The sequence below is a fragment of the Aeromonas sp. FDAARGOS 1407 genome (assembly GCF_019048725.1).
Taxonomy (GTDB): Bacteria; Pseudomonadota; Gammaproteobacteria; order Enterobacterales; family Aeromonadaceae; genus Aeromonas; species Aeromonas enteropelogenes.
This window is the reverse complement of record NZ_CP077399.1, coordinates 3,032,592-3,263,277: the sequence shown is the minus strand read 5'-3', so window position 1 is coordinate 3,263,277 and position 230,686 is coordinate 3,032,592. Positions and strand designations below refer to the sequence as shown.

General features: G+C 58.9%; 202 protein-coding genes, 1 tRNA gene, 1 other RNA gene, 7 pseudogenes and 1 other annotated feature (2 of these 212 only partly in view). Of the genes and pseudogenes, 110 read left to right on the top strand and 101 right to left on the bottom strand.

Going from position 1 to position 230,686, the window contains the following annotated elements; genetic code table 11:
• A protein-coding gene (locus I6L37_RS15460) for an acyltransferase (RefSeq protein WP_061477572.1) crosses the window boundary here: on the top strand, positions 1–194 show its end. Its footprint begins 991 nt before the window's first position; 194 of the gene's 1,185 nt are visible here — the last part of the coding sequence; the start codon falls outside the window, past its left edge; it ends in the stop codon at positions 192–194.
• 27 nt (positions 195–221) lie between these two features.
• Here the strand turns inward: I6L37_RS15460 and I6L37_RS15455 are convergent, their stop codons facing one another.
• Positions 222–635 carry a GNAT family N-acetyltransferase gene (locus I6L37_RS15455; RefSeq protein WP_026457447.1) on the bottom strand — a complete coding sequence of 138 codons (414 nt, stop codon included), beginning with the start codon at positions 633–635 and terminating at the stop codon, positions 222–224.
• Positions 636–953: 318 nt separating this feature from the next.
• On the opposite strand from I6L37_RS15455, the gene selD reads away from it, so the two are divergent.
• The 3 genes from selD to I6L37_RS15440 are packed head-to-tail and all read left to right on the top strand — an operon-like array spanning position 954 to position 3,783.
• On the top strand, positions 954–1,991 hold the full coding sequence (gene selD / locus I6L37_RS15450) for a selenide, water dikinase SelD (RefSeq protein WP_042026265.1): 1,038 nt from the start codon (positions 954–956) through the stop codon (positions 1,989–1,991).
• Positions 1,988–3,100: a tRNA 2-selenouridine(34) synthase MnmH gene (mnmH, locus tag I6L37_RS15445; protein WP_216992310.1), complete on the top strand. Its 1,113-nt coding sequence runs from the start codon at positions 1,988–1,990 to the stop codon at positions 3,098–3,100. Before selD ends, mnmH begins: the two co-directional genes overlap by 4 nt.
• A 38-nt stretch (positions 3,101–3,138) precedes the next feature.
• The gene (locus I6L37_RS15440; protein WP_216992309.1) at positions 3,139–3,783 is read left to right on the top strand and encodes an MBL fold metallo-hydrolase; all 645 of its coding nucleotides are present in this window, start codon (positions 3,139–3,141) and stop codon (positions 3,781–3,783) included.
• Positions 3,784–4,014: 231 nt separating this feature from the next.
• Here the strand turns inward: I6L37_RS15440 and rnd are convergent, their stop codons facing one another.
• The 7 genes from rnd to I6L37_RS15405 form a co-directional block, all read right to left on the bottom strand.
• Positions 4,015–5,127, bottom strand: a complete 1,113-nt coding sequence (gene rnd / locus I6L37_RS15435) for a ribonuclease D (RefSeq protein WP_216992308.1) — start codon at positions 5,125–5,127, stop codon at positions 4,015–4,017.
• A 98-nt stretch (positions 5,128–5,225) separates the two neighbouring features.
• Positions 5,226–6,902 (bottom strand): long-chain-fatty-acid--CoA ligase FadD, encoded by a 1,677-nt coding sequence (gene fadD, locus I6L37_RS15430; protein WP_367948800.1) that lies wholly within the window; start codon positions 6,900–6,902, stop codon positions 5,226–5,228.
• 198 nt (positions 6,903–7,100) lie between these two features.
• The gene (locus I6L37_RS15425) at positions 7,101–7,952 is read right to left on the bottom strand and encodes an alpha/beta fold hydrolase (protein ID WP_026458054.1); all 852 of its coding nucleotides are present in this window, start codon (positions 7,950–7,952) and stop codon (positions 7,101–7,103) included.
• Positions 7,953–7,960: 8 nt separating this feature from the next.
• Positions 7,961–8,473, bottom strand: coding sequence for a Slp family lipoprotein (locus tag I6L37_RS15420; RefSeq protein ID WP_216992306.1), 513 nt, complete (start codon positions 8,471–8,473; stop codon positions 7,961–7,963).
• 119 nt (positions 8,474–8,592) lie between these two features.
• Positions 8,593–9,294, bottom strand: a complete 702-nt coding sequence (gene tsaB / locus I6L37_RS15415; protein WP_216992305.1) for a tRNA (adenosine(37)-N6)-threonylcarbamoyltransferase complex dimerization subunit type 1 TsaB — start codon at positions 9,292–9,294, stop codon at positions 8,593–8,595.
• Positions 9,295–9,485: 191 nt separating this feature from the next.
• On the bottom strand, positions 9,486–11,396 hold the full coding sequence (locus I6L37_RS15410; RefSeq protein WP_061477577.1) for an ATP-dependent DNA helicase: 1,911 nt from the start codon (positions 11,394–11,396) through the stop codon (positions 9,486–9,488).
• Between the two features lie 67 nt (positions 11,397–11,463).
• The gene (locus I6L37_RS15405; RefSeq protein ID WP_026458538.1) at positions 11,464–11,706 is read right to left on the bottom strand and encodes a hypothetical protein; all 243 of its coding nucleotides are present in this window, start codon (positions 11,704–11,706) and stop codon (positions 11,464–11,466) included.
• Between the two features lie 187 nt (positions 11,707–11,893).
• Positions 11,894–12,018 (top strand) — a sequence feature (His leader region).
• A gap of 29 nt (positions 12,019–12,047) precedes the next feature.
• On the opposite strand from I6L37_RS15405, the gene hisG reads away from it, so the two are divergent.
• From hisG to hisIE, 8 genes are all read left to right on the top strand, one after another.
• The gene (hisG, locus tag I6L37_RS15400; protein WP_216992304.1) at positions 12,048–12,944 is read left to right on the top strand and encodes an ATP phosphoribosyltransferase; all 897 of its coding nucleotides are present in this window, start codon (positions 12,048–12,050) and stop codon (positions 12,942–12,944) included.
• Positions 12,945–12,954: 10 nt separating this feature from the next.
• The gene (gene hisD, locus I6L37_RS15395) at positions 12,955–14,280 is read left to right on the top strand and encodes a histidinol dehydrogenase (RefSeq protein WP_216992303.1); all 1,326 of its coding nucleotides are present in this window, start codon (positions 12,955–12,957) and stop codon (positions 14,278–14,280) included.
• Positions 14,277–15,347 (top strand): histidinol-phosphate transaminase, encoded by a 1,071-nt coding sequence (hisC, locus tag I6L37_RS15390; RefSeq protein WP_216992302.1) that lies wholly within the window; start codon positions 14,277–14,279, stop codon positions 15,345–15,347. Before hisD ends, hisC begins: the two co-directional genes overlap by 4 nt.
• A 15-nt stretch (positions 15,348–15,362) precedes the next feature.
• Positions 15,363–16,493: a bifunctional histidinol-phosphatase/imidazoleglycerol-phosphate dehydratase HisB gene (gene hisB / locus I6L37_RS15385; RefSeq protein WP_216992301.1), complete on the top strand. Its 1,131-nt coding sequence runs from the start codon at positions 15,363–15,365 to the stop codon at positions 16,491–16,493.
• Between the two features lie 85 nt (positions 16,494–16,578).
• A complete protein-coding gene (hisH, locus tag I6L37_RS15380) occupies positions 16,579–17,202 on the top strand; it encodes an imidazole glycerol phosphate synthase subunit HisH (RefSeq protein ID WP_216992300.1) in 624 nt (207 codons plus the stop codon).
• Between the two features lie 5 nt (positions 17,203–17,207).
• Complete coding sequence (gene hisA, locus I6L37_RS15375) at positions 17,208–17,975, top strand: 1-(5-phosphoribosyl)-5-[(5-phosphoribosylamino)methylideneamino]imidazole-4-carboxamide isomerase (protein ID WP_216992299.1); 768 nt, start codon at positions 17,208–17,210, stop codon at positions 17,973–17,975.
• A complete protein-coding gene (gene hisF / locus I6L37_RS15370) occupies positions 17,975–18,748 on the top strand; it encodes an imidazole glycerol phosphate synthase subunit HisF (protein ID WP_042069437.1) in 774 nt (257 codons plus the stop codon). Before hisA ends, hisF begins: the two co-directional genes overlap by 1 nt.
• Positions 18,741–19,376: a bifunctional phosphoribosyl-AMP cyclohydrolase/phosphoribosyl-ATP diphosphatase HisIE gene (gene hisIE, locus I6L37_RS15365; RefSeq protein WP_216992298.1), complete on the top strand. Its 636-nt coding sequence runs from the start codon at positions 18,741–18,743 to the stop codon at positions 19,374–19,376. Before hisF ends, hisIE begins: the two co-directional genes overlap by 8 nt.
• Before the next feature lie 34 nt (positions 19,377–19,410).
• Here hisIE and I6L37_RS15360 read toward each other — a convergent pair whose 3' ends face one another.
• From I6L37_RS15360 to I6L37_RS15345, 4 genes and pseudogenes are all read right to left on the bottom strand, one after another.
• Positions 19,411–20,181 carry a P-loop NTPase fold protein gene (locus I6L37_RS15360; protein WP_216992297.1) on the bottom strand — a complete coding sequence of 257 codons (771 nt, stop codon included), beginning with the start codon at positions 20,179–20,181 and terminating at the stop codon, positions 19,411–19,413.
• Between the two features lie 48 nt (positions 20,182–20,229).
• Positions 20,230–21,263 (bottom strand): annotated as a pseudogene (locus I6L37_RS15355) (IS481 family transposase).
• A 38-nt stretch (positions 21,264–21,301) separates the two neighbouring features.
• Positions 21,302–22,297 carry a P-loop NTPase fold protein gene (locus tag I6L37_RS15350; protein ID WP_254203496.1) on the bottom strand — a complete coding sequence of 332 codons (996 nt, stop codon included), beginning with the start codon at positions 22,295–22,297 and terminating at the stop codon, positions 21,302–21,304.
• Between the two features lie 7 nt (positions 22,298–22,304).
• On the bottom strand, positions 22,305–23,831 hold the full coding sequence (locus I6L37_RS15345; protein WP_042026294.1) for a fumarate hydratase: 1,527 nt from the start codon (positions 23,829–23,831) through the stop codon (positions 22,305–22,307).
• Positions 23,832–24,125: 294 nt separating this feature from the next.
• On the opposite strand from I6L37_RS15345, the gene pabB reads away from it, so the two are divergent.
• From pabB to I6L37_RS15330, 3 genes are all read left to right on the top strand, one after another.
• Positions 24,126–25,409, top strand: coding sequence for an aminodeoxychorismate synthase component I (pabB, locus tag I6L37_RS15340; RefSeq protein ID WP_254203585.1), 1,284 nt, complete (start codon positions 24,126–24,128; stop codon positions 25,407–25,409).
• Between the two features lie 72 nt (positions 25,410–25,481).
• Positions 25,482–26,048 carry a CoA pyrophosphatase gene (locus tag I6L37_RS15335; RefSeq protein ID WP_042070018.1) on the top strand — a complete coding sequence of 189 codons (567 nt, stop codon included), beginning with the start codon at positions 25,482–25,484 and terminating at the stop codon, positions 26,046–26,048.
• A 217-nt stretch (positions 26,049–26,265) separates the two neighbouring features.
• Positions 26,266–27,567, top strand: a complete 1,302-nt coding sequence (locus I6L37_RS15330) for a serine/threonine transporter (protein WP_216992295.1) — start codon at positions 26,266–26,268, stop codon at positions 27,565–27,567.
• A 595-nt stretch (positions 27,568–28,162) separates the two neighbouring features.
• Here I6L37_RS15330 and sstT read toward each other — a convergent pair.
• Entirely contained in the window at positions 28,163–29,413 is a 1,251-nt protein-coding gene (gene sstT, locus I6L37_RS15325; protein WP_042026295.1) for a serine/threonine transporter SstT, read from the bottom strand.
• A 342-nt stretch (positions 29,414–29,755) separates the two neighbouring features.
• Here sstT and I6L37_RS15320 point away from each other — a divergent pair, with 342 nt between their 5' ends.
• From I6L37_RS15320 to I6L37_RS15305, 4 genes are all read left to right on the top strand, one after another.
• Entirely contained in the window at positions 29,756–31,669 is a 1,914-nt protein-coding gene (locus tag I6L37_RS15320; RefSeq protein WP_216992294.1) for an ATP-dependent DNA helicase RecQ, read from the top strand.
• A gap of 580 nt (positions 31,670–32,249) precedes the next feature.
• Entirely contained in the window at positions 32,250–34,172 is a 1,923-nt protein-coding gene (locus tag I6L37_RS15315) for a PrkA family serine protein kinase (protein WP_026457556.1), read from the top strand.
• A gap of 24 nt (positions 34,173–34,196) precedes the next feature.
• Positions 34,197–35,468 (top strand): YeaH/YhbH family protein, encoded by a 1,272-nt coding sequence (locus I6L37_RS15310; protein WP_042026298.1) that lies wholly within the window; start codon positions 34,197–34,199, stop codon positions 35,466–35,468.
• 9 nt (positions 35,469–35,477) lie between these two features.
• Positions 35,478–36,998, top strand: coding sequence for a SpoVR family protein (locus tag I6L37_RS15305; RefSeq protein WP_042069440.1), 1,521 nt, complete (start codon positions 35,478–35,480; stop codon positions 36,996–36,998).
• A 157-nt stretch (positions 36,999–37,155) separates the two neighbouring features.
• Here the strand turns inward: I6L37_RS15305 and fadJ are convergent, their stop codons facing one another.
• Positions 37,156–39,279, bottom strand: coding sequence for a fatty acid oxidation complex subunit alpha FadJ (gene fadJ, locus I6L37_RS15300; RefSeq protein ID WP_216994181.1), 2,124 nt, complete (start codon positions 39,277–39,279; stop codon positions 37,156–37,158).
• On the bottom strand, positions 39,279–40,589 hold the full coding sequence (gene fadI / locus I6L37_RS15295; protein ID WP_216992293.1) for an acetyl-CoA C-acyltransferase FadI: 1,311 nt from the start codon (positions 40,587–40,589) through the stop codon (positions 39,279–39,281). The genes fadJ and fadI overlap by 1 nt, the downstream gene beginning before the upstream one ends.
• Before the next feature lie 182 nt (positions 40,590–40,771).
• On the opposite strand from fadI, the gene I6L37_RS15290 reads away from it, so the two are divergent.
• The 11 genes from I6L37_RS15290 to I6L37_RS15240 all read left to right on the top strand — a co-directional run bounded on the left by I6L37_RS15290 (position 40,772) and on the right by I6L37_RS15240 (position 53,095).
• On the top strand, positions 40,772–41,722 hold the full coding sequence (locus I6L37_RS15290; RefSeq protein WP_216992292.1) for a MoxR family ATPase: 951 nt from the start codon (positions 40,772–40,774) through the stop codon (positions 41,720–41,722).
• A complete protein-coding gene (locus tag I6L37_RS15285) occupies positions 41,713–42,609 on the top strand; it encodes a DUF58 domain-containing protein (protein ID WP_216992291.1) in 897 nt (298 codons plus the stop codon). The genes I6L37_RS15290 and I6L37_RS15285 overlap by 10 nt, the downstream gene beginning before the upstream one ends.
• Complete coding sequence (locus I6L37_RS15280) at positions 42,594–43,133, top strand: DUF4381 domain-containing protein (protein WP_216992290.1); 540 nt, start codon at positions 42,594–42,596, stop codon at positions 43,131–43,133. The genes I6L37_RS15285 and I6L37_RS15280 overlap by 16 nt, the downstream gene beginning before the upstream one ends.
• Complete coding sequence (locus I6L37_RS15275; RefSeq protein ID WP_216992289.1) at positions 43,130–44,122, top strand: VWA domain-containing protein; 993 nt, start codon at positions 43,130–43,132, stop codon at positions 44,120–44,122. The genes I6L37_RS15280 and I6L37_RS15275 overlap by 4 nt, the downstream gene beginning before the upstream one ends.
• Positions 44,113–45,561, top strand: coding sequence for a VWA domain-containing protein (locus I6L37_RS15270; protein WP_216992288.1), 1,449 nt, complete (start codon positions 44,113–44,115; stop codon positions 45,559–45,561). The genes I6L37_RS15275 and I6L37_RS15270 overlap by 10 nt, the downstream gene beginning before the upstream one ends.
• Positions 45,558–47,114 (top strand): hypothetical protein, encoded by a 1,557-nt coding sequence (locus tag I6L37_RS15265; protein ID WP_254203495.1) that lies wholly within the window; start codon positions 45,558–45,560, stop codon positions 47,112–47,114. Before I6L37_RS15270 ends, I6L37_RS15265 begins: the two co-directional genes overlap by 4 nt.
• Before the next feature lie 13 nt (positions 47,115–47,127).
• On the top strand, positions 47,128–47,727 hold the full coding sequence (locus tag I6L37_RS15260) for a sigma-70 family RNA polymerase sigma factor (RefSeq protein WP_216992287.1): 600 nt from the start codon (positions 47,128–47,130) through the stop codon (positions 47,725–47,727).
• Positions 47,720–48,496: a DUF3379 domain-containing protein gene (locus tag I6L37_RS15255; protein WP_216992286.1), complete on the top strand. Its 777-nt coding sequence runs from the start codon at positions 47,720–47,722 to the stop codon at positions 48,494–48,496. Before I6L37_RS15260 ends, I6L37_RS15255 begins: the two co-directional genes overlap by 8 nt.
• Before the next feature lie 392 nt (positions 48,497–48,888).
• Positions 48,889–50,214: an outer membrane protein transport protein gene (locus I6L37_RS15250; RefSeq protein ID WP_042026315.1), complete on the top strand. Its 1,326-nt coding sequence runs from the start codon at positions 48,889–48,891 to the stop codon at positions 50,212–50,214.
• A 253-nt stretch (positions 50,215–50,467) separates the two neighbouring features.
• Positions 50,468–51,754, top strand: coding sequence for an outer membrane protein transport protein (locus I6L37_RS15245; RefSeq protein WP_216992285.1), 1,287 nt, complete (start codon positions 50,468–50,470; stop codon positions 51,752–51,754).
• Positions 51,755–51,871: 117 nt separating this feature from the next.
• Positions 51,872–53,095 (top strand): EAL and HDOD domain-containing protein, encoded by a 1,224-nt coding sequence (locus tag I6L37_RS15240; RefSeq protein WP_216992284.1) that lies wholly within the window; start codon positions 51,872–51,874, stop codon positions 53,093–53,095.
• Here the strand turns inward: I6L37_RS15240 and I6L37_RS15235 are convergent.
• A complete protein-coding gene (locus I6L37_RS15235) occupies positions 53,092–54,255 on the bottom strand; it encodes a thiolase family protein (protein ID WP_216992283.1) in 1,164 nt (387 codons plus the stop codon). The genes I6L37_RS15240 and I6L37_RS15235 overlap by 4 nt on opposite strands.
• A 120-nt stretch (positions 54,256–54,375) precedes the next feature.
• Here I6L37_RS15235 and I6L37_RS15230 point away from each other — a divergent pair, with 120 nt between their 5' ends.
• Positions 54,376–54,771, top strand: coding sequence for a MerR family DNA-binding transcriptional regulator (locus I6L37_RS15230; protein ID WP_042026319.1), 396 nt, complete (start codon positions 54,376–54,378; stop codon positions 54,769–54,771).
• A gap of 106 nt (positions 54,772–54,877) precedes the next feature.
• Here I6L37_RS15230 and rplY read toward each other — a convergent pair whose 3' ends face one another.
• The 5 genes from rplY to I6L37_RS15205 form a co-directional block, all read right to left on the bottom strand.
• The gene (gene rplY, locus I6L37_RS15225) at positions 54,878–55,165 is read right to left on the bottom strand and encodes a 50S ribosomal protein L25 (protein ID WP_024945378.1); all 288 of its coding nucleotides are present in this window, start codon (positions 55,163–55,165) and stop codon (positions 54,878–54,880) included.
• Positions 55,166–55,282: 117 nt separating this feature from the next.
• Positions 55,283–56,119, bottom strand: a complete 837-nt coding sequence (locus I6L37_RS15220) for a hypothetical protein (RefSeq protein WP_216992282.1) — start codon at positions 56,117–56,119, stop codon at positions 55,283–55,285.
• A gap of 96 nt (positions 56,120–56,215) precedes the next feature.
• Positions 56,216–60,130: an ATP-dependent RNA helicase HrpA gene (gene hrpA, locus I6L37_RS15215; protein WP_216992281.1), complete on the bottom strand. Its 3,915-nt coding sequence runs from the start codon at positions 60,128–60,130 to the stop codon at positions 56,216–56,218.
• A gap of 213 nt (positions 60,131–60,343) precedes the next feature.
• The gene (locus I6L37_RS15210) at positions 60,344–60,766 is read right to left on the bottom strand and encodes a CBS domain-containing protein (RefSeq protein WP_042026485.1); all 423 of its coding nucleotides are present in this window, start codon (positions 60,764–60,766) and stop codon (positions 60,344–60,346) included.
• 149 nt (positions 60,767–60,915) lie between these two features.
• Entirely contained in the window at positions 60,916–61,806 is an 891-nt protein-coding gene (locus tag I6L37_RS15205; protein WP_216992280.1) for a LysR family transcriptional regulator, read from the bottom strand.
• A gap of 115 nt (positions 61,807–61,921) precedes the next feature.
• Between I6L37_RS15205 and I6L37_RS15200 the strand changes: the two genes are divergently transcribed.
• From I6L37_RS15200 to I6L37_RS15180, 5 genes are all read left to right on the top strand, one after another.
• Positions 61,922–63,073 carry a methionine aminotransferase gene (locus I6L37_RS15200; protein ID WP_216992279.1) on the top strand — a complete coding sequence of 384 codons (1,152 nt, stop codon included), beginning with the start codon at positions 61,922–61,924 and terminating at the stop codon, positions 63,071–63,073.
• 8 nt (positions 63,074–63,081) lie between these two features.
• On the top strand, positions 63,082–63,897 hold the full coding sequence (locus tag I6L37_RS15195) for a carbon-nitrogen hydrolase family protein (RefSeq protein ID WP_216992278.1): 816 nt from the start codon (positions 63,082–63,084) through the stop codon (positions 63,895–63,897).
• 51 nt (positions 63,898–63,948) lie between these two features.
• The gene (locus tag I6L37_RS15190) at positions 63,949–64,719 is read left to right on the top strand and encodes an ABC transporter substrate-binding protein (RefSeq protein WP_216992277.1); all 771 of its coding nucleotides are present in this window, start codon (positions 63,949–63,951) and stop codon (positions 64,717–64,719) included.
• 336 nt (positions 64,720–65,055) lie between these two features.
• Entirely contained in the window at positions 65,056–66,483 is a 1,428-nt protein-coding gene (gene sbcB / locus I6L37_RS15185; protein WP_216992276.1) for an exodeoxyribonuclease I, read from the top strand.
• 142 nt (positions 66,484–66,625) lie between these two features.
• Positions 66,626–67,126: a hypothetical protein gene (locus I6L37_RS15180; protein ID WP_216992275.1), complete on the top strand. Its 501-nt coding sequence runs from the start codon at positions 66,626–66,628 to the stop codon at positions 67,124–67,126.
• A gap of 69 nt (positions 67,127–67,195) precedes the next feature.
• On the opposite strand, the gene I6L37_RS15175 is transcribed toward I6L37_RS15180, so the two are convergent.
• On the bottom strand, positions 67,196–68,905 hold the full coding sequence (locus I6L37_RS15175) for a glycoside hydrolase family 36 protein (RefSeq protein ID WP_216992274.1): 1,710 nt from the start codon (positions 68,903–68,905) through the stop codon (positions 67,196–67,198).
• 168 nt (positions 68,906–69,073) lie between these two features.
• Here I6L37_RS15175 and I6L37_RS15170 point away from each other — a divergent pair, with 168 nt between their 5' ends.
• From I6L37_RS15170 to I6L37_RS15115, 12 genes are all read left to right on the top strand, one after another.
• Positions 69,074–69,430: a CidA/LrgA family protein gene (locus I6L37_RS15170; protein WP_026457331.1), complete on the top strand. Its 357-nt coding sequence runs from the start codon at positions 69,074–69,076 to the stop codon at positions 69,428–69,430.
• Complete coding sequence (locus I6L37_RS15165; protein WP_124238175.1) at positions 69,427–70,113, top strand: LrgB family protein; 687 nt, start codon at positions 69,427–69,429, stop codon at positions 70,111–70,113. The genes I6L37_RS15170 and I6L37_RS15165 overlap by 4 nt, the downstream gene beginning before the upstream one ends.
• 175 nt (positions 70,114–70,288) lie before the next feature.
• Positions 70,289–71,182 carry a cytidine deaminase gene (gene cdd / locus I6L37_RS15160; RefSeq protein ID WP_216992272.1) on the top strand — a complete coding sequence of 298 codons (894 nt, stop codon included), beginning with the start codon at positions 70,289–70,291 and terminating at the stop codon, positions 71,180–71,182.
• 357 nt (positions 71,183–71,539) lie between these two features.
• A complete protein-coding gene (locus I6L37_RS15155; protein ID WP_201939447.1) occupies positions 71,540–72,805 on the top strand; it encodes a D-amino acid dehydrogenase in 1,266 nt (421 codons plus the stop codon).
• A 308-nt stretch (positions 72,806–73,113) separates the two neighbouring features.
• Complete coding sequence (locus I6L37_RS15150) at positions 73,114–73,224, top strand: hypothetical protein (RefSeq protein WP_216992273.1); 111 nt, start codon at positions 73,114–73,116, stop codon at positions 73,222–73,224.
• Between the two features lie 100 nt (positions 73,225–73,324).
• Positions 73,325–74,746 carry an IS66-like element ISKpn15 family transposase gene (locus I6L37_RS15145; RefSeq protein ID WP_032495448.1) on the top strand — a complete coding sequence of 474 codons (1,422 nt, stop codon included), beginning with the start codon at positions 73,325–73,327 and terminating at the stop codon, positions 74,744–74,746.
• A gap of 162 nt (positions 74,747–74,908) precedes the next feature.
• Positions 74,909–75,265 carry a CidA/LrgA family protein gene (locus I6L37_RS15140; protein ID WP_026457331.1) on the top strand — a complete coding sequence of 119 codons (357 nt, stop codon included), beginning with the start codon at positions 74,909–74,911 and terminating at the stop codon, positions 75,263–75,265.
• Complete coding sequence (locus I6L37_RS15135) at positions 75,262–75,948, top strand: LrgB family protein (RefSeq protein WP_124238175.1); 687 nt, start codon at positions 75,262–75,264, stop codon at positions 75,946–75,948. Before I6L37_RS15140 ends, I6L37_RS15135 begins: the two co-directional genes overlap by 4 nt.
• Before the next feature lie 175 nt (positions 75,949–76,123).
• Complete coding sequence (gene cdd / locus I6L37_RS15130) at positions 76,124–77,017, top strand: cytidine deaminase (RefSeq protein ID WP_216992272.1); 894 nt, start codon at positions 76,124–76,126, stop codon at positions 77,015–77,017.
• Between the two features lie 357 nt (positions 77,018–77,374).
• On the top strand, positions 77,375–78,640 hold the full coding sequence (locus I6L37_RS15125; protein ID WP_201939447.1) for a D-amino acid dehydrogenase: 1,266 nt from the start codon (positions 77,375–77,377) through the stop codon (positions 78,638–78,640).
• A gap of 308 nt (positions 78,641–78,948) precedes the next feature.
• Positions 78,949–80,061 (top strand): aspartate-semialdehyde dehydrogenase, encoded by a 1,113-nt coding sequence (gene asd, locus I6L37_RS15120; protein ID WP_042026412.1) that lies wholly within the window; start codon positions 78,949–78,951, stop codon positions 80,059–80,061.
• A 201-nt stretch (positions 80,062–80,262) separates the two neighbouring features.
• Positions 80,263–81,684, top strand: a complete 1,422-nt coding sequence (locus tag I6L37_RS15115; RefSeq protein WP_032495448.1) for an IS66-like element ISKpn15 family transposase — start codon at positions 80,263–80,265, stop codon at positions 81,682–81,684.
• 179 nt (positions 81,685–81,863) lie between these two features.
• On the opposite strand, the gene fdhD is transcribed toward I6L37_RS15115, so the two are convergent.
• The 3 genes from fdhD to I6L37_RS15100 form a co-directional block, all read right to left on the bottom strand.
• On the bottom strand, positions 81,864–82,679 hold the full coding sequence (gene fdhD, locus I6L37_RS15110; RefSeq protein ID WP_216992271.1) for a formate dehydrogenase accessory sulfurtransferase FdhD: 816 nt from the start codon (positions 82,677–82,679) through the stop codon (positions 81,864–81,866).
• 12 nt (positions 82,680–82,691) lie between these two features.
• The gene (locus I6L37_RS15105; RefSeq protein WP_216992270.1) at positions 82,692–84,788 is read right to left on the bottom strand and encodes a sigma 54-interacting transcriptional regulator; all 2,097 of its coding nucleotides are present in this window, start codon (positions 84,786–84,788) and stop codon (positions 82,692–82,694) included.
• A 369-nt stretch (positions 84,789–85,157) separates the two neighbouring features.
• Positions 85,158–85,475 carry a hypothetical protein gene (locus I6L37_RS15100; protein ID WP_254203494.1) on the bottom strand — a complete coding sequence of 106 codons (318 nt, stop codon included), beginning with the start codon at positions 85,473–85,475 and terminating at the stop codon, positions 85,158–85,160.
• A gap of 343 nt (positions 85,476–85,818) precedes the next feature.
• Between I6L37_RS15100 and I6L37_RS15095 the strand changes: the two genes are divergently transcribed.
• The gene (locus I6L37_RS15095) at positions 85,819–86,916 is read left to right on the top strand and encodes an ISAs1-like element ISAs1 family transposase (RefSeq protein WP_010676219.1); all 1,098 of its coding nucleotides are present in this window, start codon (positions 85,819–85,821) and stop codon (positions 86,914–86,916) included.
• Positions 86,917–86,920: 4 nt separating this feature from the next.
• Here the strand turns inward: I6L37_RS15095 and fdhF are convergent, their stop codons facing one another.
• From fdhF to I6L37_RS15040, 11 genes are all read right to left on the bottom strand, one after another.
• Complete coding sequence (fdhF, locus tag I6L37_RS15090; protein WP_216992268.1) at positions 86,921–89,041, bottom strand: formate dehydrogenase subunit alpha; 2,121 nt, start codon at positions 89,039–89,041, stop codon at positions 86,921–86,923.
• Between the two features lie 44 nt (positions 89,042–89,085).
• Positions 89,086–89,691 (bottom strand): 4Fe-4S binding protein, encoded by a 606-nt coding sequence (locus tag I6L37_RS15085; RefSeq protein WP_216992267.1) that lies wholly within the window; start codon positions 89,689–89,691, stop codon positions 89,086–89,088.
• 1,044 nt (positions 89,692–90,735) lie between these two features.
• Complete coding sequence (locus I6L37_RS15080) at positions 90,736–92,130, bottom strand: OprD family outer membrane porin (protein WP_216992266.1); 1,395 nt, start codon at positions 92,128–92,130, stop codon at positions 90,736–90,738.
• Between the two features lie 14 nt (positions 92,131–92,144).
• The gene (locus I6L37_RS15075) at positions 92,145–92,897 is read right to left on the bottom strand and encodes an SIS domain-containing protein (protein WP_216992265.1); all 753 of its coding nucleotides are present in this window, start codon (positions 92,895–92,897) and stop codon (positions 92,145–92,147) included.
• Positions 92,898–94,055 carry a glycoside hydrolase family 88 protein gene (locus I6L37_RS15070; protein ID WP_216992264.1) on the bottom strand — a complete coding sequence of 386 codons (1,158 nt, stop codon included), beginning with the start codon at positions 94,053–94,055 and terminating at the stop codon, positions 92,898–92,900.
• A gap of 9 nt (positions 94,056–94,064) precedes the next feature.
• Positions 94,065–94,781 carry a sugar isomerase domain-containing protein gene (locus I6L37_RS15065; protein WP_216992263.1) on the bottom strand — a complete coding sequence of 239 codons (717 nt, stop codon included), beginning with the start codon at positions 94,779–94,781 and terminating at the stop codon, positions 94,065–94,067.
• Complete coding sequence (locus I6L37_RS15060) at positions 94,781–95,275, bottom strand: PTS sugar transporter subunit IIB (protein ID WP_216992262.1); 495 nt, start codon at positions 95,273–95,275, stop codon at positions 94,781–94,783. The genes I6L37_RS15065 and I6L37_RS15060 overlap by 1 nt, the downstream gene beginning before the upstream one ends.
• A 17-nt stretch (positions 95,276–95,292) precedes the next feature.
• A complete protein-coding gene (locus I6L37_RS15055) occupies positions 95,293–96,069 on the bottom strand; it encodes a PTS system mannose/fructose/sorbose family transporter subunit IID (RefSeq protein WP_216994179.1) in 777 nt (258 codons plus the stop codon).
• Positions 96,062–96,847 (bottom strand): PTS sugar transporter subunit IIC, encoded by a 786-nt coding sequence (locus tag I6L37_RS15050; protein WP_216992261.1) that lies wholly within the window; start codon positions 96,845–96,847, stop codon positions 96,062–96,064. Before I6L37_RS15050 ends, I6L37_RS15055 begins: the two co-directional genes overlap by 8 nt.
• A 1-nt stretch (position 96,848) precedes the next feature.
• On the bottom strand, positions 96,849–97,283 hold the full coding sequence (locus tag I6L37_RS15045) for a PTS sugar transporter subunit IIA (protein ID WP_216992260.1): 435 nt from the start codon (positions 97,281–97,283) through the stop codon (positions 96,849–96,851).
• Entirely contained in the window at positions 97,284–98,003 is a 720-nt protein-coding gene (locus I6L37_RS15040) for a GntR family transcriptional regulator (RefSeq protein ID WP_254203493.1), read from the bottom strand.
• A 650-nt stretch (positions 98,004–98,653) separates the two neighbouring features.
• Here I6L37_RS15040 and I6L37_RS15035 point away from each other — a divergent pair.
• From I6L37_RS15035 to hypB, 17 genes are all read left to right on the top strand, one after another.
• On the top strand, positions 98,654–99,319 hold the full coding sequence (locus tag I6L37_RS15035) for a 4Fe-4S dicluster domain-containing protein (protein ID WP_216992259.1): 666 nt from the start codon (positions 98,654–98,656) through the stop codon (positions 99,317–99,319).
• Positions 99,319–101,214, top strand: coding sequence for a hydrogenase 4 subunit B (gene hyfB / locus I6L37_RS15030; protein ID WP_216992258.1), 1,896 nt, complete (start codon positions 99,319–99,321; stop codon positions 101,212–101,214). Before I6L37_RS15035 ends, hyfB begins: the two co-directional genes overlap by 1 nt.
• 1 nt (position 101,215) lies before the next feature.
• Complete coding sequence (locus I6L37_RS15025; protein ID WP_216992257.1) at positions 101,216–102,169, top strand: respiratory chain complex I subunit 1 family protein; 954 nt, start codon at positions 101,216–101,218, stop codon at positions 102,167–102,169.
• Positions 102,170–102,249: 80 nt separating this feature from the next.
• Positions 102,250–103,968 carry an NADH-quinone oxidoreductase subunit C gene (locus tag I6L37_RS15020; protein ID WP_216992256.1) on the top strand — a complete coding sequence of 573 codons (1,719 nt, stop codon included), beginning with the start codon at positions 102,250–102,252 and terminating at the stop codon, positions 103,966–103,968.
• Positions 103,969–103,977: 9 nt separating this feature from the next.
• Complete coding sequence (locus I6L37_RS15015) at positions 103,978–104,556, top strand: formate hydrogenlyase complex iron-sulfur subunit (protein WP_216992255.1); 579 nt, start codon at positions 103,978–103,980, stop codon at positions 104,554–104,556.
• Complete coding sequence (locus I6L37_RS15010) at positions 104,556–105,371, top strand: NADH-quinone oxidoreductase subunit B family protein (RefSeq protein ID WP_216992254.1); 816 nt, start codon at positions 104,556–104,558, stop codon at positions 105,369–105,371. The genes I6L37_RS15015 and I6L37_RS15010 overlap by 1 nt, the downstream gene beginning before the upstream one ends.
• Positions 105,364–105,798 (top strand): formate hydrogenlyase maturation HycH family protein, encoded by a 435-nt coding sequence (locus I6L37_RS15005; RefSeq protein ID WP_216992253.1) that lies wholly within the window; start codon positions 105,364–105,366, stop codon positions 105,796–105,798. Before I6L37_RS15010 ends, I6L37_RS15005 begins: the two co-directional genes overlap by 8 nt.
• Entirely contained in the window at positions 105,798–106,289 is a 492-nt protein-coding gene (gene hycI / locus I6L37_RS15000) for a hydrogenase maturation peptidase HycI (protein ID WP_216992252.1), read from the top strand. Before I6L37_RS15005 ends, hycI begins: the two co-directional genes overlap by 1 nt.
• Before the next feature lie 192 nt (positions 106,290–106,481).
• Positions 106,482–106,573: transfer RNA gene (locus I6L37_RS14995), tRNA-Sec, on the top strand.
• Positions 106,574–106,789: 216 nt separating this feature from the next.
• A complete protein-coding gene (selA, locus tag I6L37_RS14990; protein ID WP_216992251.1) occupies positions 106,790–108,202 on the top strand; it encodes an L-seryl-tRNA(Sec) selenium transferase in 1,413 nt (470 codons plus the stop codon).
• Between the two features lie 4 nt (positions 108,203–108,206).
• The gene (selB, locus tag I6L37_RS14985; RefSeq protein ID WP_216992250.1) at positions 108,207–110,132 is read left to right on the top strand and encodes a selenocysteine-specific translation elongation factor; all 1,926 of its coding nucleotides are present in this window, start codon (positions 108,207–108,209) and stop codon (positions 110,130–110,132) included.
• Positions 110,129–112,549, top strand: coding sequence for a carbamoyltransferase HypF (hypF, locus tag I6L37_RS14980; protein ID WP_216992249.1), 2,421 nt, complete (start codon positions 110,129–110,131; stop codon positions 112,547–112,549). Before selB ends, hypF begins: the two co-directional genes overlap by 4 nt.
• Before the next feature lie 143 nt (positions 112,550–112,692).
• The gene (locus tag I6L37_RS14975; protein WP_026458475.1) at positions 112,693–112,944 is read left to right on the top strand and encodes a HypC/HybG/HupF family hydrogenase formation chaperone; all 252 of its coding nucleotides are present in this window, start codon (positions 112,693–112,695) and stop codon (positions 112,942–112,944) included.
• Positions 112,938–114,056 (top strand): hydrogenase formation protein HypD, encoded by a 1,119-nt coding sequence (hypD, locus tag I6L37_RS14970; protein ID WP_216992248.1) that lies wholly within the window; start codon positions 112,938–112,940, stop codon positions 114,054–114,056. The genes I6L37_RS14975 and hypD overlap by 7 nt, the downstream gene beginning before the upstream one ends.
• Before the next feature lie 85 nt (positions 114,057–114,141).
• The gene (gene hypE / locus I6L37_RS14965) at positions 114,142–115,146 is read left to right on the top strand and encodes a hydrogenase expression/formation protein HypE (protein ID WP_216992247.1); all 1,005 of its coding nucleotides are present in this window, start codon (positions 114,142–114,144) and stop codon (positions 115,144–115,146) included.
• Positions 115,147–115,155: 9 nt separating this feature from the next.
• Positions 115,156–115,497: a hydrogenase maturation nickel metallochaperone HypA gene (hypA, locus tag I6L37_RS14960; RefSeq protein ID WP_026458218.1), complete on the top strand. Its 342-nt coding sequence runs from the start codon at positions 115,156–115,158 to the stop codon at positions 115,495–115,497.
• A gap of 1 nt (position 115,498) precedes the next feature.
• Positions 115,499–116,602, top strand: coding sequence for a hydrogenase nickel incorporation protein HypB (gene hypB / locus I6L37_RS14955; RefSeq protein WP_367948768.1), 1,104 nt, complete (start codon positions 115,499–115,501; stop codon positions 116,600–116,602).
• A gap of 323 nt (positions 116,603–116,925) precedes the next feature.
• On the opposite strand, the gene I6L37_RS14950 is transcribed toward hypB, so the two are convergent.
• The 11 genes and pseudogenes from I6L37_RS14950 to I6L37_RS14900 all read right to left on the bottom strand — a co-directional run.
• A complete protein-coding gene (locus I6L37_RS14950; protein WP_216992246.1) occupies positions 116,926–117,564 on the bottom strand; it encodes an ATP-binding cassette domain-containing protein in 639 nt (212 codons plus the stop codon).
• A complete protein-coding gene (locus I6L37_RS14945) occupies positions 117,564–118,352 on the bottom strand; it encodes an ATP-binding cassette domain-containing protein (protein WP_216992245.1) in 789 nt (262 codons plus the stop codon). The genes I6L37_RS14950 and I6L37_RS14945 overlap by 1 nt, the downstream gene beginning before the upstream one ends.
• Positions 118,353–118,422: 70 nt before the next feature.
• Positions 118,423–119,235, bottom strand: a complete 813-nt coding sequence (locus I6L37_RS14940; RefSeq protein WP_201979095.1) for an ABC transporter permease — start codon at positions 119,233–119,235, stop codon at positions 118,423–118,425.
• Positions 119,225–120,202 carry an ABC transporter permease gene (locus I6L37_RS14935; RefSeq protein ID WP_216994177.1) on the bottom strand — a complete coding sequence of 326 codons (978 nt, stop codon included), beginning with the start codon at positions 120,200–120,202 and terminating at the stop codon, positions 119,225–119,227. Before I6L37_RS14935 ends, I6L37_RS14940 begins: the two co-directional genes overlap by 11 nt.
• 11 nt (positions 120,203–120,213) lie before the next feature.
• Positions 120,214–121,824: an ABC transporter substrate-binding protein gene (locus I6L37_RS14930; RefSeq protein WP_216992244.1), complete on the bottom strand. Its 1,611-nt coding sequence runs from the start codon at positions 121,822–121,824 to the stop codon at positions 120,214–120,216.
• A 108-nt stretch (positions 121,825–121,932) separates the two neighbouring features.
• Positions 121,933–122,466 (bottom strand): hydrogenase-2 assembly chaperone, encoded by a 534-nt coding sequence (gene hybE, locus I6L37_RS14925; protein WP_216992243.1) that lies wholly within the window; start codon positions 122,464–122,466, stop codon positions 121,933–121,935.
• Positions 122,448–122,978, bottom strand: coding sequence for a HyaD/HybD family hydrogenase maturation endopeptidase (locus I6L37_RS14920; protein WP_026457706.1), 531 nt, complete (start codon positions 122,976–122,978; stop codon positions 122,448–122,450). Before I6L37_RS14920 ends, hybE begins: the two co-directional genes overlap by 19 nt.
• The gene (hybC, locus tag I6L37_RS14915; protein WP_216992242.1) at positions 122,978–124,681 is read right to left on the bottom strand and encodes a hydrogenase 2 large subunit; all 1,704 of its coding nucleotides are present in this window, start codon (positions 124,679–124,681) and stop codon (positions 122,978–122,980) included. The genes I6L37_RS14920 and hybC overlap by 1 nt, the downstream gene beginning before the upstream one ends.
• On the bottom strand, positions 124,678–125,865 hold the full coding sequence (gene hybB / locus I6L37_RS14910; protein WP_026457707.1) for a Ni/Fe-hydrogenase cytochrome b subunit: 1,188 nt from the start codon (positions 125,863–125,865) through the stop codon (positions 124,678–124,680). The genes hybC and hybB overlap by 4 nt, the downstream gene beginning before the upstream one ends.
• Complete coding sequence (hybA, locus tag I6L37_RS14905; RefSeq protein ID WP_216992241.1) at positions 125,858–126,883, bottom strand: hydrogenase 2 operon protein HybA; 1,026 nt, start codon at positions 126,881–126,883, stop codon at positions 125,858–125,860. The genes hybB and hybA overlap by 8 nt, the downstream gene beginning before the upstream one ends.
• 2 nt (positions 126,884–126,885) lie before the next feature.
• Positions 126,886–127,146 (bottom strand): annotated as a pseudogene (locus I6L37_RS14900) (hydrogenase 2 small subunit); the annotation flags it as partial.
• Positions 127,147–128,330: 1,184 nt separating this feature from the next.
• Between I6L37_RS14900 and I6L37_RS14895 the strand changes: the two are divergent.
• Positions 128,331–128,585, top strand: coding sequence for a DNA-binding protein (locus I6L37_RS14895; RefSeq protein WP_216992240.1), 255 nt, complete (start codon positions 128,331–128,333; stop codon positions 128,583–128,585).
• Between the two features lie 33 nt (positions 128,586–128,618).
• On the opposite strand, the gene I6L37_RS14890 is transcribed toward I6L37_RS14895, so the two are convergent.
• Positions 128,619–129,323, bottom strand: coding sequence for an IS6-like element IS26 family transposase (locus I6L37_RS14890; protein ID WP_001067855.1), 705 nt, complete (start codon positions 129,321–129,323; stop codon positions 128,619–128,621).
• A gap of 63 nt (positions 129,324–129,386) precedes the next feature.
• Positions 129,387–129,674: pseudogene (locus tag I6L37_RS14885) on the bottom strand (IS6-like element IS26 family transposase); the annotation flags it as partial.
• Positions 129,675–129,732: 58 nt separating this feature from the next.
• Here I6L37_RS14885 and I6L37_RS14880 point away from each other — a divergent pair.
• From I6L37_RS14880 to I6L37_RS14865, 4 genes are all read left to right on the top strand, one after another.
• Entirely contained in the window at positions 129,733–130,365 is a 633-nt protein-coding gene (locus tag I6L37_RS14880; RefSeq protein WP_302056792.1) for a tripartite tricarboxylate transporter substrate binding protein, read from the top strand.
• Positions 130,366–130,418: 53 nt separating this feature from the next.
• On the top strand, positions 130,419–130,958 hold the full coding sequence (locus I6L37_RS14875; protein ID WP_200012602.1) for a tripartite tricarboxylate transporter TctB family protein: 540 nt from the start codon (positions 130,419–130,421) through the stop codon (positions 130,956–130,958).
• 2 nt (positions 130,959–130,960) lie between these two features.
• Positions 130,961–132,472: a tripartite tricarboxylate transporter permease gene (locus tag I6L37_RS14870; RefSeq protein WP_216992238.1), complete on the top strand. Its 1,512-nt coding sequence runs from the start codon at positions 130,961–130,963 to the stop codon at positions 132,470–132,472.
• Positions 132,473–132,627: 155 nt separating this feature from the next.
• A complete protein-coding gene (locus I6L37_RS14865) occupies positions 132,628–133,392 on the top strand; it encodes an IclR family transcriptional regulator (RefSeq protein ID WP_016153312.1) in 765 nt (254 codons plus the stop codon).
• A gap of 15 nt (positions 133,393–133,407) precedes the next feature.
• Here I6L37_RS14865 and I6L37_RS14860 read toward each other — a convergent pair whose 3' ends face one another.
• On the bottom strand, positions 133,408–133,689 hold the full coding sequence (locus I6L37_RS14860) for an Arm DNA-binding domain-containing protein (RefSeq protein ID WP_153646297.1): 282 nt from the start codon (positions 133,687–133,689) through the stop codon (positions 133,408–133,410).
• Positions 133,690–133,975: 286 nt separating this feature from the next.
• On the opposite strand from I6L37_RS14860, the gene I6L37_RS14855 reads away from it, so the two are divergent.
• From I6L37_RS14855 to I6L37_RS14825, 7 genes are all read left to right on the top strand, one after another.
• Positions 133,976–134,356: a hypothetical protein gene (locus tag I6L37_RS14855; protein ID WP_216992237.1), complete on the top strand. Its 381-nt coding sequence runs from the start codon at positions 133,976–133,978 to the stop codon at positions 134,354–134,356.
• An 11-nt stretch (positions 134,357–134,367) separates the two neighbouring features.
• The gene (locus I6L37_RS14850) at positions 134,368–135,072 is read left to right on the top strand and encodes an IS6-like element IS26 family transposase (RefSeq protein ID WP_001067855.1); all 705 of its coding nucleotides are present in this window, start codon (positions 134,368–134,370) and stop codon (positions 135,070–135,072) included.
• A gap of 262 nt (positions 135,073–135,334) precedes the next feature.
• The gene (locus tag I6L37_RS14845; protein ID WP_047389874.1) at positions 135,335–136,288 is read left to right on the top strand and encodes a LysR family transcriptional regulator; all 954 of its coding nucleotides are present in this window, start codon (positions 135,335–135,337) and stop codon (positions 136,286–136,288) included.
• A 283-nt stretch (positions 136,289–136,571) separates the two neighbouring features.
• A complete protein-coding gene (locus I6L37_RS14840) occupies positions 136,572–137,042 on the top strand; it encodes a CYTH domain-containing protein (RefSeq protein WP_216992236.1) in 471 nt (156 codons plus the stop codon).
• Between the two features lie 37 nt (positions 137,043–137,079).
• The gene (locus I6L37_RS14835) at positions 137,080–137,715 is read left to right on the top strand and encodes a hypothetical protein (RefSeq protein ID WP_047389878.1); all 636 of its coding nucleotides are present in this window, start codon (positions 137,080–137,082) and stop codon (positions 137,713–137,715) included.
• Between the two features lie 57 nt (positions 137,716–137,772).
• Complete coding sequence (locus I6L37_RS14830; protein ID WP_185654668.1) at positions 137,773–139,344, top strand: SLC13 family permease; 1,572 nt, start codon at positions 137,773–137,775, stop codon at positions 139,342–139,344.
• A gap of 53 nt (positions 139,345–139,397) precedes the next feature.
• Positions 139,398–140,858, top strand: coding sequence for a hypothetical protein (locus I6L37_RS14825; protein ID WP_016153314.1), 1,461 nt, complete (start codon positions 139,398–139,400; stop codon positions 140,856–140,858).
• Between the two features lie 112 nt (positions 140,859–140,970).
• Here the strand turns inward: I6L37_RS14825 and I6L37_RS14820 are convergent, their stop codons facing one another.
• On the bottom strand, positions 140,971–141,117 hold the full coding sequence (locus I6L37_RS14820; protein ID WP_216992235.1) for a hypothetical protein: 147 nt from the start codon (positions 141,115–141,117) through the stop codon (positions 140,971–140,973).
• Between the two features lie 94 nt (positions 141,118–141,211).
• Positions 141,212–141,916, bottom strand: a complete 705-nt coding sequence (locus I6L37_RS14815) for an IS6-like element IS26 family transposase (RefSeq protein ID WP_001067855.1) — start codon at positions 141,914–141,916, stop codon at positions 141,212–141,214.
• 64 nt (positions 141,917–141,980) lie between these two features.
• Here I6L37_RS14815 and I6L37_RS14810 point away from each other — a divergent pair.
• From I6L37_RS14810 to I6L37_RS14795, 4 genes and pseudogenes are all read left to right on the top strand, one after another.
• Positions 141,981–143,285 (top strand): annotated as a pseudogene (locus tag I6L37_RS14810) (DDE-type integrase/transposase/recombinase); the annotation flags it as partial.
• A gap of 2 nt (positions 143,286–143,287) precedes the next feature.
• Positions 143,288–144,196: a TniB family NTP-binding protein gene (locus tag I6L37_RS14805; RefSeq protein ID WP_000393453.1), complete on the top strand. Its 909-nt coding sequence runs from the start codon at positions 143,288–143,290 to the stop codon at positions 144,194–144,196.
• The gene (locus I6L37_RS14800) at positions 144,193–145,410 is read left to right on the top strand and encodes a TniQ family protein (protein ID WP_000801210.1); all 1,218 of its coding nucleotides are present in this window, start codon (positions 144,193–144,195) and stop codon (positions 145,408–145,410) included. Before I6L37_RS14805 ends, I6L37_RS14800 begins: the two co-directional genes overlap by 4 nt.
• A gap of 60 nt (positions 145,411–145,470) precedes the next feature.
• A complete protein-coding gene (locus I6L37_RS14795) occupies positions 145,471–146,085 on the top strand; it encodes a recombinase family protein (RefSeq protein ID WP_000904941.1) in 615 nt (204 codons plus the stop codon).
• A gap of 100 nt (positions 146,086–146,185) precedes the next feature.
• On the opposite strand, the gene I6L37_RS14790 is transcribed toward I6L37_RS14795, so the two are convergent.
• The 7 genes from I6L37_RS14790 to merT form a co-directional block, all read right to left on the bottom strand.
• A complete protein-coding gene (locus tag I6L37_RS14790; protein WP_032495448.1) occupies positions 146,186–147,607 on the bottom strand; it encodes an IS66-like element ISKpn15 family transposase in 1,422 nt (473 codons plus the stop codon).
• A gap of 78 nt (positions 147,608–147,685) precedes the next feature.
• Positions 147,686–147,916 (bottom strand): broad-spectrum mercury transporter MerE, encoded by a 231-nt coding sequence (merE, locus tag I6L37_RS14785; RefSeq protein WP_216992234.1) that lies wholly within the window; start codon positions 147,914–147,916, stop codon positions 147,686–147,688.
• Positions 147,913–148,278: a mercury resistance co-regulator MerD gene (gene merD / locus I6L37_RS14780; protein WP_003465059.1), complete on the bottom strand. Its 366-nt coding sequence runs from the start codon at positions 148,276–148,278 to the stop codon at positions 147,913–147,915. The genes merE and merD overlap by 4 nt, the downstream gene beginning before the upstream one ends.
• A 16-nt stretch (positions 148,279–148,294) precedes the next feature.
• Positions 148,295–149,941 carry a mercury(II) reductase gene (gene merA, locus I6L37_RS14775; RefSeq protein WP_000136268.1) on the bottom strand — a complete coding sequence of 549 codons (1,647 nt, stop codon included), beginning with the start codon at positions 149,939–149,941 and terminating at the stop codon, positions 148,295–148,297.
• Complete coding sequence (gene merF, locus I6L37_RS14770) at positions 149,938–150,183, bottom strand: mercury resistance system transport protein MerF (protein WP_000654684.1); 246 nt, start codon at positions 150,181–150,183, stop codon at positions 149,938–149,940. Before merF ends, merA begins: the two co-directional genes overlap by 4 nt.
• A gap of 2 nt (positions 150,184–150,185) precedes the next feature.
• Positions 150,186–150,461, bottom strand: coding sequence for a mercury resistance system periplasmic binding protein MerP (gene merP, locus I6L37_RS14765; protein ID WP_000735441.1), 276 nt, complete (start codon positions 150,459–150,461; stop codon positions 150,186–150,188).
• A gap of 15 nt (positions 150,462–150,476) precedes the next feature.
• Positions 150,477–150,827, bottom strand: a complete 351-nt coding sequence (merT, locus tag I6L37_RS14760) for a mercuric ion transporter MerT (protein ID WP_032454987.1) — start codon at positions 150,825–150,827, stop codon at positions 150,477–150,479.
• A 71-nt stretch (positions 150,828–150,898) separates the two neighbouring features.
• On the opposite strand from merT, the gene merR reads away from it, so the two are divergent.
• The gene (gene merR, locus I6L37_RS14755) at positions 150,899–151,333 is read left to right on the top strand and encodes an Hg(II)-responsive transcriptional regulator (protein WP_000429838.1); all 435 of its coding nucleotides are present in this window, start codon (positions 150,899–150,901) and stop codon (positions 151,331–151,333) included.
• 117 nt (positions 151,334–151,450) lie between these two features.
• On the opposite strand, the pseudogene I6L37_RS14750 reads toward merR, so the two are convergent.
• From I6L37_RS14750 to aadA1, 4 genes and pseudogenes are all read right to left on the bottom strand, one after another.
• Positions 151,451–151,687 (bottom strand): annotated as a pseudogene (locus tag I6L37_RS14750) (GNAT family N-acetyltransferase); the annotation flags it as partial.
• Between the two features lie 127 nt (positions 151,688–151,814).
• A complete protein-coding gene (sul1, locus tag I6L37_RS14745) occupies positions 151,815–152,654 on the bottom strand; it encodes a sulfonamide-resistant dihydropteroate synthase Sul1 (protein WP_000259031.1) in 840 nt (279 codons plus the stop codon).
• On the bottom strand, positions 152,648–152,995 hold the full coding sequence (locus I6L37_RS14740) for a quaternary ammonium compound efflux SMR transporter QacE delta 1 (RefSeq protein WP_000679427.1): 348 nt from the start codon (positions 152,993–152,995) through the stop codon (positions 152,648–152,650). Before I6L37_RS14740 ends, sul1 begins: the two co-directional genes overlap by 7 nt.
• Positions 152,996–153,111: 116 nt before the next feature.
• Positions 153,112–153,950: pseudogene (aadA1, locus tag I6L37_RS14735) on the bottom strand (ANT(3'')-Ia family aminoglycoside nucleotidyltransferase AadA1).
• Positions 153,951–154,095: 145 nt separating this feature from the next.
• On the opposite strand from aadA1, the gene intI1 reads away from it, so the two are divergent.
• A complete protein-coding gene (gene intI1, locus I6L37_RS14730; protein ID WP_000845048.1) occupies positions 154,096–155,109 on the top strand; it encodes a class 1 integron integrase IntI1 in 1,014 nt (337 codons plus the stop codon).
• Between the two features lie 739 nt (positions 155,110–155,848).
• On the opposite strand, the gene I6L37_RS14725 is transcribed toward intI1, so the two are convergent.
• Genes I6L37_RS14725 through radC form a run of 3 tightly spaced genes read right to left on the bottom strand, consistent with a single transcriptional unit; the run spans position 155,849 to position 156,827 of the window.
• A complete protein-coding gene (locus tag I6L37_RS14725) occupies positions 155,849–155,989 on the bottom strand; it encodes a hypothetical protein (protein ID WP_164470740.1) in 141 nt (46 codons plus the stop codon).
• A gap of 5 nt (positions 155,990–155,994) precedes the next feature.
• Complete coding sequence (locus I6L37_RS14720; RefSeq protein ID WP_216992233.1) at positions 155,995–156,363, bottom strand: DUF2787 family protein; 369 nt, start codon at positions 156,361–156,363, stop codon at positions 155,995–155,997.
• Positions 156,360–156,827 carry a DNA repair protein RadC gene (gene radC / locus I6L37_RS14715; RefSeq protein WP_073350485.1) on the bottom strand — a complete coding sequence of 156 codons (468 nt, stop codon included), beginning with the start codon at positions 156,825–156,827 and terminating at the stop codon, positions 156,360–156,362. Before radC ends, I6L37_RS14720 begins: the two co-directional genes overlap by 4 nt.
• 272 nt (positions 156,828–157,099) lie before the next feature.
• Here radC and I6L37_RS14710 point away from each other — a divergent pair, with 272 nt between their 5' ends.
• A complete protein-coding gene (locus tag I6L37_RS14710) occupies positions 157,100–157,435 on the top strand; it encodes a hypothetical protein (protein WP_201968993.1) in 336 nt (111 codons plus the stop codon).
• A 262-nt stretch (positions 157,436–157,697) separates the two neighbouring features.
• Here the strand turns inward: I6L37_RS14710 and I6L37_RS14705 are convergent, their stop codons facing one another.
• Together I6L37_RS14705 and I6L37_RS14700 are read right to left on the bottom strand one after the other, a co-directional pair.
• A complete protein-coding gene (locus tag I6L37_RS14705) occupies positions 157,698–160,871 on the bottom strand; it encodes a type I restriction endonuclease subunit R (RefSeq protein WP_216992232.1) in 3,174 nt (1,057 codons plus the stop codon).
• Positions 160,872–161,058: 187 nt separating this feature from the next.
• Positions 161,059–162,146, bottom strand: a protein-coding gene (locus tag I6L37_RS14700; RefSeq protein ID WP_088821966.1) for an IS3-like element ISAs22 family transposase whose coding sequence is annotated in 2 segments (ribosomal slippage) — positions 161,059–161,894 and positions 161,894–162,146 — 1,089 coding nt in all. Because the reading frame shifts where the segments join, the coding sequence is not laid out codon by codon here.
• A 65-nt stretch (positions 162,147–162,211) separates the two neighbouring features.
• On the opposite strand from I6L37_RS14700, the gene I6L37_RS14695 reads away from it, so the two are divergent.
• Positions 162,212–163,000, top strand: a complete 789-nt coding sequence (locus tag I6L37_RS14695; RefSeq protein WP_216994176.1) for a phage/plasmid primase, P4 family — start codon at positions 162,212–162,214, stop codon at positions 162,998–163,000.
• Between the two features lie 158 nt (positions 163,001–163,158).
• Here I6L37_RS14695 and I6L37_RS14690 read toward each other — a convergent pair whose 3' ends face one another.
• From I6L37_RS14690 to I6L37_RS14645, 10 genes are all read right to left on the bottom strand, one after another.
• Complete coding sequence (locus I6L37_RS14690; RefSeq protein WP_216992231.1) at positions 163,159–164,001, bottom strand: OST-HTH/LOTUS domain-containing protein; 843 nt, start codon at positions 163,999–164,001, stop codon at positions 163,159–163,161.
• An 88-nt stretch (positions 164,002–164,089) separates the two neighbouring features.
• A complete protein-coding gene (locus I6L37_RS14685; RefSeq protein ID WP_216992230.1) occupies positions 164,090–165,208 on the bottom strand; it encodes a site-specific integrase in 1,119 nt (372 codons plus the stop codon).
• A gap of 84 nt (positions 165,209–165,292) precedes the next feature.
• Positions 165,293–165,389: signal recognition particle sRNA small type (ffs, locus tag I6L37_RS14680), an RNA gene on the bottom strand.
• A 102-nt stretch (positions 165,390–165,491) separates the two neighbouring features.
• Positions 165,492–166,280, bottom strand: coding sequence for a sulfite exporter TauE/SafE family protein (locus I6L37_RS14675; RefSeq protein WP_042029128.1), 789 nt, complete (start codon positions 166,278–166,280; stop codon positions 165,492–165,494).
• 92 nt (positions 166,281–166,372) lie between these two features.
• Positions 166,373–167,809, bottom strand: coding sequence for an arginine-ornithine antiporter (gene arcD, locus I6L37_RS14670; protein ID WP_026458072.1), 1,437 nt, complete (start codon positions 167,807–167,809; stop codon positions 166,373–166,375).
• Positions 167,810–168,166: 357 nt separating this feature from the next.
• Positions 168,167–168,928: an SDR family oxidoreductase gene (locus I6L37_RS14665; protein WP_216992229.1), complete on the bottom strand. Its 762-nt coding sequence runs from the start codon at positions 168,926–168,928 to the stop codon at positions 168,167–168,169.
• Between the two features lie 51 nt (positions 168,929–168,979).
• Positions 168,980–169,900: a 3-hydroxyisobutyrate dehydrogenase gene (gene mmsB, locus I6L37_RS14660; protein ID WP_216992228.1), complete on the bottom strand. Its 921-nt coding sequence runs from the start codon at positions 169,898–169,900 to the stop codon at positions 168,980–168,982.
• Positions 169,901–169,947: 47 nt separating this feature from the next.
• A complete protein-coding gene (locus tag I6L37_RS14655; protein WP_216992227.1) occupies positions 169,948–171,060 on the bottom strand; it encodes an enoyl-CoA hydratase/isomerase family protein in 1,113 nt (370 codons plus the stop codon).
• Positions 171,053–171,874 carry an enoyl-CoA hydratase gene (locus tag I6L37_RS14650; protein WP_216992226.1) on the bottom strand — a complete coding sequence of 274 codons (822 nt, stop codon included), beginning with the start codon at positions 171,872–171,874 and terminating at the stop codon, positions 171,053–171,055. The genes I6L37_RS14655 and I6L37_RS14650 overlap by 8 nt, the downstream gene beginning before the upstream one ends.
• Before the next feature lie 102 nt (positions 171,875–171,976).
• Positions 171,977–173,134, bottom strand: coding sequence for an acyl-CoA dehydrogenase family protein (locus I6L37_RS14645; RefSeq protein WP_216992225.1), 1,158 nt, complete (start codon positions 173,132–173,134; stop codon positions 171,977–171,979).
• Positions 173,135–173,396: 262 nt separating this feature from the next.
• Between I6L37_RS14645 and I6L37_RS14640 the strand changes: the two genes are divergently transcribed.
• The 9 genes from I6L37_RS14640 to I6L37_RS14600 all read left to right on the top strand — a co-directional run bounded on the left by I6L37_RS14640 (position 173,397) and on the right by I6L37_RS14600 (position 185,021).
• The gene (locus I6L37_RS14640; protein WP_216992224.1) at positions 173,397–174,545 is read left to right on the top strand and encodes an isovaleryl-CoA dehydrogenase; all 1,149 of its coding nucleotides are present in this window, start codon (positions 173,397–173,399) and stop codon (positions 174,543–174,545) included.
• Between the two features lie 55 nt (positions 174,546–174,600).
• A complete protein-coding gene (locus I6L37_RS14635) occupies positions 174,601–176,235 on the top strand; it encodes a carboxyl transferase domain-containing protein (RefSeq protein WP_216992223.1) in 1,635 nt (544 codons plus the stop codon).
• A 10-nt stretch (positions 176,236–176,245) separates the two neighbouring features.
• Positions 176,246–177,085 (top strand): enoyl-CoA hydratase-related protein, encoded by an 840-nt coding sequence (locus I6L37_RS14630; RefSeq protein WP_042029139.1) that lies wholly within the window; start codon positions 176,246–176,248, stop codon positions 177,083–177,085.
• Positions 177,082–179,052 carry a biotin carboxylase N-terminal domain-containing protein gene (locus tag I6L37_RS14625; RefSeq protein ID WP_216992222.1) on the top strand — a complete coding sequence of 657 codons (1,971 nt, stop codon included), beginning with the start codon at positions 177,082–177,084 and terminating at the stop codon, positions 179,050–179,052. The genes I6L37_RS14630 and I6L37_RS14625 overlap by 4 nt, the downstream gene beginning before the upstream one ends.
• Complete coding sequence (locus tag I6L37_RS14620; protein ID WP_216992221.1) at positions 179,049–180,005, top strand: hydroxymethylglutaryl-CoA lyase; 957 nt, start codon at positions 179,049–179,051, stop codon at positions 180,003–180,005. Before I6L37_RS14625 ends, I6L37_RS14620 begins: the two co-directional genes overlap by 4 nt.
• Before the next feature lie 15 nt (positions 180,006–180,020).
• Positions 180,021–180,431, top strand: coding sequence for a MerR family DNA-binding transcriptional regulator (locus I6L37_RS14615; RefSeq protein ID WP_042029143.1), 411 nt, complete (start codon positions 180,021–180,023; stop codon positions 180,429–180,431).
• A gap of 37 nt (positions 180,432–180,468) precedes the next feature.
• Positions 180,469–181,230, top strand: coding sequence for an ABC transporter substrate-binding protein (locus I6L37_RS14610; RefSeq protein WP_216992220.1), 762 nt, complete (start codon positions 180,469–180,471; stop codon positions 181,228–181,230).
• 48 nt (positions 181,231–181,278) lie between these two features.
• Entirely contained in the window at positions 181,279–184,197 is a 2,919-nt protein-coding gene (locus I6L37_RS14605) for a DUF748 domain-containing protein (protein ID WP_216992219.1), read from the top strand.
• Positions 184,198–184,424: 227 nt separating this feature from the next.
• Positions 184,425–185,021 carry an acetate uptake transporter gene (locus tag I6L37_RS14600; protein WP_216992218.1) on the top strand — a complete coding sequence of 199 codons (597 nt, stop codon included), beginning with the start codon at positions 184,425–184,427 and terminating at the stop codon, positions 185,019–185,021.
• A 75-nt stretch (positions 185,022–185,096) separates the two neighbouring features.
• Here I6L37_RS14600 and I6L37_RS14595 read toward each other — a convergent pair whose 3' ends face one another.
• Both I6L37_RS14595 and I6L37_RS14590 read right to left on the bottom strand, forming a co-directional pair.
• Complete coding sequence (locus I6L37_RS14595) at positions 185,097–185,903, bottom strand: zinc-dependent peptidase (protein WP_216992217.1); 807 nt, start codon at positions 185,901–185,903, stop codon at positions 185,097–185,099.
• Positions 185,904–185,923: 20 nt separating this feature from the next.
• Complete coding sequence (locus I6L37_RS14590; RefSeq protein ID WP_216992216.1) at positions 185,924–186,361, bottom strand: GNAT family N-acetyltransferase; 438 nt, start codon at positions 186,359–186,361, stop codon at positions 185,924–185,926.
• Between the two features lie 323 nt (positions 186,362–186,684).
• Between I6L37_RS14590 and I6L37_RS14585 the strand changes: the two genes are divergently transcribed.
• Positions 186,685–188,184, top strand: a complete 1,500-nt coding sequence (locus I6L37_RS14585) for a sodium:alanine symporter family protein (protein WP_216992215.1) — start codon at positions 186,685–186,687, stop codon at positions 188,182–188,184.
• Positions 188,185–188,263: 79 nt separating this feature from the next.
• Here the strand turns inward: I6L37_RS14585 and I6L37_RS14580 are convergent, their stop codons facing one another.
• Complete coding sequence (locus I6L37_RS14580; RefSeq protein WP_216992214.1) at positions 188,264–189,070, bottom strand: crotonase/enoyl-CoA hydratase family protein; 807 nt, start codon at positions 189,068–189,070, stop codon at positions 188,264–188,266.
• A gap of 187 nt (positions 189,071–189,257) precedes the next feature.
• Here I6L37_RS14580 and I6L37_RS14575 point away from each other — a divergent pair, with 187 nt between their 5' ends.
• The 4 genes from I6L37_RS14575 to I6L37_RS14560 all read left to right on the top strand — a co-directional run bounded on the left by I6L37_RS14575 (position 189,258) and on the right by I6L37_RS14560 (position 193,747).
• Entirely contained in the window at positions 189,258–191,045 is a 1,788-nt protein-coding gene (locus I6L37_RS14575) for a putative nucleotidyltransferase substrate binding domain-containing protein (RefSeq protein WP_216992213.1), read from the top strand.
• A gap of 2 nt (positions 191,046–191,047) precedes the next feature.
• A complete protein-coding gene (locus tag I6L37_RS14570; RefSeq protein ID WP_216994175.1) occupies positions 191,048–191,674 on the top strand; it encodes a 3'-5' exonuclease in 627 nt (208 codons plus the stop codon).
• Positions 191,675–191,783: 109 nt separating this feature from the next.
• Complete coding sequence (locus I6L37_RS14565; protein ID WP_026458310.1) at positions 191,784–192,095, top strand: DUF485 domain-containing protein; 312 nt, start codon at positions 191,784–191,786, stop codon at positions 192,093–192,095.
• The gene (locus I6L37_RS14560; protein ID WP_042069558.1) at positions 192,092–193,747 is read left to right on the top strand and encodes a cation acetate symporter; all 1,656 of its coding nucleotides are present in this window, start codon (positions 192,092–192,094) and stop codon (positions 193,745–193,747) included. The genes I6L37_RS14565 and I6L37_RS14560 overlap by 4 nt, the downstream gene beginning before the upstream one ends.
• 87 nt (positions 193,748–193,834) lie before the next feature.
• Here the strand turns inward: I6L37_RS14560 and I6L37_RS14555 are convergent, their stop codons facing one another.
• The 5 genes from I6L37_RS14555 to I6L37_RS14535 all read right to left on the bottom strand — a co-directional run bounded on the left by I6L37_RS14555 (position 193,835) and on the right by I6L37_RS14535 (position 198,744).
• Positions 193,835–195,052, bottom strand: coding sequence for a glycoside hydrolase family 18 protein (locus tag I6L37_RS14555; protein ID WP_216992212.1), 1,218 nt, complete (start codon positions 195,050–195,052; stop codon positions 193,835–193,837).
• 449 nt (positions 195,053–195,501) lie between these two features.
• Complete coding sequence (locus I6L37_RS14550; RefSeq protein WP_042069562.1) at positions 195,502–196,035, bottom strand: hypothetical protein; 534 nt, start codon at positions 196,033–196,035, stop codon at positions 195,502–195,504.
• Positions 196,036–196,150: 115 nt separating this feature from the next.
• A complete protein-coding gene (locus I6L37_RS14545) occupies positions 196,151–197,017 on the bottom strand; it encodes an oligopeptide:H+ symporter (protein WP_216992211.1) in 867 nt (288 codons plus the stop codon).
• 9 nt (positions 197,018–197,026) lie between these two features.
• Positions 197,027–198,114, bottom strand: a protein-coding gene (locus I6L37_RS14540; protein WP_099368947.1) for an IS3-like element ISKpn10 family transposase whose coding sequence is annotated in 2 segments (ribosomal slippage) — positions 197,027–197,862 and positions 197,862–198,114 — 1,089 coding nt in all. Because the reading frame shifts where the segments join, the coding sequence is not laid out codon by codon here.
• A 66-nt stretch (positions 198,115–198,180) separates the two neighbouring features.
• Positions 198,181–198,744 carry an oligopeptide:H+ symporter gene (locus tag I6L37_RS14535; RefSeq protein ID WP_302056760.1) on the bottom strand — a complete coding sequence of 188 codons (564 nt, stop codon included), beginning with the start codon at positions 198,742–198,744 and terminating at the stop codon, positions 198,181–198,183.
• A 104-nt stretch (positions 198,745–198,848) separates the two neighbouring features.
• Between I6L37_RS14535 and I6L37_RS14530 the strand changes: the two genes are divergently transcribed.
• The 3 genes from I6L37_RS14530 to I6L37_RS14520 all read left to right on the top strand — a co-directional run bounded on the left by I6L37_RS14530 (position 198,849) and on the right by I6L37_RS14520 (position 202,172).
• Positions 198,849–200,270 carry an IS66-like element ISKpn15 family transposase gene (locus I6L37_RS14530; protein ID WP_032495448.1) on the top strand — a complete coding sequence of 474 codons (1,422 nt, stop codon included), beginning with the start codon at positions 198,849–198,851 and terminating at the stop codon, positions 200,268–200,270.
• A gap of 842 nt (positions 200,271–201,112) precedes the next feature.
• Positions 201,113–201,670: an MFS transporter gene (locus I6L37_RS14525; RefSeq protein ID WP_216992209.1), complete on the top strand. Its 558-nt coding sequence runs from the start codon at positions 201,113–201,115 to the stop codon at positions 201,668–201,670.
• Positions 201,645–202,172 (top strand): MFS transporter, encoded by a 528-nt coding sequence (locus I6L37_RS14520; protein WP_216992208.1) that lies wholly within the window; start codon positions 201,645–201,647, stop codon positions 202,170–202,172. The genes I6L37_RS14525 and I6L37_RS14520 overlap by 26 nt, the downstream gene beginning before the upstream one ends.
• A gap of 185 nt (positions 202,173–202,357) precedes the next feature.
• On the opposite strand, the pseudogene I6L37_RS14515 reads toward I6L37_RS14520, so the two are convergent.
• Positions 202,358–202,522 (bottom strand): annotated as a pseudogene (locus I6L37_RS14515) (transposase); the annotation flags it as partial.
• Positions 202,523–203,039: 517 nt separating this feature from the next.
• Between I6L37_RS14515 and I6L37_RS14510 the strand changes: the two are divergent.
• A complete protein-coding gene (locus I6L37_RS14510; RefSeq protein WP_216992207.1) occupies positions 203,040–204,632 on the top strand; it encodes an ABC-F family ATPase in 1,593 nt (530 codons plus the stop codon).
• Between the two features lie 154 nt (positions 204,633–204,786).
• On the opposite strand, the gene ppiD is transcribed toward I6L37_RS14510, so the two are convergent.
• The 6 genes from ppiD to tig form a co-directional block, all read right to left on the bottom strand.
• Positions 204,787–206,700: a peptidylprolyl isomerase gene (ppiD, locus tag I6L37_RS14505; protein WP_216992206.1), complete on the bottom strand. Its 1,914-nt coding sequence runs from the start codon at positions 206,698–206,700 to the stop codon at positions 204,787–204,789.
• Positions 206,701–206,850: 150 nt separating this feature from the next.
• Complete coding sequence (hupB, locus tag I6L37_RS14500; protein ID WP_005315375.1) at positions 206,851–207,123, bottom strand: nucleoid-associated protein HU-beta; 273 nt, start codon at positions 207,121–207,123, stop codon at positions 206,851–206,853.
• A gap of 240 nt (positions 207,124–207,363) precedes the next feature.
• A complete protein-coding gene (gene lon / locus I6L37_RS14495; RefSeq protein ID WP_042029160.1) occupies positions 207,364–209,718 on the bottom strand; it encodes an endopeptidase La in 2,355 nt (784 codons plus the stop codon).
• A gap of 141 nt (positions 209,719–209,859) precedes the next feature.
• Positions 209,860–211,134, bottom strand: a complete 1,275-nt coding sequence (clpX, locus tag I6L37_RS14490; protein ID WP_026457097.1) for an ATP-dependent protease ATP-binding subunit ClpX — start codon at positions 211,132–211,134, stop codon at positions 209,860–209,862.
• 65 nt (positions 211,135–211,199) lie between these two features.
• The gene (gene clpP, locus I6L37_RS14485; protein ID WP_042029161.1) at positions 211,200–211,823 is read right to left on the bottom strand and encodes an ATP-dependent Clp endopeptidase proteolytic subunit ClpP; all 624 of its coding nucleotides are present in this window, start codon (positions 211,821–211,823) and stop codon (positions 211,200–211,202) included.
• A gap of 86 nt (positions 211,824–211,909) precedes the next feature.
• Positions 211,910–213,220: a trigger factor gene (gene tig, locus I6L37_RS14480; RefSeq protein WP_026457098.1), complete on the bottom strand. Its 1,311-nt coding sequence runs from the start codon at positions 213,218–213,220 to the stop codon at positions 211,910–211,912.
• Between the two features lie 451 nt (positions 213,221–213,671).
• Here tig and I6L37_RS14475 point away from each other — a divergent pair, with 451 nt between their 5' ends.
• Both I6L37_RS14475 and yfbR read left to right on the top strand, forming a co-directional pair.
• Positions 213,672–214,106 (top strand): YccF domain-containing protein, encoded by a 435-nt coding sequence (locus I6L37_RS14475; protein ID WP_026457099.1) that lies wholly within the window; start codon positions 213,672–213,674, stop codon positions 214,104–214,106.
• A 94-nt stretch (positions 214,107–214,200) separates the two neighbouring features.
• Positions 214,201–214,791, top strand: coding sequence for a 5'-deoxynucleotidase (gene yfbR / locus I6L37_RS14470; protein ID WP_216992205.1), 591 nt, complete (start codon positions 214,201–214,203; stop codon positions 214,789–214,791).
• Positions 214,792–214,877: 86 nt separating this feature from the next.
• Here yfbR and lolE read toward each other — a convergent pair whose 3' ends face one another.
• Genes lolE through I6L37_RS14455 form a run of 3 tightly spaced genes read right to left on the bottom strand, consistent with a single transcriptional unit; the run spans position 214,878 to position 218,108 of the window.
• On the bottom strand, positions 214,878–216,119 hold the full coding sequence (gene lolE / locus I6L37_RS14465; protein ID WP_216992204.1) for a lipoprotein-releasing ABC transporter permease subunit LolE: 1,242 nt from the start codon (positions 216,117–216,119) through the stop codon (positions 214,878–214,880).
• Positions 216,119–216,817: a lipoprotein-releasing ABC transporter ATP-binding protein LolD gene (gene lolD / locus I6L37_RS14460; protein ID WP_042029164.1), complete on the bottom strand. Its 699-nt coding sequence runs from the start codon at positions 216,815–216,817 to the stop codon at positions 216,119–216,121. The genes lolE and lolD overlap by 1 nt, the downstream gene beginning before the upstream one ends.
• 55 nt (positions 216,818–216,872) lie before the next feature.
• Positions 216,873–218,108 carry a lipoprotein-releasing ABC transporter permease subunit gene (locus I6L37_RS14455; RefSeq protein ID WP_216992203.1) on the bottom strand — a complete coding sequence of 412 codons (1,236 nt, stop codon included), beginning with the start codon at positions 218,106–218,108 and terminating at the stop codon, positions 216,873–216,875.
• 76 nt (positions 218,109–218,184) lie between these two features.
• Between I6L37_RS14455 and I6L37_RS14450 the strand changes: the two genes are divergently transcribed.
• Both I6L37_RS14450 and mfd read left to right on the top strand, forming a co-directional pair.
• The gene (locus I6L37_RS14450; RefSeq protein WP_026458638.1) at positions 218,185–218,760 is read left to right on the top strand and encodes a PilZ domain-containing protein; all 576 of its coding nucleotides are present in this window, start codon (positions 218,185–218,187) and stop codon (positions 218,758–218,760) included.
• A 47-nt stretch (positions 218,761–218,807) separates the two neighbouring features.
• Positions 218,808–222,269, top strand: coding sequence for a transcription-repair coupling factor (gene mfd, locus I6L37_RS14445; protein WP_216992202.1), 3,462 nt, complete (start codon positions 218,808–218,810; stop codon positions 222,267–222,269).
• A gap of 81 nt (positions 222,270–222,350) precedes the next feature.
• Here the strand turns inward: mfd and fbp are convergent, their stop codons facing one another.
• Positions 222,351–223,385 carry a class 1 fructose-bisphosphatase gene (gene fbp / locus I6L37_RS14440; RefSeq protein WP_061477330.1) on the bottom strand — a complete coding sequence of 345 codons (1,035 nt, stop codon included), beginning with the start codon at positions 223,383–223,385 and terminating at the stop codon, positions 222,351–222,353.
• A 383-nt stretch (positions 223,386–223,768) separates the two neighbouring features.
• Here fbp and I6L37_RS14435 point away from each other — a divergent pair, with 383 nt between their 5' ends.
• Positions 223,769–225,394, top strand: a complete 1,626-nt coding sequence (locus tag I6L37_RS14435) for a peptide ABC transporter substrate-binding protein (RefSeq protein ID WP_216992201.1) — start codon at positions 223,769–223,771, stop codon at positions 225,392–225,394.
• Between the two features lie 69 nt (positions 225,395–225,463).
• Here I6L37_RS14435 and I6L37_RS14430 read toward each other — a convergent pair whose 3' ends face one another.
• The 3 genes from I6L37_RS14430 to sixA all read right to left on the bottom strand — a co-directional run bounded on the left by I6L37_RS14430 (position 225,464) and on the right by sixA (position 227,332).
• Positions 225,464–226,384 (bottom strand): DMT family transporter, encoded by a 921-nt coding sequence (locus I6L37_RS14430; protein WP_216992200.1) that lies wholly within the window; start codon positions 226,382–226,384, stop codon positions 225,464–225,466.
• Between the two features lie 140 nt (positions 226,385–226,524).
• Positions 226,525–226,731: a DUF1107 domain-containing protein gene (locus I6L37_RS14425; RefSeq protein WP_026457339.1), complete on the bottom strand. Its 207-nt coding sequence runs from the start codon at positions 226,729–226,731 to the stop codon at positions 226,525–226,527.
• A 133-nt stretch (positions 226,732–226,864) separates the two neighbouring features.
• Complete coding sequence (gene sixA / locus I6L37_RS14420) at positions 226,865–227,332, bottom strand: phosphohistidine phosphatase SixA (RefSeq protein WP_216992199.1); 468 nt, start codon at positions 227,330–227,332, stop codon at positions 226,865–226,867.
• Between the two features lie 161 nt (positions 227,333–227,493).
• Between sixA and I6L37_RS14415 the strand changes: the two genes are divergently transcribed.
• Complete coding sequence (locus I6L37_RS14415; RefSeq protein WP_216992198.1) at positions 227,494–230,268, top strand: insulinase family protein; 2,775 nt, start codon at positions 227,494–227,496, stop codon at positions 230,266–230,268.
• A gap of 310 nt (positions 230,269–230,578) precedes the next feature.
• Here I6L37_RS14415 and I6L37_RS14410 read toward each other — a convergent pair whose 3' ends face one another.
• Positions 230,579–230,686, bottom strand: the 3' portion of a protein-coding gene (locus I6L37_RS14410; RefSeq protein WP_216992197.1) for a thiopurine S-methyltransferase. Its footprint extends 540 nt past the window's final position; 108 of the gene's 648 nt are visible here — the last part of the coding sequence; the start codon falls outside the window, past its right edge; the stop codon is at positions 230,579–230,581.

The window sequence follows — 230,686 nt, the reverse complement described above, 5'->3', positions numbered from 1 at the left end:
ACCTGGCGCCAGAATTGACCGAGTGGTGGTATGCCCAGACCAATCCACTGCTGGGAGTGGTGGCGATCCTGTTGATGCTGGCGGTGTTGATCGCGCTCTCGGCGGTGAGCTATCACCTCTTTGAGCGGCCGCTGCAGCGGCGCCTGCGCCGCGTTGGTCAGGCGCGCCAACCGGCATTGGAACAGGCAGGATGATGGCCTGCTCCAAAAGAGCCAGGCCAGTTAGTTCAGCTCATCCAGACTGTTCATGACCCAGGCACTGGGGTGCTGGCCAAACCCGAGGCGGGGGTAGTAATCCACTGCCTGGGGAGCGGCCAGCAGGATCAGCTTGCAGCCCGGTTGCAGCTGCAGGAAGGTCTCGCGGATCAATGCCTTGCCAATCCCCAGCCCCTGCACCGCCTCGGCCACCGCCAGATCAGAGAGATAGCAACAGTAACAGAAATCGGTCACCGAGCGGGCCACCCCTACCAGTTCCTCCCCCTGCCAGGCGGTTACCAGCAAACCGGCGTTATCCAGCATGCCCTGAATGGTCGACAAATTCTCCGTGGGGCGCCTGGCCCCCAATGTGGTCTTCGCCAGCAACTGGACGAAGGCTTCTGGCGTGATGGGATGGTTGACTCGCAGTGTCGTGTTCACCTGAACTCCTTGTAATGTGCCGTTTATGACCCATTTCTCCCGATAACGGGGCCAATTGTCCAGCAATTGGTCGTTTTGGCCATGAATTCCTGTTCGAACCTGCGGGGCCGATTGTGGCATAATACCCCGTCCTGTGGCCCTTGACGGGGCTACGCTGGCGCATCTGGTCGCCCCCTTTCCCCGTCCGGCTTGGCAGCCCTGCGTGACTGCCTGCGGCGCCGCCTTTGATGGCAGCCAAGGCCACCCGTTTTTTGCGGTTCATTCCGCCCGTTTATCAAGGCGCCCCACCGGAGCGCCTGCACAAGCAAGGGGGTAAGTATGTCTTCCATTCGTCTGACCCAATACAGCCATGGCGCTGGCTGTGGCTGCAAAATCTCTCCCAAGGTGCTCGATACCATTCTCAAGAGCCAGATCCCGGGGTTCAACGATCCGACCCTTATCGTCGGCAACAGCAGCAAGGATGACGCGGCCGTGGTCGATATCGGCAACGGTCAGGGCATTGTTTCCACCACCGACTTCTTCATGCCCATCGTCGATGATCCCTTCACCTTTGGCCGCATCGCCGCGACCAACGCCATCAGCGACATCTACGCCATGGGCGGCAAGCCCATCGTCGCCATCGCCATCCTCGGCTGGCCCATCAACACCCTGCCCGCCGAAGTGGCCCAACAGGTGATCGACGGCGGTCGTCAGGTGTGTCACGAGGCAGGGATTTCACTGGCCGGCGGCCACAGCATCGATGCCCCCGAACCCATCTTCGGCCTGGCGGTGACCGGTATCGTGCCACTCGATGCCATCAAGCAGAACGACACCGCCAAGGTGGGTGACACCCTCTATCTGACCAAGCCCCTTGGCATCGGCATTCTCACCACCGCCCAGAAGAAGAGCAAGCTCAAGCCCGAGCACGAGCAACTGGCCCCCAACGCCATGTGCACCCTCAACAAGATCGGCCAGCAATTCGCCGCGCTGCCGGGGGTCCACGCCATGACTGACGTGACCGGTTTTGGTCTGGCCGGTCATCTGCTGGAGATGTGCGAAGGCTCAGGGGTCAGCGCCCGCCTCGACTTCAAGGCGCTGCCGCTGCTGGACGAAGTAGATTACTACCTGAGTGAGGGTTGCGTGCCGGGCGGTACCCTGCGCAACCACGACTCTTACGGCCACAAGCTCGATGCCATGGACGATCGCACCCGCAACATCCTGTGCGATCCGCAGACCAGTGGCGGCCTGCTGGTAGCCGTGGGCAAGGAGAGCGAAGAAGCCCTGCTCGCCATCGCCCGTGACGCTGGCCTCTCCCTCTCGCCCATCGGCGAGATCAAGGCTCTGGAAGGCAACCGCTTTATCGAGGTTATCCAATGAGCGGATTGCCGCTGATCACCGACTACGCCCGGGTCTTTCTGGACGACATCCCCCTGATTGACCTGCGCGCCCCTATCGAGTTCAAGGAGGGGGCTTTCCCCTGTGCCACCAACCTGCCCTTGATGACGGACGATGAGCGTGCCCAGGTGGGGACCTGTTACAAGAAGCAGGGTCAGGCCGCCGCCATCGAGCTTGGTCACAAGCTGGTGGGGGGAACGGTGCGTGCCGAGCGCATCGAAGGCTGGCTGGCGCAGTTGCGCCAGCAGCCGGATGCCCTGCTCTACTGCTTTCGCGGCGGCCTGCGCTCGCAAACCGTACAACAGTGGCTCCATGATGCAGGGGTTACCCGTCCCCGCATCGCCGGAGGCTACAAGGAGCTGCGCCGCTTCCTGATCGACACCCAGGACAAGGCCTCTGCCGAGTGTCACTGGAGCGTGCTGACCGGCATGACCGGCTCCGGCAAGACCCATATGCTGGATCAGGTGACCCAGGCGGTGGATCTGGAGGGCCATGCCCACCACAGGGGGTCGTCGTTTGGCCAACTGCCGGGGGGCCAGCCCAGCAACATCAACTTTGAAAACAACCTGGCCATCGAGCTGCTCAAGCGTCGTCACCACGGCGAGCAAGCGTTCGTGGTGGAAGACGAGAGCCGCCTTATCGGTCGCTGCTGCCTGCCGCTCTCCCTCTATGAGACCATGTGCCAGGCACCGCTGGTGGTGGTGGATGTGCCGCAACACGAACGCGCCGAGCAGATCCGCGAGGATTATGTGCACGATCTCTGGCTGCGTTATCAGGCCATGTATGGCAATGAAGAGGGCTGGCCCCTGTTTGCCGCCTACCTGACCGACGCCCTGGCCCGCCTCAAGCGCCGCCTGGGGGATCAGGCCCACCGCGAGCTGGATCAGCTGATGCAAACGGCCCTTGAAGAGCAAAGCCGCAGCGGTGATACCTCGCTGCATCTGGCCTGGATCACCCTGCTGCTGACCCGCTACTACGACCCCATGTATCTCTACCAGCTTGGCAACAAGCAGGAGCGCATCGTGTTTCGGGGCGACAAGCAGGCCTGTCTCGACTATTTTGCCGAGCAGCACGCCAGGCAGGCGATCTGATCCGGCCCTTATCAGCAAGCGCTGCAAGAGGAATTCCCATGTTGAAATTCGAGGTGATCCCGGTCACCCAGTTCGCCCAGAACTGCTCCCTCATCTGGTGTGACGAGACCCATGAGGCGGCCCTTGTCGATCCGGGCGGTGAAGCGGACAAACTGCTGGCCGCCATCGCCAAGCGGGGGTTGACCCTGACTCACATCCTGCTGACCCACGGTCATCTGGATCACGTGGGCGCCGCCGCAGAGTTGCGGGAGAGAACCGGCGTCACCATCACCGGCCCCCACCAGGAAGATGCCTTCTGGCTCGACATGCTGCCCCAGCAGAGCCAGATGTTCGGCTTCGCCCATACCCCCGCCTTCGCTCCCGACCGCTGGCTCGAACAGGGTGACAAGGTGCAGGTGGGCAAGTGCGCGCTGGACGTCTACTTCTGCCCCGGCCACACTCCGGGCCATATCGTGCTGCTCAGCCAATCCGAGCGGCTCGCCTGGGTCGGTGACGTGCTCTTTGCCGGCAGCATTGGTCGTACTGACTTTCCGCGCGGGGATCACGCTACCTTGATCAAGTCGATCACCGAGACCCTGCTGCCGCTGGGCGACGAGATCGTCTTCATTCCGGGTCACGGCCCCAGCTCCACCTTCGGCCGCGAGAAGGTGAGCAACCCCTACCTGACCCAGCCTATCTGGTAATAAAAAGGCAGCGGCATGGGCCGCTGCCTCTCTTCCCTTTCTCTTCTGCCTTATCCACTGTCAATTACAGCCAACTGGCGCCTTTTCCGGCACTGCACTGCTCTTTGCCCACTGCCGCCAAGAGAGGCCGCTATCCGGGCGGGTCAACCACGAGCTCAACTCGACCTTCAAGAGCAGAAAACAAAAATCCCCACCCGGGGGTGAGGATTTTTCAGGCCGCCAAGCGTTGGCTTACTGCTCCAGCAGATGACCTACCAGCTCATGACGCCACCCTTGCAGCAGCATGGGCTTGTCGGCGCGGGTCCGCTCTTCGTCGCTCATCCGCCAGCTCCAGGTGAAATACTGGTGGATGATCTTCTTGCTGGCGATCAGCTCGGGCGGAATATTGCTAACCTTGGCCTTCTCGTCCACCAGGGCCTTGATGCGCTTGAGCTCGGCCTTGTATTTGGGGAAGTCCACCAGACGGCGAATGGGCTCGGGCCAGCTGTCGGGATCGCTCTGCTGGGCCTTGGCGACGATATCCAACATCCGCTTGCCGTGGATCTTGATCTCGATGGGCGAGAGGCCCAGCTCGTTGAGATCGCGAAGGGACGCGGGCCGACGCTCCGCCACCTTGAACAGGTGCAGCTCTTTGACCACGAAGTTGAGGGCGAGATCCCGGCGGACCGCTTCCTGCTGGCGCCAGGCGGCCAGCTCGCGCAGGATCGCCAGCTCGCGGCGACCCAGTTGCCAGGCGTTGACGATCTCGAGATAGGCCTGACGGGGATCGTTGCCCTGGGTCTTGCGGGCGGAGTGGTTCTGGCACTCCTGCTCGAACCAGGGGAATTTGCCACTTTCACGCAGCTTGCTCATCACCTTGTCGTAGAGGGGCATCAGGTAGAAGACATCGGCCGCCGCGTATTCGAGCTGACGCGGTGTAAGCGGGCGAGCCAGCCAGTCGGTGCGGGCCTGATCCTTCTCAAGGGCCACGCCGAGGAATTCATTGACCAGGGCACCAAAGCCCACCGAGACGCCATAGCCCAGAAAGGCGGCCGCCAGCTGGGTATCGTGCATCTGGTTCGGCAAATGACCGGCCTCGTGCTGGATAAGTTCGAGATCCTCGCCAGAGGCATGCAGGATGGCGATCTGCCCTTCCCGACCAAGCCGTCGCCAGAGCGGGGCGAGATCCAGGGTGAGCGGATCGAGCAGCGCCAGCTGTTTGCCGTCGTAAATTTGAAACAGGCCCAGTTGAGGGTAATAGGTGCGGGTGCGAACGAATTCAGTATCGATGGCCAGGGGAACGTCGGCCAGAGAAGCGAGATACTGCTCCAGTTCGGCTTGCTGTGAAATGAATTGATAGTGCATCTTTGCCTGCAAGTTTTCAGGGCCAAAAGAAAAAACCGTGGGATGTCCCACGGTTTTGCATCACTGCGCTGCCTGGCCAAAGGGCCTGGCGACGCCGGTTAATGCTTGGCAATCTCTTCGTCGCGCAGGACGCGGCGCAGGATCTTGCCCACATTGGTCTTGGGAAGTTCGTCGCGAAATTCTACCAGTTTCGGCACCTTATAGGCAGTCAGATGTTTGCGGCAGTGGGCAATAATCTCGTCTTCCTGCAGTTTTGCATCTTTCCTGACCACGAAGATCTTCACCAGCTCGCCGGAGACCTTGTGCGGCACGCCGACGGCCGCCACTTCCAGCACTTTCGGGTGCAACGCCACCACGTCTTCAATTTCATTCGGGTAGACGTTGAAACCGGAGACCAGGATCATGTCCTTCTTGCGATCGACGATCTTGAAGAAGCCCTGCTCGTCGCACACGGCGATGTCGCCGGTACAGAGCCAGCCATCCTGCATCACCTCGGCGGTGGCCTCGGGACGCTGCCAATAACCGACCATCACCTGCGGACCGCGTACTTGCATCTCGCCCGGCGTGCCAAATTCGGTGATCACCTGACCGTTGTCATCTACCAGACGGATATCGGTGGAGCAGACCGGCAGACCGATGGAGCCGTTGTAATCGCTCAGATCATACGGGCAAACGCTCACCAGCGGCGAACACTCGGTCAGGCCATAACCTTCCAGCAGCGGAGTGTCGGTCAGCGTCTTCCACTTCTCGGCCACCGCCCGCTGTACCGCCATGCCGCCGCCGATGGTCAGCTTGAGCTTGGTAAAATCCATGCCCTGGAACTCGTCGTTGTTGACCAGCGCATTGAACAGGGTGTTCACCCCGGTGATGCAGGTGAAGGGGTACTTCTTGATCTCTTTGACAAAGCCCGGGATGTCGCGCGGGTTGCTGATCAGCAGGTTGTAACCACCAAGGCGCATGAACAGCAGGCAGTTCACGGTGAGCGCGAAGACGTGGTAGAGCGGCAGCGCGGTGACCACGAACTCCTTGCCCCGCTCCAGCATGGGGCCGTAAACGCCGAGGCACTGCTCGACGTTGGCAATCATGTTGCGGTGGGTCAGCATGGCCCCCTTGGAGAGGCCGGTGGTGCCGCCGGTGTACTGCAGGAAGGCAAGATCGTCGTTGCTGATCTCGGGTTTGATGTACTGCAGGTAACGCCCCTTGGAGAGGGCCTGGCGCATGGTGCTGGCGTGGGGCAGATTGTATTTGGGCACCAGCTTCTTGACGTATTTCACCACGAAGTTGACCAAGGTCCCCTTGGCCAGCCCCAGGTTGTCCCCCATCCGGGTCAGGATGACGTGCTTGATCGGGGTGTCATAGACCACTTTTTCCAGAGTATGGGCGAAGTTGGAGACGATGACGATGGCCTTGGCGCCCGAGTCATTGAGCTGGTGCTCCAGCTCCCGCGGGGTGTAGAGCGGGTTGACGTTGACCACTATCATGCCGGCACGCAGGATGCCGAACACGGCGATGGGGTACTGCAGCAGGTTCGGCATCATCACCGCCACCCGATCGCCACGGCTCAGCTTGAGCTCGTTTTGCAGATAGGCGGCAAAGGCGCGGGACTGCTCTTCCAGTCGGCGGTAGGTAATGGTCTGCCCCATGTTGACGAAGGCGGGCTGGTCGGCGAACTGGTTTACCGACTCTTCAAACATATCGACCAGGGAGCTGTATTGGTCTGGATTGATCTCGGCCGGAACCCCTTCCGGATAACGCTTCAGCCAGACTTTTTCCACGAACTTCTCCTGCATAACTAGCACCTGTGCGCTCACTGTGTTGCCTCCGTCCCTGTTCACTGCAATTTCAATCAGCTGTTTTAAGCTCATACTCTAACGCCGCCCATATTTACATAGGGCAACATCAATTAACAGCACATTAACAATGAAAAAGTGTGAGGGGGAAAACAAACCTGAAATTATTGAAAGCCGCTGATTCTACCGAATTTTGCAGAAATTTTCGATACAAACAGCGGTCTTGGCACAATTTTCCATATGAAAATGATGATTTCCCGCCACCAGAATCCTCTCTATCTCTCTGAACGCATCCTGGCGCGACTGCCATTGTGCCTGCAGGCTGGCAAAGCCCTGCCCTCCCTGAATGAAAAGCACGGGCGCGCGGATTGCCCCCATCAGCGCCCTGGCCTGCCCCTCGCTCATGCGAAGGGGTGAGAGATCCCGCAATCTGGGGTCGCTGCGCCAGTACCAGCGGCCATCTTGCTCAACCAGCTGGCGCTCGCAGATAAGGCGCGCCGCGGCCGAAGAGATATCCGCCACCTTGCAGCGGGCGGCCACCGCATCGTCGATGGACGCAAAACCCTGGGAGGCACGCTCGCGGGTACGGCTGCGGTTGACAATGGCGCGTTTGAGCTGGGCTGGCACCTCTTCATCAGGCTGACTCAGCGGCCCCAATCCCTCCAGCATGATGAGGCGCGTCACCTGTTCGGGAAACACCCCGGCATAGGCCGAGGCGATCAGCGCCCCGAGGGAGTGACCAAGCAAGGTGAACCTGGTCCAGCCAGCAGCCTGGGTGATCTGGTAGAGATCGTCCAGCCAATCGACGAAGACATAGGGGGTCTGCTTGTGATCCGAGTGACCATGCCCCGGCAGATCGACGCAGATCAGGTGAAAAGCATCAAGATGAGGGGCGAGAGGCAGAAAGCTGGCACTGTTGTCGAGCCAGCCATGCAGGGCCACCAGCAGCGGCTTGCTCTGCTGGCCATTGTCGAGCAGGGCCACCCGGCGACCGTCTGCCAAGGTGAGAAAACGCTCCTGCAGGCTGTCAATCATGTTCACCTCTAGCGGCGCAGCGGCCGTCTCGGCCAGAAGGGATCATAGAAGGGGTCGTAGAAGTAAGGGTCCATATAGCGGATCTCCACCTCCTTGACCGGCGGCCACAGCTTGCTGCCCGTCACCTTGAGCACCGGGAAGCGATACTTGTGTTCGCCAATCTGGCCGTCCACCGGCTTGTCCGTGATCCCCAGCACCGTCAGACTGCGCCCCTTGGCGTAGAGAGTCGGATCGACAAAGCCCTTCATGACTGCCAAAAAACGCCCCGGACTCTGCTCGGTCTGCTCCGGTACTCCGTTGGATTTGAGCGGCAGATAGACCACCTCGATAACGCTCTGATCCGCCTTGTTGTGCACCGCGGCAATCACCCCGCTCCAGCGGGCAGGCTTGCCCTCCAGTGCCAGCGCGGGCTGATAGGCCACCAGCTGGTTTTCAGGCTCATAGGCCAGCTCTTTGGGCACAGAGCTGCAGGCTCCGAGCAGCAACACGGCCGCCCCCATCACCATCGCACGCTTGAACATGTCACTCTCCTTTTCAGATCGTCAGTTCCCGCGCCGACCAGTGTCAACTGCACCGGCCGACAGGGGATGTTCATCGATTGGTAGCAAGGGTGGCGCCACGGCCATTGCCTACCCTGCCCTTACTCGCGACCCGGCAGCTTCTTCCAGGTCACCTTGTCGCGCAAGTAAACCGGGGTCGCCTTCTCCACAGCCACCGCCTCGCCGGCCAGCCAGGCGGTGCGTGCCAGGGGCAGCATGTCTTCTGCTGCCGGGAAGCGCACCTTGCTCCCCATCCGCTCGTCGGCAAGCCCTGCGAGGGTGTCACCATAGGTTTCAAAGCCGGTGCCGACGCAGGTAACGCGGCCTGCCAGCTTGCCACGACTTGCCACCAGGGCGGCGGGATCGCTCACCACTTCCTCACCTACCAACTGCATGCGACTATCGCGCCATTCATAGTGACCGAAGTAAACCTCGTTCATCCGCGCATCGATGGCGGTCAGCACATGCTCGGCCCCGTCCAGACGATGAGCCCCCTGCGCCATGGCCGCCAGGGTGGAGATGCCGATAAGCGGCACACCGGCGCCAAAGGCCAGCCCCTGGGCGACCCCGATGCCGATCCGCACACCGGTAAAGGAGCCCGGGCCACGGCCGAAAGCGATGGCATCCAGCTCGCTCAAACTTATCCCTGCTTCCTCCAACAGAGCCTGAACCATGGGCAAAATCTTGCGGGTGTGATCCCGCGGCGCCTCTTCCCAACGGGAAAACACCTTGTCGCCCACCAGCAAGGCGGCAGAGCAGGCTTCGGTGGCGGTATCAACGGCCAGGATCTTCAACTCGTTCATGCGTTCCAATCTCGATTACATTCAGTCAATGTCATTACCGACCGGCAAACAGTGCCGATCTGTTGTTCAAACAGGTTCAATCACGCTAACAGGGCCCGCAGACCCGACGCGCTGCCAGCAAGCGCCCAAGGGATATACCCCGAGCGCGAGGCCTCAGCCCAACTCAGCACAACGAGTTCGTCTCGGCTGCGTCATGCCTTGGCGCCAAAGAAATCCCCCAGCATGGCCAACTCCCGAGTACGGGGAATGGCGGGCAGACTCTTGATAAAAGTGGCGCCGTAGGGCTTGTTGACCATGCGCGGATCACAGATCACCAGTACCCCATGATCACTGCGATCACGAATAAGCCGCCCCACCCCCTGTTTCAGGGCAATCACCGCCTTGGGCAGCTGGAGTTCGGCAAAGGGATCGCCCCCCTTGAGCTTGCAATCATCGACCCGTGCCTTGAGCAGCGGATCATCGGGGCTGGCAAACGGCAGCTTGTCGATGATAACACAGGAGAGCGCAGCCCCTCGCACGTCGATCCCCTCCCAAAAGCTGCTGGTAGCCACCAGCACGGCGCGGCCATTTTCCACGAACTCCTTGAGCAGCCGCTGCTTGTTGTCCTCCCCCTGCAACAGCACGGTGCGGCCGATCTCCCGGCGCAGCACCTCGGCCACCTGACGCATCACCTGATGACTGGTGCAAAGAAAGAAACAGCCCCCCGGGGTCTTGTTGATAAGGGGGATCATCAGGTTGGCCAACTGTTCGCCCCGACCAAAGGCGTTGGGCTCGGGCAGATAGCGGGGCACGCACAGGCGCGCCTGCTCACCGTAATCGAACGGGCTGTCCAGAATCAGCTCGGCGCTGCCGGCCAGGCCCAGCTCGGCCACGAAGTGATCGAAGCGCTGATCAACCGTCAGGGTGGCGGAGGTGAACACCCAGGCCACTTCGGGCCTTTGCACCTCGGCCCCGAAACGCTCGGCCACCGAAAGCGGGGTCAGGTTGAGGGAAAAATGCAGCCGCGAGCAGTCATACCAGTAGGAAAAACCGGTCTGGTTCACCGCCAGCACCTCGCCAAGGCGAGTGCGCAGCTCGCAGATCCGCTCGAAGGCGTGATCCAGCTGCTCGCCCCGCCCAAGCGCCAGTTTCAGCACCTCGTAACAGAGCCCGATAGCATCGTTGAGGCGAGCCAGCGCCTGTCCCCAGAGGGGCTGGCGCAGCATGTCGCGGGTATTGCCGCGCCCGCCATCTACCCCGAAGGCGAGGCGCAAGTCCTGGCTGGCGATGGCGAGCCGATCCGCCGCCTTGCCAAGCTGGGCCATGTCGTGGGCTTCGGCCCGATAGGCGAGCTGGATATCCTGCGCCAGATCCTGGATGGTGCGGCTGCCCACCGACTTGCCGAAGTAGTTGGTGGCGATCTCGGGCAACTGGTGCGCCTCGTCAAACACATAGACTTGCGCTTGGGGCACCAGCTCGCCAAATCCCGTGTCTTTCACCGCCAGATCGGCGAAGAAGAGGTGATGGTTGATCACCACCACCTGGGCGTCCATGGCACGGCGCCGGGCGATGACCAGGTGGCAATCGTCGTAATAGGGGCAGTCACGCCCCAGGCAGTTGTCGTTGGTGCTGGTGACGTGGGCGAGGATCTCGGCGTTTTCCTGCAGTCCCGGAATATCCCCCACATCGCCGTTGTCGGTGGCGGTGGACCAGGACTTCACCTTGACCAGATCATTGAGGATCTCGGGCTTTTGCAGATGGGATTCGCTCAAGAGCCGGTTCATCCGCTCGATGCACAGATAATTGCTGCGCCCCTTAAGGAGAGCCACCGGCGGAGTGTATGAGAGCGCCTCAGTGATAGTGGGGAGGTCTCGATAGAAGAGCTGCTCCTGCAGGTTCTTGGAGCCCGTACTGATCACCACCCGCTTGCCGGATTCCAGCGCCGGCACCAGATAGGCGTAGGTTTTACCGGTGCCTGTCCCCGCCTCCACCAGCAGACGGCCACCACTCTTGATGGCACGGGCCACCGCCTCGGCCATCTCCAGTTGCGGAGCGCGGGCTTTGAAACCGTCGATATGGCTGGCCAGAGGGCCGTCTGGCTTGAACAGGGTCTGGATGGTCAAAAGGGAGTCCCGCAGCAAAAGGGGGCATTATGCCAAAAGCGCGGCGAAAGCGGGACTGATTCTGCGCTCAGACGAAGAGATCGATCTGATGCTCGGGATCGGGCTTGTGATCGTCCTCCTCCGGCATTGGCTGATCACTCTTGGCCGAGGGGTACGGCTGCTGGCGCTGCTGGGAGTCGCTGTTATCAGTGCCGGTCTTGCGCAACTGATGCTTTTGGCTGATCTGGGTCACTTCCCGCTTGATCTCTTCGCTGCCAGGCGTGGCGGGCGCCCGGGGCAAGATGGGGAACAAGAGGTCCTGGCTGGGCATGATGTCGACTCCTGCTAGGGGTTATTGTCTAGTTATCGACCAGAAAACCGTTTTCTCAATTTTAATCGATCAAATCACAATTTCGGGTTGCTTTTTCTGTCAAGGCAGGTAGTTTAAATCAGGCGTCAATTACGACATCTTATTTGTAAAGGATTGATTACATGCAGTTCACCACCCTGAAGACTCATCACCACCATCATCATCCCGAATAGTCTTTCAGGAGGTTGACTGCTGGAAGACACTTAACTGGTGACTTCCAAAAGGACCGCAAGATTCATAAACCCTCGGAAGCACCCACTTCCGAGGGTTTTTTCGTTTTTGACTAGAAGGAAATCGAGCAAATGGAAACACAACGTCTGCGTATCGCCATGCAAAAGTCCGGTCGTCTGAGCCAGGACTCCCAGGCCCTGTTCAAGAGCTGCGGCCTCAAGATAAACCTGCGCGAGCAACGCCTTATCGCCCATGTCGAAAACATGCCCATCGACATCCTGCGGGTGCGTGATGACGATATCCCGGGGCTGGTAATGGAAGGGGTGGTCGACCTTGGCATCATTGGCGAGAACGTGCTGGAAGAGGTGCAGCTCATCCGCGCCTCCCAGGGACAGCCCTTTGCGGTCAAGACCCTCAAGCAGCTCGATTTTGGCGGCTGCCGCCTCTCCCTGGCGGTGCCGGACGACGTCAACTACACCGGGCCAGAGAGCCTCGCCGGCAAGCGCATCGCCACCTCCTACCCGGGGCTGCTCGGTCGCTTCTTCGCCGAACGAGATATTCCCTTCAAGAGCGTGATGCTGGGGGGCTCGGTGGAAGTGGCGCCGCGCGCTGGCCTGGCCGACGCCATCTGCGATCTGGTCTCCACCGGCGCGACCCTGGAGGCTAACGGCCTGAAAGAGGTGGAGGTGATCTACCGCTCCAAGGCGGTACTGGTACAGGCCCCCAACCCCCTGTCTGATGCCAAGCAGAAGCTTATCGACAAGCTGCTGCCCCGCATTCAGGGGATGCAGCAGGCCCGCGAGAGCAAGTACATCATGCTGCACGCCCCCAAAGAGAAGCTCGATGCCATCACCAGTCTGCTGCCGGGGGCCGAGCGCCCCACCATCATGCAGCTGGCGGGCGAGACCAATCAGGTGGCGCTGCACGTCGTCTCCAGCGAAACCCTGTTCTGGGAGACCATGGAACAGCTCAAGGCCCTGGGTGCCAGCTCCATTCTGGTGCTGCCCATTGAGAAGATGATGGAATAAGGATGGACACATGCAGACCCTGATCTGGAAGACCCTCTCCCCCGCCCAGCAGGCCGACGTGCTGACCCGGCCCGCCCTGAGTGACGAAGCCGACATCGGCGCCGTGGTACGGGAGATCATCGGCTCGGTACGCAGCCGGGGGGATGAAGCTCTACGCGAGTTGAGCCAGCGCTTCGAGCGTGCCCCCCGCCAGCAGTTGCAGGTGAGCGAGGCCGAAATTGACGCGGCGTGTGCACGCTTGGGGGATGACATCAAAGGCGCCATCGAGGCGGCGATTGCCAATATTCGCGCCTTCCACGCCGCCCAACAGCAGCCTGTGGTGCGGGTGGAAACCCAGCCCGGGGTGGTGTGCGAACTGCGCACCCAGCCCATCGGCCGGGTCGGCCTCTATGTGCCGGGGGGCAGCGCCCCGCTCCCCTCCACCGTGATGATGCTGGCCATTCCGGCCCGCCTGGCCGGTTGCCGTGAAGTGGTGCTCTGCACCCCGTCCCCCGCCAGCGACGAGATCCTGTTTGCCGCCCGTGCCTGCGGCGTGCAGAAAGTGTTCGCCATCGGCGGCGCCCAGGCCATCGCCGCCATGGCCTATGGCACCGAGACTATCCCCGAGGTGGACAAAATCTTCGGCCCGGGCAACGCCTACGTGACCGAGGCCAAGGGGCAGGTCTCCCGCGACTGGCGCGGCGCCGCCATCGACATGCCGGCCGGCCCCTCCGAGGTGCTGGTGATCGCCGACGAGAGCGCCAACCCGGCCTTCGTGGCGGCGGATCTGCTCTCTCAGGCCGAGCACGGCCCGGACAGCCAGGTAGTGCTGGTGACCACCTCGCCCCTGCTGGCCGATGCCATCGGCGCCGAGATCAAGGGCCAACTGGCCAAACTGACTCGCCGCGACATCGCCGCCAAGGCGCTGGGTTCAAGCCTGGTGATCCTCTGCGATAACCTGGATGAAGCGTGTGCCATCTCCAACGCCTATGCACCGGAGCACCTCATCGTGCAGACCCGTGCACCCCGCGAGCTGCTGGACCGACTCGAGAATGCCGGCTCCATCTTCCTCGGGGCATGGACTCCCGAATCCGTCGGGGATTACGCCAGCGGCACCAACCACACCCTGCCCACCTATGGCTATGCCCGCACCTGCTCCAGCCTGGGACTGGCGGACTACCAGCGCCGCTACACGGTGCAGGAGCTAAGCGAGAGTGGCATCCGCGGCCTTGGCCCCATCGTCGAGCGCATCGCCCAGGCCGAGGGGCTCGATGGCCACAAAAATGCCGTCACTCTGAGATTGCAGGCCCTCGCGGGCGCCGCCCAAACCGGTTCACAGCAAAAGGATTTGTCATGAGCATTGCCAATCTGGCGCGCCGCGTGGTGCGCGCCCTCACCCCTTACCAATCCGCCCGTCGCATCGGTGGCAAGGGTCATGTCTGGCTCAACGCCAACGAGGCCCCGCAGGCCTACCCCTTTACCGTCGAGGGGAGCCGTCTCAACCGCTATCCCGAACCCCAACCAACCGAAGTGGTCAACGGCTACGCCGCCTACGCCGGAGTCAATCCGGATCAGGTGCTGGTGAGCCGCGGCGCCGATGAGGCCATCGAGCTCTTGATCCGCACCTTCTGCGAAGCGGGTGAAGATCAGATCCTCATCTGCCCGCCCACCTACGGCATGTACGCCATCAGCGCCGAAACCTGTGGCGTGGGCATCGTCGAACAGCCGCTCACCGCCAGCCGCCAGCCGGACTGGCCCGCCATCGCCGATCGTCTCGGTGACGTGAACCTGGTGTTCCTCTGCTCCCCCAACAACCCCACCGGGGATCTGGTAGGCCGCGACGGGCTTATCGCCCTGCTGGAGAAGGCCCGGGATCGCGCCATCGTGGTGGTGGACGAGGCCTATATCGAGTTCTGCCCCGAGGCTTCCGTGGTGGACCTGCTGGCTCGCTTCCCCAATCTGGTGGTGACCCGCACCCTCTCCAAGGCCTTTGCCCTGGCGGGGATCCGCTGCGGCTTTACCCTGGCAAGCCCGGAGGTGATCGCCATGCTGGCCAAGGTGATCGCCCCCTATCCCATCCCGGAGCCCATCGCCCAGATTGCGGTTCAGGCCCTCTCCCCCATGGGGCTGGCACTGATGTCAGAGCGGGTATTGGAGCTCAACAAACAAAAGGCACAGCTCAAAACCGAGCTTGCCACTTTGTCGTGCGTAAAAGAGGTGTTCGAGGACAAGGGCAACTTCGTGCTGGTGCGCTTTGTGGATGGCGCCAGCGTGTTTGCCGCCATGAAGGCCGCCGGCATCATCTTACGGGACTTCTCGACCAAGCCGGGCCTTGATAACAGCATTCGCGTCACCATCGGCTATCAGGGCGAGATGGACGCCGTGCTGGCCGTGCTGCGTGACCTGCCCTCTCCCACTTTGTAAGACAAGGATGTAGCGATGAAGACCCCGTTTTTGTTTATCGACCGCGACGGCACCCTGATTGAAGAGCCGGTGACTGACAAGCAGGTGGACAGCCTCGCCAAGCTGCGCTTCGAACCCATGGTGATCCCGGTGCTGTGCGAGCTGCAGGCCGCCGGTTACGTGCTGGTGATGGTGACCAACCAGGATGGGCTGGGCACCGCCAGCCTGCCGCTGGAGAACTTCCAGCCCCCCCACGATCTGATGATGCACCTCTTTGAATCGCAAGGGGTGAGCTGGGAAAAAGTGCTGATCTGCCCCCACTTCCCCACCGACGGTTGTAGTTGCCGCAAGCCCCACCTTGGCCTGGTGAAGGAGTATCTCGCCTCGGGTCGCATCGACTTTGCCAACTCCTTCGTGATTGGCGATCGTCAGACCGATCTGCAGCTCGCCGAGAACATGGGCATCGGCGGTATTCGCTACCACCCGCAAGATCACAACTGGCTCGCCATTCGTGATCAGCTGCTCTCCAAAGGACGAGTTGCCGAGGTGGAGCGTTACACCAAGGAGACCCGAATCCAGGTGGCAGTGGATTTAGACAAGAGCGGCGGCAACCAGATCGATACCGGCATTGGCTTTTTTGATCACATGCTCGATCAGATAGCGACCCACGCAGGTTTCAGGCTCAAGCTCAAGGTGAGCGGCGATTTGCACATCGACGATCATCACACGGTAGAAGACGTCGGCCTCGCGCTCGGTCAGGTGCTGCGCCAGGCCCTTGGCAACAAGCGCGGCATCGGCCGCTTCGGCTTCGTGCTGGCGATGGACGAGGTACAGGCGGTGATCGATGGCCGCCCGCGTGCGGATGAAGAGACCCCGCTCACCGAGCAGGAGGTCGCCACCGCGCTGGATTTAAGCGGTCGTCCCTACTTCGTGTTCGACTGCCCGAGCGGTTTTGGCCGCGACAGCGTGGGCGAGATGGCCACCGAGATGGTGCCCCACTTCTTTCGCTCCCTCTCGGACGCCATGGCCATCACATTGCAGATGAAGGTCGGCAGCGGCAACACCCACCACCAGGTGGAGGCGCTGTTCAAGGGCTTCGGCCGCGCCCTGCGCCAGGCGATCCGGGTGGAAGGGAGCGAACTTCCCTCCAGCAAGGGGGTGTTGTGATGGATGTGAGCAAACAGAAGCTGGTTATTATCGACACTGCATGGATGGTGCGAATCTCGCCAATCGACTTGGGTAGGGACACACTATGAGCAATCAAAAACTGGTCATCATCGATACTGGCTGTGCCAATCTGGCGTCGGTCAGGATGGCGTTCGAGCGCCTCGGCGCGGCGCCTCGGATCTCCCGCGAGGCGGCCGACATCGAAGCGGCCGACAAGCTGATCCTGCCCGGGGTCGGCACCGCCGTGGCCGCCATGAAGAACCTCAACGAGCGCAATCTGGTGCCGCTCATTCGCGCCGCCAAACAGCCGCTGCTGGGCTTTTGCCTCGGCATGCAGATGCTGGCGGAGGCCTCCGAAGAGATCATGAGTGAGGACGAAGACAAGGGCGGGCTTATCGACTGCCTCGGCATAGTACCGGGCAAGATCCGGCTGATGGAGGTGGGCAACTTGCGCCTGCCCCATATGGGCTGGAACCAAGTGGAGCACGATGAGAGCCACCCTCTGCTCAAGGGTATTTCAAGCGGCAGCTACTTCTATTTCGTCCACTCCTACGCCCTGGAGGTGACCGGCGCCACCATCGCCACCTGCGACTATGGCCAGCCGTTTACCGCCATCGTCGGTCGTGACAACTTCTTCGGCGCCCAATTCCACCCAGAGCGATCCGGCGCGGCCGGTGCCCGCCTACTGCAAAACTTTCTGGAGCTTTAACAAGGATGATTATCCCAGCCATTGATCTGATTAACGGCCAAGTCGTGAGGCTCTATCAGGGCGACTACGACCAGAAGACCGCCTACAGCGACAGCCCGCAGGCCCGTTTCGATGAATATGTCTCCCAGGGGGCGGTGCAGCTGCACCTGGTGGATCTGGATGGTGCCAAGGATGCCAAGGCGCGCCAGCTCCCCCTCATCGCCCAGCTGCTGTCGGCGACCGAGGCGCCGGTGCAGGTGGGGGGCGGCGTGCGCAGCGAGCAGGATGTAGCGGATCTGCTGGCCGCCGGTGCCAGCCGGGTGGTGATCGGCTCCACCGCCGTCAAATCGCCGGATCTGGTGGCCAGCTGGATGGAAAAATACGGCCCCGAGCGCATCGTGCTGGCGCTGGACGTCAATATCGATGCCCAAGGCAATCGCCATATTGCGGTGGCCGGCTGGCAGGAGAACAGCGGGGTAACCATAGAGGCGTTGATCGAGCGTTTTCTGCCTGCCGGGCTCAAGCACGTGCTCTGCACCGACATCAGCCGTGACGGCACCCTGGCCGGCACCAACGTCGAACTCTACCGGGATCTCTGCGCCCGCTACCCGAGCGTTGGTTTCCAGGCCTCCGGCGGCATTGGCGGCATCGAGGACATCGAGGCGCTCAAGGGCTCCGGGGTCAAGGGGATCATCCTCGGCCGCGCCCTGCTCGAGGGCAAGTTCTCGGTGGGCGACGCCATCGCCTGCTGGGCGACCCCTGCTGCATCCACCACAGCCACAGGAGGCAACTGATGCTGGCAAGACGAATCATCCCCTGTCTCGACGTCAAGGATGGCGTGGTGGTCAAGGGCGTGCAGTTTCGCAACCACGAAGTGATGGGCGGCATTGTCGAGCTGGCCCGCCGCTACGCCGAGGAAGGTGCCGACGAGCTGGTGTTTTATGACATCACCGCCTCAAGCGATGCCCGGGTGGTGGACAAGAGCTGGGTGAGCCGGGTGGCAGAGGTGATCGATATCCCCTTCTGCGTCGCCGGCGGCATCAAGAGCGTCGACGATGCCCGCCAGATCCTGGAGTTTGGTGCCGACAAGGTATCCATCAACTCCCCGGCCCTGGCGGATCCCCGCCTTATCACCCGGCTGGCCGAGCGATTTGGCGTGCAGTGCGTGGTAGTGGGCATCGACTCCTATTTTGATGCCCAAACCGGCCACTATCAGGTCAAGCAGTTTACCGGCGACGAGAGCCGCACCCGCACCACCGCCTGGCACACCCTTGACTGGGTGCAGGAGGTACAAAAACGCGGCGCGGGCGAAATTGTGCTGAACGTGATGAACCAGGATGGCATGCGCCAGGGCTATGATCTCGAGCAGCTCAAGCTGGTGCGGGCCGTCTGCAAGGTGCCGCTGATTGCCTCCGGCGGCGCCGGCGCCATGGAACACTTTCGCGATGCCTTCACCCTCGCCGACGTGGACGGGGCCCTGGCCGCCTCCGTGTTCCACAAGGGGCTTATCCCCATTCCCGAATTGAAACGCTGGCTGAAAACCGAAGGAGTCGCCATCCGTGAATAATCAAGCTGTAAACAACGCATTGCCGCTGGTCGAGCGGCTCGATTGGGCCAAGTGCGACGGCATGATCCCCGCCATCGTCCAGCATGCTGCCAGTGGCGAAGTGCTGATGCAGGGCTTTATGACGAAGGAAGCCCTGGACAAAACCCTGGCGACCGGCCAGGTCACCTTCTTTAGTCGCAGCAAGCAGCGCCTCTGGACCAAGGGGGAGAGTTCGGGCCATGTGTTGAAACTCGTCGCCATCAGCACCGACTGCGATCAGGATTCCCTGTTGGTCGCCGCCGATCCCGTGGGCCCCACCTGCCACAAAGGGACAACCTCCTGCTTCGACGGTCACCCAGTGCCGCCCCTTGGCTTTTTGGCCGAGCTTGAGCAGATCCTGGCGGCCCGCAAGGGGGCCGATCCTGCCACCAGCTACACCGCCAGCCTCTATGGCAAGGGCACCAAGCGCATCGCCCAGAAGGTAGGTGAAGAGGGGGTGGAAGTGGCCCTGGCCGCCATGGCCAAGGATCGGGAGGAGCTCATCAACGAATCCGCGGATCTGCTCTATCACCTGACCGTGCTACTGCAAAACGAAGGGCTGGGATTACAGGATGTGGTGCAGCGGCTTTATGAGCGTCATAATAAATAACTGTATATTGATAGATGGGCGTAAAGCCCATCTATCATAGTAACAAGGTAGATAATTCGACTAAATCAACATAATCAGTGTGTGAAAGTTTTTTACTTTCAATAAGCCTATGGTATCTAGCTCCGCTATCGTATGTTTTATTACCTCTAACTACTAAATCAGGGATATTATGCATAGTATTTCTTTCTAATTTTCCTAATGAATACCCCTCCAACTCAAACAGTAAATCATGAATGCTAACAATATATTCAAACATATTATTAAAAGCCGTAAAAACTTCTATCCCCACTCTGTTGTCAATATATAAGAAAGGAACTTCAATAGGACCCTGCATCCTTGATTTAAAGTAAAGTAAACCTTCTTGCTTCTCATTAACTCTTATTAGGGTTTTACTCAAAGAAGTTCCACTATCACGAAAAACCACATAGGCTTTTGGAGAAAAGTTATGCAGAGCTAATAAAAATGACAAATATATAATATCAACTGAGTTTTGATTTGCTGAGCTCAATGCGGCAGAAAGGCAGTCAATAAAACTTTCCATTTCTCTCGCTGAAACGTTAAAAGCATCTATTACCATCGAAAGTAGAGATACTAAACTATCTGTTTTATTGAAAGACTGGATGGATTTAGAGTTATAAAAATCTATATTTTTTTCTATAAGCTCTCGGATAAAAATATTACTAGGGTATTGCTTTAGATAAAAACGTCTTCTAAAAAAGCGACTTAGATATGATTGAGCATCAAAGTCTTCCCCGTAAATAACCTTGATGGCATGTTGTAACTGTTCTGTATCCGTTGCCAACATGTACAGATCTAGTTATCACCTGACACCGGCCTCAAACCGGTGTCTTGTTTACGCTACTTTAGTGCGCACTTCCTTCGGTATCAATTTCAGACCCTTTTTGAACATGCTGTAGGGGGTCTGACCCTCCATCATCCTGCCCTGATGTGGTCGCTGGTTGTTGTAGTGATCCAGATAGCGATCCAGGTCTGTCTGTATCTGCTCCACCGACTCATACCAGGTTGTCCTCCCTTTGATACGGAAGTGTTCATCCAACAAGGTTCGATGCAGCCGTTCGATAAAGCCGTTGCTCTGTGGCCTGCGTACCTTGGTGGTCCGGTGCTCAATCCCCTCCAGTTGCAGGAACAGCTCGTAGGGATGATGGTCAGGGCGCCCGCAGAACTTGCGCCCATTGTCCGACAGGATGGTATAGACCTGTGCCTCGTGGGCCTCGAAAAACGGCAGCACCGTTTCGTTGAGTACATGGACCGAAGTCACCGGCAGCTTGCTGGTGTAGAGCCGTCCCCAGGCGTGGCGACTGTAGCAGTCCAGCACGGTTTGCAGATACACCTTGCCCACCCCCTTGAGCGCGCCGACGAAGAAGGTGTCGACCGCCACCAGTTCTCCGGTGTAGTGGACCTCAATCTGGCGTTCGCGAAACTCGGGGCTGAAGCGTTCTAACAGGCGAATTTGCTCGTCGTTGAGCTCAATGGTCTGCTCCCGGTGGGTTTTCTCGAGGCGTAACAAGCGGTCGTGCTTGGAGAGCAAGTCGTGCCGTTGCCACACGCCCCACCGGCACTGACGTTGATACCTTGCAGAGCCAGTTCTTGTGCGACACGCAGCGGGCCATGGGTTGGTCTGGTGAGGGAGTAATCGAGGATGGCCTGTTCAATCTCGGGCGCAACCCGGTTGGGATGAGCCCCTTTACAACCGGGCAATTTGTCGAGTAACCCCTCGGCGCCATAGGTCTGGTAATTACGGCGAATTTCGTAGAACTGCTGGCGGCTGTAGCCGATGAGCTTGCAGGCTTTGCTGACGTTATTGAGCTCTTTGGCGAGCTCTAGCAGGCTGAGTTTGCGACGTGCTACTTTCTCGTTGGTGGTCATACGGTGACTCCGGATAACACGGTAGGGGTACCGTTTTGTTATCCGGTTTGAAGCCGTATGACCACTCCCTTTTGTGGGCAACTGTCAGGTGAATACCATCTCCATACAGCCAACACAAACACTACACCTGGAATATCGAAGATATGCTTGATGGTCTCCAGCATCTCTACCGCATAAGAAGGGCGACAACGATCCAGCTCATCAATCAGAATAAATGCGGGATAATCCAGTTCTCCATTACTTAAACCAACAGCCCCCTCAACCCATTGCCGTATTTCTTTTTTGAGATACTGGATAGATTCATAACGCTCTTTCTGATTGCTGCAAAGGGCATCAACCAACTGATTGGCATCCTCTCCTTCCAGAGAAAAATCGTCTTCTTCCAATCCAGCTTTCTTGATGGCCGCTTTCAACGCCAGTTTGCCGCCCACTTTAAATAATCCTAGTAGCCGCTGGCGCATACCTTCCGGGATTGTATTGTCTTTCCCTGCAACCTCTTTTAGCTGATCGATTATCGACGAAATGACCGTCAGCAAGGGATCATCGGAAAAGTCCTGCTGCCAGGCATCGATATAGACGGTGGGATAGTGCGGTTTCAGCTCCATATACCAACGCTTGATAAACCAGGTTTTACCCGCCCCCCACTCGGCATTGAGATTGAGCACATAGTTGCGCTGCTTGCCTTCGGTAGCGAGGTAGTTGGTCAGAAACTCGGCATAGCGGGCACGATCCAGCCGATCGGCACTCAAGCGCTCTTCACTGCCCACGATGGCTCCCGGCCCCTCCCAGATTACCGAAGCACTCCAATCAAACCCCGCCGATGTCATCTCACTGATCTCCCGATAGATACTGCCGGGAATGATATCAATACCTGCGGAAAAATAACTTGATAGAGGCGCTGTTTGTGACCCTTTTATGCACGCGCCTGCCCGACTGACAAGGGAGTAGAAAGGGTGATCGGACAGCAATAAGTATAAAAAAGGCGTATCCGCAGATACGCCTTGCGATAGAGACTCACCACTTCGTGGTGACAACCAACCCTTAGGAGGCCAGCTTGCCGTCCAGCTCGGCAATCTTGGCCGACCAGTAGGCCGGGCCTGTCTCGTGGATATTGTTACCCTGGGAGTCGACTGCCACAGTCACCGGCATATCTTCCACTTCAAACTCGTAGATGGCCTCCATGCCGAGATCGGCAAAGGCGACCACGCGAGCCTTCTTGATGGCCTTGGCCACCAGATAGGCGGCGCCGCCGACGGCCATCAGATAGACGGCCTGGTGTTGCTTGATGCTCTCGACGGTTTTCGGGCCGCGCTCGGACTTGCCGATCATGCCGATAAGGCCGGTTTCACCCAGCATCATGTCGGTGAACTTGTCCATCCGGGTAGAGGTGGTGGGGCCGGCGGGGCCGACCACTTCGTCACGCACCGCATCGACCGGGCCGACGTAATAGATGAAGCGGTTGGTGAAATCGACCCCTTCCGGCAGCCCTTCACCACGCGCCAGCATGTCGGCGATGCGCTTGTGGGCGGCGTCACGACCGGTGAGGATCTTGCCCGACAGCAACACGGTATCGCCGCTCTTCCAGCTGGCGAGCTCGGCCTTGGTGATGCCATCGACGTTGACGCGGCGTACGTTGCCGCCCGCCTCGCGGGTGATCTCGGGCCAATCTTCCAGTTTCGGCGGGGTCAGTTCGGCCGGGCCGGAACCATCGAGCTCGAAGTGTACGTGACGGGTGGCCGCGCAGTTGGGGATCATCACCACCGGCTTGGAGGCGGCGTGGGTCGGAGCGGATTTGACCTTCACATCCAGCACGGTCGTGAGGCCGCCAAGGCCCTGGGCGCCGATACCGAGCTTGTTGACCTTGTCATAGAGCTCGACGCGCAGCTTCTCTTCGGTGGTTTCGGGGCCGCGGGCGATCAGCTCCTGGATGTCGATATGCTCCATCAGGGCCTCTTTGGCCAGCACGGCCGCCTTCTCGGCGGTGCCGCCAATGCCGATGCCGAGCATGCCCGGCGGGCACCAGCCAGCACCCATGGTGGGCACTGTTTTAACGACCCACTCGACGATGTCGTCGGAGGGGTTGAGCATCACCATCTTGGATTTGTTCTCGGAGCCACCGCCCTTGGCCGCGATGCTCACTTCCACCTTGTTGCCCGGGATCATGTCGATGTGCACCACGGCCGGCGCATTGTCTTTGGTGTTCTTGCGGCTGCCGGCCGGATCGGCCAGCACGGAGGCGCGCAGCGGGTTGTCCGGGTTGGTGTAAGCGCGGCGGGTGCCCTCGTCCACCATCTCCTGCACCGTCATGTCGCTGTCCCACTGCACCTGCATGCCGATCTTCACGAAACAGGTGACGATGCCGGTGTCCTGACAGAGCGGACGGTGGCCCTCGGCGGACATGCGGGAGTTGATCAGGATCTGGGCCAGGGCATCTTTGGCCGCCGGGTTGGCTTCCCGATCATAGGCGGCCTTGGCAGCCTGAACGAAATCGAGGGGGTGGTAATAGGAGATGTACTGAAGGGCGTCGGCGATGGAATCGATAAAGTCCTGTTTTTTTATAATGCTCATATCTTCCTCACTGGTCCTTGTCCGTGCCACAGGGCAAAACAAGGGCTTCCATATGATTGGCTATGCGGTCGTGCTGACCAAAAACTATCAGCCAGCAAAAAACGAACGGCACAGCAGTTTTTTCTTTAGTCACCGACACCTATGATACGCTTGCCGTCCCGCACCGACTAGGGGCCACAAACTAAACTGTTGCCTGTGTAACAAAAAATGACGCCAACACTTCATATTTATCACTTCGATCATCACCCGCGCCTGCACGATCAGTTTGCCCTGTTGCAACACCAGCCCTGGGCCATGCTGCTGGAGTCAGCCGGGCCAATCGGCGCCGACAACGGTTTTGACATCATCACCGCCGATCCGCTGGCCACCCTGGAGACCCGGGGGCCCCTCACCACCCTGCGCCAGGGTGATCAGCAGAGCGAGTACCATGACGATCCCCTCGCCCTGCTGGCCCGCACCCAGCGCGCGCTGCTGGGGGAACTTTCAGAGCAGGCAACCAGGCTCCCGTTTATCGGTGGGGCACTGGGGCTCTTTGGCTATGATCTGGGTCGCCGCTTCGAGCGATTGCCGGTGCAGGCCGCCGCCGATATCGACGTGCCGGACATGGCGGTGGGGATCTACGACTGGGCGCTGCTGCGCGATGTGGCCAGCGGCAGGTGGCAACTGGTGCACTGGGGCGACGAGGCGGGGCTGGCGAAGCGTCTGGCCTGGCTTGAGCAGCAACAGTGCAAACCGGCGCCGGCCTTCTCCTTGCAAGGTGAATGGCAGAGCAATATGAGCCGCGCCGAGTATGGCGAGAAGTTTGCCCGCATCCAGGCCTATCTCGCCGCCGGGGATTGCTACCAGATCAACCTGACCCAGCGTTTCCAGGCCCCCTATCAGGGGGATGAGTGGCACGCCTATTGCGCCCTCGCCGTCGCCAACAAGGCCCCCTTCTCCGCCTTTGTCCGATTGCCGCACAGCGCCATTTTGAGCCTCTCCCCCGAGCGCTTCCTGCTCCTCGATGGCCGTCATATCGAAACCAAACCCATCAAGGGCACCCGGGCCCGCCATTCTGATCCAGAGATGGATCGCCAGATAGCCCAGGAGTTGTCCCAGGCGGACAAGGACAGATCGGAAAATTTGATGATCGTGGATCTGCTGCGCAACGACATCGGCCGGGTGAGTCGACCCGGCTCGGTCAGCGTGCCTCATCTGTTTGCGGTGGAATCCTTCCCCGCCGTGCATCACCTGGTCTCCACCATTCACGGCGAGCTCGACGAGCGCTGGCAGGGGGTCGATCTGCTGCGGGCCTGCTTCCCGGGCGGCTCCATCACCGGCGCCCCCAAGATCCGCGCCATGGAGATCATCGAGGAGCTGGAGCCGCAGCGACGCAACGCCTATTGCGGCAGCATCGGCTATGTGAGCCAGCACGGACGGATGGACACCAGCATCTGCATTCGCACCCTGATCGCCGAGAACAGCCATCTCTCCTGCTGGGCCGGTGGCGGCATCATCGCCGACTCCGATGCCGACAGCGAATATCAGGAGACCTACGACAAGGTGGCCCGGATCCTCCCCCACCTCTCGGCCTTGTGATAAAAATCTTTTTCTTTAACCCGGCATGGAGCCACGGCACAGTGGCTGACGATGAACATGGATAGCCACGACATGGATAGCAATGAACTGCTGACCCGCTTTCAACTTCAACTGCCGGCGCCAGCCCATCGGCTGGCCATAGCCGGACTCAAACCGGCGGCCGTACTGCTGCCGGTGGTAGAACGCGAGCAGGGGTTGCAGCTGCTGCTGACCCGTCGCAGCCCCCATCTGCGCCACCATGCGGGCCAGATAAGCTTTCCCGGGGGGCGCCAGGATCCGCAAGACAGGGATCTGATCCAGACCGCCCTGCGCGAAACCGAGGAGGAGCTCGGCATCAGCCCCCGCCAGATCCGCGTCATCGGTACCCTGAGTCCGCTCAATACCGTCTCCCAGTACGATGTGCTGCCGGTGCTCGGGCTGGTCGAGGGGGATTACCAGCTCACCCTCAGCCAGGATGAGGTGGCTCAGGCATTCGAAGTGCCCCTTGCCCACCTGCTCAATCCCGCCAACCACATCGCCCTCACCTTTCCCCGCAAGCAACAGTGGCACACCGTCTACTGGATACCCTGGCAAGATCATTTCATCTGGGGCGCCACCGCCAGCATGATCCGCCAGCTCTCACGGCATATCGCAAAATAACAATCTGGATACATTTTGGCGTACAGAACTTGCGCTTTAACATTAAACTAACGTGGCAAATGATAAACAAAAATTGATTTTTTAGTATTTTGATCACGTTTCTATAAGAAAGTGCGGTTTTTCACGTTAGTAAGGTGAATTTGATCAACATTTTTAATCGAAAAAAAAGTATCCTTGCGCCGACTCAATAAAAAACCACACATTCGGGGTGAGATAGATGTCTAAAACTGTCATTGGCGCACAGGATGTTGCGACCGCACAGGAGCAAGGATTCAGCTCCGTCCAGACCACCAATGGTTGGGCGAAACAAGACACCACCTGGGTGATCAGTCTGTTCGGTACCGCCGTCGGCGCCGGCATTCTGTTCCTGCCGATCAACGCCGGCATGGGCGGCTTCTGGCCGCTGGTCGTGATGGCGCTGTTGGTCGGCCCCATGACTTACCTGGCGCACCGCGGCCTGGCCCGTTTCGTCCTCTCCTCCAAGCAGAAAGATGCAGACATCACCAAAGTGGTGGAAGAGCACTTCGGCGTCGGCGCAGGCAAGCTCATCACCCTGCTCTACTTCTTCGCCATCTACCCCATCGTGCTGATCTACGGCGTGGGCATCACCAACACGGTTGAAAGCTTCATGGTCAACCAGCTGCAGATGGCTGCCCCGCCGCGCTGGATCCTCTCCATCGTGCTGATCATGGGCATGATGTCCGTGATGCTGGCCGGTGAGAAGCTGATGCTGAAAGTGACCGAGTTCTTGGTCTACCCGCTCATCGCCATCCTGGCCGGTATCTCCCTCTACCTGATCCCGGACTGGACCGGTGCCGCTCTGGCGCAGGTGCCGTCTGCCAAGGATTTCGCCACCACCCTGTGGCTGACCATCCCTGTGCTGGTGTTCGCCTTCAACCACAGCCCGGCCATCTCCAGCTTTGCCCTGGCCCAGCGTCGTGACTACGGTGATCGCGCCGTCGAGAAATCCGATGCCATCCTCAAGCGTACCGCCATGGTGCTGCTGGGCTTCGTGATGTTCTTCGTCTTCTCCTGCGTGATGAGCCTGACTCCGGCCCAGCTGGCCGAAGCCAAGGCCCAGAACATCGCCGTGCTCTCCTACCTGGCCAACCAGCATGCGAGCCCGATCATCTCCTACTTCGGTCCGCTGGTTGCGTTCGTCGCCATCGTCTCCTCCTTCTTTGGCCACTATCTGGGTGCCCGTGAAGGCCTGAAAGGGATGATCGTCCAGAACATGACCAAGGCGGGCAAAGAGCCGGATCAAAAGAAGGTTGAGCTGTTCATCATCGGTTTCTTCATCCTGACCCTGTGGGGCACCGCCGTGGCCAACCCCTCCATCCTGGGCATGATTGAATCGCTGGGCGGCCCCATCATCGCCACCATCCTGTTCCTGATGCCGATGTACGCCATCAAGCGTGTACCGGCCATGGCGAAGTACCAGGGCCAGATCAGCAACGTGTTCGTTGCCACCATGGGTCTGATTGCCATCTCCGCCATCTTCTATCAGCTGGTTGGTTAATCCCTCCCGCTGCCGAACCAAAATGCCAGCCGTTATCCGGCTGGCATTTTTTATGGGCGCGCTGCGCCAGTCCCCCCTCTCTTGCCGACATATCCCATCTAACATCCCCTGTATCCCCTAAGTTCCGTTAACCCTGTCCTGTTTCCCGAATAATCGACCTCTCCCATCCGGTGGGAAAGCACCGGGCACAACACGCTCAACCACCCTGTTGCTTGCATCAACCTCCTGCCGCACATCTGTGTTGTATAAGAAAACACATCGTCGCACCTTTCCCGTAGCCCGCCAGACATTGACTAAAGTCATGGCTGTAGCTGCCATCCTGCCGCCATGGCTTTGCCAATCCACGGTAAAGCCCCGGACGTTGCAATAAGATGTAGTGCAGTCGTAGCTTGCCCTTCCCGCCATGAGGTTTCGCATCTTTGTATCCAGACTCTCACTCGTGCTCTGAACCAGACATGGCGTTCAGGCATGACAGGCCAGCAAACGACTGGCTCAGCCTGATGCGATGCCAACGCCCCGCAAAAACCTTATTTGCAGGAATAAAAAAGCGCCCTCAGAAGAGGGCGCCAAATAACAGAGAAGGTGGGTAACGAGATCAAGCTTCGCGGCTTGGGATCGCCTCGGCGTCCATCAGGCTCTCGTCTTCGGCCATGCAGGCCGCGGCGGTAAACAGCACATCGGTGGAGCTGTTGAGGGCCGTTTCAGCGGAATCCTGCAGTACCCCGATGATGAAGCCAACGGCCACCACCTGCATGGCGATGTCGTTGCTGATCCCGAACAGGCTGCATGCCAGCGGGATCAGCAGCAGGGAGCCACCGGCCACACCGGAGGCGCCGCAAGCACTGACGGTGGCAACCACGGAGAGCAACAGAGCCGTGGCCAGATCCACTTCCACTCCCAGGGTATGCACTGCCGCCATGGCCAGCACGGTAATGGTAATGGCGGCGCCGGCCATGTTGATGGTAGCGCCCAGCGGAATGGAGACCGCATAGGTATCTTCCGGCAGACGCAGTTTTTCACACAGGGCCATGTTGACCGGGATGTTGGCAGCGGAGCTGCGGGTAAAGAAGGCGGTCACGCCGCTCTCTTTGAGGCAGGTCAGCACCAGCGGATAGGGGTTGCGCTTGATCTTCCAGAACACGATCAGCGGGTTGACCACGAAAGCGATGAACAGCATGCAGCCGATCAGCACCACCAGCAGCTGGGCATAGCCGAACAGGGCATCGAAGCCGGTCTCGGCCAGAGTGGAGGCAACCAGGCCCAGGATACCAAGCGGAGCGCAACGGATCACCGCCTTGACGATGGTGGAGACACCGTGGGAGAGATCGGAGATCAGCGCCTTGGTGCTCTCATTGGCATGACGCATGGCGATACCAAGACCGATGGCCCAGGCCAGGATCCCGATGTAGTTGGCATCCATCAACGCCTTGACCGGGTTGGTCACGATGTTGAACAGCAGGGTTTGCAGCACTTCTGTGATGCCGCCCGGCGGAGTGATCTCGGCGGTGTTGGCTACCAGATGCAGGTTGGAGGGGAACAGGAAGCTGGCCATGACAGCGACGACGGCCGCCGCGAAAGTGCCAAACAGATAGAGTACCAGCAAGGGGCGGATGTTGGTTTTCTGCCCCTGCTTGTGGCCTATGATGGCCGCCATCACCAGCACAAAGACCAGCAGTGGTGCGACCGCCTTCAATGCGCCGACAAACAGGCTGCCGAGCAGGCCGGCTGCCCTGGCCCACTCGGGGGCAAACATGGCCAGCAGGATACCGAATACCAGACCAACCAGGATCTGGCTGACAAGACTGGTGCTATTGACCAGCCGGATAAGAGGGTGTTGTTGTGTCATCAAAAAGTCCCTAGGCACCGTAGTGCATGATTCATGAGTCCTGTCTGCAATCCCGCATTGAGAAGCGCCTGCCCCTCATATGAGATAACCGCAGCCAGCCTTCTGTCGGGCCGATCCGGCGGTTATCAGGATTGCTTGATGGAATATCCCATTCGCCATCTTTTTTTTCCAGAGAATCACCAAAAAATATCCGGCTTTTATCACAAAATTCCGCAACAAACTCTTAACCGGAATGAAACCACCCGTTTTTGTACGCATTTCAACCAGTCTTTACCGACTTACTCACTCCCGTTCTCAAGGGGTCGCTGTGTTATCATTGCCGATTTGCGCTGGAGCCCTGCCATGATCCCGACCCTGCTGACCCGACACTTTGGTTTTTCCGGACTCAGACCCGGCCAGGAGAGGGTGATCAACCGGGTGCTGGCAGGCCAAAGCGCGGCCGCCATCTTCCCCACCGGTTCAGGCAAATCCCTTTGTTATCAGTTGCCCGCCCTCGCCCTGCCCCATCTCACCCTGGTGATCTCGCCCCTGCTGGCCTTGATGCACGATCAGCTCGCCTTTCTCAAAAGCAAGGGGATCTGTGCCGCGACCCTCGATTCCAGTCAGAGTGCGGAAGAGAGCCGTCAGGTGATGCAGCAAGCCCTGGATGGCCAGTTGAAGATCCTGATGATCTCGGTGGAGCGACTCAAGAACGAGCGCTTTCGCCGCTTTATCCAGCAGGTGCCGCTGTCGCTGCTGGTGGTGGATGAGGCGCACTGCATCTCGGAGTGGGGCCACAACTTTCGCCCCGACTACCTCAAGCTGCCGCACTATCGCGAGGAGCTGAAAATACCCCAGGTATTGCTGCTGACCGCCACCGCCACCCGGGCGGTCATCAAGGATATGCAGGCCAAATTTGCCATCGAGCCCGATAACGTGATCGTAACCGGCTTTTATCGCCCCAATCTCGATCTCGCCGTGGTGCCGCTTCCCCCCGAGGAGCGCGATAGCTGGCTCGCCCAAACCTTGCGCGCAGACCCCGGCCTGCCCACCATAATCTATGTCACCCTGCAACACACCGCCGAGCAGTGCGCCGGAATGTTGCAACAGCAGGGGCTCAGTGTACGTGCCTATCACGCCGGGCTTGATGCTGAGGTGCGCAGCCAGATCCAGCGGGAGTTCATGACCGGCCGGGTGGATTGCATCGTCGCCACCATCGCCTTTGGCATGGGGGTCGACAAGGCGGATATCCGCCGGGTGATTCATTACGATCTGCCCAAATCCATCGAGAACTACAGCCAGGAGATTGGCCGGGCCGGTCGCGATGGACAACTCTCGCACTGCACCGTGCTGGCCAACCAGAGCCAGCTGCCGGTGCTGGAAAATTTCGTCTATGGCGATACCCCGGATCTGGCGGCCATCCGCCAGTTGCTTGACATCATTGCAGGCAGCGGCCCGCAGTGGGAATTCACCCTGCTGCGCCTCTCAAACGAAATAAATATCCGCCAGCTGCCTCTCAAGACCCTGCTGGTTTATCTGGAAATGGCGGGCATCATCACGCCGGCCTATAGCTATTTTGCCGACTACCGCTTCAAGTTCGTGCTGGATAAAAGCGACATCCTCGCCCGCTTCAACCCGGATCGGCGCCAGTTTCTGGAACAATTGTTTGCCTGCGCGCCCTTGGCACGCAGCTGGTGCACCATGGATTTCGAGGCGCTCTGGCAGGGTTATCAGGGAGAACGCCAGCGGGCGGTTGCGGCCCTCGACTATCTGCAACAGCAGGGCTGGATTGAACTCGAGAGCAAACAGATGACCGAGGTCTACCGGGTCAATCAACAGGGGTGGAACAAAGAAGAAGAGGCGCTGCGGCTGCACAGCCTTTTCTTGCAAAATGAGCAGAGCGAGCTTGCCAGACTGCAGGCCATGCTGAACTTTTTCACCGCCGACGATTGCCTGAGCCACCGCCTGGCCCGCTATTTTGCCGATGAAGCCGCCCCCGCCCGGTGCGGCCACTGCTCCGTCTGTCGCGGCCAGGTTGCCGTGCTCCCGCCCTTGCCCCGACTGGCCATGCCAAACGAGGCGGGCATCCGCGCCTGGTGCGAGCCCCTCATCGCCAAGACAGGCACACAGGATGAACGCGTCCTGGCCCGTTTCCTGTGTGGCATCGCCACACCGCTCACCACCCGGGTCAAGGCCAGATCCCTGGCCGGGTTTGGCCAACTGGCTGCCCATCCCTTTGCCAACGTGTTGCAGGCCTTAAAGCAGGCCTACTCCTGAGCACAAAGCAAGCTGCGCACCACTACATTATTTTCAGCAGACAAAAAAAGAAGACCCTCGCCTTTGCGAGGGTCAAGCCAACGGAAACGTGCTTAAACAGAGCTTAGTGCCACAACAAACCGCTCTCTTGCTAAAGCGGCTTGTCAACTGCACATGGCCAATCTAGATGAGTGAAATTGTAGCGTCAATGTAAAAATTAGAGCTATAACTTCAAACAAACTACATTACGTTGACGTTAGCGTAATGATAGATTTATTGATATTCCCGCCAACTGGCGCCACGTCTAGCTTCCCGTTTCACCTGCATCGACTCGCCCGGACCTGCCCGCAAGAAAAGAAACATTTATTTTTTATGTCTTTGACATTTACCTCACTATCATGGCAAAAATAATTTAACAGTCAGTAACATAGCTGTGTTGCTGGCTGACCGGCCCACTCGGTAAGCCGGCCGGTTTCGTCACTGTGTCATCAATCAAATAGGGATGGATTACTGGGGCCTGTTGACTAGGCTTTAAATGCAAGACCAAACAAATAGTGATCCGCTCATTTTCAGGGTAAGCGACTATAACGAGGGCAAAGTTATGGGCATCTTCGAGCATTACCAACAGCGATATGAGAAAGCCAGGGAAGAGGAATACAGCATCCAGGAGTTTCTGGACATGTGTAAGCAGGACAAATCCTGCTACGCCTCTGCCGCCGAACGCCTGCTGACCGCCATTGGCGAGCCGGAGATGGTCGATACCTCCGCCAATCCCAGACTGAGCCGACTCTTCTCCAACCGGGTCGTGGCCCGCTATCCCGCCTTCAAGGACTTCTACGGGATGGAAGAGGCCATCGAACAGATCGTCTCCTACCTCAAACACTCCGCCCAGGGGTTGGAAGAGAAGAAACAGATCCTCTATCTGCTGGGCCCGGTCGGGGGCGGTAAATCCTCTCTCGCGGAGAAACTCAAATCCCTGATGCAAAAGGTGCCTATTTATCGCATCAAGGGCTCACCGGTCAACGACCACCCCTTCTGTCTGTTCGACATCGAGGAAGATGGCGAGCTGCTGGAGAAGGAGTACGGCATTCCGCGCCGTTACCTGCGCCCCATCATGTCCCCCTGGGTTGCCAAGCGACTGCACGAGTTCGGGGGCGACATCACCAAGTTCAAGGTGGAGAAGGTCAATCCCTCCATCCTCGACCAGATCGCCATTGCCAAGACCGAGCCTGGCGATGACAACAACCAGGACATCTCCTCCCTGGTCGGCAAGGTGGACATCCGCATGCTGGAGCACTTTGCCCAGGATGACGCCGACGCTTACTCCTACTCGGGCGCGCTGTGCAAGGCGAACCAGGGGATCATGGAGTTCGTCGAGATGTTCAAAGCCCCCATCAAGGTGCTGCACCCACTGCTGACCGCCACCCAAGAGGGGAACTACAACGGCACCGAGGGGCTCTCCGCCCTCCCCTTCGACGGCATCCTGCTGGCCCACTCCAACGAATCCGAGTGGCAGCAGTTCCGCAACAACAAGAACAACGAAGCCTTCCTCGACCGGGTTTACATCGTCAAGGTGCCCTACTGCCTGCGCGTTTCGGAAGAGGTGAAGATCTACGAAAAACTGCTGGTCAACAGCGAGCTGACCGAGGCCAAATGCGCCCCGGGCACCCTCGAGCTGCTGGGCCAATTCTCCGTGCTGTCGCGCCTCAAGGAGCCGGAAAACTCCAGCATCTACTCCAAGATGCGGGTTTATGACGGAGAAAGCCTCAAAGACACGGATCCCAAGGCCAAGAGCTATCAGGAGTACCGCGACTACGCCGGTGTGGATGAGGGGATGAATGGTCTTTCTACCCGCTTTGCGTTCAAGATCCTCTCCCGCGTCTTCAACTTCGACCACGCGGAAGTGGCCGCCAACCCGGTCCACCTCTTCTATGTGCTGGAGCAGCAGATCGAACGGGAACAGTTCCCGCAAGAGCTGCACGATCGCTATCTGGAGTTCATCAAGGGCTACCTGACCCCGCGCTACGTAGAGTTCATCGGCAAAGAGATCCAGACCGCCTACCTCGAGTCCTACTCCGAGTACGGCCAGAACATCTTCGATCGCTATGTCACCTACGCCGACTTCTGGATCCAGGATCAGGAGTACCGTGATCCCGAGACCGGCCAGCTGTTTGACCGCGCCTCGCTCAACAGCGAGCTGGAGAAGATCGAAAAACCTGCCGGGATCAGCAACCCGAAGGATTTCCGTAACGAAATCGTCAACTTCGTGTTGCGCGCCCGGGCCAACAATGCAGGCCGTAACCCCAACTGGACCAGTTACGAGAAGCTGCGCACCGTGATCGAGAAGAAGATGTTCTCCAACACGGAAGAGCTGCTGCCGGTTATCTCCTTCAACAGCAAAACCTCGGCCGAGGAGCAGAAGAAGCACGATAACTTTGTCGAACGGATGATGGAGAAAGGCTACACCCGCAAACAGGTGCGACTGCTCTCCGAATGGTATCTCAGGGTCCGCAAGTCATCCTGACCCTGACCTGTTCAAGGGGGAGTTATGGCGCATTTTATCGACCGCAGGCTCAACGGCAAAAACAAAAGCGCTGTCAATCGGCAGCGCTTCATCCGCCGCTACAAGAAGCAGATCAAACAAGCGGTCTCGGATGCTGTCTCCAAGCGCAGCATTCAGGACGTAGACAAGGGTGAGAGCATCAGCATCCCGACCAAGGATATCGGTGAACCCCATTTCCATCAGGGACAAGGGGGCAAACGGGAGATGGTGCATCCTGGCAACGATCAGTTTGTCACCGGCGACAAGATTGAACGCCCCAAGGGAGGGGGTGGCGGACAGGGTTCCGGTGAGGGACAGGCCTCCAATCAGGGGGAAGGTTCGGACGACTTCGTGTTCCAGATCTCCAAGGACGAGTATCTGGATCTGCTGTTCGAGGATCTCGAGCTGCCCCGCCTGCAAAAGACCCAGCTCAACCAGCTGATGGAGATGAAAACCTACCGGGCGGGCTACACCTCTAACGGGGTGCCCGCCAACATCAACGTGGTGCGATCCCTGCAAAACTCGCTGGCACGGCGCATGGCGCTGCAGGCGGGCAAGAAACGCCTGCTGCACGAGTTGGAGGATCGCCTGGCCCTGCTGGCTGCCGATCCCAACGAGCACTTTGCCGAGATGGCCCAGCTCGAAAAGGAGATCCGCGAGCTGAAACGGCGGATCGATGCGGTGCCCTTCATCGACACCTTCGATCTCAAATTCAACAACTTCGTCAAGCGACCGGTACCTTCCAGCCAGGCGGTGATGTTCTGCCTGATGGACGTCTCGGGTTCCATGGATCAGGCCACCAAGGAGATGGCCAAGCGCTTCTACATCCTGCTCTATCTGTTCCTGAGCAGAACTTACAAGAATGTCGAGGTGGTCTATATCCGCCACCACACCCAGGCCAAGGAGGTGGATGAACACGAGTTCTTCTACTCCCAGGAGACGGGGGGCACCATCGTCTCCAGCGCGCTCAAGATGATGAACGACATCATCAACGATCGCTATCCGGCCAACCAGTGGAACATCTATGCGGCGCAAGCGTCAGATGGCGACAACTGGGCCGATGATTCCCCCCAGTGCCGGGAGATCCTGGTGCGGGACATCATGCCGCGGGTGCGCTACTACTCCTACATCGAGATAACCACCCGTGCCCACCAGACCCTGTGGCACGAGTATGAATCGGTGGCCAGCCAGTTCCCCCACTTTGCGATGGAGCATATTCGCAAGGTCGAGGATATCTATCCGGTATTCCGGGAGCTGTTCAAGAAGCAAGCGGCGTAAGGAGGTCACATGATCGAAACCGAAAAACGAGTGACGCCACTGGATGACGGGCCGGACTGGAACTTTGATCTGCTGGAGACCTACCACCAGGAGATCGCCCGAGTCGCCAGGTTCTACAGGCTGGACACCTACCCCAACCAGATCGAGGTGATCACCGCCGAGCAGATGATGGATGCCTACTCCAGTGTCGGCATGCCCATCGGCTACCAGCACTGGTCATTCGGCAAGCGCTTCATCCACACCGAGCGCAACTACAAGCGTGGCCAGATGGGTCTTGCCTACGAGATCGTCATCAACTCGGATCCCTGCATCGCCTACCTGATGGAGGAGAACACCATGCCGATGCAGGCATTGGTGATGGCCCACGCCTGCTACGGCCACAACTCTTTTTTCAAGAACAACTACCTGTTCAAGGCGTGGACCGATGCCTCCTCCATCATCGACTACCTGCTGTTTGCCAAGAACTACATCACCCAATGCGAGGAGAAGCACGGTATCGATGCGGTGGAGCAGCTGCTCGACTCCTGCCATGCCCTGATGAACTTCGGGGTGGATCGCTACAAACGCCCCCAGAAGATCTCGATGGCGGAGGAGAAACGGCGCCAGAAGGCACGGGAAGATTATCTGCAGACCCAGGTCAACGAGCTGTGGCGCACCCTGCCCAAGCAGCACAAGAGTGCCGGGGTCGAGGACAAACGCTACCCCGCCGAGCCCCAGGAGAACATTCTCTACTTCATCGAGAAAAATGCCCCCCTGCTCGAGCCCTGGCAGCGCGAAATCGTGCGCATCGTGCGCAAGATAAGCCAATACTTCTATCCCCAGAAGCAGACCCAGGTGATGAACGAGGGGTGGGCCACCTTCTGGCACTACACCATCCTCAATCACCTCTATGACGAGGGCAAGATCAGCGATCGCTTCATGATGGAGGTGCTGCACAGCCACACCAACGTGGTCTATCAACCGGCCTACAACAGCCGCTACTACTCGGGCATCAATCCCTATGCACTGGGGTTTGCCATGTTCACGGATCTGCGCCGCATCTGCGAGCACCCGACCGAGGAGGACAGGTACTGGTTCCCGGACTACGCCGGCAGCAACTGGGTCGAGACCCTGCACTTCGCCATGCAAAACTTCAAGGACGAAAGCTTCATCAGCCAGTTCCTGAGTCCCAAGGTGATGCGGGACATGAAGCTCTTTGCCATCGATGACGACGATCTGAAGAACTACCTCAAGATCTCCGCCATCCACAATGACGAAGGCTACCGTCAGGTGCGCAACACCCTGTCGGCCCAGTACAACCTGAGCAACCTGGAACCCAACATTCAGGTCTACAACGTGGCAGTAAAAGGGGATCGCTCCCTCACCCTGCGCTATGTGCCCCACAACCGCATCCCCCTTGGCGATTCCCGCCACGAGGTGCTCAAGCATCTCCACCAGCTGTGGGGATTCGATGTGGTGCTGGAGCAGGACAATGGCGACATGCCGCCAGACATCATAGGACGCTGCCCGGAGCGCAAACCCGGGATCTGACTCATCGCCCCTCCCCAATGGCCCACCTAAGTGGGCCATTCTTTTGCCTCCTTTTTCTCCACGTCGTACCCGCCCCTGCATACCATCAGCAACGGCATAAAAAGAGGCCCGCACCTTCGGGTGCGGGCCTCTTGTCTGGTTATCGCGGGGCGCTCTATCAGTAGAAGGTCTGCTGCTCCGCGGCCATCGCCTTAAGGCGCTCACAGGGGGCGAAGCGATCGCCGTGGCGCTTCTGGTAATACTCCAACCTGCCGACCAGATGGTCGATGCCAAGAGCGTCCATATAGCGGAAAGGACCACCGAGGAAGGGCGGGAAACCGATGCCGAAGATAGCGCCAATGTCGCCATCACGGGCCGAGGCCACCACGCCGCCATCCAGGGCCATGGCCGCCTCGTTGAGCATCAGCAGCACGCAGCGCTCGGCGATCTCCTGCTTGGCCAGTTTGGCCACCGGCTTGATCCCCAGCACTCCATAGACGCTCTCGTCCACCTTCTTCTTGCCCTTGGCAGCCTTGCCGTAGAGGTAGAATCCCTTGCCGTTCTTGCGACCCTTGCGATCGTTCTCCAGCAGCTTGTCAAAGGCCTTGGGCGCCTGAAACTGCTCGCCCCCCAGCTCTTTTTCAAGGATGGGCGAGATCTTGGCTCCCACGTCGATCCCCACCTCATCAAGCAAAGTGATGGGGCCCACTGGGAAGCCAAAGTCGAGCAGAGCGCCGTCCAGTACCTCCACCGGTTCCCCTTCCAGCACCAGACGAGCCGCCTCGTTCATGTAGGGGGCCAAGATGCGGTTGACGTAGAATCCCGCCTCGTCTTTTACCACGATCGGGGTCTTGCCCTGAGCACGGGCGAAGGCCAGAGTGGTGGCCACCGTCTCGGGGCTGGTCGTAGCATGGGGAATGATCTCGGCCAGCGGCATCTTGTCCACCGGGCTGAAGTAGTGCAGCCCCACCACCCGCTCAGGGTGCGCGGCGGCGGCCGCAATCTGGTTGATGGGAAGCGACGAGGTATTGGAGGCAAACACGGTATGCTCGCCACACTCGCGCTCCACATCTTTCACCATCTGGTGTTTGAGGGAGAGATCTTCAAACACCGCCTCCACCACCATGTCGACCCGGTGGAAACCGGAGTAGTCCAGGGTGCCGGTCAGCAGGCTCATCTGTTTTTCCAGCTCGCTGCGCAGGAGTTGGCGACGCTTTAGCTTCTTGGCCAGGATGTCGTAGCTGTAGCGCATGGCATTACCGATACCGGCGTTGGCCACGTCCTTGATCCGCACCGGTACACCCGCCTTGGTGGCGGTGACAAAGGCGATGCCGCCCCCCATCAGGCCACCGCCCAGCACGGCGGTATGGCCCACCTTGCGCGGCTCGGCCCCCTGATAGGTGACCTCTTTCTTCATCTCGGTAGTGGCGAAGAAGATAGAGCGCAGAGCGGCAGATTCGCGGGTCATCACCAGCTCGCCGAAGTGGCGGGACTCGGCTGCGAGCCCTGCCTGCATCCCCTCCTCCACGCCGATGCGTACCACCTCGATGATCCGCTCGGGGGCCGGATAGTTGCCACGGGTCTTGGCCTTCACCCCTTTGCGCGCCTGATCGAACAGTACCTTGCGACCGAGCGCATTGGTTTCCAGCAGCTTGCCCTGCAGATCCCGTTTCAGCTGGTGGCGCGGCTTGCCCTTCTTGGCAAGCTTGATGGCGGCCTCAAGCAGAATGGAAGGCGGCACCACATCGTCCACCAGTCCCAGCTTTTTAGCCTGTTTGGCCCGCACCTGCTTGCCGGTCAGCATCAGATCCAGCGCCTTGGCCACCCCGATGAGACGGGGCAGACGCTGGGTTCCACCAGAGCCCGGCAGCAAGCCCAGTTGCACTTCGGGCAGACCGAGTACGGTTTTACCATGCTCAGTTACCACCCGGCCATGACAGGCCAGCGCCAACTCCAGCCCACCGCCAAGGCAGGGGCCGTGGATGGCGGCGATCACCGGAATTGTCAGGGACTCGATCTCGGCGAAGATGATCTGCCCCTCGCGGGACAGCGTCTCGGCATCCTGGGCACTGGTGCAGGCCGCCAGCATGCTGATGTCGGCCCCGGCGATGAAGGAGTCCTTCTTGCCTGAGGTGATCACCAGGCCGATCAGATCCCGGTTGCCCTTCACCTCGGCCAGCAGGTTGCGGATCTCCTCTGCAAAAGAGGCCTTCAGGGTATTCATGCTCTCGCCCGGCACATCCATGGTGAGGATGCCGATGCCATCTTTGCGTACGTCCAGTGAAAAAGTCTTCGCGCTCATCATTCAACCTCCAACACCATGGCCGCACCCAATCCGCCTGCCGCGCAGGCGGTGTTGAGCCCCAATCCCCCACCCCGACGACGCAGCTCGTGCAGCGTCTGGGTGATCATCCGCGCGCCGGTGGCGGCAAAGGGGTGACCATAGGCCAAGGAGCCGCCTAGCACGTTGAACTTCTCCATGTCCACCTCGCCAATGGCCTGATCGCGGCCCAGCTTGTCACGGGCAAACTCTTTGCTTGCAAACATCTTGAGGTTGGCAAGAGTCTGGGCGGCAAACGCTTCGTGCATGTCGATGATGGTCAGATCGGCCAAGGTGATGCCGGCGCGGTCCAGCGCCAGCGGCGTGGCATAGGAGGGCCCCATCAGCATGTCCTGCCAGACGTCGATGGCAGAAAACGCGAAACTGCGAATAAACCCTAGCGGCTCCAGGCCGAGCTCCTTGGCCCGCCCTTCGCGCATCAGCAGCACGGCTGCAGCACCGTCGGTGAGCGGGGTGGCGTTGGCGGCAGTGACGGAGCCGTGCACTCGATCAAACACCGGTTTGAGCTTGGCATAGCTTGCCAGATCAGATGCCTCGCGGATGTTGTTGTCCCGCTCCAGCGGCGACTTGTAGGGCGGTACGTGGGCAGTAAACACCTCGCCGTTCAGCTTGCCGTCGGCCCAAGCCTGCGCGGCCAGAGTATGGGAGCGATGGGCCAGCGCATCCTGCGCCTCGCGGCTGATGCCGTGGGTCTTGGCCATCTGCTCGGCGGTCTGCCCCATGGAGAGGCCGGTGGAATATTCGGCCACCGCGGGGGGCACCGGCAGCAGATCCTTGACCCGCAACTGGCGCAGAATGTTGAAGCGCTGCTGCAGATTGCGCGCCTTGTTGAGATCCACCAGGGCGCGAGCCAGCTTCTTGCTCACCCCGATGGGCAGCACGGAGGAGGAGTCAGCGCCGCCGGCAATGGCGATATCGGCCATGCCCGCCATGATGGACTCGGTGACATTGGCCACCGCCTGGAAACTGGTGGCGCAGGCACGGGAGACGCTATAGGCATCCGTGGTCACGCTCATGCCGGTACCGAGTACGATCTCGCGAGCGATGTTGGGGGCTTCCGGCATCTGCACCACCTGGCCGAACACCAGCTGATCGATAAGCTTGGGATCGAGATCGGTACGGGCGAGCATCTCGCTCACCACCAGTTTGCCGAGATCCACCGCAGGCACGCCGTGATAGGCAGTCGCCTGCTTGGCAAAAGGGGTTCGCAGACCCGCCACGACGGCAATCCGTTCGCCCTGGCGAGTCGTCAGTTTCAATGGCTGTTTCATCCTGGCTCCTTGGGTTATAAGGCAGAGGTCTGACCTCATTGCGCCACATCTTAACAATCCAATCACAAGTTTCATACAGCTGATTGAAACTAAATTGAGCGCAACTCGGCCCCCTGGCTCGCCCTCGCGGGTCAACTGGAGTATAAACAGATCAACTTCCATAAAAACAACGGGTTTATCGCATGGCTGTGGCCGAATTCAGACAATTGAGGGACTATTTGAGCAGCCAGATCCTGGGACAGGATGAGCTGATTGAAGGCTTGCTGATCGCCCTGCTATGTGAAGGACATGTGTTAATCGAAGGGGCCCCCGGTCTTGCCAAGACCCGGGCGGTCAAAGCGCTGGCCGGCGCCGTCGAGGGACGCTTCGCCCGCATCCAGTTCACTCCGGATCTGCTGCCAGCCGATCTCACCGGTAGCGAGGTGTTTCATCCCCAGGATGCCAGCTTCGTGTTCCAACCCGGCCCCCTCTTCAACCACCTTATTCTCGCCGACGAGATTAACCGAGCCCCGGCCAAGGTGCAGTCCGCGTTGCTGGAGGCGATGGCCGAACACCAGATCACGGTGGGCAAGAAGAGCTGGCGCCTGCCGCCCCTCTTTATGGTGGCAGCAACCCAAAACCCCATCGAGCAGGAGGGCACCTACCCTCTGCCGGAGGCCCAGCTCGATCGTTTCCTGCTCAAGCTGATGGTTGATTACCCGAGCCCCGCCATGGAGCTCGCCATTTTGCAGCTCAACGCCAAAGGCGAGCAGCTGGCCGCCGCCCCCGTGACCCTGAGTCAGGCCACCTTGCAGAGTGCCCGCAGCGAGGTGCTGGCCGTGACGATGCAAGAACGCCTCGCCCATTATCTGGTGGCGCTGGTGTGTGCCACACGCCCGGGCTGCGGGCTGTGCCCCGCTCTCGAGCCCCTCATCGCCGTCGGTGCCAGCCCCAGAGCCTCACTGGCCCTGGCCCGCTCGGCCCGTGCCCGAGCCTGGCTCGCAGGACGAGACTATGTGGTGCCGGAAGATATCCAGCTGCAGACCTATCCTGTACTGCGCCATCGCCTCATTCCCAGCTATCAAGCCCTGGCGGACAACCTGGACAATGACACCCTGATCGCCCGCTTGCTGGATCTGGTGCCATGCCCCTAGATCCTTGCCAGCATCCCGATATCGCGCTGGAGTTGCCTCGCCTGATCAATATACGACTGTGGGCGAAAGCGCAGCGCAAGGCTGGTAGAAGCAGTGCCGAGCGAGGCAAGCCGGGCCGCTCCCCGGGCCTCACTTTCAGGGAGCTGCGCGCCTATCAGGCCGGTGACGAGGTGCGCCACATCGACTGGCGGGTCACCGCCCGGCTCGGGCGACCCTATACCCGCCTCTATAGTGAAGAGCAGGATCAGGCCCACTGGCTGCTGCTCGATCTCTCCCCCGCCATGTATTTCGGCTCCACGCAGCAACTCAAGGCACGTCTGGGATGCGAGCTGGCCGCCGCCCTGATCTGGCAAGGGGAACAGCAACACAACACCTTGATCTGCCACGGTGCCGAACCCCATCGCCTAAGCCAGCGCGGCAGCGTTATCCCCTTGCTCGAATCCCTCTGTCATCACTACCGTCTCGGCCTGATGCGCCGCGACCCGGCGCCCTCCCTCGCCCAGACCCTGGCCAGACTGACCCTGCCCCACGGAGCCAGACTAACCCTGATCACGGATCACAGACCCTGTGATGGCGCCCTGTATCAACAGTTGCAGCTTTTGTCCCGTCGCCACGATATTCACTACTGGCAGATCCGCGACCCTCTGGAGGCCGATCTGCCCGCGCACGGTCAACTTCCTGTCGCCATCGAGCGCCCGCCCCGGCACTATCAGGGCTGGCTGGATGGCCAGCATGCCGGCTTTGTCAGGCGCTACCAACAGACGGCCCAGCAACAGCTTGCCCATGGCAGGCAGCAACTGTTGCCGCTGGTGCAGCGCCTTTATCTGCTCGACAACGGCCAGACGCTGCAGCAACAGTGGCAGGAGGGGTTATGTCATCAGGGATAAATGCGACAGCAAAGCTGGAGTTGGCCAGCCCCGCTTCGGATGTCATCACACCGCCGCTAAGCTCGCTGATGAGGGACATACACCCGGGCCCCGAGATCGCCGAGCAGAGCCTGGATCCCAGGCTTCAAGGGCTATTGTGGCTACTGATCGGTGCAACATTGCTCTGGCTGATCATCCGTTTCACTCTGATGGTGCTGGGATACCGGCGCTGGTGTCGCCAGTTTGATGGGGACCCCCAGCAACTGGTGCCCCGACTTCAGGAGGCCCTGCGCCATGAGGCGCTGCAGCGCTGGCCCGAGGCTCGCCAGCTGCATGGCGAGGCGTGGCTCGCCTTTGTCGATCGCCATGGCGGGAGCGATTTTTGCCAGTTTGCAGATCAATGGAGCGGCTGGCTCTATGGCAACCAGTCACCCACCCGCGAGCAGCGTGCCCGGCTTGAGCAAGCCTATCGCCGCTGGGGGCGCACCGTTTTTTTGCGCCAACCACTGCTGGCAACAAGACGCGCTCGCCGGAGGCAGTCATGACCCTCGCCTGGCCCTGGTTTGCCCTGGCACTGGTGCTGCCCCTGCTGGTGCGCTTTGGCCTGCCTTCCCTGAAGAGGGGTCATCTGCACCATCCCGGCTTTCCCCTGCTGCGTCCCCACGGTGGCTTGCCCTTATGGCGCGCCCTGCTCATCTGGTGCTCCCTGATCCTCGCCCTCTGCCGCCCCCAATGGTGGGGAGAGCCTATCGTGCGTTATCAGGAGAGCCGCGATCTGCTGCTGGCGGTGGATCTCTCCGACAGCATGCGCACCCCCGACATGCTCGATCGCGGCGAACAGTTGGCACGTCTGACGGCGGTGCGCCAGCAGATCAAGCAGCTGATCGCCGCCCGTGCCGGAGACAGGCTCGGGCTTATCGTCTTTGCTGATCACGCCTACCTGCTCTCACCCCTGACCCGGGAGATCCCCGCCCTGCTGACCTTGAGTGACGAGCTCGACTTTGATCTGGTGGGGCGTACTACGGCCCTCGGTGAAGCCATCCTGCTGGCTCGCCAGCACGCCGACCCAGCCCACCCCGGCGCCCTGCTGCTGGTGACCGATGGGCGCAATACCGCAGGCAGCGCCGATCCTCTGCAGGAGGCCCGCCTCGCCGCTGCGAGCGGCATGCGGATCTACACCCTGGGGGTTGGCGCCGATCCGGATACCTTCGTCCTGCCTTACGATCAGCTGGGCACCGGCCAGGCCGATCCCAGCAGTGAGCTGGATGAGCCCCTGCTCAAGGCGCTAGCCGAGGTGGGCCACGGGCGCTACTTTCGGGCACGCACCCAGGCCGATCTTGAGGCTATCAACGACGCCCTCAATCAACTGGAGCCCACCGCCCGGCCAAGTGCGCACCATCAACCGATCACCGAACTTTATCCCTGGCCACTGGCGCTGGTGTGCGCCCTCTTGCTGCTCCCCACCAACGGAAAAGGCGCGCTTCCTGGTGGCTGGCGCGCTCTGCTGGCAAGAAGGGTTCGCCGATGGAGCTGATCCTGCTGCGACCATGGTGGCTACTTGCCCTGATCCCCTGGCTCTGGCAAGGGTGGCGACGCCATTGCCAGCCCCCCCTGCTGGCGCCAGCCATGCAGGCCTATCTGCTGCCTGCCACCCGGCCATCTCGCCCCTGGCGCTGGCTGGCAACCTTGCCCGTTATCCTGGCACTGAGCGGGCCGGCTCTGCGCGGTGAGCTGCAACAACAACCCGCCGCTCCCCTCGATATCTGGCTGCTCGATCTCTCCCGCTCCATGGAGGCCACCGATCTCAAACCTGATCGGGCCACCCGGGTCAGGTGGCAGTTGCAACAGCTGCTCGCCAGCGCCCAAGGGGCGCGCATCGCCCTCATCCTCTATGCCGGGGATGCCTATCTCGCCATGCCGCCGACCCGGGATCATCAGGCGCTCTCCCTGCTGCTGCCCGACTTGCGCCCCGCCATCATGCCGCTGCAGGGCAGCAACCCGGCACGGGCCGTCGCCCTGGCCATGAAACAGATTGCCCCCGGCGAACAGGCCCGGCTGCTGCTCATCACCGATGATCTAAGCGCCAAACAGATAGCGCAGATTGGCAAGCTGTGGCCCTGCCAGCAGACCCTGTTTTGCCACGACAATGCCCCAGCGCGGCTCGATATCCTGCTCGCCAGCAGCGGCCAGGCGGCAAATATGCCTCCCATCCCGGCCGGTGAACTTGGTTTTGCGCACCAGCCCCCCCGTTTACCGGCACCGGACGGCCATGCCATCGAGGCCCTGGCGAGCCGCCTTGGCGGTTCACTGCAGTGGCTTGACGGCGCCCCTCCCCGTTTTGCGCCGCTGCCGGCCACCAGCTCGGCCCTGACGCCAGCCCCCCTCGATCTCGGTCTCTGGTTGCTGATCCCGCTGCTGCTGCTCGCCCTGCTCGCCAGAGTGGGGGCCTATATGATGGTGCCGCTGCTGCTTGGCTGGCCACTGTTGCAGTCACCGCCGGCACAGGCGAACGAGCTCACCGAACAACAAGCCCTTGCCGCCTATCAGCGAGGAGATTTTGAGGACGCGGCCCTGGCCTTCGATAACCCCATCTGGCGCGGCAACGCCTGGTATCGGGCAGGCAAGTTCCGTCAGGCGATCGCAGCCTATCAGGAAAATGACAGCGCCACCGCCCACTACAACCGGGGCAATGCTCTGGTACAGCTCGGGGAACTGGGCAGCGCCAAAGAGGCTTATCTGGCTGCTCTTGCGCAAGAACCTGGCCATGAAGATGCCCTCTATAACCTCTCCTTGCTGCAGGGCCAGGCGGCATCCGCGCCTGAGAGGACCGACACGGCGCCTCTCCCGTCGCCCTCTTCTCCCCAAAGCGAACCGACCCCCTTGCCCCCCGCCCCGCCGGTGGTACTGCTTGAACAGCGTCTTCGCAAGGAGGCGCTCAGGCGGGAGCTTATCAAGGTGGAGGCGCCCTGGTGAGATACCTGGTGCTGATCCTCGCGTTGCTGGCCTTCCCCTGCTGGGCCTTGCCACCTCGGGTCGAGTTGTTGCCGGGCGCCACTGCGGCGGACTGGCTATTGATCATTGAGGCAGATGGCGAGCGCGATAGCCGCGAGCTGGAGATAGCCCCGCTGCTGCGCCAGTTTGCAGTGGGCAGGGTCACCATGAGTCGAGTCACGACGCCGGTGCAGCAGCTGACCCGCTGGCAGATCCCCCTGCACCTCGGCCAGGTGCACGATGGAACAGCTGACCTCATCATTCCCTCCCTCAAGCTGGGTGATGAGATGACCCAACCCCTCCATTTTCGCCCGCAGCAGGTGGCAAAAATCGCACCACCTCCAGCACCAGCACCAGCACCAGCACCAGCACCAGCACCAGCGCCGATGGAAATGCAGGCCCGCCTGCTGCATCAAGGACCCCTCTATCCCGGTCAGCCGGTCATTTACCAACTCACCCTCTGGCTCCCCGCCAATCTGCAACACCCGGGGTTGAGCGAGCTGACCTCTCCCCATTTCATCATTCGCCGCCTTGGCGATGACGAGTGGATAGCCCCCGCACAGGGGGGATTGCCCGGCAGGCTCACCCGCAGCTGGCTGATCCAGGCCAGGGAGCCGGGACAGTGGCAATTGGAGTCTCCCCGCTTGCAGGGCCAGTTGCCCCGGCAAGAGGACGGGCCGGATCGGCTCTCCGCCAGAGCGGCGCCGCTTCAGGTTCGGGTGGACAAGGCTCCCGCCACGCTCGTGGCCAGCGCTCTGACCTTGCGCCAGCGCATCGAGCCCGCCAGCGAAGGGCCTCTGGGAGAACCGCTGATCCGCATCCTGACCCTGACGCTGGAAAATGGCGACAGCAGTCAGGTACAGCTGGCTCCTCTCATGGCAAGTCGCCTCCCTGACGGTTTGCAGGCCCATCCTGACGGGGAGCGGCAAGATGAACGCTACCGCGACAATGCCCTGCACATCGAGCGAGAGTGGCGGCAAACTCTGTCAACCCAAGAGGCCGGTACCTACCTGCTGCCGCCCATCGAGTTGAGCTGGTTCAACACTCAAACGGGCAAAATTGAGCAACTATCCCTGCCAGCCACCCGCCTCAGCTTCCAGCCCACAACGGGCCATGAAGCAGAGCAGAGCGCATCACGAGAAGTCGCCGCAGACAGCCTCTGGTGGGTGTTGCTGGCGTTGGGGCTGCGCATGGTCTGGCGTCGTTGGCCACGCTGGCGGGCTTTCTATTACCTGCAGCGGGCACTCTGCCTGCACCGGCCCGATGCCAGCCGAAAAGCGCTCATCCATTGGGCCTCCCTGCGCTGGCAGGGCACCTATTATGAATTAGGCCAGTTGCAGCGAGCTCGGCATAATCATGTCGGCGCGCATCTAGAAGATCTCGAGCGAGTCTGTTTTTCCAGCCAGCCAACTGATCCGCTCCCCCGCTGGCAACAGCTCGCCGACACGCTAAGGCCCCATGAAACCATCGGGATCGCACACCTCATCTGCCTGCTGGCGCACCTGAGTGCTCGCTCCCGCGCATCGGCCCCCTGACAAGGAGTGCTTAATGGCATTGCTGTTTTTCAGAAAAAAACACGCTCAGCACCATATTGGAGGAAATGATCCGGCCAGTGCGCCGGTCTATGACCATATGGCTGACAAACAAACCAAATTTGAAGCACTGGTCCATGCCCTGCACGGGGATCTCTACCGTTACGCCTACTGGCTGACCCGGGATCCGGCGGTGGCGGAAGACTTGGTGCAAGAGACCTTCCTGCGCGCCTGGAAGGCCATCGACACCTTGCTCGATGACAAGGCAGCCAAGAGCTGGCTGATCACCATACTGAGGCGAGAGAACGCCCGCCGTTTCGAGCGTAAACAGTTCGATCTGGTGGATCTGGATGAACATCCCCAAAGTCACCCGGATGCCCTGCACAGCGAACAGGAGATGGAACACGAGTGGCTACGCCGCCATATCGGCCGCCTGCCCGAGGAGTACCAGGAACCCCTGCTGCTGCAAGTGGTGGGGGGATTCAGTGGTGACGAAATTGCCGAGATGCTCGGCCTCAACAAAAACACCGTCATGACCAGATTGTTTCGAGCCCGCAACCAGATCAAAGAGGCGATGGAACAGAAGAAACCAGCAAGAGGACACGGACATGGATGAACTCGAATTTCGCCGCAACGCCATGATCCAGCCCCATGATCAGCAGCCGGATTTTCTCGAGGCGGCTAATGCCAATCCGGCCAATCGCCAATATCTGGACGAGATGAAGCGGCTCGATCGTTCGCTCCATCAGGCCATGGAGGTCGACGTCCCAGCCGGACTCGCCCAGCGGATCCTGTTAAAACAGGCCTTGCTGAGAGAAGAAGATGAAGCCCGGCAACCGGCTCATCCCGTGGGGAACCTGCCCACGGCAACATCAGGTACTGCCAGGACCAATTGGCGCCAGCTGGCCATGGCCGCCTCCGTCGCCTTCCTGCTTGGACTCAGCACGCGCTGGATAACCCTGCCCCAGGCTCCGGCCACGACCCAGTCCCTCGCCCAGGTGGCGATGGCCCATGTCTATGGGGAAGCACCTTTTATCAAGGGAGTCGACGAGCGGGTCAACCTGCAAAACATCAACGCCAAGATGGAGAAATATGGCGCCACCTTAAGCGGGATGGACGGGCTCAAGGTGACCTATGTCAACCATTGCTCTTTTTATCAGGGGCCCGCGCTGCACATGGTGATCCAGGGCAAGATGGGACCGGTCACCCTGTTTCTGGTACCCAAACACGTGCCCTTGACCCTGCAACCCAACTTTGAGGATGGCACCCTCAAGGGTGAAATAGTGCCGCTGCGGGGTGCCAACATGGTGCTGATTGGTGACATGCAAGAGCCCCTTGCGCCAGTTGCCGACACCCTGGAGTCACGTCTGCACTGGTCCATTTAACAAAACCGGTCGATACCCATATTCACAGGCAGTCTGGCTCGCCCAGCTGCCTGTTCAACTCAAGTTCCCCCCTCTTTTTCCGCCAGATGTCGCACGTTATCCCATTTTTCAAAAAAATATTTTTGTGAGCCAGATCGGTTAATTTGCTCTAAAAATGGCCTTCTACCCCCGAAATTGATGAATTAAACAGCCAAATAAAACAAATGATTAACACCTTGGTCACTTTTATGTATTCTGCTGTCACTGGTCTGATTTCTTACCTCCTACCAGATCCATAGAATCACGCCAGCATTGATTGGGAAGAAGCTGAAATAACAACGGATTTTGTCGAGGTCTGCAGTGAACATGCAGCCAAGTATCGGCAAAAAAATCTGCCTACAAGAGAGAACACCATGACCACAACAGTTTTCAAGAAGAGCCTGATTGCAGCCACTATTGCCCTGGCCACCAGCCAGGTTCATGCTGCTGCGTTCCAGCTGAACGAGCACTCCGCCTCCGGTCTGGGCCGTGCCTATGCCGGTGAAGCGGCCATTGCCGACAACGCCGCCGTGCTGGCCCGCAACCCGGCAGCAATGACAACCTTCGACAAGATGGCCGTTTCCGTCTCCGGCACCTATATCAAGCCGGATGTGGATGTAGAGGGGCAAACCTCCGGCAATTTGACTTTGCCAACTGGCACGTCGGTTCCCAACTACTTCAACCGTAGCGCCTCTGAATCCAATATCGCGCCCGCCGCTTTTGTTCCGGCCTCCTACTTCATTCAGCCACTGAATGATCAGTGGGCCTGGGGTATCGGCCTCTTCTCCAACTACGGCCTCTCTACCGAATATGAGAAGAACTTTGCCGCGGGTTCCGGTGCCGGTGATACCGAACTGTTGACCCTCAATATCAACCCGAATATTGCCTACCGCATCAACGAGCAGTTCAGCATTGGTGCCGGCATCAATGCCGTGTATGCAGAAGCCGAGCTGAACCGCTATGCCGGTGTACTGGCACCCGTTTTGTCTCAAAAAACAGGGAAAGTACACTCCGCCGACACCAAGATTGCGGGACTTAAAGGTGACACATGGGGTTTTGGCTGGAACGTAGGCGCCCTTTATGAAGTCAACGATGACCATCGTTTCGCACTGACTTATCGTTCCCAGGTCGATCTCAGCTTTGATGGCGATTTCAATGGTACCAGCTCTAATTACAAGACTGTTGACGGCAACCTGAAGCTGGATCTGCCGGCACAGGCCGAGTTCGCCGGCTACCACCGCCTTAACCAGCAGTTTGCCGTTCACTACTCCGTCAACTGGACCGACTGGAGCGCCTTCCAGGAGCTGAAAGCCACCAGCAACCAGTGTGCTGGCGGTGTCTGCCTGCAAAAAGACGAGAAGTTCAAGGACTCCACTCGTTACTCCATCGGCGGTACCTGGTATATCAACCCGGCTTGGGAAGCGCGTCTGGGCTTCGCCTACGACAACAGCCCGATCGAACCTGAATACCGCAGCCTGAGTATCCCTGACTCTGACCGTGTCTGGTACAGCGCCGGTGCTACCTACCACATTAACCCGGATATGAGCGTCGACTTCGGCATGGCCTATCTGGACGGGAAAGAAGTTGATGTTAACGAAGGTTTGGTCACCCACAGTGGCACTGTCAACAATCCTCGCTGGCAAGGTACCTCCCACGGCAACGCCTTCCTGGCATCTGCCCAGTTCAACATGAAGTTCTGATTGTTGAGCAATATAAAAGAGCGCCGCAAGGCGCTCTTTTTTTATGCAACATCTGCTTCTCGGCGTACAGCTGTAGCACACACATGTTCACTTTTCTTTTTTAATCAAACTATTAGAGCGCTCTCTCCCAGTATTTAATCCCGTTTTCACCCTCTGTGTGCCTCTGTGGTTGCCTTACTGGTCATACCATATAAAATCCTGCCTCCATTCATATGGCCTACTGAACATTCGGTTCATACCCAAGGATTTTGTCATGCAATCCATCATCAAACCGTCCGCCATCGCCCTGTTGGTGATCGCGGGTCAAACCCATGCCGCCGGATTCCAGCTGGCCGAGCAATCTGCCACCGGCCTCGGCCGCGCATTCGCCGGTGAAGCCGCCATTGCCGACAACGCCTCCGTATTGGGCCGCAACCCGGGTGCCATTACCCGCTTCAAACAGACCGCCTTCTCCGGCGGCTTCATCTATATTCGCCCCCAGGTCGATATCGAGGGGCGTGTGAGCGATAAGTTCGTGACCCCAGTGGGTAGCCTGCCCACCGGCAACAAGTCCGCCGACGCCAGCGACGTGGCGGGCGATGCCTGGGTGCCCAACCTCTATGTCGTCACTCCCCTGAATGAACGGCTCAGTCTGGGGCTCTCCCTCTCCTCCCAATACGGGCTCGGGATCGAGATGCCAAAAGGGTACAGCGCCGGCCACTTTGGCAATGTGTCCGATATCAAGACAGTCGAGCTCGGCACGGCCCTGGCCTATCAGTTCACCCCCTTCTTCTCCGCAGGCATGGGACTTTCCCTTATTCGTGGCGAGGGGGAAGTAGGTGGCACTTTCCCCCACCAGGACAAGATCGCCAAGCATCTCGAAGGCACTGGGAACGAGCTTGGCTGGAATATCGGTGTGCTGCTCACCCCAAGCGAGCGGACCCGTATCGGTCTCACCTATCGCAACGGGGTCGATCTCAAGCTCAAGGGGGATGCCGTCGGGGTCGATGGCCAGGGACAGACGTTCAAAGATACTGGCAATCTGGTACTGCCACTGCCTGCCACCGCCGAACTTGCCCTCTTCCAGCAGCTCACAGACAAGCTCGCGCTCCATGGCAGCGTCAACTGGACTAACTGGAACAAGTTTGTCGGTCTGGATGCCAGCCTGGATCATCAGGGGCCGATGCACATCAAAGATGAAAACTGGCAGGACAGCTGGCGCTATGCGCTCGGCATGACCTATCAAGTGGCGCCCAAGTGGCAACTGCGCTCAGGCATTGCCTACGATGAGAGTCCGGTCCCTGCGGCCAACCGCACCATTTCCATCCCCGACTCGGATCGCATCTGGTACAGCCTGGGAGTGGGATATCAGTACAGCAAAGCGCTCTCGGTCGATGTGGGCGTCACCCTGATCGATGGCAAAAAAGTGGGGGTACATGAATCCTTCACGCAACCGGTTCGCCTGCCCAACGGCATCCCGGCCCACTACCAGTCCAATTTTGACGGCACTTCGGAAGGGGATGCCTGGCTGGCCGGTGCCCAGCTGAGCTATCTCTTCTAACTCGTTCTTCTTGCAAACAAACACTATGCCAGTCATTGACTCAGCGAGCCGGGTCAATACTGGCATAGTGCCGCGCTACACCATAGAATCAAGCCAGTACCCATATCGGAGCCAGGCATGTATTCCTACGTAGCTAGACAGCCGATCCTCGACAAGGATCTCAATACCCATGCCTATGAATTGCTCTTTCGCGATAGCCTGAACAATGTCTTCCCCAGCATCTCCTCCCAGCAGGCAACATCACGCCTGGTGGTGGAGCAATTTTTGCAGCAAAACATCGATCAATTGCTGGGAGGCCGACCCTGCTTCATCAACTTCCCTCACTCCCTGTTGCTGGATGGTCTGGCGGAATGCCTCCCTCCCGACAAGGTGGTGATTGAAATCCTGGAAGATGCGGCGCCGGATGATGCCCTGCTGGAGAAGGTCAAACAGCTGCATACACAGGGCTACCAGCTGGCGCTGGATGACTTCACCCTGTCGCCGGAGTGGGAGCGTTTCCTCCCCTTTATCCACATCATCAAATTTGATCTCAGGGCAACCTCCCTGTTCCAGATCAAGGTGTTCATTCAACGTCACAAAAGCCTCAACCTCACCTATCTGGCGGAAAAGGTGGAGGACAAGGCCGAATTCGAACGGATGAAGAAACTGGGCATCCAACTGTTTCAGGGGTTTTTCTTCAGCCGCCCCGAACTGGTCAAGCAGGCGACCATGGAGCCGACCCAGGTAGTGGTCATGCAGCTGCTCAACGTGGTCAATCAGGCAGAGCCCGACATCAACCGGATTGAGCAGCTGCTGAGTCAGGACGTGGCCCTCTCCCTCAAGTTGCTGCGTTATGTCAATCATCTCAAGGGGCGTACCAATCCCATCTCTTCCTTTCGCCAGGCGGCCATCTACCTTGGCAACACCCAGCTAAAGCGCTTTGTCTCCCTGGTCGCTGCCACCAGCGCAGGTAAAGGCAAGAGTGCCGAGCTCTATCAGATGTCCCTGATCCGGGCCCGTTTCTGCGAATTGCTTGCCCATGTCCATGCTCCCGCCCAGCAGGAACCACAGGCCTTCATCACCGGGCTCTTCTCGCTGCTGGATGTGTTGATGGAACAACCGATGGACAAGCTGCTGGGTACCATTCCGCTCGCCGAAGAAATCCGGTTGGCCCTGCTGGAGCGCAAGGGCAAGCTGGGTTTCTACCTCGCATTTTGTGAAGAGTACGAAAGCGCCAACTGGACACAAGTCTCAGCCAGAACGGCCAGACTGGGGCTGAGCGAAGACAAAATCAGCCACCTCTATCTGGCCGCCACCACCTGGGTCAACGAACAGTTCCAGGCGATGACGGCAACCGACTAGTCGATCTCGACCGCCATCGCGGTCGCCTCCCCGCCCCCGATACAGAGCGCAGCCACCCCGCGTCGCAAACCCCGTTGACGAAGCGCCGCGATCAGGGTCACCAGCACACGGGCGCCGCTCGCTCCCAGCGGGTGGCCCAGGGCGCAGGCGCCACCGTGCACATTGACCTTGTGATGGGGAATATTGCATCCGGCCATCGCCAGCATGGTGACCATGGCGAAGGCTTCGTTGATCTCGAACAGGTCGACCTCCTCCACCGACCAGTCGAGTTTGGCCAGCAGACGAGAGATGGCGCCGATAGGCGCCGAAGTAAACTCCGCCGGCAACGCGGCATGGCTCTGATAACCCACGATCCGGGCCAGCACCGGGATCTGGCGCGTTCGCGCCAGCTCGGGCGCCATCAGGATCAAGGCGGCGGCCCCATCGGAAATGGAACTGGCGTTGGCCGCCGTGATGGTTCCCTCCTTGCCGAAGGCCGGCTTGAGCGTGGGGATCTTGTCAGGTCGCCCTTTACCCGGCTGCTCGTCTTCGGCAAGCAACAACTGCTCGCCCCGATAGACGGGGGCCAGCTCGGCGGCAAAGAGTCCTTCCTGCTGGGCCTGACGCGCCCGTTGCAGCGAGGCAAGGGCAAATTCATCCATGGCCACCCGGGTCAGCCCCGCCTGATCGGCGCTGTGCTGGGCGTGGATCCCCATCAACTGGCCATCATAGGCATCCTGCAGCCCGTCGAGGAACAGGTGATCGAGCACGGTTTGATGTCCCATGCGAAAGCCGCTGCGCGCTTTGTCCAGCAGATAGGGGGCACGACTCATGCTCTCCATGCCGCCGGCCACCACGACCCGGTTATCCCCGAGCCGGATGCTGTCTGCGGCCAGCATCACCGCCTTCATGCCGGAGCCACACACCTTGTTGATGGTCGTGGCGGGGACCGCAAGAGGCAGACCAGCCTTGAGCGTCGCCTGCCTCGCCGGCGCCTGGCCGACACCAGCCCCGAGCACATTGCCAAAATACACCTCATCGACCTGCTCCGGGGACAAGCCGCTCTGCACCAGGGCCGCCTGAATGGCACAAGCCCCCAGCTCCGGGGCCGACACCTCTGCCAATGCCCCTTGAAAGGCTCCCATGGGCGTTCGTTTTGCCGCTACGATTGCAATATCCATTTGCTGCTCTCTCCTTGTTGGATGGTCCTAACATATGTGCTCTGGCGCCATGGAACAAGAGTTGCAGTGCAGTTTACGTTTAGGTAAGGTGCCCTCAGGATCGTTTGCCAAGATAGCCATATGAATAAAACCAAGGATGAGAGCCGGCGTTACAGCATCAGTGAGCTGGCCCGGGAATTTGATGTAACGACTCGCAGTATCCGCTTCTATGAAGATCAGGGCTTGCTTAACCCCGCCAGAGAGGGGCAGACCCGTATCTACAGCAAACAGGACAGGGTGCGCCTCAAACTCACTCTACGCGGTAAACGGCTGGGGTTCAGCCTGGCTGAGATCCGCGAACTGTTTGATCTCTATGATGCCGACAAGAGCAGCCGGACCCAGTTGCAAACCATGCTCGAACTGGTGGCGGAGAGAAGGGAAACCTTGCAGCAGCAGATGGAAGACATCCGGGTCGTGCTGCTGGAGCTTGAGGCCGCCGAGCAGCGCTGTCAGCAGGCGCTGAACCAGATGAAATAAAAAGGGATTTATCCTGAACGCGCACTGGCAAGTGCCAACCGGAGAACGCCGGATAGCAAAAAGCCACTCCTGAGAGTGGCTTTTTCTTCAACTGGACAGTTAGCGATTAAACGCGAACGAAGTCCAGATGAACCAGCTTGTAACGTACCGGGTGACGCTGGATAGCTTTCACTTTTACGTTAACTTCTTCGCCGTTGATCACCAGAGTCAGTACGGACTCATAGAATTCCGGCTTTTCTTGGGCCAGGATGAATTTCTTGTGGTCAACAGTGATGGACTGAGCTTCTTTGCCTGCACCGTAAACGATGGCAGGAACTTGGTCAGCATGACGCAGGCGGCGGCTCGCACCTTTCCCCAGGTCAGAACGGACTTCAGCTTGGAATACGAAAGACATAGTAAGTATCTCTTTTAGATGAATGTATGGTGTTGACTGCGACCGGTCAGCACCTCGCAAAACGAGCGCGAATACTACCACGGGCCAATATCGGATACAAGGCGCGTACTTCTCTATTTAATTGCCCTGCTCCAGCCTGGCAAACTGCTGCTGACGCTGGCCCGGGCTCAGGGCATCAAACTGCGCCAGCGTCTCGGCGCGGGGGCAATAGAGCGCATCCCCGGTTTTGACCCGAATGCCGTTGCCAAGTCGGGAGCGATTGTCCGCCGCCAGCGCCAACAGGTAGCTGTAAGTGTCCGCCCCGATGCGATTGGCGAGCTGATTGGCGATACGCCACAGGGTCTCACCGGCAGCCACCCTGTGACACAGAGCCCGCCCATCCCCAGCCGCCGGTTCGACATCGTATTGATAGGAGGGCGGCGACATCCCTTCGGCCAACACCATGCCGGCTCCTGCCATCGTCCGGACGTTCATCCCCAGTTGTGCCAGCAGAGGCTCAGCCCCCTCCTCCCGCCCGCGCAGCGCCCGTTCATTGCGCGCCAGCTCCGGCATGCGGAACTCGGCGATAAAGGGAACCAGGGCATCATCCTCACGCGGTGACGCAGCTACCAGGGTGGTCGCAGGCGCCGTGGTCACGCCCTGATTGGGGGCAACCCCGTAGGCCATTTCGTCGATGCGCCTGAGCCTCGCCAGATAGGCCTTGGAGAGTTCGGCCTCCCCTTCGAACAGATCGAACGGTGGTACCAGCCTGGCAGGAAAGAGGATCTGCCAGCGCCCGTTTTTCTGCCTTTGCGCCAGCGGTGGAAACTGGTTGCCATGCCAGGCCACGAACATGGCGGGGGGCGTGCGCCCCAGCGGATAATATTCCGGGTTCAACTGTACCCAAGTTTGTTCGGCAATAGGCTGGTAACCGCTGATCACCACCTGCGCCACACTCAACCAGATCCCCAGCATCCTGCCTCCCAGTCTGGTTTGGCAACGGGGCGGCCAATCCTGCCCCTCCCCTTGTCAACGACACATATCATCTTGTTAATTCAGACAAATAGCAGCTTAGCACTGGGCGATGGCGTTTAGCACCCGTTTATCGGAGACCGGATAGGGGGTCCCCAGATTCTGGGCAAAGAACGACACCCGCAGTTCCTCGATCATCCAGCGGATGTTGGCCACCTCGGTGGGCACCAGTTGGGATTTCGGGATCTTGGCCAGCAGCGCCTTGTACTCCGACTCCACGCTGTGCACCTTGAGCATGTAGACCCGATCCCGGTTGGGATCGATGGCGAGCTTCTCCAGGCGCCGCTCGATGGCGCGCAGGTAGCGCAAGAGGTCCGGCAGCCGCAGCCAGCCGGTCTCGGTCACGAACCCCTTGTGAATGAGGTTGCCGAGCTGCTGCTGGATGTCGGACATGGCAAAGGCGGTGTCGAGCTGCATCTTGCCCTTGAGCCGTTTCTTGATCTCATGGGAGAGGGTCAGCACGGCTTCCACCTGTTTGGCCACTTCCACCACCGCATCGTTGAGCTCGGCGCGGACATACTCCTTGAGCGCCTCGAAACCGGCTTCATCCCAGGCCATGCCGCCGTGCTGCTCAATCAGCTTGTCGCAGCCGCAAGCGATGCAGTCATCGATCAGCTCCGCTACCTTGCCAAAGGGGTTGAAATAGAGCCCCAGCTTGGCCTTGTTGGGCAACTTCTCCTGCAGGTACCTGATGGGAGATGGCACATTGAGCAGCACCAGCCGGCGCTGGCCTGCCCACATCAGCTGCTGCTGCACCGCCGGGCTCTCCACCAGCTGGATGGCGACCGAATCCTTCTGATCCACTAACGCCGGATAGGCCTTCACCTCGAAACCGCTGCGCTTTTGGCTGTACTCCTTCGGCAGCTCGCCAAAGCTCCAGAGGGTGAGGCCGGACTGCTCGATGTCATCGTCCGCCACTTGCGACAGGGTCTCCTGCACCTTGCCGCGCAGGGACTCTTTCAATGCCTCCAGGTCTTTGCCTTCCGCCACCTTCTTGTGCTTGTCGTCCACCACCCGGAAGGTGAGTTTCAGGTGATCGGGCACCGCGGTCCAATCCCAAGATTCGCGAGGCACGGTCACGCCGGTCATGCGCCGCAGCTGGCGCTCCATCTCGTCCAAGAGCGGCCCCTGCTCGGGATTGATGCTGGCAAGCAGGGCATCGGCATAGTTGGGCGCCGGTACGAAGTTCTTGCGCATCGGCTTTGGCATCGACTTGATGAGGGCCACCAAGAGCTCGTGACGCAGCCCCGGGATCAGCCACTCGAACCCCTTCACCTCCACCTGGTTGAGCAGCGGCAGCGGGATATGCAGGGTCACGCCATCGGCGGCCTCCCCCGGTTCGAACTGGTAAGTCAATTTGAGCTTGAGGCGCCCCTGCTGCCAGAAGTTGGGGTAGTCGAGATCGCTGATGTGGGCCGCGTCCCCCTTCATCAGCATCTCTTTTTCGAAGTTGAGCAGCTCGGGATCCTGCTTCTGCGCCTCCTTCCACCACTTGTCAAAGTGACGGGTAGAGATAATTTCTTCCGGCAGGCGGGCATCGTAGAAGCGGAACAGATCCTCGTCATCCACCAGGATGTCGCGCCGGCGCGACTTGTGCTCCAGCGCCTCCACCTCGGCCAGGAGCTTGCGATTGTCGCTGAAGAAGCGATGGCGAGTCTCGAAATCCCCTTCCACCAGGGCGCAGCGGATAAACAGCTCGCGACACAGGGCCGGATCGATGCGGCTGAAGTTGATGGTGCGCTCGGCAACCAGGGTCAGGCCATAGAGAGTCACCTTCTCCTTGGCCATGACGGCGCCGTTTTTCTTCGACCAGTGGGGATCGCTGTGGTGCAGCTTGATGAGGTGGCCCGCCAGCGGCTCCACCCACTCGGGTTCAATCTTGGCGTTGATGCGGGCGTAGAGACGCGACGTCTCCACCAATTCTGCGGCCATCACCCACTTGGGCGGTTTCTTGAACAGGCCCGAGGCCGGGAACAGATGGAAACGGCCGTTGCGGGCACCCAAAAACTCCGGCTTCTCCAGATCCTTGTTGCCGATATGGCTCAAAAGACCGGTCAACAGGGCACAGTGCACCGTCTTGAAATCCGCCGGCTCTGCATTGGCCTTGAAGCCAAGCTCTTTGACCGTCTGGCGCAGCTGGAAGTGGATGTCCTGCCACTCACGCACCCGCAGGTAGGAGAGAAACTCCTTCTGGCACATGCGGCGGAACGGATTGCTGCCAAGGGCATCCTGCTGCTCTTTCAGGTAATTCCAGAGATTCACAAAGGCGAGGAAGTCGGAATCCTTGTCTTCAAAGCGTCTGTGCTGCTCGTCGGCGGCCTGTTTTTTCTCCATGGGCCGCTCGCGGGGATCCTGAATGCTGAGGGCGGCGGTGATCACCATCACCTCGCTCAGACAGCCTGTTTGCGCGGCGCTGATCACCATCTTCGCCAGGCGCGGATCAAGAGGAATGCGCGAGAGCTGGCGACCGGTCTCGGTCAGCTGCAATTTTGCCTCACGATCGCCGGTGGCAGGCAGCTCGCGCACCGCCTCCAGCTCTTTCAAGAGGGTCAAACCGTCCTTGATATGGCGCGACTCCGGCGGCTCGACGAAGGGGAAGGCTTCCATGTTGCCAAGGCCGAGCGCCAGCATCTGCAGGATGACGGAAGCCAGGTTGGTGCGCAGGATCTCGGGGTCGGTAAAGGCCGGACGGCCGTTGAAATCCTCCTCGGAGTAGAGGCGGATACAGATGCCGTCCGCCACCCGGCCGCAGCGGCCTTTACGCTGGTTGGCGCTGGCCTGGGAGACCGGCTCGATGGGCAGACGCTGTACCTTGGTGCGCCAGGAGTAGCGGCTGATACGGGCAGTACCCGGATCAATCACGTAACGGATGCCTGGCACGGTGAGAGAGGTCTCCGCCACGTTGGTGGCGAGCACGATGCGCCGCCCGGCGTGGGGCTGGAACACCTTGTTCTGCTCGGCGTTGGAGAGGCGGGCGTAGAGCGGCAGCACCTCGGTATCGCGCAAGTTGAGCTTGCGCAGGGCATCGGCAGTATCGCGGATCTCCCGCTCGCCGTTCATGAAGATGAGGATGTCCCCCAGCCCTTCGCGAGCCAGCTCCTCCACTGCATCGAAGATCCCCTGCAGCTCGTCGCGCTCTTCAAGCCCTTCGCTCTTGTCACTGCTCTTTTTATCAACAAACAGTGGGCGGTAGCGCACCTCCACCGGGTAGGTGCGCCCTGACACCTCGATCACCGGCGCCTTGTTGAAGTGGCGGGAGAAACGCTGTGGGTCTATGGTGGCCGAAGTGATGATGACCTTCAGATCGGGGCGCCTCGGCAGCAGCTGCTTCAAGTAACCCAGGATGAAGTCGATGTTGAGGCTGCGCTCGTGGGCCTCGTCGATGATGATGGTGTCGTACTGGGTGAGCATCCGGTCGTTCTGGATCTCCGCCAGCAGGATACCGTCGGTCATCAGCTTGATGTGGGTCTGCTCGCTCACCTGATCGGTAAAACGCACCTTGTAGCCCACGTAGTGGCCAAGCTCGGACTCCATCTCCTCGGCGATGCGGGCCGCCACGGTGCGGGCCGCCAGACGCCGCGGCTGGGTGTGGCCGATAAAGCCTTTCACCCCGCGCCCCAGCGCCAGGCAGATCTTGGGGATCTGGGTGGTTTTGCCCGAGCCGGTTTCGCCGGCGATGATCACCACTTGATGCTCTTCAATGGCTTTGGCGATCTCCGCCTGCTTCTGGCTGACCGGCAGGTTGTCCGGGTAGGTGACCCTGGGCACACCGGCCAGACGGGATTGATAACGCGCCTCGGCCACATCCAGGTCGGCGGCAATGGTCTCGAGCACGGCGGCCTGCTTGGCTTCCGGCAGCTTCTTGGCCCCGTGCAGACGGCTGGAGAGACGGCGGGCGTCGAGGTTCATGCAGGCAGATAGACGGCGGCGCAGCGCCTCGATAGAGAGAGACAAGGTACGAATTCCTTAAAAGAGTGCCCATCAAGGGCCATATCGATAGCTGGGGGTGATCCTAAAGAGCGGGAATGAGTGGTGCAAGCCTTTCAGTATCTGGCGTTAATGGTTCAAGGCTAACTGCCCAAAAATGGCCGCAAGCCAAGGGCAATCCATATCAGAGACAAAAAAGCAGGCCAGCGGCCTGCTTTTGAGATAGTCACGTGCAGCGGCTTAGCCGTGCGCATGATGAACGAAGCAGGTTGTCAGCTGGGCATGGATAGCCTGCATCACGTTGTGGCGGTTGATCACCCCCACCAGATGCCCCTCCTCCACCACCGGATAGATCTTGGGTTTTTGCCCCATCATCATCTCTGCCAGCGCCAGAATGCTGGTATCCGGCCCAACCGTCAGCACCTCCTTGCGCATCACATCCTTGACCTGGGCTACCTGCTCGCAGTGATAGGCTTCCCTGAGCATGACGGCGATGCAATCCTGCTCGGAGATCCAGCCGATCAGGTGCCCCTTGTCATCGACAACCGGCCCTCCCAACTGGTGGCTGTTCAAGAATTTCTCCACGGCCGCTTGCACCATCATGTCCGCCTTGAAGGTGATCGGCCTGTTTTGCATATAGTCCCTGGCTTTTAGCGATTCCATATCCATTCCCCCAATCGGCGCCTTGCGCGCAGATACCGGCACTATGCACGGCTTATACCAAGCATAGCCCGCTCACCGCAGTATGGTCTTGTCGCCACCTTGTACCAAGGCAGCATTACATCACGTATGTAGAATCAGAATTATGTTTGTCAGAAAGAGGGGCGCTCGCCCAGCAACCACTGGCAGACCCGGGTTACGCCGGGAGGCGGGTTGCCTGGACAGACAAGCAGGGCGTATTCGTGATCCGTCTCCAGCACCGGGACGAAGGGGGCTACCAGGGCACCGCTCTCCAGCTCCTCGGCCACTATGGTGGGATCCCCGAGGGAGAGGCCAAACCCCTGCAACGCGGCATTCATCGCCAAGTCCAGGGTATCGAACAACTGTCCCCCCTGGGGTTGCCAGGGGGTCGCGATGAAGGCGGCAAACCAGTTGCGCCAATCCCGCCGATCGACGCTGGCATGGATCAGGGGGAGCAAGGGGAGCTCCTCCAGGGAGCGCTCGAACAGGCGGTGCTTGGCGGCAAACGCCGGGGCGCAGACCGGGGTCAGCTGCTCCCGGAACAGGGGCTGGCTGTTGGGATAGCGCCCCAGGCAGGGCTGGTAGACGATGGCGAGATCGAACGGCTCCCGGGAGAAGTCGATGCCGTGGTGGTGGCTGCCGCGTACCTCCACCGCCTCCCCCTCGAACGCCTGCAGCCGCCGCAGCACCCAGCGGCTGGCGCAGGAGGGCACCTTGATGCTGATGGCCTGCTCGTGGGGCAGGGCCTGCAGGGCGCTGAGCCCCTCCCCCATGCGCACCAGCCCCTCCCGGATGAAGGGCAGCAGGCGCTCGGCGGCCGGGGTCAGGGTCAGGCTGCGGGTGCCGCGCACGAACAGCAGGTGCCCCAGGCGCGCCTCCAGCTGGGCGATCTGCTTGCTCACGGCCCCCTGGCTGACGCACAGCTCGTCGGCGGCCAGGGTGAAGCTCAGGTGACGGGCGGCGCACTCGAAGACCTGCAAACCGTAGAGGGGCAGCTGGGTGCGCGGCGGGGTGAATAACATGACAAGCCTCCATGCTTGAGAAAAACTCATGCATACCATGCCGAATAATCCGTTGTCCGGCAAGCGCCCCGGGGGCTAAAACAGGGGCTCATTCCCACACTCAGGTGACGGCGCCATGTCTTCCCCCCAGGTTCTCAGCAAACTGCCCCAGGTGGGCACCACCATCTTCACCGTGATCGGGGATCTGGCCGCCCGCCACCCCAGCATCAACCTCTCCCAGGGGGCGCCGAGCTTCCCCTGCGATCCCGAGCTCATCCGGGTGACCCACGAGGCCATGCTGGCCGGCGAGAACCAGTACGCTCCCATGACCGGGCTGCCCGCCCTGCGCGAGCAGTTGGTGGCCAAGATTGCGACCAGTTACGGTCACCACTATGACGCTAGCGAGGAGATCACCATCACCGCCAGCGCCAGCGAGGCCCTGTTCTGTGCCATCACCGCCCTGGTTCACCCCGGTGACGAGGTGATCATGTTCGAGCCGGCGTTCGACAGCTACCGCCCCATGATCCAGCTGCAGGGGGCCACCCCCGTGGTGATCGCCCTCAAGGCGCCGGATTTTGCCATCCCCTGGGAGGAGGTGGCCGCCCGCATCACTCCGCGCACCCGCATGATAGTGCTCAACACCCCCCACAACCCGACCGGCACCGTCTGGCAGGCAGGGGATCAGGAGCACCTCGCCCGCCTGGTGCGCGGCACCGACATCCTGATCCTCTCGGACGAGGTGTATGAGCACGTGGTGTTCGACGGCGCCCTGCACCAGAGCGTCATCCGTTACCCGGAGCTGGTGGAACGCTCGGTCGCCGTCTTCTCCTTCGGCAAGACCTTCCACGTCACCGGCTGGCGGGTGGGCTACTGCGTGGCCCCCCGTCCCCTGATGGAGGAGATCCGCAAGGTGCACCAGTTCGCCATGTTTGCCGCCGACACCCCCATGCAGTACGGCTTCGCCCACCTGTTGCAGCAACCGGCCCACTACCAGGGGCTGGCGGCCTTCTACCAGCGCAAGCGCGACTTGCTGACCTCGGCCCTGGCAGAGTCGCGTCTGACACTGCTCCCCTCCGCCGGCAGCTTCTTCATGCTGGCGAGCTACGAGCGCATCAGCGACGAGTCCGACAGCCTGTTCGTGCAGCGGCTGATCCGCGATCACGGGGTCGCCACCATCCCCGTCTCCGCCTTCTATCACGACGGCACGGATCAACGGGTCATCCGCCTCTCCTTCTCCAAGGATGACGACACCCTGCTGGCGGGCGCCGAGCGCCTGTGCCGCGTCTAGGAGGCCACATGGAGAGCGTACGCGTCGCCGTGCTGCAGATGGTCTCCGGGGACAGTCTCGACCACAACCTGACCCAGGCCGAGGTGCTGCTGCGCCAGGCGGCGGCCGAGGGAGCCGAGTTCGCCCAGTTGCCCGAATACTTCTACCTGATGCCGGTCGATGAGCGGGCACGGGTCGCCCTGGCCGCCCCCGTCGGCGATCACCCCCTGCTGGCCTGGGTACAGGGGCTGGCCCGGGAGCTCGGGATCTGGATCCTGGCCGGCACCCTGCCGCTGGCCAGCCACGAGCCCGGCAAGATGCACAACAGCAGCCTGCTCGTCGACCCCGAGGGCCACCTGGCCTGCCGTTACGACAAGCTGCATCTGTTTGGCTTTTGCACCGGGCAGGAGCAGTATGACGAGGCCGCGACCATGACCCCGGGGGAAGCGGTGGTGAGCCATCCCCTGCCCTGGGGATTGCTGCGCCTCGGGATCTGCTACGACCTGCGCTTCCCGGAGCTGTTCCGGCTGAGGCCGGCCCCCGACGTCATCGCCCTGCCCGCTGCCTTCACCCACACCACGGGGCTCGCACACTGGGAGCTGCTGCTGCGGGCCCGGGCGGTAGAGAACCTGGCCTTCGTGCTGGCCTCGGCCCAGGGGGGGGACCACCCCGGCGGGCGCCGCACCTTCGGCCACAGCATGATCATCGACCCCTGGGGCCGGGTACTGGCCCGGGTCGAGGAGGGTCAGGGCATGGCCATCGCCACCCTGGATCTGGCAGCCCAGCGCACGGTGCGCAGCCAGCTGCCGGCCTTCGCCCATCGCAAGATAGCCGTCGGCCCCTAGGCCGACACCCGTTACGACCATCGACACGACGCCACACTCAAGGGACTGACTATGAAACTCAACACCGCAATGATGCTGGTGGCCCTGGCCACCACAGGCCAGGCCGCCGCCAAACCCCTGGTGATCGCCACCGACGCCACCTATCCCCCCTTCGAAATGGTCGACAGCAGCGGCAAGCTCGGCGGCTTCGAGGTCGAGCTGGCCTACGCCCTGTGCGAGGCCATGAAGACCGAGTGCGAGGTGATCAACCAGCCCTGGGATGCCCTGCTCCCCGGCTTGCAGGTGCGCAAGTACGACGCCATCATGTCCTCCATGAACATCACCGACGAGCGGCGCCAGAAGGTGGACTTCAGCCAGGTCTACTACATGATGCAGAACCGCTTCGTGGGGCGCAGCGACAAGGCCGCCGACTTCGCCGACGAGCCGGCGCACTTCAAGGACAAGGTGATCGCGGTGCAGGAGGGCACGCCCCAGGACAACTTTGTCACCGCCCGCTACGGCGACGTGGCCAAGATCAAGCGCTACGTCAACGCCCAGTCCCCCATGCTGGATCTGCAGTCCGGTCGCGCCGACTACACCTTCGGCAACATGGTGCAGTTGAAGGTGGGCTTCCTCGACAAGGAGATGGGCAAGCAGTTCGCCTTCGTCGGTCCCCAGTTCAACGGCACTCAGGACAAGATCCTGGGCGAAGGGGTGGCGGTGGCGCTGCGCAAGAACAACGACCAGCTCAAGAGCCAGTTCGATGCCGCCATCGAGAGCGTCAAGGCCGACGGCACCTTCGAACAACTGCTCAAGAAGTACCAGCTCGAAGACCTGCTCTAAGCGCTCAACTGGCGGACCCTCGGCCTCAACTTGCCATGCCGGTCGGGCAACCCGACTGGCATGGTCTTTTTGGGAGTGCTCACCGCCCCTCAATGCCGTGGCAAGCGCAAGACATGCCCGCAGGCAACATTCGCCGTTGCAGATGGTCATGACGCCCTGCCCGCCGACACTCCCAAGTACCTCCCCCATTTCCCCCCTGCCGATTAAACCAGCGGACAATTCCCCCAAGCTTCGCTCTGGCGGCACTATGGTTTACCATGCAGACAATTGTGGTGCCTGGCACCGCCCACCCTGGCGCCAGGCGCCGCCGTCACCGGATACCCCATCTCGAACAACATGAGCAACACAGCGCACCCGGGCAGCGGGCCCACATTTTTCTTTCATGACTACGAAACCTTCGGCATCAGTCCGGCCAAGGACAGACCGGCGCAGTTTGCCGGCATTCGCACCGATGCGGATTTCAACCTCATCGGCGAGCCGCTGGTCATCTATTGCAAGCCGCCGGCGGACTATCTGCCGCAGCCGGAAGCGTGTCTTATCACCGGCATCACGCCGCAAAAGGCGATGAAGGATGGGCTGTGCGAGGCGGACTTCATCCGCCAGATCCACGAGCAGTTTGCCACCCCGGGCACCTGCGTGCTGGGCTACAACAGCATCCGCTTCGATGACGAGGTGACCCGCTACACCCTCTACCGCAACTTCTACGACCCCTATGCCTACAGCTGGCAGAACGGCAACTCCCGCTGGGATATTCTCGACATGTTGCGGGCCTGCTACGCCCTGCGCCCGGAGGGGATCGAGTGGGCCTTTGACGAGGAGGGTAAGCCGAGTTTCCGACTCGAAAAGCTGACGGTGGCCAACGGCGTGGCCCACGCCAACGCCCACGACGCGCTCTCCGACGTCCTGGCCACCATAGAGATGGCCAAACTGGTGAAAAAGGCCCAGCCCAAGCTGTTTGGTTATCTCTTTGATCTGCGCAACAAGAACAAGGTCAAGGCGCTCATTGACGTGGTGACCATGAAGCCGCTGGTCCATGTCTCCGGCATGTTCTCTCCCTGGCAGGGCTGCGTGAGCTGGGTATCGCCGCTCGCCTGGCACCCCACCAACCAGAACGCGGTGATCATGGTGGATCTGACCCGCGACCCGACTCCACTCATCGAGCTGTCGAGCGAGGAGATCCGCGAGCGCCTCTACACCAAAAAAGAGGAGCTGGGGGATCTGGCGGGCATTCCGGTCAAGCTGGTGCACATCAACAAGTGCCCAGTGCTGGCACCGGCAGCCACCCTGACAGCAGCGCGCGCCGATGAGTTGGGCGTCAATCGGGAGCAGTGCCGCAAGAGCCTGGATCTGCTGCGCGCCCACCCCGAGGTGCGGGAAAAACTGGTGGAGGTGTTCAACCAGGAGTTTGCCAGCGGCAATGACGGCGATCCGGATACCCAGCTCTACGCTGGCTTCTTCGGCCATGGCGACAAATCCACCATGGATCTGGTGCGCGCCACCCCGCCGGATCTGCTGGGGGAACGGGAGTTCGCCTTCAGCGACGCCCGCCTGCCGGAGATGTTGTTCCGCTACCGCGCCCGCAACTGGCCCCATACCTTGAGCGAAGCGGAACAGAAACGCTGGCGTCTGCACTGCAGCGACTACTTCAGCCATCATCTACCCGATTACGCCCCTCGCCTCGAAGCGCTGGCAGAACAAAATCAGGGTAACGAACGGAACTTTGCGATTCTCAAGAGTCTCTATCGCTATCTGGAAGAGTTATGAGTTGTGAGTGATTTCACATAAATCTCCCCCACGGTTCCCCTTCATCGCGCAATAATGACGAAGGGGAATTTTCCTCAAGTACCAATATCTTGAACGTCTCGCCATGATGGTGAGACCCGGTCAACCGGATACCTGTCTGCCTATGCCTTCTTTGCGCGCGCTGTCTGGATTACTGGCTCTGCTGCCCCTGTTTGCCCAGGGCGCCTATCGTTTCGATGTCCCAGACTATCTTGCCCGACTGCCGGAGCAGACCTACCAGATCGTGGCCCACAGCTTCAACACCCTCTACGAGAAGACCGACTTTACACCCCAGATCACCAACAGCTACTTCAACGACTCCCCCCTCTACAAGTTTGTCGGGGTGCCGCTGGCCATCAGCGCCCACTCGGGCTTCCAGCTGGAGGTGTTCGGGCAGGCCTACAACCGCGCCTCCCAGGCCTATGTGCACCTGAGTGAGGACATGTCCCTCTATCGGGTGATGCGGGTGGATCTTATCGGCAACCCCAACGATCAGCTGGCCATCGGCTTTGGTCTCGGCGTGCCATTAAGTTCGCAACTGACCCTCAAGGCCATCGTCTCCAACAACGATATTCCGGGCTATGGCTCCGCCAATTACGCCGTCGGCTTTGAGTGGCATTACTGACCCCATTGCAACCCTCATAGGCAAATCAGGCTCCTCACGGGGCCTGATTTGTTTGTCACTGCGTCTTGATCAGAGGTAGCGGATCACTCGCCCCTCGCCCCCTTGCAGGGTGAGTGAAGTGCCAACCGACTGCTCATCCCAAAAATCCACCCCGCCTTCTGGCAGCAAAAATTCCTGGGGCAGCGCCTCCCAATTGAACAGGCAGAGCAACGTCTCGCCACCTGGCAGGCTCACCTCGCCGCAGGCAAAGTCCATCGCCTCGAAACGGGCGGAAGGGGCGCGGGCCGCACACAGGGCCAGCAACCGCTTGAGCTGCGCCCCCTGCGCCTCGTCAAGATCCTGCAGCCTGTCTCCCGCCAGCATCATGCCGCCGCTTGCCACCAGCGCCGCCAGATGAAAGTGATAATCGGTGGCGCTGGCCTGTTGACTCGGCAGATCTCGCAGGCAAATGCAGTCGGGATCCAGCGCCCACAGCCGGTCGTTTTGCCAGGCACGGCAGAACGCCTCGCGGGCTATCTGGCGAAAACGGGGGCCGTGGCGCTCCACGTCGTCACTCACCCGCATGCCGTGCACCAGCCCCAGGCTCGGCCAGATGGGGGCGTTGCAGCCGAGCAGGAAGGCCCCCTCGCCCGCCCCGCGCAAGATGGCGGCCATGCCGCGCCGATAGGCCTCGACCCGGGTGGCGGACGGGTCGTGGAACTGGCCGCCGTGAGTGGCGCCCCAGAAGTTCGCATCGAGCTTGAAGTAGTGGATGCCCCACTGCTCGCGCAGGGTGCGAAACACCCGTTCGAGATGGGCCTGCACCTCGGGGTGGGTGCCGTCCAGCACATACCAGGGAGTGCAGCGCCAGCCGCCGTAGGTGACCCGCTCGGAAGGCAGCGGCAAGCCGTCATCTCCTTTCACGAACCAGTCGGGATGATCCAGAAAGACTTGCGAGGTGGGCTCGGCGATAAAGGGGGCGACCCAGAGGGCGGGCTCGCAGCCGGCGGCGCGGATCTCTGCGGCCAGCGCCGCTACCCCTTGTTCGAATTTCGCGGAAGGGGTGAGCCAGTCTCCCATTTTGGCCTGATAGCCATCGTCTATCTGCACGTAGCGCAGGGCCGGGAAGCGCTCGGCGCGCACCGCCAGGTTCTCGCGAATGTCGGCGGCGCTCACATCGCTGTAGTAGTGATACCAGGAGCACCAGCCGCTGGGGCGCGTGGTGACCTGGCCGATCAGCGATCCATGCTCAGCCTCGATCAGATTCGCCAGCTCGGCCAGCAGATCCTCACGCTCCGGCCCTTCCAGGCAGATCAGCGCCTCGCTCTGCCAGTGCTGGCCGGCAGGCAGCAGACGATCCTCGCTGTTCATCAGGATCTGCAGGCGACCATCGGGATAGAGGCGAAACTCGCCGCCAAAGCGGTGGCAGCTGGCAAAGGCGAGCAGCAGCCAGCCCTTGCCGTGCTCTACCAGCAGCAGGTTGTGCACAGTGTGAAAACCTTCGTCATCGGTGATGCGATAGACGCTGGCATCGGGGCAACGCCCCACCGGCTGCGGCGATTGCCAGCTGCCCATGGTCTGGGCCAGCATCTGGAACCCCTCCCCATAGACGGGCGCATCAGGCGAGAGGCCGAGCTTGCCGTCAAACAGCACCCAACGCCCCACCGGGGTATCGTCACACCCCGTGTTGTCGAGGCGCACCCGGCACAGGGGGCCATCCCATTGGCGGGTTTGCAACAAGTTCGCGGGCAGATCATTATCGGTCGCCAGCTGGCGGATACGGGACAAGAGGGATGTCATCACTACTCCTTGTAGTTCGAAAAGGGTTCTATCAGACAATTTTCAAAAACGAAACTTCAATTAAATCAGCTTCAAACGAACTGATTTCAGCTGTTATTGTTTTAATGCCGCGACCCGGCCTCTCTGGTAAACTGCGCTTTTCTTCACAGTTACCAAGAAGGGGCTCACGTGATCGCGCAACGTGCCTTGCTATACCTTCGTGACTTTATGGTCATCGTCGCCTGCCTGCTGGCAGGCAAAACCGTGGCAGCCATCCTGCCCTTCGCCTTCCCTGGCAGCATCATCGGCATGCTGCTGCTGTTCGTGCTGCTCTCGCTGCAACTGGTGAAGTTGCAGTGGGTCGAGCTCGGTGCCGGTCTGCTGCTGCGCCATATGGGGGTCCTGTTCGTGCCGGTGGCCGTGGGCCTGGTGGCCTGGCTGGAACCCCTGCGCCAATCCTTGGGCCTCATCATGCTCTGCATCGTGGTGGGCATAGTGCTGATCCTCGGCACCGTCGGGCACCTTTATCAGAGGATGAACAAATGATCTTCTGGCTCGCCATTCCTCTGACCCTGGCACTCTATTTTGCCACCCGGGCGCTTCATCGCCGTCTGCCCTGGCCCATCATCAATCCGGTGCTGGTGCCCACCACCGTCATCATCGGTCTGCTGCTCTGGCTTGACCTGCCCCTTGAGCAGTACGAAAGCGGCACCCGCCCCATCACGGCGCTGCTGGAGCCCGCCGTGGTGGCGCTGGCCCTGCCGCTCTATCAGCAGGCACGCCAGATCCGGGCCAGGCTCAAGCCCATCCTAGTCTGCACCCTGGCCTCGGTATTGATCTCGGTATGTACTACCTTGCTGATCGGTCATTTTATGGGCGCCGACCCGGCACTACTTGCGTCCCTGATCACAAAATCCATCACCACGCCACTGGCCATGAGTGTGAGCCAGTCCCTCGGCGGCATTCCCGCCATCGCCGCCGCCGTGGTGGTGGTGGTCGGGATCATCGGCGCCCTGATTGGGTATCCGCTGCTCAAGCTGATGCGGGTCACTGACCCCGAGGCCCAGGGGCTGGCTGTGGGCGCCTGTGCCCACGCCATCGGTACCGCCACCTCCGCCGAACAGGGCATAGTCCAGGGGGCCTTCTCGTCGCTCGCCATGGTGGTGTGCGGCATTCTCACCGCTGCCGTCGCGCCACTCCTGTTCACCCTCTATCACTGGCTGAGCTAAGCCTTCGTCAGGCGGGCCTGCGGGCCCGCCCGTGCGACCTGCCGCACAATTTGCACAAGACAAACGTTTCCATTACTATCCCGCTCCGTTTGCCCGTCAGGGCGTGAGCAAGCTCACACAATTCACCGAGCTTGCTCCCTACAATGGCCCCCCAATTGGCCTTTGAGGACACACTATGCATCCCCGTTTTGCCAAGCCACTCGATACCCTGCCCGCCCCGCTCAAAGCGGCGCTGCTGCCCATGCTCGACCCTGCCGACGGCAGTGCGTTCAATGCCCGTTTTACCCCGGATCAGGTCGCTACCCTGAAAGCCGCCAGCGGCCTTGATGATCGCGCCCTGCGCCTGGTTCTGCTGCCACTGGCCGCCGCCTGCTCGGTCGCCCCCATCTCCAAGTTTTTTGTCGGCGCCATCGCCTGCGGCCTGAGCGGCACCTGGTATTTCGGCGCCAACATGGAGTTCGCAGGCCAGGGCCTGTTCCACTCGGTGCACGCCGAGCAGTCCGCCATCTCCAACGCCTGGCTGGGTGGCGAGACCGGGATCTCTGAAATCACCGTCAACTACACCCCCTGCGGCCACTGCCGCCAGTTCATGAACGAGCTGAGCACCGCCAAGACCCTGCAGGTCTCTCTGCCCGATGATCTCAGTGCCCTGCAATCCTTCCTGCCCCACTCCTTCGGACCGGCGGATCTCGATATCACAGATGCCCTGATGAGCCCGCAGTCCCACGACGAGCTGGTCCTGGAGAGTGAAGATCCCCTCTGGCAGGCCGCTCTGGCTGCTGCTCGCCAAAGCTATGCGCCCTACAGCCAGGGTTATGCCGCGGTGGCGCTGCAATTTGCCGATGGCCGCCTCTTCTGTGGTCGCTACGCCGAGAACGCCGCCTTCAACCCCAGTCTGCCGCCGATGCAGATGGCCTGCGCCCATGCGGTGTTGAACGGTGCGGATCTCGCCACCATCCGTCGCGCCGTGCTGCTGGAGAGCAAAAACGGCCAGATCAGCCAGCGCGACGCCGCCCAGTCCACCCTCAAGGCACTGGGATCGGTCGAGCTGGAGTACCTGGCTGTCTAACCAGCTACCTTGCCTCTCTATCGCCAAGGCCCCCGCATCTAGGATGCGGGGGCCTTTTTTATCTGGATCCGCCCTCTTTGATACTCAACGAACTCCGTTGCTCCTCATGCCCGGAGTTCAACTTAATTGCCGCCACGGCGGGTGCCGCACGCCTGTTCCGGCCACTTGCAAGTGACGCCATGCAAAGGCGCCTAACCTGTCGCACTAAATGCCAGAAAACCAATCATCAACAACATTGAAAACCAGTTAAATAAATGTAAATAGATATTTATACCAATTATATCTTACCCAGTTGAATATACTGTGGCGGCTGATTAAGGTGGGGGCCTTATCAAGGCATCAGTCAAGGAAAGACGTATGGAGATAGTGGTACTCGGGGGTGGCGTCATTGGTGTAACCAGCGCCTGGTATCTGGCAAAAGCGGGCCATCAGGTGACCCTGCTGGAGCGGCGAGAGGGGGTGGCGCTTGAAACCAGCCACGCCAATGCCGGCCAGATCTCCCCCGGTTACGCTGCCCCCTGGGCGGCCCCCGGCATTCCCCTCAAGGCGGCCAAATGGATGCTGCAAAAGCATGCACCCTTCACGGTGCGCCCCACCGCCGACCCTTTCCAGCTGCGCTGGATGCTGAAGATGCTGGCCAACTGCACCCCGGCGGCCTATGCCACCAACAAGGGGCGCATGGTGCGCCTGGCCGAGTACAGCCGCGATTGCATGAAGGTGCTGCGCGATGAACTGGCCCTCGACTACGAGGGGCGCCAGCTCGGCACCCTGCAACTGTTTCGAAGCCAGGCCCAGCTGGATGCCAGCAAGCGCGATATCGAGGTGCTGGAAGAGTACGGTGTCCCCTACCAGTCGCTGGATGACAGCGGCTGCGAAGAGGCCGAACCGGCCCTGGCACGGGTGCGCGGCAAGATAGTGGGCGGCCTGCGCCTGCCTGGCGACGAGACCGGCGACTGCTTCCGCTTTACCAAAGCGCTGGCGCTGGAAGCGCAGAAACTCGGGGTCAAATTCGTCTTCAACTGCGACATCGACGAGATTGAGGTCTCCCATGGCCGCGCCGTGGCGGTGCGGGCGGGCGAACAGCGCTACCGTGCCGAGGCCATCGTCTGCGCCCTTGGCAGCTACGGCACCGGCTTCCTGCGTCCGCTGCTGCGTCCGCTCGGGCTGGAGCTGCCGGTCTATCCGGTCAAGGGCTACTCCCTCACCCTGCCGATGACCAATCCGGATGCGGCCCCCCGCAGCACAGTGCTGGATGAAACCTACAAGGTGGCCATCACCCGTTTTGACGAGCGGATCAGGGTCGGCGGCATGGCAGAGCTCTCGGGCTACAACCTGGTGCTCAACCCCAAACGCCATGACACCCTGGCCATGGTGGTGGGCGATCTCTTCCCCGAAGGGGGGGACATCAGCCGCGCCGAGTTCTGGACCGGGTTGCGCCCCATGACGCCGGACGGCACCCCGCTGGTGGGCCCAAGCCCCATCCCCGGGCTCTGGCTCAACACGGGCCACGGCACCCTGGGCTGGACCATGGCGGCAGGTTCTGGCCAACTGCTCTGCGATCTGATTAGCGGCAGTGCAACCGCCATCAGCGACGAAGGGCTGACCCTGGCTCGCTACGCCTGAGTCGCCCCAGACTCCATCGGCAGGCCACCTTATGCAGGTGGCCTGCCTGTTTTTTCACCCCCGCCTCTCCCCGCTTCTTTTCTGCGCCGCTTTTTCCGCCTCCCTACGGTGTTCACACCGCTGGATATTGCAGCGAACGACACAGAATATTGCGCAATTCGACTTGCGCCCGCCGCCACAATCCGTAATGTGGACAGACACATTTTTCGCAACTCGTATTTTGTAACCAGCTTGTAAATGGCCGGCGCCATACAAGGGGTCACGGGATCCACAACGCATTATTAAGCAGCTATCCAGGGTAGGACATTATGAAAAAAGTAGGTTTGGTCGGTTGGCGTGGCATGGTGGGATCGGTTCTGATGAGCCGGATGCAGGAAGAGCAGGATTTCGCCCATATTCAACCTACCTTCTTCACGTAAGTATTCACCGGAACAGTATTGACACAGGAAAAATGAGACGATCGTCTCTTGATCCCACTTTCCTGCTTGCTTGATCCTGCTCCTTAGATACGCTCCCCCCATGAGCAAAAACACCATGCATTCCGCGGGAATGCCCACCACTCTGGAGCAGGCCAACGAGCTGATTTATAAGCTCCTCGACCGCATCGCCGAGCTGGAGGACCGCCTCAATCAGCACAGCGGCAACTCCTCCAAGCCGCCTTCCAGCGACGGCCCCGGTGCACCGCCGCCGGCCCGCAAGCGTCCGGCGTCCGGCAAGCAACGGGGGGCGCAGCCCGGTCACAAGGGACATCGCCGCGAGCGGCATCCGCTTGATGCCCGCCTGACCCTGGTCCCGCATTACCCTGCCGCCGATTGCGCTTGCTGTGGCGGGGACATGGTGGCCCATGCCAAACCCTATCAGGTTCATCAGGTGTTCGAGCTGCCCGAGGTGAGCTATCTCGTCACCGAACACCAACTGTATCGTGCGACCTGCTCACGGTGTATCGGCACGACCCAGGCCGCACTGCCAGACAACGTCAGCAGCAGCCAGATGGGGGCCAATCTGCTCAGCTACATCGCGCTGCAAAGCGGCCAGTTTCACCAGAGCGTCAGCCAGATACAGCAGCAGCTCAAACAGCATTTCGGCCTGAGTTTTAGCCGGGGCGCCATCAGTGAGGCGCAGGGGCGGGTGAGTGCCATGCTCACCCCGACCTACCAGGCCATCAAGCAGCAGGTGCAGACGGCCACCCACGTTCATGCCGATGAGACCCGGCATCAGCGGGGTGGAGAGCGCCGCTGGATGTGGCTGGCGCTGAGCAAGATAGCCGTCTGCTTCATGACGGCCTATGGCCGTGGTCAGGAGGCGGCCAAGCGGCTGCTGGGCGCCGAGTTTGACGGGGTGCTGGTGACCGACCAGTACGCCGGCTACCGGTTTATCGACGCCGACCAGCGGCAACTGTGCTGGGCCCACGTGGCCCGCAATCTCGTGGCCATCGCCGAGAGTAGCGAGCAGTGCAACCAGCCCATCGGTGCCCGGTTGGTCTTGCTGGCGGATGCGGTGTTTCGTACCCGGCACCGTTGGGAAAGCGGTGCGTTGAGCAAGCAGAAATACCTGCGCAGGCTCGCGCGTTACCGGCAAAGCTGGCGAAGCCAGTTGGAGCGCGGCGCCCTGTTGTGCAGCAAACGCTACCGTGGACGATGCCAGTTGCTGCTGCGGGATGACGAGATGCTGTGGCGGTTTATGACTGACGACGAAATAGCGCTGACCAACAACGAGGCGGAGCGGGCGCTGCGTGGCTATGTGCTCTGGCGCAAGGGTAGCTACGGCGTGTGGTCTCACCGGGGCGAGCTGTTTCGCCAGCGCATCCTGTCGTTGGTGGAGACCGGCAAGCGATTGGGCCGCTGCCCACAGGAGTGGTTGAGGGCCGTGGTCAGGGCGTGCATCGAGAAGACAGATTATCCCATCCCGGCAGAACTGATGCCGTCAACCCCGTCCTGGTGAATAGATACGTTCGAAAAGGGTTCTATCAGACAATTTTCAAAAACGAAACTTCAATTAAATCAGCTTCAAACGAACTGATTTCAGCTGTTATTGTTTTAATGCCGCGACCCGGCCTCTCTGGTAAACTGCGCTTTTCTTCACAGTTACCAAGAAGGGGCTCACGTGATCGCGCAACGTGCCTTGCTATACCTTCGTGACTTTATGGTCATCGTCGCCTGCCTGCTGGCAGGCAAAACCGTGGCAGCCATCCTGCCCTTCGCCTTCCCTGGCAGCATCATCGGCATGCTGCTGCTGTTCGTGCTGCTCTCGCTGCAACTGGTGAAGTTGCAGTGGGTCGAGCTCGGTGCCGGTCTGCTGCTGCGCCATATGGGGGTCCTGTTCGTGCCGGTGGCCGTGGGCCTGGTGGCCTGGCTGGAACCCCTGCGCCAATCCTTGGGCCTCATCATGCTCTGCATCGTGGTGGGCATAGTGCTGATCCTCGGCACCGTCGGGCACCTTTATCAGAGGATGAACAAATGATCTTCTGGCTCGCCATTCCTCTGACCCTGGCACTCTATTTTGCCACCCGGGCGCTTCATCGCCGTCTGCCCTGGCCCATCATCAATCCGGTGCTGGTGCCCACCACCGTCATCATCGGTCTGCTGCTCTGGCTTGACCTGCCCCTTGAGCAGTACGAAAGCGGCACCCGCCCCATCACGGCGCTGCTGGAGCCCGCCGTGGTGGCGCTGGCCCTGCCGCTCTATCAGCAGGCACGCCAGATCCGGGCCAGGCTCAAGCCCATCCTAGTCTGCACCCTGGCCTCGGTATTGATCTCGGTATGTACTACCTTGCTGATCGGTCATTTTATGGGCGCCGACCCGGCACTACTTGCGTCCCTGATCACAAAATCCATCACCACGCCACTGGCCATGAGTGTGAGCCAGTCCCTCGGCGGCATTCCCGCCATCGCCGCCGCCGTGGTGGTGGTGGTCGGGATCATCGGCGCCCTGATTGGGTATCCGCTGCTCAAGCTGATGCGGGTCACTGACCCCGAGGCCCAGGGGCTGGCTGTGGGCGCCTGTGCCCACGCCATCGGTACCGCCACCTCCGCCGAACAGGGCATAGTCCAGGGGGCCTTCTCGTCGCTCGCCATGGTGGTGTGCGGCATTCTCACCGCTGCCGTCGCGCCACTCCTGTTCACCCTCTATCACTGGCTGAGCTAAGCCTTCGTCAGGCGGGCCTGCGGGCCCGCCCGTGCGACCTGCCGCACAATTTGCACAAGACAAACGTTTCCATTACTATCCCGCTCCGTTTGCCCGTCAGGGCGTGAGCAAGCTCACACAATTCACCGAGCTTGCTCCCTACAATGGCCCCCCAATTGGCCTTTGAGGACACACTATGCATCCCCGTTTTGCCAAGCCACTCGATACCCTGCCCGCCCCGCTCAAAGCGGCGCTGCTGCCCATGCTCGACCCTGCCGACGGCAGTGCGTTCAATGCCCGTTTTACCCCGGATCAGGTCGCTACCCTGAAAGCCGCCAGCGGCCTTGATGATCGCGCCCTGCGCCTGGTTCTGCTGCCACTGGCCGCCGCCTGCTCGGTCGCCCCCATCTCCAAGTTTTTTGTCGGCGCCATCGCCTGCGGCCTGAGCGGCACCTGGTATTTCGGCGCCAACATGGAGTTCGCAGGCCAGGGCCTGTTCCACTCGGTGCACGCCGAGCAGTCCGCCATCTCCAACGCCTGGCTGGGTGGCGAGACCGGGATCTCTGAAATCACCGTCAACTACACCCCCTGCGGCCACTGCCGCCAGTTCATGAACGAGCTGAGCACCGCCAAGACCCTGCAGGTCTCTCTGCCCGATGATCTCAGTGCCCTGCAATCCTTCCTGCCCCACTCCTTCGGACCGGCGGATCTCGATATCACAGATGCCCTGATGAGCCCGCAGTCCCACGACGAGCTGGTCCTGGAGAGTGAAGATCCCCTCTGGCAGGCCGCTCTGGCTGCTGCTCGCCAAAGCTATGCGCCCTACAGCCAGGGTTATGCCGCGGTGGCGCTGCAATTTGCCGATGGCCGCCTCTTCTGTGGTCGCTACGCCGAGAACGCCGCCTTCAACCCCAGTCTGCCGCCGATGCAGATGGCCTGCGCCCATGCGGTGTTGAACGGTGCGGATCTCGCCACCATCCGTCGCGCCGTGCTGCTGGAGAGCAAAAACGGCCAGATCAGCCAGCGCGACGCCGCCCAGTCCACCCTCAAGGCACTGGGATCGGTCGAGCTGGAGTACCTGGCTGTCTAACCAGCTACCTTGCCTCTCTATCGCCAAGGCCCCCGCATCTAGGATGCGGGGGCCTTTTTTATCTGGATCCGCCCTCTTTGATACTCAACGAACTCCGTTGCTCCTCATGCCCGGAGTTCAACTTAATTGCCGCCACGGCGGGTGCCGCACGCCTGTTCCGGCCACTTGCAAGTGACGCCATGCAAAGGCGCCTAACCTGTCGCACTAAATGCCAGAAAACCAATCATCAACAACATTGAAAACCAGTTAAATAAATGTAAATAGATATTTATACCAATTATATCTTACCCAGTTGAATATACTGTGGCGGCTGATTAAGGTGGGGGCCTTATCAAGGCATCAGTCAAGGAAAGACGTATGGAGATAGTGGTACTCGGGGGTGGCGTCATTGGTGTAACCAGCGCCTGGTATCTGGCAAAAGCGGGCCATCAGGTGACCCTGCTGGAGCGGCGAGAGGGGGTGGCGCTTGAAACCAGCCACGCCAATGCCGGCCAGATCTCCCCCGGTTACGCTGCCCCCTGGGCGGCCCCCGGCATTCCCCTCAAGGCGGCCAAATGGATGCTGCAAAAGCATGCACCCTTCACGGTGCGCCCCACCGCCGACCCTTTCCAGCTGCGCTGGATGCTGAAGATGCTGGCCAACTGCACCCCGGCGGCCTATGCCACCAACAAGGGGCGCATGGTGCGCCTGGCCGAGTACAGCCGCGATTGCATGAAGGTGCTGCGCGATGAACTGGCCCTCGACTACGAGGGGCGCCAGCTCGGCACCCTGCAACTGTTTCGAAGCCAGGCCCAGCTGGATGCCAGCAAGCGCGATATCGAGGTGCTGGAAGAGTACGGTGTCCCCTACCAGTCGCTGGATGACAGCGGCTGCGAAGAGGCCGAACCGGCCCTGGCACGGGTGCGCGGCAAGATAGTGGGCGGCCTGCGCCTGCCTGGCGACGAGACCGGCGACTGCTTCCGCTTTACCAAAGCGCTGGCGCTGGAAGCGCAGAAACTCGGGGTCAAATTCGTCTTCAACTGCGACATCGACGAGATTGAGGTCTCCCATGGCCGCGCCGTGGCGGTGCGGGCGGGCGAACAGCGCTACCGTGCCGAGGCCATCGTCTGCGCCCTTGGCAGCTACGGCACCGGCTTCCTGCGTCCGCTGCTGCGTCCGCTCGGGCTGGAGCTGCCGGTCTATCCGGTCAAGGGCTACTCCCTCACCCTGCCGATGACCAATCCGGATGCGGCCCCCCGCAGCACAGTGCTGGATGAAACCTACAAGGTGGCCATCACCCGTTTTGACGAGCGGATCAGGGTCGGCGGCATGGCAGAGCTCTCGGGCTACAACCTGGTGCTCAACCCCAAACGCCATGACACCCTGGCCATGGTGGTGGGCGATCTCTTCCCCGAAGGGGGGGACATCAGCCGCGCCGAGTTCTGGACCGGGTTGCGCCCCATGACGCCGGACGGCACCCCGCTGGTGGGCCCAAGCCCCATCCCCGGGCTCTGGCTCAACACGGGCCACGGCACCCTGGGCTGGACCATGGCGGCAGGTTCTGGCCAACTGCTCTGCGATCTGATTAGCGGCAGTGCAACCGCCATCAGCGACGAAGGGCTGACCCTGGCTCGCTACGCCTGAGTCGCCCCAGACTCCATCGGCAGGCCACCTTATGCAGGTGGCCTGCCTGTTTTTTCACCCCCGCCTCTCCCCGCTTCTTTTCTGCGCCGCTTTTTCCGCCTCCCTACGGTGTTCACACCGCTGGATATTGCAGCGAACGACACAGAATATTGCGCAATTCGACTTGCGCCCGCCGCCACAATCCGTAATGTGGACAGACACATTTTTCGCAACTCGTATTTTGTAACCAGCTTGTAAATGGCCGGCGCCATACAAGGGGTCACGGGATCCACAACGCATTATTAAGCAGCTATCCAGGGTAGGACATTATGAAAAAAGTAGGTTTGGTCGGTTGGCGTGGCATGGTGGGATCGGTTCTGATGAGCCGGATGCAGGAAGAGCAGGATTTCGCCCATATTCAACCTACCTTCTTCACCACTTCCCAGGCCGGTGAGGCCGCCCCCAACTTCGGCGTCGATGCCGGCACTCTGCAGGATGCCTTCGACATCGAGGCATTGGCCAGGCAGGAGATCATCATCACCGCCCAGGGCGGCGATTACACCAAGGATGTCTATCCGCGCCTGAAGGCCGCCGGCTGGCAGGGTTACTGGATTGACGCCGCCTCTTCCCTGCGCATGGAGCAGGACGCCGTCATCATCTTGGATCCGGTCAACGGTGACGTCATCGAGCAGGCGCTGAACGATGGCATCAAGACCTTCGTTGGTGGCAACTGCACCGTCAGCCTGATGCTGCTGGCTTTGGGCGGCCTGTTCAAGGCCGATTTGGTGGAGTGGGTGAGCGTGGCCACCTATCAGGCCGCCTCCGGTGGCGGTGCCCGTCATATGCGCGAGCTGGTGACCCAGATGGGGATCCTGCGCGACGAGGTGGCGGTAGAGCTGGCCGATCCCGCCTCCGCCATTCTCGATATCGAGCGCAAGATCACCGAGAAGACCCGCTCCGGCACCCTGCCGGTGGACAACTTCGGCGTGCCGCTGGCCGGTGGCCTCATCCCCTGGATCGACACCAAGCTCGACAACGGCCAGAGCCGTGAAGAGTGGAAAGGCCAGGCCGAGACCAACAAGATCCTGGGGATCCAGGATGCCGCCATCCCGGTGGATGGTCTGTGCGTGCGGATCGGCGCCCTGCGCTGCCACAGCCAGGCGTTCACCATCAAGCTGAAGAAGGATGTGCCGCTGGCAGAAATTGAATCTCTGCTGGCCGCCCACAACGACTGGGTCAAGGTGATCCCCAACGATCGCGACATCACCGCCCGCGAGCTGACCCCGGCTGCCGTCACCGGTACCCTCAGCATCCCGGTGGGTCGTCTACGCAAGCTCAACATGGGCCCCGAGTACCTGGCCGCCTTCACCGTGGGTGACCAGCTGCTGTGGGGCGCCGCCGAGCCCCTGCGCCGCATGCTGCGTATCCTGCTGGCCCGCTAATTCGCCGCGCCAATGCCAAAAGGGCGGGGAGTCACACTCCCCGCCCTTTTTTACGGCCTCTTGCTGGTGGTTTCTTTGTCTGTCAGTCGCACCTGATGTAAGTATTCACCGGAACAGTATTGACACAGGAAAAATGAGACGATCGTCTCTTGATCCCACTTTCCTGCTTGCTTGATCCTGCTCCTTAGATACGCTCCCCCCATGAGCAAAAACACCATGCATTCCGCGGGAATGCCCACCACTCTGGAGCAGGCCAACGAGCTGATTTATAAGCTCCTCGACCGCATCGCCGAGCTGGAGGACCGCCTCAATCAGCACAGCGGCAACTCCTCCAAGCCGCCTTCCAGCGACGGCCCCGGTGCACCGCCGCCGGCCCGCAAGCGTCCGGCGTCCGGCAAGCAACGGGGGGCGCAGCCCGGTCACAAGGGACATCGCCGCGAGCGGCATCCGCTTGATGCCCGCCTGACCCTGGTCCCGCATTACCCTGCCGCCGATTGCGCTTGCTGTGGCGGGGACATGGTGGCCCATGCCAAACCCTATCAGGTTCATCAGGTGTTCGAGCTGCCCGAGGTGAGCTATCTCGTCACCGAACACCAACTGTATCGTGCGACCTGCTCACGGTGTATCGGCACGACCCAGGCCGCACTGCCAGACAACGTCAGCAGCAGCCAGATGGGGGCCAATCTGCTCAGCTACATCGCGCTGCAAAGCGGCCAGTTTCACCAGAGCGTCAGCCAGATACAGCAGCAGCTCAAACAGCATTTCGGCCTGAGTTTTAGCCGGGGCGCCATCAGTGAGGCGCAGGGGCGGGTGAGTGCCATGCTCACCCCGACCTACCAGGCCATCAAGCAGCAGGTGCAGACGGCCACCCACGTTCATGCCGATGAGACCCGGCATCAGCGGGGTGGAGAGCGCCGCTGGATGTGGCTGGCGCTGAGCAAGATAGCCGTCTGCTTCATGACGGCCTATGGCCGTGGTCAGGAGGCGGCCAAGCGGCTGCTGGGCGCCGAGTTTGACGGGGTGCTGGTGACCGACCAGTACGCCGGCTACCGGTTTATCGACGCCGACCAGCGGCAACTGTGCTGGGCCCACGTGGCCCGCAATCTCGTGGCCATCGCCGAGAGTAGCGAGCAGTGCAACCAGCCCATCGGTGCCCGGTTGGTCTTGCTGGCGGATGCGGTGTTTCGTACCCGGCACCGTTGGGAAAGCGGTGCGTTGAGCAAGCAGAAATACCTGCGCAGGCTCGCGCGTTACCGGCAAAGCTGGCGAAGCCAGTTGGAGCGCGGCGCCCTGTTGTGCAGCAAACGCTACCGTGGACGATGCCAGTTGCTGCTGCGGGATGACGAGATGCTGTGGCGGTTTATGACTGACGACGAAATAGCGCTGACCAACAACGAGGCGGAGCGGGCGCTGCGTGGCTATGTGCTCTGGCGCAAGGGTAGCTACGGCGTGTGGTCTCACCGGGGCGAGCTGTTTCGCCAGCGCATCCTGTCGTTGGTGGAGACCGGCAAGCGATTGGGCCGCTGCCCACAGGAGTGGTTGAGGGCCGTGGTCAGGGCGTGCATCGAGAAGACAGATTATCCCATCCCGGCAGAACTGATGCCGTCAACCCCGTCCTGGTGAATAGATACCACCTGATGGCACAGGGCAAGCCGCGCCCATTACGCCTTAACGTTGTTCTGCCCCATCCCTGTGGGTGTATTCCAGTTCTGTTCCACCCACTCAACGCCAATGTCAGCATTGAATGTCACTACTGATGCCTGTGCCCATCTTGGCGAAGTAGTCAGGCTCCAGGCCCGCACTTATGCCAGCACGATACGCTGGCAGCCGCTGTAGATCTCGGCGCGCCCCGGGCGACAGAACCCCACCAGGGTGAGACCGGTCTGCTCGGCCCGCGCCACCGCCAGTTCGGTGGCAGCCGAGATGGCGAGCAGGATCTCCACCCCGGCGCTGGCAGCCTTTTGCACCATCTCGAAACTGGCGCGGCTGGTCACCAGGATGGCGCCATCGCGCCGGCCGGTGCGACACAGGTGGCCCACCAGCTTGTCGAGCGCAATATGGCGCCCCACGTCCTCGCGAATGGCGAGGATGTTGCCCGCCCCGTCCACATGCACGGCGGCGTGGGTGGCGCCGGTGCACTGCCCCAGCAACTGCAGGGGGCGCAGCCCATCCAGCACCTTGTCGATAAGGCCTATCGCAAAACGCTGGCTGTCCGGCAAGGGGGGCAAGGTGCGCACCACCTGCTCCAGACTCTCGCTGCCACAGATGCCGCAACCGGTGCGTCCCGCCAGGGTGCGCCGCTTCTCTTTCAGGCGATAGATGCAGCGATTGGCCAGGGTGATGTGCAGCTCGATGCCCTGACAGCCATTGACCTGCTCGATATCGTGAATGTCGTGCAGGCCGTCGATGATCCCCTCAGAGAGGGAGAAGCCGATGGCAAAATCCTCCAGATCGGCGGCCGAGCACATCATCACGCTGTGGGCGATACCGTTGTAGACCAGCGCCACCGGGGTTTCGCAGGGCAGCTGCATGGCGCTGTCGGTGGTCACCTCACGCCCCTGATAGTGCACCACCTCGCGCGGCGCCGCGCACCGGAACACGTCACTCTCTTGCCACATCTTGTTGCCGCCTTATTCGATGATCCTGGGATCCTTTGCCGAAATACCGAGCCGCTTCATTTTCGAGAGCAGGGTGGTGCGCTTCATGCCAAGACGCTGGGCCGCCCCCCGGGCACCGGCGACGATGCCGTTGCTCTCCTTGAGCGCCGCGATAATCGCCTCGCGCTCATCCTCCGGCCCCTGCCGGAACAGGGGGGCATCGGGCTCGTCATAAACCAGGGTCTCAATCTTGTGGTAGCCCTTGAGAGGCAGCAGCTCGTCGGGGGAGAGATTGAGCACCTGGCCGCGGGTCATCACCACGGCCCGCTCTATGATGTTCTCCAGCTCGCGAATATTGCCGTACCAGGGGAGCGACACCAGCATCTTCATGGCATCGGCCGGAATGGCGGTGATGGTGCGGCGCATCCGCTTGGCGATCTTCTTGATAAAGAAGTTGACCAGCAGCGGTATGTCTTCGCGCCGCTTGCGCAGGGGCGGCAGCTCGATGGGAAAGACGTTGAGCCGGTAGTAGAGATCGCTGCGAAAGCGCTTGTTCTTGACCATGGAAAGCAGATCGCAGTTGGTGGCCGCCACCAGTCGCACGTCCACGGCGATGGGGTTGCTGTTGCCCACCCGCTCCAGCTCGTGCTCCTGCAACACCCGCAACAGCTTGGGTTGCAGATCGATGGGCATGTCCCCCACCTCGTCGAGAAACAGGGTACCCTTGTGGGCCCGCTCGAAGCGGCCGATGCGCTGGGTCAGGGCGCCGGTGAAGGCCCCCTTCTCGTGGCCGAACAGATCGCTCTCGATAAGGCCGGTGGGAATGGCGGCGCAGTTCACCTTCACCATCTCCCGGCTGCTGCGGGCACTGAGTTGATGAATGGCTTGGGCGATCAGCTCCTTGCCGGTGCCCGTCTCCCCCAAAATCAGCACGGTGCAGTCGCTCTCGGCCACCAGCCGCACCTTCTCCATTACGCTCGCCATCACGGGGCTCTGGTAGATGATGTGGGAGAACTCTCCCCGCACGGCGGGCTCGCCAATGCGAAGAGTCTTCTCTTTCGCACCGTTGGTGTTGGAGATCTCCTGCTGCGCCTGCACGTTGTTCATGGCGATCGCCGTGCGCGCCGCCACCTGTTCGAGCAGAGAGATGTCGATATCGACGAAGAAATCCACCTCCGGGTGGGAGAGGATCAGCACCCCCAGCAGATTGCCCCGGTAACGCAGCGGCAAGATGCAGGAGCTGTTGGCCTCGGGGGGCAGGATCTGGGTGGCGAAGCGGCAGTGGGCGTTGCAGCCGTGGCCATGCTCGCGATAGATGAAATAGGGTTCGCTGTGACCCAGGGCCCCCTGCAGGCAGTTCTTTTCGAAACAGGAGTGGTCGATGATGCCGGGCTGCTCGCTCTGGCTTTCGTTCACCAGATAGCTCTTGAAGCTGTCGGAGGTGGCGTTGTATTCGGCAAGACAGAGGCTGCTGATGGCAAAATGGTGCTGCAGGATGGCAAACAGGCTTCTTGGCAGCTCGGCGATGCGCACCAGTTTGATCACCGCATTGGTCACATCCACCAAAATCTTGCAGCTGTCGCGCTCAAGGCGCAGGGAGTGGGCCTGCTCCAGGGTGCGCTCCTTGTCCTGCACGTTCTCCAGCGCAATGGCGATGATGGCCGCCAGCTGGGTCAGTTTGGCCAGCACCTCCATGGGAAAGGCGCGAGCCTCGCGGCTGATGAACTCCACCCCGCCCAGGTGGCTGCGAGCGGTGGTGATGGGCAGTTGGCAGTAGGATTGCAGGTCATCATAGACGGGGGTGCTCGCCAACAGGGCGCAGCGGTTTTCAAAGCGGGCGGCGGGCAGGATGATCGCCTGCTCCCTGGAAAAGTGCAGATCGGCCTTGCGGCAGACGAGGTGCCTTGGGCCCCTCTCCCCCATGTAGCAGAAGATGGCCTCCTCCCCCGTCCCCTGGTTGAGGATCAGGTTGACCCGGATCACGCCATCGAAACAGACGTCTATCTTGTTGAGTTTCTTGATGAAGTCATCGAGCGTCACGGCCGACAGCAGGCTTTTTGAGAGCAGGAGGAAACCGTCATCCCAGATGGGGGAGATCTCGTCCAGCGGGATGGCACTCACACTCAGCATTACGGCCTCACATTGGATCAGTGTCAGTCACAGAGCCGGCCTGCCATGCCGTGGCATACTGATTCGCCATGGCGACCGGATATAACAACAAGGGGTCGCCCTCATGCTGCTGACAAATATTGAATGGCATGATGCTTTATCAAATGTTGCAATTCAAAACGGGCACGTAACGAACAATAACAAAAGATAACATCGTCAGCGTCGATATATTCAAAGCTGGCGTGCCATCATAATGAAGCGGCGGGTTCATTACAAATCAGGCTGAATATTTTCTCGCGCATTTGTGCACATTTAATCAAGCCCGCGATTAAATAACTGATAATTAATTCAAGAGTGCCGCCCGAATTATTTGACGCTGAGCAATCTGGCTCACTGGCACTGATCACCCTGGCCCTGCTGCCACTGCAGATGTCCGCTTTTCAGTCCACCCAGGATGAAGAGCGCCGAACAGCCCTGAAAGGCCATCAGCAGCCAGCTGGCGTTGTCGGCCAGCTCCTGCGCCACCGTCCGGTGCGTAAGGTAGACCAGTAAAGTGATCAGCCCCAGCAGCATGGTGTTGATCAAGGTGGTCGAGACGAAGGCGATCAGCCAGGCGATAGTGGTACTCAGCGCGGAAAATACCCCGCGCATGGCCAGCCGCGCCGCCATGAAACAGCCGAAAAAACCAAAGCCCAACAGAAATATCATCTCGTCTTGCCAGATATAACAGCCAATACCCAGCAATATTGCGATGAAATAGCCACAAATATAAAAGATACCGAATAACCGGTTGATATCATGTTGCATGATCTCACCCATATTGAAATTTAACCAAGACAAGGGTGACCGACTCACAAGATGAGTCGGTCCCTTATTTTTTTATCTCCCCAAAGAGAGTGGTTGCCAATTACCCCTTGGCGGCGCTGCGCAATTTTGCCTTGAGCGCGCTGTACTCGGTCTGGACGCAGGGCGGGATCGCACTTTGTTAATGAAATTTGAACAGGCAGATCGTCTGTGATCTAATCGCGTCTCCATGCAGGAGGCACGCGCTATGACGTTGATTGAACACCTTACCCTTGTCGAAGAAACTCGCTCTGAGATCAATCGTAAACATAACCTGGTTGATGTCATGTTCCTTGTCATCAGTGCCATCATGAGTGGTGCCGAGGGCTGGAATGACATCGAAACCTATGGCGATTCAAAGATCGATTGGCTGCGTCAGCATCGCCCCTTTGCCAACGGCATCCCGCGGCGTCACACGGTTGCCCGCATTCTGCGCTGCATTGTCATCGATACCTTGCTTGAAGCGTTGCTGTGCTGGGTCAATGAACAGCGCACTCATCAGGGCAAACCCATCATTGCCTTTGATGGCAAGGTGTTACGCGGCTCCTTTCGGGGAAATGCCAAGGATGCGCTTCAGTTGGTCACGGCTTACGATACCGAAAATGGGCTGGTGTTAAGCCAGAAAGCAACCCCTAACAAGAAGGGGGAAATCGAAACCGTCAAAGATATGCTGGACATTCTTGAGCTAAAAGGAGCCGTTGTCACACTCGATGCGTTGCATTGTCAGCGTGAGACACTGGAGAAAATCAGCGAGAAGAAGGCTCATGTAGTGGTACAGGTCAAGAATAATCAACCGAAGCTGTATCAAGCGGTTCAATCGCAATTCCAGTCACTGTTTGACGCCCAGAAAGAGAAGATTGTCGTCGAGCACAAAGAGAGTGGACATGGCCGCCAGGAAGAGCGTTATGTGTTTCAATTAAAAGCCAAATTACCGCCAGAGTTGACGGAGAAATGGCCGACAATCCGCAGCATCATTGCCGTTGAGCGTCACCGCAGCGCCAACGGAAAAGGAACGGTAGATACCTCTTACTATGTCAGCTCGTTATCCCCCAAGCACAAGCTGCTAGGGCACTATATACGGCAGCACTGGCGGATAGAGAACAGCCAGCATTACATTCTTGATGTGGTGTTCAACGAGGATGCTTCCAGGATAGCGATGGAGGATGCGGTCGAGAATATGGCGCTATTCCGGCGGTTCGTATTGAATATCGTAAAACAGAGCAATTGTGGTGCTCGAAGTCAGAGAAACAAGCTAAAAAGAGCCGGCTGGAATGACGACTATCGGGCTCAGTTATTCTTTGGTTAAAATATCAACAAAGTGTGCTCCCGCCCTGGGTCTGGACGTAGACTTCCGCCTCGGCCTGATCCGCGATGCGCTCAATTTTTACCGCACAGTATTTGTACTCAGGGGTGTAGGAGACGGGGTCAAGGTGCTCTATGGTGAGCTCGTTGCAGGCCCCGATCCACCACTGGTAGGTCATGTAGACCACTCCGGCGTTGACCCGTTCGTTGTAGTTGGCCCGGGTGATCACCTTGCCGCGCCGCGACGAGATCCAGACCAGCGCCTGATCCTTCACCCCGAGTTTTTGGGCATCGCTCGGGTGGATCTGCACATAGCCCGGCTCATCGGCCAGGGTCTGCAGCGCCGAGCAGTTGCCGGTCATGGAGCGGCAGGAGTAGTGCCCCACCTCGCGCACGGTGGAGAGCACCAGCGGGTACTCGGCGCAGGGCTGCTCCAGCGGAGCACGCCACTCGGCGGCAATCAGCTGACCCTTGCCGCTCGGGGTGCTGAACACATTGCCCTCGAACAGGGTGCTGGTGCCCGGGTGATCCTCGGTCGGGCAGGGCCACTGCACACACTTGAGATCCGCCATCTTGTCGTAGCTGACCCCGGCGTAGAGCGGGCAGAGTCCGCGCAGCTCGTCCCAGATCTGCTCCGTATCGCGATACTCCATGGGATACCCCATGGCGGTGGCCATCAGCGAGAAGATCGCCCAGTCGGGCTTCACGTTGTCAGGCGGCGTCACCGCCTTGTAGAAGCGCTGGAAACCGCGATCCGCCGAGCTGTAGACCCCCTCGTGCTCGCCCCAGCTGGTGGCGGGCAGAATGACGTCCGCCATCTCGGCCGTCTGGGTCATGAAGATATCCTGCACGATCACCAGCTCCATCCCCGCCAGGGTACGGCGGAACTGACCGAGGTCTGCCTCGGTCTGGGCCGGATCTTCGCCGAAGATATAGAAGGCCTTGCACTTGCCCTCCTCCACCTTGTGGCCCAGCTCGGTCAGGCGATAGCCGGGCTTCTGGGAGAGCGCATCAACCCCCCACGCCCTGGCGAACTTGGCGCTGATCTCGGGGTCGCTCACCGACTGATAACCCGGGAACTGGTGGGGCAGCATCCCCATGTCGCAGGTGCCCTGCACGTTGTTCTGACCGCGTACCGGCCCGCAGCCGGTGCCACGGCGACCGAAGTTGCCGGTCAGCAGCGCAATACCCGCGAGCCCCTTGACCACGTCCACTGCCTGACCGTACTGGGTCACCCCCATGCCCCACAGGATCATGGAGGCAGGCGACGCGGCATAGGTGCGAATGGCGGCGCGGATATCGGCGGCCTTGAGGCCAGTGATCCCCTCCACGTATTCCGGGGTGTACTTGGCCACCGTGGCCTTGAAGGTGTCGAACCCTTCGGTGTAGTTGGCGACGAACTCTTTGTTGTAGAGCCCTTCATTGATCAAGACGTTGGCGAAGGCGTTGACCAGCGCCATATTGGAACCGTTTTTGAGCGGCAGCCACTGATCGGCGATGCGGGCGGTCTCCACCATGCGCGGATCACACACAATCACCTTGGCCCCGTTTGCCTTCGCCTTGAGGATATGGCGGGCAACGATGGGGTGAGAGTCAGCAGCGTTGTACCCAAACACCAGCAGGCATTGGGTCTCTTGAATTTCGGGAATGGCGTTGCTCATAGCGCCGTTGCCTACAGTTGTCTCCAGACCGGAGACTGAGGGTGCGTGTCACACCCTCGCGCAGTGATCGACGTTGTTCGTTCCAAGCACGGCGCGGGCAAATTTCTGCATCACATAGTTGGCTTCATTGCCGGGGCCACGGGCAGAGCCGGTGGTCATGATGGCGTCCGGGCCATATTTCGCCTTGATGGCAGAGAGGCGGCTGCTGGCGAACTCGATGGCTTCGTCCCAGGAGACGGCTTCGAGCTTGCCACCGCGCTCGCGGCGGATCATCGGGCTCTTGAGACGGGGGGTCAGCAGGTTGGTGTCGTTCAAGAAATCCCAACCGTAATAACCCTTGAGGCAGAGCTGCCCCTCGTTGGTCCGGCCGTTGGCACCTTCGGCCCCCACCACCTTGTCGTTTTCAACCAGCAGGTTGATCTTGCAACCGGTGCCGCAATAGGGGCACACGGTAATGACTTTTTTCATGACTCACACTCTTTTATTAACGAAAAATGTTCGGTAAAGCCCGCTCAGACCTGCGCCGGGACATGGCCTGCCAGCAGCGCCTCGGCACTGGCCAGCTGCTTTTGCCGGTTCAGGGTCTCAAGGCTCTCCGGGGTAACCAGTCGCAGTGCCTGGGTCGGGCACACCTCGACACAGGCCGGGCCCGCCTCGCGGTGCTGGCAGAGATCGCACTTGAGCGCCTGCGCCTTGGTCTGCGGCCGCTTGAAGAGCGAATCGGCCGTAGGGGCCACCTCTTTCACCACCACCGCCATGGCGCCGTAAGGACAGGCCACCACGCAGGACTTGCAGCCGATGCAGCGCGCCTGCAGCACCTTGACGCAGCCATCCTCGGTGACGATGGCGTTGTTCGGGCAGGCCATGGCACAGGGCTTGTCTTCACACTGACGGCAGAGCACCGGCGTGGTCACCTTGCTGCCCACGATCACCTTCAGGCGCGGCTGAAAATGGCTGTCTTTGGAGACCAGATGTCCATCCTCGATGGCAAGATGCAGGCCGCCCTCCCGCGCAAGGGTCCCGCTGCAAGACCCTGACTGGTGTGAAACGGCGCACGCCACCTCACAGGTACGACACCCAATACAGAGACCGGGATCGGCAATCACGAAGCTGTTCATAGAGAGGGATCCTAAATGGTTCGTTACACCCGACCGCCCTCACCCACCAAGCAGGCAAAATGCGGCCAGCCCCCACTAAGCATTTATCAGGCCAGAAGTGGGAACACCCACACATGAATTAACAACCAGCTGAAAATAAAAGGAAAAATAAGTTAATACGGCATAATTTGCCGCCGGTGACACTCCCGGCAACAAGGGGAGAAAGTGTGATCGACACGACAAAAGTGACGAGATCGACACCGGGGCTACGGAGCGACAGCCCGTCGTGTCACGGCCTCTTGCCATCGGGGGACAATCACCTATTGTTGCTTGCTCGCCCGCCCCCTTCCTTGTCTTTCCATCAGATAGGATAACGTGCGGCAGATGGTGGCACGCGCTTAGCCCTTATTTGCAAAGGAGCCGTCATCTGAAGCGATATTATGGAATGCGGTCTGTATACGGTTAAGGAACGAAATACATACTCCATTGATCCGCATCAGGCCATGATAAGGACGGTTGCAAAAGCGGCCTTCATCACAACACAGAAGCTTGGGGCGAACATGATGGTCTGGCCAACATCCATCCATGGCCCCGATATCCCGCACAGACGAGCAGAGTGTGATAGACACCTGGACCATGTGGTGCAACCCCGTGCCGACAGTAGAGCGCGGGACATGGCCGTCATGAAGGTGCGACCTCATTGCATCGCTGGCCTTGCCCCCAGATCAAGCCAATAAAAAGGCCCCAAGAGCAACACGCCTTGGGGCCTGAAGCTGCAACTCGATGGTTCATTACCCATCTGGTGCAGCCAGAAAATCCAGTCAAAGTGACAGGAGTTTCTATTTTCAGCTCAATTTACCATCAATATCGGTTTAGAAAATTTGACTACCTTACATTTATTATCACTTTACAACGTGTTGGAAAATCCCCATGGAACATCCCTCATTATATAGTAATGAGAAGTGTATTTCACCATAGGCCATATATTACTGAAGGCGATAATGGAATATCGACTTTGTAAAACAGGAGCAGCACCGATTAGATTAACAACTATTATGTTATATATTAGTTCAACAGATTGAGCGAGTGAGTGAATACGACTCGAATATCGTTTCGATCTTGCTTGGCATTGCTATCTTTGGTTCTGAACAACGCCGGCATAACGGTCATATTAATGTTCTTCATGTCACCCACATTGAATTTATAGGTAACCAGGAAGTCCCAAGACTGCATGGTGCCGTCGTAAGTTCTTTTATCTTTTACTTTCAACACGTCAGAGACGACATGCCATGCATGGTTTGCCGATGTGCCCAGAGTCAGGTTAGGCAGGCCAAAATCAAGCATATTGTATTTGAAGCCGACTTTAATCGCCTTAGCGCCAGCGACATTATAGTCTTCCAAGAAAGATAGCGTCTGCTGGAAGTCACGTTTGTCAGAGTTGGCCCATGGCGTCAGACGGAAGTTGTAGTCCCTGGTAGACTCAGCCTTGTTTTGGCTGTACCCGGTAAAATACGTGGCATTGTCCTTGGTCAAGGTCAAACCAATCCCTGCATAATATTCCAATGAAGGATCTTTAATATTTGATTTTTCGGTGATGTATTTACCGCCCTGATAATATGCAGAGGTGGCAAGTGCAGCACCATTATCAAACTTGTGGCTATCTGTGACAAGGAGGTGCCAGTTCTTCCGATAACCCTCACCTTCCCCATAGGCCAGATCATAGATGGTGTTGCCTGTATTATATACGATACCGGCTGACTGAATATAATCGATTATCTTGCCAGCCTTGATGCCGCTGAGATGCGCCGCCTCATTCTGATGCCATGTATTGGTCATATCATGGAAAGACTTGGTCCAGTCATTCCTGAACTGATCTGCCCAAGCGTACGTCAGTTTCAACTTGTCCACGGTAAATGAACTGTCAAATCCTCGGTAAGAGTGAGGGTTCAGTCCCCAGCTATTCTTGATGGTACCGGAGTTGATGGTCGTGTAGCCACCAGTGAAATTGAACAAGACATGTTCATTTCCGTATTTTGCTTTCAGCGCTGCAATGGGAATGGCGGCATAGCTCTTCTCGCATGGAGACAACTTGCCATCACCATTACAGTCATAATCAAACAACAGAACTTCAGACTGACCGACCGAAGAACCCAGCTTGATGTTGCTGGCTGCCATAAAATCGACACCAACAATGTCATTGAAGAAACCACTCTTGTAATCAAGAGATACGTTGGCAGTTTTGTTCTCAATCCCTCCACGTGTACCATCGGTGGAATAGGATCCTGTCTTGGCGTCTTTCACTGCACGGTGACGAAGATATACAGCACTGTTCAGATTCAATGATGAATCCTCAATGAATGCTTTGTGCAGATCATCACTGACGGGACTTGCCTCTGCCGTGCCATACACTGACATCAATGCCAATACAATCAGTTTTGGAGTAATCTTATGGTTATGCATTCGTTATTACCTTTTTATTTGTTATTATTCAACGTCAACTCTGGAACTTTATCCTTATACAGTTCCAAGAGTGCTACGTTATGTTCGGACGAACCTGATATATTTCCACTTTTAAAAATCGGAGGTAAATAGTCTGCCTCACTGAGACTTTTTACCAATTCAGAAAATAGTGACTGAATGATATAAATCCCATTAATGGATGAGATCGGTGTAAACGGAGTGCAATTACCATAGTTCAGCACCGCATCACCAATTGGTACATTATTGTCGATGGATATATCCGCGACATCTCTCAAATTCTGCCCTGAAGAGTGCCGCGATGACTGCGTATCACAATATTGATAGCTGGTAATCCCTACTGCTAACGCACCATGCGACTTGGCCCAGGAGATCGCTTCCACCGGAGCAGGATTGATGCCCGATGTAGATATCACGATAAGAGCATCTCTATCTGAAATATCGTAAGCCGATAACTGCTCAGTAATATACCCCTCTTGCTTCTCCAGATAAGACGATCTGGCGGCGCCTTCATGCAACATCAAGGGTTCAATAAAGATTGGCCGAACGCATGCAAGTCCACCAGCTCGATAAAAAACATCTTCTGCAAAGATATGTGAATGGCCGCAGCCAAATACATAAACGATGCCATCGTTGCGTACTATCTCTGACAATTTCTGCGCCACATCGAGCATTGTCTGACGTTGTGACTCATGAATAGTTTTCAGGCTTGTGGTTACACAATCAAAGAAAATTTCCTGCATCATCATCTACCAATAAGTTTGCCATTGACCTGCATGAACTCGATATAGGGACTCCATGTAGTAATAGTCTCCCCATAGATTGCATTCATCTATTCCCTTCCCCAGAGAAAAGGCATAAACACCATGCTTCAATAGTCCATCACACTCCGCATCCTCTCTGGATGTCATGTTGTCACGGAGACTTTTCAATAATTTCCGAGAGAGCGTGTGAAAATCATCATTTTTCAACAATGAACCGGCTTCAAGCAAGCCACAGACTGTAATCGCCAATGCTGAACTATCTTTGGGCTGATTATCTTCTGCTTTGAAGTGGAGATCCCAAAATGGAACACCATCTTCAGGCAAGCGAGACAAGAAATAGTCGCATATCGCCATATATTTATCATTGTCGATTAACTCGGGATGATATCTATATGTTAATGGCAATCCCAATACTGCCCACGCCTGTCCACGAGCCCAGCATGATGAGTCACTGTATCCCTGGAATGTCTCACCTTTTAGTGGCAACTTACTAGCTCGATCGAAGTAATAGGTATGATAGCTGGAGTAATCTTCTCTAAAAATATTTCCAGCTATCTTTCCAAAGTGGTTCAGTGCCACATCAGAATACTTTTCATTACCTGATATTTCATGAGCTTTGTACAGCAGTGGTAGATTTATCAATGAATCGATGATCAATCTGTACTCTTTATCATCGCTCATATTCCCCCATGCCTGAATAAATTGGGAGTCTTCGTGATATCTGTCTACCAATTTATCAGCAGCTAAAGTAATCGCAGCGTCAAACTTGTCGGTATCAAAAACCTGCCTTGCTGCGACCAATGAGAGACTATAAAGAAACCCTATGTCATGATGGTCAAGAACAATATGCTTATCCAATCGTTCAATGAAATCATCCAGCAGACCATCTAGCTTATCTTTAAAAAAAGTGTCCCCAGTAAACTCATATGCAATCAACAACATTCCTGTCCAAAAACCATTCGTCCAATCATTGTTTTTTTTCAGCAAATATTTGTTGTCAACTGCACACGCTGATGGAAATTCAGTGCCGACTTTATCAATTAATTTTTTTAGTTTCTGACATGCCCACCTTAATTCATCTACAACTTCTTCATTACTGATAGGAGGGAGATGTTCAAGGTGATAAATACTGTTTTTTATCATAGGTTATCTCTAGATGGTAAACACTCTACTCTTATATTCATCCAATAAGGAGAGGTTATATTCTTTACCACCTGGTTGATTGATTGACTTCAATATCGGCAATGATATTCCCGAATCAATAATCAATTCAGTAGCACGGATAGAAATACAGTTTGCTATATATGCGACCGCAATTGAGGATGTAGGACCTACCTTCACCTCTGATGCAGGGATCTCGATAGAGCAGTCACCGGAGAAACAGCAATTATCGATGACCACGTCCGCCAGATCTGCCAACTTCAGGCCACTTGAGTGCTTCGGCGCAGCATTATTGGCATCGCCTTTATTGACTACGGCGATGATCTTAATACCAAGCTGCTTTATCTTCTGAGCCAATTCAACCTGCAACGACTTGTTGCCGGAGTTGGAGATAATTACAAACGCATCATGAGGTTGCAGATCCAGCAAAGAAGAGAAGACATCACCAACCCCTTCAATATTTTCAAACCAACCACTATGACCGTAGAAATTATCCAGAGCCCTGGTATTTACGAATCCACCAGCTCGGCCAGCAAATTCAATCGCACCGGCAAATGAATGCCCAGTTCCAATAGCGTAAATAATCCCTTTGTTTTTTACTGTACTTTTGAAAATCTCGGCAGCACGTTCAATTTCTTCAAATTGAGTTTCATCGATTTTTTCAATGACACTAAAAATATTACTTTTGAACTTTTCGAGTTGTCTCATCACGATGCCCAATAGTTGCTTGAGAATGAAGTGATGAGATCTTCACCATCATCAGGTACCATTCTGGCGGTGATTTTTACACCACGCTCAATGAGTGACATAATGTCGCGCTTCTCGCCCTCAGTCACACTGACAGAGCGCTTTATCTGTGTTGTATCAGGGCGATTAGACATGTTGCCAATATTAAATTCTTTTATATCTACCCCACCATCGACCAGCGCCTTGATCACTTCAGGTTTCTTGGCCAGAACCAGAACTCGCTGACCTTCATATTTACCGGAAGAGATATTTTCAATCGCCGTCTGTGTTGAAATAATTGATGTATTGACACCTGCTGGCGCGGCCATTCTCAAGATGCTTTTCTCAACATCATTGCAAGATACCTGATCATCAATCACCATGATTCTATTTGCCGAGTAGTAACTAACCCAGCGGGTAGCAACTTGACCATGGATCAACCTATCATCAATACGGATATGTGAAATACCTTTCATCTTTATACCTTTTGATATCAGAAAATGCCGAGATTATAAGAAGCAACACCAAAGAACATGAGAATAAAGATTACCTTGGTAGAGTTCATTCCCTTAAGGCCCAACAGCCAATATGTCAGCATCACGACACAGAACGGCATCAACCCTGGCATCAGCTGATCAGCGATGGTTTGTAATTTGAGAGAAACTTCACCATAGCTAAATTCAAAACTGAGCTTGGCCTTCACCACTGTCGGGATGAGAGCACCGACGACTGTCAGACCCAGAATATTTGCTGACTTGGTGATCTTGTTCAGTTGCGTACTGAGCTGCCCAACCAACTTGACCCCTTCGTTGTAGCCAACCTTGACGCTGTAACGCATGAAGGCCAAGCGAATCAAACCAAAGATAGGCCACAACAGCAGACCAAGAGGATTGCCTTGCAAAGCAAGGTACGATGCAATGGAACCACAAATAGTCGTTGGGATAACAAAGAACAAGGTATCACCAATCCCGGCCAGGGGGCCCATCAACCCCATCTTGGTCGATGTGACGGCGTTTTTACCCTCGAGTCCCGTATCATTCTCCAGCGCGATATTCACACCCAGAATAGATGGTGCCATGGTGTTGTTGGTATTGAAGAACTGAGAATGGTTCTGTGCTGCCGAAATCAGTTCAGCTTTGGATTTATATTTATACTTTAGGAAAGGGATGATACTGAACAGGTATCCCAGACCTTGCATTTTTTCATAGTTCCAACCAGCCTGACCAAAAAAAAACCAGCGCCAAAAAACCTTATTTATAATCTTATTCATCACCCATAGCCTCATGCTGCAGATTGGTGGATGTTTTCATTACATCATCACTGGAATTGAAATATGCGATAGCAATCGCCAAACCGACCAGGGCAACGCCCAATACCGGGACTGACAGGTACGCTGACAAAAAGAAACCGACAATCAAGAAAGACATGTTTTTCTTAACCGGCAGATATCTCAACAGGATTGCAATACCCAACGCAGGCAACATTCCCCCTGCCACTTTCAAGCCGTTCATGATTGCATCTGGGATATATGACACGACATCATTTACAAAGACCGAGCCCAACGACAGCGCTAAAAATACCGGGATCATGCGTGATAACGACATGGGTATGATGCCCAGCAAGTTCATATTTGCTGCCTTGTCAGGCTCACCATTCTCGATAAGGGCTTCGGCGCGATGCTGGATGAAGGTATTGATAAAGCGAGCCAGCACATCCAGTTGGACCATCAAGAGACCAATGGGGATGGCAATCGTGGCACCAAATTCGGCCCCTTTACCGCTCATCACGGCAAATGCCGTTCCCAGCAAAGCCCCGGTCATATAATCAGGAATTGAGGCACCACCAAAGTTGCCGACACCCAATACCAACAAGTTAAGAGTGCCGCCAACCATCAGCCCCGTTTGTATATCCCCCATAATAACGCCGGCAAAAAAACCAGCCATGGTCGGTTTTACAAAACCAATCGTTGTGTTGTTGCCATCATATATCGCCAGTGCGGAATACGCAGACAAGAGCAAAATTTGCCACAGTTCAATGTGTTCAAACATGTTATTCATCTCCTGTAGAAATCAAGGTGAGATGTTCTTGCATCCGCAGCATGGATATTCCTTCCACCGATATACCCAGTATCTGGCCAATACCATCGTGAGTGAGCTCATCACCATCAAAAAGTACGGACTCAAGTACCATGTTCAAATTCATCCCTGTGAGCAAAGTGACCTTGTTGGCAAGGTTATTTTGAATGATATATGCTGCAGCAGCATTGTATGGAGACCCGTTCTGCAAGTCTGAAATAATAAGGAATTGTTGCGTTTCCTTGATTTTCATGGATATGAAATCAGCCAGTTTGGTACCGAAAACACCAATACCTTCCGCAGCTGTCAATTCAATGACACTTAATCTCTCTTGCTCTCCAAGAATAAGTTCCACTGATCGTTTTGCACCACTTGCGATACCATCATGAGATATCAACAACACTTCCATTTATCCACCTCGAGTTGACTCCAATTTTAGATAAAAAGATTCAATTCTTTTAAATGTTTCAATATATTCAATCACATCACCGGACGGCATGCGGGTGGTTCTCAGTATCCTCACCACTGCCGAATTTTTCGGAATTGACAGATGCGATGCAATATCATCATCAGGACAATTTATCACTGTAATTTCCTCCGTGAATGGCATGGCGTACATATCAATGTTGTTGAATTCTGCCAAATGTTCATACAGAGAAATATCGCCTCCCCCTGCTATGAGTTTTTGTGGATTCAAGTATTTTTCTGCTATGTAAGATGTCTGGACCGCATAGGGCGTTCTCTGTTCAGACTTCAATCTTACAATCTTGTAAAATTCCTGCTGGTTTAGTTGATTTAATATCACGTTAATCGAAGGCGTTGATGCCACAGAAACACTAATCAATGACACCTGAGAGCTATTCAACTTGATGTTAAAATCGCTTTCAGAAATTAATACATTTTTGTTTCTTTTTGCTTTTGATACAAAGGTCCCTTTCCCTTGTTGCCGAAACAAAAAGCCTTCATTGACAAGTTCATGAATTGCCTTGATGACGGTAGCAGAGCTGACGCCATATTTTAATTTCAATTCTGATTCACTATAGAATTTTTGACCTGGAGTATATTTGCCTTCATTTATCTCGGCGATCAGCTCACTCTTGATTGTCAAATATTTTGCTTTGCTAGACATTCGTATACCTTCAATAATAATGCATCTGAAAAGGAACTTTGAAGCCCTCTAATGAGGGACGCTCAGCAGATCAATACATTGATATGCATGAAAACTGTGCCACTCTATGAAAGAGCATTCTTGTCATCGAACATCTATTGAGTAAAACACTTCTATATGAGTGAATTTTGTTCTATTTAAGATCCTTTATATCTTGCTCGTTTATCTGTTCGATACCCTGACTCACCTGACAGTCTTGTTAACACATGGTGATGTGAAATTTTCTGGGTTCCTCCCAGTCACCATACGTATAACTTAACAGGTTAACCGGTTAAGTGGAGATCTAATACGTCATTTTGTGACGAAGCTCGTCATAAATTTGAAAACGTTTTCCCATAAGTGCGTTATGGGTACGCAACGGTCTCCCGCTTGTGATGATGCCGGCTGATAGCCGCTTCTCATCCGCCCTCTTCCTGGAGACCAAGATAGTTCGTCACAAGTGACGAACGTCACAGTTCGACATCTACCAGCCTTCTTGCTGCGCTCTCACCTAAAAAATAAATTTATTTAAAAACATAAGCTTATGGTGATAATTCACGCCAAATCCATATTGGCCCGCATTTTGCCATCCAGCGCCTACTCCATTCCTTCGCGACACGACAAGGTAGGCTATGAACCGCTTCGTTATCGCTGACCCCAAGCTTTGTATCGGCTGTGGCACCTGTATGGCGGCCTGCAGCGAGGTACACAAGGCGCAAGGTTTGCAACAAGCCCCCCGTTTAACCGTTATGCGACACGAACAGGCGACCATGCCGGTTCAGTGCCGTCACTGTGACGATGCCCCCTGCAGCAAGGTGTGTCCGGTCGAGGCAATTCGCCAGACCGGCGATTGCGTGCAACTCAACGAGTCGCTCTGCATCGGCTGCAACCTTTGCGCCGTGGCCTGCCCTTTTGGCGCCATCCAGAGCGGCGGTAGCCGTCCGGTGGCCGTGGCCACCAGTTACGACACCTATATCCCCTGCTCCATCCGCTCCAGCAACCCCTCCACCTCCGCGGGCCTCGGCTGCTTTGGCGAGGATCTGCTGAGCTGGGAGCCGGGCGTGCGCAGCATCGCGGTCAAGTGTGACCTGTGCGAATTTCGCGCCGATGGGCCGGCCTGTGTCGGTGCCTGCCCCTCCCAGGCGCTGAAGCTGGTCAATGACGGCGACACCGAACGCGCCGCACGTATCCGTCGCCAACAAGCGGCCGACACCAACCCGCAAGGGGCCTCTGCCTTCTCGGCGCCCGCCACGGCGATCCCTGCATCCGATTTATCCACCACAGAGGGAGCGTGCTGATGTTGTCCCCCCTTGTTATGGCCACGCTCCTGCTCTTTTTGCTGGGCGCCGCCGTCGGTTTGCTCCTGCAAAAGCTGCCCGCACTGGCTAACCGCCTCAACAGTGGCCTTGCCCTGCTGGGCTCGCTCGCGGGCCTGGTCGCCGCCATCCAGATCTTTGCCCAAGGCGCGCCCGTCGACGGCCAGCTCTGGCTACTGGGCTCGGTTCATCTCGACATGCTCTCCGCGCTGATGCTGCTGGTCATCAGCACCGTCGGCGTCGCAGTCGCCCTCTACTCCTTTGCCTATATCCGCGAATATCAGGGCAAGGGGGATGTGGCCATCGGCGCGCTGATGAACCTCTTCCTCTTTGCCATGGTGGGCATGGTGCTGGCCGACAATGCGCTCGGTTTCTTGCTCTGCTACGAGCTGGTAACCCTCACCACCTACTGGCTGGTCAAGACCAACCCGGAAGCCGCCAAACAGAGCCGTCTCTATCTGGTGATGAACCATATCGGCATGGCGCTGGTGCTGATCGCCTTCTGGCTGCTCTGCCGCGAAAGCGGCTCGCTGGAGTTCGCCGCACTGCGCGAGCACCATCTGGCGGGCGCCCTGGCCTCCCTGGTGTTCCTGCTCAGCTTCTGCGGCTTTGGTCTGCGCGCCGGTTTTGTGCCGCTGCACGGCTGGCTGCCGGTGGCCGAGCCCGTCGCCCCCTCCCATATCTCGGCGCTGATGTCCGGCGTGATGGTGAAGCTGGGTCTCTTTGGCATCTTGCGGGTCAGCATCGATTTTCTCGGTGCCAGCCAGCTCTGGTGGGGCTATGTGGTACTGATCTTCGGTGCCTGCTCGGCAGTGCTCGGGGTACTGTTTGCGCTGGCCGAGCACGATCTCAAGCGGCTGCTCGCCTACCACACGGTGGAGAACATCGGCATCATCCTGATGGGGATGGGGATCGGCATGATCGGCATCGCCAACCAGCAACCGGCACTGGTGGTGCTGGGGCTGCTCGGAGCCCTCTATCACCTGCTCAACCACGCCATCTTCAAGAGCCTGCTCTTTATGGGCACCGGTTCAGTGATGTTCCGCCTGCACACCCGCGACATGGACAAGATGGGGGGGCTGGCCAAGCTGATGCCCTGGACTGCGCTGGCGTTCCTCATCGGTGCCATGGCCATCTCGGCGCTGCCGCCGCTGAACGGCTTTGTCAGCGAGTGGTTTATCTACCAGTCGCTGCTCTCCATGACCAAACTCGGCACCTCTGTCGTCGCGCCGCTCGCGGTAGTGATGCTGGCGGTAACCGGCGCCATGGCGGTGATGTGCTTCGTCAAGGTGTACGGCATCTGCTTCTGCGGCGCCCCGCGCAGCGAGAAGGCGAGCCACGCCCGCGAAGTGTCGGGCGCCATGGTGGCAGGCACCCTGCTGCTGGCCGCCGTCTGTCTGGTGCTGGGTCTGGGCGCCCCCTGGATTGCCCCTCATATCGCCAGCTATGGCCAGGCCCTGGTCTCTACTCAAGTCACGAGCCAGATAAGCGTCGCCACCGGCGCCACCCTGCAGCCGCTAGATAGCAGCCAGGCGATCCTCTCCCCACCCGTTATCGCCATCACCCTGCTGGGGCTGTTCCTCATCCCGCTGCTGGTACTGGCCATCTTCAAGGGGCCCAAGCTGGGTCGTCGTCACGCAGGCACGCCATGGGCCTGTGGTTACGCCTACGAGGAGCGCATGAGCCTCACCTCCGGCGGTGTCACCCACACCTTGCGCCAACTCTGCGCGCCGCTCTATCGCAAGCAGCCGCAGCTCGATCTGGCCAGCGCCCTGCACGGGGTGAGCGATACCAGCGGAACGACCGGCTGGCCGCTGCTCTCTTTAATAAATGGTGTTGTGCTGGCGCTCTTTATCCTGATGGCTGTAGGAGTCTGATATGCCTGTTCTTGAAATGCCGAGCTGGGGCATGGTTGCCCTCGCCCTGACCCAGGCCATCGCCATGCTGGCGCTGGCGCCGCTCGCCACCGGTTTCAACCGGGTGCTGCGGGCCAGGATGCACTCCCGTCAGGGACCGGGCCTGCTGCAGGATTACCGGGATATCGCCAAGCTCCTGCGCCGTCAGGAGGTAACCCCCGAGCCTGCAGGCATCATCTTCAACCTGATGCCTGCGCTGCTCATCGCCGCCCTCTTGCTGGTAGGGATGGCGCTGCCGACCCTGACTCACGAGTCTCCCTTCCCCATCGCCGGGGATCTCATCACCGATATCTATCTGTTCGCCATCTTCCGCTTCTTCTTCTCCCTCTCGGGGCTCGACAGCGGCAGCATGTTTGCAGGGATCGGCGCCCGCCGCGAACTGACCCTCGGCATTCTGGTGGAGCCCATTCTGGTGCTCGCCTGCTTCATCATGGCGATGATGGTGGGCAGCTCGGATCTGGGCAACATCAGCCGCTATGTGGCGACCCAGCCACTGGCCGCGCCGGTTGCCACCCTGCTGGCCGGCGCCGCCTGCGCCTTCGCGGTGTTTGTCGAGATGGGCAAGCTGCCCTTTGACTGCGCCGAAGCCGAGCAGGAGCTGCAGGAAGGGCCGCTCACCGAGTATTCCGGTGCGGGCCTGGCCCTGCTCAAGCTCTCCATCGGCCTCAAGCAGCTGGTGGTGGTGCAGCTCTTTCTGGTGATTTTCCTGCCCTTCGGCAAGGCGGCCAACTGGAGTCTGCCTGCGCTCATCGGCGCGGCGCTGATCCTCGCCTGCAAGCTGCTGGTGGCCTTTTTACTGGCTGGCATCATCGAAAACGCCATGGCCCGTACCCAGTTCGTGCGCACCCACAAGCTCACCCGCTACGCCTTGGGACTGGCCCTGCTGGCGCTGCTCGCCTATCTGGTCGGGATCTGAGCCATGCCCGCCAGCACAGCAACTTTTTCCGATTTCATCATTTGTGAATGCTCATTCCCGAACATTAAAGTGAGAACTGCATGACCATCGCCATTTCGGATCGCATCGGCTGCGACTACATCCAGCAGGTGCGAGCCCAACTGCCCCACGCCATCGTCGACGAGGTGTGGCAAACCGCCGATCAGGCCACTATCACCGTCAAACCCACCAGTCTGGTCGAGACGGCCAGTCTGATCTTCCATCAGCTGGGAGGCTGGCTTCCGCTCTCCTTTGCCAATGACGAGCGCAGCCTCAACGGCCACTTTGCCGTCTACCACGTCTTCTCCATGGAGGGCGACACCAAGTGCTGGATCACAGTCCGGGTGCTGGTGGATGCCGATACCCAGGAGTACCCCTCCATCACCCCGACCATTCCGGCGGCGGTATGGGGCGAGCGGGAGATCCGCGACATGTACGGCCTGCGCGCCATCGGCCTGCCGGATGAACGCCGTCTGGTACTGCCGGACGACTGGCCGGAGGATATCCACCCGCTGCGCAAGGACGCCATGGATTACCGCCAGCGCCCGATGCCCACCACCGACACCGAGACCTACCCCTTCGTCAATGAGCTCGGCAGTGATGCCAACCGCATCGTGCCGGTCGGCCCGCTGCACATCACCTCGGACGAACCGGGGCACTTTCGTCTGTTCGTCGATGGCGAAGACATCATCGATGCCGACTACCGCCTCTTCTATGTCCATCGCGGCATGGAGAAGCTGGCGGAAACCCGCATGGGCTACAACGAAGTGGCCTTCCTGACCGACCGGGTCTGCGGCATCTGCGGCTTTACCCACAGCGTCGCCTACACCACCTCGGTGGAGAACGCCATGGGCATTGCGGTGCCCGAGCGGGCCAAGATGATCCGCGCCGTGCTGCTGGAGGTAGAGCGCCTGCACAGCCATATCCTCAACATCGGCCTGTCGAGCCACTTCACCGGTTTCGACACCGGCTTCATGCAGTTCTTCCGGGTGCGGGAGAAATCCATGACCCTGGCCGAGCTGCTGACCGGCGCACGCAAGACCTACGGTCTCAACCTGATTGGCGGGGTACGCCGCGACATCTTCAAGGAGGATCGCATCAAGGGCGCCCAGCTGGTGCGCGAGCTGCGTGATGAGCTCAAACCCCTGGTGGCCATGCTGCTGGATACCGCCAACATCTCCTCCCGCCTCATCGGTATCGGCAAGCTCGACCCGCAGATTGCCCGCGATTTCAGCTGCGTCGGCCCCATGGTGCGGGCGAGCGGCTTCAAGCGCGACGTGCGCCGGGTCCACGACTTTGCCGGCTACCGCGAGCTGCCGATGGAGATCCAGACCAAGGCGGGCTGCGACGTGCAATCCCGGGTGCTGGTGCGCATCCACGAGCTCTACGACTCCCTCGACATGATTGAGTTTGGTCTTGAACACCTGCCACAGGGGCCGCTGTTGACCGAAGGATTCACCTACCAGCCGGGCAAGTTTGCGTTGGGCTTTACCGAAGCGCCCCGCGGCGAGAACGTCCACTGGAGCATGACGGGAGATAACCAGAAGCTGTTCCGCTGGCGCTGCCGCGCCGCCACCTACGCCAACTGGCCTGCTCTGCGTTACATGCTGCGCGGCAATACCGTGGCGGATGCGCCGCTGATTATCGGCAGTCTGGATCCCTGCTACTCCTGTACCGATCGGGTCACCCTGGTCGACCCCAGGAAGGGCAAATCCACCGTGGTCTCCTACAAGGAGATCGAGCGCTACGGCATCGATCGCAAAAACTCTCCGCTGAAATAAGGGGTCATCATGATCAAGCTGTTCAAGACCATCCTCAAGGCTGGCACCCCGACCGCCAAGTACCCCTTCGCACCTATTGATGTGAACCGGGATTTTCGCGGCAAACCGAAATATCAGGCGGATCAGTGCATCACCTGCGCCGCCTGCACCAAGGCCTGCCCGGCCAACGCGCTGGTGATGGAAGTGGACATGGAGACCGGCGAACGGCGCTGGGAGATCTCCATGGCGCGCTGCATCTTCTGCGGCCGCTGCGAGGAGGTCTGCCCGACCCGCGCCATCGCCCTCTCCCCCGAGTTCGAACTGGCGGTGACCAACAAGGCGGATCTCTATGAGGAGGCCCGCTTCGCGCTGGCCCCCTGCACCCTGTGCGGCACCTACTTTGCCCCGAGCAAGCTGGTGGCGCTGGTGGAGGACACCCTCAAGCAGGCAGGCACGCCGCTGGCTCGCGATGCCAAGCCGCTAGCGCCGCCAGAGCGGCTGCACCACTGCCCCGACTGCAAACGAAAACAGAGCATGCTGAGCCAGCCTGACTCGGCCCTGGTCACACCGATAGCCACACCGATGGCCGCACAAAAGGAGTGGATGTGATGAGCAAGATCAAAGGCATAGAACCGGTTGTCGGCCATGCCCATACCCGCGCCGTGCCGCTGGCACAGGATCCCGAGATCACCAAACTCAAGAAGACCCTGCTCAAGGACATTCGCCGCTCGGCCTATGTCTACCGGGTCGATTGCGGCGGCTGCAACGCCTGCGAGATCGAGATCTTCGCCACCATCACCCCGCTGTTCGATGCCGAGCGTTTCGGCATCAAGGTGGTCGCCTCCCCCCGCCATGCCGACATTCTGCTCTTTACCGGCGCGGTGACCCGGGCGATGCGGGTACCGGCCCTGCGCGCCTACGAGGCAGCCCCCGATCCCAAAATCTGCATCGCCTACGGTGCCTGTGGCTGTGACGGCGGCATCTTCCACGACCTCTACTGCGTCTGGGGCGGCACCGACAAAATCGTACCGGTGGATGTCTATATTCCCGGCTGCCCGCCTACTCCCGCCGCAACCATCTACGGCTTTGCCGTGGCGCTCGGTCTGCTTGAACAGAAACTCAAAGCCACCAGCCATGAGGTGCAACCGGGTGAGCGGGTCGAACTGCGCCACACCGGTATCCCCAACGAAATTCGGGTGATGATCGAGCGCGAAGCACGCCGCATGGCCGGTTACCGGCAGGGACGGATCATCGCCGACGAGTTTATGGCCCTGCTCGAAGGGGCGACCCGGCAGGATGTGGATCTGCGTATCCAGAGCTACCTCGATCAGCACGAGGATCCGCGCCTGGCGGAGATCGTCAACAACCTCGCAAACGCCTGCCTCAACCGGGCGGCCGGCAAGGGAGAGGCGCTGCATGGCTGACGAGGTTTTCTTCTATCGCCTCTCGCGCAAGTTCGTCGACGAGCAGTTCGACGTGCCGCCCGCCTCGGCAAAGGAGATGGGGCAGGCCAAAGAGGTGATCTACTACAGCCTCGCCATCGGCCACCACCTCGGCATCGTCGATTGCCTGCGAGCAGACCTGGTCTGCTCGCTGACGGGTTATCGCGACTGGGTGGCCAAGCTGCCAGAGGGGAGCGAAGCGCGCCGCAAGATGGAGGGGTTTCTCACCTTTGGCGAGATCACCATCTATCGCGAGCACTGCCATATGCTGGCCTGCGCCTTCGACCGGCTGCGCAAAGCCGACAATGTGCTCAATGAGCATGAGCTGGGCTGGACCAACACCTTTATGGATCAGCTCACCGCCCTCTTTAACGATCCCCATATGTACCTGATGGTAAGGAGCCGCTGATGGGCTGCAATCTCGTGTTGACCGTGGGCAATGCCATGATGGGGGACGACGGTGCCGGCCCCTATCTCGCCGACAAGCTGCAGGCCGCCCCCCTGCCCGGCTGGATCCATATCGACGGCGGCATCGCGCCGGAAAATGCGGTCTACAAGGTGCGGGAGCTGCAACCGGAGCGGGTGGTGCTGGTGGATGCCGCCGAGATCGGTGAAAAGGCGGGCACCCTCAAGGTGATCCCCCCCGAGACCATCGCCGAGATGTTTATCTTCTCGACCCACAACATGCCGCTCAATTTCCTGATCGACGAGCTCAAGACCTTTGTCCCAAAGGTGATCTTTGTCGGGGTACAACCGGCCATCGTTGCCTTCTCCTTCCCGATGACCGGGATGGTGAGCGGCGCCATGGATTATTTGCATCAGCATCTTGATTGCGCCCGGGATAGCGGTTTGTTAATAAATAAACTGGCACAGTGGAATATGGCGCAGGATACCGCCTGAATATTTAACGGAGTGTTAAAAGGCACCTGCCAAAATATTTAATCAATGCTCGATGTTAAATGAATGACATCGGGCTAATTGTCCTGTTTTTGATATAAAACAATTCAACCTAAAATTTTCAAAATATTGTCTCAACACGACCAGAAAAGCATTGCCAGCACGTACAGATTGGCACAGAATGGCGGCCGACGCGGAAGTTGATGGGGTCTGGTGGCCCCCTCGGTCTTCAAAACCGATGTGAGCCGAGAAGGCTCTGGCAGGTTCGATTCCTGCCTCTTCCGCCACTTTCATATATTAAAATCATATATTAGGTAAATCGAATCAACACCGCTTGCCAATATCATTCCGGGCAGCTTCAATTTGACCACCCATTAATTTGTCAGAATATGTCGCATCATTAATATTCTGAATCATTTGGCTGCGTCAATATATCCATCTGGCCTGGTTCCCCTATCGGTGAAGCGTGTGTATCCCAGCCACGCACTCTTCGGGGGACTCCCATGCTAGACCATGCTTTGACTCATGCCGCCTTCGACGATCCGTTGCCACGCCATCAGCAGCCGACCCATCGCCTGCCCCAGGTGGAGCAACTGCTGCAGCAAGCCTTCCTCGTCCCCCATATCGCCTGCTTGAGCCGGCCGCTGGTGACCCGGGTGGTGCGCGATACTTTGAGCGAAGTGCGCCAGAGCGAGGCATTTCGCCAGCACGGAGTGACTCCCGCCCACCTTGAGACACTCATTGCCAAACGCTGCAAGCAGCAAGTGCGCCGGCGCCAGACCCGGGTGATCAACGCCACCGGCACCCTGATACACACCAATCTGGGGCGCTCCCCGCTAAGTAGCGGACTGTGGGACGAGGTGCGCGATCTCAACACCGGTTACAACAATCTGGAACTGGAGCTCGCTACCGGCAAGCGCGGCGGGCGCAAGGGGCTGATCGCCACTTTGCTCACCTGCCTCACCCAGGCCGAGGACTCCCTGGTGGTCAACAACAACGCCGCCTCCCTCTTCTTGCTGTTGCAGGAGGTGGCTCGCGGGCGCGAGGTGATCGTCTCCCGTGGCGAGCAGATCCAGATTGGCGGCGGCTTTCGCATTCCCGATATTCTGGCGCTCTCGGGCGCCAAACTGGTGGAGGTGGGCACCACCAATATCACTACGGCCAGGGATTACCTCAACGCCATCACCGATGAGACGGCCATGGTGCTGATGGTGCACAGATCGAATTTCGCCATTCGCGGCTTCACCGAATCCCCCGATATCGGCGAGCTGGCCCGCGCCCTGCCGGATCATGTGGTGCTCGCGGTGGATCAGGGCTCGGGCTTGACCTGCGAGGAGTTTGCGCCGGATGAAACCCCGGTGCGTCAATACCTCAAGGCGGGGGCGGATCTGGTCTGCTACTCCGGCGACAAGCTGATGGGCGGGCCCCAGTGCGGCATCATCAGCGGCCGTGCGGACCTTATCAAACGGCTGGAAAAACACCCCATGATGCGCACCTTCCGCCCAAGTCGCATCATCCACTCCCTGCTGGAACGCCTGCTCATCCACAAGCTCAACAAGTCTCCCCTTGGCGAAGGGATAGCCCAACGCACCCTTGCCGATCCTGCCGCCATGCAGGTTCGATCCGATCGGCTGATGGCCGCCCTGCCCGATTGTTTTGACGCCCTGCCCGCCCAGCTGGTGGTGGGAGGCGGCACCCTGCCGGACGAGTTCTACCCCGCCCCTGCGCTGGCCTGCCGGGATCCGCGTCCAGCCCAGCAGCTGCTCGATGCCCTGCGGGAACTCCCGGTGCCGGTGATTGCCACCATGCGCCAGCAGAAGGTGCTGCTCAATATGGCCACCCTGCTCGAAGAGGACATGGCCCCTCTGATTGCCCAGCTGACCGATCTGCTCACCCCTGCACCACGGGAGTCCTGATCCCATGACCTCCTATCGCGCCGTCATCGGCCTCGCCGGTCACGTGGATCACGGCAAGACCCAGCTTATCAAGGCCCTCACCGGCATTACCACGGCCCGCGCCCACGAGCAGGCCATCGGCATGACCCAGGATCTCGGTTTTGCCCATTTTGACGATGGCCAGGGCAACACCATAGGCGTTATCGATGTGCCGGGTCATGAGCGCTATATCCGCAACATGGTGGCGGGGCTCTGGAGCCTGGATCTGGTGCTGCTGGTGATCGCCGCCGACGAGGGGTGGATGCCGATGACCGGCGAACACCTGCGCCTGCTCAGGGCCATGGGGGTGCCACGCCTTGTTGTCTGCATCAACAAGTGCGATCTGGTGAGCGCCGATGAACTGGCGCTGCTGGAAGAGCACCTGCTGGAGCGAGTGATGGACGAAAGCGGCATGGTGCCCGATATCGTCAGCGTCAGCGCCAAAACTGGCGAGCATATCGACGCCCTGCACGCCGCCATCCTGCGCCAGCTTGCCGATCTGCCAGCATCGCACGCGGCCCTCGAACAGGGTCCACCCCGCCGCGATCGCGAAGAGGCGCCACCGCGCCTCTATGTAGACCGGGTCTTTACCGCCAGCGGTACCGGCACCGTGCTCACCGGCACCCTGCAGCAGGGCAGCCTCAAGGTGGGGGACAAGCTCCTGCTCCAGCCCGCCGGCCGCGAGGTGCAGATCCGTTCCCTGCAGGCCTATCACCAGAGCGTCGATGAGATCGGCGCCGTCTGCCGGGTAGCGGTGGGCCTGAAAAAGGTTCCCCACAAGGAGGTGGCCCGCGGTCACTGCCTGACCCGTGCCGATGGCCAGTGCGAGGCGGCCACTCATCTTATCGTGCGACTTGAAGAGGTTGGCACCGATATCCGCGAGCTGCGCTCCCCTCTGCACAACAAAGAGGTGGAAGTGGCTCTCGGCAGCTGGCATGGCCGGGCCCGTTTCGTTCCAATCAAGGATACTCGGCTGGCGCGGCTTATCTTCGCCGATCCCATCCCCTGTTTCTTTGGCCAGCCGCTCGCCATCATCCGCCACGGCAGCAGCGAGTTGCTGCACGGCGGCCGCATCCTCTGGTGCGGTGATATTCACCCCGCCAGACGCAAGGCACTGCACGCCCTGCTGGGCAACCTGCCGGATGAGCTGACCGACTATCACCCCGCCAACCTTGAGCTCGGGCTCAGCGGTTATGTGGCAGCCAGCCGTTTTCGCACGCTTCCCGTCGATCTTCCTGCCCATCTTGTGCAACTGGGCGACTGGGTATTGGAGCGCACCTGGCTGGCCCAGCACCGTGACAAGCTTCTTGGCACCCTGGCAAGCGAGCCCTTGAGCGCCGCCGAGCTGGCGACCCGCTTTGGCATCGCTCAGCCGGTTATCCAGGCCCTGTTGCAACAACTCAAAACCGGGCAGCTGGTTCGCCTTCATCACGACAAGTGGCAGCCGGGCAACGGCGAGTCGGAAGATGATCTGGAAGAAGAGGCACAGTTGGTGCTCAAACTGGTGCGAGATCAAGGCAAGGAGGGGTATGAGCCCGGTAAACTGGGCCCCGGCGGCGTGACGGTGGATCCACTGCTCTCCCTGCCAGCCAGTTTGCGCCAGCGCCTGCAACAAAAGGGAGCGCTGCAAAAACAGCTGCGCAATCTGGCCAGACTCAAGTATCTGGTGCAGCTGGAAGGACCCATCTACTACGACGCTGCGCTTTACAACCAAATGGTAGAAACCGTGCTGGCTGGCCAGCAGGTGGGAGATCTGATCGACATGGCGTCACTCAAACAAGTCACCGGATTGTCGCGCAAATACGCCATCCCATTTTGCCTTCGCATGGAGATGGACGGCTGGGTGCGCCGGGAAGAGAACGATCGCCGGGTATTGCGCATGCCAGCGCGCGCTCACGAGGTGCCGGCATGACGGCGCAACCCGACATCCAGACCACCACCCGCCAGCGCCTTGAGTTTCATCTCGACGGTATCGTGCAGGGGGTCGGTTTTCGCCCCTTCGTCTATGGCCTGGCCCTGCGCCACCGCCTCACCGGCTATGTCTTGAATGATGCAAGCGGCGTCACCATTGGCGCCGAAGGGTCGCCCGAGCAGCTGGCCGCTTTTGCCCGCGAACTGCGGGAGTTGGCGCCACCGCTGAGTCGAATTGATTATTTCAGCGAGCGGGCGCGGCCCCTTGACGCTGACCCTGACTTTGACGGCCAATTCCATGGCCAGTTTCGAATTAAAGCGAGCCAGCAGCAGAGCGCGGCCACAGTCGCCATCTCGCCGGATCAGGGGATGTGCGAGGCGTGCGCCCGGGATGTGGCCAACCCCCTTGATCGCCACCACCACTACCCCTTTACCAACTGCACCCACTGCGGCCCGCGCTACACCATCATCCGTCGCCTCCCCTACGACAGGCCCCATACCGCCATGGCGGGCTTTGCCATGTGCCCGCGCTGCGCGGCAGCCTACGAAGATCCGCTGGACAGACGCTACCACGCCCAGCCGGTGAGCTGCCCCAAGTGCGGCCCGCACCTGACCTGGCGCACCGGTACGGGGGATGCCTTGGCCGAGCGCGAGGATGCCCTGCAAGCCGCCGCCCGCGCCCTGCAAGGAGGCGCGCTTATCGCAGTCAAGGGGATGGGCGGCTATCACCTGATATGTGATGCCCGTAATGAACAGAGCGTTGCCAGATTGAGAACGCTCAAGCGGCGCGAGCGCAAGCCCCTGGCGGTGATGATGGGCTCCCTTGCCGAGGCCCAATTGCATGTCACCGGCAGCGAAGAAGAGTGGAACCTGCTCGTCTCCCAGGCCAGGCCCATTACCCTGCTGCGCAAGCGCACCAAGGATGATCGGCCATCCCAACAACCAGCGGTGCCGCTGGCCGAGGGGATAGCCCCCGGCATCCCCTATCTCGGTATCATGCTCCCCTATACCCCGCTCCACCAGCTGCTGCTCGATGCGTGCGCCATCCCGCTGGTGGCCACCAGCGCCAATGGCCGTGGCAGCCCCATCCTTGTCGAATGCGAGGCGGTGGTGCGCGAGCTGGGCCATCAGATCGACGGCATCCTGGATCACAACCGCCCCATCCTGCACCCCTGCGACGACAGCCTGGTGCAGTGGGCGGGTGGTCGGCGCCAGACCCTGCGTCTGGCGCGGGGCTATGCACCCTGCACCCCCAGCCTGAAAGAAGCGGTCAAGACACCGCTGCTGGCGGTCGGGGCCCAGCAGAAAAACCAGCTGGCGTTGGCCTTCGGTCGCCAGCGTATCTACAGCCCCTATATCGGCGATCTGCACAGCCTGCCGATGCAGGATCACTTCGAACAGACCCTCGCCACCTTCCGGGGGCTGTACGATCTCAAACCCGAACTGCTGGTCTCGGATCGCCACCCCGGTTATCTCAGCCACCAGTGGGCCAAGGGGTATTGCCGCGAGCACAACGCCACTCACCTTGAGGTGCAGCACCACCACGCCCACCTGCTGGCGGTGATGGCCGAGCACAACCTGACCGGCCCCGTACTGGGCGTTGCCTTCGATGGCACCGGCCTTGGTGATGAGGGCTCGCTCTGGGGTGGCGAGCTGCTGCTGGCCGATGTGAAGGGCTTCAAGCGACTGGCACACCTGCGGCCTTTCAAGCTGATCGGCGGTGAGGCCGCCATCCGCGAGCCGGTGCGCCAGTTGCTGGGGCTGCTGTTTGAGTCGTATGACGTCGAGGAGATCAGACAGCTCGATATTCCGCTGATCAACAAACTGCCCATAGAGCGGATCAGCAACCTGCACCAGCTCTGGCATCTCGGTCGCAACGCGCCCCATACCAGTTCCATCGGTCGGCTGTTCGATGCCGTCGCGGCGCTGCTCGGCCTTGTCGACACCCCGGATTACGAGGGGGAAGCAGGCCTCCTGCTGGAGGCGGCGGCGCTAAGGCTTTCGCCGCACGAACAGCCCTGGCAGCTCCATTTTAAGCTGACGGAACAACCCGATGGCCCACTTCTGATCGACTGGGCCCCCTTGATCGATGCGCTGATCAAGGCCCGGGACCGCGCCCCGGTTGCCAGCCTGGCCGCCGGCTTTATCCGCGCCATCAGCGAGCTTGTCGTCGCTCTTGCTAAGCGCTTTTCAGGCTACCCGGTGGCACTTGGCGGCGGCGTGTTTCAAAACCGGGTGCTGATGGATGCCCTCATTCCCCGTCTCGAAGAGGCCGGATGCGAGGTATTGACCAGCGAGATCCTGCCGCTCAACGACGGTGGCATCGCCGCCGGACAACTCTGGTTCGCCATCCACCACAGGGCCGCGCAAACCGGTGTTGCCAGCCCTGCCGAAGGCGCCGCCAGCCTTGATGAGTGAGAGCCGAGAACGAGCACCCGATGCGCCTTTTCCATGTTCCCCCCCTCTTCACGACAAGCGCGAGCCCGACGCGCGCACGGCCCGCATCGCCGTGCCGCGGGCCCGTCGCCTTGCCTTCACCCGTTGCATTTCGGAGTCCTGATATGTGCCTTTCCATTCCCTCCCAGGTGGTGCAACTGCACCCCGAAGACAACTGTGTCACCGTCGACACCCTGGGGGTACAACGCCGGGTCAGCTGCATGCTGCTCGATGAGCCCCTCGGGATCGGGGACTATGTGCTGCTCCACATCGGTTTTGTGATGAGCAAGATTGATGAAGAAGAGGCGCAGGCGAGCCTCGAGAGTTTCCGCCAGATGGTGGCCCTGATGCCTGAGCAAGAGACGCTGCCATGCTGACCTTGAATGATCTGTTCCAGGGCTTTCGTCAGCCCCAGGTGATCCGCGCCCTCGCAACCCAAATCACCGAGCTTGCAAAAGATCTGCCCGAGCCGCTGCGGGTGATGGAGGTGTGCGGCGGCCATACCCACACCATCATGAAGTACGGCCTGCACCAGCTCTTGCCAGCGAACATCGAGTTCGTTCACGGCCCCGGCTGCCCGGTCTGCATCATGCCCAAGGAGCGCATCGATCAGGCCATGGCGCTGGCCCGCGAACCCAATGTCATCCTGGTCACCCTGGGGGACATGATCCGGGTACCGGGCTCCAGGGGTTCCTTGGCCCAGCAACGGGCCAAGGGGAGCGATATCCGCCCCGTCTACGACCCCCTCGATGCCCTGCGCATCGCCAAGGAGAACCCGGACAAGACCGTGGTCTTCTTCGCCATCGGGTTCGAGACCTCTACTCCCATGACCGCCGCCTTGCTGGCGGCCGCCGAATCGCAAGGGGTGGAGAACCTGCTGTTTCATATCAACCATGTGCTGGTACCCCCCGCCATCCACGCCGTGATGGCCGACGGGGTGGCCCGGGTCAACGCCTTTATTGGCCCCTCCCATGTCAGCGTCATCACAGGCGCCGATATCTATCTGCCCATCGTCGAGCGCTACCGGGTGCCGGTGGTGGTGAGCGGCTTCGAGCCAGTGGATGTGATGGAGGCGCTCTTGATGATGGTGCGCCAGAAGGTGGAGGGACGCTGCGCCCTGGAGGTGCAGTACAGCCGAGCGGTGACCGCCAGCGGCAATCAGGCGGCCCAGCGGCTGGTCGAGCGCTATTTCGAGACCCGCGAGCACTTTCGCTGGCGCGGTCTTGGGGACATCAACGCCTCCGCCCTGCGTCTGCGCGATGACTTCGCCAGGCGTGATGCGGAGCGTCATTTCCAGCTTGATCAGACCCCCATCGACGATCACAAGGCGTGCCAGTGCGCCGATATCCTGCGCGGGCTTGCCAAGCCAAGCCAGTGCAAGGTCTTCGGTCGTGGCTGTACCCCGACCCAACCCATGGGCAGCTGCATGGTGAGCTCGGAGGGGGCCTGCAATGCCTATTACCGATATATGGGGATCCAATCACGATGAGAGAGAGTCAGTTAAGCCACGGCGGTCGTGTGAGCGGTCGAGATGAACCCGTCTGTTTCGTCAATCTTGTGGAGAGCCAGCCCCGATGAGAGAAATTCAACTTAGCCACGGCGGTGGCGGAGTGGAGATGAATCAGCTGATAAACCAGCTCTTCTTCCACCACTTTGGCAATGAGATCCTGCTGCGCGGCGAAGATGCCGCCCTGCTGCCGGTGGAGGGCCCCGTTGCCTTCACCACCGACAGCTTCACCGTCTCGCCGATCTTCTTTGAAGGGGGCGATATCGGCAAGCTGGCCATCGCTGGCACGGTCAACGATCTCGCCATGATGGGGGCCAAGCCGGAATACCTCAGTTGCAGCTTTATCATCGAGGAGGGTCTCCCTTACGCCGACCTCGCCCGCATCGTGGAATCCATGGCCCGGGAGCTTGCCAAGAGCGGTGCCCGCATCGTCTGCGGCGACACCAAGGTGGTGCCCAAGGGGGCGGCGGACAAGATCTTCATCAACACCAGCGGGGTCGGCAGCTTCCCGCTGCCAGAACAGAGCCGGGGCATCTCGGTGCGCAATATCAAGGCCGGTGACGCCATCCTGGTGTCGCGGGATATCGGCAGCCACGGCGCCTGCATCCTGATGGCCCGCGACGCCCTGCAGCTGGGCTCGGATTTGCAAAGCGATTGCACCACCCTCTGGCCGCAAGTAGAGGCGCTGCTGAGCGCGGGGCTCACCCCCCATGCTCTGCGCGATGCCACCCGCGGTGGCCTTGCGGCCGTGCTCAACGAGTGGAGCAGCGCCTCCCAAGTGGCCATCGAGCTGGAAGAGTCCGCCATTCCGGTGTGCGATCCGGTGCGCGGCCTGTGCGAGCTCTACGGCTTCGAACCCTATGATCTCGCCAACGAGGGGACCATGGTGCTGGCCCTGCCCGCCGAGCAGGCGCAAAACGCCTTGGCCATCTTGCAGCAATTCAACCCCTCCGCCAGCCAGATTGGCGTGGCTCAGACCAGCGCGCAGCACAAGGTGATCCTGAGCAACCCCTGGGGCAGCCGCCGTTATCTGGAGCTGCCGCAAGGGGAACTGCTCCCGCGGATCTGTTAAGGAATCCCTATGCACGAAATGTCTCTGGCCATGGCCGCCATCGATCTGGCGGCCGAGCAGGCCACCCAGCGGGGCTTTCACAAGGTCACCGCCCTCTGGCTCGAGATCGGCAGCTTCTCCTGTGTCGATCAGAGCACCATCGCCTTCTGCTTCGAGGCCGCCGCCAAGGGGACCGTCGTCGAGGGTGCCCGCCTGCATTTTCAGCACAAGACGGCCGAAGGCTGGTGCTACGACTGCAGCAAGACGGTGCAGCTCACCGAGCGGGGCCAGCCCTGCCCCGACTGTGGCGGATACAAATTACGCGTCGCGCAGGGCGATAGCCTGCGCATCACCGATATCGAGGTAAGTTGAAATGTGTAGCGTATGCGGATGCGGCCAGGCGCGGATCGCCGGTCACGAACATGAACACGACCATGAGCACCATCACGACCATGCTCACTCCCACCACCATGAGCACGATCATCACCCTGCCCACGGCGACCATCACGAGCATGATCACGGACAAGATGCACCGCGCACCCTGATCGTTCACCACCACTACCACCATCAGGGGGATGTCCATCACCACTACCACGGTGTGCGCTCCCCCATGGAGCCGGTGCCTCATGATCATGGCCACGGGCACACCCATGATCACCCTCACGACCATCACCATGATCATGCTCATCTGCACCATCATGCCCACCCCCATCAACATGATCACGCACACAGCCACTCTCATGAGCATGAGCATGAGCATGAGCATGAGCATGAGCAGGGTGATCTGCACTACGGCAAAGGGGAAGCGGGACTGTCGGTGCCCGGTATGGGGCAGCGCCAGCTGATCGCCATCGAGATGGATGTGCTGGCCAAGAACAACCTGCTGGCAGCCCACAACCGCGAACACTTCGAAGCCGCCAACCAGCTGGTGCTGAACCTGGTATCGAGCCCGGGCTCGGGCAAGACCACCTTGCTGTGCGAAACCCTGCGCCAGCTGGCAGACAAGCGCCCCTGTGCCGTGATCGAGGGTGATCAGCAGACAAGCGCGGATGCCGATCGCATCCGTGCCACCGGCGTGCCCGCCATCCAGATCAACACCGGCAAGGGTTGCCATCTGGATGCCAAGATGGTGCACGACGCCTGCCACCAGCTGCCGACCCTGGATGGCGGCGTCCTCTTTATCGAGAACGTGGGCAACCTGGTTTGCCCCGCCAGCTTCGATCTCGGCGAGAAGTACAAGGTGGCGATCCTCTCCGTCACCGAGGGGGAAGAGAAGCCCCTCAAGTACCCGGACATGTTCGCCGCCGCCCAGCTGATGGTGATCAACAAGATTGACCTGCTGCCCTACGTGAGCTTCGATGTGGCCCGCTGCATCGAGAACGCCAAGCGAGTCAACCCCTATATCCAGGTGATCCAGGTGAGCGCCACCACGGGGGAAGGGATGGAAGCCTGGTTAAGCTGGCTGGCCAGCGCCTGAGTGCGAACCGGTTAAACACCGCAGATAAAAAAAGAGGGAGGCTGATGCCTCCCTCTTTTTTATCTGCGCACCTTGCCAACGGTTCTCTCTGTCCAGAATGACCAGAGTCTCACACTCGCCCCCTCACCCTACCCCTCTCCCCGGGGAGAGGGAACCGGTTCGTGGATCCCGGCAACATGCTCGAAATAGGCACAGCTCCCGGGAGAGTCTCCAGGCACAATGGCCAGCCATGTTTCCCAAACCCCAGGCTCGGCGTCGAGGCACATTCCCCCCCTTTCTCCCCTGGCGGGAGAAGGGTTGGAGATGAGGGGGAACGCGGCCACTCAGGCCGCGTGATGAGCTCTTTGCTCTGCCATCGGCTGCTCCTCGCCAACCCGGATGATGCGATGGCAGATCTGGCGCAGCAGCGCCTGTTGGTGACTGAAGATCAACATGCCGAGCCCCCGGTTCTCGCACTCGCGTATCAGCTCAAGCCAGATCTGGCGTTGCAGCCTGGGATCGAGCTGGGCGGTCACCTCGTCGGCGATCAGCAGCCGGGTGCGGGGATCGAGAGCACGCAACAGGGCGATGCGGGCCAGCTCACCGCCTGAGAGCTGGCCGGGTTTTCGGCCAAGCCATTCGGGGTTGACCAGAAAACGGGCCAGCATGGCCTCGTCGGGGCGCCACACATCCCACAGCGCCTGGCCCGTGCTGCGGTGGGGATTGAAGGTGAGCTCGGGGTGTTGGGGCACCAGCTGGATGGGGTGGTAGCCCTTCCATTGCCGGGGAAGCACCTTGCCATCGAGCAGCAGGGTTCCCTCACTCGCCGGCTGCCAGCCCGCCAATATCCGCCCGAGGGTGGTCTTGCCATGGCCGCTCGGGGCGGAAATCCCCACTCGCTCGCCAGCCTGGATGGTGAGGCTCATCGCCTGCCAGAGCGCGCGATCCCCCTGTCGCACGGTCAGGTCTCGTACTTCGAACATCAGGATGCCTCCGGCGCAGAAAAGAGCGCGTTGAACTCAGGCAATGCCTGCCAGTGATCCCGCAGCATCTCGCTCCCCTGCCCCTGGCGCAGGTGGTGGCTGCTCAAGGTATCGCTCACCCGCCCCCGATGGAGCGCCACGATGCGATCGGCAAAGCGCGAGGCCAGCGCCAGATCATGGGTAACCCAGAGGATGCCGCTTCCTTGACTTGCAATCTCCCGCAACTGGGCCAGCAGCTGGCAGGCCAGCTCCTCGTCGAGCCAGGCGGTGATCTCGTCCGCCAGGATAAAGCGGGCGCCGCTCAAGGCCGCGGTGCAGGCCAGGATGCGCTTGGCCATGCCGCCGGAGAGCTGGCGCGGATAGCGCGCCAGGGTCGCGGGGGGTAGCTGGTAGCGCGCAAGCTGCGCGCCAAGTTGCTCACGGGAACTGCGCTGGCCACACAACCTGGCCGCACGGCCCAGCTGGCGCTCCACCGTCAGCAGCGGATTGAGGGCGCTCACCCCCTGTGGTACATAGCAGAGGGTGTGACCGCGCAGGCGGGCCCGACTCTCGTCGCACAGGGGATCGCCGTCAAGGGCAATGGTGCCGCGCATGCGCAGGTTGTCCGGCAGCAGGGTGAGCGCGCTTTGCAGCAGCAGGCTCTTGCCCTCACCGCTCCCCCCCACCAGCGCGACGATTTCGCCGGGGGCCAGTTGCAGGCTGATATCGGTCAGCAGCGGTCGCCACTGGCGCCGCCCCCACCAGGAGTAGTGGGCCGCCTCTATGGTCACCTTGTCGAAGGTCAGCATCGTTTACTCCCAAAAACAGTTGGATGGTTGCTCTGCCGCCACGAGATCAGAATGAGGTCGCACAACGGGATCAGCATCCCTCCCCTCCGAACCAGAGCCGCTGCAGGGCGCGGGTGGCTTGATCAAACAGCAGCACCAGCAACAGCAGCATCAGACCGGGGAAGAGGGCCAGCCACCAACCGCCCCCGGCGAGATAACGCAGGGCATCGGCCAGCAGCAGACCCAGCGATGCCTCGTGAGCCGAGAGGCCAAACCCGAGAAAGCTCAGGGCGGCACTGTGCAGCACGGCGTGGGGGAACATCAACAGGGTGCCGATAAACCACTGGGGCAAGAGCCCAGGCAGCAGGTGGGCCCGCCAGCGGCGCCAGGGCCCCATCCCCTGACAGCGGGCCAGGATCATATAGTCGCTGCTGGCGATGCGCCGTGCCTCGGCGCAAAGAATGAGTGCCAGCTTGGGCCAGTGGGTCAGCGCCACCGCCAGGATCACCCCGCGCATGCCGCCCCCCACGGTGAAGCAGATAAGGATAAGCAGCAGCATATGGGGCAATGCCAGCATGGCGTCGATGATCAGCCGCACCGCCACATCACAGCGCGGATGAACCAGAGAGACACTCGCCGCCACCATGGCCAGCAGGCCGCTGCACAGGGCCGTGCCAAGACCAAGTTCGAGACTGGTGAGGGTGCCCTGAAAGGCGCGTTGCCAGAGATCCCTCCCCATCTGATCGGTGCCGAACCAGTGAGCCAGCGACGGCGGCTGATGGCGGGCCAGCAGATCCATGGGCACCTCGTGGGCCGAAAGCCCCCAGCCGTAGCCAGCCAGCAGCGCCAGGGCGACCAGCGCAAACCCCAGACGCAGCAAGGAGGGAAGCGGATTAAACAGCATGTTCCCCCTCCCAGCCGACATTCATGCGTGTCACCAGCAGGCGGGCGGCACTGTTGCCCAAAAAGACCAGCAGGGTGCAAAAGAGCACTATCCCCATCAGCAAGGGGATATCCCCCCGCAGCCCCGCATCCACGGTGGCCTGACCGAGCCCCGGGTAGGCGAAGACCTTCTCCGCCAGCAGCGACCCGCCAATCAGCTCACCCAGCGAGGCAAACTGCAGGCAGAGGGCCGGGGTCAGGGCGTGGCGCAGCACGTGAAAACGCAGCATGGGCCAACCGCCATCCCCTTGTGCGCGGGCATAGCGAATAAAGTCGCTCTCCAGCACCTCGGCCACCCGCCCCCGGGTGTGCAGGGCGATATTGCCCATCCCCAGCAGGGTCAAGGTCGCCACCGGCAACACCAGATGCCTAGCTCGCATGGCCCAGTCCGCCTCATCAGCCGGGAGGCCCGGGGTCCAGGCGCAGCAGACCGGCAGCCAAGGCCAGTGCACCGCAAACAGGGCCAGCAACAAGAGGCCGACCCAGAAGGTGGGCAGGGAAGCGAGCAGGTAAGCAAAACGGCAGATGAGGCGATCCGGCCAGCGGTTGAGGTAACGACCGGCACACAAGCCCAGCAATATGCCCAGCGAGCCCGAGAGCAACCAGGCCCCCCCCAGCAGCAGGAAGGAGGCGGCAAAGCGGCTGCCGATCACCTCACCCACAGGCGCGTTGTAGAGCATGGAGTAGCCCAGATCCCCCTTGAGCACCTGGGTAAACCAGTGCCAGTAGCGCTGCCACAGGGGCTGATCCAGCCCCCAGCGGGCGGCGATGCGGGCGTACTGCTCGGGCGGCACGTGCAACAGATCGTTGCCGATATAGGCTTTGACGGGATCAATGGGGGAATAGCTCAGGAGCACGAAGGTCCCGAGCGATACCAGACACAGGAGCCCTGCCAGACGCAGCAGGGCTTTGCTCGCCATTTTCAGCATGGCAAACGAACTTAGCGGCACGTCCACCGCCAATCTTGCAGGTTGCCCAGCAAAGACCAGCTGCCGTGGATCTCCGGCGCCCCCTTGCCAAGGTCGATGCAACTATTGGCCAGATAGGTGTGCTGCACATTGAGCAGCCAGGCCCAGGCGGCATCCCCCTGCACTCCGGCGCCGGTTTTGCCATCCCACTCCACCTGCTGCCAGAACGGCACCGCCGCCTGCCAGTCGGGGGCATCCAGCGCCTGCTTGAGATGAGCATCCACCACCGGATTTTGGTAATAACCCGGGTTGTAGAACTCCACCCCGGCAGAGGCGCTCTGGTAGTGGTGATAGAGCTCCATGGGATCCAGGCTCCCCCACCCCATCAGCACTGGGTTGGCGTGCATCTCGCGCTCCACCTGCTCCCAGCTGCCGGACTTGAGGCTCACCTCAAGGCCGATGGGTTTGAGCATGGCCCGCACCGCCTCGGCCAGATCCCGCCGGGTGCTGTCGCCGCTGGTATACCAGAGAGTGAAGGCGGCGCGCTGGGAGCCCTTGCGGCGAATGCCGTCTTCCCCTACCTGCCAGCCCGCCTCGTCCAGCAGGGCGTTGGCACGGGCGACATCCCCATCCTTGAAAGCGGTCGCCTTGCCCTGCCAGGGCAGCCCCTCCACCGCGCTGTAGGCAGGGATGGCGTGCCCTTCCAGCAGCTGGTCGGCGAGCAGCTGGCGATCAATGGCATAGTTGATGGCGCGGCGCACCGCCACATCCGAGGTCACGTCGTTGCCGACGGGGTTGCCATTGGCATCCTTGCTACCCGCAGGAGGAATGGGGAAGACGATGCCGCGGTTCTCCACGCTCGGGCGCACCCAGAGTTTGAGGGTGTCGGGCACGGTGGGCGCCAGCGACGGGGCGATGCGCACCAGGTCAAGCTGACTGCTCCGGGCGGCGGCATAGGCGCTCTCTTCATCGATAAAGACGAACACCAGCCGTTTGAAATCATTGCTGCCACCGGCGTAATAGGGATTCGCCTCCACCACCAGCTGCTGGCCGGGCAAAAAGCTCACCAGCCGGTAGGGACCGGCGCCGACGGGATGGCGGGCGTAAGCCTTGGGATCGTAATCCTTCTTCGACACGATACCCAAAGAGCCCAACACGTTGACGAAGGTACTCTGGGGGGCGCTCAAAGCAATCTCCACCTGGGTGGGCGACACCACTTTGGCCGAAACGAAGTTGCCCATGTCGATCTTGCCGCCGCCTTTGGCCGCGCTGTTGTAGGTGAAGGCCACGTCCTCGGCGGTGAGCGGCGCGCCGTTGGAGAATTTCAAGTTGGGTTTCAAGGTGACGAGCCACCCCTTGCCATCCTTGCTCGGGGTCACCGACTCGGTCAGCACACCCTGCCAGCTCAAGTCCGCATTCTGTTTGAGCAGCGGGCTGTGCAGCAACAGGTAGCTGCCGTGGCTCCAGCCGAGCAGGGGGTCAAACCCTTCGGTTGGCTCAGCCCCGATGGCGAGTTTGAGCTCGGCGGGGACGGGTTGTGAGGCAGCCAGGACGGCCTGATAGCCAACCCCCAGCAACAGGGCCAACAGGGCGGCTGCGCCGCGACGCAAACCGCTGATCTGACCATAACCTTGCATTGTCATGTGATCCCTTCTCTGTTTTGTCACTCATCGCGGACAACAATTCGCCGGCGACAGATGCGAGTGAGGGGCCAAAACGGCCCCTATTCTAAACCTGATGACGGATGAGACCTAACGCTCGGCGCCAGCGGCACCCGGCAGGCGCCGGCCACCAAACAGCCGTCGGCGCCCCAGATCCACGGCGCTACCGCCCTGTTGCACCGGCAGCGAGAGCAGCATCTTGAGGGTGCTGCTCACCAGCGCCTGCCCCTCCTCGGCCCCCAGGTGAGGATCGAGGGGGGACATGAGCGAGCAGGCCAGCAGCTGCCCCGTCTCGGGCAACTCCCCCACCATAAAGGTCATGTTGCCGCAGGGCAGTTGCAGCGCCAGGCGCGAGGCGACGGGGCGCAGCGGCCAGAGTTGATCCGGCCCGGGCAGTACCACCACGCTCAGCATCCAGGGGGTGAGCACGCAGCCGAGCCACTGCCCCTCAAACGCCACGCACTCGGCCACAACCGGTATGCCCTGGCGATAAAAGGGCAGTGTCTGCATCTCGTCCCGGGCGATGTGCTGGTACTGGGCCACCAGCAAGGGAGCCGGGTTTTCGGCAAAACCGGCAAACTCGGCCACGTCGGCGGGCGCCTCGCTTAAATGGGACTGCGCCATAACCCCTCCCGCGCCTGTTCGGCTTTCTCTTGTGCTGACAGTGGAATGGCCGGGGTACCGAGCTCGGCCAGCAGGGTCAAAATCCGCCCCTTGGCCTCCTCCATCGCGGCCGCCACCACGGGGGTGAGGCCGATATGGGGTTCGAGGGACTCGGGTTCGACCCCGATCAGGGTGAGCCGCTTGGGCGACTCCCCCGTCATGTGCAGCGCCGAGAGCACGTCCGCCAGCCCCAGCTGATGGGGGGAGATCTTGCGACCAAACAGGGTCGGGATCTCCTCATCCTTCAGGGTCACGACGGTGCCGGGGGGATTACCGCTTCGCACCGCGTCCGCCAGTATGATGTGATCGCGGCTCGCCATCGCCTCCAGCAGCTCCATGCCGGCGGTGCCACCGTCGAGCAGCTCGATGCCGGGGGCGAAGCGGTATTCGCGTCCCAGCGCCTCGACGATGCGCACACCCACCGCCTCGTCGCTCAAGAGCAGATTGCCCACTCCCAGGATCAGGGTATTCATCACAGCACCTTCACCCGGGTCACGTCGCCATTTTGGGTATCCACCACGTGGACCGCGCAGGACATGCAGGGGTCAAAGGAGTGGATGGTACGCACCACCTCGAGGGGCTTGGCGGGATCGGCCACCGGGGTGCCCACCAGGGACTGCTCGTAGGGGCCGGGTTCGTCGTTGAAGTTGCGCGGACCCGAGTTCCAGGTCGAAGGCACCACCGCCTGATAGTTGGCGATCTTGCCCTCCTTGATGACCACCCAGTGGGAAAGCATGCCACGCGGGGCCTCTTCAAAGCCCACGCCACGGAACTCCTTGTCCGCCGGGATCTCCGCCTTGATGTAGGCGCTGAAATCCCCCTTGCCGATGTTCTCCACCAGCGCCTGCCACTGGTGCGCCAGGGTGTCTTTGAGCACGCAGCAGCGCACCGCCCGGCCTATGATGCGGCCCATGGTGGAGTGCAGTTGCTCGGGCTTGATGGCCGCCCCGGTGAGGGTCTTGTAGACACCATTGAGCTGATCAAAATGCGCCACCGTATCCGGGTGCTTGGCCGCGAGTTTCACCAGGAGGTCTGCGAGCGGCCCTACTTCCACCACCTTGCCGTAGAAGGTGGGGGATTTGACCCAGGAGTACTTGCCGTCATCCTGCCAGCCGGTGTAGTTCGGCTCGGTCTTGCCCTCCCAGGGCTTGAGGGGTTCGTCATCCTTGTACCAGGCGTGCTTGTTGCTCTCGGCGATGCCGTCCATCAGCCAGGCATCCTGGTGACTCTCGATGGGACGATAGTTCGCCAGATCGCCGTTCTCGATGTAGCCGCCCGGCATCAGGAAGCTGCCGCCGTTGCCGTCGGTGGGCAGCTCCGGCACGCTCAGGTAGTGCTTGGCCCCCTGCCCCAGGGTCAGCCACTCGGGATAGTGGGCGGCGATGATGGCAGCATCCACCTTGTAGACCTGCTCGATAAACTCGCCGAGGCGATCGATGAAACTCTTCACATACATGAGGCGCTCGAGGTTGAGCACGCTCGGTGCATCCAGGTTGATGGGGTTGGCAACACCACCCACCGCCAGGTTCTGGATGTGGGGGGATTTGCCCCCCAGGATGGCGACGATGCGGTTGGCATCGCGCTGGCACTCCAGGGCTTGCAGGTAGTGGGCCACGGCGATGAGGTTCACCTCCGGGCTCAGTTTCATCTCCTTGTGACCCCAGTAGCCGTTGGCGAAGATGCCGAGCTGGCCGCTCGCCACCAGGGCGCGGATCTTGTCCTGCACCTTGGTCAGCTCATCGGCGCTGTTGAGGGACCAGGTCGATACCCCCTTGAGCATGTCCGCCGCCTTCTGCGGGTTGGCCTGCAGGGCCGCGGTGATGTCCACCCAGTCCAGCGCCGAGAGCTGGTAGAAGTGGACGATATGGTCGTGAATGTTGTGGGCCGCGATGATGAGGTTGCGGATGTACTGGGCATTGACCGGCACCTTGGCGCCGATGGCATTCTCCACCGCCCGCACCGAGGCGATGGCGTGGATCGAGGTACAGACCCCGCAAATGCGCTGCACTATCATCCAGGCATCGCGCGGGTCGTTGCCCTTGACGATCTCTTCCATCCCGCGCCACATGGTGCCGGATGACCAGGCTTTGGTCACTTTTCCGCCTTCGATTTCACAGTCGATACGCAGGTGCCCCTCGATGCGGGTGATGGGGTCTATGGTGATACGTTGGCTCATACGTTGGCTTTCCCTCGGGCCTGATAATCTTGGTGAACACGTTCAAGTGATGGCAGTACCGGCAACAGCCGGATCAGCAGCAAATAGGCACACACTTCGATGGCAACGAAGCCAAGGGAGATCAGCACCTCCTCGGTGCTGGGGAAGTAGTGATAGCCATTGCCGGGGTTGAAGGCGAGCAGGGAGTAATCCAGTCGCCAGAGGGCCGAGCCCAGCAACATGCTGAGTGCCCCCAGGAACAACATGCGCGAGTCGCGGCGGCTCTTGTCCCAGTGGAACACCAGCAGCGGGAAGATCATCAGCGCAATCTCGCTCCAGAACATGATGGAGTAGCGGCTCCACTCGGAGAGGTACTCCGACTTGTCGTGGATGACGATCTCCGCAAAGCGCAGGGCCACAAACAGGATCAGGAAGATGTCGATCACCTGGGTCAGTTTGTAGAAGAGCGGCTTCTCGTTGGGGCCGCGCCCCGCCAGTCCCGCCTGCACTAGGGATCCCTCAAACACCACGATGGAGAAGCCCATGATGAAGGCGGTCAACAAGGAGAAGACCGGCAGCAGCTCGTAGCTTTGCCAGAGCGGATGGATCTTCTCCCCCGCCACTATCATCAGGGAGCCCATGGAGGACTGGTGCATGGTGGGCAGCAGGGCCCCGAGCGCCAGGATGAAGAACATGATCTTGTTGAGCCGCGCCATGGAGGTCTTCCAGCCGAACTTCTCCAGCAGCACGGGGGCGAACTCCAGGGCCATCACACCGATGTAGATGGTCATGCAGACCGCCGTTTCGAACAGCACCGAGGAGGTGTTGAAGTGACCCGGCAGGTAGAAGTACGGCAGGTTCCAGTAACGACCCACGTCGATGGTGATGGAGAGCCCCCCCAGGGAGTAACCAAAGAGGCTCGCCAGCAGCGCCGGACGCACCAAGGGGTGATACTCGCCCCGGTTGAAGACGTAGACGGCCCAGGCCAGTGCCCAGCCACCACACGCGAAACCGGTGCCGATCAACAGGTCAAAGGAGATCCACAGACCCCAGGGGTAGCCCCCGTTGAGATCGGTGACCGAGCCCAGCCCGAAAAACAGTCGCTTCAAGATCAGCATGCCGCACAGCACGGCGAAGGGCGCGAGCACCAGCACCGGCCAGCTGACCAGCTTGCCGCCGAGCGGATGCGCCTTGTGATTACTCATGATCCTTGCCTCCCTTGTCACTACCCTGATCGTGGCCTGCATCATGGTGGTGATCGTGGCCGTTCTTCTTGGTATTGCGGCGGATCAGCACCGAGAGGCCGGTCAGCACCACCATGGGCAGCACCATCCCCTTGTAGAGGGTGTGCTGGATATGCTCGGAGCGGGCGCCGGAAGAGAGCTCCGGCAGATCGGGCATGTCGAGCTTGCTGTAGGGCACGCCGGCCAGCACCAGCACCTGGGTGCCACCGCCCTCTTTCTCGCCATAGACGTAGGGCTGGTAGTTGGGCACTTGGTGCAGGTAAGGGTCATTGGCCTGCAGGGTCTGGCGTGGATAGGCGTATTCGCTGCCGGGGGGCGCCAGCAGACGGCGCTTGGCCTCGGCCAGCAGCTCTTCACGGGTACCGAAGATAACGGCGCCGGTGGGGCACACCTCGACACAGCCGGGCAGCTTGCCCTGATCGATCCGCTCAAGCCCCTTCTGGTTGCAGAGCTCGCACTTGTGAATGGCGCCCAGGGGGTTGTCGTACTCGTATTTGGGTACGTCGTAGGGGCAGCCCACCATGCAGTAGCGGCAACCGGTACAGACGTCCGGGTCGTAGTGGACGATGCCGGTCTTGGGATCCTTTTTCAGGGCCTGCACCGGGCAGACGGAGACGCAGTTGGGATCGACGCAGTGCATGCACTGCTTCTTGATGTAGGCGTAGCCATCCACCAGCAGATCCTTGTGCTCGCCGGTGCCACTTCGCCACACCTGGATGATGTTGTTGGTGTAGGGGGTCAGCTTGTCGTTGTTGGACCAGATCTGATCGCCGGCCGGATTGGCCGGGTTGCCGTTCAGGCGCTGACACTCCGCCACGCAGGCCTGACAACCGACGCAGAGGGTGGAGTCGTACAGCATGCCCAGCGCCCCGGGTATGGGCGGGTTGTTCTGGGCGCCCGCCAGGGCGTTGCCGGAAACGGTGGTGCCCGCCGCCAGTGCGCCGACGGAGGCGAATTTGAGGAAATTGCGTCTGTTCACGGTTACTCCTCCCGTGATGGGCGCTGCCCGGCTTCGTGGCGCTTCTGCTGGCGACCGAGTTCACGCACCGTCATCAGACTCACCCCGACCAGCACCCCGAGGGCGCCACCGATGAGACCGCTGGCCGTCGGGGTGATATGTCCCCCTTCCTGGATAGCCACATCGGGCTTCTCTGCCCGCGGGGTGGGATTTTCCACCTTGGCGAGCTGGAAGATCCCCTTGCTAAAACCCACTCCCTGCTCGTTGCAGCCGTAGCAAGGGTGGCTGTATAGGCCCTAGTAGATTGATCATTCTTAAGGATCCACCATAGACCCCGGTAATAAGTGGAATTCCTGCGGCATAAGTGGAATCGTGTTTTGAGGATTGGCGCGGGTTTGCTGGCGATTGACGGTGTGGGATGGGTGAGATTTTGGCGAGCGCGGCGGCGAGTATATTAGCAATCGAGAATATGATCACTGCTCCTAAAAAATGGCCGAAAATAGCGAGTAGATTGATCACTCGCTGTTTTTTAAATTGGCCTTTAAACAGGCTTTAAACGCCGCTTGCAAACCCGCCTCCGCGCATGCTGCCATCTGGCCTTGAAAGACCCCCAGCGAACCCCTGCAAGGCGGCCTGTGGCCTAGGCTTGTGGTATTATTGGCTGCGCAGAAAAATGCGCAACGACTTAATCAGCGAAACAAGGAATTAATGCCAATAAGTCATTGAATATAAACAACTTAATTATTTTGTTGCCTATGGCTGGAAAAATTCGCATGATGGGCCTATTGCGAATTTTTATCACACCGAGTTGACCCGTTTTCTGTTCGCTTGCGGCGACCAGGAAAAGGAACTCAGTTCCTTTTCCTGCAATCTCCGTTCCTTTTGATGGTATTTCATTTTAAATCAATAGCTTATATTGGTTGTGTTCGCTCTTGATTGGTTATGTGCAAAGGAACGGCGATGGCTTGCATTGTTCTCTTTAGTTGGGCTCAATCGAGTTTTATTCTGTTTTCCTTGCGCAAGGCTTGATGTAAACCAAGTTTACATCAAGGTTTTACGGTTTATTTCTTTATTTTTCATGTTGTTAAGGTTGCCGTGTTGTATTTTTGAAGTAAACCATGAAGGGGGCCAAGGTTTACTTCTAAAGCGGCGTTGTGTGCGTTTATTAATCTTCAAATCCTAGTGTTTTGATCATTGCTGTTGACAAGAAAAACAGCTCAGGATAGCCTTTAAATGCTCCAGCAAAAAACTGGAGTCGGGACTACGACCCCCGTATAATCCAAGACGCACAGCACGCGTCAAGCGTGTTTTTTTGTGCACAAATCTAGCCTTGTTATGGTGGGCTGGATGGGGCCAGCGCAAGCTGGGCCGTATCCTTGGAGCGGTGGTCGTAACCCTGTTCAGCTCACCGCCAGCGAGATTACGACCCTCCTGCCGGTGATAGTCATACTATCCAAGGAGGCCCACCATGGCCGGATCATCATCTGATCTCTATTCTGTTAGCCAAATCTGGCTGACTGCTTATGAAATTCTTAGCTTAAATCTGCCTGGAATGCCTACTACGCCACAAGGTGTGCGTAAGAATCTCAACAAAGCCAGCTTGCGCGATCCTCTTGCGATTCGACCAAAGATCGGTGTTCAAGGTAAGGCCATCGAATACCGCGCCGATCTGCTCCCTATTCATGCCCAAAAAGCACTGCTTGCGGCACTGTTGCAAAGTTAGCGATGAGGCAGCCTTTTGTCTTATTCAAAGGCCTTACATTTCAAAAACTCTGCTTACCAGGCGCATTTCGCCCAGGGGATCACCATAATAAAATGCTGAGGCCTGGCCTTTGCGTAGTGCACGCATCACCTCAATACCTTTGATGGTGGCGTAAGCCGTCTTCATGGATTTAAATCCCAGCGTGGCGCCGATTATCCGTTTCAGTTTGCCATGATCGCATTCAATCACGTTGTTCCGGTACTTAATCTGTCGGTGTTCAACGTCAGACGGGCACCGGCCTTCGCGTTTGAGCAGAGCAAGCGCGCGACCATAGGCGGGCGCTTTATCCGTGTTGATGAATCGCGGGATCTGCCACTTCTTCACGTTGTTGAGGATTTTACCCAGAAACCGGTATGCAGCTTTGCTGTTACGACGGGAGGAGAGATAAAAATCGACAGTGCGGCCCCGGCTGTCGACGGCCCGGTACAGATACGCCCAGCGGCCATTGACCTTCACGTAGGTTTCATCCATGTGCCACGGGCAAAGATCGGAAGGGTTACGCCAGTACCAGCGCAGCCGTTTTTCCATTTCAGGCGCATAACGCTGAACCCAGCGGTAAATCGTGGAGTGATCGACATTCACTCCGCGTTCAGCCAGCATCTCCTGCAGCTCACGGTAACTGATGCCGTATTTGCAGTACCAGCGTACGGCCCACAGAATGATGTCACGCTGAAAATGCCGGCCTTTGAATGGGTTCATGTGCAGCTCCATCAGCAAAAGGGGATGATAAGTTTATCACCACCGACTATTTGCAACAGTGCCGTCGACGGCCCGGTACAGATACGCCCAGCGGCCATTGACCTTCACGTAGGTTTCATCCATGTGCCACGGGCAAAGATCGGAAGGGTTACGCCAGTACCAGCGCAGCCGTTTTTCCATTTCAGGCGCATAACGCTGAACCCAGCGGTAAATCGTGGAGTGATCGACATTCACTCCGCGTTCAGCCAGCATCTCCTGCAGCTCACGGTAACTGATGCCGTATTTGCAGTACCAGCGTACGGCCCACAGAATGATGTCACGCTGAAAATGCCGGCCTTTGAATGGGTTCATGTGCAGCTCCATCAGCAAAAGGGGATGATAAGTTTATCACCACCGACTATTTGCAACAGTGCCCTTTACTCCACTGGGTCTGTTCAATATGGAACCCAGCGCCGTGACCGTTAAAATCGACGCACCATGGAATACGCTGGAAGAGTTCCTCGCCTGGGCGAAAGAGAATCCGGGCCAGGTCAGGGTAGGCAACTCAGGAACGGGCGCAATCTGGCATCTGGCAGCCGCGTCGCTGGAAGATAAAACCGGCGTGACCTTCAACCACGTTCCTTTCGATGGCGCGACGCCAGCCGTCACCGCGCTTTTAGGCGGGCACATTGAAGCCGTTACGGTGAGCACTGCGGAAGTCCTCAACCAGGTTGAGGATGGCAAGCTGAAAACACTGGCCGTAATGAGCACTCAACGTGACGCCAACATGCCTGACGTCCCCACGCTTCAGGAAAAAAACATCGATCTGTCGATCGGCGCATGGCGTGGGCTGGTTATCTCCAGCAAAACCCCGCAAAACGTGATCGATTTTCTGACCACCGCTATCGCCGCCACTGCCGATGAACCCTCTTTCAAGGAAGCGTTAGCCAAAATGCGCCTCAACTATGTCTGGCTCGATCGTGCTGAATTCCAGGCATTGCTTGAAGAGCAGCAGCGCGATTTCTCCGTCACCATCGAAAAACTGGGCCTCGGTCAAAAATAACGGTGACGTCCGGCCAGCCCCTTCTGGCCGGATAGTCCTCATGGGAGTCGTTTATGGTTGAAAATCCGTTAACTCCGACAACGCCGCCGCCAGCGTCTACGGCAGAACGACAATGCTACATTTTGGTCGCTCTGCTGCTGTGTCTGATCGCCGTAGTGGTGCTGGCGATTGCCAAAAGCTTTCCTGCAACGTCCATTTCTACGGATATCGGGGCGGGCGCATTTCCATCGGTTTATAGCTGGTTGCTGATTATTCTCTCGTTGATCTTAATTGCTGGTCAGTTCTCTGGTACCACGCTACGCCAGCTGATGGTTCTACCCTCTCGCCCCACTCAGGGGTTTGGACGCTGGACGGGGCCGTTTTGTACCGTCGTCACCTGCGTGGCATACCTCTACGCCATGCAGCTTTTTGGCTACCTGGTCGCAACGGTACTTTTTATGATGCTGATTATGAAAATCTCCGGTATCCAACGCTGGTGGGTTAATGGGCTGCTGGCCATCGTTCTCTCCATTACGCTGTATATCCTCTTTTCGCTGGCGCTGAACGTTCCGCTGCCGGAAAGCAGCCTCCTGGAATCGCTGACTCTGGAGTAATTATGTCCCAATTTGATCTTATTCTCGGCGGCGTAAATAGCTTGCTGGCCCACCCGGAAGCCATTTTATTTTCAATGATTGGCGTCTGGCTTGGCATCCTGGTGGGCGCGTTACCGGGCCTGACTGTCACCATGAGCGTTGCCGTAATGCTGCCTTTTACCTACGGCATGGATCCGATTTCTGGCTTACTGATTATCTCCGGCGTCTTTTTTGGTGGCGTTTATGGTGGTTCGATTATTGCCATTCTGCTCCGGATCCCCGGCACGCCAGCCGCCGCGGCAACGGCGATTGACGGCTATGAACTGACGAAAAAAGGTCAGGCCGGTGTGGCGCTGGGCACGGCGACTTTCTCCTCTTTTTTCGGCGGCACCCTCAGCATAATCGTGCTGATGTTCCTCTCGCCGATTCTGGCCGAGGTGGCGCTAAAATTCAGCGCCGCAGAGACGTTTGCGCTGGCCGTTTTCGGCTTAAGTATTATTGCCAGTATTTCCGGTGAATCGTTGATTAAGGGGCTGATCGCTGGCGTTGGTGGTTTGCTGGTCGCGACCATTGGCCTCGATCCGATGGGCGGATTTCCGCGTTTCACCGGCGGTTTTGTCGAGCTGATGAATGTGCCTTTTATCCCGGTGATGATTGGCATGTTCGCCACTGCAGAAGTGCTTAAGTCGCTGGAAAAAGACGAGGTAGTGAGCAAGACGGTGCAGTACGCTATTGGTCGAATCATTCCGCCGTGGTCTACGTTCAAACGTCTGATTGTCACACTGCTGCGCTCCTCCGGTCTGGGCGTGTTTATTGGCATGATTCCCGGCGCAGGGGCGGATATTGCCGCTTTCGTTTCTTACAATGAAGCGAAGCGCTTTGCCAGGCCGGAAGATCAGTTTGGCAAGGGTGAACTCAAAGCGGTTTCGGCCTGTGAAGCAGGCGCTAATGGCTGCACGGGCGGCGCGCTGTTACCTATGCTGACGCTGGGAATTCCTGGTGACGCCACGACGGCGGTAATGCTGGGCGCGCTGACGCTACAGGGAATGCAGCCCGGGCCTCGACTATTTACCGAACACAGCGATACGGTCTATATGCTGTTTGTCGGAATGCTGTTTTGCTATCTGATGCTGCTTATTCTTGGCCTGGTTTCCGTTCGTTTCATCGCCAAAATGATCAACATTCCCAAGAGCGTCCTGACTCCGCTGATCCTTGCACTGTGTATCGTCGGCACCTATGCTCTGAACAACAGCATGTTTGACGTCGGCATTATGCTGGTCGCGGGCGTGATCGGCTATTTCATGCAAAAAGGCGGTTTCCCTGCATCTCCTGTCGTGCTGGCACTCATCATGGGGCCGATGGCGGAAAGTAACTTCCGTCGCGCGATGTCGCTGTCCAACGGGAGTTTTGATTTCATTTATACCCGTCCCATCACCGCCACGCTCCTGCTATTGGCGATGCTGACTCTGTTTGGCCCAATGGTACGCAAGGCCATAGCCGCAAGACGCGCACGTAAAAATCATTTGCTCTCCTGAATGAGCAGAAACGGGCAGAAAATCCGTCACTGTTACACGGAATTTCTGCCCGCGGTGGCGAAATCACGGCGCGGTTACATTTTTATCGCACAGAATCGGTTATTGTTATCGTACTGATCTTAAACATGAATATGACCACTGTATCAGGGTGAATTATGGATGCTCAACCTACCGAAATTACGGGAGTACAAACCCTACTGCGCGGTCTTGCTGTTATTGATGCCGTCGCGTCAGGATGTCGGGATTTACGCAGCGTCGGCGAGTTTACCGGAACCAGTAAAAGCACGACCCATCGGCTGCTCAGCGCGCTGGTACAACAGCGTTTTCTTCGCTTCACTCACCACGATGGCTATGCGCTCGGCCCACGCTTAATTGAGCTCGGCACCCGTTCACTGGAAAATACGCCGCTTTATCCTCTGGCGCGCCCCTTCCTGCAACAGCTGGCGGATTTTACCCGCGACACGGTTCATCTGGGGCAACGGGAAGGCGCGGAAGTCCTGTATATCGATAAAATTCCTGGCCAACAGGGACTGGAAATGCGCTCGCGTATTGGGCATCGCATGCCGCTGGTGCTGACCGGCATTGGCAAAGCGCTGTTACTCGACGCGGATGAATCCGAATGGCGTCAGCTTTTTTTAGCCCATGGCGAATTATGTCATCTCCCGGACTTCCTCGGCCGAATGCGCGGCTACGCCGACGCAGGCTTCGCGTTCGATCTTGAAGAAAATGAGCCGACGATTCGCTGCGTGGCGGCTCCGGTTTACGATGCCGGAAACCATGTGGTCGCGGCCATCTCCGTCGCCAGCACGGTCATCTATATGCCGGACGCACGCATGCAAGAACTCGTCCCTCACGTCAAAGAGTGCGCTAAAAAAATATCGCAGGAACTGGGCTGGCGCGCCCCTTCTTTTACCCCGTAATCCCACCGCTTAATGTCAACATCCTTGAGTGTTAACGGGCGACATATCGATTGCAGCTATGTCGTCTGTTGCTGTCCCGCGAGTAGAGTGCTCCACTGCCGGGTTCTCCAACATGCAGGTTCGAAAACACACTCTTTTTCGTGCAAGAGAAGGATCGTTGCCAGCCGCGAATGTCCTTTTAGCCTCCTGACGCTGACTTCTGGCTTCAGCCAGAGAAACATCGGGGTAAACGCCAATAGCGGACAGGAATAATGAATAAAACCGATCGGCACGATCGACAGAATCGATTATGAACAAGCAAATGCTTTATCGTCGGACGTGGAAAACTAATCGAAAAAGAAGGACCAGACACAGCGGCAACGTGGAAAACGGTGTGTGTAGCAGCCTGCAAGGCCTGGCGGTCAATCTATTTTTGACGCAAAGAAACTAAGGTGAACTATAAGAGCAGGTTATCATTCAGATAAGCAGAATAGATTTTTTGTTTATAATTTATTATGTTAGCTTAAATTAAGACGCGGGATCGCACTCATCCTGGCTGCAATTCTGGTCTTATCTGATAGCACCACGCGTGCGGGAGGAAAAAATGAGTCAACCTGTTTATCAGAATATCGCGCTGGAAACGAAAACCTCCCTGGATGAATGCTTTGCTCAGCGTGTGATTCCTCTGGAGCAGCAGTATCTCGCCGGGCTTCAGGCGCTGAGAACAACACTTTTCGGTCAGCAGGAAATGGCTGAGCTTTCACCCGCGCAGCGTGACGAGCTGACCGCCTGGGTTGACGAACTCGATCGTCGCATCATCACCTATCAAACATTGTGCACCAAATATCTGAACGCCCTTAACTCTGAGCAGCAGCGTGAATTAATGACCTTTATGCTCTTCGGCGATACCCGGACAGCACGGGCACAGAAGAAGGCACTGTTGCAAATAGTCGGTGGTGATAAACTTATCATCCCCTTTTGCTGATGGAGCTGCACATGAACCCATTCAAAGGCCGGCATTTTCAGCGTGACATCATTCTGTGGGCCGTACGCTGGTACTGCAAATACGGCATCAGTTACCGTGAGCTGCAGGAGATGCTGGCTGAACGCGGAGTGAATGTCGATCACTCCACGATTTACCGCTGGGTTCAGCGTTATGCGCCTGAAATGGAAAAACGGCTGCGCTGGTACTGGCGTAACCCTTCCGATCTTTGCCCGTGGCACATGGATGAAACCTACGTGAAGGTCAATGGCCGCTGGGCGTATCTGTACCGGGCCGTCGACAGCCGGGGCCGCACTGTCGATTTTTATCTCTCCTCCCGTCGTAACAGCAAAGCTGCATACCGGTTTCTGGGTAAAATCCTCAACAACGTGAAGAAGTGGCAGATCCCGCGATTCATCAACACGGATAAAGCGCCCGCCTATGGTCGCGCGCTTGCTCTGCTCAAACGCGAAGGCCGGTGCCCGTCTGACGTTGAACACCGACAGATTAAGTACCGGAACAACGTGATTGAATGCGATCATGGCAAACTGAAACGGATAATCGGCGCCACGCTGGGATTTAAATCCATGAAGACGGCTTACGCCACCATCAAAGGTATTGAGGTGATGCGTGCACTACGCAAAGGCCAGGCCTCAGCATTTTATTATGGTGATCCCCTGGGCGAAATGCGCCTGGTAAGCAGAGTTTTTGAAATGTAAGGCCTTTGAATAAGACAAAAGGCTGCCTCATCGCTAACTTTGCAACAGTGCCGGAACAGGTACGTATAACAATGGTAACGCCCTGTTTGCGTGGATGCGCTTCGGCTTTTAGAGACAGCGAGGCATTATCACCTTTTCTCATGCGGTTTCCGGAATACGTCATCCAGTAAAACGAACGGATGCTCCCCTGCTTTTTCTGTGTTAATTCGGTATATTCATATTCAGAATCGTTAAACGCACCTCTAACCGCTGGTACCTAAATATGGATATTGACCATTTTAAGACGTTCAACCAGGTTGTTATCAGCGGCAGTTTTACTAAGGCCGCACAGGCACTCTTTTTATCTCAGCCCGCCATCAGCATGCAGATCCAGGCACTGGAAAGCTATCTGAAGGTGTCATTATTCGATCGCTCCCGTCGGCAAATTAGTTTAACCAAAGAAGGCGAAGTCCTGTTTGAATACACACAGCGTATTTTTCATCTTTTTGATGAAGTACAGAGCGTGTTTCAGGACATCAGTAAACTACAGGTAGGCCGTCTGACCATCGGGGCGACGGGCGTGATGGGCACTTACTATCTCACGCGTTTTATTCAGCGTTTCCACGAACGCTTTCCGGGAATTGAACTGGAAATTCTGACCGGTAACTCGCACCACATTGCGGAACTGGTCGCCAGCGGCGAGGTTGAGATCGGTTTTGCCGGACGTTCCGTAATTCGCTCTCCGTTACAACAGGTATTTCTGCATCGGGAAAACTACAAAGTAGTGGTGGGCAAGCACTCCCCCCTGGCGACATGTGCCGGGCGGGATATGAGTCCGGATGAATTACTACAATCACCTTTCATTATGCGTGAGAAAGGAACACGGATAAGAGCCAAAATAAATTCGTGGTTTAAACGTCACTCAGCGAACACCGCTCCGCAAAACCGTGTGACGCTCTCTAATCTGGAGGCGACTAAACGGCTTATCGGCAGCGGTTATGGCGTAACCGTGATTCCTCATCTGGCGATATCCGATGAGTTGAACAGCGGTGAGCTGGTTGAACTTCATGTCAAAGGTTTTAATCTCGCGGTAGATTACTACCTTGTTTACCAGGGGGAGCACTCACTGTCCCGCGCCGCCCTCGGCTTTATTTCACTGCTTTATGATGACACTCCAGATAATGAGTGGGGGAGTTTTCCTGAGCTGCTGGAAAATATATTCCATAATCATCGCTAAGTGGCATTGTTCATTATCCTTGATAAAACAAGGACTCATACGCTTATGTTTGAAAAAAAACCAGCCTATAAGCCGAACACATTGCTTACGCCTCTATCAAATTTAACTCTCTAAAATTAATGAGAAAATAATAAATGTGATCGACATCAATCTATAAACTGAGCTTATAGGTCTGATACTGATTTACAATTTTTAATCCTGCCAGAAGCCTGCCTAATATGGAGTCAATTAAGAGAGATAGTGAATAACTATCGACAGATGTTCCGACAATGAGAGGCTTAAGATGGCTAAAGAAATTGAAAGGAAATTCCTGTTGTGCTCAGAGCAGTGGCGCGCACTTGCAGAGGGAACCGTTTATCGTCAGGGATATCTCAGCAGTATAAAAGAGAGAACCGTTCGTATCCGGACGATAAACGATAAGGGGTTCCTGACCATCAAGGGAGTTACCGTTTCTGCAACGCGAACTGAATATGAATACGAAATTCCGTATGCCGATTGCTGTGCCATGCTGGATGAGCTGGCAGAGCGCCCCATTATCGAAAAGAAACGCTACAAAATCCCGGTGGGTGATGTGGTGTGGGAAATCGACGAATTCATGGGGGTTAACGCCGGACTGATCGTCGCAGAAGTGGAATTGAAAAGTGAAGAGCAGCAGTTCGATAAACCCGAGTGGATTGGTGAAGAGGTGAGCGGCGATCCACGCTATTTCAACTCCAATCTGGTCGCCCATCCTTTTGCCGAATGGGATAAATAGCGGCATTCACCATTCTTAATGAAACAGGAGAATCACAATGGCTACGCATATGGATAAGAATACCGCCACGTCGTCGAGCGACGCTGAAAAAATCATCCCCCGCGCGGAGTTCCGCGTATTCGGCCACGGCATTATCGAACGGGTAAAAGAAAAAATGTGGGATGCCAAAGCCACATTATTTAAGGCTCGTAAGATGCCGGAAGAGACCTACTTTCTGTCGCTACATACCGATACGGTTAACGTTAAAGTCCGCGACGGTCTGCTGGATATCAAAACGAAAACCGGCGAAACCCCGGAAGGCTATGAGATCTTCCAGCCGCGCGGCAAGTTTCAATTCCCGGTGCAGCGTGAGGAGTTAGCCACCATTTTGCAGCACCTCCAGGTCAACATGGCGCTGGATAAAGAGAGCTATACCCTGGAAGAATTTACCAATATGGCGCGGGCCAGTAGCGATTTAGTACCGGTTAAGGTAGAGAAAATGCGCTACGGTTTTTCCGTTAACGGCATCATCAGCGAATACGCGCAGGTATGGTTTAACGGTGCGATGGTCGAAACCGCCTGTTGCGAAAGTGAAGATTATGCCGGAATTAAGGCAGCGGTTGCGGCGCTGGGGCTCGACGAACTGCCTAACACGAATTATCTGAAAGCCGCCAGACAGGTTGTTGGCATGTGAAATTCACGCCTCCATGGGTAGCTTGCTGCCCATGGAGGCGCATAAGGAGACATGGCCATGTCAGACAAAGGCGCTAAGAAAGTTTTCGATCCGCTGGATATGAGCAATTATTCTCTGGAGAAATTCAAGGAGATTAAAGCCGGTATCTGGATGGAGCGGATCAAATTCATCGGTATGCCGCTGGCTATCCTGCTGTTCCTGTTCTTTCATTTACAGTGGGTCGGGCCTATCGAAATGTTCGATACCCAAACCAAAGTTCCTCCGGCCAACTGTTACAGCGCAACGGGAATTTTTCTTGCCTCGCTGGTGCTGTGGTTGACGGAGGCGATTCCGAACTATCTCACCTCGCTTATCGTGGTCGTCACGGTGATCCTGACCGGCACAATGAAGATGCGTCCTGCGTTTGCCATGCTGGGTGAACCAGTAATGATCCTGAACATTGCCAGCTTCATCATGGCCAGTGCCCTGGTGGTGACAGGGTTGGCGAAGCGTATGTCGCTCTGGCTGTTGGTACGCATGGGGAATAATATCTCGCTGTTGTTCTGGTGCTTTATATTACTCAACCTGATTCTCGGGGCGTTCATCAGTGCGACCTCAGCGAAAACGGCGCTCTTGTTACCGCTGTTTATGGTTATCGCCGCCATCTACGGTGCGACCGGCGGGGAAAAACGCAATAACGTCGGGCGCAACATGGTGCTGCTGAACCTGCTGGCGAATAACGTGTCGGCCAGCGCCTTTATTACCGGTTCCGCAGCTAACCTGCTGGCGGTCGCGATGATGGAGCAGGCGGGATTCAAAGTCTATTACGGCGACTGGTTCATTGCCCTGTGTCCACTGGCGCTGATTCAGTGTGCCATTGCCTGGTACACCGGAACTCGCTGGATTTTCCCCATTAAGAAAGAAGATGCTAAGCCGAAAATTGAAGGCGGCATGGATCGCCTGAAAGGGGAATTGGCGCAGCTAGGTAAGATTAGCTCGGGTGAAGTTCGCGCGGCGCTGACCTTTATTATCGTCTTGTTGCTGTGGGCGACCGACCGGGTGCACGGTATGCGTGCCGAAGTTATCGCCGTGGCGGGTGCCTGCGTTGTTCTGATGCCTTCGGTGTGCAAACTTCCGGCGCTGGGCGTGATGAAGTGGAACGACGCGGACATTCCCTGGCATATGCTGATGTTCAGCTTTGGTGCTTACGTCCTTGGCGGAATGGTCGATCAGACGGATATCGTCGGCCTCTATATTCACAGCCTGTTTGATAAATGGCAGATCGACCCTTCAGGTGGCGGCAAACTGTTGGTCTTTGCCGTACTGAGCGGCGTGTTCGCCATCACCACGCTGGTGAGCGAAAGTAAAACGGCACGTACCATCATTATGTTCCCGATCATTATCAGTATCGCTAAAAAGTTCGGCTGGGACGTGGTGGGATTCTGTCTGCCGATGGCATTCCTGATTAACCAGGTTTACGTGCTCTACTTTAACTCTAAACCCGCAAACATCAGTTACCTGCTCGATCACTACTCGACCGGCGAGTCTTTCAAATATGGTATTATCCAGATGGCTATTATTTGGGTGTTACTGATTTTATGGACTCAATATGTCATGCCGCTGATGGGGTTCAATAGCGCCCTCTGGTAGCATTGATGTGAAGGCGGTAATTCAAATTACCGCCTGATTTGCAGGAGGCAAAGATGCCAGGCGATACGATAAAAGCATCAGGAAAACGCTGTATCGAAATTAAGCAGCGGATTTTTTTCCCGCAGAAAGTCGGCACCAAACCTCTACGAAGCGAAAACTACCATATTGAAACCTGGCTATTCTTTCCTTCCAGTTTGCAGATCAATCGTTGGACATTTCCGCCGCAGGCCTTTCAGCAAAACCTGAAGAACTATATTCGCCTGCGTCCTCCCACCCTGTCGCTGCGTAAATTGTCCGTCAGCGTGCCGAAGACGCTGGGGACAATTGAACGGTTAATTACCGAACAGAGCAAAGATACCTCTGCTCAGGGTTTTGAATACCGACTCAAAATGTTTTGCCTGACCTTCAAACGGGCGCTTCACGTAGAGGTACGTTATATCGGCAAGTTGAGCGAAGACAAACAGGAGCAGGCGCTGCTGAGCTTCGCCGCCACCGCAGAGGATATTCTCAATAACTATCGTCGGATGCGGATAAAAATGTCAAAGGTGGCTGAGGTCAATGCGTTACGCATCATTGACTATGGTGACGAATTCCTCTCACTGATGCTGACGCACTATGGTCGTAAATTGCTCAATGATCTTTCGCCTTCACCGGGATACGATACTCTGCGTATTTTCTGGCGCGAGCAGATGCTGTATCGCAAAGCCAATCATCCGGGGACTTTCCCGTCACCTAATTCGGATAACGAACTGGTGATTTATCACGTTAATACCCTGAAAAAATATATCAGCAGTCCAATGTATCTGGATATCCGGCGTAAAAAAGGCGAGACCTTTCTGGCGCATACCATTGCCGGAATCGCCGCGGCAATTGCGATGATTTTCGCGACGGCGGTGGCGTTTATTTGGCAGGGGAAATATGGAGCGCTGAGCTTTCAACTATTTCTCGCAATGGTGATTGGCTATATCTTTAAAGACAGAATGAAAGAGGGATTTCGGGCGCGATTGTTTTCGACATTTCGCCGTTGGCTACCTGACCGACAGCAGATAATTTATAAGAACCTGCGCTCTCCGGTCGGTAAGTGCAACGAATCTTTCGTCTTTGTGGGGGAGCGTCAGCTACCCGATGACGTCAGGACGATGCGCCGTAAGGTGCACATTCTGGATATTCAAAACTATTATCTGAGCGAAGACATTTTGCACTACTCCAAACACGTTCATCTGCGCGGCGGGGACCAGATGTTTTCCGCCGTGAATCGTTCTGTGATGGATATTACGCGCCTGGATATCACCCCTTTTTTGAAATACACCGATGAGTTGCTGAATGAATTACCGACTCTGGATGATGAGCAGGTGCTGTACGGGGAAAAGGTCTATCACATCAACCTTATTCATCGGGTGACGGATGGCAAAGAGAGTTTTCTGGAGCGGGCACGCATCATTATTAACAGCGCGGGTATCAAGCGCATTGAACCAGTTTTTACTGCCGGGGAATCAGAAAGCGAAGAGGGCTGACGACAGAGATAAAATGCCTGATGGCGCAGCGCTATCAGGCCTGCGGGTTCCACATCTGTAGGCCTGATAAGGTGTTTACGCCGACATCCGGCAATAAAAGCTGAGCAACCGTTCAGCCTGTTTTACGCACAGGGCGATAGTGGGTGGATTCGTCAAGAAAACGGCGGATGTGGATTTCTTTTTCCAGCCGCTGTTGAAGCTGACGTTCGAGCGCTTCAGGAGAGTGCAGATCGGCCAGCCGCTCGTTGATTCTGTTCACGGCTTCGCTGCGCAGCTGTATATGTTCCTGGATATTCTTCTGGGCACTGTTGCAAAGTTAGCGATGAGGCAGCCTTTTGTCTTATTCAAAGGCCTTACATTTCAAAAACTCTGCTTACCAGGCGCATTTCGCCCAGGGGATCACCATAATAAAATGCTGAGGCCTGGCCTTTGCGTAGTGCACGCATCACCTCAATACCTTTGATGGTGGCGTAAGCCGTCTTCATGGATTTAAATCCCAGCGTGGCGCCGATTATCCGTTTCAGTTTGCCATGATCGCATTCAATCACGTTGTTCCGGTACTTAATCTGTCGGTGTTCAACGTCAGACGGGCACCGGCCTTCGCGTTTGAGCAGAGCAAGCGCGCGACCATAGGCGGGCGCTTTATCCGTGTTGATGAATCGCGGGATCTGCCACTTCTTCACGTTGTTGAGGATTTTACCCAGAAACCGGTATGCAGCTTTGCTGTTACGACGGGAGGAGAGATAAAAATCGACAGTGCGGCCCCGGCTGTCGACGGCCCGGTACAGATACGCCCAGCGGCCATTGACCTTCACGTAGGTTTCATCCATGTGCCACGGGCAAAGATCGGAAGGGTTACGCCAGTACCAGCGCAGCCGTTTTTCCATTTCAGGCGCATAACGCTGAACCCAGCGGTAAATCGTGGAGTGATCGACATTCACTCCGCGTTCAGCCAGCATCTCCTGCAGCTCACGGTAACTGATGCCGTATTTGCAGTACCAGCGTACGGCCCACAGAATGATGTCACGCTGAAAATGCCGGCCTTTGAATGGGTTCATGTGCAGCTCCATCAGCAAAAGGGGATGATAAGTTTATCACCACCGACTATTTGCAACAGTGCCAGCGCAAAAGCTGCGGGCGCCGGCGCGCAACACCGTGGCTCTGCGGATCGCCGGCCTCGATCCGCTCAAGGCCACTCGCCGCCGGGAAGGTCAGGATGCGTCCCGCAGCCTGCAAGGTGTCGGTGGTGAGCCTCCCGCCGTGACCGCGCCACTGGAACAAGTGCAGATTGATCACACGGTCATCGACCTGATCGTGGTGGACGAGCGCGACCGGCAACCGATTGGCCGTCCGTATCTGACCATCGCCATCGACGTGTTTACCCGCTGCGTGCTCGGCATGGTCGTCACGCTGGAAGCGCCGTCATCTGTTTCGGTCGGCCTGTGCCTTGTGCATGTCGCCTGCGACAAGCGTCCCTGGCTGGAGGGTCTGAACATAGAAATGGAGTGGCCGATGAGCGGCAAGCCCAGGCTGCTCTACCTGGACAACGCGGCCGAGTTCAAGAGCGAAGCGCTACGCCGAGGCTGCGAGCAGCATGGCATCCGGCTTGACTATCGCCCGCTCGGGCAGCCGCACTACGGCGGCATCGTGGAACGGATCATCGGCACGGCGATGCAGATGATCCACGACGAATTGCCAGGGACGACCTTCTCCAACCCTGACCAGCGCGGCGACTACGATTCCGAAAACAAGGCCGCCCTGACGCTGCGTGAGCTGGAGCGCTGGCTCACATTGGCGGTCGGCACCTACCACGGCTCCGTGCACAACGGCCTGCTCCAGCCGCCGGCAGCGCGCTGGGCCGAAGCTATCGCGCGGACCGGCGTGCCAACCGTCATCACTCGCACCACGGCTTTTCTGGTCGATTTTCTGCCCATCATCCGCCGCACGCTGACCCGCACCGGCTTCGTCATCGACCACATCCATTACTACGCCGATGCGCTCAAGCCGTGGATAGCTCGGCGCGACCGCTTGCCTGCGTTCCTGATCCGGCGCGACCCGCGCGACATCAGCCGCATTTGGGTGCTGGAGCCGGAGGGGCAGCACTATCTGGAAATTCCATACCGCACCTTGTCGCACCCGGCTGTCACCCTCTGGGAACAACGACAGGCGCTGGCGAAATTGCGGCAGCAAGGGCGCGAACAGGTGGATGAGTCGGCGCTGTTTCGCATGATCGGCCAGATGCGCGAAATCGTGTCCACCGCGCAGAAAGCTACGCGCAAGGCGCGGCGCGACGCGGATCGACGCCAGCATCTCAAGGCAACGGCAGTTCTTTTCAAAACCACGCCACCACCGGACGCGGACATGGCTGACCCGCAGGCAGACAACCAGCCACCTGCCAAACCGTTCGACCAGATTGAGGAGTGGTAGCCGTGGAAGAATATCCCATCATCGACTTGTCCCACCTGATGCCGGTGGCCCAGGGCTTGGCCCGTCTTCCGGCGGACGAACGCATCCATCGCCTTCGCGCTGACCGCTGGATCGGCTATCCGCGAGCAGTCGAGGCGCTGAATCGGCTGGAAGCCCTGTATGCGTGGCCGAACAAACAACGCATGCCCAACCTGCTGTTGGTCGGTCCAACCAACAACGGCAAGTCGATGATCGTCGAGAAATTCCGCCGCACCCACCCGGCCAGCTCCGACGCCGACCAGGAGCACATTCCGGTACTGGTCGTGCAGATGCCATCCGAACCGTCGGTAATCCGCTTCTACGTCGCGCTACTTGCCGCGATGGGCGCGCCATTGCGCCCGCGCCCACGGCTGCCGGAAATGGAGCAATTGGCGCTGGCACTGCTACGCAAGGTCGGCGTGCGCATGCTGGTGATCGACGAATTGCACAACGTCCTGGCCGGCAACAGCGTCAACCGCCGGGAATTCCTCAACCTGCTGCGTTTCCTCGGCAACGAGCTGCGCATCCCGCTGGTCGGGGTCGGCACACGCGATGCCTACTTGGCGATCCGCTCGGACGACCAGTTGGAAAACCGCTTCGAGCCGATGATGCTGCCGGTGTGGGAGGCCAACGACGATTGCTGCTCACTGCTGGCCAGCTTCGCGGCTTCGCTCCCGCTGCGGCGACCCTCGTCGATTGCCACGCTGGATATGGCCCGCTACCTGCTCACGCGCAGCGAGGGCACCATCGGCGAGCTGGCGCACCTGTTGATGGCGGCGGCCGTCGCTGCCGTGGAGAGCGGTGAGGAAGCGATCAACCATCGCACGCTCAGCATGGCCGATTACACCGGTCCCAGCGAGCGGCGGCGGCAATTCGAGCGGGAACTGATGTGAAGCCAGCGCCACACTGGCCACTGCATCCGGCTCCCAGGGAAGGCGAAGCCTTGTCTTCGTGGCTCAACCGCGTGGCCCTTTGCTATCACATGGAGGTGTCCGAGCTGCTGGAGCACGATCTTGGTCACGGCCAGGTTGATGACCTGGACACCGCGCCACCACTGGCGCTGCTGGCGATGCTCTCCCAGCGGAGCGGCATCGAGCCGGACCGGCTGCGTTGCATGAGTTTCGCCGGCTGGGTGCCTTGGCTACTGGACAGCCTTGATGATCAGATTCCAGACGCATTGGAAACCTATGCGTTCCAGCTCTCGGTGCTGCTGCCGAAACTCCGCCGTAGGACGCGATCCATCACGAGCTGGCGTGCCTGGCTGCCCAGCCAGCCGATACATCGCGCCTGCCCGCTCTGTCTGAACGACCCGGCAAACCAAGCCGTACTGCTTGCATGGAAGCTGCCCCTGATGCTGAGCTGCCCGCTGCATGGCTGCTGGCTGGAATCCTATTGGGGCGTGCCTGGGCGGTTTCTCGGCTGGGAGAACGCCGACACTGCGCCGCGCACCGCCAGCGACGCGATTGCGGTGATGGACCGGCGCACCTGGCAGGCACTGACGACCGGCCATGTGGAGCTGCCGCGCCGACGCATCCACGCTGGATTGTGGTTTCGGCTACTACGCACGCTGCTCGATGAGCTGAACACCCCGCTTTCGACGTGCGGAACCTGCGCGGGGTATCTCCGCCAAGTCTGGGAAGGCTGCGGGCATCCGCTGCGTGCTGGGCAAAGTCTGTGGCGACCGTATGAAACCCTGAACCCGGCAGTACGGTTGCAGATGCTGGAGGCGGCGGCAACGGCAATCAGCTTGATTGAGATGAGGGATATAAGCCCGCCGGGCGAGCATGCAAAGCTGTTCTGGTCCGAACCCCAAACCGGTTTCACCAGTGGCCTGTCGGCGAAAACGCCGAAGCCCGAACCCGTCGATCACTGGCAACGGGCAGTCCAGGCCATCGATGAGGCCATCATTGAAGCGCGGCACGACCCCGAGACGGCACGCTCGCTGTTCGCGTTGGCTTCCTATGGTCGGCGCGACCCCGCTTCCCTGGAACAGTTGCGCGCCACCTTCGCAAAGGAAGGCATCCCCCCGGAATTCCTGTCACATTACGTGCCTGATGGACCCTTTGCATGTCTTAGACAGAATGACGGGTTAAGTGACAAATTTTGACGACCAGAACTTTCCGGTGCACACTGTCACATAATCGAACGTATATGTGACAGGTACGACATGCTGATAGGCTACATGCGGGTATCGAAGGCGGACGGCTCCCAGGCTACCGATTTGCAGCGCGACGCGCTGATTGCCGCCGGGGTCGATCCAGTACATCTTTACGAGGACCAGGCATCCGGCATGCGCGAGGATCGGCCCGGCTTGACGAGCTGCCTGAAGGCGTTGCGAACTGGCGACACACTGGTCGTGTGGAAACTGGATCGGCTCGGACGCGACCTGCGACATCTCATCAACACCGTGCACGACCTGACTGGGCGCGGCATCGGCTTGAAGGTATTAACCGGGCACGGCGCGGCCATCGACACCACGACCGCCGCCGGCAAGCTGGTCTTTGGCATCTTCGCCGCCCTGGCCGAGTTCGAGCGCGAGTTGATCGCGGAGCGCACGATTGCCGGCCTAGCCTCGGCCCGCGCGCGCGGGCGGAAAGGCGGCCGGCCGTTCAAGATGACCGCCGCCAAGCTGCGGCTGGCGATGGCGGCAATGGGTCAGCCAGAGACCAAGGTCGGCGACCTGTGCCAGGAACTTGGCGTCACGCGGCAGACCCTGTATCGGCATGTTTCACCCAAGGGTGAGCTACGTCCAGATGGCGAGAAGCTACTCAGCCGAATTTGATGCCGGCATGAGGCAACGTAGCGACAGCGTGGTTTGTCTCAATGGGAAGCGCTCATGATCGATCTTTGAAGGCCCGCAGCAGTCGTGTCACAGTATCTATTCACCAGGACGGGGTTGACGGCATCAGTTCTGCCGGGATGGGATAATCTGTCTTCTCGATGCACGCCCTGACCACGGCCCTCAACCACTCCTGTGGGCAGCGGCCCAATCGCTTGCCGGTCTCCACCAACGACAGGATGCGCTGGCGAAACAGCTCGCCCCGGTGAGACCACACGCCGTAGCTACCCTTGCGCCAGAGCACATAGCCACGCAGCGCCCGCTCCGCCTCGTTGTTGGTCAGCGCTATTTCGTCGTCAGTCATAAACCGCCACAGCATCTCGTCATCCCGCAGCAGCAACTGGCATCGTCCACGGTAGCGTTTGCTGCACAACAGGGCGCCGCGCTCCAACTGGCTTCGCCAGCTTTGCCGGTAACGCGCGAGCCTGCGCAGGTATTTCTGCTTGCTCAACGCACCGCTTTCCCAACGGTGCCGGGTACGAAACACCGCATCCGCCAGCAAGACCAACCGGGCACCGATGGGCTGGTTGCACTGCTCGCTACTCTCGGCGATGGCCACGAGATTGCGGGCCACGTGGGCCCAGCACAGTTGCCGCTGGTCGGCGTCGATAAACCGGTAGCCGGCGTACTGGTCGGTCACCAGCACCCCGTCAAACTCGGCGCCCAGCAGCCGCTTGGCCGCCTCCTGACCACGGCCATAGGCCGTCATGAAGCAGACGGCTATCTTGCTCAGCGCCAGCCACATCCAGCGGCGCTCTCCACCCCGCTGATGCCGGGTCTCATCGGCATGAACGTGGGTGGCCGTCTGCACCTGCTGCTTGATGGCCTGGTAGGTCGGGGTGAGCATGGCACTCACCCGCCCCTGCGCCTCACTGATGGCGCCCCGGCTAAAACTCAGGCCGAAATGCTGTTTGAGCTGCTGCTGTATCTGGCTGACGCTCTGGTGAAACTGGCCGCTTTGCAGCGCGATGTAGCTGAGCAGATTGGCCCCCATCTGGCTGCTGCTGACGTTGTCTGGCAGTGCGGCCTGGGTCGTGCCGATACACCGTGAGCAGGTCGCACGATACAGTTGGTGTTCGGTGACGAGATAGCTCACCTCGGGCAGCTCGAACACCTGATGAACCTGATAGGGTTTGGCATGGGCCACCATGTCCCCGCCACAGCAAGCGCAATCGGCGGCAGGGTAATGCGGGACCAGGGTCAGGCGGGCATCAAGCGGATGCCGCTCGCGGCGATGTCCCTTGTGACCGGGCTGCGCCCCCCGTTGCTTGCCGGACGCCGGACGCTTGCGGGCCGGCGGCGGTGCACCGGGGCCGTCGCTGGAAGGCGGCTTGGAGGAGTTGCCGCTGTGCTGATTGAGGCGGTCCTCCAGCTCGGCGATGCGGTCGAGGAGCTTATAAATCAGCTCGTTGGCCTGCTCCAGAGTGGTGGGCATTCCCGCGGAATGCATGGTGTTTTTGCTCATGGGGGGAGCGTATCTAAGGAGCAGGATCAAGCAAGCAGGAAAGTGGGATCAAGAGACGATCGTCTCATTTTTCCTGTGTCAATACTGTTCCGGTGAATACTTACGTGTCACAGACAGGACGAACAAACCGGTCAGCGTGAGGGCTGCGATACCCCAGTACTCTCCGATGAACGCGCCGGCCGTCGTGCCGGCCAGCACAATGGCGAGAATCGGCAAATGGCAGGGACAGGTGAGCACGGCCAGCGCGCCCCACAGGTAGCCGGTGATCGGTTTGTGCGTCTCGGACGGCAAGCGCTCGGGGCTGTTCATGGCAGACTCTCCGCGTGCTGTGCCGGCTCGGTCGGCATGGTGGCCAACTGCACCTCCAGATCGGCCAACGCTTCGCGCCGACGCTCGACGAACTGGCGCAGAACGGCAAGCTGCGCGGCCGCTTCATCGCCGTCCGCAGCATCCAGCGCCCGGCACAGCCGCGCCAGCGCGTCCAGGCCGATGCCCGCCTCGAAGGCCGCCCGCACGAAGCACAGCCGTTGCAAGGCGGCATCATCGAACAGGCCATAGCCGCCCGGGGTGCACGCCACCGGACGCAGCAATCCGCGCAGCAGGTAGTCGCGCACGATATGCACGCTCACCCCGGCATCAAGGGCCAGCCGGGACACGGTGTAGGCGCTCATTGAAAACCTCCTTTTTTTATCCAGCGCAGCAGGAAAGCTGCTTCACGTCCTTGTTGAAGGTCTGCGCCGCAAGCTTCAACCCCTCGACCATTGTCAGGTAGGGGAACAACTGGTCGGCCAGTTCCTGCACCGTCATGCGGTTGCGGATGGCGAGCACCGCCGTCTGGATCAGTTCGCCCGCTTCCGGGGCCACCGCCTGCACGCCGATGAGCCGTCCGCTACCTTCCTCGATGACCAGCTTGATGAAGCCGCGTGTGTCGAAGTTGGCAAGCGCTCGCGGAACGTTGTCGAGTGTCAGCGTGCGACTGTCGGTCTCGATGCCATCGTGGTGCGCTTCCGCCTCGCTGTAGCCCACGGTGGCGACTTGCGGGTCGGTGAACACCACTGCCGGCATCGCGGTCAGATTGAGGGCTGCGTCGCCGCCGGTCATGTTGATCGCGGCACGGGTGCCGGCGGCCGCTGCCACGTAGACGAACTGCGGCTGGTCGGTGCAGTCGCCGGCCGCGTAGATGTTCGGGTTGCTCGTGCGCATGCCTTGGTCGATAACGATGGCCCCTTGCGCATTGACAGTGACCCCCGCCGCGTCCAGCGCGAGGCTGCGCGTATTCGGTGCCCGACCGGTGGCAACCAGCAACTTGTCAGCGCGCAATTCACCGTGTCCGGTGGTCAGCACGAATTCGCCGTTCACATGGGCGACCTGGCTGGCTTGCGTGTGCTCCAGCACCTCGATGCCCTCGGCGCGGAAAGCGGCTGTCACGGCCTCGCCGATGGCCGGGTCTTCCCGGAAGAACAAGGTGCTGCGTGCCAGGATCGTGACCTGGCTGCCGAGCCGGGCAAAGGCTTGCGCCAGTTCCAACGCCACCACCGACGAACCGATCACGGCCAGGCGTGCGGGAATGGTGTCGCTGACAAGCGCTTCGGTGGAAGTCCAGTAGGGTGACTCTTTCAGGCCCGGAATCGGCGGCACGGCCGGACTGGCACCGGTGGCGACCAGGCAGCGGTCGAACGTTACCTCGCGCTCGCCACCCTCGTTCAAACGGACGACCAGGCTCTGGTCGTCCTTGAAACGCGCTTCACCGTGCAAAACGGTGATGGCTGGATTGCCGTCCAGGATGCCTTCGTATTTGGCGTGCCGCAGTTCATCGACACGGGCCTGCTGCTGGGCCAGCAGTTTGCTGCGGTCAATCGCAGGCACAGTTGCCGCAATACCGCCGTCGAACGGACTTTCCCGGCGCAGATGGGCAATATGGGCAGCGCGGATCATGATCTTGGACGGCACACAGCCGATATTGACGCAGGTGCCGCCGATGGTGCCGCGTTCGATCAGCGTGACCGTCGCGCCTTGCTCGACGGCCTTCAGCGCCGCCGCCATCGCGGCCCCGCCGCTGCCAATGATGGCGATATGCAAACCGGCGCCCTCAAGTGCATCACGGATTTTTGGTTCATCTTTGAAATCACCAACCCGGATCGAGCCTTGATAACCCAATGCGGCGATGGCGGCCAGCAGTTGGTTGTGGCTCACGGCGGTGTCTGCCATGACTTGCGCGCGGCTTTCTGGATAGGACACCACAGCGGCATTCACGCCGGGAATCTTTTCCAAAGCATCTTTGACATGGGTGGCGCAGGATGTGCAGGTCATGCCATTCACGGTGATTTCGGTCATTTTTTTACTCCATTGAATTTCGGGGTGCAGCAGGCATCGGCTTGGCGTTTTCGTTGGATGGCGTAGATGGTCAAGCCGATGAAAATCGCCAGCGCAGGCAGCAGCACATAGTCCAGATAGCCGGTCAGCGCGGACAAGCCGACCACACCGAGCAAAATGACCAGAACAGGGGTGAAGCAACACAGCGCCACGAGGGTTGTGCCAATGATGCTGACCCGCAGCAGTGTCTTCGGGTCTTTCATGATCAGTTCTTGACTGATGATGGGTAGCCCGCATCCTCGGTAGCCTTGGTCAGTTTCTGCACGCTGGTCTTGGCATCATCGAAGGTGACCACCGCTTCGCGCGTCTCGAAGGTCACGTCAACTTTACTGACGCCATCGACCTTGGAAATCGCCTTCTTGACAGTGATCGGACAGGCCGAGCAGGTCATGCCCGGTACGGACAGCGTAACGGTCTGGGTGGCGGCCCACACGGGGGCAACAACGGCAGCGAGGGCAAGGGCGGAAAGCAGCTTTTTCATGGTGAACTCCTGTGATCAATAGAAAAATGGCACGACGTAGGGAAATCCGAGCGCGACCAAAACCAGCACGGCCACGCCCCAGAAAATGAGCTTGTAAGTAGCTCGCACTTGGGGAATCGCGCAAACCTCACCCGGTTTGCAGGCGGCTGACGGCCGGTAGATGCGCCGCCAGGCGAAGAACAACGCCACCAGCGCCACGCCGATAAAGATGGGGCGATAGGGTTCCAACACCGTCAAGTTGCCGATCCAAGCGCCGCTGAACCCCAAGGCGATCAGAACCAGCGGCCCGAGGCAGCAAGCCGAGGCGAGGATGGCGGCCAGCCCGCCAGTGAAGAGCGCGCCGCACCCGTTTTGAGGTTCAGACATACGTTTGTCCTTTCGAATCTGAATTGGATAGCTTAAGCTTACTTCCGTAGTTATGTACGGAGTCAAGCGATATGGAAAACAATTTGGAGAACCTGACCATTGGCGTTTTCGCCAGGACGGCCGGGGTCAATGTGGAGACCATCCGGTTCTATCAGCGCAAGGGCTTGCTCCCGGAACCGGACAAGCCTTACGGCAGCATTCGCCGCTATGGCGAGACGGATGTAACGCGGGTGCGCTTCGTGAAATCAGCCCAGCGGTTGGGCTTCAGCCTGGATGAGATCGCCGAGCTGCTGCGGCTGGAGGATGGCACCCATTGCGAGGAAGCCAGCAGCCTGGCCGAGCACAAGCTCAAGGACGTGCGCGAGAGGATGGCTGACCTGGCGCGCATGGAGGCCGTGCTGTCTGATTTGGTGTGCGCCTGCCATGCGCGGAAGGGGAACGTTTCCTGCCCGCTGATTGCGTCACTGCAAGGGAAGAAAGAACCGCGCAGTGCGGACGCGGTGTAGCCCGAGGGAACTACGCCTTAGCGTGCTTTATTTTCCGTTTTCTGAGGCGACTCCAACGTCAGAAAAGACCGTGCGGTCGACTTTTGATATTTCGTGCTGTCGCCTTCTGAAAGTGACATCGGGATCCTCGGCCGACAAGGTGCAACAGCCGACGATGCCGTCGCTGCAACTCGCGACTAGGAGCTCGGATCTCAGGACGAAGGTCTCCGCGAATGTCCGGTCGATCCGCGCGACGTCCCAGGCGGGCGTTCCCTTGGCGGACATCCACGCCGCAGCGTCGTGCATCAGCCGCACAACCTCGTCGATATCACCCGAGCAGGCGACCCGAACGTTCGGAGGCTCCTCGCTGTCCATTCGCTCCCCTGGCGCGGTATGAACCGCCGCCTCATAGTGCAGTTTGATCCTGACGAGCCCAGCATGTCTGCGCCCACCTTCGCGGAACCTGACCAGGGTCCGCTAGCGGGCGGCCGGAAGGTGAATGCTAGGCATGATCTAACCCTCGGTCTCTGGCGTCGCGACTGCGAAATTTCGCGAGGGTTTCCGAGAAGGTGATTGCGCTTCGCAGATCTCCAGGCGCGTGGGTGCGGACGTAGTCAGCGCCATTGCCGATCGCGTGAAGTTCCGCCGCAAGGCTCGCTGGACCCAGATCCTTTACAGGAAGGCCAACGGTGGCGCCCAAGAAGGATTTCCGCGACACCGAGACCAATAGCGGAAGCCCCAACGCCGACTTCAGCTTTTGAAGGTTCGACAGCACGTGCAGCGATGTTTCCGGTGCGGGGCTCAAGAAAAATCCCATCCCCGGATCGAGGATGAGCCGGTCGGCAGCGACCCCGCTCCGTCGCAAGGCGGAAACCCGCGCCTCGAAGAACCGCACAATCTCGTCGAGCGCGTCTTCGGGTCGAAGGTGACCGGTGCGGGTGGCGATGCCATCCCGCTGCGCTGAGTGCATAACCACCAGCCTGCAGTCCGCCTCAGCAATATCGGGATAGAGCGCAGGGTCAGGAAATCCTTGGATATCGTTCAGGTAGCCCACGCCGCGCTTGAGCGCATAGCGCTGGGTTTCCGGTTGGAAGCTGTCGATTGAAACACGGTGCATCTGATCGGACAGGGCGTCTAAGAGCGGCGCAATACGTCTGATCTCATCGGCCGGCGATACAGGCCTCGCGTCCGGATGGCTGGCGGCCGGTCCGACATCCACGACGTCTGATCCGACTCGCAGCATTTCGATCGCCGCGGTGACAGCGCCGGCGGGGTCTAGCCGCCGGCTCTCATCGAAGAAGGAGTCCTCGGTGAGATTCAGAATGCCGAACACCGTCACCATGGCGTCGGCCTCCGCAGCGACTTCCACGATGGGGATCGGGCGAGCAAAAAGGCAGCAATTATGAGCCCCATACCTACAAAGCCCCACGCATCAAGCTTTTGCCCATGAAGCAACCAGGCAATGGCTGTAATTATGACGACGCCGAGTCCCGACCAGACTGCATAAGCAACACCGACAGGGATGGATTTCAGAACCAGAGAAAGAAAATAAAATGCGATGCCATAACCGATTATGACAACGGCGGAAGGGGCAAGCTTAGTAAAGCCCTCGCTAGATTTTAATGCGGATGTTGCGATTACTTCGCCAACTATTGCGATAACAAGAAAAAGCCAGCCTTTCATGATATATCTCCCAATTTGTGTAGGGCTTATTATGCACGCTTAAAAATAATAAAAGCAGACTTGACCTGATAGTTTGGCTGTGAGCAATTATGTGCTTAGTGCATCTAACGCTTGAGTTAAGCCGCGCCGCGAAGCGGCGTCGGCTTGAACGAATTGTTAGACATTATTTGCCGACTACCTTGGTGATCTCGCCTTTCACGTAGTGAACAAATTCTTCCAACTGATCTGCGCGGGAGGCCAAGCGATCTTCTTCTTGTCCAAGATAAGCCTGTCTAGCTTCAAGTATGACGGGCTGATACTGGGCCGGCAGGCGCTCCATTGCCCAGTCGGCAGCGACATCCTTCGGCGCGATTTTGCCGGTTACTGCGCTGTACCAAATGCGGGACAACGTAAGCACTACATTTCGCTCATCGCCAGCCCAGTCGGGCGGCGAGTTCCATAGCGTTAAGGTTTCATTTAGCGCCTCAAATAGATCCTGTTCAGGAACCGGATCAAAGAGTTCCTCCGCCGCTGGACCTACCAAGGCAACGCTATGTTCTCTTGCTTTTGTCAGCAAGATAGCCAGATCAATGTCGATCGTGGCTGGCTCGAAGATACCTGCAAGAATGTCATTGCGCTGCCATTCTCCAAATTGCAGTTCGCGCTTAGCTGGATAACGCCACGGAATGATGTCGTCGTGCACAACAATGGTGACTTCTACAGCGCGGAGAATCTCGCTCTCTCCAGGGGAAGCCGAAGTTTCCAAAAGGTCGTTGATCAAAGCTCGCCGCGTTGTTTCATCAAGCCTTACGGTCACCGTAACCAGCAAATCAATATCACTGTGTGGCTTCAGGCCGCCATCCACTGCGGAGCCGTACAAATGTACGGCCAGCAACGTCGGTTCGAGATGGCGCTCGATGACGCCAACTACCTCTGATAGTTGAGTCGATACTTCGGCGATCACCGCTTCCCTCATGATGTTTAACTTTGTTTTAGGGCGACTGCCCTGCTGCGTAACATCGTTGCTGCTCCATAACATCAAACATCGACCCACGGCGTAACGCGCTTGCTGCTTGGATGCCCGAGGCATAGACTGTACAAAAAAACAGTCATAACAAGCCATGAAAACCGCCACTGCGCCGTTACCACCGCTGCGTTCGGTCAAGGTTCTGGACCAGTTGCGTGAGCGCATACGCTACTTGCATTACAGTTTACGAACCGAACAGGCTTATGTCCACTGGGTTCGTGCCTTCATCCGTTTCCACGGTGTGCGTCACCCGGCAACCTTGGGCAGCAGCGAAGTCGAGGCATTTCTGTCCTGGCTGGCGAACGAGCGCAAGGTTTCGGTCTCCACGCATCGTCAGGCATTGGCGGCCTTGCTGTTCTTCTACGGCAAGGTGCTGTGCACGGATCTGCCCTGGCTTCAGGAGATCGGAAGACCTCGGCCGTCGCGGCGCTTGCCGGTGGTGCTGACCCCGGATGAAGTGGTTCGCATCCTCGGTTTTCTGGAAGGCGAGCATCGTTTGTTCGCCCAGCTTCTGTATGGAACGGGCATGCGGATCAGTGAGGGTTTGCAACTGCGGGTCAAGGATCTGGATTTCGATCACGGCACGATCATCGTGCGGGAGGGCAAGGGCTCCAAGGATCGGGCCTTGATGTTACCCGAGAGCTTGGCACCCAGCCTGCGCGAGCAGCTGTCGCGTGCACGGGCATGGTGGCTGAAGGACCAGGCCGAGGGCCGCAGCGGCGTTGCGCTTCCCGACGCCCTTGAGCGGAAGTATCCGCGCGCCGGGCATTCCTGGCCGTGGTTCTGGGTTTTTGCGCAGCACACGCATTCGACCGATCCACGGAGCGGTGTCGTGCGTCGCCATCACATGTATGACCAGACCTTTCAGCGCGCCTTCAAACGTGCCGTAGAACAAGCAGGCATCACGAAGCCCGCCACACCGCACACCCTCCGCCACTCGTTCGCGACGGCCTTGCTCCGCAGCGGTTACGACATTCGAACCGTGCAGGATCTGCTCGGCCATTCCGACGTCTCTACGACGATGATTTACACGCATGTGCTGAAAGTTGGCGGTGCCGGAGTGCGCTCACCGCTTGATGCGCTGCCGCCCCTCACTAGTGAGAGGTAGGGCAGCGCAAGTCAATCCTGGCGGATTCACTACCCCTGCGCGAAGGCCATCGGTGCCGCATCGAACGGCCGGTTGCGGAAAGTCCTCCCTGCGTCCGCTGATGGCCGGCAGCAGCCCGTCGTTGCCTGATGGATCCAACCCCTCCGCTGCTATAGTGCAGTCGGCTTCTGACGTTCAGTGCAGCCGTCTTCTGAAAACGACAGGTCAGAAGGTCGAAAGGAACCCATATGACCGGCAAAAAGTGGCACTTTCGCTCGCGTCACACGGGCTTGGTCTATTGACCTGTGCCAGTGATACAAATGAAAACGGGCCACTCCGTGATGGAGGGCCCGCAAGGGGTTTTTAGGTGCCCATCAAGGGCCAGAGATATCTGTTTACTACATATGTTAGAGCTACTCGCCGAGGAGCCTAATGACAAAGGGACTCGTTTTTATCTGAATGGTACATATGTACCATGCAGGTAGTCTCGCACCATCATGACGAATTAACGGACTCGTTATGATCTGAATGGTACATATGTACCATGCAGGTAGCCTCGCCCCATCTTGACGAATTAACGGACTCGTTATGATCTGAATGGTACATATGTAGGTTGCAGGTTCGACTTAATGATGTGTTGTGCTACCAGGCATCCGCAATACCTTAGCCAATTCAGCCTTCTTGACCTTACGTTGCTGGTGAATAAACAGAGTGCCACTGGTCAATACTGCCAGGGCCAAGGAACTCAGGATCATCTTCTTCATTGGTATTCATCTCCATTCATGTTGTAGAAGTGTGGTGGCATATAGCGAGCCATCATCGCGTTGACGATGACCGATGCAAATGCCGTCAATGCCGCTTTCAAGGCATCGAGCAGCAGGGCTTTCGTGAAGTCGTTCATAACAGTCACTCTTGGGAAATATCCAAGTGGTAAACCTCCATCCGGTAATAGGTGAGAAAGTTCCTCTCCCAGATCCGGTAGAGGTCCATGGTTGTGGCCAACGGCCGTTCTCCACACCAGGGGTCGTAGAACACCCCGGCGGCGAAGTCGAAATCCAGCGACTTAGTCAGCTCATCGGTGACATAGCAGAACTCCGTCACATAGAGGAGCCCCCAACTCCCAGTCCGTTTCTCCAGACGAATTTCGACCGGACGGTAACCACCAGTGTCGGCGGAATAATCGGGACTTCGGAAGTTGAGGGTCAGGGCAGTGGCATCGGGGTAGCTGCCGATGATCTTGTCAAACAGAGCCTGTAGCTGTTTGGATGGGGTCATAGCAGCCCCCTATCGGCAAACGAGACGATGTCGTGCTGTCCCACCACAAAGTGGTCGAGCACTCGCACGTCAACCATCTCGAGCAACTCCTTGAGACGAGCTGTGACAGCCTTGTCGGCATCCGAGGGATCGACCATACCAGAGGGATGGTTATGGGCCAGAATGACCGCTGCGGCGTTTTTGTTGAGAGCCGCCTTGACCACCTCACGGGGGTGAACGGTGCCAGCATTGATAGTGCCGAAGAACAGCTCTTGGTAATCGAGTAGCCGATGCTGATTGTCGAGCAGCATGACGGCGAACACTTCCCGCTCGTATTCACCCATCTTGAGCCGAAGGAAGTCTGCGGCCGCTTTGGGCTGAGTGAAGGCATGGCCCAGATGCCGCTGTCGGCTCTCCAGAATGGCCAAAGCTTGATTAATGATGTGATCGCCCTGTCCGGGGTGATCATCATAGTGGTGTGTCATAACAGTAACCTCGCGTCGTTTGGATACACGAGTTACTTATGCCAAGAACACTCCGCATTATTGATAAATTAAATACTGGACATTCAGGTATAAGCCCAGTGATGACTCACCCAGCACCCTCTTGTCAATATACCTCAAGCAATGTTATTAATTACTTGGGTTGATAATTCCAGGTAAAACAGGGTTCTGTTTAATCCACATGGTGTTTGGCAACACATTCGACTTACGGCAATCGATATAAGCCAAACGAAACCAACCATGAGGAAACACCTATGCGTTATCAACACGAAGCACACAGCAGCTATTTGTTAATGAGTCGCACACTGGCGCAAAGTTTGCCCGGCCAACACAAGCTGAATATTCTTTTTTCAGATTGTGACCATGCTGGCACACAAGCATTGTGGATTGTGCCTTGTGATGAAAATCCGATTCAGGGCCGTCTATTCGGTGAATTAAACGTAACACCGCAGCAGATTGCCAAAATCCATGAAATCATGGACTTTTATGGCGTTGATGGCGGTGTTGCCCAGAATACGATGGCTACCGATATGGCTCCATTACCGGTATTGAGATGCGTTGCAGATACTATCTATCATTGCGTCAGATAACGCCAAATTACTTGAGCTGCTTGCTATAACCACAAGGGGTCCTTCGGGACCCCTTGTTCATTCAACAGTTAAGATTACCCAACCGATTGCAACACCAAGCGAGGTAATTAATCTGCCGATTTCTATGCATTAATACGATCTTCTCTATGCTACCGATGATAAGAAAAGTTCATAGATATGCCTCAAAATCGGCAGTTGACCATAATCACCTCTTCCCCCTCCTGTTATTAGGCTGGGGAACAATGGTGCCAATTAACCCCACTTAATTCTGATGGCTCAATCCCCCCTGCAAGCCTTTGAGCAAGATATCCAGGAGTAGGCTCTGGATACGGTTGGCCGCCTCGGGTCGAGAGAGGTAGTCCAGCGACATGCCGTTCTGAATATCCATCCGCTCGATCACAGCCGCATCAACCGCCTTGGGATAGTCACCCAGCATGATGGCGTCACGGGGGTTATTTCGCACCTGATCCATCAAGGGCTGGTTTTCCGCAATCTTGCTGGCCATCCCCTGTAGCCAATCCAGCTTGTCCCCATCAGTCACCTCTGTACCAAACAGATCGTTCAATTGCTCCAGGATGTGAGAGAGGAAGTCTTTCTTCTCCTCTTTTGCTTTGGCACTGCCGAGCGCCGAGATGCCCTGCAAGCCATTGCCGCTTGCGTCAGCTTTGAGCTTGAGATCCTGAGTTCGTTTGGCCTTGAGGTTGTAATGGCTCAGCAACACTTGGGAGAGGTCAATCTCGTCCTCCTCCAGTAACTCCTGACGCAACATCGGCAGCAGGTGGCGAGCGAACACGCAGAGCCGCTCCAATGATTCGTCATCAAAGGCGGTGATCTGGGAGACAAACTCATAGAACCGCACATAGCTGTTGAGATCTTTCTTGAAGAGATCCAGCTCGCCCCGGGCTTCGGTCGCTTCTTTGACCCGCCGTTCGGCATTTACTTTGTCAGTCGCAGACCCGCCTTCACGCTCGATGCGTTTGAGCATCTGGCGACACTCCCGCACAGCTTCACTCGCCAGCTTGTAACGTTTGGTGAACCGCTCGACTGCCGGTTTGATATAACCGGGCAAGGCTTCGGCCCCGCGCTTGGGATCGAAATAGGCATCACTAAACGCCTCCACCTCGCTCCAGGTAAAGATGCCCGTCGCTTTCAGCTTGTGGAACAGGTCATAGACCAGATTGGGATCGGATACGGTATCGAGGGTGGCTGTCTCAAAATATTTTTGGAACTCCTCCAGTACATCCTGCGGATCATTCACAAAATCGAGCACAAAGGTGCTCTCCTTGCCGGGATAGGTGCGGTTGAGGCGAGAAAGGGTCTGGATGCAATCCACTCCTGTCAGCTTCTTGTCCACATACATGGCACACAACTTGGGCTGATCAAAACCGGTCTGAAACTTGTTGGCCACCAGCATCACCTGATAGTCCTGGGTATCGAATGCCTTACGCATGTCCCGCCCATTAAGCTCGGGGTTCATGTTCCGCTCGTTAAAACTCTGCCCTTCCTCTTCGATGTCGCCAGAGAACGCCACCATGGCACGAATAGCACCATAGCCTTGCTCTGTTACATACTTGTCGAACGCCAGCTTGTAGCGAACCGCCTCCAGCCGACTCGACGTCACAACCATCGCCTTGGCCTGCCCGCCCAGGAGATTGGCCACGTTGGTGCGGAAATGCTCAACGATGATCGCCACTTTCTGGCCGATATTGTGCGGGTGTAGCCGCACCCACTTGGATAGCCTGATGCGAGCCTTCTTGGCATCCACTTCCTTATCCGCCTCTTCTGCCTTCATGGCGAGTTTGTAGGCAAGCGAATAGTTGGTGTAGTTCTTCAGCACGTCGAGGATAAAACCCTCCTCGATCGCCTGACGCATGGAGTAAACATGAAATGGCTTGGGCTTGTTATCCGGGCCAAGCGGCATCATTGGGTTCGCAGGGCGGCCAAACAACTCCAGCGTTTTACCCTTCGGGGTAGCGGTAAAAGCGAAGTAGCTGATGTTCTGGCTGCCGCCACGAGCGGCCAGCGTCATGTTCATCACATCTTCGCCACTGAGTTCCTCTTCCCCATCCAGCTGCTCGGCCATCAAGACTTCACGCAACTGGCGAGCCGTGCTGCCGGTCTGGCTTGAATGCGCCTCATCGGCAACCACAGCAAAGCGAGAGCCTTTCAGCGTGGTCGACTCCTGAATAGCCTTGAGTACGTGCGGGAAGGTTTGAATGGTGACGATGATGATGGGCGTGCCGCTGGCCAGTGCATCGGTCAGCTGTGCTGACTTGGAGCCATCTCCCTCTTCACGGTTGATGCGGCTCACTACCCCATCAGCATGGTCAAACTGGGCGATAGTCTCTTGCAACTGGCTGTCGAGCACCGTTCTATCGGTAATCACGATCACCGAATTGAACAGTTTCTCCCCTTTATCCAGGTAGAGCGAGGCCAGCTGATGGGTCAGCCAGGCAATGGAGTTGGATTTGCCAGACCCCGCCGAGTGCTGGATCAGGTACTTCTGACCAGCCCCCTCTTGCCCCACCGTGGCCAACAGATTCTGAACCACTTTCCACTGGTGATAGCGAGGGAAGATCATCGTCTCTTTCCTCTTCTGCCGCCCCAGCTCATCCTCTTCTACCTTGACCTCAAGGTGCAGATAGCGGCTCAGTATCCGCAGGAAGTTATCCGGTTGCAGGATCTCTTGCCACAGATAACCGGTAGCAATGCCCTCCTCACCATTCACTGGCAAGGGCTGATCATTGCCCGCCCCACCCTCACGGGTGCCCTGATTGAATGGCAGGAAGAAAGTCGAGTCGCCCGCCAGCTTGGTGGTCATCGCCACCTCGAACTGATTCACTGCAAAGTGCACCAGCGCCCCGCGGCGAAAACTCAGTAGTGGTTCATCACGCCCATTGGTCTTGGGCAAGCGATCTTCCCGATACTGCTTCTTGGCATTCTCCAGCGACTGCTTGAAACAGGATTTGAGCTCCAGTGTCGCTACCGGGATGCCGTTCAAAAAGAGGGTTAGATCGATGCGGCCATCATAGCCGTGGGGGCTATAGACCAACTCTGGCACAACCCGTAGCCGGTTGGCCTGATAACGAGCCAGCAACTCGGGATTCAAGTCATGATCAGGCTTGAAGCTGGCCACCTTGAGTCGATGACCGCGATCTTCAATCTGGTTACGCAGCAGCCACAGGGTTCCCCCTTCACTGCGTTTCAGCTGGCGCACCGCACCATCCAGAAGATGGCGTTCCGGCAGCTCGCCATAGGTCTTGCAGTATTTCTGCCACCCCTCAGGCTGGCTCTGTTGCACAAAGGCGATCAAGTCTTCCGGGTAGAGAGCTCGCTCTTTGTCGTAATAAGATGACGACCCCACCAGCCAACCCGAAGCGGCCAACTGCTCGATGATATGGTCTTGAAACGCCTTTTCCCGTGCTTTGTTATCCATTGTTATTCCAAATCATATTCTTGTCGCTTTTATTCATATCCAGCTGAAAACGGATTGAATTGCATCACCGATTGTTCTTTCCACTCATCGCGCTACCGGGGACACGATAGTCCATTGCATCGCTTTTCCTACTTTTGACTTTATCCAGGGTAATCCCCCCATTTTTTGGAGCACTCAAAAGTAGAGGTCATGCGGCCTGTGCCAAGCGCTGTTTCGGCGTGTAGCCGCCCAGCGCCATATTGGGCCGCTCATGGTTATAAACCCACAGCCAGTTCGTGGCAAATTCCTGTAACTCATTCAGTGACTCAAACAGGTAATGGCCCAACCAGTCGTAACGCACAGTGCGGTTAAATCGCTCTATGTAGGCATTCTGCTGCGGGTTGCCTGGCTGGATATACCTCAGCGCAATCCTCTTCTGCTGCGCCCATTGCTTGAGCTCTTCGCTGATGTATTCCGGACCATTATCACAGCGGATTGCGGCTGGTTTGCCCCGCCACTCGATAACCTGCTCCAGCACCCGTTTGACTCGCGAGGCAGGCAAGGAAAAATCCACCTCGATGCACAGTGCTTCGCGATTGAAGTCATCGATCACATTAAACAACCGCACCGAACGACCATCGCTGAGCTGGTCATGCATAAAGTCCATCGACCAACAGTGATTCGGTTGGTCAGGGACTGCCAACGGCTCCGGCTTGGCCCGCACTAGCCGCTTCTTGGGTTTTATCCGCAGATTGAGCTCTAGCGCCCGATAGATCCGGTAGACCCGCTTGTGGTTCCAGCCAAAGCCTTTGACGTTACGCAGGTACAGGAAGCACAGTCCGAAACCCCAGTTGCGCTGGTTGGCGGTGAGGCGCAGCAGCCAGTCGGCAATTTCCTGGTTTTCATCAGCCAGCACGGGCTGATAACGGTAGCAACCCTCGCTCACCTTGAACACCTGGCAAGCCAGACGGATAGAAATGGCGTAATGAGCCACAGCCTTGGTCGCCATCTCCCTGCGGGCAGATGGCGTCACCACTTTTTTGCCATCGCCTCGGAGATGATCTCAGCCTTTAGGCGCTCCTCGGCATACATCTTCTTAAGGCGACGATTTTCCTCTTCCAGCTCTTTGAGGCGCGCCATGAGAGAGGCATCCATGCCACCGAATTTGGAGCGCCACTTGTAGAAGGTGGCGGAGCTGATGCCATGCTCACGGCAGAGCTCAGGGACGGGTGAACCAGACTCGGCCTGCTTGAGGATGGCGATGATCTGTGCATCGCTAAAGCGTGATGTTTTCATGTAGAACCTCCTGCGTTCAAGATACGAGAAAATTCTACTTATGAGCACCTCAGTTTTTCGGGGGGATTACCATCCAGCAACTGCTCGGGGACTATAGTCGGCAGATCAACAGTAACGTCTTGCTGTTTAACCGCAATGCCAGTACCGGCCCGAACCCATCGTTAACCAAGCTGGTGGACGCCCGACTGGTAGTAGCTAATGAGCTACCAGAGGGATCTCGCATGGATGAGAACCTAGTGAAAGCCATGACGGGTGACGACATCATTGTCGCTAGGGCCCCTTATGCCAAGAGCGAGATGGAGTTCCGTCCCCGCTTCTCACTTGTTATGGTGGGGAACCACAAGCCAGTGATCCGGGATACCAGCCCAGGCATGTGGCGACGAATGATGATGATTCCCTTCAATGCAGCGTTTACAGGAGAGCAATTAGATCCGTACTTGATGCAGAAGCTTCAGGATGAACTGCCAGGTATCTTGAACTGGGCCATCCAAGGCACCCAGATGTGGTTGGCACAAGGGCTGAAACGGTCGATGCCAGCCAGCATCAAAGCCGATGTCGAGAGCTACCGTGCCGAATCCGATCTGGTGGGACGCTTTTTGGAAGAGTGCACTCAGCCAAGCAGTAACTACAAATGCACCATGGACGAGATCTACGCTGCTTTTAGCCGCTGGGCTCAGCAGGACAGAGAGTGGACCATGAGTAAAATCATCCTGAAGAAAAAACTTGTGGATAAGGGTTTCGAAGCAACACGCTACCGTAACAAGGCTGCAATTATTGGGATTGTGTTACGCGATGATGCATTTGATGCTTATCCAAGTGCATCCCCTACGCTCCGTCTTGCATCAAATCAATAACATTTTCGGGGCCTGCGGGCCCCTTTTCGTTGTCGGTTATGGCCCACATCACTGCCCCATACTGAGGCGGTACTCTGTGCACCTTCAACGTCATAACGTAAGCTGTGGAAATCGGTATCGATGGAATGATGGTTGCTAAACCATCATGCTGTATCAATTTAGGTTCGGCGTGTGCGATACCAAGTCACTCCACCTGTGGGAGATAGCCGCTTGTCTACTTCGAAGAGCTGGGAACAATGAATGACCTCCCGCCAACTACTACATCCGTACAGCTTTGGAGATAAGTCTGGCCACCGTTGGCCAATGCTATAAATGGCTTCGTTTAACTGTACCCAGCCGTTCTTGGCTAAGGAATGCTCTTCAAATTTCAGCTGTTGGATAATGGTGGTATTTTCCCAATTCTCGACAGGTTCACCCGGGATGATGCCGTACAAATAGAGACTCTCTCCGACTGGTGAGTTAATAAATTCAAGCAGTCTCTTCTTACTTTCTTCAAAAGCGATCAGGAGGGATTGTATCGTATCCCTATTGCTCTTGATGGTACTGGCTGCAGTAGACAGATAACTTATTGCCTCTTGGCAACTGGCCTCCGAGTTCAACGTAAAGCGTGACAGGAAATGATGCACCAGCTCATTTCGCAACTCGACCAATTGTTTGAGCTTTTCGCTCATCCACTCCCCGTCTTCCAGACCAACGCTGATGCTGATGTACGCTCGGTTGTGTAGGGCATCATCAATTTCTTGCTCATCGCCCAGCATAATTCTCTGGCTCCACTGACCAACCAAATGCCCCAGCGTCTTTCCAACTAAAAACTGGCGATAGCGTTCAATGTTGCCAACCAGCTCATCCGAAAATCCGCTCACCTTCATAGTGGGCAGGGCTGCTTTGAGCATCAATTCAAACTGCTGTAGCTGGAGGAGACATCGCCCGTACTCCAACGCAATTTGCTCTTTCAAGTCATTCAAATCAGATTGTGCCGTATCAGGCCTATTGTGTTCCAACGGAGCTCTTCCTTGTTCTCATTAGCATCCAGCTAACAGTGGCTATTTGAATTGAAGTACCTACTAGATGTTCACCAATGTAACGCGTTCATAGTGCAGCTTCGATAGCGGCATGTAACTTCTCGACTGCGACTCCACCACCGTACCTGTCGTAACTGATGGCACCATTGGTATGACCCAAGATCGCGGCAGCAAATTGAAGAGGAATACCTTTATCTTTCAGAATTGTCGCTACCGTATGTCTCAAACTGTGGAAATCTTTAGGCACCGGCCGGTTGCGGCTGAACCACTGCCCCCAAAGGTGGCTGTAGCCGTCTTGGCGATGGGGCAGTTCGACGAAGAGCCTTCCCCCCACCCTCTCTTGCACAAACGCCAGGAAGCCAGCCTCCAGCACCGCCGAATGGATCGGAATGAGCCGTTTGCTGTTGTCTGTCTTGAGCTTCTGGTCTGGTCTACCTGCCTGCACTTTGATACACCAGATGTTATCCACCAGCACAACATCATCGGCATAGAGCTGGCAGATCTCGTTGGCTCGGGCCCCCGTGTAGAGCCCCAACAGGGCTATCCAGCGGCGATAGGGCTCCTGCCTTTTCGCCCATTGGACGAACCTCTGTCTCTCCTCCATCGTGTAACCACTTCTGGCCTTGGTCTCTTTGACCCGCTGCAACTTGAGCCCAGCGAAATGGTTGACGATCCCCTCCTGATGGTTAGCCAGCCAGCTAAACAACAGGGAGAGCTTCTGGAGGTACTTGTTGATGGTGGCCGGACTCTTACCCGAGTTCAGTAGCCCATCCTTGAACATGACCACGTCAGCCTTGCTGTAGCCGGTCACAGGGCGATCCCCCAGCGCCTCGATAAAGGAGCCGAGATAGTTTTTCTGGTTCTTTCGCTCTTTGGGAGCCCAGGATAGGGCCTTCTCCTTCTGATAGCGGTCAATCAGGACTGACAGGAGCGGAGCAAGCGGTTTAACCGCCCGAGCCACCGGCTTGGTGCTCGATTGATTTGGTGGGATCTCTGATGCCTCAGCAGGCTCAACGCCAGATTTCGGTCTGGAACGCACGCAGGCAAGCAGCTGGGTCACCTTGTGGCGGGCACAAAGTTTGTCTCGGGTATGCAGGGATTTTTTGATCTCTTTACGACGACCACAGGGGAGCGTGGTGACTTTCCGGTAATACCAGATGCCGTGGGGACTGAGCCAGAGATTCATCGATGAGCTCCTCGTCGTCCACACAAAGTGGATGACCAAGGGCTTTAGGAAGCTAACTTATTGAATTGCAGAAAAAAGTGGTGGCCCTACCAGCCACATCCCGGCACTCGAGTCCCCCGCCTTGGCTGCTACCTTCCGGTCCTGACCAGGTCGACGGGTTATCAATGCGAGAGGACCAATAGGACCACCGGCGAGGAGAATAGGCAAACTGGCGTATCAATGCAACGGCTTTCTGCACCTCGGCAGTTCGTTTGCCTTATTTTTCAACAATCTGCCGAACAGATCAGCTAAACAGCATAAATTTCGCCCCCACCAGCAGCATCAACAGGGCAAATGCCTGCTTGAGGCGCTGGGGCGAGAGGCGGTGCGCCAACCTGGCTCCCACCCGGGCAAACTGGGTGCTGGTGAGCACGATGCCGACGAGGGCCGGCAGATAGATGTAACCCAGACTCCACTCGGGCAGATCGGGGTTGCCCCAACCGGCATAGAGATAACTGAGACTGCCTGCAAAGGCGATGGGCATGCTGCAAGCCGCAGACGCTGCCACTGCATTGCGCATCGGCACCGAATTCCAGCTCAGATAAGGCACGGTGAGCGAGCCACCACCGATGCCAAACAGCGCTGACATCCAGCCGATGATGGAACCCGCAATGCCGGTGCCCACCGGCCCCGGCATTTGACGCTCCGCTTTGGGCTTTAGATTGAGCCCCATCTGCAGCGCCATGGTCCAGGCGAAGCAGCCGATGATGATGTTGAGGGTACTGGCACTGAGCAGATTGGCGGTCATGCCGCCAAGCCAGGCCCCCAACAGCATGCCGACGGCCAGGCGTCGGATCATCACCCAGTCCACTGCGCCCGCTTCCTGATGCGCCCGAAGCGAACTGAAGCCGGTGAAAATCATGGTGGGCAGCGAGGTACCGAGGGCCAGGTGGGTCACGATGTCGGGCGCCACCCCCTGGGCATGAAAACTGAGTACCAGCACGGGCACTATGATGAGACCGCCACCGATGCCGAACAGCCCCGCCAGCATGCCGGCGAAGGCCCCCAGCAGCAGATAACCCATAAACAGCATAACGATTCCTTACGAAACGGCGCAGCCACGCACTGGCTCATGCTGCGCATAAAAAAAGAGATGGCCATCAGGCCATCTCTTCATTGTGCCGTTTAATTGAGGGGAATGGTACCGTCCATCACCTTGTAGAAGGCCAGCACGGCAAACCCGAGCAGGGCCGCCGTCATCCCCTGCTCCAGCCGGTTGAGGCTGCGCAGGGCATGGTGCTGACGGGCTTTCCAGTAGATGAAGATACCCGGGCTGTAGAGCAGCGCCACCAGCAGCAGGTACTCCACCCCGGCGGCATAGACCAGCCAGCAGCCGTATACGGTAGCGACCAGCGCCAGCAACATGTCACGATTGCGCTGATGAGGCTGGCCCTCGTAGGTCTCGCCCTTGAGTGCCAGCTTGAGGCCATAAGCACCGGAGAAGACATAAGGCACCAGAGCGGCCGACGTGGCGATGTTGACCAGCGCCAGATAGGTACTGCTCTGGAAGTAGATGATGATGAGGAAGATCTGCACCAGACAGGTGGAGCACCAGAGCGACACCTGGGGTGAGCCGTTTTTGTTCTCCTTGGCGAACCAGGCCGGGAACACGCCGGTCTTGCCCGCGATGTAGGGCACTTCGGCCGCCAGCACGGTCCAGCTCAGCAGCGCCCCCATCACGGAGATCACCAAACCGATGTTGATGAGCCAGGCACCCCAGGGACCGACGACTGCTTCCAGGATCATGGCGGTGGACGGGTTCTTGAGCTGGGCCAGTTGGGGCTGGTTCATCACCCCCAGGGAGAACAGTGTCACCATCACGTAGAGCGCCAGGGCACCAAGCAGCGCCAGCACGGTGGCGCGCCCCACATCCTTGCGATGGCGGGCACGGGCGGAAACCACCACGGCCCCCTCGATCCCGATGAAGACCCAGAGGGTGACCTTCATGGTCGATTTGACCTGCTCCATCACTGAACCCAGCTCGGGATTGCCCTGCCCCCAGATATCCAGGTTGAAGGTATCCAGATTGAAAGCCAGCAAAATGGCGACGCAGAACACGATGAGGGGCACCATCTTGGCGATGGTGGTCACGATATTGACCAGCGCGGCAACTTGGATCCCGCGCAGCACCAGAGCATGCACCGACCAGATCAGGATGGAAGCGAGCGTGATGGCCAGCGGTGTGTTGCCGTCACCGAAGATGACGTTGTCCGGCGTATCGAAGAAGTAGCCGAGCGCACTGAATACCACAATGGCGTAGGAGACGTTGGCCAGCAGCTGGCAGAGCCAGTAGCCCCAGGCGGCGTTGAAGCCGATGAAATCACCGAAACCCGCCTTGGCGTAGCTGAAGATACCGCCATCGAGATCCGGGCGACGCATGGAGAGGTTCTGATAGACCAGCGCAAGACAGATCATGCCGATGCCCGTGATGGTCCAACCCAGGGCGACGGCCCCGGCACTGGCGTGGGCGGCGATGTTTTGTGGCAGACTGAAAACCCCGGCGCCGACCATGGAGCCGATCACCAGCGAAATGAGGGCGCCCAGCCCTAGTTTCTTGTCCATCTCAATCCTGTTTAATTAGGCGGCGGCAGAGCGTCCCTATTCATACTGCACGCGATATGGGAGGGGCGAGAAATCCATACCCCGTGAAAAAGGCGGCAACTATATTGCATGATTATTCCGGCCGCAATCCTTCGTGCCATCAATCATGCGCCACCTTGACCGCGCGCAATTTTACAGCACTGACCATGAGTGCCTGTGAGCTGAGTCAAATTAAGCAAGACCCATTGATATTTATGATAATTTGGCAAAACAAAAGGGACTCGAACTTATCTATTCAGCGGTATGCAGTCGCCTCGGTTTCGACCTGGCTGCATAAAAAATCCCCGGCTACCAGACCGGGGGTTTTTCTGCTCGCCGTTACAAACGCAGGCCGCCGTCGAGCTCGATCATCCGCCCCGACAAGTAGTCATTGGCGAGGATGAACTGCACCGTCTCGGCCAGCTGGCGCGCCTCTCCCAGTACACCGACCGGTATGGCCTGCTGCATGCGGGCCATCGCCTCCGGTTTCATCGCAGCCGTCATGTCGGTGGCAAATACCCCCGGGGCGATCCCCATCACCCGGATGCCGTGACGGGAGAGTTCCCGTGCCCAGGTCACCACCAGCGAGGCCACCCCCGCCTTGCTGGCGGCATAGTTGCTCTGGCCGATATTGCCGGCGCGGGCGATGGAGGAGATGTTGATGATGACGCCCCCCTGCCCTCCTTGCGCCATCAGGGCTGCCCCCTCACGCCCGCACAGGAAGGTGCCGGTCAGGTTGACGTCGATGACACTCTGCCACTGGCTCAAGCTCATCTTCTCCTGCAGTGCTCCCTCCTTTACCTTGATCAGCATGCCGTCCCGCAGGATGCCGGCGCAGTTGATGAGGCCATGCAAGACGCCGTATTGATCCTTGATCGCGGCAAAGGTCGCCTCCACCTCGGGTTCGCTCGCCACGTTGCAGACGAACAGGCCACACTGGCCATCCCGGCTGCGCAGTTCGGCCTCGGTCACCTCCAGATCGGCGCGGTTGACGTCGATAAGCGCCAACTGGGCACCTTGCTCTGCCAGACTCAGGGCGATGGCCCGGCCAAGTCCCCGTCCTGCCCCCGTGATGGCGATGACCTTCTGCTTGATGTCCATGCATGCTCCTTGTGTTGTCACTGGGTTATTCGGGTGATGGCAACGGCGCCGCTAGCTGTCTTGTTTTTTATCCAGATAAAGCTCGACGATGCTGGAAAAATCTCGCGTATCCTGCCCCTGCGTCGCATGCAGGTTGAACAGGTTGCGAGCGAGCGCCCCCATGGGCACGGCGCTATGGGCATGTTCGGCCAGGGCCATGGCCAGCCCCAGGTCCTTCACCATCAGCCGGGTCATAAAGCCCCCCTGATAGTTGCGGGAGGCCGGTGCGTTCTCCATCACCCCGGGCCAGGGGTTGTAGCGCTCCAGACTCCAGTTGTTGCCAGAACTCTTGCCCATGATGGTGGAAAGCACGCTAGGGTCCAGCCCCTCCTTCACCCCGAGGGCAAGGGCCTCGGCGGTGCCCGCCATGTGGATGGCGAGCAGCATGTTGTTGCACATCTTGGCGATCTGCCCCGCCCCGAGGGCACCGGCATAGAGCAGGTTCTGCCCCATGTGGGCGAGCACGGGTTTGGCGGCCTCAAAATCGGCAAACTCGCCCCCCACGATAAAGGTCAGCGTTCCGGCTGCCGCGCCTGCCACGCCCCCCGATACAGGGGCATCGATAAAGCGGATGCCGCGCGCCCTGGCCGCTTCCCCTACCTGGCGGGCAGAGGCCACATCTATGGTGGAGCAGTCGATGACCAGGGTGCCTGCCGGCAAGGCCGCCAGCAGATCCTGACCGCCCCCCTTTCCGGCATCTTCGCCAAGCCAGAGGGCCCGCACATGTTCCCCAGCAGGCAGCATGCTGATGACCACCTCGCAGTCGCTCACCGCCTCCCGGGCATCTGCGGCGGCGATGCAACCGGCGGCGATCGCCCGGGTCACGCTTTCGTGCACCAGATCAAACACCTGCACCCTGTGACCCGCCCGGGCCAGGTTGGCAGCCATGGGGCCCCCCATGTTGCCAAGTCCGATAAATCCAATCCTTGTCATCCTTTGCTCCTTGCGTTGTCCCTTGTCCGGCGCGCCTTCCCACTCTCTTAAGGCAGCAGGGGATTGGTCCCTTCTGGCCAGCGATAGAAGGCATCCAGCCACGCCTCCCCCGTTTGGGCTGGCTGCCAGCGGGGGGATTTGTCCTTGTCGATAAGTAGCGCCCGCACCCCTTCCACAAAATCTCCCTTGAGCACGCAGTTGACCGAGAGGATCAACTCATCGGCAAACACCTCGGCGAGCGACTGGCGGCGGGCCTGCCAATATTGGCGCCACAGGATGGCGCGACTGATGGGGCTGCCGCTGCGACAGGTATCGCGGGCCTTCGCCAGGCTCCCCTCACCGGACTCGAGATCGAAGCGGGCATCGAACAGGCGATCCAGTACCCCTTGCAGGGAGCGCCCCGCCAGCAGGGCATCAATTCTGGCTTGATGGGGCAAAACCACTGGCTCAGGCAGTGCGGCAAGCACCTCGCGATGCAGCCCTTGCAGCAGTTGATCGATCTGCTCGCGGGGATCCCTGGCTTGGGACCAGTCGAGGGCCGCGAGCCGGGGCAGTAGCGCCTCCCGCTCACGGCTGGCGATGGCGTGATCCGCGAGCCCCAGAGCAATGGCATCCTGGCCATTGAAGCGGGCGCCGGTGAGGCCGAGCCAGAGCCCGAGGCGCCCCGGCATCCGGCTCAAGAACCAGCTGGCCCCCACATCCGGATAGAGGCCGATGGTCACCTCCGGCATGGCGAACAGGCTCTTCTCGGTCACCACCCGAAAATCGGCGCCGGCAAAGAGGCCAATACCGCCCCCCATGCAGATGCCATCCGCCACGCAGACGAGTGGCTTGTCATAGCAGTGGATCAGGTGATCGAGCCGATACTCCTGCTCAAAAAAATCGCGGGCATAGCCAAACAGTGCCGACTCGCTCGCCTCCTGCTTGCGGTAATAAAAAGAGCGAATATCGCCGCCGGCGCAGAAGGCCTTCTCACCCGCCCCCTGCAGCAGGACGCAGACGATGGCGGGATCCTGCTGCCACTCTACGAGAGTACGCTGCAGGATCTGGATCATCTCAAGGCTTAACGCATTGAGCGAGGCGGGACTGTCGAGGGTCAACACACCAATCTGCCGACCATCGCTAGTGGGATAACAACTGACCTTGACCGGTTCACTCATGAAGGGCTCCATCTTGGGCATTGGGTGAAACGCTGGCAGAGGCACCGTAGTGCCAACGGGGCGGCCGTTTATCCAGGAAGGCAACGACCCCCTCACGCTGGTTGGCGTCGGCAAACAGCTCAAGAAACAGGCTGCGCTCAAGGGGCAGGGCTGCATCCCGGGGGCCGCTGCGCCCCTGATTGATGAGGGTCTTGCAGGCGCGCAGGGCGCTCGGGCTCTGACGTTCCACCAGCTGCGCCATCTGGTGGGCGGCTTCCCAGGCGTGGCCGGTTTTCACCACCTCCTCCACCAACCCCATCTCGTAGGCCAGGGTGGCATTGACCTTTTCGCCGCACAGGATCATCCGCTTGGCCCAGCCCGGCCCCACCAGCTCGGTGAGCCTCTGAGTGCCGCCGGCGCAGGGCAACAAGCCCACCGAGGCCTCTGGCAACCCCAGCAGGGCCTGCTGCTCGGCGATGCGGATGTCGCAGGCCAGCGCCACCTCCAGCCCGCCTCCCATGGCATAGCCATTGATGGCGGCGATGCTGACGCCGTGGAACCGGGTCAGTGCCTCAAACGCCTTGCCAAACGCCTCGGCCACCTCGCGGGCATGCTCCACATTGCCGTCGGCAAACATCTTGAGATCGGCGCCAGCGCAGAAAAACTTGTCTCCCGCCCCGCGGATCACCAGGGCCACCACATCGGGACGGCTATCGAGCTCCACCATCATCTGCAAGAAGGCCTGCAGGCTGGCGAGGGTCCAGGTGTTGGCGGGGGGGTGATCCAGGGTGATGTAGGCGACGTGGCCATGATATTCGAGCCTGATCCTTGTCATTGCGTTGTCCTTGTCAAAAAGCCTGTCCCATGATGACAGGGTTGCATGGCACCAAACCGGGTCTGGTTCACAAAGCGATCCCGCACACCGGGAGCATGCCCGTCACCCCAGCGCCAGACCGGCGTCTGCCAGCAGACGGCGGGCGATGATGAGCCGCATCACTTCGTTGGTCCCTTCCAGAATGCGGTGTACCCGGGTATCACGCAGGTAGCGTTCCAGCGGATACTCGCGGATATAACCATAGCCGCCAAAGAGTTGCAGAGCCTCGTCGCAGACCCGGTAGCCCACATCGGTGGCAAAGCGCTTGGCCATGGCGCACCAGGCGCTCTTGTCCGGACTGCTCCGATCCAGCTTGTCGGCGGCCTGGCGCACCATCAAGCGGGCGGCGGCCAGTTCGGTGGCCATGTCGGCCAGACGAAACTGCACACTCTGAAATTCGCTGATCGGACGCCCGAATTGCTGGCGCTGCTGGACATAGGCCAGTGCGCCATCGAGGGCCTGCTGGGCGGTGCCCACCGAACAGGTGGCGATATTGATGCGTCCGCCATCAAGGGCCTGCATGGCGAACTTGAAGCCTTCCCCCTCTTGGCCCAGCCGGTAGCTGGCGGGGATGTGCACGCCGTTGAAGGCCACCTCACGGGTCGGCTGGCTGTTCCAGCCCATCTTCTCCTCCGCCTTGCCATAACTTACCCCGGGCGTGTCCGCCGGTACCATAAAGGCGGAGATCCCCCCCGCCCCCTCGCTGCCGGTGCGCGCCATCACCACCAGCACATCCGTGCTGCCCGCCCCCGAGATAAACACCTTGTTGCCCTCAATGAGATAGCAATCCCCATCGCGCACGGCCCGGGTCTTGAGGGCTGCGGCATCGGAGCCCGCCCCCGGCTCGGTGAGACAATAAGAACCCAGCAGCTCGCCGCTGGCGAGCCTGGGTACCCACACCTCGGCGACATCGGCTGGTAGCCAGTTGCCCAGCATCCAGCTCACCATGTTGTGGATGGTGAGATAAGCCGTGGTGGAGGTGCACCCCATAGCGAGACGCTCGAAAATAAGGCTGGCATCGAGCCGTGAGAGCGCGAGACCGCCATATTGCTCCTGGGTGTAGAGGCCGCAAAAACCCAGCTCCGCCGCCTGCTTGATGGTGGGGATGGGGAATTCGTGCTCCCGATCCCAGCGGGCGGCATGGGGTTTGAGCGCCTCGTTGGCAAAGGCGGTCGCCGCCTCGACATAGGCCTGCTGATCGTCTGTCAGGGTAAAGTCCATCTGCTGTTTGCACTCCCTTTCACGTTCTTGATGGGCACGACCGGCCATGGCCCGCCACTATCCGTTCATCCATCCGGCACGCGCTCCCGACCAGAAAGGCCAGCAGGTTTGCCGTCGCCCGGATTGGATTTTACCTTAGACTAACAATTGATTTACGTTTACGCTAACGTAAACTTAGACACAAATGGACTGACCAGTCTGGCGCTGCCACTCCCGGGGAGCCACACCAGCAGACCAGTTTACCCACCGAAGGAGAGCAAGGATGCATGCAGTGATGGATGAGACCCTCTGCGCCCTGACCGAGCAGGTCGCGGCCTTCTGCCAGAAAGTGATCGCGCCGCGGGCCGGCGAGATCGATCAGAGCAACGCCTTTCCGCGCGATCTCTGGCCCCTGATGGGGGAGCTGGGGCTGCACGGCATCACGGTTGCAGAGGAGTATGACGGGGTGAACCTCGGCTATCTCGCCCATGTGCTGGTGATGGAGCAGGTGAGCCGCGCCAGCGCCTCGGTCGGTCTCTCCTACGGCGCCCACTCCAACCTCTGCATCAACCAGATCCACCGCCACGGCACCCCTGATCAGAAGGCGCGCTACCTGCCTGATCTGGTCAGCGGCAAGCATGTGGGGGCGCTGGCCATGAGCGAGCCGGGAGCCGGCTCCGACGTGGTCAGCATGCGCCTCACAGCCGAGCGCGATGGCGATCACTTCGTGCTCAATGGCAACAAGATGTGGATCACCAACGGCCCGGATGCCGATACCTTCGTCATCTATGCCAAGACGGATGCCAGCGCCGGGCCCAAGGGTATCTCCGCCTTTATCGTCGAAGCGGGGACTCCCGGTTTTTCCACCGCCCAGAAGCTCGACAAGCTCGGCATGCGCGGCTCCAGCACCTGTGAGCTGGTGTTCGACAGCTGCCGGGTGCCGCAGGAAAACCTGCTGGGCCCCTTGCACGGAGGGGTCAAGGTGCTGATGAGCGGCCTCGACTACGAGCGGGTGGTGCTGGCGGCCGGCCCCCTTGGCATCATGCAGGCCTGCATGGACGTGGTGCTGCCCTATGTGCGCGAGCGCAAACAGTTCGGCCAGCCCATCGGCGAGTTTCAGCTGGTGCAGGGAAAATTGGCCGACATGTATACCCGCCTGGCCAGCAGTCGGGCCCTGGTCTACTCAGTGGCGAGCGCCTGCGACGCCGGTCATACCAGTCGCAAGGATTGCGCCGCCGCCATCCTGTTTGCCGCCGAAAACGCCACCCAGATGGCGCTCGATGCCATCCAGCTGCTGGGGGGCAACGGTTACATCAACGAATACCCCACCGGCCGCCTGCTGCGGGACGCCAAGCTCTATGAAATTGGCGCCGGCACCTCGGAAATTCGCCGCTGGCTCATCGGTCGCGAGCTGATGGGAGACAACGCATGAACCGCCTCGCTCCAGCCACAGCCATCGGCAGTCACTTGCAACTGGGAGCAGACGCATGAGCAGACTTCACTCCCGCCTCGATACGGCAAGCCCGGAATATGCGTCCAATCGGGCCGCCATGCAGGCGCTGGTAGACGACCTCAATGCCCGCCTGGACGAAATAGCCCAGGGCGGCGGCGCCACCAACAATGCCCGTCATCAGGCCCGCGGCAAGCTGCTGCCCCGCGAGCGCATCAATCAATTGCTGGACCCGGGCTCCCCCTTTCTCGAGCTCTCTGCGCTGGCAGGCTGGCAGGTCTATGACGAGCCGGTGCCCGCCGCCGGCATCATCACCGGCATCGGGCTCATCTCGGGCAGGCTCTGCATGCTGGTGGTGAACGATGCCACCGTGAAGGGGGGCACCTACTACCCGCTCACGGTGAAAAAGCACCTGAGGGCCCAGGCTATCGCCGAGCGGCTGCACCTGCCCTGCCTCTATCTGGTGGATTCCGGCGGCGCCTTTCTGCCGATGCAGGACGAGGTTTTTCCCGACCGGGACCATTTTGGTCGCATCTTCTACAACCAGGCCCGCATGTCGGCCCAGAACATCCCCCAGCTGGCGGTGGTGATGGGGCTCTGCACCGCAGGCGGCGCCTATGTGCCCGCCATGGCGGACGAGTCCATCATGGTCAAGGAACAGGCCACCATCTTTCTGGCGGGCCCGCCGCTGGTCAAGGCGGCGACCGGCGAGGAGATCAGTGCAGAAGCCCTCGGTGGCGCCGAGGTGCACTGCGCCCACTCAGGCGTCGCCGATCACCTGGCCCGGGATGATGCCCATGCGCTGGCCATCGCCCGCACCCTGGTTTGCAACCTGGGGGCGAGCGTTTCGGGCGAAGACCCGTTTCCGGTGTCGGGTATCGCTTCGCGCTCCCCAACCTTTGAAGAACCCGGCTATCCGGTTGAGGAGTTATACGGCTTGGTGGGCACCAGCCTCAAGCGTCCTTACGATGCCCGCGAGCTCATTGCCCGCCTGGTGGATGGCTCCGAGTTTGACGAGTTCAAGGCACTGTTCGGCACAACCCTGGTGACCGGCTTTGCCCGGATTGCAGGCATGAAGGCGGGGATCCTAGCCAACAACGGCGTGTTGCACAGCGACAGCGCCCAGAAAGGGGCCCACTTCATCCAGCTTTGCAACCGGCGCGCCATCCCGCTGCTCTTCCTGCAGAACATCACCGGGTTTATGGTAGGGAGCACAGCGGAAAAAGAGGGGATCGCCAAACATGGCGCCAAGCTGGTCACCGCCGTGGCCTGCAGCCGGGTGCCCAAGATCACCCTGATCGTCGGCGGCAGCTTTGGCGCCGGCAACTACGGCATGTGTGGTCGCGCCTATGAGCCAGACTTTCTCTTTAGCTGGCCCAACAGTCGCATCTCGGTGATGGGAGGCGAGCAGGCCGCCGGGGTGCTGGTGCAGGTGCGCCGGGACAAGCTGGCCGCAGAAGGAAAAACCCTGGGCGAGCAGGAGGCTGCCGCCATCCGCGCCCCGGTGATCGACCAGTATGAACGACAGGGCCACCCCTATTACGCCAGCGCCCGCCTGTGGGATGACGGCGTCATCGACCCCGCCCAGAGCCGCACCGTGCTGGCGCTGGCACTGGCTGCCTGCCAGGGGGCTGGGACGGGCCCGGAACAGTACGGCATCTTCCGGATGTAAGGAGTTCGACATGTCCGACCCAATCTGCAATGACCCCCTGGCCGGTTTTCGCCTGGAGCGGCACGGCCCGCTGATCGAGCTGATCCTGGCGCGTCCGGCCCGCCACAACGCCTTTGATGACGATCTCATGCTGGGTCTGCTCGACTGCCTCGACGATCTGGCCCATCGCCACGGGCAATCCCTCGCCGAGCGACCTCACGCCCTGATCCTGCGGGCGGAGGGCAAACATTTTTGCGCCGGCGCCGATCTCAACTGGATGCGCAATCTGGCCCATGCCGATTTCGAGCACAACCGGGAGGATGCCCGGGTGCTGGCGCGACTGATGCAAACCCTGGACGAGCTCCCCTTCCCCACCATCGCCCTGGTGCAGGGTGCCGCCTACGGCGGGGCGCTCGGCCTTATCTGCGCCTGCGACCTGGTGCTGGCGAGCGACGATGCCCGCTTCTGCCTCTCCGAGGTAAGCCTGGGGCTGGTGCCTGCGGTGATCAGTCCCTACGTGGTACGCGCCATGGGGATGCGCCAAGCCCGCGCCTACATGCTGAGTGCCGAACCGTTCGATGCCATCACCGCCTGCCGGCTCAATGTGGTGCACCGGCTCAGCAAACCGGAACAACTGTTGCACGACGGGCGGGCTCTGGCCCTGCGGCTGTGTCGCAACGGTCCGGAGGCGATGAAGGAGACCAAGCGACTGCTGGCCGCCATCGAACACCACGCGCCTGCGCTTCATGAAGAGAGAACCGTCGAGACCATCGCCCGAGTGCGGGTCGGCCTCGAGGCCCAGGAGGGGATGCAGGCCTTCTTCGACAAACGCCCCCCCGCCTGGCGTCCCCGTTTCAAGGATGAGACATGACTCATATCAGCCCCATCAAACGACTGCTCATCGCCAATCGCGGTGAAATCGCAGTGCGCATCATCAAGACCGCCCGCCGGCTCGGCATCCATACCATCGCCCTCTACTCGGATGCAGATACCCGCGCCATGCATGTGCGCGAAGCCGACGAAGCCTGGCATCTGGGGCCAGCACCTGCTCGCGAAAGCTACCTCGACACCGCCAAAGTGCTGCGCATCGCCAAAGAGGCCAACGCTGATGCCATTCATCCGGGCTACGGTTTTTTGTCAGAGAACAGCGACTTTGCCCACGCCTGCGAACAGCAAAACCTGCGCTTTATTGGGCCAAGCGGCGACGCCATCCTCGCCATGGGCGACAAATCCGGCGCCAAGGCGCTGATGCAGGCGGCAGGCGTGCCCGTGCTGCCGGGCTACCACGGCGCGGACCAGTCACCCGAGGTGTTGCGCGAGCAGGCACGACTGACCGGCTTTCCGCTCCTTATCAAGGCGGCCAGCGGCGGCGGCGGCAAGGGGATGCGTCGGGTCGAGCAGATAGAGACCTTTGACGAGTCGCTGGCGGCGGTGAAACGGGAAGCATTGGCCGCCTTCGGCGATGATACCGTGCTCCTTGAGCGCTATCTGGCCAAGGCCCGCCATGTGGAGGTGCAGGTGTTTGCCGACAGCCTTGGCAATGCCATCTATCTGGGGGACAGGGACTGCTCCTTGCAGCGCCGCCACCAGAAAGTCATTGAAGAGGCTCCCGCCCCCGACATCTCCCCTTCCCTGCGCCGCGCCATGGGCGAGGCGGCCGTGGCTGCCGCCCGGGCCATCGATTACCGGGGCGCCGGCACCATCGAGTTTCTGCTGTGCGGGGAGGAGTTCTTCTTTATGGAAATGAACACCCGATTGCAGGTAGAGCATCCGGTGACCGAGTGCATCACCGGCCAGGATCTGGTGGCCTGGCAACTGGCGGTAGCCGAGGGGAAAGCGCTGCCGCTCACCCAGGAGGAGGTGCGCTTGCAAGGCCACGCGGTGGAGGCGCGCCTCTACGCCGAGGATGTGGCAGCCGGTTTTTTGCCCGCCAGCGGCCCCATCGAGTGGCTCAACTGTCCGGACGGGGTACGCATCGACACCGGCGTTGCCGCCGGCGATGCGGTGAGCCCCTATTACGACCCCATGATCGCCAAGCTGATCGCCCACGGCCAGAGCCGCGCCGAGGCTTTTGCCAGCCTGGCCGACGCCCTGGCGGCGCTGGAGCTGGGTCCTCTGGTGCACAATGGCTCTCTGCTGCTGCGCCTGTGTGAAGAGCCCGAGGTGCTGACAATGTGCCACCACACCCAGTGGCCCATTCCGACCGAGTCACGGGTCATTCCAGAGCTCGCCTGGCCGCTCGCCACTCTCTGGCTCGCCAGTCGCCCCACCGGCCCCTCGCACTGGCAACAGGCCGTCGGCTTTCGTCTGGGACAGACCAAAAGCTTTACGGCGGCGGTGCGAATTGGCGAGGAGGCCAAGGTCGTGACCCTGCATGAGCGTGCGGGCACCTTGTTCTGGCAAGAGGAACCACATGCCTATGAGGTGGGCGCCGATCATATCCGTCTGCAGCAAGGGGGGAGCTGGCAGCGTTATCCCATCCATTCGCTGACCGGGGGCGATTATGTGCTGCAGCTGGCCGGTCAACGCATTCGCTTCTCGGCCGATGATCAACGCCACCAGCACCACCATGATCAGGGAGCCGACGCCACCAGGGGCGCGATTGCCCCCATGCACGGCATCGTGGTGGCGCTGCAAGTCGAGGCAGGCCAGCACGTCAATAAGGGGCAGCCCCTGCTGGTGCTGGAGGCGATGAAGATGGAGCATGTCTTGCGGGCAGATAGGGACGGGATGATCGAGGCCCTGCAGTGCAAGCAGGGGGAGCAAGTGAGCCAGGGAGCCATGCTGGTACGATTTGCCGGGGATCAGTCAACGGACAGTCAGGAGAGCAGTCGATGACGAGGGAACATGACGTGAGGGACGACAGGGTCAGCCTGGTGGAGATGGGGCCGCGGGACGGTCTGCAGAATGAAGCCAATACCCTGTCCCTGGTGCAGCGGCTGGAGCTTATCCAGCGGCTGGCCGAGAGCGGCCTGCAACGGATCGAGGTGGGGGCCTTCGTCTCCCCGAAGAAGGTGCCCCAGATGGCGGACTCCGCCGCCCTGTTTGCGGCGCTGCCCCGCAAGGGCCCGACCCGCTATGGCGCCCTGGTACCCAACCTGCAGGGATTGCAGGCGGCCATTGCCGCCCGCGCCGACGAGATTGGCCTCTTCACCGCCTGCTCGGATGAATTTACCCGAGCCAATATCGGCATCAGCGTCGAGGAGTCGCTGGTGCGCTTCGCGCCCCTGGTGCAGGAGGCGCGCCAGCTTGGCATCAAGGTGCGCGGTTATCTCTCCACCGTGATCGCCTGCCCGTTCGACGGCCCCACCCGACCAAAGCGAGTCGCGGCCATGGCCGAACGCCTGCTGGATCTCGGCTGTCACGAGATATCCCTGGGCGACACCATAGGCGTCGGCACCCCGGGCACGGTTGCCCCCATGCTGGATGCGGTACTGCACGAGATCCCGGCTGGCCGGCTCGCGGTGCATTTTCACGACACCTATGGCCAGGGGCTGGCCAACCTGCTGCCAGCGCTGGAGCGCGGCATCCGCACTATCGACTGCTCGGTCGCCGGGCTCGGCGGTTGCCCCTATGCCCCCGGCGCCTCCGGCAACGTCGCCTCGGAGGAGGTGGTCTATCTGCTGCACGGCCTTGGCATGAGTACCGGGGTGGATCTCGACAAGCTGGCCGCCACCGGTCAGTGGGTGAGCGAGCGGCTCGGTCGCCCCAACGGCTCCCGGGTCGGTCAGGCCCTCCATGCCAATGCCGAGCGGTTGCGAGCACGACTTTGCCAGCCATCCCCTCACTAACTGGAGTCCATCACCATGGCCAATGCCCTGCCCGGCAAGGAGATCACCTACAGCATCTCCGAGCTGGCCCACGAATTTGACATTACGCCGCGCACCATCCGCTACTACGAAGATGAAGGGCTGCTCACCCCGACCCGGGAGGGACAAGCCCGCATCTACCGCCACAAGGACAAGATCCGCCTGAAGCTGACCCTGCGTGGCAAGCGGCTGGGCTTTACGCTGGCGGAGATCCGCGAGCTGTTCGACATGTATGACACCGACCGCTCGAGCAAAAACCAGCTCCACTCCATGATCCAGCTGATCGATTCCAGGCGCCAGGTACTGCGCCAGCAGCTCGAAGATATCCAGATGGTGATGGCCGAGCTGGACGCGGCCGAGCAGCGCTGCGTTAATTCCCTTAACGGCTTGAAAACCAGCGCAGATTAACCGAATCTGGGATCATTTCCCCCTTTCGGGACATCCCATGACACGCTGGTGCTGGTTACTGCTGTTGCTCTGCTCTACGGCGTGGGGCCATCCCCTGATCCGGGTCGGTGGCTACCCCTACGCGCCCTTCGTGGTCAAGGAGGGAGAAAACCGCTACAGCGGACTGACGCAGGATCTCATCGCACTGCTCAACAAGGCCCAGCAGGAGGTGCGTTTTGTTTTCGTCCCCACCTCCGCCGTTCACCGCAGCCGGGCCATGGCCCTTGGTCGCTACTCCCTCATCCTGTTTGAAGAGATCCGCTGGGGTTGGGATGCCGGCGCAGTGCGCATGACCCGGCCACTGCTGCTGGGCGGCGAGAAGTATGTCGCCCTGAGGGAACCCAACCGGGATCAATCCTTTTTCAAGGATATCGCCAGGCGCCAGCTGATCGGCGTCAGCGGTTATCACTACGGCATCGCCGATTGGAATGCCTCTCCGGAAGAGCTCAAACGCCGCTTCAACATCACCCTGGTCAAGGACAACATCAGCGCCCTGCAAGGGCTGTTCAAGGGGCGCGGTGAGGTGGTCATTCTCAATTTCTCCTACCTGAACCAGTTCCGTATCCAGTACCCGGAGCAGGCGGCGCAGCTTTTTTACTCTGACAAATGGGATCAGCACTACCTGCTCAGGGCCCTGCTGAGCCCCACGGCGAGCATCACTACGGATCAACTGGAAACCTGGCTGAACAAACTCGAGAAAAATGGACAATTGACCCGACTCTGGACAAAGTACGGCGTGCAGCATCAAGTGGCACCATGATTGTGCCCCGACAATTTGTTATCCTGTGCGCATCAATTGGAGACCCCCATGCCCAAGCCCCTGCGCACCCGCCTTCTACGCTACGCCCTCTATCTGTGCGCCGCCCTGTTCATCGCCCTTGGCATCCTGCTTTGGCAGGCGCCGACCCTCACCCAGCGTTACTTGCCTGGCTGGCTGGCCACCCACTACGGCCTGAACCTCACCTTGGGGGAAATTGACGTCACCCTGCGCTCCCCGTCACTCACCATAGGCCCCTCGGCCCTGCTCGATGACAAGCAGCACCCCATCGTCACCTTCGAGCGATTGCAGGTCATACCGGCCTTCGGCGAAAGCTGGCGCCAGCGCGCCATCATCCTGAGCGATGTCACCCTCACCAAGCCAACCGTCACCCTGGTGCGCCTTGCCGACAACAAGGAGGGAGTCCGCTTTAACCTGACAGAGGCTCTCGCCCGAGTCCTGAGCCCCAGCGAAACGGCTGCTGACAGCGGTGACACTCCGCTCGTTCTGCAGATAACCAAGCTGGCGGCACACGAGGGACATGTCGTTTACCAGGACAGCCGCAAGTCCAGCGCGCCAGGCTGGGTGCCCCCCCTTGCACTAAGCGGTATTGACTTGCAGTTGCCAGGCTTCACGACGGCAACGGGGGGCGCCAACCACTTTCAGCTGAGCGCTACCCTCAACAAACAGAGTCCGCTCAAGGCGAGCGGCCAGTTCGATCTCTTGACCGGGGCCGGCAAAGGCAGCGTCAGCCTCGGCAAGCTGGCGCTGGCCCCCTTCGCCCCGCTCTGGGCTCCCTATCTCAAGGTCAATCTGGCCAAAGGGAGCACCAGTACCGAATTTGATTACCGCCTCGACCAGAGCAAACAGGGACTGGACTGGCAGCTGAGCAAGGGCAAGCTGCAGCTGGACAACTGGCAGTTGCAACACCCGAAAGGGGCCGAATTTGCCCGCTTCAAGCGGCTGGCCCTGAGCGGGATCGCGCTGAATGGCACCAGGCAGTCGTTCAAGGCCGAGCGGCTTGCCTTGAGCGCCCCGTCCCTCACCGCAAATCTCAATGCCAAACAGGAGCTGGATCTGGCCGCGTTGCTGATCCCGCAGCCTGCCGCCAAACCGGCAGGCAAAAAGGCAAGCAAGCAGGCCGAAGGTGGCAAGCCCTGGCAGTGGACGCTCAAACAGAGCAAGATCACCCAGGGCAACTTCAAATTGACCGAGTCGAGCAGCGGCAAACCCTTGCAGCGGGAGCTCGCAAACCTTGATCTCACCTTGGGCCCGTTGGGCAGCAAGCGCGCTCAGCGCAGCCCCCTCACCCTGCAGGCAACCTTCAATAGCCAAGGCACCAAAAACCCGAGCACGCTGGGATTTGACGGTGCCCTGACCCTTGACCCCTTCAGCCTCGACGGGGAGCTCAAGCAACAAGGACTGCCCCTCAAATGGGCCCAGCCTTATCTGCAGGATCTGCTGCGCATCAGCGTACGTGACGGCCTGCTCGCCAGTCGCACCAAGCTTGCCCTGGCCACCGATGCCAGGGGAGATCTCAGCAAGCTTGAGGTGAACGGCGGGCTCGACATCGAGAGGCTCAACGTGCTGGATCGGGCCGACAACCAGCGTCTGCTGCAGATTGAACGCCTGCAACTGAACGGCCTGCACTATGACGGCATCCGCCAGCAGGTGAATATCGAGGATATCTTGCTGAGCAAGCCCTTCGCTCGCATCGAGATCAACGAGGATCGCGTCACCAACCTCCAGCAACTGCTGCTGCCACAACCGGCCGGCGACAAGCCCGCCAGCGGCCCGCCCCCCCGCGTCACCATAGGCCAGATCCGCACCGAGCAGGGCAACCTGCGCTTTGCCGATCGCAGCCTGAGCTCGGATTTTGTGGCAGATATTGCCTCCCTCAACGGTCAGAGCCGCCATATCAGCAATATCCCGGGCCAACGCTCGGAGCTCTCTTTCAACGGCAAGGTGGATCGCTACGCACCTGTCACCATTCGCGGGGGTACCAACCTGCTCATCGAGCACCCGGTGCTGGATGTGGCCGTCACCTTCACCAATCTGGAACTCACCACCTTCAGCCCCTACTCCACCACCTATGCCGGTTACGCCATCGACAAGGGTCAGCTCTCCATGAAGCTCAACTACAAGTTGCAGGGCAGCAAGCTGGAAGGTGACAACGACATCACCATCAAGAAGCTCCAGCTGGGTGAAAAGGTGAAAAGCGAGCAGGCCAAGGATCTGCCGCTGGGGCTGGCCGTCGCCCTGCTGAGCGACGCCAACGGCGTCATTCAGATGAACCTGAAAGTCAAAGGGGATCTGGATCAGCCCGACTTCAGCCTCGGCAACATCTTCTGGAACGTGCTCGGCAATACCCTGAGCAAGGCCATTACTTCCCCCTTCTCCCTGCTGGCTTCCCTCGCAGGGGGCACGAAAGATCTGGACGAGCTTCCCTTCCTGCCCGGCAGCCCCGAGCTGACTCCCACCCAGCAGGCGAAGCTGGCCAAACTGGCCCAGGCCCTCAAGGAGCGTCCCAAGCTCAGCCTGAACATTCGTGGCAGGGTCAATTTCAATGAAGAGCGTCCCATATTGCAGCGCCAGAAGCTGGAGCGGGTGCTGGCCAAGATCACCGGCAACCCGGTCGACCTCAATCTGCTGGAGCAAGACCCCGCCATGCAGGCCGCGCTGGCCGATGCCTACGAGGCGCGCTTTGACGAAGATCTGGGGGAGCTGGCCGATCGCCTTCATATGGATGAAGAGAGTGCCCCCCTGCGGGCCCAGGCGGTGATCCTGCTGCGGGATCAGCAACTGATCACCGCCAAATCTCTGCGCAATCTGGCCATGCGCCGCGCCCAGAATACCAAGGAGTTTCTGGTCGATAACCAGGGCATAGCACCGGAGCGGTTGTTCGTGCTCGACAGCCAGGTCAAGGAGGAGGACAAGGAGGCCAAGGTGGTGCTGACCCTGGATGAGTAAACCGGGCATGCAAGAGACCAGTGCGTAAGAAAAATACAGCCAATCAACTATTTTGACACCTTTTGCTCACAAAACGGGCTAGCCTGGTGAGCAATTGTGCCGACATGCAAAAAAACACGTAATTTTTTTACTGTTTATCTTCTTTTCCCCCTTGCGATGGGCTGCCAGCCTGCCTAAAATCGCGCGTCTTTTGTTAACCCCCACCTCTATTTTTTGGAGAACGCTACGTGAGCGAAAAATTGGCCAACCCTGCCCCCCTGGGTCTGATGGGTTTCGGTATGACCACCATTCTGCTGAACATCCATAACGCAGGTTTCTTCCCCATCAGTGCCATGATCCTGGCCATGGGCCTGTGCTATGGCGGTCTGGCCCAGATCATTGCCGGCATCATGGAGTACAAGCGTGGCAACACCTTCGGTGTCACCGCTTTCATCTCCTACGGCACCTTCTGGTGGAGCCTGGTGTTCCTGATGGTGATGCCGACCATGGGTCTGGCCGAAGCCACTCCGCACGCCTACATGGGCTGGTACCTGCTGATGTGGGGTGTGTTCACCCTGTTCATGCTGATCGGCACCGTCAACTACCCGCGTGTGAAGCAGTTCGTGTTCGCCTCCCTGACCGTGCTGTTCTTCCTGCTGGCCGCCCGTGACTTCACCGGCAGCGAGCTGATCGGCACCATCGCCGGTTTCGAAGGCATCATCTGCGGCGCCAGCGCCATCTACCTGGCCATGGCCACCGTACTGAACGAGCAGTATGGCCGCACCATCCTGCCCATCGGCGATCACAAGAGAGCCGCTGCCGTGCAGCTCAAAGCCGCCGCCTGATTGCGCGCAGCTTGAAATGAAAAAGGCACCTTCGGGTGCCTTTTTGCTATCTGTACATTCTCGTATTTGCCTGGCTCAGACGGGCGATTCCCCTTCGTGGCTTCCCGCCAACAGGCGCGTGGCCGGAAAGCGCGCCGCGGGATCCTGACCAAAGAGCTGTTCCAGCTGTTGATAGACGGCCGGATAGACGCTGCGCAAGCACAGCGGATCGGTAAAGAAGCTCTCGCAGCAGACGGCGAAAAATTCGGCAGGATGTTCGGCGGCATAGGGATCAATGGCCGCCTCTTCTCCCGCGTCCAGCTGCCTGTTCAATGCATCAAACGCCCCCTGGAATACCTGCTGCCACTGCTGATGACTCATCTTGCCCGGCAATGGCGGCGCCCCGTCGGCCTCCCCACCTAGCATGTCGATTTTGTGGGCCAGCTCGTGAATAACGAGGTTGAAGCCATCCCAGTCTCCATCCTGCTGCAGCTCGCTCCAGGCCAGTACCAGCGGCCCCTGGGGCCAGGACTCGCCAGCGTTCTCTTCTTCCACTTCACTCACCAGGCCAAACTCGTCCTGCACCTCCTGACGGCGGGTGACCGGCTCCGGGATCAGGATAATTTCGTGAAAGCCGCGATACCAGTCAAGGCCCAGATGCAGGATGGGCAGCACCGCCTGCAGCGCCAGCACCGCCTGCTGGCGCGCCGTGAGTTCGACCCCGATCTGGGTCAGGGTCTTGCGTTTGAGCAACTGGCGCCCCAGCCGGATGAGCCTCGCCTGCTCCTCATCACGCAACCCTTGCATGATGGGGACGGCTGCCAGCGCCTGCTCCCAGATCTCCGCATCTTCATGGTGTTGCGCCGCTGCCGGGCGACGCAACCATTTGAACAATCCCAGCACGCCTGCTCCTTCTCTTTGCGTTACAACTGCTTCACGAACCGCTTGGGTCGCTCCTGATAATTCTGCGCCAGATAGAAACGGTGGGCCCCCTCCCGTTTCAGACTGCTGGATAGCTCCAGCTGGCTGCATCCCGCCACCCGGGCCTGGGCCTCGGCGTGCGCCAGCAAGCCGGCCCCAACCCCCTCTCCCCTTGCCCTCTCTTCGACAACCAGCGCCGAGATCAGGCCCCATGCTGGTGCAACATGCAGGGGTTGCAGCCGGTGCCACACCAACACACCGACCACACTGTCTGCCAGGATGGCCAACAGGACAGAAGTGGCCGAGTCCGGATGCAGCAGGCGCACCACCAGCTGATCACCGTCGGCAGGATACCCCAATTGCACGAACAAGGGGGCAAGGGCTGCGCCATCAGCGGGCTGCGCCGAGCGAAATTGCAGGTTTTCAACATGATTTGTCATGGTTGGCCTTATGTTTGCTTATGTCTGGCTCTCACTACACATATCAACAAGGAGAGCGTCATCTTTACTCACATAAATCACTGCCTGCCATCATCCGGCCACTGGTGTCAATTCACAAATTTGCAACAAGGTAGATTTTTTTGCTGGGCAGAAATGCGACAAATAGATATGTTACATCCCACGCAGACCGTGGTTTTTCCACCGTCTGACAGAGTGTCACTCTATCCCGTTTGCTAACTAGCTTGTTAACAAACTGGACATAATAACGACAGGGAGCGAGGCAGAGACCTCGCCAAGACAGCGCAACAAAGGAGTTGTTGTACATGAATGAAATCGTCAATGCCATCAATGGCGTAATCTGGAGCCCTGCGCTCATCTATCTGTGCCTCGGGGTCGGCCTCTACTTCTCCCTGCGCAGCCGTTTTTTGCAAGTGCGTCACATCAAAGGCATGATCCGCCTGATGTTTCAGGGCAAGGGCAACGAAGCGGGCGTCTCCTCCTTCCAGGCGCTCTCCATGACCCTGGCAGGCCGGGTCGGTACCGGTAACATCGCCGGTGTCGCCACCGCCATCACCTTCGGTGGTCCAGGTGCCCTGTTCTGGATGTGGATGGTAGCCTTCCTCGGCGCCAGCTCCGCCTTCGTGGAGTCCACCCTGGGTCAGGTCTACAAAGAGAAGCTCAACGGCGAGTATCGCGGTGGTCCGGCCTTCTACATCGATAAAGGGCTTGGCATGAGCTGGTTCGCCTGGATCTTTGCCATCGCCACCATCTTTGCCTGTGGTGTCCTGCTGCCGGGCGTACAGGCCAACTCCATCGGTTCCAGCCTGCAGACCGCCTTCGCCATCGATCCGAACGTGACGGCTGCCGCGTTGGCGCTGCTGCTCGGTTTCATCATCTTCGGCGGCGTGAAGCGGATCGCCAACTTTGCCAGTACCGTGGTGCCCTTCATGGCGCTCGGCTACATCATCGTTGCCTGCGTCATCATCGCCCTCAACATCGGCCAACTGCCCTCCATCATCCTGCTGATCTGGAAGAGCGCCTTCGGTCTGGACGCCGGCTTCGGCGCCATCCTGGGCCTGGCTATCATGTGGGGGGTAAAACGTGGCGTCTACTCCAACGAAGCTGCCCAGGGGACAGGCCCGCACGCCTCCTCCGCTGCCGCAGTGAGCCACCCGGCCAAGCAGGGTCTGGTGCAGGCGTTCTCCGTCTACATCGACACCCTGTTCGTCTGCTCCGCCACCGGTTTCATGCTGCTCATCACCGGCCTGTACAACGTACAAGGTCCGGAAGGTGCCGCCCTCTACACCGGTATCGCCGGCGTGGCCGCAGGCCCGGGTTACGTACAGACCGCCATGGAGAGCATGATGCCGGGCTTTGGCAACTACTTTGTCGCCATCGCACTGTTCTTCTTCGCCTTTACCACCATCGTCGCCTACTACTACATCGCCGAGACCAACATCGCGTTCGTCAATCGCAAGATCAACCGTCCCTGGCTCACCTTCCTGTTGAAGATCGGCCTGATGGCGGCGACCGTCTACGGCACCGTCAAGACGGCGGATCTCGCCTGGGGTCTGGGTGATATCGGTGTGGGTCTGATGGCCTGGCTCAACATCATCGCCATCCTGCTGCTGCAAAAAACCGCCTTCATCTGCCTGAAGGACTATGAAGCCCAGCTGGCACAAGGGCTCGACCCGGTATTCCACCCCGAAAAACTGGGGATCAAGAATGCCGACTACTGGATCGACAACCGCGCCGAAGTCAACCTGATGCGCGAGAATACCGGCCACCCGTTCGAAGCGGACGTGGATACCGTCGCCAAGTAAGCGCAGACATGACACAACAAAATGGCAGCCCAGGCTGCCATTTTTCTTTTGTACATTTTGCTATTCGAAAGTCGCTGCGTCACAGGGCATTGCGTCTGGGCCCGAACGGCAAGCGCCAGCGAAACAGGCTGTTGAGGGTGGCGCGCCACTGGTTGGGGCGCCCCAAGATCTGCTTTTGCAAGCGGGTCTCCTCCTTGAGCATCGCCTCGTCGCTGCGCGCCCACGCCTGGCTGTAGAGCTGCTTGATCCCCGCGAGCGCATCGGGGGACTTGGTGATGAGCGTTCTGGCAAACTCCCGCGCCTCCCCCAGCGGATCCGGGCAGACCCGGCTGACCAGACCGAGGCCTTTCGCCTCCGGGGCTAGCAGCTCGCGGCCCGTCATGGCCAGCTCCATGGCGCTGTCCACTCCCATCAGGTTACGCATGGTGACGCTGCCGCTCATGTCGGGGATGATGCCCCACTTGATCTCCATCATCGAGAAGCGGCAATCCGGCGTGCTGAAGCGAAAATCGGCACCGAGCGCGATCTGCAGGCCGCCACCGAAACAGACCCCCTTAGTCACCGCGATGACAGGCACAGGTAGCTGATGCCAGCCATAGGCCACCCGCTGGGCCAGGTTGGTGGCTTCGTCCGCCTCGCGCCTGAGGATCTCGAGGGCCGCCACCGGCTGCTTGAGCATGGACTTCACATCAAGCCCGGCACAAAATGCCCGCCCCTCACCATGGAGGATCACCGCCCGCAAGCCCTTGTGCCGCTGTAACTGGCCGAGCGTCTCGTCGATGGCACTGAACATGGCCCTGTCCAGCGCATTGAGTTTGTCTCCTCGCGTCAACATCACCTCGGCGATGCCGTCCCGGATCTCGCACTTGACCCTTGGTTTCTCCATTTCCCTCTGCCTCTCCTGAGTATCAACTGGTCATACCACAACGTTATCAGAGTGTTACCATCAGGTACAGGGAGCCCGCCATTTTCCTGCCCGGGAGTGCATGCGAGCGCCCAGTGCGACTAAAGTCGGCTGGCTGCCCCCCGGTCACTTTGTCAGACTGAGTCCATATCACTGGCCAGGGATCGCCATGACAACACTCTTCAACTTCGCCCGCCCACCGTTTGACAATCTGGCCGCCGACGCCCGCCAGCGGCTCGAGCAGAGCCTATCAATCTGTTACTTTCGCGCCGGCGAGACGGTACTCAGCGCAGGCGACACGCCCCCCGGTCTCTATCTCATCATCAAGGGTGCGGTGGAGGAGTCCGCCCCCCATCATCAATTTGGTGACTATGGTTGCGATGATCTGTTCGATGTGCGGGCCCAGTTTGATGGCCACTGCCGCCACACCTTCACCGCTCTGGAAGATACCCTCTGCCAGCTGATCCCTAGGCAGACCTTTCTGGCCCTGTGCGAGCAGGATCCCGCCTTTGCCAGCTACTTCACCGCCAACCTGGCAGAGCGTCAGCGCCAGCAGGAGCAGCGTGAGCAACTGGGCCAGAAGAACCTGGCGGAGTTTATCCTGACCCGGATCGCCCCCGAACACCTGCAGCCGCCTCTTGTCGTCGACAATCGCCTGTCGCTGCTGGCAGCTACCGAAGCCATGGTGGCCAAGAGCAGCGACTGCCTCATCTATCCCGCCCGGGACGGCAGCCTGAGCCTTGCCACCCGCAAGACCCTGTTGCATGCCCTGACCCTCAAAGGGCTGCCCCTGACGGCGCCGCTCTCCCTGCTGACGCCAGCCCCCCTGATCGGCCTGCCGCAGGAGAGCTATCTGTTCGATGCCCTGCTGCTGATGACCCGTCATCGCATCAAGCGGCTGGTGATCTGGCATCAGGGAGAGGTCGCCGGGATCCTGCAACTCACCCAGGTGCTGGGGCTCTTCTCCACCCACTCACACGTATTGACCCTGCGCATCGCCCGCGCCGATACACTCCCTGCGCTGGAGGCGGTAGCCCGTGAGCAGCTGCAACTGATCCGCTCCCTGTTTGCTCAGGGCATTCACACCGCCTTTCTGATGAAGCTCATCGCCACCGTCAACGAGCAGCTGATCGCCAAGGCGTTCGCCCTGGTGATCCCGCCCGAGGTGCAGGAGAAGGTGTGCCTGCTGATGCTGGGCTCGGAGGGGCGCGGCGAGCAGATCCTCAAAACCGATCAGGACAATGCCCTGATCCTGCCTGCCGATCTGCACTGGCCCGGCCAGGAAGCAGATCTGGCCGCCTTCAGCGCCCTGCTGGAGCGCCTCGGCTATCCTCTCTGCCCCGGCCGGGTGATGGTGAACAACCCCGAATGGGTCAAAACGGGGGAGCAGTGGCAAAGCGCCATCACCCGCGCCTGCACCATGGCCAGTGAGGCAGAGCTGCTCTGGCTTGCCACCCTGGCCGATGCCCATCCCATTGCCGGGGATCGCACTCTGCTCTCCCCCATTGCCCGCACCTTGCGGGAGCAACTGGGAGACAGACGGGATCTGCTGGCGGAGATGGTGAGGCCGGCGGTGGCCTTTCATGCTCCCCTCACCCTATTTGGCAGGCTGGAGCGTTCGGCCGAGGGGCTGGATCTCAAGCGGGGCGGACTCTTCCCGCTGGTGCACGGGATCCGCATGCTGGCGCTGGAGACAGGCATACTGGAAACCGCCACCCTGGCACGCATCGATGCCCTGGTGGCGGCCGAGCGCATCAGCGCCGAGTATGGCAGCAACCTGGCGGAGGCATTCCGGCTGTTTATCCGCCTGCGCTTGCGCAGCCAGCTCAAAAATGGCGACAGCCGGGTGCAGGTCAATGAGCTCAGCCACAGCGAGCGGGATCTGCTGCGCCATGCCCTGCATCAGGTGAAGAAGTTCCAGCAGTGGCTCACCTTGCACTTTCGTCTGAGACAATGAGCATGCTGGACTGCCTGCGACGCTACTGGTATGGCCGCGCTTTTCGGGATGGGGAGTTTGCCCCGCTCTTTGCCGCGCCGCCGCAAGATGAGCTGGTTGCCCTCGATTTCGAGACCACCAGCCTGGATCCCGCCCGCGCCGAGATCGTTGCCATCGGCGCAGTACGGCTCCAGGGTAACCGGCTGCTGACCGGCGAGGCGCTTGCCATCAAGGTGCTTCCCCCCGCCAGCCTGACCGCCCAGTCCGTGACCATCCACGGCTTGCGCCACCAGGATCTGCAACAGGGCATGCCGCTGGAAGCCGCGCTGCGCCAGCTGCTGGCCTTTATCGGGCCACGCGAACTGGTGGGTTATCACATCGCCTATGATCTGCGCATCCTCAACCTGGCCTGCCAGAAACAATGGGGCTTGACCCTGCCCCAACGGGGCATAGAGGTGAGCCGTCTCTATCACGACAACCTCTATCGGCGTTACCCGGATGCAGTCATCGATCTGCACCTGGCCGCCATCTGCCATCATCTGGCCCTGCCTGCCCTGCCCGCCCACGACGCCCTCGCCGATGCCATCACCGCGGCCCTTATCTATCTACGCCTCACCCGGGGCGGGCCACTGGCTTATCCCAAAGTCTAATTGTCCGCAAATAACATTTAATTCACATTTTGATCACATGAGCAGCCTTGCTGCTCGTCAGGGCAACCCCCTTTATCCACCGCTGACACTCATGTCATGGAGAACTGCAATGGAACAGCAAAGCTATCTGAGGATCCAGCAAGATCCCAACTTCCAGGAGCTGGTCGCCAAACGCCAGCGTTTTGCCTGGGCCCTCTCGGCCTTGATGCTGGGGCTCTACCTGGCGTTTATCCTGCTTATCGCCTTTGACCCTGCCTGGCTCGGCACCCCGCTGAGCGAAGGCTCCAATATTACCCGCGGCATCCCGGTCGGGGTGGGGCTGATCCTCGCCTCCTTCCTGCTGACCGGCATCTATGTGTTCCGTGCCAACGGCGAGTTTGACGAGCTGAACCAGAAGATCCTCAAGGGAGTGCAATCATGAAAGGCAAGTCTTTGCTGCTGTTGGCCTCTCTGGCCTCTTCCCCCCTGCTGGCAGCCGATGCGCTGACCGGCGACGTCCAGCGCCAGCCCCTCAACATCCCGGCCATCGTGATGTTTGTGGCGTTCGTGGCGGCGACCCTGTTCATTACCTACTGGGCCTCCAAACGCAACCGCTCGGCCTCCGATTACTATGCAGCAGGCGGGCGTATCACCGGCTTCCAGAACGGTCTGGCCATCGCCGGTGACTATATGTCCGCCGCCTCTTTCCTCGGCATCTCCGCCCTGGTCTACACCTCGGGCTATGATGGCCTCATCTACTCCATCGGCTTCCTGGTGGGCTGGCCCATCATCCTGTTCCTGATCGCGGAGCGGCTGCGCAACCTTGGCAAATACACCTTTGCCGATGTGGCCTCCTACCGCCTCAAGCAGACCGAGGTGCGAACCCTCTCCGCCTGCGGCTCTCTGGTGGTGGTCTCCCTCTACCTGATCGCCCAGATGGTGGGTGCCGGTAAGCTCATCGAGCTGCTGTTCGGCCTGCAATACCACATCGCCGTGGTGCTGGTCGGCATCCTGATGGTGCTCTACGTGCTGTTTGGCGGCATGCTGGCTACCACCTGGGTACAGATCATCAAGGCGGTGATGCTGCTCTCCGGTGCCAGCTTTATGGCGCTGATGGTGATGAAGTCGGTCAACTTCGATTTCGGCACCCTGTTCTCCGAGGCGGTCAAGGTGCACGCCAATGGCGCCGCCATCATGAGCCCGGGTGGTCTGGTCTCCGACCCCGTCTCCGCCATCTCGCTCGGATTGGCATTGATGTTCGGTACCGCCGGTCTGCCCCATATCCTGATGCGTTTCTTCACCGTGAGTGACGCCAAGGAAGCACGTAAATCCGTGTTCTACGCCACCGGCTTCATCGGCTACTTCTACATCCTGACCTTTATCATCGGCTTTGGTGCCATCCTGCTGGTCAGCACCAACCCGGCCTTCAAGGACGCTACCGGCGCACTGCTCGGCGGCACCAACATGGCCGCAGTCCACCTGGCCGACGCCGTGGGTGGCAGCCTGTTCCTGGGCTTCATCTCTGCCGTCGCCTTTGCCACCATCCTGGCGGTTGTGGCAGGCCTGACACTGGCGGGTGCCTCTGCGGTCTCCCATGACCTCTATGCCAGCGTGCTGAAGAAGGGCAAGGCCAATGAAGCCGACGAGCTGCGCGTCTCCAAGATGACGACCCTGGTGCTGGGCGTGGTTGCCATTGGTCTTGGCATCCTGTTCGAGAAGCAGAACATCGCCTTCATGGTGGGTCTGGCCTTCTCCATCGCGGCGAGCTGCAACTTCCCGGTGCTGTTCCTCTCCATGTTCTGGTCCCGTCTGACCACCCGTGGCGCCGTCTACGGTGGCTGGCTGGGTCTGGCGAGCGCAGTCACCCTGATGGTGCTGGGCCCGACCGTGTGGGTGAAGGTGTTGGGTCATGCCCAGGCCATCTTCCCCTACGAGTACCCGGCGCTCTTCTCCATGGGGCTGGCATTTGTCGGGATCTGGTTCTTCTCTGTTACCGACAAGTCCCAGGCTGCCGCCGACGAACACGCCAAGTTCCTGCCGCAGTTCGTCCGCTCCCAGACCGGGCTCGGCGCCTCCGGTGCGACCTCTCACTAACAGTCAAGGTCTTGAGACAAGCCGGCCCAGTGCCGGCTTTTTCTTTTCCTCTTGTCATTGCCGTTCATAAACTCGTTTTCCCAACCCTCACTGCGCCTGGTCGGCAACCCAGGCTGGATTTTGCGTGCAAATATTATCAACCGTCATGCCGCTCATGACCTGATAGGCCGCATGGATCAGCGAATACTCAGGTTTCGCCGCATCGAGAGGCGCCTCCCAAAACATGACGCCACCCAGTTTCGTTGATAATGCAAGCTCGGTTTTCTTAATAATAAGGGGGAGCCCATTATAATAATTGGTTTTGTTTTCGGCTGGCTTGGCCACATCAGGTATAAATTCAAAGCTATTTCTGCATGCATTCACAACGCTGTAGCCCCGCGGAGAGACAAACTCACCAAATTCATTCTGGTTCCAACTCGACGTATCTTCATTTTCCTGATCCGGATGTTGTAATGTGATGTAGCTCCAATCTTGCCAATTGTTTCGGCTATAGACGGGCAACCCCAACATCACTTTCTGCGGTGGTACTTTTCTTTTGTTCACCCAGTAATCAATACTGTCTATCGCATGTTGAAAGGTACTGTGATTTTCAAATTCCATGTCGTATGCCATGAGATTAATACTATCAAAATCTCTTAACGTTGAATCCAGATATGCGTCGGCATTCCCGCTATCTGTCATTTTATCTCTGGTACCAATGACTGCTGACGACAAATATTTATTCCGTTTATGTAATTCATTGGCAAGTTCTCTGACAAATAAAGCGTATTCGTCTGCAAATTGCACCCTAGGGTATTCCCAGTCAATATCAATACCATCAACACCATACTCTTCAACCAGTGTCATTATGTCAGAGATAAATAACTTTCGTTTTTCAATATTGCGCGCTATCTCTTCAAACACCAGCTCGAAACCGTCATCATCTCCTCTCCAACCGCCTATCGCGATATATATCCTGGCATTCGGATTGGATTCCTTTCTATAGGCAACCAACTTATCCAGATCTTGTTTCTGGGCTGACGTCAATGATTCCAACTCACCCGTAGCGGCATCTCTTGGATTGACAAAGGCGACCACATAATCAGTTATCTCTTTTCCTCTGGCCTGTACATTTTGCATAAATGTTTTTTCATAACGACCAATTGACAGGTACACAATATTACGCGGTGTTGTTATCACATCAGGCCCGGCAATAGCCTCTGGTAGTTCTATCGAACTCGGTTTTTCATCGACATACCTGATGTCCGTCTTGCAGCCAGAAAGCAGGCCTATAACGATAACAATAAATAACCATATTGTTGACATATCACGCCTCTCCCTATCTCCTTTGTTCTCTTCATCACTACTAAAAATGCGCTATCGCCAAACCCGACACGACGGCACTATCGCTATCCAAACTCGCGTCATCATGTTCCGGAACAAAAGCAATCTTCCCGAATATCAGGATCGCAGATTTTATTTTATCGTCCTTCCAATCCATACAGGCAGAAGAACATTAATATATCGATCAGGTTATTAGCCATGCAGTTCATATACTGTCACTGACTTTCTGTATCATTGAATTTCAATTTACTGCAACGCCCAAGATACTGCCTCTTCAACGAGTGCCTCTGTTGATATTCATGCCTTCCTTGGCTCGCTATTGGTGTAATGTAAAACATCTTAATCAGCAGAAAAGCTCCCTAACATTATCATTCAAACATAATGAATGACGTACGTTTCATATAAAAACCATTCTCACTCCCTATTTCATATTAGTGATTTTTTTCATAAGTCAACTGAACAAGGTGAGACTTAAGTGCCTCATATAAATATGCATTAGCAGAAAAAATCAATTTTCCACTATGTCCTTTTAATCCCAGCACAAGATAAGGTGGTTTTGATAACATAACAAATCCCGACGTCCCATCGTTTAGCTTGAATGTCCCTGCATTATATCCAAACAAGCCAACACCATTTTCTCTAAGAACAGGCCTGAAACTAGCTGGCAAAGAGGCCTCATGTAGACCAGAGGTTAGTTCAACATCTTTAAGCATTGTCTTATTGGTATAAACAAGGCTTTTCAGTATCAGGGAGTCATCATTAAGAACGACTTTCGACGTGATAATTTGTATGACACCAAGAGTGAAGAACACTAAACCTATAATAACGACAAAAGATGTCACACCAAGCGTCAGTTTCTTTGTGAAAAGATACTCAGCGCCACAAGTAAGAACAATAGGAGCAACAAACAATATAGTTGCTGAGAGTAATATAGTATGGATGGTAAAGGGGACCTCATAATTCATTCAGCACCTCCATAAATACCTTTATTACAATCACAGCATTAGCACAGTTAACTTGTGTATTGTTACCTTGTGACAATTGTCAGCATTTGAGCGTATAGAGTCACCCGCATGTATCTTACTGCCCTGAGCCAACCCTCCCAGAAGCGTTGTTGACATCGTTATTGGTATTGTGGGAATGGTGGATTTCCGTCAGACGGCGCATCAGCGGTAATACTGTCAGCGCAATAACGGTACAAACCAGTGCTGCAATTCCCAGGTTGAAGAACAGGTTGGTGTAAATAGGCAGGGTTTCAAGCGGATTTGTAATGTTCTCCGGCACACTGGCAAAGTTGGCAACCACGCCACCCAGATACTGAGAAATACCCAAAGCCACAAAGTAGACTCCCATCATAAAGCCACCCATGCGCTCGGGAACATAACGGGAGATCATTGCCAGGCCCAGACCACTGACCAGCAGCTCGCCAAGCGAGTAAGCCCCGTAACCCCATATCATCACCCAGGAAGAGGTCTTGCCATTGATGGCAAACATGCCGGCAAAGCTGTAGATAAAAAATCCCAGCGCCACGACGGCAAAGCCCAATGCGAATTTGGCGGCAATAGAAATATCCTTGTTATTGCGTCCGGCAGCAGCATAGACCCAGGCCAGCAGCGGACTTAGCAACATAATCCAGATAGGGTTCAAAGCCTGGAACTGGGCCGGTGACCAAGTCCACAGCGGTACACCGAGGGCCTGGAAGTTCCAATCGACGTTACGCAAGGCAAACAGCGCCAACGAGGTAGACATCTGCTGATAGAAAATAAAGAAGAAGACTGTTTGCAGCGTCAGCACCAAGGCGGCAATCAAACCGGCCCGCTCACTGGTTTCACTGTTGCGGATAAGGTAGAAGAAGACTCCGAGTCCCGCAACGCCCGCTGTATATACGAAGGCGCGAGCCACATCTTCATATTCGAGGGTAATCCCCCCATTTTTAGGGGCATTCAAAAGTAGAGGTCATGCGGCCTGTGCCAGACGCTGTTTCGGCGTGTAGCCACCCAGCGCCATATTGGGCCGCTCATGGTTATAAACCCACAGCCAGTTCGTGGCAAACTCCTGTAGTTCATTCAGTGACTCAAACAGGTAATGGCCCAGCCAGTCGTAGCGCACCGTGCGGTTAAACCGTTCGATGTAGGCATTCTGCTGCGGATTTCCTGGCTGGATATAGCCCAGGGTTATCCCCTCCTGTTTCGCCCATCGCTTGAGCTCTTCGCTGATGTATTCCGGGCCATTGTCACATCGGATAATGGCGGGCTTACCTCGCCACGTGATCACCTGCTCCAGCGCCCGTTTGACTCGTGAGGCGGGTAAGGAGAAATCCACCTCGATGCACAGCGCTTCACGATTGAAGTCATCGATCACATTAAACAGCCGCACCGAGCGGCCATCGCTGAGCTGGTCATGCATAAAGTCCATCGACCAGCACTGATTAGGCTGGTCGGGAACCGCCAACGGCTCTGGCTTAGCCCGAACCAACCGTTTCCTGGGTTTTATCCGCAGATTGAGCTCCAGCGCCCGATAGATCCGGTATACCCGTTTGTGATTCCAGCCAAAGCCTTGGACGTTGCGCAGGTACAAAAAGCATAACCCGAAGCCCCAGTTGCGCTGGCTGGCCGTGATACGTAGCAGCCAATCGGCAATTTCCTGGTTTTCATCGACCAGCACGGGCTGATAGCGATAGCAGCTTTCACTGACCTTGAAGATCCGGCAAGCCAGACGGATGGATATGGCGTAGTGAGTCACGGCTTTGGTCGCCATCTCCCGGCGGGCAGATGGCGTTACCACTTTTTTGCCATGGCCTCGGTGATGATCTCTGCCTTGAGGCGCTCCTCGGCGTACATCTTCTTGAGGCGGCGGTTTTCGTCCTCCAGCTCCTTGAGTCGAGCCATGAGGGAGGCATCCATCCCCCCGAATTTGGAACGCCACTTGTAGAAGGTGGTCGTGCTGATGCCATGCTCGCGGCAGAGCTCCGGGACGGGAGCTCCAGCCTCAGCTTGTTTGAGGATGGCGATGATCTGGGTATCGCTAAAGCGTGATGTTTTCATGTAGAACCTCCTGCGTTCAAGGTACGGGAAAATTCTACTTATGAGCACCCTGGTTTTTCGGGGGGATTACCCGAGGATAAAGGCCGACGCTACCACAGACAGCACAATCAGTAACAATATGATCAGCAGCTTGTTCATCTCGACGGGGCGGGTATCCGGCTCTGAACCATAATTGACCAGCGTTTTACGCATCATGGCGTAATTACCCAACCCCACCAACAAGCCAACGAAGCAAACAGCGAAGGCGGCATGCCAGCCGAGCTCGTTGCCATAGTTGGCATTGACGTAGTCTTTAATCCAAGGAGTGAGCAACATGGAGAAGGTTGAACCGACGTTCACCGCCATATAGTAGATGGTAAAGGCGCTGTCTATCTTGGAGTCGTCCCCTTCATAGATCTTGCGTACCAGGTTACCGGCATTGGGTTTGAACAAGCCGTTACCGACAACGACAACCCCGAGGGCCAAGAACAGAAACCAGGTGTTTTCTGTCGGTACTGTCATCAACGCATAACCGAGTGACAAAATGCCGGCACCGAGCAACATGGTGCGCTTGGTACCGAGAATCCTATCCCCGACCCAACCGCCGATCGCCGGCGATACATATATCAATGCGGCACAGGCGCTCCACACGTAAGTATTCACCGGAACAGTATTGACACAGGAAAAATGAGACGATCGTCTCTTGATCCCACTTTCCTGCTTGCTTGATCCTGCTCCTTAGATACGCTCCCCCCATGAGCAAAAACACCATGCATTCCGCGGGAATGCCCACCACTCTGGAGCAGGCCAACGAGCTGATTTATAAGCTCCTCGACCGCATCGCCGAGCTGGAGGACCGCCTCAATCAGCACAGCGGCAACTCCTCCAAGCCGCCTTCCAGCGACGGCCCCGGTGCACCGCCGCCGGCCCGCAAGCGTCCGGCGTCCGGCAAGCAACGGGGGGCGCAGCCCGGTCACAAGGGACATCGCCGCGAGCGGCATCCGCTTGATGCCCGCCTGACCCTGGTCCCGCATTACCCTGCCGCCGATTGCGCTTGCTGTGGCGGGGACATGGTGGCCCATGCCAAACCCTATCAGGTTCATCAGGTGTTCGAGCTGCCCGAGGTGAGCTATCTCGTCACCGAACACCAACTGTATCGTGCGACCTGCTCACGGTGTATCGGCACGACCCAGGCCGCACTGCCAGACAACGTCAGCAGCAGCCAGATGGGGGCCAATCTGCTCAGCTACATCGCGCTGCAAAGCGGCCAGTTTCACCAGAGCGTCAGCCAGATACAGCAGCAGCTCAAACAGCATTTCGGCCTGAGTTTTAGCCGGGGCGCCATCAGTGAGGCGCAGGGGCGGGTGAGTGCCATGCTCACCCCGACCTACCAGGCCATCAAGCAGCAGGTGCAGACGGCCACCCACGTTCATGCCGATGAGACCCGGCATCAGCGGGGTGGAGAGCGCCGCTGGATGTGGCTGGCGCTGAGCAAGATAGCCGTCTGCTTCATGACGGCCTATGGCCGTGGTCAGGAGGCGGCCAAGCGGCTGCTGGGCGCCGAGTTTGACGGGGTGCTGGTGACCGACCAGTACGCCGGCTACCGGTTTATCGACGCCGACCAGCGGCAACTGTGCTGGGCCCACGTGGCCCGCAATCTCGTGGCCATCGCCGAGAGTAGCGAGCAGTGCAACCAGCCCATCGGTGCCCGGTTGGTCTTGCTGGCGGATGCGGTGTTTCGTACCCGGCACCGTTGGGAAAGCGGTGCGTTGAGCAAGCAGAAATACCTGCGCAGGCTCGCGCGTTACCGGCAAAGCTGGCGAAGCCAGTTGGAGCGCGGCGCCCTGTTGTGCAGCAAACGCTACCGTGGACGATGCCAGTTGCTGCTGCGGGATGACGAGATGCTGTGGCGGTTTATGACTGACGACGAAATAGCGCTGACCAACAACGAGGCGGAGCGGGCGCTGCGTGGCTATGTGCTCTGGCGCAAGGGTAGCTACGGCGTGTGGTCTCACCGGGGCGAGCTGTTTCGCCAGCGCATCCTGTCGTTGGTGGAGACCGGCAAGCGATTGGGCCGCTGCCCACAGGAGTGGTTGAGGGCCGTGGTCAGGGCGTGCATCGAGAAGACAGATTATCCCATCCCGGCAGAACTGATGCCGTCAACCCCGTCCTGGTGAATAGATACCTCCACACCAGGTTGGCCCGACTGTCTCCAAAGCCAAGACGCTGTACCATGAAGTACACGATAAGCGCCTGCATACCGTAATAACCGAAACGTTCCCATAACTCGATAAGTGACACTGTCATAAATGAATGTGTCTTGCTTACCTTAAGAGGTTCTAATGTCATTTTGCTTACTTCCATCTTGATTTGAAATAACTTCAGACGAGTAGAGGACTGCTTGACACTGTTTGATTCATCGATATTTTGCCAACTATACTGGGGTATGTTCTGGTAGCTGTGACAAGCGTCAATTTTTTCAATACCCAAGTCGTAACATCAGATTATAGATTGATAATTCATCATTAATTTTGTCGGGTGAAACGACCTGAAAACACAGAGCAAATAGGCTCCATCAATGCCATATTAATCTAAAAAACAACGCATTATATATGCGCGCACATGCATGACGATATATAGACATGAGAATTAACTATCATTTTTCTTATTTCAAATAAGTCTAACAAATCACTCCCCCTCTTTATTAACCACCAACACAGTAAATAAATGCCTGGTAAAACACGCTCATAGGTGATTGTATAGGCTCAAATAAACAAATATCCCCCTGCCCTGCTAATGACAAGCATTTAGCCATCATTAGAAGAAAAATAAGAGTGCATCATATCAAATGGTAAATCGCGCAATAAAGAGCGGCAGAACAACAGGAAATAACGCGGAAGATATATGGCCAGCCCCTATCGTGTACTTCTGACAAATTCTGACGCCATAGTAAGTATTAGTCATCACAAGTTCAGTAGCACGCCTACCACAGGCAATGCTCAGCATAGGCATCATTACCATGCTGTTACAGCAAGGTAGCCTCTATTGGCTAGCCGGTGCGATCGCAGGCACGTTTACATTAGCGAATGCTGTTATAAGTCCACAGGTGTCAAAATTAGTTGACAAATATGGTCAAAGCAAGGTACTGCCAATTATTACCACCTTCAGTATGATCATGCTGTTGGTACTGGTATTTGCTGCTTATGTGAAAGCACCTGCACCATTTTTTTTCATTCTTGCAATGTTATCTGGTTCAATACCTAATATTACCGCTTTGGTACGAGCGAGGTGGGCAAAGCTCTATCGTGACAATCCATTATTACATACTGCTTACTCGCTCGATGCAGTTCTTAATGAATTGTCATATATTATTGGCCCTCCACTGGCGATCGGCTTGAGTACTAGCCTATTCGCCGAAGCAGGGCCATTGTCTGCGGTATTATTGCTGACTCTCGGTATGAGTGCATTTCTTCTACAACGCCGGACTGAGCCAGAGGTTATGGATAGTGTCCATCACCAAGGCAGCTCCACCTTAAAAATATTTCCTCGGCATGGGTATTATTGGGGAAGCACTTGATGTCGCAGTTATTGCTTTTGCCAATGAGCAAAACTGGCCTGCTTCTGCCAGTTTTATTTTGGCCATCTACGCACTCGGCTCCATGATTGTTGGGTTGGCATTCGGCTTGGTTAGAATTACCGCACCTTTAGAAAGACAATTTCTGGTAGGAGTCATAATAACTGCAGCGACAATTATATTACCCGCCCTTTCTTCAAGCGTTTTTACTATGATGGGTGCGATTTTTGTGGCAGGTATGTCTTTTGCCCCCACCATGATCATTGTGATGAATCTAAGTACCATTATTTTACCACCGGCAAAACTCACCGAAGGGCTGACCTGGATAACAACAGGTATTAGCCTTGGTATCGCGCTCGGTGGAGCAATAACGGGTCTTATCATCGATACCTATGGTGCACGAGCAGGTTTCGGAGTAGCCGTTGCAGCAGGACTAGCTATGGTTGTCGTCGCGATGCTCGGTCAACCCACTCTTCAAACAGCTTTGGCAATGAAAGGAAAATGAGTGGCATTGTCAGCCCATAACTCTTGCAGCACTGAGGATGTTACCCATCTTCAGTAGTCAGCAGATGGGTCAAAAGCAACAATCCCGAAATGGCAACTGTTGAGCATTCCATGCAAACCGCATCACCCCACCAGTTGTAGTCATCCATCAGGTAATAAGCAAATATCCCGCTTCGCTTCCCGCAGTGTGCCACAGCGTTCGGATTGAAGCTGCTCAACCCAGCGGCGAAGTACGGTTTCACCGACATCCAGTGAACGGCTGGCTTCGGGAACTCAATATTCTTGGTCGAGCGCTAGGGATGCGGCTTCCAATTTGAATTCGGCAGTAAATGAGCGACGCAATCTTGTCACTGAACACCTCAGGTCAGGGTGACGACTGTATCACCAAAAACGGTGTCCGGGATGATTAGAGCACTACAATCACAGGCGCACTTTCTGACGCAGAGATTGACATGCACATATCAGGTGGCATGATCGTGCGCCAAACATTGCATCCAGTATTTCGCCCAACCAACGTAGTGCCGGGGAGGTCACCTTTCTAGTCCGCAGTATTATTCCTGGTGGCACCACGGCGGGCTGCAATCCAACAGTCGGGGGGCACTATCGACGGGTCTACCAACTTCGGCGTGCTTTTGTCAGCTGGAATATGACTGCCTACGGGGATTTGGCATCATTGCCGAACAAATGGGCCACAATTCTGCAGAGATGTTGCAGAAGGTTTATGGAAAGTGGATTGAATCAGCTGGTCAGAATGGAGTTGATTCGATCTGGAGTGCAATGCAAAGAACGGACACTTGCCCCAATAGCGCCCCCGAATTTTCATTAAGTGCAATAATGCACTGATTACTAAGGAATTTCCAAACACACTATGCTTAGCAGCAATAACATCACCATGCAGTTTGGCGCCAAGCCGCTGTTTGAGAACATCAACGTCAAGTTTGGCGGCGGCAACCGCTATGGCCTGATTGGCGCCAACGGCTGTGGCAAGTCCACCTTTATGAAGATCCTCGGCGGCGATCTGGAGCCCAGCGGCGGTAATGTGAGCCTGGACGTCAACGAGCGTATCGGTAAGCTGCGTCAGGATCAGTTCGCTTACGAAGAGATGCGCGTACTGGACGTGGTCATGATGGGCCACACCGAGCTGTGGGCCGCCATCGCCGAGCGCGATGCCATCTACGCCAACCTGGAAGCCACCGACGAAGACTACATGAAGGCTGCCGAGCTGGAAGGGCTGGTCGCCGAGTATGACGGCTACACCGCCGAAGCCCGTGCCGGCGAGCTGCTGCTGGGAGTCGGCATTCCGCTGGAGCAGCACAACGGCCCCATGAGCGCCGTGGCGCCGGGCTGGAAGCTGCGGGTGCTGCTGGCCCAGGCCCTCTTCTCCAACCCTGATATCCTGCTGCTGGACGAACCGACCAACAACCTGGACATCAACACCATTCGCTGGCTGGAGCAGGTACTGAACGAGCGCGAGAGCACCATGATCATCATCTCTCACGACCGTCACTTCCTGAACTCCGTCTGCACCCACATGGCGGATCTGGACTACGGCGAGCTGCGGGTCTACCCGGGCAACTACGACGATTACATGTTGGCCGCCACCCAGGCGCGTGAGCGTCTGCTGGCCGACAACGCCAAGAAGAAGGCCCAGATCGCCGATCTGCAGTCCTTCGTTTCCCGTTTCAGCGCCAACGCCTCCAAGTCCCGTCAGGCGACCTCCCGTCTCAAGCAGATCGACAAGATCAAGATTGAGGACGTCAAGGTCTCCAGCCGCCAGAACCCCTTTATCCGCTTCGAGCAGGACAAGAAGCTCTATCGCAACATCTTGGAAGTGGAAGGCGTCTCCAAGGGTTATGGAGAGGGCCCCCTGTTCAAGGGCCTCAACATGATGCTGGAAGTGGGCGAGAAGGTCGCCATCCTGGGTACCAACGGTATCGGTAAATCCACCCTGATCAAAACCCTGGTGGGCGATCTGGTACCGGACAGCGGCACCGTCAAATGGTCCGAAAACGCCCAGATCGGTTACTACGCCCAGGATCACGCCGAAGACTTCGACACCGATCTCAACGTGTTCGACTGGATGGCCCAATGGAAACAGGAGAACGAAGACGAACAGGCAGTACGCTCCGTGCTCGGTCGTCTGCTGTTCTCCCAGGACGACATCAAGAAGCCGGTCAAGGTACTCTCCGGTGGTGAGCAGGGCCGCATGCTGTTTGGCAAGCTGATGATGCAGCGCCCCAACATTCTGATCATGGATGAGCCGACCAACCACCTAGACATGGAATCCATAGAATCGCTGAACATGGCGTTGGAGCTCTATCAAGGGACTCTCATTTTCGTCTCCCACGACCGTGAGTTCGTCTCCTCCCTGGCGACCCGCATCCTGGAGCTGACCGAGAACGGCATCCGCGACTTCGGCGGTACCTATGAGGATTACCTGCGCACTCAGGGCGTACAATAATCCCCTCCTCTGCTCGGCAGATAAAAGTCAAAACCGGCACTCGATGCCGGTTTTTTTATGCTGGCCTGCGGGCCGATTGCATCAATTGGCGAATGGCAGATAACAAAACGGCTCCATCAAGGAGCCGTTTGCAATATGGGGAGTACCCTGTCGATTACTCGACGGTCGCTTCCACGCTGGTGAAGTACTCAATCTTGGCTGATTTGCGCAGCTCTTCGATCAGGGACTTGTAATCGGCCTGTGCCCGACCCTGACCCAGCTGGCCTTGCAGCAGACTGACCATCTGGGACGGCGCCGCCGGGACATTCACCTTGTCCAGCGCGACGACCACGCGATCGCCGTTGGTCTCGGTAACCAGCTCCACGCTCGGCTTGCCATCTTTCGGATGGGGCAGCATGAACACCTGGGCAACCAGGTTCTGATCCAGCTGGCGATCGAAGCGAGCAATCCCCTTGTGGGTCTCGACCTTCAGATCCAGCGCCGCCAGATCAGCCTTGATGTCGTCGCCGGCTTTCAGTTTCTCCAAGAGACCCTGTGCCTTGCCACGGGCCACTTCGCTCGCCTTGTCGTGCTTGATGGCGGCAATCACCTGATCTTTCACCTCGGCCAGCGGCTTGGCCGCTTTCGGCTGATAACCGGTGATGTGCAGCACCAGCGCCTTGCCATCGGAGAGCTCGATCACGTCGGAGTTGGTGTTGTCATCGCGCAGCTGTTCGGAGAAGGCCACGGAGAGCACCTTGGGATCGTTCAGCGGAGCCGGGGCATTGGCCTGGCTGAAGTAGTCGGAAGACACCACCTTCATGCCCATGGCGTCGGCGGTCAGATCCAGCGAGTCCGGGTTCTCGAAGCTGCTGTCAGCCATCTTCTGCTGCTCGGCGAAGAACTGCTCCTTGGCCTTGTCGGTTTGCAGACGGGCGATTGTCTCTTCTTTCACATCGGCAAACGGCTTGGTCTGGGCCGGTTCAACCGCCAGCAGCTTGATGATGTGGAAACCGAACGGGCTCTTCACCACGCCAGAGAAATCGCCAGTCTTGGTAAGCGCAAAAGCAGCCTGTTCAAACGCCGGATCCATCACCCCTTTCTCGAACCAGTCCAGTTCGCCGCCCTTCTTGGCGGAGAAGGTGTCGGAGGAGTTGGCCTTGGCCAGCTCGGCAAAGTCTGCTCCACTCTTGGCCTTGGCCAGGAGCTCGTCGGCCTGCTTCTCGGCCGCCTTCTCATCCTTGCCAAACGGGATCAGGATGTGGGCAACCTGGCGACGCTCGGGACGCTGGAAAAGATCCTGGTGCTGATCGTAGTAATCCTGGGCATCCTGCTCGGACACGTTGATGTTTTTGCCGAGGTTGGCTGCATCCAGCAGCAGATAGTCCACCTTGACCTGCTCATCGTTCATGAAACGGGCGCTATTGGTCTTGTAGAACTGCTCCAGCTCGTTGTCGGAGACCTGGACATCACCCATGTAGTTGGCGGCAGCCAGACGCACCAGACGCAGATCACGAGTCTGGTTGTAGAGCTTGTCGATCTGCTCGGCTTCCCCCTTGAGGGTAAATTCGGTCCCGACCAGGGCACCCATCAACTGTTGGCGAACCATGTCCTGGCGCAGGGACTCGCTGAACATCTCCGGGGTCATGCCAGCGCGGCGGATGAGCTGCAGATAACGGTCGTTGTTGAATTTACCCTCTTCGGCAAACTCGGGCATGGCGACGATCGCCTGCTTGATCTGCTCGTCACTAACTCGCAGACCCAGTTCATGGGCCTTGCTGTCCAGCAGCGCCTGATCGATCAGCCGGTCCAGCACGCCGCGGCGGAACTGTTTCATGTACTCGGGGTTGGCGGCCAGCTGACTGAAGGCTTCTCCCATCTGGGATTCCATGCGGGCGCGCTCGTTGCGGTAGGCATTTTCCAGTGCGGCAGCACTGATATCCGTGCCATTGACGGTAGCGGGGGCGGTACGGGCCGGGCCGTTCAGGTAGCTGCCTACACCAGCCAAGGCAAAGGAGAGAATGATCAGGCCCAAGATAACCTTGGCTACCTTGCCCTGCGCCCCTTCGCGTAGTTTATCCAACATCATGTTTGTACTTATGCTCCCGAACTCGATGGGCGTAAATAATAAAAAGGCGCACCGATTGCGATGCGCCTTGGTCAATCAGTATGAGAGAAGACTCTCTAACTTGTCTGGTCTGCGACCAAGGACGGTAGCCGACGTATATCAGCGTCCGGCTTAGTTAACAGCGTCTTTCAGTGCCTTACCGGCTTTGAAGGCAGGAACTTTACCAGCAGCGATTTCGATGGTCGCGCCAGTTTGCGGGTTACGGCCGGAACGGGCAGCACGCTCGCGAACAGCAAAAGTACCGAAGCCAACCAGGGCAACCTGGTCACCCTCTTTCAGGGCTTCACCAACAGCATCAATGAAGGCATCCAACGCACGGCCAGCAGCAGCTTTGGAGATATCGGCACCGTCTGCAATCTTGTCAATCAGTTGAGATTTATTCACTCTTATTTTCCCCTATTATCGAACACCGCTGCGGCGCTGATTTCCCTGGCCACAACAAGTGGAGGTTTTATAGCAAGCCTCCTGACCAGTTGCAAGTGACAATCTGGCACAAACCCGCGCCACATAACGCATTGCGACTCATCACGAGTACCCGATCGGTGGTCAAGGCTACTTCCGTTGCCGGACGCATGCAAGCCTTAACCACCGCCTGAATGCGCCAAATTTGCGGCGCATCAACATTTACAGGGTAGAAACCCGTTCAAACCCTTGCGGATTGTCCTGCAATGCCAGTTCCAACACCTCGTCAATCCAGCGAACCGGATAAATTTCAAGGTCTTGTTTGACGTTTGCCGGGATCTCCTCGAGGTCCCGTTCGTTCTCTTTGGGGATCAGCACGCGCTTGATGCCACCACGATGGGCCGCCAGCAGCTTCTCCTTGAGACCACCGATAGGCAGTACCTCACCCCGCAGAGTGATCTCCCCAGTCATGGCCACATCAGCACGAACCGGATTGCCGGTCAAGCTGGAGACCAGGGCGGTACACATGGCGATACCTGCGCTCGGGCCATCTTTCGGGGTCGCCCCTTCCGGCACGTGCACGTGAATGTCGCGCTTCTCGTAGAAGTCTGCATTGATGCGAAGCTTCTCGGCGCGAGCCCGCACCACCGTCATGGCCGCCTGGATGGACTCCTGCATCACGTCCCCAAGAGATCCCGTGTAGGTGAGCTTGCCCTTGCCCGGCATATTGGTGGTTTCAATGGTGAGCAGATCGCCCCCCACTTCAGTCCACGCCAAGCCACAGACTTGACCAATCTGGTTCTGATCGGTCGCCTTGCCGTAGTCAAAGCGCTGAACCCCGAGGAACTCCTTGAGGTTCTCCTGGTTGACCAGAACATGTTTGATGCTCTTGTCCAGCAGGATGCGTTTGACCGCCTTGCGACAGATCTTGGAGATTTCGCGCTCCAGGCTACGTACCCCCGCCTCGCGGGTGTAATAACGAATAACGCCAATCAGGGCGGAATCCTCGATGGTGATCTCGGACTCTTTCAGGCCGTTGCGCTGGATCTGCTTGGCCACTAGGTGCTGCTTGGCGATGTTGAGCTTCTCGTCTTCGGTGTAACCGGACAGACGGATCACCTCCATCCGGTCCAACAGCGGACCCGGGATGTTCATGGAGTTGGAGGTGGCCACGAACATCACGTCCGACAGGTCATAATCCACTTCCAGATAGTGATCGTTGAAGCTGTTGTTCTGCTCCGGATCCAGCACTTCCAGCAGCGCAGAGGCGGGATCGCCGCGCATGTCCGAGCTCATCTTGTCGATCTCGTCGAGCAGGAACAGCGGGTTCTTCACGCCAACTTTTGCCATTTTCTGGATGAGCTTGCCGGGCATGGAGCCGATGTAGGTACGACGGTGACCGCGGATCTCCGCCTCGTCACGCACGCCCCCTAAGGCCATACGCACGTATTTGCGACCGGTCGCCTTGGCGATGGACTGCCCCAGGGAGGTCTTGCCGACACCGGGAGGGCCAACCAGACAGAGGATCGGGCCCTTGAGCTTGTTCACCCGCGCCTGTACCGCCAGATACTCGAGGATCCGATCCTTGACCTTCTCAAGGCCATAGTGATCGGCGTCCAGCACCTCTTGCGCCTTGCCAAGATCTTTTTTGACCTTGGAGCGCGCCTTCCAGGGCACCTGCACCATCCAGTCGACGTAGCTACGCACGACGGTGGCTTCCGCCGACATGGGTGACATCATCTTCAGCTTGGCAAGCTCGGCCTGAGCCTTCTCGCGGGCGTCGGCGGGCATGCCGGCCTCTTCAATCTTGCGATTGAGGGCTTCGAATTCATCCGGGCTGTCTTCCAGCTCACCCAGCTCTTTCTGGATGGCCTTCATCTGCTCGTTGAGATAGTACTCTCGCTGGCTCTTCTCCATCTGCTTCTTGACGCGGGTACGGATGCGTTTCTCGACCTGCAAGAGGTCAATCTCCGACTCCATCATCGCCATCAGGAATTCGATTCGCTCGGAGACGGAGACGATTTCCAGCACCTTCTGCTTGTCTTCGAGTTTGAGCGGCATGTGGGCGGCCATGGTATCGGCCAGGCGCGCCGCATCGTCGATCGCCGAAATCGAGGTGAGCACCTCGGGCGGGATCTTCTTGTTGAGCTTGATGTAACCTTCAAACTGACCGATGGCCGAGCGAACCAGGACTTCCTGATCCTTGTCGTCAATGGCTTTTGAAGGAATGTACTGGGCCTCGCAGACAAAGAAATCCTTGTCGTCGATCATCCGCTCCAGGCGAGCACGCTGGCCCCCCTCTACCAGCACCTTGACGGTGCCGTCGGGCAGCTTGAGCATCTGCAGAATATTGGCCACTGTCCCGACAGAGAAGATCTCCTCCACCGTCGGCTCATCGGTTGACGCATCCTTCTGGGCCACCAGCAGGACTTTCTTGTCCTGCTCCATGGCCGCTTCCAGACAGCGAATGGATTTTTCCCGCCCCACAAAGAGTGGAATGACCATGTGGGGGTAAACCACCACGTCACGAAGAGGCAGGACGGGAATCTCGATGCGTTCTGAACGCTCTAGGTTCATATATGTCCTCTCGGCTTGTTATACCGTTGGCAAAGCGCTTGGCTGAGTATATGGGGGCGCTTAGACGAGATTCAATCGCCGAAACCGTAAAAAGCATGAAAGGGGCAAAAAGCCCCTTTCATTTGATTAAAAATCAGACAGTTATTCTGATGCGGCTGCCTGGGTCTCGGGATTTTCGTAAATCATCAGGGGCGCAGAATCCCCCTTGATCACGGTCTCGTCGATGACCACCTTGCTGACCCCTTCCAGAGAAGGCAGGTCATACATGGTATCGAGCAGCACGGCTTCCACGATGGAACGCAGACCACGGGCACCGGTTTTGCGCTCCATCGCCTTGCGGGCAATGGCGTGGAGTGCATCTTCACGGAACTCGAGTTCGACCCCTTCCAGATCGAACAGGGCTGCGTACTGCTTGGTCAGCGCGTTCTTCGGCTCTTGCAGAATCTGGATGAGGGCAGCCTCGTCCAGCTCGGTCAGGGTCGCGACCACCGGCAGACGACCGATGAACTCGGGGATCAGACCATATTTGATCAGATCTTCCGGTTCCACCTTGGCAAAGGTCTCGCTCAGGGTAGCCTTGGCATCCTTGGATTTGACCTCGGCACCAAAACCGATCCCGGTTCCCTTGACGGAGCGCTGCTCGATCACCTTGTCCAGACCGGCAAAGGCACCGCCGCAGATGAAGAGGATCTTGGAGGTATCGACCTGCAAGAACTCCTGCTGCGGATGCTTGCGACCACCCTGGGGCGGCACGGAAGCGATGGTCCCTTCGATCAGCTTGAGCAGGGCCTGCTGTACCCCTTCCCCGGACACGTCGCGGGTAATGGAGGGGTTGTCTGACTTGCGGGAGATCTTGTCGATCTCGTCGATGTAGACGATACCACGCTGGGCTTTTTCCACATCGTAGTCGCACTTTTGCAGCAGCTTCTGGATGATGTTCTCCACGTCCTCACCCACGTAACCGGCTTCGGTCAAGGTGGTGGCATCGGCCATGGTGAAGGGGACATCCAGCAGACGAGCCAGGGTTTCGGCCAGCAGGGTCTTGCCGCTGCCGGTCGGGCCGATCAGCAGGATGTTGGACTTGCCAAGCTCCACACCACTGTTCTCGCCGCTGTTGCGCAGACGCTTGTAGTGGTTGTAGACGGCAACGGCCAACACCTTCTTGGCGTACTCCTGCCCGATCACATAGTCATCGAGATGAGCACGGATCTGATGAGGGGTCGGCAGCTCGTTACCATCGCGCTTGGGAGAGATCTCGCGGATCTCCTCGCGGATGATGTCGTTGCACAGCTCGACACACTCATCACATATATAGACGGAAGGGCCAGCGATCAGCTTGCGCACTTCATGCTGGCTTTTGCCGCAAAAAGAGCAGTAGAGCAGCTTATCACCCTCACCCTTGCGTTTCTCTGTCATTCAGCAACCTCGTTTTATCAATAGAGGACGGCCTGTTGAGTTTACAACATACCGGAATTCCCTGCTCAGCCGCGCTGGCTCAGGACACCGTCAACCAGACCGTAGGCCACCGCCTGCTCGGCAGACATGAAGTTGTCACGATCGGTGTCACGTTCGATGGTAGCCATGTCCTGACCGGTATGGAAGGCCAGTCGTTCGTTCAGGGTATTCTTGATCTTCAGGATCTCCTGGGCATGGATCTGAATGTCAGACGCCTGGCCCTGGAAGCCGCCGAGCGGTTGGTGGATCATCACGCGGGCGTTGGGCAGACAGAAGCGTTTGCCCTTGGCACCACCTGCCAGCAGGAAGGCCCCCATGGAGCAGGCCTGGCCCATGCAGACAGTGCTGACGTCCGGTTTGATGAACTGCATGGTGTCATAGATGGACATGCCGGCAGTCACCGAGCCACCCGGAGAGTTGATGTAGATGTAGATATCCTTGTCCGGATTTTCGGACTCAAGGAACAACAACTGCGCCACCACCAGATTGGCCATCTGATCTTCGACCTGACCGGTCAGGAAGATCACCCGCTCTTTCAACAGACGGGAGTAAATATCGTAGGAACGTTCACCCTTGGCGGTCTGTTCGACCACGATGGGCACCAGCGCATTGCTGGGAGAATCGGTCACATCGTTATAGTTCTTGTACATAAGGCATTGTCCCTAAAATAAAATGGCCCGAGTGGAGATCACACGAGCCATTATACTTAACAGTCTTGACCTTAAGTCAAATGTTCTTAGGCAGCGGCACCAGACTTGTTGATCACTTCGTCAAAGGCAACTTCTTTCTCGGTCACTTGCGCTTTGGACAGGATCAGGTCGATAGCTTGATCTTCGATAGCCAGGTTACGAACGCCGTTCAGCATCTGCTCGTTCTTCTGGTAGTACTCGATCACTTCCTTCGGATCTTCGTAGGCGGTCGCCATGGATTCGATGATGCTGTTGACGCGAGCGTCGTCAGCCTTGATCTCGTTGGTGCGGATCACGTCACCCAGCAACAGACCTACGCGTACACGACGCTCGGCCTGAGCCTGGAACAGCTCGGCCGGCAGTTCCGGCGCATTGCCGCCCTGGAAGCCACCGAAACGCTGCAGAGCTTGCTGACGCAGGGTGTCGATTTCCTGAGCAACGGCAGCCTTCGGCAGATCGATTTGGTTGGCTTCAACCAGACCGTTCAGCACCTGCTCTTTCACGCTGTTTTTCAGAGCCTGAGCCAGTTCGCGCTCCATGTTCTTGCGCACTTCGGCTTTCAGTTCTTCAACGTTGCCGCTTTCGATGCCGAAACGCTTGACGAACTCTTCGGTCAGCTCGGGGAGGATCTGCTCTTCAACCTTGTGCAGCTTGGACGCGAACTTGGCGGCCTTGCCTTTCAGGTTTTCGGCGTGGTAATCAGCCGGGAAGGTCACGTCGATGGTGAACTCGTCGCCCGCTTTCTTGCCCATGATGGCGTCTTCGAAGCCTGGGATCATGCGACCGGCGCCCAGTACCAGGTTGAAGCCTTCGGCCTTGCCGCCGTCGAACTCTTCACCGTCGATGGAGCCTACGAAGTCCATGGTGACACGCATGCCGTTGGCGGCAGCGGCATCAACTTCGGACCAGGTGGCGTGCTGCTTGCGCAGGGTGTCGATCATGTTGGCCAGATCTTCATCCTTCACGGAGGCAACCGGCTTCTCTACCTTGATGGACTCGAGGCCTGCAACTTCAAACTCCGGGTACACTTCGAAAGTGGCGGTGAACTCGAAATCCTGACCTTCTTTGATCTCTTTCGGATCCATGGTCGGGGCACCGGCCGGGCTCAGTTTGTTCTCGATGATGGCCTTGATGAAGTTGCTCTGCATCATTTCATCGGCAACGCGGGCGTTAGCCATGGCGCCAAACATCTTCTTGATGATGGCAACCGGAGCCTTGCCAGGACGGAAACCGTCGATGCGACGAGTTTTGGCCAGGCCATTCAATTCTTTGCGCACGGCGGCGTCAACGGTAGCGGCCGGTACGGTGATGGTAAGACGGCGTTCCAGACCCTGGGTTGTCTCTACAGAAACTTGCATTCTTCTACCTCGTTCAACTCAGCACTGTGTGCTGACCCTTTATTGCCCCTGGGCAAAGCCCGGAGTCTTCCTGTTTATAAAGACAACGATATGTCTTTGTGATGAGAAAATATGACGCGGCATTATAGCGGCGCACTTTGGTCGAGTCGAGCCACACATCCCCCGGATTGGGCTGAGTGCAAGCACAATTCGTGCAAAACTGCCCTTTATATGGGGAGAACCTGGCCCGACTTCAACCGGCAAGTGGCAATAATTTTGCGTTTGCTCACCTTTTTTCATTCGAATGCCGATTTGTTGCACATTTTCCAGGAAATAGAAAACCGCCAACCGATGATTGTCACGGTCACGACCCGGATTGTCCGGTCAAATAAGGATGAAACCAATCAATGATTGCGTCCCCTGCCCTCCCTCGCTATGGTGGCTGCCAAATTGATGTATCTGGAGTTACCACATGGCCTTTTTCCGCTTCTTGTTCAATCTGCTCTGGTTTGTACTGGGGGGCATCTTTATGGGACTGGCCTGGTGGCTGGCCGGATTGCTCTGTTTTGTGTCCCTCATCGGTATCCCCTGGGGACGCGCCTGTTTCGTCATCGGCACCTTCACCTTCTTCCCGTTTGGCAAGCAGGCGGTGAACCGCAAGACCATGACGGGGCTAAGTGACATCGGTACCGGGACCATGGGCCTGATTGGCAACATCCTCTGGTTCGTGCTGATCGGTGTCTGGTTGGCCATCGGCCACATCGCCTCGGCGCTAGCCTGTTTCGTCACCATCATCGGCATCCCGTTCGGGATCCAGCACCTCAAGCTGGCCCTGATCAGCCTGGCCCCCATCGGCCAGATGATAGTGACCAACCAAGAGGCCGAATCGGGCCGTTATATCCGCTGAAGCTGGTAAAAAGCGGGAGCAGGCGATGCCTGCCAGCGAAAAAAAGGGCAGACTAGGGTCTGCCCTTTTTCATTGTCCGTTGCCGAGGCTCATCATGTTACCCAGCCATTTTTTCGCCAATCTCGCCCGCATGAAGCTCATCTACCGCTGGCCATTGATGCGCAATATCCAGTCCGAAAATATCGCCGAGCACAGCCTGCAGGTGGCCATGGTGGCCCACGCCTTGGGGCTCATCAAAAATCGCCTGTTTGGCGGCCAGGTGGATGCGGATCGCGCCGCCGTGATGGCGCTCTATCACGATAGCAGCGAGGTGCTGACCGGCGATCTGCCCACCCCAGTCAAATATTTCAATCCCGAGATCGCCCGCGAATACAAGAAGATAGAACTGGCCGCCGAACAGCGCCTGCTCGCCATGCTGCCCCCGGAACTGGTGGAGGATTTTCGCCCCCTGCTGGACTCGGGTGCCCAGGACGGCGAGCTTACCAGACTGGTGAAAGATGCCGATACCCTCTGCGCCTATACCAAGTGTCTGGAGGAGATCAACGCTGGCAACCGGGAGTTCGAACCGGCCAGAAAACGCCTCGAGGCCATGCTGGAGGCGCGGATGAGCGAGGAGATGCGCTACTTTATCGACACCTTCGTGGCCAGCTTTTCCCTGCCGCTCGATGAGCTGAACGCCCACTGAGCATCAAACACCCCGATAGACAAAGGGCCCGCCGGTTTGCACCGGCGGGCCCTTCTCTTTTCACTTTCGTTCACACAGGCTTGGGATCAGTGGCCCAGCTCGCGGGACGGCACCAGTCCACTCGCCCGCCAGGCGGGATAGAGGGTCGCCACCAGGCTCATCAGAATGGCGGCACTGGTCACGATCACCAGATCCTGCATATGCAGCTCGGTGGGCAGGAAGTCGATGAAGTAGATGTCGGGGTTGAGGAAACGATGGCCGATCACGCTCTCGATGACCCTCATGATCTGGGTCAGCTTGCTGGAGAGCAGGCCGCCAAGCAGTGCCCCCAGCAAGGCCCCCGCCACCCCATTGACCATGCCCTGAATCACGAAGGTGAGCCGGATCTGACCGGGACTGGCCCCCATGGTCTTCAGGATGGCGATTTCGCTGCGCTTCTCGTTCACCGCCATCACCAGGGTGGAGACGATATTGAAGCAGGCCACCGCCACTACCATCAGCATCACCACATACATGACGGTGCGCACCATCTGGATGTCCTGATAGAGGTAACCCTGGCTGTTCATCCAGCTGCGAATGTAGACGTGGTAGGGGAACTGCTGGGCGGCGGCCACCGTGATGGACTGCGCCTTGAGCACGTCGCTCACCCGCAGGCTGAACCCCTCCACGCCGCTCCCCATGTCGGTGATGGCCTGGGCATCTTCCAGATGCATGAAACCGAGCAGGCCATCGAGCTGGCCGCCGATTTCAAGCAGTCCCACCACCGTCAGGGCTTCCCGTCTGGGATTCTTGATGCCCGCATCATCCCCGCCCTGGGGCAACAGCAGGGCGACCGAGTCACCAATGTTAACCCCCAGCTTGTCGGCGATGGTCTTGCCGAGAATGACCCCTCGCTCGCCGGGCTGCAGATCGCGAAGGCCTCGTCCCGTCATGTATTTGCCCGCATCCGACAAATTGGCCTCAAGCTCCGGCAGCACGGCGCGCAGTTGCACCCCTTTAAGGGCAGTGCCGTGCTCCAGCAGGCCGTTCATGCGGATCACCGGTGCCGCAGCCTCGACGCCTGGCTGAGCCAGCAGGTAATCGCGCAGACGGGGCCAGTCCGGCAACGGCCGCTCGACGGCATCCAGCTCCCCCTGCGGCACCACGGAGAGCACCCGGTTCTTGAGCTCGCGCTCGAAACCGTTCATGGCCGAGAGCCCCAGGATCAGCGCCATCACCCCGAGGGCGATGCCGATGAGAGACGAGGCCGAAATAAAGGCGATAAACCCGTTGCGACGACGGGAGCGACTGTAGCGCAGGCCCAGAAAGAGGGGCAGCGGTTTGAACATCAGGCAACCTCCGCCATCACGCCGCTCACCAGGGTCACCCGGCGATGGAGTTTGGCCGCCAGGCTCAAATCGTGGGTCACCACCACAAACGCGGTGCCAAGCTCGCGGTTCAGCTCGCAGAGCAACTCATAAACGGCGGTGGCACTGGCGTGATCCAGGTTGCCGGTGGGCTCGTCCGCCAACACCAGACTCGGTTCGTTGACCAGGGCGCGGGCTATGGCCACCCGCTGGCGCTCGCCGCCGGAGAGCTCGGAGGGGCGATGGTGCAGACGGTGGGAGAGCCCCACCCGACCCAGCATGCGGGTCGCTTTTTCGGTGGCCACCGCCACCGACTCGCCGGCGATGAGCAGCGGCATGGCGGCATTTTCCAGCGCGCTGAATTCGGAGAGCAGGTGGTGGAACTGATAGACGAACCCCAGCTCGCGGTTGCGAAATCTCGCCTGGGTACGGCTGTCCCAGCGGTGGATATCCTCCCCCTTGAACAGCACGGCGCCGCTGGAGGGGTTGTCGAGCGCTCCCATCAAATGCAGCAAGGTGGTCTTGCCCGACCCCGAGCTGCCCACCACCGCCAGCATCTCGCCGGGGGCAACACAGAGATCAATCCCTTTGAGGACCTGGGTCTCCAGCTCGCCCTCTTTATAGACATGGTTGAGGGCCTGGCAACGCAGCAGAGGCTCACAGGACAGGGCTTCATTCATAAACGGGGCTCCACTTACACCAGTGACCACACCGGCAATCACAATAGAAGATGAATCATTCATAACGCAGCGCCTCGGCCGGCTTCACTCTGGCCGCACGGGCTGCAGGATAGAGGGTGGCGCTGAAACTGAGCAGTACAGCCCCAAGCAAAATAGTGATGACCTGGGCAGGCTCCACGATCACCGGCAGGCCACTGCCGCCCGCCGCCATATAGAGGTTGAGCCCGAGGGCATTGAGCAGCGGGTTGAGTCCCAGGGTCAGGGCCAATCCAGCCAGCGCGCCAAACAGGGCGCCGATCACCCCGCTGGAGGCGCCAAGCACCATGAAGATCTTGACTATCCCTGTCTCGCTCATGCCCATGGTGCGCAAAATGGCCACCTCCCCTTCCTTGTCGGTGACCACCATCACCAGGGCGGAGAGGATGTTGAAGGTGGCGACCGCGATGATCAGCACCAGCATCAGCCCCATCATCCGTTTTTCCATAGCTACCGCCTGGAACAGCTCGCCCCGCTCACGGCGCCAATCCTGCCACTGCAGACCGTCGGGCAGCGGGGTCTTGATCACCTGATCGGCAGCGAAAGGATCATCGAGCCAGAGGCGAATGCCACCGACCGTTTCTATCGGCAGCCGCAACAGGCGCTGGGCATCCCCCAGCGCGATCAGGGCGATCTGGTTGTCCACGTCGGCCCCGACCCCGAAGATACCGGAGACGGTGAAGAGGCGCTGGGCCGGGACACGACCGAACGGGGTGAAGCGGGTTCCCTCGGTCAGGATCAGGCGAACCTGGTCCCCGATGGAGACGTTGAGGCGACGAGCCACCCCCTGCCCCAGCACGATCCGGTATTGACCGGCCTGCAGGGTATCGAGGCGCCCCCCCAGCATCTGACTGTGGAGGATATCCCCCTTGGGCCAGCGGGCGGGATCGATCCCCTGCACGCTCACCCCGGTCAACTGGCCGGGGCTTTGCAGCATCCCCTCGCTGTCGAGCATGGGGGCCGTGGCCACCACATGGGGCAGCTTGGCGAGATCCGGTAGGCCCTGGGGCGCTGCATCGATGCGGCCGGCCTGATTGGTCACCACCACGTGAGGGATCACCCCGAGGATGCGCCCCTTGAGCTGGCCTTCGAATCCGTTCATCACCGAAATGACCACCATCAGAGCCGCGACTCCGATGGCGATGCCAAAGGTGGAAAACAGGGAGATAAATGAGACGAAGCGGTTGCTGCGCTTCGAGCCCGCATAGCGCAGGCCGATGGCCAGCGAAAGGGGCTGAAAAAGTCCGGTCTTCAAGGATATGTACGTTGCCAACAAAATAAGATACCGGATAATAAAGGGAAACCGTCTATGACAACAAGGGATAGCCTCCATGCAGGAACAGTTCTTCAGCGTCACTCATGCCACGCCGGTCAATGTGATCCCCATGCCGGCCGACTTTCAGCTGCCTTCACTGGAGGAGCTGGACGCTGAGCTGCCGGAGCCCTTTCGGATCGCCTCGGCCATCACCTCCATCGATCTGGTGACCACCCGCTTGCTGCGCAACCAGAATGATTCGATGCACGACCTCCTCGAGATCGTCAATCAGCAATCCCGCAAGATCGACATGATCATGAGCTATGTCCTCTCCTTGCAGGATCATCCCGAGCAGCGCTTCCACACCCTGCGTTTCGGTGCCGGCCAACTCACCTATCTGCACCCCTACCACGGCCATGGCGATGTCCCTCAGCCACACCAGATAGTGCGCCTCAAGATCTTCTTGCGCGACGAGGCTGCCGCCATCTACTGCTATGGCCAGGTCAAGCAGGTCGAGGGGGGCGAGCACGGCAATCACGTGGTGCTCGACTATGTGCGGATCCGTGAAGATGACCGTGAGCTGCTGGTACGCGCCAGCCTGCATGTGCAATCAAAACAACTCAAGCTGCGCGCTCAGGAGCGTCAGCGTTAACCACAACGAACGTCAGCGCTAACAACCGCCAACGTTAAAAGAATCGAATGATGCCAATGACTCTCCCCGCCTTGCCCGCCAAAGCGGGCCAAAAAATCACGCTTGGCCAGCTGGTCGGCAGCAGCCTCTCGCTGTTCGCCGCCCGCATCACGGGGGCGGCAGACCGTCCCGTCCTGCTGGTCACCGCCGATACCCCGAGCGCCCTGCGCCTCGAACAGGAACTGCAATACCTGCTGGCAGATGAGGGATGTCCCGTGCTGCTGTTTCCCGACTGGGAAACCCTGCCCTACGACACCTTCTCTCCCCATCAGGACATCATTTCCCAGCGCCTCGAGACCCTCTACAAGCTGCCGCAGATGAGCAAAGGGGTGCTGATCGTGCCCATCTCGACCCTGATGCTGCGCTGCGCCCCCCGCGCCTATCTCGACAAGTACAGCCTGATGGTGACAAGCGGCCAGCGCCTCAACCTGCAGCAGCTGCGCGGACGTCTTGCCGAGGCGGGCTACGTGGCGGTGGATCAGGTGCTGGAACACGGCGAGTTTGCCGCCCGCGGCTCCTTGCTCGATCTCTTCCCCATGGGCAGCAACACCCCCTATCGCATCGACTTTTTCGATGACGAGGTGGACTCCATCCGCCCGTTTGATCCCGAGACCCAGCGCTCCAGCGAGCCGGTCAAATCGGTCAGCCTGTTGCCGGCCCGAGAGTTCCCCACCGACGAGAGCGCCATCGAGCTCTTTCGCGGCCACTATCGCGAACAGTTCGAGATCTCCCGCGCCGAGGGCTCCGTCTATCAGGAGGTGAGCAAAGGACGCTGGCCGGCCGGCATCGAATACTATCTGCCGCTCTTTTTCCAGGAAACCGCCAGCCTGTTCGATTACCTGCCCCAGAGCACCTTGCTGCTCACCGTGGGAGATATTTACCCCGCCGCCCAGCGCTTCTGGAACGACATCGGCCAGCGTTATGAGGAGCGACGCTGGGACAACACCCGGCCCCTGTTGCCCCCCCAGCAGATCTATCTGCCGGTGGAGCAGCTGTTCGCCGAGCTGGGGCAATATGGCGCGGTGCGGCTGCAGGAGGCCGCCACCGGCGGGGAAGCCGGCCAGCGGGATCTGCCCATCGCCCCCCTGCCCGACCTGCAACTCGATCACAGCAAGGAGCAGCCCCTGCTGGCGCTCAGCCAGTTCCTGCAAGGGTTTGCCGGGCGCACCCTGTTTGCGGTGGAGTCCGAGGGACGGCGTGAGATGCTGGGGGACTTGCTGGCCCGCATCAATACGCAGCCCAAAGAGTTTGCGTCTCTGGATGCCTTCGTGGCGAGCCGGGAGCGCCACGGCCTGCTGGTGGCCCCACTCGAGCGTGGCTTCCTGCTCAACGAAGCTGGCCAGGAAGAGCTGGCCCTTATCACCGAGAGCGAGCTGCTGGGCGGCAAGGTGCGCAGCAAACGGGCGCGGGAGAAGAACAAGAATTTAAGCTCGGATGCGGTGATCCGAAACCTGGGCGAGCTGACCCAGGGCCAACCGGTGGTGCATCTTGATCACGGTGTCGGCCGCTATCTGGGGCTGGAGACCATCGATGCCGGCGGCCTGCCCACCGAGTTTTTGACCCTGGAGTACGCCGGCGGCGACAAGCTGTTCGTGCCGGTCACCAGCCTGCACCTTATCAGCCGTTATACCGGATCGGATAACCCGCCCAGCCACAAGCTGGGTGGCGAGGCCTGGAGCAAGGCTCGGCGCAAGGCCGCCGAGAAGGTGCGCGACGTCGCCGCCGAGCTGCTCGACGTCTATGCCCATCGCGCCGTGCGCGCCGGTTTTGCCTTCAAGCACGACAAGGAGGCCTACCGCCAGTTTGCCGCTGGCTTCCCGTTCGAGGAGACCGAGGATCAGCTCAATGCCATCAATGCGGTGCTTGGTGACATGTGCCAGGCCAAGAGCATGGACAGGCTGGTGTGCGGCGACGTGGGCTTTGGCAAGACAGAGGTGGCAATGCGAGCCGCCTTTGTCGCCGTGCACGGTGGCAAACAGGTGGCGGTGCTGGTGCCCACCACTCTCTTGGCCCAGCAGCACTACGACAACTTCCGCGATCGCTTCGCCAACTGGCCGGTGCGGGTGGAGGTGCTGAGCCGCTTTCGCTCCGCCAAGGAGCAAAACGCCGTCATGAAGGAGCTGGCCGAGGGCAAGGTGGACATCATCATCGGCACCCACAAGCTGCTGGGCTCCGATCTCACCTTCAAGGATCTGGGGCTGCTCATCGTCGACGAGGAGCACAGATTCGGGGTGCGCCAGAAGGAGAAGATCAAGGCGCTGCGCGCGGACGTGGATATCCTCACCCTCACCGCGACCCCCATTCCGCGCACCCTCAACATGGCGATGTCCGGCATGCGGGATCTCTCCATCATCGCCACTCCGCCCGCCAAGCGCCTCGCCATCAAGACCTTCGTGCGCCAGCACGAGCCGGCGGTGGTGCGTGAGGCTGTGCTGCGGGAGTTAAAACGCGGCGGCCAGGTCTACTACCTGCACAACGACGTGGAGAGCATCGAGATGTGTGCGGCGGATCTCGCCGAGCTGGTGCCGGAGGCGCGCATCGGCATCGCCCACGGCCAGATGCGCGAGCGCGAGCTCGAGCGGATCATGTCGGATTTCTACCACCAGCGCTTCAACCTGCTGGTGTGCACCACCATTATCGAGACCGGCATCGACGTGCCGAGCGCCAACACCATCATCATGGACAGGGCCGACCATCTGGGGCTTGCCCAGTTGCACCAGCTGCGCGGCCGGGTCGGGCGTTCCCACCACCAGGCTTATGCCTATCTGCTCACCCCCCATCCCAAGCTGATGACCAAGGATGCGGCCAAGCGGCTCGAAGCCATCGCGTCTCTTGAAGATCTCGGCGCCGGCTTTGCCCTGGCCACCCACGATCTGGAGATCCGCGGCGCCGGCGAGCTCTTGGGGGACGATCAGAGCGGCCAGATCGAATCAGTGGGCTTTACCCTCTACATGGAGATGCTGGAGCAGGCGGTCGAGGCACTGAAAAATGGCAAGGAGCCGTCCCTCGAGCAACTGATGAGCCAGCACACCGAGGTAGAGTTGCGCCTGCCTGCGCTGTTGCCGGACGACTACATCCCGGACGTCAACATGCGCCTCTCCATGTACAAGCGCATCGCCAGCGCGGCGGACGAACAGGAGCTGCGGGAGTTGAAGGTGGAGCTCATCGACCGCTTTGGCCTGTTGCCGGAGGCGACCAAAACCCTGATGGAGCTGGCCGCCTTCCGCCAGCGCGCCACCGCCCTTGGCATTCGCCGGGTGGAGATGAGCGAGCGCGGCGGTTATCTCGACTTCACCCAGGAGACCCGAGTCAACCCGACCTATCTGGTCAAGCTCCTCTCCGAGCAACCACGCATCTACAAGATGGATGGACCGACCCGGCTGCGCTTCCAGGTGCCGACCCAGGATCGCGCCATGCGTCTCAAGCTGGTGGACGGCCTGCTGGCGGATCTCGCCAGCCACAGCCAGTAACCTGACCACTCGGCCAATAAAAACGGGAGCCCTTGCGGCTCCCGTTTTTATTATCTGCAGTTTGCTGCGCTTTGCCTCGCATCAGCCCTGATTGGCAGGATCTTCGTGGGCGGAAAACTCCCGCATGAAGGCCTCGGCCCGCTCAACCATCTTGGTGGACCCGACGAAATAAGGGGTGCGCTGGTGCAGCTCGGTAGGCTTGATGTCCATGATCCGGCCAAAACCGTCGGAGGCCTTGCCACCGGCCTGCTCCACCAGAAACGCCATGGGGTTGCACTCATAGAGCAGGCGCAGCTTGCCGTTCGGAGAGTTGGTGCCGGACGGATAGATGTAGATGCCGCCCTTGAGCAGGTTGCGATGAAAATCGGAAACCAGGGAACCGATATAGCGGGAGGTGTAGGGTCTGTGGGTCGCCTCGTCCCGTTCCTGGCAATATTTGAGGTACTTCTTCACCCCGTCCGGGAACTTGATGTAGTTGCCCTCGTTGATGGAGTAGATCTTGCCTTCCTGCGGAATGCGAATGTTCTCGTGGGAGAGGCAGAAGCAACCGATGGAAGGATCATAGGTAAAACCGTTGACGCCAAAGCCGGTGGTGTAGACCAGCATGGTGGAAGAGCCGTAGACCACGTAACCGGCAGCAACCTGACGGTTGCCCGGCTGCAGGAAATCTTCCAGGGTCACCGGGCCGCCCTGCGGGCTGACACGACGGTAGATGGAGAAGATGGTCCCGACCGAGACGTTGACATCGATGTTGGAAGAGCCGTCGAGCGGGTCGATCAGCACCACATATTTGGAGTTCCTGGAGAGCGGCGAATCGAAGGCGACGAAGTCCTCTTCTTCTTCCGACGCCATACCGCACACCTCGCCACGGGCTTCGAGGGCCGCCTTGAAGCGCTCGTTGGCATACACGTCCAGCTTCTGCTGTACCTCGCCCTGCACGTTTTCGGAACCCACGGAGCCAATGATATCCGCCAGCCCCGCCTTGTTGATCTCCCGGTTCACCACCTTGGCCGCCAGGCGGATGGAGCTGAGCAATGACGTCAGCTCGCCGGTTGCGGTTGGGTAATCCGCCTGCTTTTTGACGATGAACTCGCCCATGGTGATCATGTTTCGCATTGTTGGTCCTTTAAGGTCGTTCCCGTTGGCGTTGAAAACGTTTGCAAAGATCAGAAAAAAAGAAGCCGATCCTCGGCCGTGTTGTTTTGTAACCTAATGTAACGTCTGTTTTTTGTTTTTGCAGCGAATTAAGCGGGCTATTAAAACGCCAGAACTTGACAGGAAGTAGTGTCGCAAGTGCGAAAAAGCCAGGTCAACTGACCAATTTCGGCCTCTTAATTCGTGATAGAAAACCGTCAGTGTGCGTGCCACAGGCGCGATAAAGCAGGGCTCTTTTGACTCACTCCCATCATGGTGCCTCGTATCGGCCTGCCTCTTGAGATCCCGTCTTCAATCCCGCACACTGGCTGCGCTTTGGAAGCAAAAAAACATAAGGATATTCAATGAAAAGGACTCTCATTGCCGGCATGGTTGCCGGTCTGTTCACCCTGGCGGTCCAGCCTGTGCTGGCTGCACACGTCCCGGTCGGCACCAAACTGCTGCCCGATGCCCAGCAGATCTACGTGACCAATATCGGTACCGAACCCACCACCATAGATCCCCAACTGGTGGAAGAGAGTGCGGGCAGTGCCATCGTCAACGATCTGTTCGAGGGGCTCTACACCCTGGATGGCGACGGTAAACCCCAGCCTGCGGGTGCGCTCGGCTACGAGCTCGACAGCACGGGGACTGTCTACACCTTCAAGCTAAGGCCCGAGGCCAAGTGGTCAAACGGCGAGCCCGTCACCGCGGCCGACTATGTCTATGGCTGGCAACGGGCGGCGGATCCCAAGACCGCCTCCAACTACGCCTGGTTTATCGAGCTGACCGGTGTCACCAACGCCAGCGAAGTGATCCAGGGCAAGAAGACGCCGGACGCCCTGGGGATCAAGGCCCTGGATCCCCATACCCTGCAAATTACCCTGAAAAATCCGGTTCCTTTCTTCCTGAAGACCCTCTCCCACTACACCACCTTCCCGGCTCCCAGGGCCACCATCGACAAATATGGCAAGGAGTGGGTCAAACCGGGCAATATCGTCTCCAACGGCGCCTTCGTGCTCAAGGAGTGGACCCCCAACGAGCGCCTGACCGCCGAGCGCAATCCCCACTACTGGGACAACCAGCACACTGTCCTTAACAAGGTGATCTATCTGGAGATCGTCTCGGAGACCGCCGCCTACAACCGCTATCGCACCGGCGAGCTGCACTACACCACCTACCCGCTGGAGCAGTACAAGCACATCAAGAGCCAGAGCCCGGAGGAGCTGGTCAACGTCCCGATCCTCGCGACCTATTACTATGTGTTCAATACCCAGCGCAAACCGTTTGATAACCCCAAAGTACGCAAGGCGCTGTCCCTTGCCATCGATCGGGAGACCATCACCGACAAGATCCTGGGTCAGGGCCAGCTGCCGGCTTTTAGCCTGACGCCCCCCATCGTCGATGGCTTCGAGCTGAAAAAACCGGCCAGCGAGCTGATGAGCAAGGAAGAGCGGATCAAGCAGGCCAAAACACTGTTGACCGAAGCGGGTTATGGACCGGACAAACCGCTGGAGGTGGATATCCTCTACAACACCAACGAGGGCCACAAAAAGATTGCCCTGGCCATCTCCTCCATGTGGAAACACAACCTGGGGGTCACGGCCAAGCTCAACAACATGGAGTGGAAGACCATGGTGTCGGTGCTCAATGAGGGGGATTTCGGGGTCAGCCGCTATTCGTGGAACGGGGATTACAACGATGCCTCAACCTTCCTCGACATCATGACGTCCAGCAGCAGTGCCAATAGCGGCAAGTGGGTCAACAAGGAGTATGACGCCCTGCTGGCCAAGGCGCACGACTCACAGGATGGCGCCGAGCGTAACCGTCTCTATCAGCAGGCAGAAGCCCTGATCGAGGCAGAGGCCCCCTTGGCGCCCGTCTACTTCTACGTCAAATCCCGGCTGCTCAAGCCGTTCGTCAAGGGCTACCCCTACCAGAACCCGCAAGATATCGTCTACAGCAAGGATATCTACCTGGTAGCCCAGTAATCTCTCTTCTGACAAAAACGCCTGCAGCTGTGCAGGCGTTCCTTTTTTAGTCTGTGTTTGCCCTGGCGCTCAATCTTCCTGACAGGCCGCCATAGCCAGAGGAGCACGTCGCCTCAACACCACGGGTTTGAGCAACAATTGCGCCAGCAAGACACCGAGCAGGGTGAGACCACCGCCGATCAGGTGATAACTGGTCAGGTGTTCCCCCAGCAGAGTGATGGCAAGCCCCGCGGTCATCACGGGCAACAGGTTCATGAAGATGGCGGTACGGCTGGCCCCCAGCAGGGAGATCCCCTGCATCCAGAGCCAGGGCGAGAGTGCCGAAGTGGGGATACCGGCGTAGAGAATGAGCCACAGGGCTTGACTGTCCGGCCACTGGCCATCCACCAGCAGATAGAAAGGCGTCAGGAGCGCCACGCTGCAGAGCACCTGGCCGTAAAGCATGGACCAGTTGTCGAGTCCCAGATCCCACTTCTTCAGCAGCACGCTGTAAAGGGCATAAGTGCCCGCCGAGAGCAACATATAGAGGGAGCCGATATGGATGCCCTGGGTAAACAGCCGGGCAGGATCCCCGTGTCCCAGCAGGATCGCCAGGCCCAGGAGGGAGAGCACTCCCCCCAGCACCGCGCCCCAGGTTGGACGCTCGCGCAGCAGCCAGATGCTGAGCAATACGGTGAGCAAGGGGGTCAGTCCCATCATCAGGCCGATCTCGGTGGCCCCCAGGGTCTGCGCTGCGTAGTAGCCGAAGGTCTGGTTGAGCACCATGCCAAGCAGAGCCAACGTCGCCAGTTGCAACCAACCGGCGCGCAGGCGGTCCCGGACACGCCACACCCGACGCGCCAGAAAAGGCGTCAAAATGCAGGCGGCCACCACCCAGCGGGACCAGGCAAGTGCAGCCGGCGAGAGCACGCCAACCGCCAGTTTGCTGACAATGCCATTGCCAGCCCAGATGGCAATGCAGGAGAACGGAAATACAAAGGCAAGGGGCATCACAATATCCAGAAATGGCAGGATGGAGATGATAAGTCGGGTGTGGAGTATAGGGTGCAACAAGGGATAAGCAAGGCCCGAAAACGAACATGCCCGCAGGAGTGCGGGCATGGGATCACAGAAACCTATTCAGAAGCGGGTCACGCCGCATCCATGTGGAGTCTGGAGATGAGCTCGTTGACTTCAGTCACCGTCTGGCGATGGGGAATGTCAGCCTGGCTCGGCATCAATAACAACCCCGACTGGAAATCAAACCGCCCCCGACCATGGATGTAAATCCGACCTTTAAAGAAGGTTTTAACGTGCTTTGCCACCATCAGTGGCAGGTACTTCTTGAACACTCTCATCGTTTGCAACCTCTTGCAGTTGTATCCGTATGACAGCAGCTTCTGCGAAATAATTCCGTTAACTAACTATAAAAATCCGGAAAAATCGCTTCTCTCTTCCCTAAAAATTCATTCGTTAATTATTTGTTAACTTTTAGCGTATTGTATGCGGCCCTTCGAGCCAGAGCAAGTTTCCTTTGCCCTCGTGCCATTCGATGCAGGCAATGCCCGAAGTGGCGAACATGGGCGCCCCCGCGGCCGGACAAAGACTCTGCACCAGATACCCCACCAGCGGCAGGTGGCTGACCAGCAAGATTTGCTCATGCTGTTCGGCCAGCGCGGTCAGGTAGCTGGCGACGAAAGCGGGATCCCCGTAGGGGGTGATATCGCCACTCTCTTCCACCACCTTGGCGTCTGGTAATTCACTGCATATGGTCTGCCAAGTTTGACGAGCACGCAGGTAGTTGCTGTGGATCACCCGATCGAACGGACCGGCCAGCTGAGGCGACAACCAACGAGCCATCTGAAGTGACTCTTCGATCCCCTGCTCGGTCAATGGACGCTGTTCATCTGTTTTCGCATTCATGCCAGCCTGGCCATGACGCATGATATAGATCTTCATTACTACCTCGCCCAACGGGCCTGTTTTAATAGCCGGAGGATCTTACCCCGCCGTGCCGGGGGAAACAATTGCGCGACCTCTCAGAAAAGGGTTTGCCTGACGGGATAGCGAGGTCGATAATCATGTTTAAATTCAAATAAATCCTACAAGAGTCGACCCCAATGAGCCCATATGCCAGTCCCAACGACCACCGGCAATACCACTATCTGGAGCTGGAAAACCGGCTCAGGGTCTTGTTGATTTGCGATCCCGAAACCGACAAATCGGCGGCATCGCTGGCGGTCAACACCGGTCATTTTGACGATCCGGTGGACCGGCAGGGGATGGCTCACTTCCTCGAACACATGCTGTTCCTTGGCACCTGTACCTACCCAAGACCCGGTGAGTACCAGCAGTTCATGAGCCGTCACGGCGGCAGCAACAACGCCTGGACCGGCACCGAGTTCACCAACTTCTTCTTCGAGATCGACAACGGTTTCTTTGAAGCCGGGCTGGATCGCTTCTCCCAGTTTTTCATCTGCCCCACCTTCGATCCCGAGTGGGTGGACAAGGAGCGCAACGCGGTCGACTCCGAATACCGGCTCAAGCTGCAAGACGATATCAGGCGCAGCTATCAGGTGCACAAGGAGACGGTCAACCAGGCGCACCCCTTCTCCAAATTTTCGGTGGGCAACCTGGATACCCTGGCCGATCTGCCCGGCCGGGATCTGCGATCCGACCTTATCCAGTTCTACGAAAGCCATTACAGTGCAGATCGTATGGCCCTGGTCATGATGTCGCCCGAATCCATCGACACCCAACTGGCCTGGTGCCGTCGCTATTTCGCTCCCATTTTGAATCGCAATCTGGGAACACCGACTCTGGAGGCTTCCCTCTACCGGCTCGACGATCTGGGGATCCGCATCCGCATCAAGCCAGTCAAGGAGATGCGCAAACTGGCGCTCACCTTCCCTTTGCCCAATGTGGACGAGTTCTACGACAAAAAGCCCCTCACCTTCCTGAGCCACCTCATCGGTTATGAGGGGGATGGCAGCCTGCTCTCCCTGCTCAAGGGCAAGGGCTGGGTCAATCAGCTATCCGCCGGCGGTGGCATCAGTGGCGCCAACTTCAAGGATTTCGGGGTCAACTTCGGCCTGACACCTCTCGGGCTGGCCCATGTGGACGAGATAGTCGCCGCCCTGTTTGGCTACCTCAAGCTGATCGCCCGGGAGGGGCTGGAGGCCTGGCGTTACGACGAGAAGCGCACTGTGCTCGAATCGGCGTTTCGCTTTCAGGAGCGAGGCCGGGCGCTCGATACCGTCTCCGGGCTGGTGTTGAACCTGTTCAGCTATGCCCCGGAGGATCTGCTCTACGGCGATTACATGATGCGCGAGTATGACGAGGGGCTGATCCGCCGTCTGCTGGCCAAGCTCACCCCCCACAATCTGCGCATCACCATCACGGCGCCGGAGCAGTCCACCGATCGGCTGGCCCGCTGGTACCAGACCCCTTACAGCGTCACCACCATTACGGAATCAGAAAAAGTGCACTGGCAGCAGAGCGAGCCGGATCCGGCCCTCGCCCTGCCCAAACCAAACCCCTTTATCACAGAGCGGCTCGATCCCCGCACGCCCGAACTTGCCGCCGACATGCCGGCCTGCCTCATCGATCGGCCGGGTTTTCGCCTCTGGCACCTCCATGAGCACCAGTTCAGTGTGCCCAAGGGCAACATCTATATCTCCATCGACAGCGAACATGCAGTGAAAAACCCGCGCAACATCGCCATGGCGCGTCTGGCGGTAGAGCTGCTCACGGATCATCTCAACGCCCTCACCTACCCGGCGGAGCTGGCGGGGCTCGGTTATCAGATTTATGCCCATCAGGGGGGCTTTACCATCAACCTGAGCGGCTTTGCCGACAAGCAGCCCCTGCTGCTCGACATGATCCTCGGCAACCGCACCCTGGGGTACCCGGATCCGCGCCGCTTTGCCGAGATAAAAGAGCAGCTCATCCGCAACTGGGAGAACCAGTCCAAGGCGCGCCCCATCTCCCAGCTGTTCAACCAGCTCACCAGCTTGCTGCAGCCCAACAACCCGCCGTTCGAGCAGCTGCTGCGCCATCTGCGCACGGTGGAGCTCACCGAGATGCCGGATTTCGTGGCCCGGCTGTTTGGCGAAGTCCATGTGGAGACCCTGGTACACGGTGACTGGACTGCGGCCGAAGCCTTGGCGCTGGCAGCGCTGCTGGAACGCCACCTGGCGCCCCACAGCCAGCCCGGCAGCGAGACCCGCCGCCCGCTTATCTCCATCCAGGACAGGGGCACCCTCATTCGCGAGCAGGGGTGCGAACACGAAGACTCGGCGCTGCTGGTTTACTACCAGTCCCGCACCACCCGGGCGCAGGATCTCGCCTGCTTTACCCTGGCCAACCACATCATGTCCTCCACCTTCTTCCACGAGCTGCGCACCCGCCAGCAGCTGGGCTACGTGGTGGGCGCCGGCAACCTGCCCCTCAACCGTCATCCCGGCCTCATCTTCTATATCCAGTCGCCGGTGGCGGGGCCGCAGATCCTGCTCGATGCGGTGGAGGAGTTTATCGATCTCTTCCCGCTCGCCATGCTCGAACTCACCGAGCAGCAGTGGCAGGACAGCAAGGCGGGGCTGCAGGCCCAACTCAGCGAGCGAGATGCCAATCTGCGCAGTCGTGGCCAGCGGCTCTGGGTCAGCATCGGCAACAAGGATCTCGGCTTTGATCAGCGGGAGCGGGTCTGTCAGGAGGTGGGAAGGTTAAGCCGCGCCGATCTGGTGCGTTTTATCACCCAGTTGCGCTCTCGTACCTCGGATCGACTGATCCTCTGCAGCTATGGCCAGGGGCACGAGCATGATGAGCGCATCACGGGCCAGTTCATCGACGACCCCAAGGCATTTCGCCTCAATGCCGCCACCTTCGAGGCCTGAGCAGGCCTCCTCCCCCACCTACAGATAAAATATCGCGGGCAATAAAAAGCCGACCCATCAGGGTCGGCTGGAAAAACCATAACAATTGCGACCAAAGCCGCCAAAAGTGAACATGAGCGTGAAAATCAGACACTGAGTTGATGGTCGGCAAGCGGAATCAACCTCGGCTCGCCTTGCAATGCCAACAGTGATTGAGAAACAGCCTCATATTAGGCACTCACCCTCATGCTCACGTTGATCTACATCAAAGGAGGTATCAAAGAGTCCAACTCAGTCTCCCTTGTTGGCACACATCCCCTCTTTTTTACCCTCAATCGCGACGGATCAACCGGTAAGCCACCTCATCGAAGTAAGAAAGCTGGCCACTGAGCACCCGCGGGTGATCAAGCTCGGCGGCCCGCCCCAGCACCTCCACCCT

What these genes read in the sequence shown, in the direction of transcription:
- radC (WP_073350485.1), bottom strand. Translation starts at nt 156,827, where the DNA reads ATGACACACCACTATGATGATCACCCCGGACAGGGCGATCACATCATT.
- I6L37_RS15020 (WP_216992256.1), top strand. Translation starts at nt 102,250, where the DNA reads ATGACCATCGCCATTTCGGATCGCATCGGCTGCGACTACATCCAGCAG.
- I6L37_RS14940 (WP_201979095.1), bottom strand. Translation starts at nt 119,235, where the DNA reads ATGCTGTTTAATCCGCTTCCCTCCTTGCTGCGTCTGGGGTTTGCGCTG.
- I6L37_RS15190 (WP_216992277.1), top strand. Translation starts at nt 63,949, where the DNA reads ATGAAACTCAACACCGCAATGATGCTGGTGGCCCTGGCCACCACAGGC.
- I6L37_RS15255 (WP_216992286.1), top strand. Translation starts at nt 47,720, where the DNA reads ATGGATGAACTCGAATTTCGCCGCAACGCCATGATCCAGCCCCATGAT.
- I6L37_RS14630 (WP_042029139.1), top strand. Translation starts at nt 176,246, where the DNA reads ATGTCCGACCCAATCTGCAATGACCCCCTGGCCGGTTTTCGCCTGGAG.
- merF (WP_000654684.1), bottom strand. Translation starts at nt 150,183, where the DNA reads ATGAAAGACCCGAAGACACTGCTGCGGGTCAGCATCATTGGCACAACC.
- I6L37_RS14635 (WP_216992223.1), top strand. Translation starts at nt 174,601, where the DNA reads ATGAGCAGACTTCACTCCCGCCTCGATACGGCAAGCCCGGAATATGCG.
- fdhD (WP_216992271.1), bottom strand. Translation starts at nt 82,679, where the DNA reads ATGTGGCAAGAGAGTGACGTGTTCCGGTGCGCGGCGCCGCGCGAGGTG.
- I6L37_RS14720 (WP_216992233.1), bottom strand. Translation starts at nt 156,363, where the DNA reads ATGACCCCATCCAAACAGCTACAGGCTCTGTTTGACAAGATCATCGGC.
- I6L37_RS15250 (WP_042026315.1), top strand. Translation starts at nt 48,889, where the DNA reads ATGACCACAACAGTTTTCAAGAAGAGCCTGATTGCAGCCACTATTGCC.
- hycI (WP_216992252.1), top strand. Translation starts at nt 105,798, where the DNA reads ATGGGCTGCAATCTCGTGTTGACCGTGGGCAATGCCATGATGGGGGAC.
- I6L37_RS15275 (WP_216992289.1), top strand. Translation starts at nt 43,130, where the DNA reads ATGACCCTCGCCTGGCCCTGGTTTGCCCTGGCACTGGTGCTGCCCCTG.
- I6L37_RS14825 (WP_016153314.1), top strand. Translation starts at nt 139,398, where the DNA reads ATGCCAGGCGATACGATAAAAGCATCAGGAAAACGCTGTATCGAAATT.
- I6L37_RS15425 (WP_026458054.1), bottom strand. Translation starts at nt 7,952, where the DNA reads ATGATTGACAGCCTGCAGGAGCGTTTTCTCACCTTGGCAGACGGTCGC.
- I6L37_RS14650 (WP_216992226.1), bottom strand. Translation starts at nt 171,874, where the DNA reads ATGACAAGGATCAGGCTCGAATATCATGGCCACGTCGCCTACATCACC.
- I6L37_RS15095 (WP_010676219.1), top strand. Translation starts at nt 85,819, where the DNA reads ATGACGTTGATTGAACACCTTACCCTTGTCGAAGAAACTCGCTCTGAG.
- I6L37_RS15280 (WP_216992290.1), top strand. Translation starts at nt 42,594, where the DNA reads ATGTCATCAGGGATAAATGCGACAGCAAAGCTGGAGTTGGCCAGCCCC.
- I6L37_RS15105 (WP_216992270.1), bottom strand. Translation starts at nt 84,788, where the DNA reads ATGCTGAGTGTGAGTGCCATCCCGCTGGACGAGATCTCCCCCATCTGG.
- I6L37_RS15115 (WP_032495448.1), top strand. Translation starts at nt 80,263, where the DNA reads ATGAGCAAAAACACCATGCATTCCGCGGGAATGCCCACCACTCTGGAG.
- mnmH (WP_216992310.1), top strand. Translation starts at nt 1,988, where the DNA reads ATGAGCGGATTGCCGCTGATCACCGACTACGCCCGGGTCTTTCTGGAC.
- I6L37_RS15235 (WP_216992283.1), bottom strand. Translation starts at nt 54,255, where the DNA reads ATGGATATTGCAATCGTAGCGGCAAAACGAACGCCCATGGGAGCCTTT.
- hybE (WP_216992243.1), bottom strand. Translation starts at nt 122,466, where the DNA reads ATGGCGCAGTCCCATTTAAGCGAGGCGCCCGCCGACGTGGCCGAGTTT.
- merP (WP_000735441.1), bottom strand. Translation starts at nt 150,461, where the DNA reads ATGAAAAAGCTGCTTTCCGCCCTTGCCCTCGCTGCCGTTGTTGCCCCC.
- I6L37_RS15045 (WP_216992260.1), bottom strand. Translation starts at nt 97,283, where the DNA reads ATGGAAGTGTTGTTGATATCTCATGATGGTATCGCAAGTGGTGCAAAA.
- I6L37_RS14560 (WP_042069558.1), top strand. Translation starts at nt 192,092, where the DNA reads ATGAAAGGCAAGTCTTTGCTGCTGTTGGCCTCTCTGGCCTCTTCCCCC.
- clpP (WP_042029161.1), bottom strand. Translation starts at nt 211,823, where the DNA reads ATGTACAAGAACTATAACGATGTGACCGATTCTCCCAGCAATGCGCTG.
- I6L37_RS14740 (WP_000679427.1), bottom strand. Translation starts at nt 152,995, where the DNA reads ATGAAAGGCTGGCTTTTTCTTGTTATCGCAATAGTTGGCGAAGTAATC.
- pabB (WP_254203585.1), top strand. Translation starts at nt 24,126, where the DNA reads ATGCTGCTGGAGTCAGCCGGGCCAATCGGCGCCGACAACGGTTTTGAC.
- I6L37_RS15245 (WP_216992285.1), top strand. Translation starts at nt 50,468, where the DNA reads ATGCAATCCATCATCAAACCGTCCGCCATCGCCCTGTTGGTGATCGCG.
- I6L37_RS14575 (WP_216992213.1), top strand. Translation starts at nt 189,258, where the DNA reads ATGACAACACTCTTCAACTTCGCCCGCCCACCGTTTGACAATCTGGCC.
- I6L37_RS14895 (WP_216992240.1), top strand. Translation starts at nt 128,331, where the DNA reads ATGGCCGGATCATCATCTGATCTCTATTCTGTTAGCCAAATCTGGCTG.
- I6L37_RS15240 (WP_216992284.1), top strand. Translation starts at nt 51,872, where the DNA reads ATGTATTCCTACGTAGCTAGACAGCCGATCCTCGACAAGGATCTCAAT.
- I6L37_RS14620 (WP_216992221.1), top strand. Translation starts at nt 179,049, where the DNA reads ATGACGAGGGAACATGACGTGAGGGACGACAGGGTCAGCCTGGTGGAG.
- I6L37_RS14865 (WP_016153312.1), top strand. Translation starts at nt 132,628, where the DNA reads ATGGATGCTCAACCTACCGAAATTACGGGAGTACAAACCCTACTGCGC.
- hypB (WP_367948768.1), top strand. Translation starts at nt 115,499, where the DNA reads ATGTGTAGCGTATGCGGATGCGGCCAGGCGCGGATCGCCGGTCACGAA.
- merT (WP_032454987.1), bottom strand. Translation starts at nt 150,827, where the DNA reads ATGTCTGAACCTCAAAACGGGTGCGGCGCGCTCTTCACTGGCGGGCTG.
- yfbR (WP_216992205.1), top strand. Translation starts at nt 214,201, where the DNA reads ATGTTACCCAGCCATTTTTTCGCCAATCTCGCCCGCATGAAGCTCATC.
- selD (WP_042026265.1), top strand. Translation starts at nt 954, where the DNA reads ATGTCTTCCATTCGTCTGACCCAATACAGCCATGGCGCTGGCTGTGGC.
- I6L37_RS15405 (WP_026458538.1), bottom strand. Translation starts at nt 11,706, where the DNA reads ATGCCCAGCCAGGACCTCTTGTTCCCCATCTTGCCCCGGGCGCCCGCC.
- I6L37_RS15200 (WP_216992279.1), top strand. Translation starts at nt 61,922, where the DNA reads ATGTCTTCCCCCCAGGTTCTCAGCAAACTGCCCCAGGTGGGCACCACC.
- I6L37_RS15360 (WP_216992297.1), bottom strand. Translation starts at nt 20,181, where the DNA reads ATGTTGGCAACGGATACAGAACAGTTACAACATGCCATCAAGGTTATT.
- I6L37_RS14625 (WP_216992222.1), top strand. Translation starts at nt 177,082, where the DNA reads ATGACTCATATCAGCCCCATCAAACGACTGCTCATCGCCAATCGCGGT.
- merA (WP_000136268.1), bottom strand. Translation starts at nt 149,941, where the DNA reads ATGACCGAAATCACCGTGAATGGCATGACCTGCACATCCTGCGCCACC.
- I6L37_RS14945 (WP_216992245.1), bottom strand. Translation starts at nt 118,352, where the DNA reads ATGCTGACCTTCGACAAGGTGACCATAGAGGCGGCCCACTACTCCTGG.
- I6L37_RS15150 (WP_216992273.1), top strand. Translation starts at nt 73,114, where the DNA reads ATGAAAAAAGTAGGTTTGGTCGGTTGGCGTGGCATGGTGGGATCGGTT.
- I6L37_RS14665 (WP_216992229.1), bottom strand. Translation starts at nt 168,928, where the DNA reads ATGGACATCAAGCAGAAGGTCATCGCCATCACGGGGGCAGGACGGGGA.
- I6L37_RS15010 (WP_216992254.1), top strand. Translation starts at nt 104,556, where the DNA reads ATGAGCAAGATCAAAGGCATAGAACCGGTTGTCGGCCATGCCCATACC.
- asd (WP_042026412.1), top strand. Translation starts at nt 78,949, where the DNA reads ATGAAAAAAGTAGGTTTGGTCGGTTGGCGTGGCATGGTGGGATCGGTT.
- I6L37_RS15335 (WP_042070018.1), top strand. Translation starts at nt 25,482, where the DNA reads ATGGATAGCAATGAACTGCTGACCCGCTTTCAACTTCAACTGCCGGCG.
- I6L37_RS14640 (WP_216992224.1), top strand. Translation starts at nt 173,397, where the DNA reads ATGCATGCAGTGATGGATGAGACCCTCTGCGCCCTGACCGAGCAGGTC.
- merR (WP_000429838.1), top strand. Translation starts at nt 150,899, where the DNA reads ATGGAAAACAATTTGGAGAACCTGACCATTGGCGTTTTCGCCAGGACG.
- intI1 (WP_000845048.1), top strand. Translation starts at nt 154,096, where the DNA reads ATGAAAACCGCCACTGCGCCGTTACCACCGCTGCGTTCGGTCAAGGTT.
- fadJ (WP_216994181.1), bottom strand. Translation starts at nt 39,279, where the DNA reads ATGAGCGCGAAGACTTTTTCACTGGACGTACGCAAAGATGGCATCGGC.
- I6L37_RS15270 (WP_216992288.1), top strand. Translation starts at nt 44,113, where the DNA reads ATGGAGCTGATCCTGCTGCGACCATGGTGGCTACTTGCCCTGATCCCC.
- I6L37_RS14675 (WP_042029128.1), bottom strand. Translation starts at nt 166,280, where the DNA reads ATGCTGTTTATGGGTTATCTGCTGCTGGGGGCCTTCGCCGGCATGCTG.
- I6L37_RS15040 (WP_254203493.1), bottom strand. Translation starts at nt 98,003, where the DNA reads ATGTCTAGCAAAGCAAAATATTTGACAATCAAGAGTGAGCTGATCGCC.
- I6L37_RS15070 (WP_216992264.1), bottom strand. Translation starts at nt 94,055, where the DNA reads ATGATAAAAAACAGTATTTATCACCTTGAACATCTCCCTCCTATCAGT.
- I6L37_RS14450 (WP_026458638.1), top strand. Translation starts at nt 218,185, where the DNA reads ATGCAGGAACAGTTCTTCAGCGTCACTCATGCCACGCCGGTCAATGTG.
- I6L37_RS15290 (WP_216992292.1), top strand. Translation starts at nt 40,772, where the DNA reads ATGGCTGTGGCCGAATTCAGACAATTGAGGGACTATTTGAGCAGCCAG.
- I6L37_RS14510 (WP_216992207.1), top strand. Translation starts at nt 203,040, where the DNA reads ATGCTTAGCAGCAATAACATCACCATGCAGTTTGGCGCCAAGCCGCTG.
- hyfB (WP_216992258.1), top strand. Translation starts at nt 99,319, where the DNA reads ATGTTGTCCCCCCTTGTTATGGCCACGCTCCTGCTCTTTTTGCTGGGC.
- I6L37_RS14850 (WP_001067855.1), top strand. Translation starts at nt 134,368, where the DNA reads ATGAACCCATTCAAAGGCCGGCATTTTCAGCGTGACATCATTCTGTGG.
- hybC (WP_216992242.1), bottom strand. Translation starts at nt 124,681, where the DNA reads ATGAGCCAACGTATCACCATAGACCCCATCACCCGCATCGAGGGGCAC.
- I6L37_RS15440 (WP_216992309.1), top strand. Translation starts at nt 3,139, where the DNA reads ATGTTGAAATTCGAGGTGATCCCGGTCACCCAGTTCGCCCAGAACTGC.
- I6L37_RS15230 (WP_042026319.1), top strand. Translation starts at nt 54,376, where the DNA reads ATGAATAAAACCAAGGATGAGAGCCGGCGTTACAGCATCAGTGAGCTG.
- I6L37_RS14655 (WP_216992227.1), bottom strand. Translation starts at nt 171,060, where the DNA reads ATGAGTGAACCGGTCAAGGTCAGTTGTTATCCCACTAGCGATGGTCGG.
- I6L37_RS15175 (WP_216992274.1), bottom strand. Translation starts at nt 68,905, where the DNA reads ATGACATCCCTCTTGTCCCGTATCCGCCAGCTGGCGACCGATAATGAT.
- I6L37_RS14430 (WP_216992200.1), bottom strand. Translation starts at nt 226,384, where the DNA reads ATGCCCCTTGCCTTTGTATTTCCGTTCTCCTGCATTGCCATCTGGGCT.
- I6L37_RS14565 (WP_026458310.1), top strand. Translation starts at nt 191,784, where the DNA reads ATGGAACAGCAAAGCTATCTGAGGATCCAGCAAGATCCCAACTTCCAG.
- cdd (WP_216992272.1), top strand. Translation starts at nt 70,289, where the DNA reads ATGCATCCCCGTTTTGCCAAGCCACTCGATACCCTGCCCGCCCCGCTC.
- sstT (WP_042026295.1), bottom strand. Translation starts at nt 29,413, where the DNA reads ATGACACAACAACACCCTCTTATCCGGCTGGTCAATAGCACCAGTCTT.
- I6L37_RS15165 (WP_124238175.1), top strand. Translation starts at nt 69,427, where the DNA reads ATGATCTTCTGGCTCGCCATTCCTCTGACCCTGGCACTCTATTTTGCC.
- I6L37_RS14890 (WP_001067855.1), bottom strand. Translation starts at nt 129,323, where the DNA reads ATGAACCCATTCAAAGGCCGGCATTTTCAGCGTGACATCATTCTGTGG.
- lolE (WP_216992204.1), bottom strand. Translation starts at nt 216,119, where the DNA reads ATGTTCAAACCGCTGCCCCTCTTTCTGGGCCTGCGCTACAGTCGCTCC.
- I6L37_RS14555 (WP_216992212.1), bottom strand. Translation starts at nt 195,052, where the DNA reads ATGTCAACAATATGGTTATTTATTGTTATCGTTATAGGCCTGCTTTCT.
- I6L37_RS14415 (WP_216992198.1), top strand. Translation starts at nt 227,494, where the DNA reads ATGAGCCCATATGCCAGTCCCAACGACCACCGGCAATACCACTATCTG.
- I6L37_RS15420 (WP_216992306.1), bottom strand. Translation starts at nt 8,473, where the DNA reads ATGTTCAAGCGTGCGATGGTGATGGGGGCGGCCGTGTTGCTGCTCGGA.
- I6L37_RS15210 (WP_042026485.1), bottom strand. Translation starts at nt 60,766, where the DNA reads ATGGAATCGCTAAAAGCCAGGGACTATATGCAAAACAGGCCGATCACC.
- hypF (WP_216992249.1), top strand. Translation starts at nt 110,129, where the DNA reads ATGACGGCGCAACCCGACATCCAGACCACCACCCGCCAGCGCCTTGAG.
- I6L37_RS15285 (WP_216992291.1), top strand. Translation starts at nt 41,713, where the DNA reads ATGCCCCTAGATCCTTGCCAGCATCCCGATATCGCGCTGGAGTTGCCT.
- I6L37_RS15315 (WP_026457556.1), top strand. Translation starts at nt 32,250, where the DNA reads ATGGGCATCTTCGAGCATTACCAACAGCGATATGAGAAAGCCAGGGAA.
- I6L37_RS14605 (WP_216992219.1), top strand. Translation starts at nt 181,279, where the DNA reads ATGCCCAAGCCCCTGCGCACCCGCCTTCTACGCTACGCCCTCTATCTG.
- I6L37_RS14685 (WP_216992230.1), bottom strand. Translation starts at nt 165,208, where the DNA reads ATGAATCTCTGGCTCAGTCCCCACGGCATCTGGTATTACCGGAAAGTC.
- rplY (WP_024945378.1), bottom strand. Translation starts at nt 55,165, where the DNA reads ATGTCTTTCGTATTCCAAGCTGAAGTCCGTTCTGACCTGGGGAAAGGT.
- hisG (WP_216992304.1), top strand. Translation starts at nt 12,048, where the DNA reads ATGGAAACACAACGTCTGCGTATCGCCATGCAAAAGTCCGGTCGTCTG.
- lolD (WP_042029164.1), bottom strand. Translation starts at nt 216,817, where the DNA reads ATGAATGAAGCCCTGTCCTGTGAGCCTCTGCTGCGTTGCCAGGCCCTC.
- I6L37_RS14920 (WP_026457706.1), bottom strand. Translation starts at nt 122,978, where the DNA reads ATGAATACCCTGATCCTGGGAGTGGGCAATCTGCTCTTGAGCGACGAG.
- I6L37_RS15055 (WP_216994179.1), bottom strand. Translation starts at nt 96,069, where the DNA reads ATGAATAAGATTATAAATAAGGTTTTTTGGCGCTGGTTTTTTTTTGGT.
- I6L37_RS15345 (WP_042026294.1), bottom strand. Translation starts at nt 23,831, where the DNA reads ATGAGCATTATAAAAAAACAGGACTTTATCGATTCCATCGCCGACGCC.
- I6L37_RS15085 (WP_216992267.1), bottom strand. Translation starts at nt 89,691, where the DNA reads ATGAACAGCTTCGTGATTGCCGATCCCGGTCTCTGTATTGGGTGTCGT.
- I6L37_RS14520 (WP_216992208.1), top strand. Translation starts at nt 201,645, where the DNA reads ATGGGTATTATTGGGGAAGCACTTGATGTCGCAGTTATTGCTTTTGCC.
- I6L37_RS15125 (WP_201939447.1), top strand. Translation starts at nt 77,375, where the DNA reads ATGGAGATAGTGGTACTCGGGGGTGGCGTCATTGGTGTAACCAGCGCC.
- I6L37_RS15005 (WP_216992253.1), top strand. Translation starts at nt 105,364, where the DNA reads ATGGCTGACGAGGTTTTCTTCTATCGCCTCTCGCGCAAGTTCGTCGAC.
- I6L37_RS14705 (WP_216992232.1), bottom strand. Translation starts at nt 160,871, where the DNA reads ATGGATAACAAAGCACGGGAAAAGGCGTTTCAAGACCATATCATCGAG.
- I6L37_RS14645 (WP_216992225.1), bottom strand. Translation starts at nt 173,134, where the DNA reads ATGGACTTTACCCTGACAGACGATCAGCAGGCCTATGTCGAGGCGGCG.
- I6L37_RS15205 (WP_216992280.1), bottom strand. Translation starts at nt 61,806, where the DNA reads ATGTTATTCACCCCGCCGCGCACCCAGCTGCCCCTCTACGGTTTGCAG.
- merE (WP_216992234.1), bottom strand. Translation starts at nt 147,916, where the DNA reads ATGAACAGCCCCGAGCGCTTGCCGTCCGAGACGCACAAACCGATCACC.
- tig (WP_026457098.1), bottom strand. Translation starts at nt 213,220, where the DNA reads ATGCAAGTTTCTGTAGAGACAACCCAGGGTCTGGAACGCCGTCTTACC.
- fadI (WP_216992293.1), bottom strand. Translation starts at nt 40,589, where the DNA reads ATGAAACAGCCATTGAAACTGACGACTCGCCAGGGCGAACGGATTGCC.
- I6L37_RS15330 (WP_216992295.1), top strand. Translation starts at nt 26,266, where the DNA reads ATGTCTAAAACTGTCATTGGCGCACAGGATGTTGCGACCGCACAGGAG.
- I6L37_RS14610 (WP_216992220.1), top strand. Translation starts at nt 180,469, where the DNA reads ATGACACGCTGGTGCTGGTTACTGCTGTTGCTCTGCTCTACGGCGTGG.
- I6L37_RS14815 (WP_001067855.1), bottom strand. Translation starts at nt 141,916, where the DNA reads ATGAACCCATTCAAAGGCCGGCATTTTCAGCGTGACATCATTCTGTGG.
- rnd (WP_216992308.1), bottom strand. Translation starts at nt 5,127, where the DNA reads ATGCACTATCAATTCATTTCACAGCAAGCCGAACTGGAGCAGTATCTC.
- I6L37_RS15080 (WP_216992266.1), bottom strand. Translation starts at nt 92,130, where the DNA reads ATGCATAACCATAAGATTACTCCAAAACTGATTGTATTGGCATTGATG.
- arcD (WP_026458072.1), bottom strand. Translation starts at nt 167,809, where the DNA reads ATGGACAAGAAACTAGGGCTGGGCGCCCTCATTTCGCTGGTGATCGGC.
- I6L37_RS14975 (WP_026458475.1), top strand. Translation starts at nt 112,693, where the DNA reads ATGTGCCTTTCCATTCCCTCCCAGGTGGTGCAACTGCACCCCGAAGAC.
- I6L37_RS14950 (WP_216992246.1), bottom strand. Translation starts at nt 117,564, where the DNA reads ATGTTCGAAGTACGAGACCTGACCGTGCGACAGGGGGATCGCGCGCTC.
- I6L37_RS14835 (WP_047389878.1), top strand. Translation starts at nt 137,080, where the DNA reads ATGGCTACGCATATGGATAAGAATACCGCCACGTCGTCGAGCGACGCT.
- mfd (WP_216992202.1), top strand. Translation starts at nt 218,808, where the DNA reads ATGATGCCAATGACTCTCCCCGCCTTGCCCGCCAAAGCGGGCCAAAAA.
- tsaB (WP_216992305.1), bottom strand. Translation starts at nt 9,294, where the DNA reads ATGAACGAGTTGAAGATCCTGGCCGTTGATACCGCCACCGAAGCCTGC.
- hybB (WP_026457707.1), bottom strand. Translation starts at nt 125,865, where the DNA reads ATGAGTAATCACAAGGCGCATCCGCTCGGCGGCAAGCTGGTCAGCTGG.
- I6L37_RS15180 (WP_216992275.1), top strand. Translation starts at nt 66,626, where the DNA reads ATGCCTTCTTTGCGCGCGCTGTCTGGATTACTGGCTCTGCTGCCCCTG.
- hisB (WP_216992301.1), top strand. Translation starts at nt 15,363, where the DNA reads ATGAAGACCCCGTTTTTGTTTATCGACCGCGACGGCACCCTGATTGAA.
- I6L37_RS15135 (WP_124238175.1), top strand. Translation starts at nt 75,262, where the DNA reads ATGATCTTCTGGCTCGCCATTCCTCTGACCCTGGCACTCTATTTTGCC.
- I6L37_RS15100 (WP_254203494.1), bottom strand. Translation starts at nt 85,475, where the DNA reads ATGATATTTCTGTTGGGCTTTGGTTTTTTCGGCTGTTTCATGGCGGCG.
- mmsB (WP_216992228.1), bottom strand. Translation starts at nt 169,900, where the DNA reads ATGACAAGGATTGGATTTATCGGACTTGGCAACATGGGGGGCCCCATG.
- hisC (WP_216992302.1), top strand. Translation starts at nt 14,277, where the DNA reads ATGAGCATTGCCAATCTGGCGCGCCGCGTGGTGCGCGCCCTCACCCCT.
- I6L37_RS14435 (WP_216992201.1), top strand. Translation starts at nt 223,769, where the DNA reads ATGAAAAGGACTCTCATTGCCGGCATGGTTGCCGGTCTGTTCACCCTG.
- ppiD (WP_216992206.1), bottom strand. Translation starts at nt 206,700, where the DNA reads ATGATGTTGGATAAACTACGCGAAGGGGCGCAGGGCAAGGTAGCCAAG.
- I6L37_RS15310 (WP_042026298.1), top strand. Translation starts at nt 34,197, where the DNA reads ATGGCGCATTTTATCGACCGCAGGCTCAACGGCAAAAACAAAAGCGCT.
- sbcB (WP_216992276.1), top strand. Translation starts at nt 65,056, where the DNA reads ATGAGCAACACAGCGCACCCGGGCAGCGGGCCCACATTTTTCTTTCAT.
- selB (WP_216992250.1), top strand. Translation starts at nt 108,207, where the DNA reads ATGACCTCCTATCGCGCCGTCATCGGCCTCGCCGGTCACGTGGATCAC.
- selA (WP_216992251.1), top strand. Translation starts at nt 106,790, where the DNA reads ATGCTAGACCATGCTTTGACTCATGCCGCCTTCGACGATCCGTTGCCA.
- I6L37_RS14790 (WP_032495448.1), bottom strand. Translation starts at nt 147,607, where the DNA reads ATGAGCAAAAACACCATGCATTCCGCGGGAATGCCCACCACTCTGGAG.
- I6L37_RS15320 (WP_216992294.1), top strand. Translation starts at nt 29,756, where the DNA reads ATGATCCCGACCCTGCTGACCCGACACTTTGGTTTTTCCGGACTCAGA.
- I6L37_RS14570 (WP_216994175.1), top strand. Translation starts at nt 191,048, where the DNA reads ATGCTGGACTGCCTGCGACGCTACTGGTATGGCCGCGCTTTTCGGGAT.
- I6L37_RS14830 (WP_185654668.1), top strand. Translation starts at nt 137,773, where the DNA reads ATGTCAGACAAAGGCGCTAAGAAAGTTTTCGATCCGCTGGATATGAGC.
- I6L37_RS15145 (WP_032495448.1), top strand. Translation starts at nt 73,325, where the DNA reads ATGAGCAAAAACACCATGCATTCCGCGGGAATGCCCACCACTCTGGAG.
- I6L37_RS15260 (WP_216992287.1), top strand. Translation starts at nt 47,128, where the DNA reads ATGGCATTGCTGTTTTTCAGAAAAAAACACGCTCAGCACCATATTGGA.
- I6L37_RS14875 (WP_200012602.1), top strand. Translation starts at nt 130,419, where the DNA reads ATGGTTGAAAATCCGTTAACTCCGACAACGCCGCCGCCAGCGTCTACG.
- I6L37_RS14930 (WP_216992244.1), bottom strand. Translation starts at nt 121,824, where the DNA reads ATGACAATGCAAGGTTATGGTCAGATCAGCGGTTTGCGTCGCGGCGCA.
- I6L37_RS15015 (WP_216992255.1), top strand. Translation starts at nt 103,978, where the DNA reads ATGATCAAGCTGTTCAAGACCATCCTCAAGGCTGGCACCCCGACCGCC.
- I6L37_RS14870 (WP_216992238.1), top strand. Translation starts at nt 130,961, where the DNA reads ATGTCCCAATTTGATCTTATTCTCGGCGGCGTAAATAGCTTGCTGGCC.
- I6L37_RS15050 (WP_216992261.1), bottom strand. Translation starts at nt 96,847, where the DNA reads ATGTTTGAACACATTGAACTGTGGCAAATTTTGCTCTTGTCTGCGTAT.
- hisD (WP_216992303.1), top strand. Translation starts at nt 12,955, where the DNA reads ATGCAGACCCTGATCTGGAAGACCCTCTCCCCCGCCCAGCAGGCCGAC.
- hypE (WP_216992247.1), top strand. Translation starts at nt 114,142, where the DNA reads ATGAGAGAAATTCAACTTAGCCACGGCGGTGGCGGAGTGGAGATGAAT.
- I6L37_RS14845 (WP_047389874.1), top strand. Translation starts at nt 135,335, where the DNA reads ATGGATATTGACCATTTTAAGACGTTCAACCAGGTTGTTATCAGCGGC.
- hisF (WP_042069437.1), top strand. Translation starts at nt 17,975, where the DNA reads ATGCTGGCAAGACGAATCATCCCCTGTCTCGACGTCAAGGATGGCGTG.
- I6L37_RS14795 (WP_000904941.1), top strand. Translation starts at nt 145,471, where the DNA reads ATGCTGATAGGCTACATGCGGGTATCGAAGGCGGACGGCTCCCAGGCT.
- I6L37_RS14855 (WP_216992237.1), top strand. Translation starts at nt 133,976, where the DNA reads ATGAGTCAACCTGTTTATCAGAATATCGCGCTGGAAACGAAAACCTCC.
- hypA (WP_026458218.1), top strand. Translation starts at nt 115,156, where the DNA reads ATGCACGAAATGTCTCTGGCCATGGCCGCCATCGATCTGGCGGCCGAG.
- I6L37_RS14475 (WP_026457099.1), top strand. Translation starts at nt 213,672, where the DNA reads ATGGCCTTTTTCCGCTTCTTGTTCAATCTGCTCTGGTTTGTACTGGGG.
- hisH (WP_216992300.1), top strand. Translation starts at nt 16,579, where the DNA reads ATGAGCAATCAAAAACTGGTCATCATCGATACTGGCTGTGCCAATCTG.
- hisA (WP_216992299.1), top strand. Translation starts at nt 17,208, where the DNA reads ATGATTATCCCAGCCATTGATCTGATTAACGGCCAAGTCGTGAGGCTC.
- fbp (WP_061477330.1), bottom strand. Translation starts at nt 223,385, where the DNA reads ATGCGAAACATGATCACCATGGGCGAGTTCATCGTCAAAAAGCAGGCG.
- I6L37_RS15065 (WP_216992263.1), bottom strand. Translation starts at nt 94,781, where the DNA reads ATGAGACAACTCGAAAAGTTCAAAAGTAATATTTTTAGTGTCATTGAA.
- I6L37_RS14590 (WP_216992216.1), bottom strand. Translation starts at nt 186,361, where the DNA reads ATGACAAATCATGTTGAAAACCTGCAATTTCGCTCGGCGCAGCCCGCT.
- clpX (WP_026457097.1), bottom strand. Translation starts at nt 211,134, where the DNA reads ATGACAGAGAAACGCAAGGGTGAGGGTGATAAGCTGCTCTACTGCTCT.
- I6L37_RS14710 (WP_201968993.1), top strand. Translation starts at nt 157,100, where the DNA reads ATGCGTTATCAACACGAAGCACACAGCAGCTATTTGTTAATGAGTCGC.
- I6L37_RS15305 (WP_042069440.1), top strand. Translation starts at nt 35,478, where the DNA reads ATGATCGAAACCGAAAAACGAGTGACGCCACTGGATGACGGGCCGGAC.
- I6L37_RS14585 (WP_216992215.1), top strand. Translation starts at nt 186,685, where the DNA reads ATGAATGAAATCGTCAATGCCATCAATGGCGTAATCTGGAGCCCTGCG.
- merD (WP_003465059.1), bottom strand. Translation starts at nt 148,278, where the DNA reads ATGAGCGCCTACACCGTGTCCCGGCTGGCCCTTGATGCCGGGGTGAGC.
- sixA (WP_216992199.1), bottom strand. Translation starts at nt 227,332, where the DNA reads ATGAAGATCTATATCATGCGTCATGGCCAGGCTGGCATGAATGCGAAA.
- cdd (WP_216992272.1), top strand. Translation starts at nt 76,124, where the DNA reads ATGCATCCCCGTTTTGCCAAGCCACTCGATACCCTGCCCGCCCCGCTC.
- I6L37_RS14580 (WP_216992214.1), bottom strand. Translation starts at nt 189,070, where the DNA reads ATGGAGAAACCAAGGGTCAAGTGCGAGATCCGGGACGGCATCGCCGAG.
- I6L37_RS15155 (WP_201939447.1), top strand. Translation starts at nt 71,540, where the DNA reads ATGGAGATAGTGGTACTCGGGGGTGGCGTCATTGGTGTAACCAGCGCC.
- sul1 (WP_000259031.1), bottom strand. Translation starts at nt 152,654, where the DNA reads ATGGTGACGGTGTTCGGCATTCTGAATCTCACCGAGGACTCCTTCTTC.
- I6L37_RS15195 (WP_216992278.1), top strand. Translation starts at nt 63,082, where the DNA reads ATGGAGAGCGTACGCGTCGCCGTGCTGCAGATGGTCTCCGGGGACAGT.
- I6L37_RS15075 (WP_216992265.1), bottom strand. Translation starts at nt 92,897, where the DNA reads ATGATGATGCAGGAAATTTTCTTTGATTGTGTAACCACAAGCCTGAAA.
- lon (WP_042029160.1), bottom strand. Translation starts at nt 209,718, where the DNA reads ATGAACCTAGAGCGTTCAGAACGCATCGAGATTCCCGTCCTGCCTCTT.
- I6L37_RS15035 (WP_216992259.1), top strand. Translation starts at nt 98,654, where the DNA reads ATGAACCGCTTCGTTATCGCTGACCCCAAGCTTTGTATCGGCTGTGGC.
- I6L37_RS14840 (WP_216992236.1), top strand. Translation starts at nt 136,572, where the DNA reads ATGGCTAAAGAAATTGAAAGGAAATTCCTGTTGTGCTCAGAGCAGTGG.
- I6L37_RS15060 (WP_216992262.1), bottom strand. Translation starts at nt 95,275, where the DNA reads ATGAAAGGTATTTCACATATCCGTATTGATGATAGGTTGATCCATGGT.
- I6L37_RS14615 (WP_042029143.1), top strand. Translation starts at nt 180,021, where the DNA reads ATGGCCAATGCCCTGCCCGGCAAGGAGATCACCTACAGCATCTCCGAG.
- I6L37_RS14530 (WP_032495448.1), top strand. Translation starts at nt 198,849, where the DNA reads ATGAGCAAAAACACCATGCATTCCGCGGGAATGCCCACCACTCTGGAG.
- hypD (WP_216992248.1), top strand. Translation starts at nt 112,938, where the DNA reads ATGCTGACCTTGAATGATCTGTTCCAGGGCTTTCGTCAGCCCCAGGTG.
- I6L37_RS15025 (WP_216992257.1), top strand. Translation starts at nt 101,216, where the DNA reads ATGCCTGTTCTTGAAATGCCGAGCTGGGGCATGGTTGCCCTCGCCCTG.
- I6L37_RS14425 (WP_026457339.1), bottom strand. Translation starts at nt 226,731, where the DNA reads ATGAGAGTGTTCAAGAAGTACCTGCCACTGATGGTGGCAAAGCACGTT.
- I6L37_RS15220 (WP_216992282.1), bottom strand. Translation starts at nt 56,119, where the DNA reads ATGCTGGGGATCTGGTTGAGTGTGGCGCAGGTGGTGATCAGCGGTTAC.
- I6L37_RS14935 (WP_216994177.1), bottom strand. Translation starts at nt 120,202, where the DNA reads ATGCTGAAAATGGCGAGCAAAGCCCTGCTGCGTCTGGCAGGGCTCCTG.
- I6L37_RS14525 (WP_216992209.1), top strand. Translation starts at nt 201,113, where the DNA reads ATGCTGTTACAGCAAGGTAGCCTCTATTGGCTAGCCGGTGCGATCGCA.
- I6L37_RS14550 (WP_042069562.1), bottom strand. Translation starts at nt 196,035, where the DNA reads ATGAATTATGAGGTCCCCTTTACCATCCATACTATATTACTCTCAGCA.
- I6L37_RS14725 (WP_164470740.1), bottom strand. Translation starts at nt 155,989, where the DNA reads ATGAACGACTTCACGAAAGCCCTGCTGCTCGATGCCTTGAAAGCGGCA.